Genomic DNA, 230,686 nt, shown 5'->3' with positions numbered 1-230,686 from the left:
TTAAAATCTTGTAAATATAAATCTAATACCTCTATTGAGTTTATTGATTCAAGCTCTATGTTTGAAGATTCATCTGTATATCCTATAGCTATAACATCTAATTTGGATTCTGATTTTTATTATATTGAAAAGATTTCAGTATTTAAAAATGGTGATGAAATAGAAATTAGTTTAAAGCGTATATCTACAGAGGGTAATATATCTAATGAGTATATAAAACCTTTTATGGTGTATCATTACAATTATTATGTACTAGAATTTTACGATAAGTCGTTCGCTGTAAAATCTATTGTTGATTCTTTAGAAGTTGAAGAGTGTGATGAGCCAGAAAGAGGATAAATATCCAGAAGTTATAGCTTTAAAAGCCTTTTGTATAGAAAAGAATTGCGCTACCAGGAAATTAGACGACTCTTATACATTACATTCTTTTTTTACTCCCATTTTGTTGCTTATAGATTCTGTTGAAATTGTTATACAGGTACAGGATGAATATAATGATATAGCCATTAATAATTCATTACTAAATATTGTTCTCTGCTTACAAGAATTAGAGTTAATAGAAGATTCTACGGATTACTTAAATTGGTTACAGTTTCAAAGTATTAAAAAGAGTACTGAAACACTAAGATCTTATTATCAAAAAATGGTTGATGTTATACCAGATCTGAGACCAAAGTTTGCTCATAAAACTATTACTTCTTTTATACCTGGAATAGATTATCAGCTTAATTCTAATAGTATGTATTATTTAAGGAAAAACTTGATTAGATAAGTACTGTTATACTATATAAAAATAGCCACAAAATAGAATTATCCTCAGGATGATTCTATTTTGTAACTTACTGAATAATTACAGATAAAAAAACCTGTATTGAGTTTGGTGAAGTATCGAAGCTTCAGTATACTACTAATTATAATTTATCTATCTCTAATAACATCTCTTTTGCAGCTGTGCTAATTTTTCCATCATTATCATTATCTAAAGAAATAGCCTTTTTGAGTACTTCTCTTGCCTTTTGAGTTTCTCCGGCTGCAATGTAGGATTCCCCTAAATATTTATAAGCGTTTGCAGAATTTGGAAATAACTCTAAAACCATAGAGAATACTTGAATGGAAGCCTGAATTTGTGGGACACGACCACTTTGCAATAAAATGTTTCCTAGTTTAATTAGTCCCGTTTCAAAATTACAAAATGCATAAAGTGGGTCTTGAATCATTTTAGGAAGTTCTTCTGCCAGTTTTTGTGTTTGTCCAGATAAATACAAGCTTATTACATAATCCATCGGCTTAGGTTTAAAATCCTGTACATTAAAAGTTAATGCTGCTTCTAATACGGGATCCAGATTGTTTGCATACTCATCAAAACTCATGGTAACCGGAATGCTAGGGGCTATCCAATCTGCATTTTCTAAAGCTGGCTTATCTTGCCACCATAAATACGATAAAGAGATATCAATAGTGCTGTTTGGTAGTTTTACGGGGCGGTTATCACCCCAAAAATTGACATTTTCTGCTGTGGGTTCTCCCACAAAAATAACGTTGGTATAATTGTCTATTTCATTAACTAGGTTTTGGCAAGCAGAATAGGTTCGTTTTCCAATAATCACAAATAACTTTCCTATTTTATTTATCTTTTCAGTTTTAATAAGACCTTTTATAACATCTTTATTCAAATAATTGTTTCCACCGCCATTTAAACGTAAATCAATAATTAATTTCTCAGTATCATTCGTTTCTATTTCATTAAAAACACGGGCATAAAAATCCTTAGTACTTTCTTCGGCTTCATCTCTAATTCTACTATGTCTAACATACATCGCCTTTTCTTTAGCTAAATATTCTGAAAAGTAAACCTTATCCAAGTGTTGTAGATATAGCGGTGTTGTTGATTGATTTCTTGCATCTAACCAATTTTCATTTTGATGTACATAACCACGGTGTGTAGGTACTCTTTCTCCTTTTGCTAATGCGGTAAAGGATTGGACAAATACTTTTCCATTTTTTTCTAATGTAAGTTCTACCCTATTTTGAAGGGTTTTTGTCAGTTTTTGAGCGTGTAAGATTTCAGGATATCGTATATTATTAATTCCGTAAGCTTTAAAATATTGTGTATTCTCTACTTCTACTGTTGGTTCAATTGCTTTTAGAACTTCTGAAATCGGCTTCCCTTCTACCGCTATGACTTTTGCTCCAACTGCTTCTGGATAGTTCTTATGCGTTCCCTGAATATAAATCCCATCATTAAATTCATACAAATTGAAAGGAAATTGTGAAAATTCAAAAGGCTTTTGATGAAAACTAACATAAGTATGCCCATATTTGAATAAAGACACGATACGTGAAAGACCAACAATAATTTCGTGTTCTTGTAAATTAGGAATGTCTCTATATAGTGTTTCAACTTGGGTATCAAAATCTTCTTTTGTTGTTTTTACAAAAAGAAATGAATAGTCTTTATGTATGGTTTTTTGAATAAAACGAAGGTCTTCCTGCCATTGCGCTTTGGTTAAAGCCTCTTGAGACCATAATTGAGAAAATAGAAATAGGTTGAGGATAATTAGTATTTTTTTCATGATGCTATTTTTTTACCTGAATTTATTTCAAGAGTTTTGATTATTAATTGATGAATTATAAGAGATTCTTTTATTTGCTGTTTACTCTTTCAAAGATTAAAGAAGCAAAAGATTGTACACCATATTTTATGGTTGTTTCATCTACAGCAAAGTTGGGTGTATGTGGCATAGAACTTATACCTTTTTCAATATTAGATCCTCCTAGGAAAAAGAATACTCCTGGTACTTTTTGCTGATAAAACATAAAATCTTCGCCAAAATAAGGAACTTGTCCGTACAGTGGTTTAAACATGTCTTTGTTATAAAAACTAGCAATTGTTTGTGATGCAATTTTTGTGAGTTCAGCATCATTTATAGGGGTTCCTGCATAATCCTTTGAATATCCAATGGAGATAAAAGAATCTTTAAATTTAGAATTAAGGATTTGTTTTTTGATTTGTAGAGGTAAGCTATTCACTTTTTTTATATCAGTTTCAAGAAAACTTGCATTATAAAAAGTAGTCCCCTTATCTTGATCTGTTTGAAGTCTTGCTCCTTGTAGAATAAAGTAATCTTTAAAAATTGTTTCTTTGCTTGTCAACCCTATTTTAGGATCTGAAATCTTACTTATGATATCCCAAGGTGATCCTTTCTGTTCAATATTACGAACAAAACCTTTTAATATACCATTCATAAAGTTTTCTAACTCTTTATTATCGGTATTAGGTTTAAATTCAACCTTTAGGGTTTTTGTGTGTGCAAATAACTCATTAGCTTTAACATTGATAATTCCGGATGCTTCTGGACCAATATGTAAGCCATAAATTTCATCTGGCTTAATGATGTCAAAAAGCCCATCTTTAATCATATCTTTTGCTCCTGTAAAAGTTTCTTCTGCCGGTTGGAAAATAAAGTACACCGTGCCTTCCAGATCTTCTTTCTGTTGTGATAATACCGTGGCTATTCCTAAACCAATTGTTGTATGGACATCATGACCGCAAATATGTCGTACCCCTTTATTTTTGGATTTAAAATCAACAACATCTGGTTCATTTGTTTTTATAGCATCCATATCGGCTCTCCATGCTATTTTTCTTCCTTTTTTCCCACCTTTTAAAATTCCTACTACACCATTACCTCCGATATTAGTTTTTACTTCCAAACCTATTTTTTCTAGATACTCTGCAACGATTTTGGATGTTCTTTTTTCTTGCTTAGATACCTCTGGGTGCATATGTAAATCTCTTCTGACTTTAACTAGATTTTCATAGATAGCATCGGTTTTATTTACGATTTCTTTATAGGCGTTTGTAGTTTTAGTTGACTGTGCACAAAGCGATATGGTAGTCAATAAAAGGATTGTTATTATAAGTTTTGATCTCATGATATAATTTTTTATTGTTAATTATTATATCACAAATATTGCCCTATTATGAATGTAAGAATAGCCCTTTTTGTTGAAGTGTAGTTTTTTATACTTGAAACGTCACAAGCTATTTATTTGTTCATCCAATCTTTAAAATCACTTGTCTTTTGTCTGCTCACAATAAACTCCTGATCTCTTGGATTTGAAACAGATAACTTTACACGATGATTAAAGTATGGTTCTATTTTCTGAATTGAAATTTTGGAGATAATCTGACCTCTATTAATTCTATAAAACTTGGTGTCATCTAAAGAATCAAATAATTGATCCATAGTCTCATCTATGATGTAGCGTTTGTTATGGGTGATACCAAAAGTGATGCTATCTTGTGAATACATATATAAAAGCTCGGATATCCTTATTTGTACAAAACCACTTCCCTCTTTTACCAATATTCCTGAACGTTTTTGTGGCGTTTGAATACTACTCAAAAGTTCTTTTAAAATATTGGGTCCTATAGGATTTGATAGACTTTTAGATTTTGAGAATTTGTTTAAAGCAGCGTCTAAGTCGTTTTGTTTAATGGGTTTTAGTAAATAGTCAATACTATTTACTTTAAATGCTTGAATGGCATATTGATCAAAGGCCGTGGTGAAAATAATAGGTGCAGTTACTTCTACTTTCTGAAAAATCTCAAAACTTAAGCCGTCTGCTAATTGAATATCCATGAACACTAAATCTGGTGCCATATTTTTTCTAAACCATAAAACAGTATCTTCAACAGAATCTATAACAGTTAGTACTTCAAAATCAAAAACACTTTTATTTAACAAGTTTTGTAATTGACTTGCGGCACGAGGTTCATCTTCAACGATTAGTATTTTCATCTGTTTATATTTATTGTTTTTTATTAGTCAGATGGAATCGCCATACAATCATGTAATATCAATTTAATTCTTATGGCTTATTTCATGACTTTTCTTTTGTTGATTTTAATAATGGAAGAGAAACTGTAAAATGCTCCCCGTCATTATTGATAATAGGTGTTTTACTAGATATTAGTTGATACCGTTTTTTAATATTCTTTAATCCAATTTTTGTAGATGGTGTTTGTGTTGATTTTGCTTGAATTTTGTTACTCACTACCAAGGTATCGTCTTTAATGGCAACAGTGATAAGTAAAGGTTTGGATTTAGAAACGATGTTGTGTTTTATAGCATTTTCCAGTAAAAGTTGTAAACTCATAGGTACTATCATTACTAAGAGTTTATCTTCAGGAATATTCCAATTTAGCTTTAAGTTCTCTCCAAATCTTTCTGATTGAATATGAATATAGGCTTTGGCAAATTTCAATTCTTTTTCTAAGGAAATTAAATTTGAATTACCAGACTCAATAATAAAACGGTAAACATCAGATAGGTTATCAACAAATCCTTTTGCATCTTCTTTAGAATCTTGATCAATAATATCCCGTAATGTATTTAAACTATTGAATAAAAAATGTGGTTGTGCCTGATTCCTAAGCGTATCTAATTGTGCTTGAATCATTACTTGTTTAGCTTGTTCTTCGGCTCTAATAGATGTTTTTAACCTCACATAATAATACATAGCTTCGTATATTGCCATAATCATTATAGTTACTAAGGTGACCGGTAGCAACACTTTTAACTGTGTGATATAATTTGCATTTTTACCTAAAAGACGATATATATACTCAATCAGATGCCCTCCCACATAATCCACAACGAGTATGGTAGTCACAATGGCGAAGAAAAAAATGACCATACGCTTTACATCATCACGAAAATCAGGATACTTTTTACGTAAAAAGATTAATATCCTTCGTATAGCCAGCCAATCACAAATGGTTACGATTAAGGAAGCACCCCAACTATAAAAGGCTAACCCTAATGGGTAAATCTGAAAAGAATTATTAAAGATATAATCCGTACTAAGACTTAAAATCAAAATACCAACAATCGAAAACCACACATCGTTAAATCCTAAATATTGTATACGTTTCTTTTTATTAAATAGCATAATGATTTATAAGCTTATTAATGGTATTCCTTGTTTTATTTGATTATAGTACATACCCAATCTATGATGTATATACTAGCCCGAAAACAGTTACAGTAATAATCTGATTTCAATTGGTAGTTTTCCATTTTCTAGATAGCTATAATGCGAATAACGGAATTATTTATATGCCGTGCAACCCGAAAAAATGAGCTATTGTCAGCAGTTCAAATATCTTATGATTGACAAAAAAATGAAACCATAATATTTTGAATCGTCGTAATATGTTTCTGAATTGTTATATACTATTTAGATATTATCCAATTCTATATACCTCCCAACCTTGCTTCGGGTATAGCCGTATTTTATTATATTTTTTCAGAATCTTTTAGAAAGAATATAGTTGAAGAAGATTTAAAATAAAAAAAACTTACGCTATACCTGGATAAAACGTGCTATTTCTTAAAACTATTTAAAACGGTTTTTCTTAAACGAACACTAATAGGGATTTTATAATCGGCAATAATAATTTGATTCTCTATAATTTTATCCACTTTATATTTTGAGACTATATAGGATTTATGTGTTTGAACAAAATTATCTTCTGATAGTTGATCTTTGAAATTCTTTAAAGATATGTGAGTAATTATGGCCTCTTCTAGTGTTATTACTTTAATATAATTTTGCATTGCTTCTACAAATAGAATATCATTTACGTTTATTTTTTTAAGCTGTTTTTCACTTTTTAAAAACAGAACTTTATTTTCAGTGTTATTACCATGATAGTTATCAACTTTATTAACTGCCTGTAAAAAACGTTCAAATGAAATGGGCTTTACTAAATAATCTAAAACATTATAAGCGAAACTTTCCAGAGCATATTCTTCATATGCCGTTGTCATAATAATTGAAGGAGAATTTTTTAAGCCTTTTAACCAATCAATTCCTGTTACTAGCGGCATATTGATATCCAAAAAAATTAAATCGATTTGATTACTTTCTAAATAATGGTTTGCTTGCAATACATTCTTACATAGAGCAATAACATTTAAAGACGAAATCTCATTACAATAGTCTGCAATGCCTTCTCTAGCTATAGGCTCATCATCTATAATTAAACAGTTTAGTTGTTTCATTTTTGAGATTTATAAGTTAATAGAGAGATTTACGATATGATTAGTTTCATCTTTTTTTATACTTAGTTGGTGTTGGTCTGGATATAATAGCAACAAACGTTTTTGTACATTGTTTAACCCTATTCCTCCTACTTTCTTTTTATAAGTTGATTCATCATAACTATTTACAACATTTAGATAAAGTGTACCTCCTACTTCTTCAATTTTAATTTTAATAATATTTGTACTGCCATCTATGTTATTACTACAATGTTTAAAAGCATTCTCGATAAAGGGTATCAACAATAAAGGCGTTATTTTTAATGTAGGATTCTCGGATTTAACATCATAATCTAATTGAATATCTGAGCCTCTTCGGGTTTCTTCAATTTTAATAAACTTTAATACGTAATCTAGTTCTTTCTCTAATAAAATATGAGTATTGCTTTCATATAATTGATAGCGTAATAAACCTGAAAACTGAAGCAAAGTTTGTTTGGCTAAATCGTCATTTTTACCAATTAAATGATAAATACTATTGATACCATTAAATAAAAAATGGGGGTTTAATTGAGCTTTTAGATATTTTAATTCGGTTTTATAAGTTTCTTCTAAAAGCTGTTGTTTTATTTTTTCTGACTTTCTATAATCAAATTTAAGAGCATAATAAAAGCCTGCAATAGTATAGATTATGTGAACCAAAAAATTACTAATGAAACTTCCTGACAAGGATTCATTACGTATATCATATACATCATATAGGATATAATCACCATACGTTTCGATTACAGTAATGCTAACAATCAATGTAATTGTTAGTACATAAAACAATACCTTTTTTTTACGTTTGTATATCTTTGAGAATAACCAAAAAACCTGTGTGTAAAACAAAACCGCATTAAAAATAAGTCCATAAGTATAGGCATAGGCTAAACTATTATTATAAGTCGAGAATCCATTCCAGTTAAGATCCGATCCAAAAGCAATAAACCAATAACTAAATAACCAGAACAATATGTGTCCTGCTACTAACATTATTTTGGATATATTCATTTTGAGCATTTTGAACAAAGGAAAGTATAATTTATTTATGTTAGAGTATTTTTAAACGTTCATCATTAACTATTCTACGTTCATCAAATTAATATTTTTCAATACCTTTTTTTCATTTGTTTTGGTTGAAAATCAATAAATGAGAAAATATGTTTTTGCTATTTTATGTCTATCTATTTTATCGCTCTATGCTCAGGATAAAATTCAAAAAAAGAATAGTTTTGAATTTTCAACAGGTTATAATTCTGGATTTTTAAAAAACTTAGATTTTGCTCCAGTATCCAGTTATGATTACAATGCTCTAAACTATCAATTAAGATATACTCGTATTACCAAAAGAGAAAAACTTTTTGAAGTACAGTTAGATTATTTGAATTCAGAATTAGAGACACATATAATTCCAGAACTTAATCCCCAATATTCGAAAATAACACTAAACTTTTCTTCTTTAAAACGGGTTTTTGATAATAATAAGCTTACCATACATTTGGGTTTGCAGACACAAACGAATGTATCTTCTTACCTTAAATGGCAGCTATATGATTTTCAACAAAAATTAGGAATAGCTGGTCGTTTTACTTTTCGAGTAAATGAAAAACATTCATTATCATCTAAACTAACACTTCCTTTTATTTTGTGGAGAACTTCAACTTTTGATGAAAACTTTTATTCATTAAAACGCTACCAAAGTGTTTTATGGAGTACTGAATATAAATATAAACTCTCTAATCATTTTGATGCCAAAGTATACTATAATTTTAATTATGATAGGCTTCAAATTTCTAATGCATATAGAGAACTACAACAGCAGATTAGCTTAGGTATTAACTTTAAATTTTAATTGATTATGAAATATATAAAACTCTTTGCTTCTACCTTTTTTATAATATTCATTTTATCATTCTCCTCTTGTACAGATATTCTTATGGGAGATGAAGGAAAGTTAGATGAAGAAATCCACCTTAGTTATCAAACTATTACAGAACTAGAACTACCATTTGAAAACGAGTGGTATGTAGTTTGGGGAGGAAGATCAGCCATACAGAATCAACATTTTTATAGTCGTAATGAGCGATATGCTATAGACGTTCTTCAAATAGTAAATGGAGTTTCTTTTACTGGTGATGGTACTCAAAACGAAGATTATTATTGTTTTGGCAAACGCTTAAATGCGCCTGGTACTGGAAAAATAATAGCTATGGAAAATAATATTGAGGATAATATTCCTGGAGCTCTTAATAGAGATCAACCTGGTGGAAATTACATCATAATTGATCACTTAAATGGTGAAGTTTCTGTAATGGCACACTTTAAAAAGAATTCTATAATTGTTTCAATTGGAGATACTGTTGAGAAAGGTCAGGAAGTTGGAAAAGCTGGAAATAGTGGGAATTCTACAGAACCACATTTACATTATCACCTGCAAACAACATCAGAGAGTCCAAGTGATGGTATTGGCTTTCCTATTCAATTTACAAATTATTATGAAAATGATGTGTTTATAGGAAGAGGTGAACCGGTAAGAGGCCAAAAAATTCGAAGAAATTAAAAAGTATGATAGAAGTTCTATACCATACAAATTATTCATCGTTTACTGTTGTTTATTGAAATAGTGAATTCTTTTGGTTGGCTTCCCTTACTCTACTATCGTCTAAGAATTAATAATGTTAGAGTTTATATATTCCTAACTCTGAAATACAATACCAGTGACATATATTTGACTTAACTCATTAATTACCTTATGTTTTAATCACTTTTTTAACGACTGTATTTCCATCTAGTGAAGTGATTTTTACAAAATAAAGACCAGTTGTAAGATTTGAAATATCTACTTTACTTTCAGATACTTTTTTAATAAACTGTCCTAGTTCATTATAAATAATAACACTTTCTAAAATGCTATTTTCTTCAATCTCAATATTAAAAAATGTAGAAGTTGGGTTTGGTGTTACCAAAACACTTATATTAAAAACTTCATCTCCTACTGACAAATTAGAATTGTATTCAAAAGCTCCAATATCAAAATTCCCAGAAATAGTTCTGTCTATAAAATCTTGATGTTTAACGTATTGACTAATTACATTATGATCTGGTAATAATGAAGCAGGAATAACATCTCCTTGATTTATTAATGGTGAACTTTCCTGTAAACTAAAATCCTGATTATTAAAATCTTGAAATAAAGGATCTGAACCTGTATTATTACTTCCCTGATCGTTTACGACACCATTTGGGCTACTTTGATGACTATCTTTCCACCCTGTTTTTAACCAATTATGGTTCATATTACACGTCCCGTTATTGCTAATCATTGCAAATAAGTTTCCTGAGGCTGAAGGATACATTACATTATTAAATATGTGAGCAGTTTCATCATTGGTTGATAATGCAATTAATGTAGTAGTATTGGTTCTGGTAGAGATCACCGTGTTATTATAAAAATAAAGGTCTCCTTTTCTATAATCTGCTGTGGTTCCGCTATCACCTCCATAATGTACGATTTGAGAATTTCCGGCGCCATCTGGTTCTATCAAAACATTTCCGTATACATGAGTTGTATTATAACTTGGATGGTTTACCAAAACCTGGGAATCTTCTGCGTCTACCAGGTCCAATTGCCGATTACCACCTTCAACCCAATTATATCGTACTACCAAACCAGCTGACCTGTCTTTAAGATTATTGCCATTAGCTCCAGCTCTTAACGAACCAAAACGGTTGTATTGATACGTAATACCAATAGCAGCTGTATAGGCATTATGCTGATGAATACTTCCAACAATACCATTGTCATAAAAATAATTCTTTTCAATCAAGATATTCTCAGTACTCCCATTATCAGCACCTATAAACAAACCATTTCCAGAGTCATGTAAAGTACAATTTCTAATAATTAAGTTTGCTGCCTTTTCTACATAGATAGCAGCAGCATTTGCAGAATAACTCTGTGTTTGACCACTTTCATCAGTAAATTGATAGGGTTGTCTTCCGGATCTTACTTCCAGATTTTCTATCGTTATATAATTTGGTAAACCGTCGGCAGGTGTATTGGAACCTCCAATTTTAATTACCCCTCTTTGATCATTCCAAAAATTAACACCAGCAACCGTGGTGGCACCATTACCATCTATTACAGGCTGCTGTCCTTGAGGACCATTTACACCAATAATTTGAATACGGTTATCTGCTGTACCCTGTCTGTTAATTACCCATTTTTCTTTGTAAGGAGTATCTCTCCAATGTATAAATACACGATCCCCTGCTTGTAAAGTCGCCCAGGGCACTTCAGAAATTGTAGCTAAAGATTGTCCTGGACCCACATGATAATCTGTTACTGCTTGAGTGTTTTTTTCATAGATTCTATATCTATTGGCTTCACTAGTAACATATAATACTTCGTTAGCATCTACCGTAAGTCCTTCGTGCTGGCTTGCATCAGCTAGGGCTAATTCGCCATAAATCGTTCCATCAATGGCAACATCAACAATTTTATGACTTTCGTGACTCAACACCCATAATCTGTCTGTAAGGTTATCAAAATACACTGCTGATAAATCACTCGCTATTCCGGCAAAAACTGTTTGAGCATCAAAAGGAATTTCTGGGGTTACAGTAATATTATCACTACCTGTTGGACGATTTATTTTATAAATCTTTCGAGGAGATTTTTCTTTTACAATATAAAATATTTGGCTATCAGTATCATAAGCAATTCCTTCTGGACCAAGGTTACCTGCTGGATTATCAAAAGTAATTTCTTGAAAAGCGTTGGCGTTAATAGATGTGACGTTGGAACTTATCGTTCCAATATAAAATTTAGAAGCTTCATTGACAATGGCAAATTCATTATTACCCAGATATACCAGGTCTTCTGAGTCTCCAAAACCGGACATAGAAATAGTTCTTAATAAATTAAAGTTACTATCTGTTTCCCAGATTTTTCCACCACTATTTTGGATCATATAAAAAGTATTCGTGTCTTCGACCCAAGTGATTCCAGATAAATCGTTGTTTATAAAAGTAATAGAAGTGAGAGCTGTAGTTGATTGGTATAAGGGAATTTGAGAATCTTGTCCATAAGATTGCTTGTTGAAAAACAATGTTAGGAACATAAGTATACAATACTGTATTTTTGCTATGTTACAGTTTAAAATACTTGTGAAATAAGGGATTCTTTCTGTATTCTTCTTTGACGTTTTCATGGGGTTAGGTTTTAATGTTTTGTAATAATAAATCTCGCAACTTGACGGTGATAAGATTTTTTATTATGCGCTTAGACTTTTAAAAGCACTAATCTTGGAAAAGTATATTAGTTTAAAATAATCTAACGATTTTACCTTTTTATTATTTTGTGGATGGTAACCATACACTCTTATTAACGAATCATAGATCGTTGGTATTTTGTGTTTTAGTAATTCTGGAGTTTTAAAAAAGGCTTCACTGCATACAGCAAAAAACTCCATTTCATTTGTAAAGGCATAAGGATCCAAAAACGATTCTTCCTCTTTTTCTTGTGTAAAAGCTGTTTCCCAAACTTCTTTAAATTTTCTGGACGTATTAGGTACACCATCCAACCCACCATTTATAAAATCTATCACATGTGCCATTTCATGTGCTACCAAATCGTTATCATTTTGCATATTTTCTATGATAGATAGCCACGATAAATGGATAGAAACTTGATTAGCCTCATTTAGCATAGGTAAAAAATCCTTCAAAGTGGTTATATGATTAATGAGTTTTTGAGCCCCTAAGAGAACACCATCGGTAAAAGGTTTTAATTGCACATCTTCTTGTAATAGAATAGTAGAAAGTTCAGTAGTGAATGTTGTTATTTTTTGCTCTAAATCTTTTATTTTTTGCTCTATTTTATCTTTAAAATGTATTTGCTGTTTACTAATAATTGATTCGATGTATTTTAAATCTTCTATCCAGTTTTGATATTCTTTTTTTATGAACTCTCCCTTAAAATGAGGTAATATCATAAACAGAATTCCTCGCGTAGCAATATACTTTTCAGTTAAAAGATCAATTACTCTATAGCTTAAAGCAACTTGTTGTAAAAGCATATTTGACCCTTTGCAAACTACTAACCCACTTTCGTTGTATATTTTACGTATTTTATAGGTAGGATAAATTACAATAGATGAAATTACATCAAGAGAAACTATCTCTTTATGAATAAAGAATCTTCCTAAAAGGGATGCTAAATATAACCTATGATATACACTTAAGACAGTACCATCAGAGGTTATCATTGGTACAGAGTTTTCAATAATTTCAATAACCTTATGTAAATTTTGTCTTTCTACATCGTTTAGGTTTTTATAATAATTTTGTGCACTCAAAAATTTCCAAAGCCATTTTTTTTCAGCATCTGTTGGTGCATTATATTTTTTAGGGATACTGGTTAACCAGCAATCTTGATAAAGCTCTTTTGCTGCTGTAAATTCAATTATGGAATCTAAAATCATGAAATGCCTTTTTATTTTATTCAAATTTCACACATTATCAAGAAGTACAGTACACTATAAATAATGAATTTATAACCCCTGAAAACAGGGTAAAACTAGCCGGATATAATTTCTAGTTTTGAGTGCCATTATATACAGCCTTTGTTTTTTGGTTAAAATTTGGAACATTTGATAAATTATAATAAATGCTAGTTGAATTTTAAAAAGATGAAAGAACTTAAAATAGAGTTAATTAATAGCTTTAAACCTGTATTATCTAATACTTCATTTATACTCTTTGAAACCTTGATAAATAGTGCTGAGGAGATTAATTATCTTTCTCATGGGTATGAGTTAACTTTTCCAAATCCTTCAGAGGATTATGAAGGGTTTACATTTACAATTTCAAGCCCATTAAAAAACCATAAAGACAACAAATCTCCAAAACACTTTCAAAATTTTTTGACTATCTGTGATGGTTTTGAATGGGGAACCGCGGGAGATGAAGACCAATTAATACTTCACAATGGATATGAAGGCACTCTACACGCAATTGGTCAGGATTTAGTAGGAAATAAAATCGAGTACAATGAAAATATATTCGCTCCCATTGATATTGGGCTACAAGCTTTTTACTTTATCCACCCTGAAACTAATAAGCTATGTTTATATGATGAATTAATAGAAGAAGTAAAAGATACAGATGATCCAATAGAAATATATTTAAGAGAACTTCATTATGAACTTAAAGGTTTTTCTTGTGACGAATCTTTTAATGATGTATTTAAGGATGCTACTCATCGTAGCGAATGGCTGAATAGCATTGATTAAATACATAAAAATAAAAATACTAGTAAAGTAATTATGATTAAATATAACATTGAAAAAACGCTTGCAAATATTACTAAACAAATAGAAGAATTTGCTAAGAGTCACAAAGAAGAAAACTTTTACGCTTTTGCTGTAGATGCGGGTATGTTATGTTTAAGTAGTGAAGAAGGTTTTAATAGGATTATTAATACTTACAGCCGTGACTGGCAAGCATCACATGAAAAAATTATACTAAGAAAGGACTTAACCAAAGACGAAATTGAAATTATAGAGGAAGAGTTTAAATCTATGCCTCAAAATCTATTAAAAATACAAAATACATCTAACCTGGAAGAGTACATAAATTATTACTTAAAAATCGAAAATAAAGTCAATCAAGATGCACTTGAAAAAGGAAATCCATATAAAAAAGAAGAGAAAATCACTTCTCTACGGTATAATCCAGGTGATTGGCCATATCAAGGTTTTGAAAAATTAAACTTTGAAGAATTGGATGCTACCTACGAAGAACATTATGAGCTCAACGAAAAAGAACAGAATAATTCAGAGTACAGCCAATTTATAAAAAACCTCCTTAATGAAATTGATCAAAATAGTGATAAAATTTTTGCTCCTTTAAACTGTACAAAAGATTTTAAGGTGTTAAATGCAAAGCACGTATTATAACGTTATAACAACTTGAAATAACTTGATTGTTAAAAATCATATAGAGATTTTATCAGAATATTTTGTTTTCTGCTTAAGGATTTCTTTGCCATTTTCTTGTTGGGATTAAACTAATCCCTTTTATATTATTTTTTTCTAAAGCATCAGCTATCTTTTTATGAACAAAGATTCCTGCTCCAATTTCTTTACGAAAAATTAATGCATCATTTGTCCTTTCGGGGTCTATTAATGACCCTGCAAACTCATAAAAATCTTTTCCTAAAGGCAATGTATCAGATTCTCTTAGCTTTATACAAGAAACTAATTCTAAAATGTTAAAAACAACATAATCTTCTCGTATTTTACCTGTGTTTTTATTGATTAATTGTAATGGTAGTACCTGAATATTATCAACACCACATTCCTTAAGGATGGTATACATTCTCTTACTCATAATATTTGGTCCGCCAAAAAAATCCCAAAGATGATCCTCTCCGGTTTCTCTAACTAAACCACTTAGTTCTTTTAAGCTATTCTCCCCTAAAATACTTTGAAGAGGGTGATGACCTGGCTCATCATACGTAAACTTATAGGGCAGTTTATCTTCTTTTTCAATAATTTCTTTACCTCGAATCAAACTTTTACTGGTTCGATTTACACCTTCAATATAAGTGGTCATTCCTCCAGAATTACATAAATGATAGTACAAACTCATCTTTATTTTCATAAAACATTAAACTCATCCAAAAGTAACTTTTATAATGAAAACTCGCTTCACTGTTTTCAGGGATTTATTAAGTTCCTTATAGATTATTATGTTTGTGGTTTTAATTCTAGACCCCGTTTATCTATAAATCTTTATTTTGTTTTTTCTTAAACCTATCTAAATTGGACTGAAAAGAACTTAATGATTTATGAGAGCGTTTTTTTGCAATTTTAACGGCTTGCTCATAATTTTTTAAGGCTAATTTGTACTGATTATTGTTCTCATAAGCTTCCGCTAAACTGTCATAAACATTTGGAATATCTGAAAACAAAATTGTATTTAGTTTAAATATTGTAATTGCATAATCTACTTTTCCTTCTTTCATTAATTCATAACCAACATAATTTAAATGTCCACCAAATTTTGGCGTATAATTGTTTTCTTTTAGAAAATCAGCAAGATCTTTACTTGTATTAAAACTTTGTAATGTATCCTGTTGCTGGTATATGTATTGCGCAAGCTTTTGCCTGGGCAACTTGTAATCTTTATTATATAATATTGATTCAATAGCTACAGATACTTCTCTAGCAATATTGTCATAATTTGACAGTACTATCAATACATATTTATCTTTTAAATATTTTGAAAAATATGAAGTAAACCCAGGAGCTCCACCTCCGTGCCCTACAATTTTATTACCATGTCTATTGTCAACTTGAAATGTATAACCATATCTTGAGGTTACAGCTGTAAACATTTTTTCTTTTGAAGCTTTACTTATTAATATATTAGCATCAAGCGCTTGATCAAATTTAAATAAGTCATTTACAGTTGATAAAATTCCACCAGCTGGACTCGCAGTCGGAATTTCATATATATTCTTAGTGTAATTACTTGAAATTGATCTCATGTAACCATTAGCACGATTTTCTACTATATCATCCAAATATTTGATTCCTGTGTTATACATTTTTACCGGAGTCAAAATATGTTCTTGTATATAGTCTGAGTAATTTTGTTTTGTTATTTCTTCTATAATAGCACCCAGAATCACAACTCCAGAATTTGAATAAGAAAAACGCTCTCCAGGAGTTTTAAAAACTAGTTCTTGCTCATAAATCAACTGCAACAGGTCATTAACCTGGCGTAACTTATTTTTATTTGGGTTATACTCTGGGTGTCTAAAATAGTTTCCAATACCAGAAGTATGTGATAGTAAATGATGAATAGTGATTTTATCTCCTAACGGAAAATCTTTCAAATACTTAATTACAGGATCGTTTATTTGCAGTTTTCCTTGTTCTTCCAATTGTAAAATAGATACTCCTGTAAAAACTTTCCCCATGGAACAGATATCATATTTAGTGTCTAAATTATTTTTGACGTGTAGTTCTTTATCAGCTTCTCCAAACGCTTTTTTATAAAGTACTTCTCCATTTTTAGCTAATAAGATACTTCCTGAAAATTGATCGAGTTCTATATATTTTTGCATCACTTCATTAATTTTTTCGTTTACAGTTTGAGATTTCACAACTGTTATCAGAAAGAATAAGGCAATAAAAATAATATTGGATTTTGGAAATGCTTTCATCATAATGTATTTGTTTATTAAAGAGTCTTCTTTAAATTATTAATACATCAAATTTGAATAAAAGTAATGCCTGATTCAAACGAAATAGACATTCTCCAGAGAGTTATAGACGTTCTGTGAGATTTTGCCTATTATGAACTAGCATCGATAAATTTCTGAAAAGATTCTTTATATTTCTCGGATATAGGAATGTACTTATCTCCAAAAACAATTCTGTTGCGTTCTATGGTTTTTATTTTTTTTAAGTTGACCATAAACGATTGATGCACGCGCATAAAGTTTTTGCCGGATAGCTCCTCTTCTAAGGATTTCATCGTTTTTAAAGTGAGGATTGGTTTTTCTGAATTGACTGTATAAAATTTTAAATAGTCTTTTAATCCTTCTATATAAATCAAATCTCTAAGTTCTATTTTTATTAACTTATATTCTGATTTTACAAAGATGTAGTCATCTGCATAGCTTGTTGTATCTGTATATGCTGATTTAGTTCCAGTTTGTTGTTTGGCTTTATTAGCAGCCAAAAAGAACTCAAGATAGCTAATAGGTTTAACCAAATAATCAATAGCATTTACTTTATAACCTTCTAATGCAAACTCTTCAAATGCAGTAGTGAAAATTACTTTAATGCCTTTATTTAAAATTATCTTTGAGAATTCTATTCCTGATAAATTAGGCATTTGAATGTCTGTAAAAATCAAATCAACGGCTTCTTTCTCTATAACTTCAATTGCAGCAATAGCGTTATTGCATTTTGCTACCAATTTTAAAAAAGGAATCGACTTTACATAACCTTCCATTAAATCAAGAGCCAAAGGTTCATCATCAATCAAAATACAAGATAGCATCATTCTTTATAGTTTAATATTAAGGTTGCCTTAAACAAGTTGTTTTCATCTTTTGTATACAACTCAAATTTGTTTGGATATAATAGTTCCAGTCGTTTTTTAAGGTTTTTTAATCCAATTCCAGAATTAGTTACTTTTTCTTTTTCAGGAAATGATGAGTTCATAACTGAATAATGTATTTGGTCATTATCAATCTTTAATTCAATTTTTATAAAACTAGTCTGCATTGCATCGATACCATGTTTAAAGGCATTTTCAATAAATGATATTAATGTTAATGGTGCTATTTTTATAGGCTGATTTATGATAGGGAAGCTTTTTTCTAATTTAAGATTAGAAGATATTCTTAGTTGCATTAAATCAATATAACGTTCTAAAAATTCAATTTCTTTAGCTAGAGGAACTTTATTTGTTGAAGAATCGTGCAATAAATAGCGCATCATTTTGCTTAAACTATGAATTGATTCTTTAGCAATTACAGGAGAACTATCAACCAAAGCGTATATATTGTTTAGTGTATTGAAAAGAAAATGAGGTTGAACCTGATATTTTAAGTATTTAATTTCTGTAACTAATCGAGCCTGTTTAACTTGCTGTAATACCAATTGATTTTTATTCAATTTTTTATTGATTTTTAAGCCAACACACATTCCAACACTTAAAATCATCGGCAGAATAAGTTGAATAGAAGACATTTGACCACTTCTTACTTCTCTAGTTCTTATTCCGTCTATTGAAGGGTTAAAGACATTCCATTTTAAGAAGTATCTAATCAGAAAAAAAAATATAGTAATCAATAAAATGTTGATAATATAAAACTGTAGCTTTTTTCTTTTAAAAAAATAGGTGTTTACTAAAACAAAATAATTGATGTAAAAAACAAGAAAAACACTTGTGATAGATAACCAATTTCTATTAATGATATATTGTGTGTTAGCAACGTCATCTAATGAAAATAAGGGATATAGAAATGCGAGTAGCCATAAAAAACTGTGTAATAGTATTGCTAAATAATCTTTTCGCATGTACGATTCTTATTAAAAAACTAAAATAAGATAAATAACATTAAGCTCCTGTTTATATAGACAGTCTTGTGTTTTTCATAGATAATAGCTAATATTTTGTCTACCCATTCCATAATTCTCTCTATATATCTAACATTTACGCAATACCATAAAGGTTCTTTACCAACATTTTATTTGATTAAAAACGCACGCATGATTTCACATACTATTAAACCAAATTCTTTACTATTTCATAGAACTCAGCTCTTCTTTTGCATAAGATTCAGTTACTTGCTCAAATTTGGTTTTTCCCAAAAATATTAATTCAGTTCTCAGATAATAACTTTTTCTAGCCTCTAGTTTAATTTTAATCTTCTTTCTTTTTATTTCAAACTCTGTTAATCCCGACTCAACCATAAAAACTTCATATTCTCCATTAGTAATAGTCCCAATTTTTTTACCATTTGCCTTCAACGAAAACATATTTAACGCTCCGGCAATTTTACCAGGTCTATATACATGAACATAAGCTCTGGTTTCAGTTACTTCACCAAAATTGACTTTATAAAATTTATTTTGATTTGAAATTTTTAACGATTCATTTGATTGGCTTGTATCAATTAGCTTTTGATTTACTTTATCTATAGTATTAACTGTATCTTTTGTATCAACTATTGGATCTTCTGTGGTGATTGCCGCTTTTTTTGCGAGTTTATTTTTAAAATTATTTTTTTTAGGAGCTACGATCTTGGCCTTTTGTATAGCCTTTTTCTTCTGGTTAGTTATTGTATCTATTACTATTGTTTCTTCTGTTATAGTTGGAAGCGATATTTCTTTTTCATCGGATAGAGTATAACTTGGTGTAAAAAGGAAAAAATAAATTATTCCAATAAGAATTATAATAGATGTAAAAACAAGAAGGTATATTCCACCGTTTGTATTCTTTGAAATTTTTGTACTTACTTTTTCCCATACTACATCCTCTTCAAATGCAATCCCTTGGAGGTCATCAACATTATCAACTTTTGTTTTAATTAAGTTATCAAATTCTTTTTCTTTCATAACTCATTGTCTTTAACTATTAACTCTTTTAGTATTGCTCTAGCTTTTGAAAGCTGCGATCTTGAAGTGCTTGTGGCTATATTTAATTTTTCAGAAATCTCAGTGTGTGAATACCCTTCTATAGCGTACAAATTGAAGACGGTACGATACCCGATGGGTAAAGAAAGTATCATTTTGTATATATCTTCTGCATCCACATTTGAATTAATTACATAACTATTCTCATTTATTTTGCTTTCCTCAAAATCATAAAACAACATTTTTCTTTTTCTCAAAAAAGCCAGGCATTCATTAATCATAATTTGTCTTATCCATCCTTCAAAACTTTTGGGATCTCTATATTCTATGTTATTTAAATTGTTAAAGACTTTTATAAAACCTTCAGCTAGAATATCTTCGGCATCTTCTTTATTTGAAACATATCGATAACAATGAATAAACATTTTCTGAGCATATGTTTTGTAGAGCTTTTTTTGTGCCCTTCTATTCCCGTTAATACTTTTTGTAAATATTTGTTTACTAATCAAAAGAGGTATATTTTAAAAGTTGCAGTTCTTTAAAAAAAATCTAATCGTCTACTACTTTTATTCTAAATTATTTGATGCTTTTTAATTCTCTTTTTGCAAACTCTTCTGTGACAGCTACTAAATCGAGTTTTCCCAAAAACATATTGCGTACTAAAACAGAACGAAGGTAATATGTTTTTCCTGCTTGTAGTTCAAGCTCTACTGTTTTGCCTCTTACTTTAAATATGGTTTTTCCTAGTGGTAATTTTAAAATTACTTTTTTTCCGTTCTTAATCTTTCCTATTTCTTCTCCATTGACTTTAAGATTAAATACTCTGCCAAAGCCTACAAAATTGCTAGGACGATAAATACAAACAATAGCTTTTGCCTCGGACTCTGTGGGTGGATCAATCTTTTGATTTGCCAACATAGAAATAGATGAAAACAAAAATGCGAGTAATAAAAGTGTTTTTTTCATTTTTTATTTATTTAAAATTGATACTATCTATAGAATGCGCTAAAACACAAAAACGTTGCCTACAGTCTAAAATTTAATTTATATCAAAGTTTTATTTCATGCATGTTTTGCCTCCACTCTACTATCCTATATTCATCGTTTATTGTTTTAATAAAAACGCGTTCAGGATTTTTAAAGAATGTCATAACATTTTTTAAAGAAGTTTTTGGAAGAGAAAAATTTAAAAGAAATAGTATTGGTTAGACCAAACACTTTATACAACCCCTATTGTAATAAGGTTTTTATGCCTTTTTTTAGTTCGAAAACAAATTTAATTTCTTGAAGATCTAGTGGTTTATTAAAAACAGTAAGCTCATCCATCAAACCAATATAACCTAAACCTAACATGATTTTTCCTTTTTCTGCTTCCCATGTGAAAGGATCATTAACATCTTTTATAACACCTTTAAGTTCACCATTTAGGTATAATCTGAATACAGATTTTGTTGTATTTACTTTTGAAAAAGTGATAGCAATGTGTGTCCATTCTCCTTTGTTAAATGGAGGTTTATTTACGGTAACGGTGCGTTTTTCCCACTTAGCTTTATCGTCTTTGTTTTCAGGGTTCCAAACATCTAAATCTCCCAAAGCTCCAAATCTAAATTTTCTTGGATCATGATCCGTGAAATCTACCCATAAGGCAGCATCATTATATCTAACATCTGTAATACATATTGGGTCACAATAACCTGGTGCTAAGTCTTTGTTGGGATCTAATTGTAACCAGAATGATATGGTACCACTCCATGATTTATTGCTGTATCCCACATTTTTATAGGCCTTATAAAAAACAGCAGACGTTTTTGCCTTTTTAAAATGAAGAGCATCACCTGTAAGACCTTTATTTTTGGCCAAAACAACATTAGGATCGTTCAAACCTGTTTTAGCTTTAGTTGTTTTTTTATAGTTTTCAGCTGTGTAAATCATTGCATCACCAACGGATACATCTGCGGCTAGTTTCCCGTCAAAAGAACTGTAAAAAAGTACATGATCTTTTAATTGTTTGTTTTGTGAAAAAGAAATACTAGTAATGAGAAAGAAGAATACTCCAGCTATAAATAAATGCATAGTTGTTTTCATGATTTTATAATTAAAGATTAGAATTTATAGTATCAGCTATCAAACTCCATTCAATTGCGGTATATGCATGAATTTTTCCTGTATCAAAAATTGGAATATCCACATCTGATTTTGAAATTAGAATAGGCAATTCTGTACAACCTAAAATAACGCCTTGTGCTCCTTGGTTGTGTAGTTTTTTTATAATCTCAATAATTTTTAGTTTTGAAACACGTGTGAATTGTCCTTTCACTAATTCATTATAGATAATATCATGAACTACTTGCCTTTCATTTGCATCAGGAATTAAAATTTCAAGTCCAAAATCATTTACCAACGTTTTGGTATAAAAATCCTTCTCCATAGTGAATTTTGTGCCTAATAAAGCTACTTTTTTCAACCCTGATTTTTGGATAGATTCACCAGTAGTTGCAGCAATATGCAAAAAAGGAATACTTATATTTTTAGAAATATAATGACTCACTACGTGTATAGTATTAGTGCATAGTAAAACAATATCTGCTCCTGCCCTTTCTAGTTGTTGCGCTGCATGTTTCATGAGTTCTCCTATAGCATCCCAATCGCCTTTAAAAGTTAATCGTTTTATCTCTGAAAAATCAACTGACATCATAATACATTTTGCAGAATGAGAACCTCCTAATATATTTTTTGCTTTGATATTTAGAAATTCATAATATAACTTTGATGATTCCCAACTCATCCCTCCTATTAATCCAATTGTTTTCATAATCCTATTATAATTAGCTTTAACAAAATTATGCTTAATAGCTAGGCTTGCACAGTTATGAAATTGAGATAAATAAAATTATAACTGAAATAATTTCAACTATAACCTATATGGAAGTATCCTATCTTTACAATTATGGAACTCAAATATTTCAGGCTAATAAAAACAATTGCAGAAGAAGGTAGTATTGCTAATTCTACTGAACGACTCTTTTTAACACAATCAGCTTTAAGTCATCAATTACGCGAATTAGAAGAACGTTTAGGTTTTAAAGTGTTTCATAGAACAAGAAATAAATGGGAATTAACCCAAGAGGGCTCTGAACTATATAAACTAGCGAATAAACTCTTTAGCTCTATTGATGAAGGGTTTAATAATATAAAACATATAAAGGAAGGCTCCAAAGGTTCTATAAAGTTGAGTGCTGAATGTCAATCGTTTTTTCATTCAATTCCATCATTTATTCAAAAAATGGGAATCCTTTATCCAGAAATTAATATAGACGTAACCTTAGGAGCTACACATCAAACCATATCACAGCTATTATCTGATGATATAGATATTGCCATTGTAACGTCTAAACCTGCTTCTGAAGAATTGGAAAGTATAAAAGTGTTTGAAGATGAGATTTTTGCTGTTATACATAAAGAGAATGAACTCAATAGTTTAGATTATTTAGAAGCAAATCATTTTTCGAATATACACTTATTGATTAACTCTTTTCCGCTAGAAGGTGTCGCTGTTTATGAGCATTTTCTAAGGCCTAATAAAATAAACCCTAAAAAGATCTCTGCTATTCCATTTACCGAGATTACATTATCAATGATCAATGCTAATATGGGTATTATGTGTGCTCCAAAATGGCAATTAAAACCTTTTAGACTTTCAGAAGATATTATTTTTAAGCGTATTAGTAAAAATGGTTTAAAACGGAAGCATTATTTGGTAGTAAAGACCATTAACAGAAATAAAAAATACATCCATGATTTCATCTCTAGTTTTGAAGAGTATTTTTTTGAAGGGTAACCCCTTTCTATTTCCTTTATGAGGTCATTTTGACTACAGTTTTTTAATTAGAATTTCTTTTAAATAACGCGATATGTTTGTTAGAAATTAAAATAATTTGAAAAAATATAGACACGTTTTCACTATCCTAATTCTCTTTTTTTGGGTTAATATTTATGGGTAAGATAATTTTAAGAAAATATATTCTAGTTGAATGTCTCTTAAATCAGATTAAAAAAATAGAGGTTTTGTAACCTTTTCATTTTTTGATTCATCTTAATAGAAAACAAAAACAATCAAAAGATGAATTTAATCAAATCAAAAATACTACGCACAAGAATTATTTATGCAATATCATTAACCTGTTTCTTTGGTGTAGCTCAAACGAATACTAAATACTCAAAAACTATAAATACTAATTTATTTGAGGAGATTTCAAAAATGGACTCCTTATTATTTTCTGCGTATAACAATTTAGAAGTAGATAGCTATAAGTCTTTAATAAGTGATGACATAGAGTTTTATCATGATAAAAATGGGTTAATCGATTCTAAAAAAAGAATTGTAGAAAGCTTTAAAAAAATAGTTGAGAAAAAAAAGAATGCATCATATTCAATAACAAGAAAGCTTATAAAAAATACTTTAGAAGTCTATGAGATTCCAGGGATGGGTGCGATGGAGACTGGAATACATCAATTTATTGAAACAAGTGGAGATAGCAAAATATCAATTACGCAAGCAAAATTTATGCACCTTTGGAAAAAACAGAATCAAAACTGGGTCATTGCTAAAGTATTTAGTTATGATCATCAACCTGTAAAGGAAAAGGTAAATCCAAATATGAAAACCATTTCCTTAACGCACAAGCAAATGGATGTGTATATTGGCGAATATCAATTTGCGCCTGAATTTGTACTTTCTATTATAAGAGAGGGACACAAAATGTTTGGCCTTGCTCAAGGAGATAAAATCGAAATTTTACCGTATAACCTCCATAAATTTTTGATTACCAGGGACAATTCAAAACTTGAATTTCTTGTCAATGATAAAGGCATTGTAATAGGTATTGAGATGCAAACAAAAAAAGGAATAATGAAAGCAAAAAAAATAAACAACAAATAAAATCCTAAAATTATGACTTCACTAATTATAGCGTGTATTATTTCGGTAACTGCTATTACAGCATTATTTTTTGCGTGGTATTTTTACCTGCAAGCCAGAAACAAAGAACGAATGGAGTTAATAGATCGCGGTGAAAAATTAGACGACATTTTTCGTTTACAGAAGCAAAACAGGTTCAAATTTATATTTCCTTGGTTAAAGGTTTCTGTAGTAACTCTGGGTATGAGCTTTGCCTTTCTTTTAATTGGGATTTACATTTTTTTCCAAGATGATGAACCTGATAAAGCAAAAGGGTTTTATATAACTTTTATCATTGGTATTTGTTTAGGTGTATCATTTATGATCAACCACTTTATAAATAAAAGAAATACCAAAAAATAACATAGTGGATGATTATTATATTGATAAAGTCCTCAACGGAGATAAGCAGGCCTTCAGGTATTTTGTAAGACAATACAAGAGTATTGCTTATAACTTAGCGATGTCAATTGTAAAAAATACCAGTAATGCAGAAGATGTAGTTCAAGAATCATTCATTAAGGCTTTCAAAGGTTTACGATCTTTTAAGAAAGATGCCAAATTTTCATCTTGGTTTTATAGAATTGTAGTAAACGAAGCTTTTATGTATTTAAGAAAAAATAAAATTGAATTTACTGAGATCAATGAGGAAACAGTTAGATTAACTTCAGATGAAAATAAAGAAAACCAAAAATGGATATTAGTGCAAAAGTTTATGCATTCCTTAAACCCAAAAGAAGCACTGGTTTTAAATTTATTTTATTTGGAAGAAAAGAAAATTACTGAAATTGCCAACATTACTGGATGGTCAATATCTAACATAAAAGTACTATTACATCGTGCTAGAAAGAACCTACAAAAACTGTTAAATAAAGATTCATGAAAGATAAAAATGATGAAGATTTTAATAAGCTAAAAAGCTTTCTTGAAGAAGGGAGGTTTACATTAGATAGTCCAAACTTTGAAGAAGATCTAATGTCAAAAATCGTTCTGGAGAAAAACTATAGATCTAGAGTGAGAACTTTTATAAGACGTGCTCTCGCTTGTTTTATAGGAGGTTTGATATTATGTATGTCACTTGTTTTATGGTTTCTTTTTAAAAGTGATTCCACGAGTGTTTCTTACGAAATCACAAGTATAGTATGTCTATTCTCTTTAGGTGTTATTGGAGTTCTGTTAATAGATAATTTTGTAAAACTTTTACAAAACTATAAAGCATTCAATTAAAATTATTCACTTTATAAAAGATAGTAATATTATACAATTAATTATTTCTTGAAATGATTGGTTCTTTTCTGTATCTAACCAAGTCGTTAATAATAAGCTTGATAGGTTCATATAGTTATTCTTGAGGTATTGTGTGTTTTTTCAATCTTACCTTCTAAAACTTTACTAACACACAAGTGTACTTTAACTTCAAATATGTCCATTTGACATTAATTTATCAAAAAGACTTTTTTTTAAAACCTAACTTAGCTATCAAACATCTATATCATATGATTAAGAATGTGGATCTTATATTAAATAAACAATATATGTTGGTATTGAATCAAAAAACAAGGTGTTTACTAATATTTTCTATATTGAATTTTAGTAACATTTTAATTGCTCAAGAATCTAAATTGTGGGGTGTAACATCTACAGAAGGAAAATATGGATACGGAACCATTTTTTATATTGATAAACAAGGAAATACTTTTAACAAAGTACACGATTTTGATGGGGAAACAGGATATCCTGTTTCCAGTTTAACATTGTGCAATAAAAAAATATGGGGTATGACACAAGGTGATTCTCCTAACTTAAAAGCAAAGATTCATGGTGCTATTTTTATGATAGATACAAATGGTTCAGGTTACAAAATAGTGAGTGAGTTTAATGGACTAAATGGGAGTATACCTTTAGGAGAGCTCATAGTCTTTAAGGATCATCTTTTTGGTATGACTTTAATGGGTGGAACACATAATTCCGGAATCATTTTTAGAATTCACCAGGATGGAACAAATTTTAAAAAATTATATGATTTAAAAAAAATAGATGGTACTCACCCTCGTAATAGTTTGTTTTTGTATGAAGATAAATTATGGGGTATAACATCTAGGGGCGGAACTGAAAATAAAGGAACCATTTTTAATATAAATACTGATGGTTCTAATTTTAAAAAAATATATGACTTTAAGAATTCCAGTATTATCGAACCCGAAAGTGGTTTAATATATAAAAACAATACATTCTGGAGTATGTGTACCCGTGGTGGCAAACACAATGAAGGAGGTATTTTTAAAATAAATCTTGATGGTTCTAGTTTTAAAATAGTTCATCATTTTATGTATCCTGCTTTAGGAGACTTGATTGAGAGTAATGGAAAACTATGGGGAATGACTGCTTCTAGAGGAAAGTATAATGCGGGAGAAATTTTCTATATAAATCCGAATGATAATAGTTATACCAAAGTGCATGATTTTGATAAAACTAATGGAAGATTCCCCGAAGGAAATTTATATGAAAGTAATCATACTTTATATGGGATGACTCGATTTGGAGGTAAGCATAATTTAGGGGTTATTTTCTCAATTAGTAATAACGGCAAGTCATTTAAAAAACTGTTTGATTTAAATAAGGATACGGGAGGAGCGCCATATGGTACATTAATAGAAATAACTAAAAAATAAGAATACTTATTTATAATTTTAATACTAGCTTTTTTTGCATATCGTATGCACTACGAAAACAAGTAAGAAACTTACTTATAAATTAAAAAATGTATTAGATGGATGACTAATAGATGTTATATTTAACGCATATATTATAATTATGTTTACCAAACCGGAATATGCATATATAGCATTTGATGTATTTCCTTCACAAAAAGGTGCTGCAACACATATTAACCATTGTTTAAGAGCCTTACAAGGTACATTTAAAACTGGAATACTTATCTGTTTAGGAAATGATGATATGCCAACTTTTCAATTTGATAAAGAAAGAAATCTCTATGTGTATCGCTGGAAAGAAAAAGTAATTAATTTTTTAGAACGTACTCAAAGATTTGAAAAAAGCGTATTAGATATTTTACAAATTCCACTTTGTGAAACAATTAAACTTATTCATTTTAGAGATATTTGGGGCGGAATTCCTGCTTTAAAAACAGATTTAAATTGTAAAACTGTATTTGAAGTTAATGCATTTTCGCATATAGAGTTGCCAAGCAGATACCCAAATATTAGTGAATCGGTTATACAAAAGATTAAAAATTTGGAACATTATTGTATTACTAAATGTGATACGATAATTACGCCCTCAAACGTAACTAAGAAGTTTATTAAAGAACATTTTAAAATTGAATCATTAAAAATTAATGTGATTCCAAATGGTGTAAAATATTATGATTTAAATACTTTAGAAATCAAAAACAACCCCTCTAACCCCTATATTTTGTATTTCGGAGCTTTGCAAAAATGGCAAGGGATTAAGATACTTTTTAAAGCTTTAAAAGAAATCGATGATTTAGATATTAGATTACTTATTTGTGCTTCGGTTCCAGAAAAAAGAACACTAATTTATCATGATTTAGCTGAAAATTTTGGTGTAAATCATAAAATTGATTGGTTGTATGAATTAGACAAACGTACACTTGCCACAAAGATTAAAAATGCTTTATTTACGGTTGCTCCACTTTCATCTTGTAATAGAAATATTATACAAGGTTGTAGCCCACTTAAGATTTTAGAATCTATGGCATATGCTACACCAGTTGTAGCTTCTGATATCCCAGTAGTTTCTGAACTAATAAATGATAATGAGACGGGGTATTTAGTACCTCCGGACAGACCAGAATTATTAGGTAGGAAAATCAGAATCTTATTAGAATCACCAAAGCAATTAAAAAAAGTAGGGCTAAATGGAAAAAAAGAAATTGAAAAAAAATACCTTTGGGATTATCAGGAAGATAAAATGAAAAATACATATAAAGCACTACTTCTAAATGATTAGAAAAGCACTAAAGCTTGACGGGAAACAGTTTCGTACGACAAAACAGTTTAAAGCAAAAAGACCAAGTGAATACTGGTTGTTGTTTTTCAAAAGACATGTATTATTAAAACAAAGATGGAAATTTAAATTTTTTTATCTCTTAGCCTTAGCTCCTATATTAATAACAATACTTTTTTATATAAATATGGCAGATCGTGAAGCTTTGACTGCGGTAGCATTTATTAGTGTATTTATTACGATAATTGTCATAACTTTTTTAGAAAAGAATTCACCAAAAGCATTTGTTCCTATTAATGCTTTTGGTGAATTGGCCAAATTTATCATTTATGTTAAAGGAGATGTATACAAAAACCTAATAAGTTTACGCTTAAATGCAGGGCAAATTGAAGCTGTTAAAAATCTACTGAAACCAGAAGATATTGGATTTAAAAATGGTTCAGGAACCACATATAAACCATATCAATTAGAGCGCTTTTTTTCTCAATTTGTATTTAAAGAAGGTAGTTCTTGTATAGTATCTCTTTATCAAATCTCAATGAGAGTAACTTCTACAAAACGTAGAAGAAGTGGTAAAACTAAAACTAAAACAAAGCATAAACATAAGTTTTTCTATCAGTTGATTTTAAAATTAAAAGAATCCGATTATTCTATCTCTAGGACCTTCTCTACTGATAGATATGATATAAGTGTAAAAAATGAAAATGGTTATAACTTAATTAAAGTAAAGCTGAAGGAAAAAGTGGGTATAATCGCTTCAGAAGTAAATTATGTAAATAAACACGATGACTCAATTTTTATTAAAATGTTAAAACACTTAATAAATAAGCAGGTGTTAGTTCCAAAAAATAACCAAAAATTAATAAACTAAACACACGATTATGAATTGTCAACAAAAATCTGGTGTGTTTTTAAATTTAGACTGTCAGAATATTAAAGAGCATACTTGTACTAAATGCAAAAAAGATGTTTGTAGAACACACGCACACGTTTTAACATCTAAATATTTTTGTGAGGACTGTTATTGGGAAACCTATTTATTTAGTATTAAAAAACAGGATAATTACGTAGAAGATAGCAATATAGATGATACTCATGTAAGTTCTAATAACCCATCACAATTTTCACCTTCACCATCAGGTTTTGATGGTGGATTTGGCGGTGGAAGTTTTGGAGGTGGAGGTGCTTCTGGCACCTGGACAGAAGGAGATATGCAAAGTTTGAGTGATACTTCTACCAATGAGAACCTAGATATGTTAAGTTCTGATGATACATTTTTATATAGTTAATTTAAATTGATGGTTATAAGTTGGTTTACAGAAAATTACCCACCAAATAAAGGAGGTATGTCTAGAAGTTGTGATCGCATTATCGCTAATTTACGTAAAGAACACACTATTAATGTGTATCATTTCACAAATAAAAACAAAGCATTTAGTGTTGAAAGTCAGATAAACGGTGTGTATACATCTATTCCTGTTTTTGAAGATAGTTCACACACACTCAATATGCTATGGGCATTTATAAAGAATAAAACCACAGTTTTGGAAAGCGATATTTTGGTAAGCTTTGGTAGTAATTTATGTTTAAAAGGAATGCCACTAATAGCAAACTGGTTACAAAAACCATTACTAACTTGTTTTAGAGGGAACGATTTTGACTCTGCAATTTTTTCTAATAAAAAGCAAGATTTATTATATGCTTTACAAAATTCATCTGGTATAGCTTGTGTTACCAAAGAAAAAGTAGAACGTATAAAACATATGCAGCTTAATACAAGTGTATGGTATACACCTAACTCTATTCATTTAGAACAGTGGAAAATATTACAATCAGATTATAAGTTAGCAGTAAAGTATAAGGAAGCACTTAATTTAGATAAAAAAACAACCGTTATTGGATTAATTGGATTTTTAAAACAAAAAAAAGGAATTGATTTTTTTATTTCTAGTTTACAAAAATCTCAATTTATAAATACAGTTCATTTGCGTATTGTAGGCGAGATAGAACCACACCTGGAAACGCTTTTAATAACCAAAAATATTGAATATTCGATAGTTGTTCCAGAATCTCAGACCGAACTTATAGCTAATTACCTAGTCTGTGATTTAATTGCAATTCCTTCAATTTACGATGGAATGCCTAACGTCATTTTTGAAGCTGCAGCATTAGAAATACCTATTTTAGCATCAAACGCTGGTGGTATTCCGGATATATTAGATCAAGATAATGCTTTCATTTTTGATGTATTATCTGAAAAATCACTACTTATAGCTTTATCAAATTTTGAAAACATCTCTAAAACTAATTTAGAATTGAAAACTAAGCTTTTAAAAAGTAAACTAGAAAAGGAATTTACTCCAGACCAAGAACTCAAAAATTATTTAGAAATATTTAAAAAAATAAAAAGATAAAAATGAAACTCTATACGAAAATCGTAGGTCTGTTGTTTTTAGTAATGATGATTACAGCTTGTAAACAATCAGAAAAAAACACGGCAAATCCGAGTACTTCAAATTCTGAGAATCGTGATGTAATTTATACATCTAAAATGACTAAGGCAGACAAAAAAAAATATTATAATGCCAATAATAATGTTGTTTTTGAAGTAAAATATAAATCTGATGGTTTTAAATTGAGAACAGCGTCATCTAAACTTTTATGGAAAATAAAGTTGTATGATAATAAGATTAAAATTAGTGATAATGAAGAAAATTTGAATCCTTATGAGATTAAGTTAATAAATAGTAGTGAAGCTAAATTAGTAAAAGAAGACACTAAATTGGCAAGATTAACATACGATGTAGCATCAAAAACACAAACCATAACGACTACACATGAAACAAAATCAAAAGAAATAAAAGGAAAATACTCTCCTAGCCTTTTGGTTAATAATATTTCTGAAATTCCTGATGACCAAAAAAAAATTATTATGGATGAATTAGTTCTAAAAGGTTTTTAATGCATGTTTTCTATGCTCAGGGAGGTGGCCTCGGCCATTTAACACGTATTAATAAACTTATAAAAACTCTAGAAATTCCAAATAGTGATGTACTTATTATTACTCCATCTGCTTTTACTAAGTATTTTGAGGTTTATACTTTCGTTAAAATTTCATGGAACGAAACTGTAGGTAATTGGTCAAAAACAATAAAAAACACTATTAAATACCACAATATAACAACCTTTTATGTCGATACTTTTCCGTTTGGTATAAAAGGTGAACTCAATACTGTTTATAAAACATTTCCTAAACTTGAATATGTTTATATTTCTAGATTATTGAAATGGCAAAACTATCTGGATTCCATTCTAGTTAAGGCCTCAATTAAATTTTCAAAAACAATAGTTTTAGAAGTAATGTATCCCGAGCATATGATTTGGATAGAAAATAATTCCAAAAAAACTGAAAATATCTTATTGCAAAATAATAACATTTCTTCTATTCCTTTTCTTGATAAACCTTATGTTTTAATTGTTCATTCCGGAGGAAAGAAGGATGTATTAAAAATTTGTAATCAAGCTATTAAAGAATATCAAAACAAACCAGAGATAGTTATTGTAGTTTTTACTCAAGTAGATATTAATATAAAAGACTCCAGAATACTAATATATAAAGATGTTTTCCCTGTTTCTATGTATTTTAAACATGCTGAAAAAATATATACTGCTGCGGGTTTTAACAGTATCCAGGAATTGAAACATTATAAAGAAAAGCATGTTGCAATACCGCTTTACAAATTATTTGATGATCAATTTTTTAGGTGCTCAAATAGTTTTAAAGATTAAGAATAACGGATGTATAAAACTTTGTTTATTTCTAAACTACTATCATTGTTCAGCAATATTATTATCACGCAAATATACTAATTGCTTCATTGGGACAATTAGTATACCTTGCGTTTAGCTAATAAAGATTTATTACATCATTATGCTTTTAGCTCTTCCACCAAGATGAAGAACTAGTTATTAAATCTTCTAATAAAATTGATGTTCCAATTTGTGGTGTTATTATATCTATATTTAGTTCTTTTGCTTTTTCTGTAACACGTTTTACTGGGTCAGTCCAGGTGTGCATTGCTAATTTAAATGCTCCCCAATGTATAGGCATTACAGTTTTTGCTTTTACATCTAATCCTGCTTGTGCAGTTTCTTCTGGAAACATGTGTATGTCTGGCCACATTTCATTGTATTGACCACATTCTATCATTGCAAAATCAAAAGGGCCATATTTTTCTCCAATCTCTTTAAAATGAGATGCGTAACCACTATCTCCACTAAAGAAAATATTTTCGGTTTGAGATTGAATAATCCATGAACTCCATAGTGTTTTTGTTCTATCAGTAAGTCCTCTCCCAGAAAAATGTTGAGCCGGTGTACATCGAAAAATTAAATCTTCAAATGTTGTCTCTTGCCACCAGTCTAATTCTACTATACGTTCTTTAGCAATTCCCCATTCTTGTAAATGTGCACCAACACCTAAAGGAGTATAGAACATTTTTACTTTACTTTTTAATTTTTTTATAGTACCATAATCTAAATGGTCATAATGATCATGTGAGATGAGTACGGCATCTATTTCTGGTAATTTTTCAACTTCAATCGGTAACTCTTTACTAAATCGTTTACTGCCTAGCAATGGATGAGGCGCTGGTACTTCTCCAAACATCGGATCAATAAGAATATTTTTAGCATTCATTTGTAATAAAAAAGTAGAATGTCCAAACCAAATTAAGCGTGTTTTACCATTATGTTCTACTATATTAAGAGAATCTATTTTTTTAACAGATAGATTTTCTTTGGGAACAGTTTTAGGTTGTGGCTTAAAGTACCCTATAATACTTTTACCCATATCTCTAAAACTCATATCTAATTGCACTTCATTTTTGTTAACGAACTTTTCATCCTTATAATTATCAGATGTTGCATAGATTGCTTTTTGTTCTTTTGTTGCTTTTCCTCCAAATTCTGGACTTAATTTAATAAACAAAGTTGTTGCTATTACTATAATTCCTATGAGGATTCCAATACCTATTAACATACGTTTTATATATTTTAAAAGTTTAGTTTTCATTTTTAATATTTGACTAATACACTATTTTTTATTCATTTGACCTAAGAGCACTTTATCTAACATTTTATCTGTCAATAATTTATGCATGAAAGTAAATATTTTGGCTCCTCCACCAGCAACATATCTTGTTTTTGGTTTTTTAGCATCAATAGCTTTTGTGATAACATTAGCAATAACAGTCGGTTCTGAACCAAATTTATCATCAGCTTCTTTTAAGAATCGCGAATGTTTATGAACTAATTCACTATAAGCAGTATTACCAGACACTTTAACCAAGTTTTCACGAGCAATTTTATTCCATTCTGTTTTTATAGCGCCGGGCTGTATTACTACGACATCAATACCAAATTGCTTAAGTTCCATTCTAATAGAATCACTCAATCCTTCTACTGCAAATTTTGTGGCATGGTACCATGACCCATGAGGTTCTCCAAAACGACCTCCAATAGAAGATATATTTATAATTTTCCCAGCCTTTTGTTTACGCATATGGGGTAATGCCAATTGTGTAAGACGAGCCAAACCAAAGACATTTACTTCAAATTGATATTTTGCTTCTTCCATTGGTACATCTTCTAAAGCTCCATAGGAACCATAGCCAGCATTATTTATCAAAATGTCAATACGTCCTTCTTGATTTATTAGGGTTTGCATACCTTGAAGCATAGAATCTTCTTTGGTAACATCCATTGCTAACAATTTTACTCCCAATTGCTCTATGTCTTTCATCTTTTCTGTTCTTCGTGCAGAACCATATACAGTAAACCCTTTTTCTAATAAAAGTTTAGCTGTTTTTTTCCCTATACCAGAAGATGCTCCTGTAATTAATACTATTTTTTTCATGTTGCTAAATATTTATAATCGAATATTTATTCTTTTTTAAATTAAAAAAAATTAACTTTTTATGGCGTCCCAAACAAATGAGAACATCAAATCCGTATCCTTTTGATTGAGTTCGAGTTTCTTATTAAGAATTAAGTTTACAGTTTCAAATAAAACGGCTCCAATAATGGATTCCAGTATCTCGTTATTAATGTTTTTAATTAACCCCTCACTTTTACCGAGTTCCAAAAGTTCTTTGCCTAACCTATTTTTGGTTTCTTTTACACCTTCTGGAACCTTATCATAATACGGTGATTGTTTGACTTGCATAATAAAACTCATCTCTTTATTATGATTAACACTGAAATCAATCCAGTACAACCACATCGTTTTAAGTTTTAATTTAAAAGGTAAATCGTTGGTAATACTTTTGCTACTCCTCTTTGAACCTTGTTCTATAAGTTCTGTGGCAATGGAGACTATTAAATCTTCTTTGTTTTTATAATAGACATAGAGTGTTGATACTGAAATACCAATTCGTTTGGCCAAATCAGCCATTTTAATTCCGGCAAAACCTTTTTCAAAAACGATAGCTAATGTATGGTCAATAATGGCTAATCGTTTAGTTTCATCTTTAACTCTCACAGTGCAAATATATAAATAAAAACGAATATTTATTCGTTAATTAAAACATAATTATTTTAATTTAATGACATTACCCTCCTCACCTATTCAATTCACACCATATATTTTTAGCCAATCCACAATTCATCCATAAAATTATACAGTTCAGTAAAATCATTTATATAAACAACCATGCTTTCACGACATTTGAATCATTAATGAACAACTAACTATGATTCAAGTACAAAACCTTTCCAAATCTTTTCAAAACATACAAGCTGTAAACGATATTAGTTTTACCATTAAAAAGGGAGAAATCTTTGGGTTCTTAGGTCCCAATGGCGCCGGAAAATCTACTACACTTAATATGATGAGTACTATTTTAAAAAGTGATGCTGGAAGTATTCACATTAATGGTAAAAATAGTAATGAAAGTGCTAAAGAATGTAAACATTTGATTGGTGTCGTACCTCAAGAAATATCGCTATATGAAGATCTTTCTGCGTATAAAAACTTGTTGTTTTGGGGAAATTTATACGGAATTCCTTCTATCATATTAAAAGAAAGAATCCATACCACTCTTGAATTGATTGGATTGTTAGATCGGAAGAACGATTTAATCAAAACCTATTCTGGAGGAATGAAACGTAGAATCAATATTGCTGCGGCATTGTTACATAATCCAAAAGTATTGTTTATGGACGAACCAACCGTAGGAATCGATCCACAAAGTAGAAATCACATTTTTGAAGTTATCGAAACCTTGAATAAACAAGGGATGACCATTGTCTATACCACGCATTATATGGAAGAAGTAGAGCGTTTATGTGATCGTATTGCAATTATTGACTCAGGAAAAATCATCGCACAAGGAACACAATCCCAATTAAAAGAATTAGTGCAGACTAAAGAAAGTATTCTATTCGAATTTAGTTTCCTTTCTGAAAACAATGTAAATCAACTAAGAACCTTGCTCCCATATACCATGACTCAAAACAAAAACGAGTTGCTAGTAGAAATTACAGTGCAAGAGCTTTCTGCAGTGATTACTGCGTGTAATGAATTACAATTAAGTATCAAAGACATACAACTGAACAAAATAAACCTGGAGGCGATTTTTTTAAACCTGACCGGAAAACAACTTAGAGATTAACCTTCAATACATCTATCAATTACAAAATCAATCATCATGATACTTACTGTTTTAAAAAAAGACCTTAAATTGTTTTTCTCAGACAAAAAAGGAGTCTTAGTTACCTTTCTATTGCCTATTATTATGATTACACTATTTGCATTTGCATTTGGTGGTGTAGCAAAAAAGAAAAGCGCTCCAAAACCTTTAGGAGTATTAGTAGTGGATAAAGATTCTACAACAACTTCTCAAGAATTGATTACAAAACTGAATGCCATGCAAACCATTCGTTTGATTGCTTCTGAAGAAGGGAAAGCTTTAGATCTTGTAAGAAAAGGAAAAAATGTAGCTGCTTTAATTTTTGAAAAAGGATTTTCTGATGCTGTGGCTACTGATACAGATTTGCCTATCGAATTAAAATATGACGCGGCAAGAGATTTACAGATGCGAATTGTACATACAGTTCTAAAAGAAGGATTCAAACATCATTTAGGAAAAGCAGATGTGATTAACAATGTAAAGCTTAAAACCACTTCGTTAATCAAAGAAAGTTCTACCAAAGCACATCCTGGGCTGGTACAGGCCGTTGGAGGAACAGCAATTATGATGTTATTGTTTAGTATAGCTGCTATTGGTGGAGGACTGTTAGATGAAAAAGAGGCAGGAACTTTAAAACGTTTGTTAATTGCTCCTGTAAAACCATTAGACATTTTATTAGCAAAAATGGGAACAGCAATGGTGGTTTCTATTCTACAATTAACGACTATGTTTGTTTTTGCCTGGCTAGCCTTTGGTTTACCTATTTTTATGGATATTTTCTCATTGATATTATTGATTGTATGTATCTCGTTTGCGGTTTCTAGTTTTGGAGTTCTATTAGTATCCACGGTAAAAACGCGCCAACAATTACAAGGAATGAGCACGATTATTATCATTCTAATGTCGGGAATTGGAGGAAGTATGATCCCTATTAGTATGATGCCGGCATTCATGCAAAATCTTGCTGTAGTTAGTGTGAATTATTGGGGAATTGAAGGTTTCTTTGATATTTTTTGGAGGCAATTACCGTTATTAACTATTCTTCCTAAAATGGGAATTCTATTAGCCATTGGTTTAGGAATGACGTTGGTTTCTACCATATTATTTAAGAGAAATATTATTGCGATTGATTAATTTATTCCTATCTGAAGTCCTATTTTTTTACTCCCTTTAGTTACTCTAACAATTCCTTGGGTAGAGGAATTGTTAGAGCTTGTGCCATAGTCATATCAGCTTTTATGAGGCCATTAACTTACTAACCAAATTACGACTACATCCACCATTATAATTAAGGTCAAAATAAGTAACCAGGTTTTTGATTGTAGCCTTAAAGGCTTTGCAATTTCATGCTCTACCCAGGACCATAGCGTTATATATCCTATCCAAACAAAAATGTTTTCAATTTTATTTATCAGCAAGTATACCATACCTCCCAAAAAAAATAGCATTACAACAGTAAATAATATCCAGATCTTTTGTTTCTTATTCATTGTATCGTTTAATCTTCAACCTTAATTTTAGTTTTTTCATATCCATCCATAACTAGTTCAAAAGATCCTTCTGTGGCTGTAGCTTTTTCATAGATCAAAAACCACCCTAATTCATCCTGAGCTAACCAGACCTCGCCGTGTAAATGACCATAATCGATATATATCACATGGCACTCAAATGTATGTTCTCCCAGGGTAAATGTATCCTTACGAAGGAATTTTTCTGTTAGTTTCATGGTTCTGGCAAAAGAAACGTCCAGCATTCTTCTCTTGTATTCCTTCCCTGATTCCATTTCTCTATCCGTAGGGTCTATATAAATTGTGGCGGTATGGTAATCTTTACCTTTGATAAACTTTTGCTTATAAGTTTTTGATTCTGTTGATGATTTAGATTCAAAGTGTAATGTTTTACCTTTTAGCATAAATCGATTATCAAAAGTTTCTCCGTTCTTTACATTCGTAAATTTGCCTTGATACTCCTCTACGCCTTTTTGACCTAACCAAAATGTTTCTTCAGATTTGGTATCTAATGGTTCATAGAAACTTAGTAAACTTTGAGCTACGTCTTTTATTAACAGAGAGCTTTTTGTTATATCAACTTTACGAATAGCTTCCATTTGTCCTGTTTTTACACCATCAGCAGACATTGCATATGTTCTTTTTATTTGAAGGTTTTTAGGTGGATTAAAATTTAGATCTTCTTGTACCTCTATTTTTTCTTGTGCACAGGCAGTAAATAAGGTAAGTAAACAAATCATCATACATCCCTTTAAAAAATTGTTTTTACTATTATTCATTTCTTATCGTTTTTTAATAGATTATCATTAATACTATTCCAAAATTACAATGGAGGAAGCTCAAAAAATTATCCGTTTTGGACAATCTGATAAATTGACCTGGATATTATTTAACATTTTTAAAATCAACTATTTTTTTAAAAGTAAAAGTGATTTTTTTTACGGGGTCACTAGTTCCATGAATTACATGAGACATTGATTTTACCATTCCTTTTTCTTCATCAACATCCCAAATCCATCTTTCAACTTCAGCCGTATTTCTTAATATGGTTTTTAAAACAATTATAACTTTTGTCCTACTGGTATTTGGAACACCTTCAAATTCGACAGCGATTCCTCTATTGTCTAACATAAACCCAGTAATGCGTTGTTTTTCTTCATTCCAAGTCATTACATTATATCCAGTAAAATCATCATCTCCTTCAAAAAAATAATCCGTTACAACGGCATTACCACCAAGAACTGGGGTTGAAGTTTCATTTACATTAAAATTATAGGACTCAACTTTTGCTTTTGCTTTGTATTTTCCTCCCATCATATTGGCGAGCCATTTTGAGCCTTCTGCAAGCGGAATTAAAGAATTAATATCCTTAATACTTTCAAGATCTTGAGGCATATTGGGCTGATTTGTTCGTGTATAAGTTCCTTTTGAGTATATAAAAGCCGGACTTCCGTTGATTGAACGTTTAATAATAACGGTATAATTATTATCACTTGGTTTAGTAATAACTTGATCAATTATTACACGTCCATTTTCATCTATTCTTGAATATTGCTCTAGAAAACTTTTGTCATCAAGAAAATACATTGTTTCAAACTTGCTTCCGTTGCTTGCATTGTTCACAAACATTTTCTTGTATTGATGATCTCCCCAATCCCAGCTTATAAAAGCGAATGTTGATAATTGAACTTTGTTATCAATACTCTTATGTTCTATAGTTTGTAAATAATGATTCCCAAATACTTTTTTGTTATGCACTTTAGAAGTCCATTGTGTGGCTTCAGTATTAGGGTTCTCAAATACCTCTCCAGCTCCTTCCCAATATCCAGCAAGAATATCTAATTCTTTTAGTTCTACTGCAGGTTGTGCACTATCATCAAAATGTGAATTACTAATCTTTTGATATTGTACGTAATAGTAGTATGATATTATTATTATTATTATGAGCGTTAATAAAAAAACTATAGCTACAATTATTATACTTTTTTTCATCTTGTTATTGTTTAATCGATTTATCAATTAGTTACAGTAACAAAACTATAATTGAAGAGTTTGAAGAAATTATCCGTTTTGGACAATTTACTCGATAGGAATATAAATTTCGATTATTTGTTGATCTTCCGGAACCGGATTATTAAAATTAGGATATATTTCAATAGAAGGCGCATCTTTAAACTCAAGCTGCACCTCAGTTAGCCAAAATGCATAGATTTTATTGTAGGTTTCCTGGCTATTCTCATAACTCCCAAAGTGCCTAAATTTAGCATACTTTTGACGTTTATGTTTCTTAATTTTAAAAAGCTTCTCTGGTCGATCGCTTAAAGGTTCATCCAGTCTTACTGCACAATTATAACGAAAATGTATACTATCGCTAATTTCATTGTCATCTAAAAGCTCTGCTAAAAAAACAGTCTTTGATGTTATCAAATGTTCTTTTTCATAGTGACTTATAAGATTTCCCCATGTACTTTCTACTGCTCTTGTGTCACTAAAAACACCTCGATACTCTAAATACAACATTTCAAAATCCGGAAGAAATTCAATACTAAAATCTAAAAGCGATTCCTTACGATCATAAACAGTTTTAATAATCTTACGATTTGCTTCAATACTATTTCGAAAACCTCTTGGAGAACAATTAAATTTACTTTTAAAAGCTTTATTAAAAGCAGGAGCATTTTCAAAGCCTACCTCAAAAGCAATATTTGCTACTTTCGAATCAGAATATTTTAAATATTGAGCTGCTTTTTCAAGGCGTATTCGTTTTATGTATTTACCAATTGTTTCGTTATGCAGGGCTAAAAAAATACGATTGATATTTCTATAAGAGTAATGACATACATCTTCTATTTTCTTAATATCGATATCCTCTTTAAAGTTTTTATCAATATAAGTTGTCAGTTTTTTATAGCGTTCAAGTTGGGTTTCATTCTTCATCAATTACAAAATAATAAAATTTATTATTAAATAGATAACCATGCCTCTCTTCTCCATAGAATCATATAAATAGCACTATCCAAAAACCGTTGAATACTGGGGTTTAAAAAAGGAGTTAAACCCCAGCGTTTTGTAGTTGATTAACTCTTACAACGACACCGCCACCTTACTACTTTTGCTTCGAACAATATTATTAACTAATCATTTAATATTATGAAACACTCTTTAAAACCATTATTAGTATTGTTACTATTAGTAGTATTTGTAGTAACAATACAAGGCTGTGAAAATGATAATTTGGATAAATCCATCGACGTTACTAAAACAGATGAATCATCAGAAAAAGCAAGTTCAGCTTCTTCAGTATTAACATTTGATGAATCTTCAAGCCTTTCACTAGATGGCCTTTTTGCAGGATTTCCATCAGGAAACCTTATTCAGGAACACCTTAAACTTTCTATGGCATTTGGTAAGGATGCAGAAGAAAACTATCAGCGATCACTATACTTACTTAGAAAAGAAAAGAATATCGCAGAATCACTTGCTGGAGTATATCAAAAAATTCCTACTCAGTACTATTTATATCGTACGATGATCATTGAAGCCTTAAAAGAATTACGATCAGACGAATCCTTGAAGTATTTGTATGAAATCGCTTCTTTAAGTATACCAAGGGATACAGAACCTGAAAATCCTGAGATAGATACTCGAACGGATGAAATCATTATTCGCCTTACTGCTGTTGAAGGTATTGGAATATTAGCAATACAAAAAAACGAAGAGGCTGAAAAAATGCTGATGCGTTTAATCGATCATGAAGATTTATCTGTACGTCAGATAGCAACACGTAGCTATTTACAAACTCCTTTTGGAAATGTTGAAGAGAAAATGAAAGAATTGTACGAAAGACTTCCACAACAAGAGCATTGGTATATCACCACAAGAAGTACCGATATCAGGAAAGTAGAACATCCTGAAATGCCTAAGGAATTTGACATTAAAATTAATGAAACGGAAGACTCACCAAAAATTAGATAATCATGAAAAATATTCAATTATATAAAAACACAACTGTAATTTTCATACTATTATTAGTAATGACCACACTCACAACTCAGGCACAACAAACCTGCACAGTTCCTCCGCATGATAATGTAGCAGATGGCACTTCTGTCTACGCTTCTGGACTATGTAATCAGGCACGTGTAGATCATTGGTGGGGAGTTTTTGATATGAGAAGACAAGACTGGGATAGCGGATTTGGATATTATGATCCTTGTAACTTAGATTTGCCTTTGGCAAGGACTTTTGCAGCATTATACCTACTCACCTATTCTGCTGAGGATTATGCTACCAATACCGGGGATTATAGTGGAAATGCACTACGTTGGGCCTATCCATACACTGCTAACAATACTGGAAGATTACAAGCACTATGTTATAAACCAGGATCTACTCCAGGGCAATGGGCAGGTTGGGCTTATGGCAGTCGGGTAGAACTATATATCCCTTATTTCTATTCTTTTGATGTGGTTACCCGAGCAGGAACTTTATTACACGAAGCAAGGCACAATGGAGGAAAAAGCCATAATGGAGGTAGTGGATGTCCTAGAGCTGCTTCCTGTGATACAAATTGGGATTATCAAGGATCCAATATGTATGAAGTATTGTATTTATGGTGGTTTGCGGTTGATGGAACAAGAACTACCAGTGCTATACGTAATATGGCAAGAAACCGTGCAAGAAGTGTTCAAAATAATGCTTTTAATACAAATCCAGGATTTAATATTTAATATCTTTAATTTTCTACAAATTTAGTAATGCTTTTTAATAGAAGATTTATCTTCTATTAAAAAGCATTCTCCAACTGAAAATATACTTATTTGATTTTAATTGCTGTTCTTGTTCTTGTAGGGTCAGTGTCTAACTGACTAGTGAAACCAATCACGTTACCTTTTTCATCCCTATTAAAAATAAAATCAAAATACCTTCCTAAAATCGAAAACTCAGAAGAGTTAATTACTTGAATGTTTGCTCCCTTAACTTCTCCTGGACGAACTAAAGTTAATTGTCCATCTCTAATAGCAATCTCCCGAATGTAAGTACCATCTTTATAAGTACCACAATATTCGATTAGTTTTTCTTCGGGCAAACTAATAGTTAATCGCTTATAAACAAATCTCATCCCTTGATTAATAGCTTCTGCTTCTCCACCTAAATGTCCCATGTTTTGAACCAAACGAAAATCTATTGTCATATCATTATAGTTGTGTTCTTTTATTTGTTCATACATTGCAGAGGCCTTAGGCAAATCATTAAACTCGCCTTCCAAAAATATTACTTTGGAATGTAGTCTCTTATTATTCTGAAAAAAAGTTTCTTCAAGTTTATACAGGTAATCTCTGTCCCACCATAAGGTAGGATTATGAATGATATAGTTAGCAAATAAAGAAGGTTGTGTAAATAATGTATAATGAGTAAACATTCCGGCAAATGACGTTCCAAACAGTGTTCTATTTGTTTTATCTGTACTATAAAGACGATCTGTTAATGGGATTATTTCATCACTTAAAACCTTTAAAAACGTTGGGGCGCCCCCAGAAGTAACTATTCGATCTATTGTGGTAGGTGTCAAATCCCTTGTTCTATGTAATGTTGGGTTTTCTTTTGAGCCGCTATTTGTAATTCCAACAATAATTATTTCTGGAGTAAAACCATCATCCCAAACTCCATTGTAAATATGCGTTGTAGTACCAAATATACGATAGCCGTCCAAGACATAAAAAACCGGATACGTTTGTGTTCGATCCTTGCCATAACTCTCTGGAAGATTAATATATAGTGTATACTCACTATGGTTAATTTCAGATTTAAAATGAATGGATTCACTTCCAACAACAAACAAATCTTCTGGTTCTTTTGAAATAACTTGCGAACTCCCTAATAAAGGAAACAGAACTAGTATATAAGTGAATGTGTAAAATAAATGAATATGATTTTTGATATGCTTCATTTTTTATTTGGTAGTTATAGGGTTCGTTATTGAGGTTTAAGTGCCTGTATAACCTCCATTGATACCCAGTAGATATCTACAATTGGTTCATTTTTTTCAGATTTTTTCCGTCTATCAAAGAAGAGGTATTTCCCGTCAGGTGATACACTTGGATAATTTTCAGCATCACTGGTATTTATAGTGTCTCCCATATTAATAGCGGGTCCCCATGAACCATCATCAGCCCGAAAGCTGATATAAAGATCAGAAGATCCATATCCAGCTTCTCTCCTACTATCCCAAATAATATAGGATTCATCTGGTGCTATGAAAGGATGGGCATTATATTTACCAATAGCAAATTGTTTACCTAGCAATTTTGGTTGTTCATATGTACCATTTATCAAACGTGAATATCGCAGCGGAGTATCTAATTCTGGAGTAAATGTATCAAAGTAATACGTACCATTAGAAGATACCGAAAGCCGCATGATATCAATATTTTCAAAAGGCTCTCCTATGCTTTTAAGTTCTGACCAACCTGTGTTGGTACGTTCCATATATTCTTTAGCAAAATAGATAGTGTTTCCATCAGGAGAAATAGAAGGTTCACTCACTCCTCGTTTGACCACAGATTCTTGCCATTGATTATTTTTATATTCAACCGCAGTCAATACATTGGACCTGGATTCTGTTCCAAGTGGTCTTTTGATGAAATAAAACGCTTTCATATCTGCGGCAAACATTCCTTCAACTTCACGATTCTCTGCTGTATTGACAATACTTGGAGCAAAAATTTCAGCAGTGGTTCCTGGTGTTTTCTGTCCAAAATAAAGGCTATTGATTTGTGATAACCACTGCATGCTAAGTACTCCGGTCATAGGAAAAGCTGTTTGATGACTTCCCTCAATCACTATCTGCTCCAAAAATAAACTCTTGTCGTTTTTGCTTTTTAGCAAGGTGATAAACTCCTCGGCATACTTGCTCAATTCCTTCTCTAATGAGCCATATGAAATAAAAACATTAGCGTTTATGCTTTTATGAGACTTAAGTTCAGAAAGAGTGGGAATATCACCATCAAGCGCAGGACTTCCAAGAATATAGTTTTTAAAAGTATCTGGTTGTGTTAGCAATGTATATGCGCCAAACACACCTCCAAGTGAATAGCCAAAATAAGTACGGTTATCCGGCTTAGCTCGGTAATTATTCTCTATATACTTAATTACATCGTTACGAATAAAGTCTAAATGATTATTGGCTTGTCCAAATTGGTATTTTGCTTGATGCTCTGCGTTACTAGATTTCCTAACGGAGTAATCTCTAAATCTACTTACATAAACTTTACCTTCTTTCTTAAATTCTTCTTTTATATCCTTCTGCCAAGAAATACCAACTAAAATGGCTTCTTCCATGATGTATTCTGCGGATCCTGACAATATCTCCACATGCCACATAGCATCAGTATAGTAAATCACTGGATATTGAGTGTCATTATTTTCTGAATATCCTTCAGGTAGTTCTACATAAAGTTCATACTGTCTATTGGTCTTAGTATCCTTTATAGGGATCACCTCAGTTTTAGGTAATTCCAAATAAGATTTTTTAATATTTTCTTGAGCAAAGACAGTATGAAACGATATAACATATATTATTAATAATAACTTTGTTGTTTTCATCTTTTTTCTTTTGTTTCCGATTTATAATTTCAATCCACCACTAGACTAGTTACTAAAAAGATTAAATAGATCTTTTCAATATCTTCCATATACTATTTGGGTCTGAGGTTCTCAATAACCTGAGCGTCTACCCAATAAAAATTTGATAATCCACCTTCTTCGTTATATCTACCAAAAAATAAATATTTACCATCTGGAGTGATGCTGGGGCATGTTTCAGGAAAAGAAGTATTTATGGCATTTCCAAGGTTAATGGGTTCTGACCATCCACTATCTTTCTTTTTAAAATAAACATAAATATCACTTTTTCTTTGAGCATCTTCTTTGTTTCGTGCATTTACCACTATATAATCTTGAGACGGTGAAATAAACCCATGAACACCAAATTCAATTCCGACTTCGTGAACTTCGGGAAATTGGTTATTTTTTTTAGGTGCATAGTACATTTTTCGATTTGACAAATTTGTATAAAAAAGATCTCCGTTTTTTGCTTCATTCGAATAAAAAACAAAATCATCATTTATAGGAGAATTCAATTCTTTGGCATCACTCCAAGAATTACCGGTACGCTCTACATACCAGGTTTTTACTGTCTCTTTATGATGAGGAGATGTAAAAGAATCGTGAGCTGCAAAATGAATCATTCTACCATTAGGACTCACAAATGGATGCATTTCTCCAACTTTTTTGCCCTTAGTAAAATTTGTTCTTTTAGGATCTGTCCATGTTAATCCTTTGAGTTTTGAGAAATATATACTTGGATCTTCGTCTTTGTTATTAGCTGAAAAATATACTTCATCTAAATTAGGAGAAAACGAAATACCATGTTCATATCTTCCATTAAGTGAAATAATTCCAGGAGCAAAAATTTCTGGAATTAAACCTGGTGGTTTTTGTCCAAAATAGAGGTTTTCTATTTTTGATGAATCATTATCTTCTGAGTCCTGTTTTTTACTATTGCAGGCATTTAAAAATAGTGCTCCTGCAAGCAGCAAAATAGAATACGTTTTTCTCATTGTTTAAATTCTTAAAATATTTGGTGACGATTTAAATAAAATATGAATGTAGTCCTGTCAATAGGATGAATAATTTTTAATATTTGATATATCTTCAATCGTTATATTTATAGCCTTAAAGCACTATTAAATTTGATAAAAATTCGTTTCATTCATTTTTTTGTAATTCCTTAATTTTATGCCTGGTACGGTTATTTTGAGGATTTAATTCAAGTGATTTTGAGTAGTTTAAAATTGCAAGGTCAATTTCTCCAATTTTTACACAGGCTTCTGCATAACTTTCGTATACCATAAAACTATTTGGGTAGAGCATCATATTCACTTTGAAAACATCTTGTGATAATTTCATTCTATCCTCACGGAAAAAACTATATCCTAGATCATTTAGATATTCCTCAGTAACCGTAGGATAAATAGAATCTTTTTCTTTTAAGGTTCTATATGTATTAAGTGCTTTGTCAAAGTCACCTTCAAGAAGGAATTCTACTGGTTCCTTTTTATCAGTATCCATCTTAGCAAAAGTTGAAGCTATTGTTCCATCATTACTATTAATATAAAGTAAATTGATTGTTTCATTTTCAGAATTTGGTTTGAATTGCATCAATCGACTAGAATTTCTTCTAACAAAACTACTATCTGAAACTTTGATCAGTTCTTCCGCTTTTACGTCAAGTATATTTTTATAGAACAGTTGATTGTCCTTTTGAAAAACTTCTACAATCCTGCCATTGGCAATATATCTACCAGTAATTTCATCAACTAAAGATTGTTCAACTTCCATTTTTTTATGTACTGGGAAATAATTATCCCACTCATAAGCAAGAGCGACAGAACGAAATACTTCAAAAACAAAAGCTGGAAGAGGAGTATTGGTTAATACAACCACGCCATATCCATTGTCTCTATGAGCCGTCATTCTACTATAAAATCCTGTACTCCATCCGTGGTGTTCAAAATAAACTTCATCTTTCTTATTATAAATTGAAAAGCCTAGTCCATATTGTCCATAACGATTTTTCGAAGAAGGTGTAAGCATTAATGATGTCAAATTTTTTGATAATCCTTTATTACGATTATCTTTTAGGGTTTGCTGAATGTTAATTACAAATTTCGCAAGGTCCTCTGCATTTGTCCATAATCCGTTTGAAGCCAGTTCTGGATAGGTATGTCTTTTACCTTTAACCATAGAACCATCTCGTAAATAACCCGTTGCTGCTATCTTTAATTCTTCTGTGTTAAGAGATTGCTTAAACCTACTGTTCTTCATTTCTAATGGTTGGAACACTAATTCATTCATTAGCTCTTGGAATTTTTTGCCTTCAATATCCATCATCATTTGTTGAATAATGGTATAGCCACCAGCTGAAATCCAAAGATTTTCATTTAGTACTTTATCTACCATGACTGGATTTGAATTGGCTGGAGAAGTTCCGTTTAAAACTTCTATAAGTGTTGGTACGGGTTCATCTGTACTATACCCTTGAAAATCGTGCACGTTTATCCCGGCAGAATGACTCAAAAGGTTTTTTATCGTGACTTTCTCTTCTTTGGTAAACTCACTATCAGGTAATTTCCAAGATTTTAAATAACTGTTAATGTCTTCATTTAAAGTAACTTTATTTTGATCTACAAGACGTAATGCACCATATGCAGTTAAAGACATACCAATTGTTGATACTTGGAAAAGTGTTTTATCAGTCACAGGAACTTCACTTTCTTTATCCATTATACCATACCCTTTTGCCCAGGCAACTTTACCATTATTTATTACAGCAATGCTCACACCTGGAATTCCATAGTGTTTCATTCGTTCTTCTATAGACCAGGTAGAATCGCCTTCTATGTGTACCCGAGTTGTGAGACCTGTTTCTACCTTTTTAATTAAATCAATGGTCATATCAGTATTTGATTCTTCTGTACATGATTGAAAAAGAATTGTAATTAATAGCACTGAGATAATATTTCTCATATTTATATTTTTTTCATTGAACGCTCCTCCCAGGAGCCATCTGGTTGTCGAAAACTTATAGATCTCTCACTATTTTTTAATAAAAGCTGGCAAGACTCTTGTTGCTGTTACTGATACGGGATCCTTAACTTCTCGATGTGTAGTAGTCACAACGACCAAATCGAGTTCTTCAATCACAATAATCGTTTGACCGCTACCACCTCTAGCCGCTTTGCTTAGGTAGCTCTTACCTTCAACAGACAGATCAGCTTGCCACCAGAAATAGCCGTATGCTGTACCAGCAACACCACTAGAAACGTCATCATATTCTTCACTTTGATCTACAATTTTACTGGTTGCAATTTCAATATAGGCCTCAGGTATCAGTTGTTCGCCTTTCCATTTACCTTTGTTGATAGCTAATATTCCCCATTTCATCATATCACGTGATATCATACTTGAACGACTTCCGGATTTTGGCAGACCACTTATATCTGTCATCCAGTTATAATTTATGATATCCATTTTGTCAAGGAGTTCGTTTTTAATAAAATCCTCAGCGGATCCTGGCACAACAGCTTCAATTACTTGCATAACCAATCTTGGATCATCTTTATAATTAAATATTTGAGAAACAGTAGTTATAGGTGCAGTATTTTCAAGAAATACTTGAATATGCTTTTGACCTTTTAAAAGGTTGGTATTTTCCTCAAGTTCTTTTCTTTTATCTTCACTTATGTCGATACCAGAACGCATCGTCAATGCTTGATGTAGCGTGATTTTTTCTACACCTTCAACAAATTTGGTTGGGTCTAGGTCTTTGAGAAAACTGACTATCGGCTTGTCTAAGTCAGCCATGGTCAGATATCCCAATTGAATAGCACGACCCAATGCCATACTCGTGTAGGTTTTGGTAGCTGAAGCTTGTGGATGAGGCAGGTTTATACGACCACGCCTATAATATGATTCAAAAATCAGTTTGCCTTTTTGAGCAATAAGAAAACTGTCAAAGTTACCGTATTTACCATTAGCAATATCCTTAGCGAAGGTAAGAATCATAGCTTTATTACCGCTATCTACACCTAGTTTACCAACAGAAATACCATCTTTTCTATCAGTTGGTGCTGCATTAATAAAGGGTTCTTTGAGAACAGGAATATCTCTAAATGAGAGCTTGGCTTCAGTAGTTGTAGCCTCTGGTGCATGGCTATCACTTTGTTGGGCAAAGCCATAACTTATGGTCGTAAGTAGCATTAAAAATAGAAAAATCAATTTGTTTTTCATCATTTATGTTTTTTATAAATACCTGTTAATAAAACTTATACAACAATTTGAAGTTCGTTTTATTCATTTTTTTGTAATTCCTTTTTTAACTGATTAAAATCTACCCAATAGATGTCCGATTCCCAATAAGTAATTCCATCTTCTCCTTTCTTTTCTTCTCCTCTATTAAAAAATAAATATTTACCATCTGGTGAAACCGTTGCTGTTGTTTCACTCATTTCTGTATTTATTTCTGGTCCCAGGCTACGAGCTTTACTCCAAGTCCCATTATTGTTAAAACTGATATATAAATCCCCATTTTCAGGTATATCGGTTGTTTCGGCATCGAAAATGATATAGCTTTCGTCCGGAGCAATATATGGGTGGGCTCTCCACTTTGCGGAGAAGTTAACTGTCTCATTCATACGTATGATAGCGTCATAGCTCCCATTCGTATTTATAGAGTAATAGTTAGCCTCATCTTCCAATTTATCTTCTTTTTCTTTAGAGGTAAAATACAGATTACTATTTCTAGCAGGCGTAACGCACATAATCCATTCATTCTCAAAAAGTTTTGGTAATAGAAGCTTAGGTGATCCCCATATACCATTATGTTTCTCAACATGCCATTGACGAAACGCTGTCGATTCAGTGGAATCATTTAAGGGTCTCCTGCTTCCAAAATATAATCGATCACCATTTTGATTCAGTCGTGGATGTAATTCTAAATGTTCTACACTAGCAGAAAATGAAGCTAATTTTGGTTCTGACCATTTGCCTTCCACTAACTTCATCGTATAAATGTTATGACTCTCTTGTGGCTTTCTTCGATTAAAAAACAATTCATTCATTTCTTGGTTGAAAATAATCGAACCTTCATTATAACTTTCAGTTGAAATAATGTTAGGAGCAAAAATCGTTGGAACCACCGTCGGGATTTGATTATCAAGCAAAGTAATATTTGATGTTTCCCTGTCTCGACAACTTACAAGAATACTGAGTACTAAAAGAAATAACTTGTTCATTTTATTCACTTTTTTGCAGTTCTTTAAGCCGTTGTCTAGCACGGTTGTTTTCAGGATTTAATTCAAGGGATTTAGTGTAATTTAAAATTGCCAGATCTGTTTCTCCCGCTTTCTTACAAGCTTCTGCATAACTATCATACACCCTGAAACTATTTGGATAGAGTATCGTATTTAGTTTGAAAGTGTTTAATGCTAATTTCATTCGATGATCATGATAAAAACCATATCCGACATCATTTAAGTAGTCTTCGGTAACTGCAGGGTGAGAAGGATTCTGTTCTTTTAATGCTTTATAAGTACTTAGCGCTTTTTCAAAATCACCTTCAAGAAGGAATTCTACAGGATCTTTTATATCGCTATCCACTCTGGCAAATGTTGAAGTTATGGCTCCATCATTTCTATTCGTATAAAGCATATTGGTCAATCCATTTTGTGCATCTGGTTTGAATTGAATGAATCGACTGGAATTTCTTCTCACAAAAAGGTTATCCGAAACTTTGATCAATTCATCAGCATCTACATCAAGTATATCTTTTGTAAATAGTTGATTACCTTTTTCAAAAACCTCTAGAATTGTATTATTGGATTTATATCTACCCGTAATTTTATCGGTTATAGACTGTTCAATGTTCATTTTTTTATGTATCGGAAGGTAATTATCCCAATGATACGCTTGGGCTACTGAGCGCATCACCTCTGCATTAAATTCTGGAAACGTAGAATTGGTCATCACAACCACACCATACCCTTTGTCTCTATGAGCCATGATCTCAGCGTAGAAACCTGTATTCCATCCGTGATGTCTTAAATAGATATCATTGTTTTTATTAATAAGCTGAAACCCTAAGCCCAATGTAAATGACCAACCAGGATTACTCACCCCATAAGGCGTACCCATTAATTTTGTTAGATCTTTTGATAATCCTTGAGTAGGCTTACCATTTAAGGTTTGCTGTACATTGGTTATAAATTTTGCATAGTCCTCAGCGGTTGTCCATAATCCACCTGAAGCCATTGATGGATAAATATTTTTTCTACCTTTTACCATAGAGCCATCTTTTAAATAACCTGTAGCTACCTTTGTTAATTGCTCTGGAGTTAGTGATTGATTAAACGTACTATTATTCATTTCTAAAGGTTCCAGCACTAATTCATTCATAATCTCCGGAAATGTTCTACCATCAACATCTAGCATCATTTGTTGAATGGGTACATAGCTAGCGTAGGCAAAACGAACACTTTCACCAGGTTCTTTATTTGTAGTAATTGGTTCGTTAATAGCTGGATAAGTTCCATTTAGAATCTCTACGAGTGTTGGGATTTTGTCATCTATGCTATATGATCCTGTTCCACGAGGATATATTCCTGCAGAATGATTTAAAAGATTTTTTATAGTGACTTTATTTTCCTTTGTAAATTCGTTTTCTGGTACTTTCCAGGATTTTAAGTAACTATTAATATTTTCATCTAAGTTTAGTTTATGTTGTTCTACAAGACGTAATGCACCGTAAGCTGTTACCGGCATAGTAGTTGCTGCTGCCTGGAATAGAGTTTGTTTTGTCACAGGGGTTTTACTTTCTTTATCTACGACACCATAACCTTTTGCCCACGCAATTTCACCATTATTTATTACAGCAATGCTAACACCCGGAATTCCATAGTGTTTCATACGTTCTTCTATAGACCATGTAGAATCACCCTCTATGTGAACCCTAGTTGTGAGCCCCGTTTCTACCTTTTTTACTAAATCAATGTTAATATCTGTATTTGATGATTGCGATGTACATGATTGAAAAAAGATTATGATTAATAGTATTGGGATAATATCTTTCATATTTATAAATTTCATAATTAAACGATTGAATTATCAGCTCTTATTAACTGTTTATTTAGCTATTTTTAACCTTCTAGAACAAGGATCATTTTAGCTTTCACTCTTACAAAGGATGTTTTTTTATCTTATTTATTTAATCTATATTTTGTCAACTGCTCTATATCTTAATGAACTACTCTAAGAAGGCATCTTATAATGATTATCTTGCATCGGTAAAACCGTTTAAAATGAATTTGAGATCACTCTCCTATTTTCTTTTGATAGGTACTATGCTATTGGTATCTGCTTGTTCTCAAAATCCTGTATTTATAGAATATCAGACGCTATCTCGAATAGGTGATCAACCAGAATGGGCTGCTAAAGACTGGAACGATGAAGATTGGGATGAAAAAAAGGCAATATTAGAGTCTGGAGAGGTATATTGGACCCGAACTCCAATTGACATTTTAAAAGCACCAAAACCGTTGCATCCATACGCAATTCGACCTTATATTTATGGGGAGTATGAAGTCTTTTGGGATGGAATTTTGATTGGAAAAAATGGGAATCCCGGACAGGAAGCAACGCTCAGCCCGGAAGGTGAAATGTTGGCTACATTTATCATTCCTGCTCACCTGACTGAAGTAGGTGAACATATGTTAGCCTTAAGATCGAGTCTTTATTATTTTCCTGATCATGTCGGTATGAGAGTAGATATCGCTAATTACGATGATTTACTAACAGAGAGGCTCATCGAGACTTCTTATATGCACATTTTTGCCGGTGCTTTTCTAATCGCTTCGATTTACTTTCTTTTTTTATTTCTAGGGAATAAAAAAGAGTATCCCATGCTTATTTTTAGTATTAGTTGTTTTCTCTTTTTTGTCTTAAACCTGGCGGAGTTCATCACAACCTATGTTCCTATCCATTATGCATATCATCATATACGTTTAGAAACCAAAGCTGCTTTGATGTTTGGAATCTCTTTTTTGATTCCACTTTATTTCTCTAAACAATTCCCTTTTCCTAAACGAAAAATTCTCCTGATTGTTTACGCCGGAATTTTATTGTTCACTTTCTTCATCAAACATAATTTTCTTGATTTCACCACTCGTAACATGGCTTTAAGTATGTGGGTGTTTTCTTTTGGAATCGCTGTTTTTGGTATATATAAAAAAATGAAAGGCGCTCTCCTGGTGATGCTTACCTTACTTCTATCGCTACTAATAAATTTTATCATTTCTTTTCAAGTTGGTATTTTTATAGGTTTTAGCATCATCCTACTTGGAATGTTTTATTTGCTTTCCCTCAGAATCAAAGAACAACGACTCGCTTATGAAACTTCTCTCGTTCAATCTACACGTCTGCGCCTGGAGTTACTCAAAAAGAATATTCAACCGCATTTTTTGATGAATACGTTGACTTCATTGATAGATTGGATAGAAGAGACGCCAAAGAAAGGAGTTTTATTTATTGAGGCGTTAGCCAAAGAATTTGATCTTTTTAACCAGATAGAGAATAAAACATTGATACCTATTACTCAGGAAATAGCACTTTGTCGTACACATCTGGAGATTATGGAATACCGAAAAGAAATTGACTATTCCTGGCAAGATGAAGGTATTAGTTTTGAAGAAACAGTACCACCTGGGATTCTACATACCTTATTAGAAAACGGAATTACCCACAGCCTACCACGGGAAAATAATAGCATCGATTTTAAGTTAATTTTTGAATCAAATAATGATTACAAATCCTATACATTTTTAACCTATGCGAAGGTAATTACAGAAAGAAAAAAAAAGAAAGAAGATGGTACAGGTCTAAAGTATGTCAAAGCCCGATTAACCGAAAGTTATCAAGAACAATGGGAGTTTTCCTCAGAACCAACGGATCATGGTTGGAAAAACACCATAAAAATTTATTCGTAAAGAGATGCATATTTTAATAGTTGAGGACGAATCAAGAATCGCCAAAAGAATCGAACGAATGACTCGTGATATTTTTGGTAATGACTTACAATCCATAAAACGTATTAATACACTGCAAGAGGCATTGAAATATATTGAAAACAATACCTTAGATCTTGTACTCCTGGATTTAAATCTTAACGGAGAAAGTGGTTTTGATCTCCTTACAACAGCGGTTTCAAAATCATTTCATACGATCATTATTTCTGCCTATAAGGATCAGGCAATTACTGCTTTTGAATATGGAGTATTAGATTTTGTACCTAAACCTTTTAATAGAGATCGGTTAGCACAAGCTCTGCAACGAGCCATCACCAAGGAAAAAATTAAAACAAATACCGTTAAATTTTTAGCCGTTAAAAAAAGACACAAAGTGCATCTTATACCTATTGAAGATGTAGTTTATATCAAAGGAGCCGGTACGTATACCGAACTTTTTCTCACAGATGGTAAAAAAGAATTACACGATAAATCTTTGGAAAAGCTGGAACAACTATTATCTTCTTCTTTTGAACGTATCCACAAATCATATTTAATGAAAATGTCTGAGATTAGCGAAATTATTGTAGAATCTGGCAGCAAATATATGGCAGAACTTAAAAATGGTGAATTAATTCCTATCGGTCGAACTAAGTACAAAGAGATAAAAGCCAAGTGGTTTTAAAACAACTGTCCTAGTTTTTAGGGCGAAGTGTTTCAATAATACGAGCATCCACCCAAAATATATCTACATTTTCGTAATCATCAGACCCTATATTCCTATTGAAGAATAGATACTTACCATCTGGTGTAACAGTTGCTGCTGCTTCCCAGGCATCGGTGTTTATCTTATCTCCTAAGTTGATAGCCTCACCCCAAGAACCATCTTGCTGTTTAAAACTGATGTAAATGTCAGAATTACCATATCCACTTTCTCTTTCACCGTCCCAAAGAATATAGGACTCATCGGGTGCAATAAAAGGGTGAGCATTCATTTTTCCAGTGTTAATTTCTTTGCCAAAATCTCTTGGTTCTTCTCGTTTACCATCTATTAATCGTGAATAGCGAATAATACCATCACCATCTGGCATACCAACTTCGTCAAAAACATAGGTTCCTTTTGATGAAGCCGTAAGGCGCATGATCCGTATCTTTTGAAAAGAGGAGTCTAGTTTTTTTATCTCTGACCATTCACCAGTCTCTTTACGTTCTTTATATCGTCTACCCAGATGCATGGTTTCGCCATCGGGAGAAATAAATGGTTGTCCCACTCTAGGTGATATGACAGACTCTCGCCATTTATTTTTTATATATTTAAAAACAACAAACTCTTGTTTTTTACTTTCCTCAACTTCTCTAATAAAATAAAACTCTTTCTGGTCAGGTGTAAAGACACCACCGTATTCCCAATGCCCAGTCGTAACTATACCTGGAGCAAAAGGTTCAGGAGTTAAGCCAGGTGGTTTTTGATCAAGATAGGTAGTTATTACAGTTGGTGAATTAGTATCTTTTGAATTATGTTTTTTGATATTGCAAGCATATAAAAATAGTGTCGATATAAGTATTGAAATAAAATACGCTTTTTTCATTGTTTACATTTTTTTAATGATTAATAATGTTGATTTTCAAAAACTACTGTACTACTATCACAACTATAAGTCTGCAGGTTTTACTTTATTAATAACATCTGCTCTAACCCAATAAATGTTAGGATTCCCACTTTCTTCATCATATCTATTGAAAAATAAATATTTACCATCTGGAGAGATGGTTGGACTCCCTTCTCTGTAATGAGTATTTACCGGGTTTCCGAGATTAATTGGTTGGGTCCATGTTCCATCCTTTTGCTTGAAACAGACATGAATATCTTTATCTTTTGATGGATCATTTTCTTTATTAGCCACTACCATTAAAAAATCCTGAGATGGAGAAATAAATCCATGTGTACCATAGTCAATCCCAACTTTGCGTCCTACCGGAAATTTGCCATTATCGATAGGTGCATAATACATTATCTGCTTCCTATTTGTCGATTTCATATAATAAAGATCTCCGTTTTTCGCATCATTTAGGTTAATAACCTGCTCATTATTGATTTGCGAGTCAAGTAGTTTTGCCTCGCTCCAGGAATCCTCATCACGATTCACATACCACATTTTAAGAGGATATATAGAATCGTATGTAGTAAAATAAATCCTTTCTCCATTAAGACTCACAGTTGCACTGAACTCATCGCGTACTCTTCCTTTTGTAAAATTTGCTTTTTTAGGTATTGTCCATTTTCCATTTTTCAATTTTGAGAAATGCACAATTGAATGACCTTCTACAGTAGGTGAAAAATACATTTCATCCATCTTAGGAGAAAAAGAAACTCCGAATTCATACCTTCCTTCTACAGAAACAATTCCAGGTGCAAAAACTTCAGGAGTTAGACCTGGTGGCTTTTGTCCAAAATAAGGACTTTCTATAGGCATTGAATCATTATCTTTTGAGTTATATTTTTTTGTATTGCAAGCATTTAAAAACAGAGTCAATACTAGTGTCAAAATAAAATACGTTTTTTTCATAATTGTTCCTTATTTAATAAATGCTGGTAAGATGTTCTTTGAGACTTGAGTAAAAATAGTATCTTCCTCATCGTGACCGGTAATTGCAACAATTAGATCAAGCTCTTCAACTGTTATAAGGTGCTGTCCACCACCACCCCAAGCGATATTAGTTTCATAATTCTTATCTCCAATTGTGATATCCGTTTGATAAAAGAAATAGCCATAATTAAAGTTGTCTGGATGCCAATTTTCTGTGGCTTTAGTTATTTTGCTAGTGGCATCATCTAAAAACTTTCTGGAAATAAGTTGTTTGCCATCCCATTTACCTTTATTGATGACCAATGCGCCCAACTTGAGCATATCCCGCGATGTCAAGTACGATGGGCCGCCAGCAGCTGGTAAACCATCAACGTTAGTTTGCCAACGGTATTTGGCGATTCCGATTTTGTTAAAAAGTTCATTTTTTATAAAGTCTTTGGCCGTTCCCGGTACGACGGCTTCAATAACTTGCATTACCAGATCTGGATTAAAATTACCATATACAAAACTTTGAGATTCTGAAGTAATAGGTTCGCTATGCTCAAAAAGAGTCTGAACTAGGCCTTGACCTTTTAAGGCTGCTGGGGTTTTCCTTAGCTCTTTCCATTTATCACTATTGATGCTAAGTCCTCCACGCATGGTCAACGCTTGGTGTAGGGTGATCTTTTCTATACCCTTAACAAATTTTGATGGATCTAAGTCCTTGAGAAAACTGACTAAAGGCTTGTCTAAATCGGCCATGGTGAGATATCCCAGCTGAATAGCACGACCAAGCACCAAACCAGTGTAAGTTTTAGTTGCTGACGCTTGTTGGTGAAGCAGGTTGACGCGACCACGTAAATAATAGGATTCAAAGAGGAGCTTGCCCTTGTGGGCAATTAGCAAGCCATCGTAGAGACCATGCTTTTTATCGGCTATCTCTTGCGCCAGTTTTAGAACCATCGTTTTATTGCCACCATCAACGCCCAATTCACCAACGAGAGTACCATCTTTTCTATCAGTTGGAGTTGCGTCGATAAAGGCTTCTTTGAGATAGGGTAAATCCCAAAATGAGAGTTCGACCTCGGCGCCTGTAGCCTCTGGCGTAAGGTTTTTACTTTGTTGAGCAAAGCTACTATTTGTTATTAATAGAAGAATAAAACAAATTAGTGATGTTATGTATTTCATATTTATTAGTTTATTATTTGTGGTTCATTAGAAGAGGTAAATAACTCACTAATCCCTCTAATCCTGTACCAGTTTTAAACAAACATATCGAAAGTGATAATTGAAATATTGTAAAATAGATGAACCGTATCTTCTAGCAGAAATAAACCTGTTAGTAACAGAAAATGTGTTAACTCCGTAGCAAACCCAGTTTGGGCATTAGATTCTTAAGATCTGTCTTTTTTAAAAGGATTCTGAATTCATATTTTATATATTTATGGACTATGGTAAAAAGGAAGAACTGGATCGATTGGATCCTTCAAAACAGAGTTGTTTCACACCTTATTTTTTGGGTATTGGTATTCATAAGTTTACCAATATTGGCCGCATTAAATGAAGGAAGTGTAAAAAAAACTGTGATGAGTTCTTTTGCTTATTTACCTGCTCAATTATCGGCAAGTTATTTTTTGGTTTATTATCAGGTACCGAAACTTTTATTTAAAAAAAAATATCTCAGGTTTGGATTCTCTTTGTTGATATCTACTTATATGCTTTTAGTACTTTCAAAGCTTTTAAGTATGAACCTTACCAAACTTTTTGCTCCCAAATACTTTGAAGAGAAAAGTTTGATAGAAATAATATCAGATCCATTTCACCTGGCTGTAGTGTATTTCCCTTCTGTCTATGTATTTGTTTTTTTAATGTTTATGATTAAAGCATTTAAAGATCGTTTTGAAGAACGTCATCAACTCGAAGTTTTACAGAAAGAAAAAGTGAATACAGAGCTGAAGTTTTTAAAAGCTCAAATAAATCCACATTTTTTGTTCAACACACTTAATAACCTGTATTCATTAACCCTAGAAGAATCTGCTGAAAAATCATCTGAAGTTGTTTTAAAGTTATCCGATATGTTAGATTATATGCTTTATCAGTGTAAAGATCCTGAGGTTCCACTAAAAAATGAGATTACTTTTATACAGGATTATATAGATTTAGAATCGTTACGTTATGGCGATAAATTAACTTTACAATTTACACATCAGCTTCATGATCCTCATGTGATGATTGCACCTTTAATATTGATATCCTTTGTAGAAAATGCTTTTAAACATGGAGCAAGCAATACGTTGGAGGATTCAACAATAACTATTGAATTAACCACCAACCAGGAACAATTGTGTTTTAAGGTTTTTAATACCTTACCTCCTGGTGAAGAAGACGATACTGAAAATGAATCAAATTCTGGAATTGGTTTTTCTAATTCTAAACGACAATTAGAGCTCAATTATATCAACAACTATGATTTGAAAAGTACCCAAACAGACAACGATTTTCAGATAGTATTAACGATTAATTTACATTGATATGGCAATAAAATGTATAGTCATAGATGATGAACCCTTAGCAATTAAGGTACTTGAAAAGCACATCAAGAAAGTTCCTGAATTAGAGCTTGTATCTTCATTTGACAACCCCATACATGCTGCAGATTTTCTTCAAAACAATACTATTGATCTTTTGTTTTTGGATATTCAAATGCCTGTAGTTACCGGGATTGATTTTATAAAAAATACAACAATACAACCCAAAGTGATCTTAACCACTGCTTATAGAGAATATGCGTTAGAAGGGTACGAACTGGATATCATAGATTATTTATTAAAGCCTATCTCTTTTATCCGGTTTTATAAAGCAATTAACAAATACAAGACCCTAACCGCAGCAATGCAACATAGTTCTGGGGAATCATCAGAAGCAAAGAAAACCTTGGATCACATCTTTGTGAATGCCAATAAAAGAATGATTCGGATAGAGTTTAATGATATTCTGTTTATTGATAGTATTAAGGACTACGTAAGAATACATACTATAAACGACACAGTCATTACCAAAGATAAGATTAGTGTCTTTCTACAAAAATTACCTGCTAATTTTTTAAGAGTGCATCGTTCGTATATTATTAATAATGAAAAAATAACTTCTTTTACTTCAAAAGATATTGTTTTATTAGGCGGTATGGAAATACCAATCGGTGCTTCTTATAAGGAGGTGATCAAGTTGATTAAGAACAGATAGTGCGATTGTTAACCAATATATTTTTATCTAATATACACATTATGCTTTTTCTTCCTATGTATTTCATGAAAATTGTTCCATTACATTTTAATATTCTATGATCTCAAATTTAAAACCATTCGATGCATTCCTCTTAATTCTTCCTTAAAATAAGGAACTTCTAATCGTGTTTTACTGTGAAATATAAAGCCTAATTTTTTATAAAATGCAATAGCACTTGTATTAGTATCAATTACACTTAAGAAAAGTGATTTTTTATTACGACTTACAATTTCACATACGATAGCCTTTATAGCTAGTTTTCCTAACCCCAAACCTTTGTACTTTGGTAAGATGTATATTTTTTCTAATTCGCAATTATCTAAATCAGATAATCTTAATGAAGTTCTAAAATTCATTTTTAAGAATCCTACATTTTGATTTTTAAAAACAATAAAGTAATATCCAATAGTTGGATCTCTTAAATCAGACTCTAATCTTTTATCTCCAAATTCATTCTCAAGATATAAATCAAGTCCATTTTTTTCCCAATGGCTTCCAAAATTTTGTAAATAGGATTCTCTACTTAGTTCCTGTAGGTTTTTAAAATCTTCTAAGGTAGCGTTTAAAAGTTTCATATTATTTTGAATAAATTTTTCGTAAGTGAATTATATGAATACTACTAAATAAAATAGCTCCAACAATTAGAGGGAATTGAGCTATACCAATACCATATATGAGATACAATATGCTAGAACTTAAATGAAACCATCTAAGTTTTTTCATATCTACCTTAGTCATGGCATATAAACTAAATGCTAATGCTATAAAGCCTAGTATTTGTATGTAGATTTCTATGTTAGTCATTTTGTGTTTTCTCTAATTTTTCTTCAATACGTTGTTCAATACTTTTTTCCTTCAATTTATTTTCAAATATGGCAAGTTCTTTTAATAATGAATCACTAATAATTTGATGTTGTATTTCTCTAATAAACTCCCATTTTTCTTCTAATTCTGGTAGATCTTTTATAGCTTTTTTTGAGAGTTTTAATAACTGCCTTCTGCTATCTCTTGGATCATTGATAGTAGTTAAATATTTTTTTTGTTTCATTTTAGTCACAATTTTAATAATTGCTGGATGTGTAAACTCAAGGATTTTGGCTATTTCAGTTACTGTTAGTTTTTCCTCCTTTTTGAGTAGTAATAGAACCAAATGCCAATTAGGTTCAATGTCAATTTCTAGTAATTGATATGCTTTTTTAGCTGAAAACATTATTTTGTCATTTAACCTTCTAATTCTGGCTGTAACTCCTATCCTGCCCTGTTTTTGTATAAAGTCTTTTTTCATAAAATACGTTACTGGTAACGTAAAAATACAAAAAAAATATGTTACCAGTAACATATTGTTGATATTCTAGTTAAATACAAAGTAATTTAGACGTTATAAGATAAGCATGTGTAGTTGACCCCTATTATCAATTACCTTTACAAGAATCTATTAAAATATCATTTTAAAAAATTATTGAAACTACTGCTTTCTACTCTTCAAAATTATAGTTTTTAACAAAGTAATAAGTAACAGTTTTATTTGCTAGTTTTCTGTTTATCCGAACGAAACAAAGGTTTATTAAACCAAAATTACAAATAGTATATTTTTCATTATTATGACTATTATTTTTTCTTCATGATCATTTGTTCTCCACTTTCGAATATGGTAAAACTTTCTATTCATAAACCCTAATTTTTGTTGAATACAAGAACCACAAAGGTGTTTTTTTGAGTATGGAATGATAAGATACTACCTAACGCAACTATCCTACTTTTCTCAATATCGCCAACGGCGGACTTTGCAGTACACTTTTAATATTACTCAATCCAATGGCTAATACCACGATTACAATACCAGGTAAAAACAATAGGAATGGGATGCCAGAAGGCACAAAAGGCTCCTCAAATAGTAATGTAGCTAGCAATTGGCTGCTTATAAGCGATAATAGAATTCCAGCCAAACTACCTAGTATTCCTAAATACAGATATTCTAGTGCAGTGATGCGAAGTATCTGTTTGCTTTTGGCACCAAGTGTACGTAATAACACACTCTCTTTAATACGTTGATATTTACTGGTACGCACCGAACCAATTAGCACAATCAGCCCAGTGAGAATACTAAAGAAAGCCATGAAATTAATTACCCAGGAGATCTTTTGTAAGATATCTTCAATCACAGTATAAATTTGCCTAAGGTCAAAGACCGTCACATTTGGAAATTTGCGTACCAATTCCTGTTGCAACACCGCAGATTTATTATTATCAGGCACATAGGTTGTGAGTACATGAAATTGTGGTGCTTTTTCTAAAACTCCTTTAGGAAAAACAACCATAAAATTTAACTGCAATCGTGTCCAGTCTACTTTTCGAATGCTTCCCACGATAGTTTTCATCAACACGCCTTGTATATTAAAAACAATGCGATCCCCTACTCCAATCTTTGCATCTTCGGCCAAACCTTCGGAAATCGAGATAGTCACATCCTCACCTGGTTTGATTTCTTCTACCCAGTTTCCTTCGATCACGGTTTCCGAAGCAATTAGTGAATCCCGAAAGGTAGTTCTAAACTCATGATTTAATACCCATTCACGAATGGTTGAAGTTGTATCTTTTCGAATCTCATTCGCCAATTTTCCTTTGATACTTTGCATTCTCATGGTAACGATCGACAAATTATCTATAACTTCTAAGTTAGTGCTAGTTATACTAGCTACCGCAGCGTCTCGTTGTTCGGGTTGCACATCTACTAAAATAATATTAGCCTGATCCGAGCTGTTGTCCAAGGCCGTTTTTGCCAACAGAATATCTTTGGTAAAGTATAATGTACTAATCAAAAAAGTTCCTAAACCAACAGCGAGGATAAGTACCATCGTCTGGTTATTGGGCCTAAAGAGATTCAATAGACTAGTTCTGGCCGTAAATCCCCAGGAAGCGGGAAAATAACGTTTGATGGTCCGTATAAATAAAATAGAAATACCAGCCAGAATGGCGAAAGTAACAAAAATACCCACCACAAAAACTGATGCAAATACCAAGTCACCAAAAATCCAAATAGAAAACAACAGCACAAAAAGAATAATGGTACCAAAAGTGAATATTCGTGCTTTTCTGGATTTTACGGGTTGTTCTTCTGATACTCTTAATACTTCTAATGGTGAAACATACCAAGTACTCAACAAGGGTAACAAGGCAAATAATACAGACATAAAAACACCTAATAATAATCCCATAATAATGGGTTGTGGTGCAGTTGAAATCTGAACTTCGAATGGTAAAAACTCCTGTAGCAGTGTCGGAAGTGCATACTGTAACCCTATTCCTAAAACGGTTCCTACAACACCTCCAATAAGTCCCATGGCTGCAATTTGTATGAGGTAGATCAAAAAAGTTTGCTTCCTGCTCGCTCCTAAACATTTTAACACGGCTACATCGGTTAGTTTTTCTTTGATATAAATATGAACCGAACTCGCAATACCGATGCAGCCCAGTAACAACGCTATAAAGGCTGCCAAATTCAGGAACCTACCTAAGTTATCATAACTACGACCTATTTGTCTACTGGTACTTTTGTGTGTGTCGAGATCTGCATTTTCGGCATCCAGAACAGGATCTAATGTTTTTTCTAATTGATCGAGATCTGTATCAGGTGCTTCAAAAAAATATTGATATTCCTTTCTACTACCTAATTGTAATAGTTCTGTCTTTTCTACAAATCGATATGGAATCAATACGGTTGGCGCCACACTAGAGGATATCCCTGAGCTGCCAGGCATGGAATTAATAGCTCCTATAATAGGAAATGTAATTACTCCTAACTTGATCGAATCCCCTGGTTTTATGTCATATTGTAACATAAGAGTCGCATCGACTAAAGCTCCTCCTTTTTCTTGATATTTTGAAGCTGCAATCCCAGGTTCGGTTATTAAATCTCCATAGAACGGGAAACCTCCTTCCATACCACGAACCTGTACCAATTTAGCAGCTCCGTTTTTTGGAAATGCTGCCATAGATGGAAAGTTAACTTCTTTGGCATCTGGCCCTAAAGAATCAATAATTGCCTGTACCTTTTCATTAGGTAGTTGCCTGCTATCAATAAGGTAATCAGCGCCTAGTAATGATTTGGATTGTTGTTGGATATTCTGTTTTAGATTTTCACTAAACAATTGTATCGAAACCACCGCGGCAATCCCGAGAATGATTGAGGCCATAAACAGTAATAGCCTAGAAATACTGGATCTTCCATCACGCCAGGCCATTTTAAACAACCAAGTAATACCAGCTTTAGTATATACACCTTTCCTAATCATTATGATAGTGTTTTCTCATTGGTTATAATCTTTCCTCCTTTTAATCGAAGGATCTGTTGCGTTCTGTTTGCCAGATCCAAATCGTGAGAAATGATCACCAAAGTAGTTCCCGCTTCTTTATTCAATTCAAATAAAAGTTGTACCACCTTTTCGCCAGTTTCTTCATCTAAATTTCCGGTAGGTTCGTCAGCAAATAGAATAGAAGGTGAATTCGAAAATGCTCTTGCCAAAGCTACGCGTTGTTGCTCTCCGCCAGATAATTGCGAAGGATAGTGATGAAATCGGTTTTCTAGTCCTACTTTTCTCAGTAATTCCATACCTTGTTTTGAAGCATTTTTTACACCTTGTAATTCTAAGGGTACAATCACGTTTTCGAGTGCAGTTAAGGTTGGTAGTAACTGAAAATCCTGAAATATAAATCCTACTTCTTTATTTCGTAATTGTGCACGTTCATCTTCATCCAACTCACTTAAGTTTTGTCCACATAATTCAACTATCCCAGAATCAGGTTGATCTAATCCTGCACAAAGCCCTAATAAGGTGGTTTTACCACTCCCGGAAGGGCCTACAATAGAAAAGGTAGCTCCTTTCTCAACGTCAAATGATATATGATGTAAGACCGTTAGTTTTTTAGAACCGCTACTATAGGTCTTCTCTAGCTCGTGGATCTTTAATATCTTTGACATAGAAATCTTTTAATTAATTCAATTAGGATAATGATAAACAGGAAAAATAAGCAAATGATTTTAGATTTATTCACCGACTATAAGTCGATTTCCTTAAAGTTTTGTTATTTTTTATTGTTGAGTTTACTGCTCTCCTGTGGAAAAAATACTTCGAAAACTACTCCTGCCGAATCAGAGAAAAATACTGAAAATAAAACTACCGACACTCCTACGATTACAACCAAAACCATTTTATGTTTTGGTGATAGTTTAACCGCTGGTTATGGCCTGGATGATATCAATGAGGCATATCCTGCTGTATTACAGACTAAAATAGATTCTTTAGGTTTGGCATACACCGTGGTTAATTCTGGAGTAAGTGGTGAAACTACCGCCGGTGGAAGAAGTCGTATTGAATGGGTTCTCAATCAACAAGTGGAGGTGTTTATATTAGAATTGGGAGCTAATGATGGATTGAGAGGGGTACCACTAACTGAAACCCGATCAAATCTTCAATTCATTATTGATGCGGTACGAAAGAAAAATCCTGATACTAAAATCATATTGGCAGGTATGCAATTGCCTCCAAATATGGGACCTGAATACACCACAGAATTCAGAACCATTTTTCCTGAACTGACTGAGAAAAACAAGTTAGCACTGATTCCTTTTCTCTTAAAAGATGTAGGTGGTATTGAAACTTTAAACCAAGCAGACGGTATTCACCCTACCGCAGAAGGGCATAAGATTCTGGCCAATAATGTTTGGGAGATTTTAGAAACGGTGATACGATAAATATGTTTTTATAATTTATAGAGATACTAGTTACTATTTCCAGAACTCGCCTATCTGTTGAATAAAATTACTTACCTCTATCTGACGTCATAAAATCGTGTAATAAACCAAAATATTGCCAATAAGGAACATCATTACCGCTTTTTAATCCTAATCGTACCAAGTTTGGCATTCGATGCTTATGTGCAACAACCATATTTAATTTAGGGATTACGGTAATATACTGTCCTGCATACCCACTGGCATGATAAGCACCTTCAAAATCAGGATGATGTTTGATATTATCTATGATCCACCACATATATCCGTATGAGAGCTGATAAGGGCTTGATTTCGTAAGTCCTTTTCGTTCATTAATTTCTTCAGTTTTAGTAACTGTGGATGTTATTTTTTCTATCCAACTTTCTGAGATTAGTTGCTTACCATTCCATTTTCCTTTATTTAGCATTAACTGCCCGATTTTAGCCATATCTCTCACGGATATATACATATGATATGCCGGATATCTGGATTTGTTTTTGTTATATTGTTTTTTTTGATTTTTAATATTCCAATCTTGAAATCCAAGAGGTATTGCAAGCTTTTCTTCTAATTCTTGATAAATATCTTTCCCCGTTTTTTTTTCAAAAATGTAACCTGCTACATTATAATCCCAATTATTATAAACAAAATATTCTCCTGGATTTTTAGAACCTCTTTCTAAGATATTATTATTATCACTGCCAGGGTTTACGGGTGTATAAAATACTCCCGAACGGGAATTTATAATATCATATACTGTTGCTGATTTTTCTACTTCTGTTAGTTTGCTATCCTCTTCAACTCCTATATCACCAATGGTTTCATCTAAATCGATAATGCCATTTTCTACATACTTTCCGTACAACATACTCAATATACTCTTTCTTACAGAAGCCAAATAGCTTAAATCCTGAACATCTCCATATTCAAAAAGTAATTTTCCATTCTTCAAGATAATCATTCCTGTAGTTGTTAAGTTTTCATCGATATAATTTCTTAATGAATCTAGTTTTTGTTGAGTAAATCCTGTTTCTGCCAGACTTGTATGTTTTTCGAGCGGAGTTCCTTCAAATTGTGGTTTATGTGTTCCACAAGATTCAAATACAATTAATGCTATAATGCATAATAGAATTCTTGTTGTTAACAGTGATTTACGGTTTTTGATTGATGATGTCAATTTCATGTTGTTTTACTTTTAATGCTTAGAAAGCAAAACAATTAAAATATGGAGAAATCAATGTCTCATTGCTTCCAATGAGACAAGAATATGGTAATTATGTAGAAAAAATGATAACTGATAGCAATGGGGTATATTCATAAATGTAAAAAAACGACCCGAAGGTCGTAAAATAACATTATTGTATGGCGGCATCGCCACCACAACCAGAAGATTCCATGCACTTTGAAAAATCTTTGACCCGAAATATTAATTTTTTAAAGTCTTCATTAACTCAAAACATAGATTGTCTATATTCTTCATACTAGGGTTAAACGCAGAAACATTAGAAAGTATGATAACCGCATTTTTATTATTTGTGTCAATTGCCATAGAAGATGAGTAACCTCCGGTACCCCCATTATGCCAAATCCATTGATTTTCGCTTTTAGTTTTAATTATATGCCAACCTAATCCAATACTCATATTGCCATTAATTTCGAATGTTTTTTGTTGAGTCAGTGTTAATTCTCTATTGGATCCGTCAAGTTGAGCTAGCGCAAATTTTGATAAATCTTCTACATTAGACATTATTCCTCCTGCACCTGTTAAAACAGAAAACTCCCAATTAGAAACTTCCTTTCCATTCGAATCTAGCCCTTTGACAAATATACCTCGTACATTATTTTGCTTTGTTGTAGAGCTTGACATATTATATTTATTAAATATTTTTTCTTGTAATAGGTTTTCAAAACTAGTACCTTCAATTTTACTTAAAATATATCCTAGTAGTCCTGCTCCTAAATTTGAATATTGATACTTACCTATAGATTCTTGAGGTATGTCTAAAGATTTTGTCAGATAATCTACCAAATCATCTTCATTATATTCTTTGTAGGGATTAGTAAGATCAACAGTTGTTAAATCCAAATTAGAGGGTAAACGAGTAAGTCCTGAGGTATGATTAGATAATTCTTTCAATGATATTTTGTTTTCATTCTTTAATGATAAGTTTAGGTAATTATTAATGTTATCATTTAATTGAACCTTTTTATCTATCACAAAACCAGAAAGTAAAGTGGAAGTAAATACCTTTGTTATCGATCCTATTTCAAAAATACTGCTGTGGTTATCAATGGTAGAAAGGGTATCTGCATTTCGTTTTAAACCATAATAAGTTACCTGTCCATTTTTAATAATTGCAATAGCGATTTGGGTCTGATTTGGGAAAATTTTAGCGTTTTTAAATATCAATTCGGTTTGCTTTTGTGTTATTACTTTATCTTTTACTGATAGGCCATTTATTATATTTTCTGATAAAGCTTCATCGACAAATGGTTTGACGAATAATCCATTGATTTTTGAATTTTCATCTATAGAAATATTAAGAGTAAAAACTGCACGTTCAAAAGTCGTTTTGTAAGAAGCATATGTTCCATTTTCATACTTAATAAATTCTTGATTGGTAATATTTCCTGCTTGTGTCTTTAAACCTGTTAAAAATTCTGATGTTTTATCAGACGGTAATGCTTCCTTCATTGTATCTGAAAACATTGAAAATATTGTTTTATAATCTTCAGAATTATAGTTTTTTACAAAGTTTTCAGTAACAGTTTTATTGGCTGGTTTTTCTGTTTGTCCAAACGAGACTTGAACAATTAAAGTCAAAATTATTAGTAGTATATTTTTCATTTTTATGGTTATTTATTGGTTTTTATTCTTTCCTTTTATTTTTGTGATAAACTTTTTCAATACTCTTGTGAAAATGTTTATACCCGGTTTGATAAAGTTATTTTCAAATTGACTGGTAAGACGTTTAAACAGTATTATATCTCTTTTAATAGAGTCTTTTTCAAACTGACTTGTGTTACGTTCAATAAACTTTATGTCTCTCTTTATGGAATCTTTTTCAAATTGACTGGTCTTGTTCTCTAATTCTATTATGAGTTGAGACATTACAATTTTTATTTCTTTGTTTTGAGATGATTCATTCCATATGTTTTTTAAATCATCCCATGCTCCTTGCTCCTCTTTATTCAACATATTATTTTATTTTTGATGTTATACATTTCAACAATATTTTTCTTATCCGTCTCATTTTTACTGCTATATGATTTTCTGACAAACCTGTTATAGTTGCAATCTCCTTATATGGTAGATCTTCAAGAGAAAGAATAACAATTGATTTATCAACTACCTTTAAGGATGATATACAACTTTGTAGAGCTTCATACTTTCTATCTTCAAAAACACTGGTTGTGTTTTCTTTTGATGTAAATTGAATGGCATCCAATCGTATTGTTTTATCATTTTTTTTGTTAAGTTTTCCTTTTGAACGAATACATACATTAAGCGCAATTTTATATATCCAAGTGCCTATACTTGATTTTCCCTTAAATGATGCGTAAGATTTCCATATTTGATAGATGACTTCTTGAAATAAATCTTCTGGCTCAATAGGGTTTACAGCATAAATTCTACAAATCCGATATATCTTGCCCTTATTGGCTTCAATAATTTGTTCAAAAGTTTGATTTATTTGATTTTGCATGTACTAGGTTTTTGTCTCTATTAATGTTAGTGACAGAACGTTTATAAATATGACAGAAAATTTAAGGTAATTATTCTTAAGGATAAATTTTGGAGGGTTTTATAAGATAGTATTTATATCTTACTTACCTAAATTTTAGAAATAATAAACCTTGTATAGTACGGTATAGACTGTTTCTATACTGTCGTTTGGGTAGGATTTCTTTATTTTTCCATAAACTTCAGAAAAAATAAAATAGGATTTTATGTTTGTTAAATACTGTATATCACTTAGCGCTTATCAGATATTTAATAAATCTCTCTTAAGAATACTTCTTTGTATGTTTTACCTATTGGTAAAGCCTTAGTACCTATATATACTTGATTTCCGTATACTTTTGAGATTTTATTTGTATTGATTATATAGGATCTGTGAATTTGAATAAAGGAGAATTCTTGTAGTTTTTCACTCCAATTACGTAAACTATCTAAAATAAGAATCTGCTTATCTGTAGTTACTACTTTAACATAATCTACTTCTGCTTTTAGATACAGAATATCATCAATAATTATTTTATAAATTGTCTTATCGGCATATAAAAAGAGATGCTTCTTTTGCTCCTTTTGCTGTTCTAAAGATAAATTTCTTACTCGGGTTACTGCTTTAAAAAAGCGTTCATAAGAAAAAGGTTTTACCATGTAATCAATTACAGCTTCTTCAAATGCTTCTATAGCATAATCAGTATAAGCTGTGGTAACAACTACTTTTGGCGGATTGATTAAGGTTTTTAGAAATGATAATCCAGACAGTTCTGGTAACTGAATATCTAAAAATAAAACATCAACTTGTTGTAATTTTTCTGGTGGAATATCTAATCCACTTTCATAAACTCCTAAACATTTAATAAATGGAGTTTTATCTATATAGTTTTGCAATACCTCTTGTGCTGATTGCTCATCTTCTAAAATTAAACACTGTATCATATTTGAATTTTCAATGTTACTATAAATTTTCCTCCTTCTCTTATAATCTTCAACTGATGTTTTTCGGGATAAAGTAATTGTAACCGGTTTTGAGTACTTTTAATTCCCACACCACTTTTTTTCCAATTATAGTCTAGTTCATGTGCCTCATTTTTATCGAATGGATTTTTACATTGAAAAATTAATTGATTATTGTCTAATTTAATGTTAATAGTAATCTGATGATTTTTCCCTTTTAAGACGCTTGTATATTTAAATGCATTTTCGACAAACCCTATTAGCAATAATGGAGCTATACGCTGTTCTTTATTATCGATTTTTGAAGAGAAATCAACCTCTATCTTATTAGATAAACGTTCTTGTTGCAAATTAATATAATCCTGTACATGTTGTATTTCTTGCTTAATCGTTACACTTTCATTTTGACCTTCATGAAGCAGATACCTGAAACTATCGGATAATTTTAAAATTAAATCAGGAGTCTTATCATCTTTCCTTAAAGCATTTGCATAAATGGTATTTAATGTATTGAATAAAAAATGCGGATTTACCTGTGCTTTTAATGCTTTAAGCTCTGCTTGTTGCTTCTCTTTTATGAGGGAATCAATTTCGATTTGCTTTTTGTAAAGTTTTTTTAGCGAAAAAACAGTAAAAAATACAATTCCAAAACTTATATATGTAAGCAGGTTAGCCATAAAATGCATCCATAAATGATTGATATCTTCATGAAAAAAACCATCAAACCACCCATATATGGTAGTGTTAATTAAGAAAGTTATTATTACTAAAGGGATGTATTTTAATCTACTTTTTCTTGGGAAATACCATAGATATAGAAAATATGAAATGGTCATTTTAAAGAATAAAGAATTCAATTCGTGTGTAAATGACATCATATACCCTCCTTCTCTTCCTGCGTATTTAATATAAGGGTAAAATAAAACGATACTCCATATAAAAATATGACATAACGGTTCTATCTTTAAAAACTTTTGATATATGTTTTTGGATTCTTTCAATTATGACAAGTTACAACTTTATTGATGAGAAATTACCAAATCTTTTATGACTGCTTTGGCCAAAATTACTTGTTTTCCATTGGTTCCACTTATCCTAAAGATCACGTGCCCTCCTGACAAAGGTTTATAATCTTCTTGTTCAAAAATGATTTTATTATTTAGCTTAAACCATAGATTTGCACCTTGTTTTCCTATCTCTACATCATACCATTGTAGTGGACTCATTACATTATCTGGTCTAGTTTGATAAAATCCACGCTTATAAGGAGTTATGTTTTTATAAAAAAATGGTTTATAACCGTGAGATACATTGTTGAATGTGAGATTATAATGTTCTAAATGCGTTCTCCACATCCAAAAATCAGGTCCTTTTGATTCTTTAGATGGAAGAGTTATACTCTTAGATTCTCCATTATCTGAAGCAGACAACAAAACAATTAGCACCGATGATTCTGATAATGCTTTTATTTTATAATTTAAAATAACATCTCCAGAATAGCTTTTAGGGCTTATTAAGAAATACCCATCAGCACCATCAGTTTCTTCAACTATCAATTCATCACCTTGAACGGTCGTTTTACCTTTATCCAATGTTCTCCATGAACTTAACTCCTGAGGCGTAATTGTATCTTTCTTAAAAGATGTTTGTGCAAGATTTACTTGAGGTATTAATATGCTTAATACTATAATTTTTATAAAATTTGTTTTCATGCATTTATTTTTATAATTAATCTGTTGCTCCTCCGTAATCATAATCCCGTTGTTTTCTATTTCTGATATTACCTTTATTCTGAAATAGTTTATAATTAAGGGTGAACAACCATCCAAAAGTTTGTGATTGAAATTTCCAAGTTTCATCTTGTGTTATATTGGGTAAAACCATTGTTCGTTTCCTTAGGTTGTTATTCAATAGGTCTACTATCCGAAGGTTGGCCGTGAGTTTATTATCTAAAAATTTGACTTTGATTGCCCAATCTATACGATTCCTTGCTTGAGTAATACTATAAATATTTTGATTTTTTGGTGTATGACGATATGTAATATCCGTACCTATACTTTTAGTAATTTTAAAAGTGTTTTTTAAGATTATACTTGAATTGTATAAATCATCCCAGGTTATGTTTGGTTGATTTGCCTTAGTGTAGTAATAATTTGCTGAAAATCCGGAGTTCCAGAAATCGGTTATTTTATATTGAATATTACTTTCTACTCCATAAGAATCCCTACTTCCTATATTTTCGAAACTTATAACACGAACACCATCACTATCAATGGTTTCTATCCATTGAATTACGTTTGTTTTATTTCTGTAAAATATGGATATAGAAGTATTTAAGCGTTTTCTATTGTACTGATGATTTAATTCGAAATTATCAGCGAATTCAGGTTCTAAATTAGGATTTGCATTCCATTGAAAATACTGATTCCCTATTTGAAATGGATTAATATGATGAAAATTAGGACGTGAAATACGTTTACTATACCCTAAACTAAACGTATTAATATCATTTGATTTATATGAGAAATGTAATGATGGAAATATATTTGAGAATTTTAAATCAGTTATTTGACTATTAATTGTATTATCTGAGTCAGATGTAAAATATTCATAACGTAGTCCCGTCTGCCAATTAAGTTTTCCTATACTAAACTTAGCTAACCCATAAATGCCGATTAAGTTTTCTTGGTAATTAAAAACATCGTGAGTATCTATTCCTTCACTAGGTTCAAAATCTTTAAAACTTTTTAATGTTCTTTGATTCCATGAAACTCCTGTTTCAATCGTGGTGTTTTTTATTGGTACCACGTAATCTAACGCTAATGCATACAAATCATTATTGTTACGTTGTGATTCATTAAACAGAAATATCCCTTCTTCAAAATCTGTTGCTGGTAAAATGTTTTTGTTTTTATTTATGTTATACTCTACTTCGAGAAAATGATCATTTTTATTAAACTTTCTTCTATAATTGACATTATAAACTATCGTTTTATGCTCGTGTGATGAATTTCTAGTATATATATAATCATCTCTTCCTGTAACATTACTGTAGTAAGTATCATTAAAAAAACTATGATAATCATTCGTATGATCGATTTCTAAGGACAGTTCATTTTTTGCATTGATAAAAAAGTCTATACCTGAGGAAATCCTTTTAACTTTTCCATTAAAATCATGGGGAGAAAAGAAGTCTCTAGTATTGCCATTAGTATACCGTTGGTTAATCCATTGTTTACTGTCCAAGTTTCTAGTATTATTAACAGCGTTTAACCTTACATTAAAAGAGGAAAAGTTATAATTAGCATTAAACCCATAACCATAACGCTTGGTTCCTACAGATGAATTGAGTGTTAAGTTCAATCCATTACTAATGTCTTTTTTTAAAACAATATTAATGATTCCGGATATGCCATTGGCTTGATTTTTGGCAGATGGAGATGTAATAATTTCTATTTTATCTATTGATGATGCAGGTATTTGGTCTAATAATTCGGTTGTAGGCATGGCACTTGGTTTTCCATTAACTAATAATTGAATATTACCACTTCCTCGAAGTGATATAGTGCCTGTACCTAAATCTGTTTGTATTTCAGAAACCTGGTCAAAGGCTTCTAATGCGGTAGTTCCTGATTGCTGTAAATCGGCTCCAATATTTATTACTTTCCTATCTATTTTTAATTGGGTGGTAGTTCTTTCTGCATTAATAATGATTTCATCCAATTCGGTATCCGAAGTTTCTAAAAGAACATTTATCTGGTTTGAGTTTTCAATATCTGTTATAGTAATTATATCCTTTTTATACCCTATAAAACTAACTTCTAAATGTGTTATCTTTTCTGTGATTCTTAACAGAAATATTCCATCGTTATCGGTAGAAACACCATCAATCAGATCAGTGTTATTATACATTACGATTGTTGCAAATGGAATGTTTTCCTGAGTAATTGCGTCTTTAACGGTGCCTTTATAAAGAACACTTTGTTGTGAAGAAACAGTTATTGAAACTATCAAAAAAAATATTATGAATAGAATGAATCGCATTTATAAGAGTTTACCCCAAATGTGATATTCTTCTCTCAGGTTAGAAATTTTATTCTGTGAACTTATATTATTGATCTGTGAATGATTACTTGAGTTCCTAATCCTTATAAAACAGGGTTTATTTCACTCCAATGATCGTTTTGAACAGAATTGATTACTTACATTTCTATTTATTCTTATTAATAATCTCCACTAATTTTTGCAGTTGTGTGTCTTTTCCTGTAAATGTTTGTTCTAAATCTATCGGAATATAAATATCTGGTTCTGTGCCATTTCCATCTAATGTTTTTCCATTCCTTTGGAAAGATAGCATTGTAGATACTTTAACTCTGATATTTGAATTATCTAAATATATTTTTCTTGAATTTCCACTTGAACCATCTGTTGTTACACCTACTATTTTGACATTTGGCAAACCTTTAAATGCGCAGGTAAAAACGGTTGCAGCACTAAAACTTTTTTCATTTACCAAAATATAAACAGGTTTGGTATATAGAGTTTTTCCAGCATGTAAAACCATATAAAATGGACTGCTGAATTTTGAGTTTTTAAATTCTCTTTGGGGTTTAAAATTTTTATTGAACAAATCGATTGCTTCTCTATCAGTGTGCGATAATTTATTTGAATTGTAAGTATATAAATAACGACCATTCATTGATTCTTCATCTGAGGTTATATTTTTATTGGTACGTAGATAAGCGACATTTGCTATCCAAGGTGTTTGTTCTGGTTGTACAATATAACTTGCAAATGTTTGTAAAATCTCTCTTCCACCACCTGGATTATTACGGATATCTATTATCAGCGCCTTTGTATTAGAAAATCCTTCGATAGTACTTTTAATAAAACTCTCCAAACCTTGAATATCTTCATAATGATACATCATTGGGATTTTTATATAACCTATAGTGTCATTTAATAATTTACTTAAATGATTTAATTGTTTAGTTTTTCTAACCTTAATCATTGATTTAAAAGTGTCTTTACTTAGTTTTGATGTATATCCATTTCTGTCAGTTATTAGTTCAACCTGTTCTACTTTATCTATTATATCATTTGTAAAAACTACTTCTACCTTTCTTGATAATTGTTTGTTATTTTTAAATAAAAGCTCTCCATACTTTTGAATTGCCTCAGCTCCGCTTGAAAATTTTACATTTTTTGGAGCTTTCTTGTCTCTGTAATTATAAATATCTATTAAAGTATCTATGCTTACACCGTCTATACTCTTGATATATGGAAATTTGTTATTATAATAAGTATAGTTTTTATCATTTAAGTTTTGTTTTACAGCCATTATTTTTTCATCTACAACAGTAACTCCAAATGGAAGTCTTAAACCGTATGTTTCATAGTTGCTTTTATCAAATGATTTATTCTTAATGGATGAATGTCTATCTCCAATTTCAGACATGATTTTGCCAATTTTATTGACGAATTCATCTATATTTAGATCATCTTTTTTTCTTGAGATAGCAATTTCTAGTTTTTTAATTGCAGACACATAATCAAAGGATGTGAGTTGTGCATAAGATGATCTTACATCTAATATAGATTCAAATTGTTTTAAATCTTTTATTGCTTGTTCTTTACTGATTTTTTGAGGAAACTTTATAGTAGACTTCGATTCTTTATGATTTCTATTATAAACCAAACAATGCTGCCTGTTTTCAAAAGTAAATGTTCCTTTATATGTTTTGGACACACTATCTTTAAACAATTCTAAATCAACTTGTTTATTAGGAATGTAATTTAGCCCTTTTAATACTTCAATTAAGTCTTCAGAAAAACGTTTTTTCCATTTATATCCAAATTTCTTTTTACAAAAATCTAATATTCGTTTTTTACTTAAACTGTCTAATTTTTCAAAATGATACCATTCATTATTAAATAGAACTACAGGCTGATCTTTTTCCCATTTTACCGCTGTAAAAGGAGATGCTTTTTCTAATTCAAGTTTTTGTCCAAATATTGTAAATATGTTTAAAACAAGTATGAATGTTATGATTCTAGTTTTCATTCTTAATTAATTTTTAAAGTAAAACTCTATCAAACCTATTTTTATTTAACCTGTAATAAAAATGAAATCGATCAACATAGTTTGCTAATAGATATCTTAAATGTTTTAATCGATTTGTCCGAATATCATTTTAATATATTTACAAGAGCTTTTTAAAATCAACTATGTTTCAAATATCAGATAAAACAATACAGATTATAAAAACCACTTTTAACGTGATCTTTATATCTATAATAACTATTCAGTTTATAGAAAAAGCTTTTAATACATTACCAAATAAGTGGCTTTTCTTTATCACGAGTGATGCAGTAGAGTATTTTATATTTGCTATAATTTCTTATGTATTATATTATTATGTATCGAAACGCAAACTATTTTGGCATAAAACCAGTTATGTAGTTTTCTTCATTATTATTATAGCATTATTAGCTTCGCTGAAATCTTACAGAATCCATGACAAGGTATTATCTGAAAGAACATTTGATTTTTTTACGGAGTTTCTAGGAAAAACTTTTTTATTCTGTGTACTTATCTACTTTGTAAATCGATTGGAGTTTTTATATCGTTATAAAAAAATAGAGATCGAGTTAAATCAAGTTAAAAAACAGTTGTTAAGGAATCAATTGCATCCCCATTTTTTATTCAATGCTTTTAATTCTTTGTATAGTATGTCATTAAAAAATAATCCAAAAACTCCCGATACTATATTAAAGCTTTCTAATATGATGCGTTATTTAACAGACGATTCTATTTGCAAGCAAGTAAAACTAATTCACGAATTAAAGTTTATTGAAGAGTATATAACTATAGAAAAAATTCGATTTGGAGAACAGGCGAATATTCATTTATATATTGATGGTAATCCTGAAGGAAAAAATATAGAACCATTGCTATTAATGGTTCTTGTTGAAAATGCTTTTAAGCATGGATTTTATACTAATGATATTAATTCTTTTGTAGAGATTAAGGTTAAGATAATTGACCATAATTTATTTTTCACTGTTAAAAATAGCGTACAAAAAAAACAGCATTTTAATAAAAGTAATAGAGAAGGAATTGGATTAAAAAACTTTAAAAAAAGATTGCAATTATCTTATCCTAAAACATCCAAATATAGTTTACAACTTAAAAACAATATATATTTAGCACATCTAGAAATTAACTTACAATAATGGCAAAATATTCAACTATAATCATTGATGATGAACCTTTAGCTATAGATGTTCTTACTCATTATATTAATAGATTTCCTGAATTTTATATTGTGAAAACTTTTACAAATTCAATTGAAGCTTTTAAATATCTAAGTGACAATTTAATCGATTTAGTTTTTACTGATATTGCAATGCCTCAAATTTCGGGCACAGAATTAGTTAAACTCGTACAAAATAAAACACAATTTGTAATGGCTACTTCTTATTCAGAGTATGCCATAGAGAGTTATGAGTTAAATATTATTGATTATCTTCTAAAACCTATATCTTTTGAACGTTTTGCTAAAACTATGGAGCGTTTTAAAGCTAGTAAACAAATTATTAGTTCTAATAGCAATGTAATTGTAAAACCATCATTTTATATCAAAGAAGGCGATGAGTTTGTAAGAGTATTTGTTGAAGACATTGATTATATCGAGGGTATGAAAGATTATGCTAAAATTGTTTGTGGCAAAAATTATTATTTGGCATTAAAAACTTTAAAATCTATTAAAGAAAAATTAAGTAGCTTTGATTTTATTAGGATTCATAAATCGTTCATAGTTCCTTTAAAAAAAATATCTCAATATAATAGCGGATGTGTTTTGATAAATTCTAACGAAATTCCAGTCGGAAGTAGTTATCGGAATTATTTAAAAAAATACCTTGAAGAAAATAAACTATAAATAAATTTCAACCTACAAATACTTTATACTACTCTCCTATCATAGCTTCTGGGTAAAGAATATTCTATTACCTTTTATTACAAACAGTGCTCAATAAAATCAAGATCGTTCTATGAGGTTATTTCCAATTATAGCCTGATATACTTGGTTTCTGAGTGCTCTGCTTATTTTTATTCTATTACCAGCAACATAAATTAAGTTACCTTCTAGTTTATTGATATGATTAAATGCAACCAAATAGTATCTATGTACTCTTATAAATTTTTCTTTTGGTAATTCCTGCTCTATATGTTTAAGTGATACCAGAGTAAGATACTGATCATTGACTGTATGAATTTTTACATAATCCTGAGCAGTTTCGATAAATGTAATGTCTTCTATTAAAATCTTGATGATCATTCCATCACTCTTAATAAAAATATGATCTTTTACATCATTATTTATCTTTCTTTCTTTATCTAAATCTATCGTTTTATTAACAGCTTTAAGGAATCTACTGTATGAAAATGGTTTTAATAAAAAGTCAACCGCATTCAATTCAAACCCGTCTAGTGCAAATTCACGATGAGCAGTTGTAAATATTACATTAGGAAGAGTTGAAAGTGCTTTCATAAGCTCAATCCCTGTCATATCTGGCATTTGAATATCTAAGAAAATAATATCTACAGAGCTTTGTTTTAAGAACTCGATAGCATCCATAGCTGAAGAAAATGATTTGGTAAGCTCTAAAAAAGAGGTTCGGCTAATAAAATCCTCTAACCCTTCTCTTGCCAGTGGTTCATCATCAACTATTAAGCATTTCATTTTCATTTAGTTGGATTTTTAGATTTACTATAAATTTAGCGTTTTTACTTTCTATATGTAACAGATGTTTATTGGGATAAATTAGGGCTAATCTTTTTTTTACGTTTGTTAAACCTATACCCTTACCCTTTTCTGATGAATTTTGAATGTGTTTATTAGAAACTGTATTTTCAACCTTAAAATTTAAAACATGATTAAATTCTATAGAAGCAATTATTTTAATTTTATATCCAGTACTACTTTGTCCGTGTTTAAAAGCATTTTCTACAAGTGGTAATAAAATCATTGGAGTTATTGTTAACTCTTCTTTGTATTTAGGAAAAGAACATTCAACTATAACCAGATCTCCGTGTCTAATTTTTTCAATAGCAATGTAATTTTTAAGATTATCAAACTCCCTATATAATTCGATATTTTTTTTACTGGTTTCATATAACTGATGACTTAGAATTTCTGAAAATTGTAGTAACATATTTTTTCCACTTTCGAGGTTTTTTCCAAGCATGATATAAATGCTATTTAATGAATTAAAAAGAAAATGAGGGTTTATTTGATTCTTTAATAAGTTCAATTCGGTTTCTAACTGTTTTTGTTCTATTTCTTTCAAGGAGCGTTCTTTTTTGTACCAAGCATCCGTTAAAAAAAGGGTCATTGATAAACAAAGTGATAGAATAATCTCAGTAATTATGGCAATTTTTCCGGCAATACTAACAAAGAAAATAGATGTGGGTAGATGAACATCTATGCTTTTAAAATAAAAAGAAAGATAATAAGAAGTAAATATTGTGGTGATGATAATACTTGTTATCAATAGCAGTGTAAAAGGAACAATTCTTTTCTTAAATAAGAATTTAGGCATTAAGAAATACAAATTGAAATATACTAATACTGCATAAGGGATGAATGTGAATATATTGGTTTTCAGGTTCTCCAATATGTTTTTATGGTAATTGAGATCATGTACGCTCCACAAAAGAAGAAATAGAATCCAAAAAAAAACATGTTTGATTAATTTGTTAGATCTCATATTTTTCCTTTTTGTTTAAAGTTACATCAGTGTCTACGAATTAACTTTATTAGCTATCTATTTTTATTCACTAAAAATCTATACTTATTTTAAAACTACTCCTTGCTTTACCCTAATAGCTATATGATTATTGATATTACTAATATCTTTAATAGGGTTCTTATCCAATACCAAAAAACTAGCTTCATAACTTTCTTTCAGCGCACCTATTTTTCTATTTGGAAAAATCGTTTTCGGTGCATTTTCAGTCCACATTTTTAATAACTCCAAATTACTAAAAACGTTTAATTGTTGTAAAATTTCAAATTCTCCAGTTGAATTGTCATTATACATATCAGATCCCAGAGCAATTGTTACACCATGATCTTTAAGTAATTTCAGATTTAATGAAATATTATTTACTAAATCATTATAATTAGAAGCTTTTCGTCTTTTAGTAACAAGAGATACTGTAGTTACTACTACAATTCCTTTTTCCTTGGCTAATAATACATCTACTTTATCAATAGGTTTTCCATTTTTTATTTCTGGAAGATGAGCAATCTCATCAACTCCAGCATTTACAGCAATATAAAAATCATAAGCAGTTTCAACATGTGCACTTACTCTTAACCCCTCTGCATGTGCTTTGTTAACAATAAGTGGTACCAACTTAGGATTTAAACCTTTTTTACCAAAATATGAGGTGTCATTTTTTCTTTTATTATATTCTTCTGAATACAAAAGGTTTATCTTGATAAAGTCAGGTGAAAATGATAGTATCGTATCCCACTTGTTTTCAAGATCTTTCTTATTATCTATTCGAACATATCCGTGAAATTCTATTTCTTCGATAGAATTAAATAAGCCATCAAAATAACCATAGCTCAAATGTCTTTTGCGTAGAGCAATAGGATGCCCACCACTTGCTGTTAAAGGGGCATGAGCTAAGCTTACATCTATACCATCTGGTTTATTATAATTAAACATTAATGGAGCTATTCGTTTTTTGATTGATGAAAGATGTTTTACATAAAATACTCCATTGTCTAAATATGAGTGAATCCTTTTATCTAATTCATAACTACTTTCCAAATTATGATTATGTGCATCCGCAAATGGAGGTATTATATACTTTCCTGAAAGATTTATAATAGTATCAATTGGATGGTTAATATTTTTAAAATAAATCAATCCATCTTTTATCCAAACTGTTTTATTCTCAAATATTTCTCCATTAAACCAATTTCCATGAATCAGTTTCATGACCTTACTATTTAAATTCTTTTTTGCGTAAAGTGTTTGTTTATCATTTTTTTGGGATACACAAGAGATGCTTAAAAAAGCTAAAAAGACAAGAGTCAGATATTTATTCATTACATATTACAATTCTATTTCACACTAAAATAACTGTATTAGAACGTAATACTTAAAATTAATCGCTGGCATGAATATGCTAGTAGATAGAAAGTAATTTATGATAGATAAGCCTATGTTATCTAACTTTTAGAATCAAAAGAAATAATAAATTTGGTTCCGACACCTAATTGGCTTTCGCAATGAATTTGACCATTCATGACTTCTACATATTTTTTTACGATGGATAATCCCAATCCTATAGATGACTCACCTGCTGTGGGTTGTGCACTTAGTCTCTGAAATCTTCCAAATAGTTTTTTCTGATCTTCTTCACTAATACCAGGGCCATTATCTTCAACCACAATATGAGTTTTATTATCATGAGATTTTACATGTAGTATTATTTTACTTCCTTTTTCAGAAAATTTAATAGCATTAGAAAGCAAGTTTTCTAAAACTTGTATCAAATAATTTTTATCGACTTCAACAAAATGATTCCCTTCTTCTGCCTCTATTGATATTTTGATATTTTTTTCTTCAGAAATAAGGAAAAAACGCTGCGCCATATATTCAATCAATTCAACCATATTAATGATTTCATTCATTAATTTGATTTGATTTGCTTCCAAAGCGTGTGTATTTAAAATACGGCCAATCATATCTGTTAACCGATCAACCGAGTTATCAATTTCGGTTAAATAAGTATTTTGATCCTCAGTTAATTTCATAGCAGGTATATCAAGAAGCCATATCAATCCCTTCATTTGATGTAAAGGAGTTCTAAGATCATGAGCGACCATATCTACCAGCATATCTTTTTCTTCATTCAAATTAACTAGTGCTTTATTTTGACTAGCAACTTCAGCCGTTCGTTCCTGAACTTTCTCTTCTAATATAAAATTTTGCTCTTGAATAAGTCTTTCATTTTCTTTGGCTGCTATTAAAGCTTCTAATTGCGCATCTTCTTTTTGCTTTTTGTACATATTTATGCGATCACCAAGTGCAAAAGAAAGTAATAATACTTCTAAAGCAGATCCAATTTGCATTGCATTTAAGTACGTCATTACAAAAGTTATATTTAACGACTCAAGTATAGCAAAACAAATACCTACAACAAGAGTTCCCCAGGCAAGTAAGTAATATTTGGCAGGGCGATATCCTTTTAATTTAAATCGAATACCCAATACGAGAAAGTATGCAGCCATAATAAGAAGACCACCTTGAGCTAATTTTAAACCTTCTATTTTAAAGCCCAGTACTACAAGTATACATACCAAAAAACCTAAAATAAGAAACACCATCGATCCTTTGTGCATCTTAGGATCTGATGCTTTTGTGTTCAAAAACTTTTGGGTAAACAATGTAGCTGTAATCATGGTTAAACCTGAACTGACGACTACTAACCCATTAAGAAATGGGAAATTAGGCCAGAAATATTCAAAGAAATAACCAAATACTGAAGCCATAAACCAAGTGATACTGACAACATAAGCTATGTAATAGAGATATATCTTCTCTCTAGTAGAAAAATATAAAAAAAGATTATATAGGAATATCAATAGCATAAAACCAAAATAGATTCCTTGAAGGAAGTCTAAATCGTGCTCATACGCAGCAAAGTCCCGAAGTGTTCCTACTCTGAGTAGGAAAAACAAAGGTTGATCACTCTTTACTCTTAGATAAAAGGTTCGAGTACTATTTGGTTCAAAATCTAGTGCAAACAGATAATTTCCTACTTCAATTTCTCTGCTATCAAAAGGTAAATCATCACCAGTATGGCGTGTAGAAACAAGTCGATTTTGTTCATCAAACTCATACAGCGATATCGAATCAATATAAGCAGAACCTACGTTGAGATAAAAGTCACCAGGTTTGTCCTTAGTAATGTTGAATTTTAACCAGTAAGCAGAAGCAGTGCTGGAAAAATTTATGGTTTCTTTAGAATTAGGTTTAAACTTAGCATCAATACCATCATTAATGATTTCTTGAATAGATAATCTAAGTGAAGAATCCTCCAGATAATAGGTTTGTTTTCCGATATCTTGCAATTCTTTTGAATCATCCAGAAGAATTGCTGTTTGACTAAATGAATTAAGAGAAGATAATAATATAATCGATAAAAGCCCCAGATAGTATTTAAAATTGACTGCCATTCTTGCTACTAAATATTTTCAAAAATCATTTTCGCATAATAAGTAAATTTAAGAAATATACTGGTAAAATTTCCTAAAAATATTTATTGCAAATAACAGTTTAACTTGTAAATTTAGCAGGTATATATTAAAAAATTATACAACTGTTATGAACCAACTTAAAACACTTCAGAGTAAAGCTGAAGAAATTGTACTTAGTGTTTCTAATAATCCACAAGGTCGATATCAATTACGTTACGAATTCTATCAAAAATATGGAGAGCCTATAATTAAAGGAAGCGAAGGGTTAGGGAATTCTGAATTAGCATTTATAGACTGGGAAATAAAAAGAGGGACACTTAACCCTATGGATGCAAAACATCCAGGTAGTCCCTGGTGGAGAGAAGTTAATAGTCATTTTCTCTATGTAGCCACACTTGCCCAATTGATCAAAGAATCTGGTGAGACATTTCAGGATTTACCTGTTCCGGTTAATTTTTGGCTTAACTATATTAATACACCAAATGAATGTTCATGGTATCGTGCTCATAATTCTAGTATTATTTCTGGATATCAGGTGGCTGATTCACTAGCTTTTAAAGAGAATATCTATGAACAATATTTTATCAATATTGTACTCTACCGTTTACTTTATGCTCAGTCGATGGTTGAAGGTGTAAGTTTTGGAATTTTGGGTAAAATATTTGCAAACCCTCGAGGATCTGCTGTTTCAATAATCACAGATATAGAAGCTTTTTATCCAAGCCACTATCCATTATCAAAAGAGGACATCAAGTACGTTACTCATCATGCTCATAATTTGATCGGTTTGATTGAAGATGTTTTTGATAAGCTATTCATTCTACCTCATTTGGACAAATTATATACTGAAGCTGCTAAGTGGAACAAGTCTCCGATACTAATGAAATTTATTAAGAATAATAAACCAGTTTATCCGATTAATCAAAGTGAATTGAGCTCGACACATTTCAGTGAAGAATTAACAACTAAAATAATCCATACTCCATAAAAATTAACAAATCAATGCAAAACAAAGAAGAAAATAAAAAGAAAATAGCTGTCTTGGGTAGTGGTATGTCATCGCTTGCCTCTGTTTATGAACTTACCTCATATGAAAACTGGCAGGATCATTATGATATTACCATTTATCAAATGGGTTGGAGATTAGGAGGAAAAACTGCTACTGGTAGAGGTCCAAAAGAAAGGATTCAAGAGCATGGTATTCATATCGCACAAGGATGGTATGAAAATGCTTTTCGTTTGATCCAGGATTCCTATAAAGAATGTGAAAAACATAATCTGATGCCAGATAGCCCTTTTAAGTCTTGGGAAGATGGTTTTGATCGTGAGGATACTACACTACTCACTCATTTTGATCCTAAAACAAATCAATGGATTAAAAAGAATATTATTTTTCCATCTAACGAATATATCCCTGGTCAAGGAGGACCCTTACCATTTTCTGCTATTATTCAAAAAGCTTTAGGGTTAGTTGCTGAAATTCTGTTTGGTACAGACCCAAATAAGGACAATCTGGTTAATATGGCTTCAGAATCAGCCAAAGAAATTAAGGCACCGGAGCACCATCCACTTTGGGAAAGTTTTAAATCAGAATTAGAAGGGTTTGTAAAAGACAAAATTTTTAAACACGAAGGTGAAAAATTGTTGAATTACCTATCTGGATTAGTCAAAGATTTGGATAATAGTAAAGATAAAGATGATACACATCGAAAGAATCATCATTCTATTATCAAAGAGTTACTGGATGTACTTTCTAAATGGGTGGCTAAGCTTATTGATTCTATAGCTGATCACAATGAGTATTTCTATTGGTTAGCCGTTTTTGTAGAATTCGGGCTAGTCAATATGAAAGGAACATTTGAAGATGTTTATGATCCAGAAACTCATGAATTAGATTATGAACGTATCAATGATTTGGATTATCGAGCATGGCTCAAAAAACATGGAGCTAGTGAACGATTATTGAGTTCTGCCATGGTTAGATTTCTATACACCGGAACATTTCATAATTTAACAGGAGCTGATCAACAAGGTAGTTTAGCAGCTGGAGTTGGGCTTCATTTTCTAACAAATTCTGCAGGTTATAAAGGATCTTTTGTATGGAAATTCAAAGCAGGAACTGCAGATACAATGATTACTCCTATTTACCTAGTACTTAAGAACAGAGGGGTGAAATTTAAATTTTTCCATAAAGTTGAGCAAGTACATTATTCAGGTTCAGGAGAAATAGAAAAGGTATCTATGGCTGAACAGGTTACATTAAAAAATGGCACCTACGACCCTACTTATAAACTTAAAGGTCTTGATGTATGGCCAGGGGAACCGCTTTATGATCAAATAGAAGATCAACAAGCCAAAGCACTTAAGGAGGGTAACTATGACATTGAAGAATCATGGTGTGGATGGAAAAATGTGGGCCAGGTTTCCCTAGAAAAAAGTAAAGATTTTGACTATGTGATATTAGGAATACCTATAGATGTTTTAGGTGGCGATGAAGGTATTTGCAAGGAGATTATCGATAACAATGAGGCATGGAGCAATATGTATAATCATGTGAAGAGTATTCCCACTATGTCTATGCAATTGTGGATTAAACCTACATTAAAGGAGTTAGGAATGAATTTACCAGATTGGGGCTTTCCAGAAGGGTCTTTACCTAACTTGGTAACATATGCTGATCCTCAGTATTCATTTATAGATATGTCACAAGTCTTGCCATATGAAGATTGGAATAATGAGGAACCAGGTGTGTTGATCTATTATACTGGATCCTTTTTAGATCCTGAAGTTATTCCACCTTTCTCGGATCATAATTATCCGCATGAACAATTAGAGCGTATCATGCGTGTTTCTGAACAATGGCTGAGAGATAAAATGGGCTGGTTTTTTAAGAATGCTACTACATTAGAGTATCCTGAAGGAATGAGATTGGATGTGATCCATGATTTTTCAGAAACTGCTAAAACCGATTATGGTCGACTAAAAACTCAATTCTTTAGAGCTAATGTAAATCCAACCGATAGATATACATTATCACTTCCTGGTTCAAACAAATATCGCTTAAAAGCAAATGAATCTGGTTTTGATAACCTTATCATTACCGGAGATTGGATTAATTTTGGAGTTAATGTTGGTTATTATGAAGGTGCTATTGTTGCAGGTCTTCAAGCAGGTCAGGTAGTACGTGATAAACTTGGATTAACAAGTGAAACTGAAATTTTTAGCGGAGTTAAAATGAAATAAAAAGAGTAATATTTTAGAATAAAAAGGGCCTACTAAAACTATTAGTAGACCCTTTTTATATTTAATTCAATTATTGAAGAGCCGCTTCTTTTGCAATTATTATTAATTCAAAAACTTGGTTCCCAACATTTGAGAAGCATCTATTACAATCATTTTTGCAGTAGTGTCTTCAGAATAAATTATTTGTTTTAATAAATTAAGTCTATTTACCGGTACGGTAACAAAAATTACGTGTTTTTCTTCAGTAAGGCTTAAATTATTACCTCTTACTAATGTTCCGTTTACACCAATTTTCTCATTGATTAATAAACCAATTTTTTCTAAATTATTAGATGAGGAAATATGAACAATGCGTTCATTAGGACGTCCTGTTAAAACGATATCAACTAATTTTGTTGTAGTAAAAATACTTATCATACTCCACAATGCAAGCTCAACATCCCTAAAAACAATTCCTGTAGCTACTATAACAATAGCGTCCAAAATAAGAATTACTGTTCCCGTTTTTAAAGAAGTTTTAGAAGTTATGATTCGTGCTATAATTGTTCCTCCTCCAGCAGAACCGCCTCCTTTAAATATAAAACCAATCCCCACTCCAACAGCTACTCCTCCATATAATGTTGCTAATAAAGGTTCATTACTTAAAGGTTGCAAATCCACAAATTGAGAAAGTACATCGATAAACAAACTGGTTATTAATATGGCGATAGTACTTTTTATTGCAAAATATTTTCCTAAATATTTAATACTTACCAATAACAACGGAATGTTTATTGTAGCGAATAATATACCTATAGAGATTTTAAAAATACTATTAAAAATAATGGCTAAACCACCTGTACCTCCCATAGCAATACTATTAGGACTTAAAAAGCCTACAACGCCAAATGCCATTGAAGCACAACCAATAAGTATAAAAAAATAATTAAGAAATTCTTTCTTCATTTTATATAAATCAAAAACGCAAAGTTAAAACAATCTATTAGTAGTAGCTGTAGAAAATCTTTGGTTTTACTAATACATTATATACATAAAGTAATCAGATATTTAAATTTTTCTTCATACAGTTAATTAAGTATATGATCAAAAAGTAAAACACAAAGAATAATCCGCCTTAAAATGCTTTATTTTAGAGATTTATAAGTAAAAATCTGTCTTTTTTCTTCTATCTTTAATACAGAGTCAATTTTTGTCTATTAATATTTAACACAGCTAGGATCTAATGACTGGAAAATCAAAATCATCTCAGTCTGCCCATAAGTTTGGAACTTTTTTGGGTGTCTACCTGCCAAGTATTCTTACGATATTGGGGCTGATTATGTACCTGCGGTTTGGTTGGGTTTTGGGTAACTTAGGTTTAATTAAAACCATTATTGTTGTTTTAATAGCTAGTTCTATTACTTTTATTACAGGATTGAGTGCATCTGCTATTGCTACTAATATTAAAGTAGGCGTAGGTGGTGAATATTTTATGATATCACGAAGCCTCGGATTAGAACCTGGAGGAGCTATTGGAATCCCTCTTTATTTATGTAGAACATTAAGTGTTACTTTTTATTGCTATGGCCTTTCAGAAGCAATTTTAGCATTGTGGCCTATTACTGGAATAGCGCTTCCTTCGTATGTATTGCAATTAATGACGATCGGTTTTATTGTACTGATTACGGTTCTTTCTGGGAAGAGTGCGAAGCTTGTATTACGTTCTCAAATCCCTATTATGATTATAGTAGGAATTTCAATTATAGCGTTGATTATTGGGGTGTTGAGCAAAGATCTGCAATCTCCCATTACTGAAGCTACATACCGAACAGCTCCTGAAGGGTTTTGGTACATCTTTGCTGTTTTTTTTCCGGCAGTTACTGGGTTTACTGCGGGAATTGGCATGAGTGGAGACCTAAAGAATCCTCAGAAATCAATTCCGCGAGGAACCTTGGGTGCTGTTATTTCTGGTGCGATTATCTACCTTATTATTCCTCTTTTACTGGCTATAACAGGAGCACTAACTATTGAACAAATGACTGATTCTGAAGCTGGTGTTACCATATGGACACGTTTGGCAATTTTTGGCCCTTGGATTGTATACCCGGCAGTTTGGGGAGCGGTTTTATCCTCTGCGTTTGGTAGTATACTAGGAGGACCACGAATTCTACAAGCTTTATCTATGGATGGTTTGGCTCCAAAATTCCTGAGCAAACTTTCCAGATCTGGACAACCAACTATTGCAACTTGGATTAGTGGGGCTATCGCCGTGAGCGCTGTTTTTTTAGGAGGACTTAATACGATCGCTCAATATGTTTCAGTTTTGTTTCTTACTTTATACGTTGCTGTAAATATGAGTGCTGCCATCGAACAGTTGATCAAAGAACCTTCTTACCGACCTACCATAAATGTCCCTTGGTATATCTCTATACTTGGTGCTATTGCAGCTATGATAGTAATGTGGTTAATCAATCCATTGGCATTTGCATTTGCCCTAGGATTGGAACTACTCATTTTTATGTATCTAATGAGTAAAAAACTCGAACAACAATGGGGTGATGCTTCAACTGGAATTTGGATGCATTTAGGACGATATGCCTTACTTAGATTGAATGCAAAAAAAATGCATCCGCGAAATTGGAGACCGATAATTATATTATTCATTCATGATTTAAAAGAACATATCGAATTAGTTAGATTTACTGAAATGCTTGGACAAAACAGTGGACTTCTAACAATTTCTAAACTGATTACTCCCGAAGATAAAGATGAACTTCCTTTACGAAATGAAATTGCACGTGAAATGCAAAAGGATTTGAATTCTTTTGGTCTCCAAGCACTTACCGAAGTTCACGTAGTAACAGATCTTAAATATGGTATGAATCAGGTAGCAGCAGGACACGGAATTGCCGGGATCAAAACAAATACTGTGGTTTTTGGTTGGTCTTCTACTAAAAGTGGTAAAATAAAAGAATTAGAAATCATTACTAAGTTGACCAGGTCAGGTAAGAATATTTTAATCGCACAAATTAAAAAACCTTTTCCTAAGAAAATTAAAAAAAGAATCGATATATGGTGGCGTGGGCAAGAAAATAACGGTGATCTTATGGTTCTACTCGCCTATTTAATTCAATTAAATAATAAATGGAAAAAGTCTTCAATTCGTATTTTTTCTGTTACTCATTCTGAAGATGAGAAGCAAATTTTAGAGGATCATATTAGGTTATCAATTCGAGAAGCTCGAATTGATGTCAAAGTCATTGTAATTTTAGCTCAACCACAAGAGAATGCTTTAGATATATTATTAGCAAAGAGTAAATATGTGGATCTCGTGTTTTTGGGCTTAGCAAGAAGAACTAATGAAATCGAGGAACACGTGTTATTTATAGATGAGATATTGTCAAAATTGAACCGAGTTGTACTGGTACAAAATAATGGAATGAAAAATGAGATTCCAACCATTTTCGGGTCAACAAAATCAAATGATTAAGACTTTTTATCTTCTACCAATGTTTTTCTTAAACTACCTGAAATTGAGAAATCTAAAACTATTTCCTAAACACAGCCATAATAGAAGTTATCAATGCTCCAAGTGCAAAAAATATTCTTTGCCAATGATATCTTAACCATATGGTGAGTTCTCCGCTTACTTCGTTTATAGCTATTGTTTGTTCTTTAAAAGAAGTATTTGTTGGTAAAAAATAAATTAGGTAGTATAAAATATTTGCAAAAATTAGAATTATAGTAAATACCCATAACACCCTATTTTCCTTGCTTAGAAAAAATGCTAAGATTGCTAAAACCATGACTCCTGGCCCTAAAGGAAACATTAAACTATCTATGCTTCCTGAATAGGTAGTAAACCAATCTAAAAAAACTTGCGATTCTGAAGTTCTCCAAAAAGGAACTAATACTAAAGCTATTAAGATCATAGCTCCTATAAAAGCACCATTCAAAGCTATTGTTAATTGTTGAATTATCTTATTTATAATATTCATGATCTATTTTTTATGATATTCTTTTTAGCGTATTTTCTTTTGTAAACAGATAGTGTTTTATTACTCCTAAAACATGTAATATCAACAATATCATCATAATCATTGCTAACCATCCGTGTGCTACAAGAGGTTGTATGTTTTCTTTTGGAAGAATAGAACTTGCCGTTCCGGATTTTATAGCATCGATATATCCTCCAATAAATAAGGTGGCTAATCCAGTAATAGAAATAGCGATCAACAAAAAGTAAAAAGCGTTATGAATCCAGATAGCAAGTTGGTCATTAAATTTTGAGCCTGTTTTTAAATCTTTAGGACGTTGCGATTTAAAAAACAAATAACTTCGTATTAACGTCAACAAAAAAACAATGATTCCTAAAAGAGCATGAATCTTTATCAGTCCCATTTTTTCAGATACTGAAAGCCCTTCCATATATTTTCCTAAAGGAAATAAGGATAAAATCAATATTGCAGTTAACCAGTGTATTACAATAGTTCCTTTACTATATTTTTGAGTTAAGTCATTCTGGACATTTTTCATATTTGAATATTTAATTAATATTTGTCGATATGTCACAACAATATTTGTTATGACAAATATATGTAAAAAAAATTAATCAATCATATTATTCATAATTATGTTAGCTGTATTATTAAATGCCTCTACATCCTTTTTGCTAAGTCCTTTAGTCGCTTTTTTTAATACTTCTTTTGCCAATGGCTCTATATTATCCCGCACAGTCCGACCATTTTTAGTAATGAAAATTCTCCAGGTTCTGCGGTCATCGGGAGCACTTTGTCTTTCTACCAATCCTTTTGCTACAAGCTTATCCACAATTCTAGTAATATTGGCATTATCTTTAAAAGTAAGCTTAGCTACTTCCTTTTGCGTAAGTCCTGATTTTTCATTTAATCTATTTAAAATTGCCCATTGCTCTGTAGTTACATCGATATTATTGTTTTTTATAACTGTATTTAATTCCCTTTTTAATAAAAGTGCTGTCATATTAATTAAATATCCCGCAGATTGATCCAAGAAAGATTCCATGTTATTTGTTATGTTATTAATTAACATAACAAATATAAAAATTGATAATTTAATTATATAGAAAATAGTTTGACAACTTGTCAATACATTTATGTATTTCAATTATAATCTTATCTCATAAAAAAAGCGATCTGAAGAAGGATCGCTTTTTAAATATCTAATTTGTTTTCAATACTTTATGCATAATCAGTATAACCTACAGCGTCTGCTGTATAAAAAGTATCATAATCAGGTTCTAATAATGTCTCGTTGTTTTTTAATTTTTCTATTAGATTAGGATTAGATATAAATGGTCTTCCAATATATACAAGATCATATCCTTCTTCTAAATGATTTTCTACTTGAGATAAGGTATGTACGTTTCCGCCCACAATAACATTTCCTTTAAATGTATTTTTAATAGTACGCTTAATATCCGTTGCAAATTGTGGAGCGTTCATAGCTACTGTTTGATCAACAATATGAATATATGCTAATCCCAGTGCTCCTAACTCTTGCGCCAAATATGTATAGATATCTACAAGATCATCATATTCTCCTTGCATATCATTAAAAACACCATACGGTGAAAAACGAATCCCTATTTTATCCCCTCCAATAGTATTTACCAGCTCTTGAGCAAGTTCTATAATAAATCGGGCTCTATTTTTATAATCCCCTCCATACTCATCTGTTCTTTGATTTGTTTTGGGGTTTATAAATTGTTCTAATAAGTAACCATTAGCAGCATGGAGTTCAACTCCATTTATACCCGCTTCTATTAATTTCTTTGCAGATGTTACAAATTCTTGTTTTGTTCTAACAATATCATCTCCAGTCATTACTTCTGGGATATCATGAGGCTGAAATCCTTTTGAATCTGTATACATCTGACCAGAATCAAGATGTACGCCCGAAGGTGAAATAATTCTTGCCCCTTCAGGTAGATTTAATGAAGATGCTACTCTACCGGCGTGCATTAATTGTATGTAAAACTTCCCTCCTTTTTCATGAATACCTTCAGCAATCGATCTCCAACCATTTATTTGTTCATCTGTATACGCTCCAGGCATTCTAGCATATCCCAAACCATCCGGAGATGGTGAAGTTCCTTCTGATATTATTAAACCTGCTGTTGCACGTTGACCATAATACGTTTTCATAAGATCATTAGGTATATTATTAAGCGCTCTACAACGTGTTAAAGGCGCCATTACTATTTTATTATTTAATTCAATATTTCCTAAAAAAGAAGATTCGAATGCTTTCATATTCATTTTTTTTATCATTAGTATACAAAAGTAACTATCATTTGTTACTTTTGTATACTAATGGTTATAATAGTAGTAACCTTAACGTAACTAATTATGGGAAGAGGTTATATAGAAAATCCAAATAGTTGTCCTATGACTCATACAATGAACATCTTAGGAAACAAATGGACTTTTATTATTCTATATATGTTAAATGACAGAACATTTCGATTTGGTGAAATAGATGTCAGAATAGAAAAAATAAGTAGAAAAGTACTTGCTGAGCAGCTTAAAGAAATGGTATCCATAGGGATTGTTTCCAGGAAATCATATTCTGAGTTACCGCCCAGAGTAGAATATTCATTAACTCCTAAAGGAGAAAAACTAATCCCTATTCTCGATCAATTATGTGAATGGAGCAAAGATGTCCCCTGTTCTTTAGATAATTCATAAATTATTGTTATTGAAAGGATTAAACGTAATTATATAAAGTTTAAATACATTTTTTTATTGCTTCATCTAATATAGCAATACCTATATCTATTTCTTCTTTGCTAATAGTCAATGGAGGAGCAATTCTAAAAACGCTTCCATAGCCTTTCATTCTAACAATATTCATATTCAGTCCTAACTCAAGGCATTTATCACATATTTCTTGACCTAGCATATCATTTGGTATTTTTGATGTTCTATCTTTTACAATTTCTACACCAAGTAAAAGACCATTACCTCTAACATCACCGATACACTCATATGTTTCTTGTAAGTTTGTCAATTGCTCTTTTAAATAAGCACCATTTTTTATGGCATTATCAGCTAATTTTTGTTCATAAAGTATTTCAAAAGCAGCGATACCAAAGGCAGCACAAAAAGGATCGGATACATGAGAAGTTACATAGATAAACCCTCTTTTATGACATTCTTCTTCTATTTCTTTTGTAGTAACCATGGCCGCGAGAGGTAACCCTCCTCCTAGTGTTTTTGAAAGTGTTAAGAAATCTGGAGTAACTTCATATTGCTCAAATGCAAATGTTTTTCCCAAACGACCTAAAGCTGTTTGAGCTTCATCAAATATCAATAACAGACCTCTTTCGTCACAAAGCTCTTTCAACCTTTTAACATAATCAGGTTTTAACCCAATCATACCCGCTGCGCTTAACATGGGTTCTGCAATTAATGCAGCATATTCTCCTACTGATTGTTGATCTGCCATTTGCATTCCTACTTCTAGACAAGTATTATCACAACTACCTTTGCAATGCGCTATTGGACAACGATATTCATATGGTGCGGGAATCATTAAACTTCCAGACATAGCCGGACCATATCCTTTTCTTGTTTTAGAATAAGTATATGACTGTGCTCCAGCAGTCATCCCATGCCATGATCCAGAAAATCCTATTATTTCAAAACCTCCTGTAACCAGTTTTGCCATTCTTATAGCTACCTCGTTAGACTCTGATCCTGTATTTAGAAATATACATTTGGACAAACTATCAGGTAGTTCTCCTGTTAACTTTTTTGATAGATTAATCACTGGCGGAGATAAAATAGAACTTAGTAAATGAATAGCTTCATTGCCTGATTTTTTCAATATATCGACAAATTTAGGATGATTATGCCCAAATACAGAACACATCTGTCCAGAAGTAAAATCTAGGATCGCCTTACCTTTTTTATCATAAATATAGCTTCCAAAAGCCTTTTCTGCTATAAATGGACTAAACTCTCCACAATAACGTATTAATGATTCCTGAGCTTCTTTTATTTCTTCAGAATTAAAATCTTGCATAACATAACTTTTGAATGCAAGTTCTGGTAATTTTAAACCTCAAAATTGTATAATTCAATCATTTTTAACCAAATCTGCATATCGCTTTGGAATCATCCCCACATTAATTTTAAAATATTTATTGAAATGACTTTGATCAAAAAAACCGGTATCATAGGCTATATCTGTAAAACAATTTCTGGTTTTAATATATTCCTTGGCTTTTTCAATTCTAAGGTTTTGGAGATAACGACTCGCTGAAATCCCAATATTAGCCTTAAAAAGGCGTTGAAAATGACTTTCACTTAAATGTATCAAATCTGATAATTCTTCTACAGGTATTGGTCTATAATAATTACTTTCTAAATGTATAAGTGCTTTTTTTAAAAGAATCTTCGGTTTGGTCAAATCAGCATCATGACTCATCAAAAAATGTTCAAATACTTCTGGTATAATAATCTCTTCATTGTTATTAGCTTTGATCTTATCAAACCATTTATTGAATTGATTCTTATAAGCATGATTGTTTTTAATTATTGTTAAACCTAATTGAGTAGCATTTAGATTCACAAAAGCATGAAGTTTAGGTACTCTAATCACCTTATAATGAAAAAAATGTTCAACCAGTGTTTGATGTGCAACATATGGAGGGATAATAACTAAACTACCAGGTTTTAGAATAAATATAGAATTATTACATATTAGATTAGCGCTTCCATTTATGATATATGAAAATGTATAACGATCCGGATGCAAATGCATCGGGAAATAGTGTTTTTTATCATAATATATAGTGGCACACTCCATTAGTAATACTATTCATTTAACCAAAGTTAAAAAATATAATCATAAACCCTGTTAATGAAGGTTTATAGAAAAAACAAAATCAGTTCTACTACAATTATAGTAGAACTGATTTTAACTCGACTTATATAATATTTATACTAAATTAATTTTGATCCCATTGAATCATTTCTTTTAAATCCTTTTTATCAAACCAATGTCCTCTCAGCATTACTCCCTCTGGATTACGCAATACTTTTAAATCTTCTAGAGGATTAGTAGATAATAGTACTATATGTGCTGTATAGTCTTCTTGAACTTTGCCTATAAAATAATTATTATCTATAAAATGATTGATATACTCTCCTGCATTGGCGGTTGCAGCTTTTATTGCTTCATAAGAACTTAATCCAGCTTGGGTCAAATTTTTAATTTCATCTATTGCTGATTCACCGGGTGCAGCTCCTGGAAATGCAGTATCCGTACCAACAAGAATCTTTACTCCAGCTTTATGAAAATGTTTTACTATAGGGAAATAAAAATCATATACCTTTTCTATATAGTTTCTACTATTAAAATCTCTAGAGCCATACCAATCTTCTTTATATATTTTTTTAATTTTAGGGTGTAAGTGGTTAGTTTCTGGTATTTGTAAAATAGAATCCATTACCTGTGGTTTTCCCCAGGTTAATTCAATTTTTTCATATGCTATCATATTGGCAATTAACCAGATATTCTTTGCTGCTGCTTTTGAAGCAAAATCTATTACTTCTTGTTCATCAAATTCTGTAAATTGCGTATAAATAAACTCTTCTGTATGTGCCATGGATTTTTGCCCTATACGTAGAGCATCATCAGCGGTCAAGTTTCTAGGAATATGCCCCATTGCGTGTACACCTTCTCTTTTGGCAATTTTCATCATATGTTCGAACTGTGGTATTGTCATTTGACCATAAATTTTTATAAAATCGTATCCTTTTTCTTTATCTTCTATGATTCGTTCTTCAATTTTTGTTAAGGATACCTCTTTAAAGTTTTTTCGGTTTAGTTCGCGCACCACGCCTCCCTGACCTGCAGTGTAGATATCAGGGCCTAGTATTTTCTTATTTTTAATATTTTCTCTAAGTTTTAAAACTTTCTTAGAACCTCCCAGATTGAGTACAGTCGTTACTCCACTATTAACGTAAGCGCGGATCCATTCTTCTGATCCCTTATGTCCTAAATGAACGTGAGTATCTGTTAAACCAGGAATTAGGTATTTTATATTCTGACCATCAATTATCTTTGCACCATCAGGTATTTGAATATCTTTACTAGCCCCTATTTTAATGATTTTATCATTTTTTATAATAACAGTTTGAGACATTTTAGGAATGGAGTCCTGCATTGTTAATACATGTACGTTTATAAAAGCTTTAATAGGCTTTTGTTCTTTTATTGTATAGGTTTGAGCATTGTTTGTAAATCCCCATAAAAGATTTAGCACTACTAACATATGTTTTATTTTATTCATTATTTCTGTTTTTTTTGAAGAAATGAAATACATTATTTTATATATTGATCTATATTTATTTTTCTACTTCTATTATTTGCTTCTTTTACCGACAGAAGCATTTTATCTAAAGTTTCTCTATCCAAAAGTTTTCCATTAGTGATTACGGCCTGGATCGTTTTGGTATTATTAATATTTTCTAGTGGATTCTTTTTTAATAACACCAAATCAGCTTCGAATCCTGGTTCTATTTTTCCAATTTTATATTGCATCCATTTTCCGGCATTTAATGTAGCTGACTGAAGTACTTGAGCTGGACTTAGACCTGCATTATTAAGTGAGATCAATTCTTCGTGTAATGAAAATCCTGCTATAGCGCAGGCTACATTTGCATCTGTACCTGCCGTGATGATAACATTGTGTTTTATTAAAGCTTTGGTCATGATTTGGTGAGCTTTGACGTATGTATCCCAAAACATTTTTGACCTTTTATGCATTTCAGGATCGTTTTTTGCTTCTAAATTCTCATAAGAATTATTTCCGGGAGTCCATCCTTTTGCCATTTTGGATCCTTCGACCAAGCCGGGATTTGCGTATTCCAGAGGTATCATTTTAATAAAGCTTTCTAATTCAAGCTTTTGTTTTGGAAAGCTTTCTACAAGCCAAATAGTAGAAGAAACTACTATATTATTTTCTTTAATTTTAATTGCAATTGCATCGCACCTTTCTCTTAAATACGTAAGATACTCCTCAGATTTATTATAATAAACTGGTCCAAAGTCATTCATAGTACTTTTTACGATTTCTTCTACGTGTGCTAATTGAGACTGACCTGAAGTATATAGACCTTCTAAACCAACTTCTGAACTTAAATGCCCTATAGCCGGAAGGTTTTGTTTCTTGCATTCATCAATAATAGCTTGATAAATATTTGGTTTTAAAAATGTACTTAGTTTAATAGCGTCGTATCCTTGTTTTTTAAATCTACGTATAGCTTTACGTGCTTTTTCCTCTGTTGTAAAGTTCTTTTCTCTACCAAACCAGCTTCGTATCTTTAGCATTAAACCTTTTCTGCTTCCAATTTTTCTAGTAGCCACATAAATATTAGGACTTAGAGCTCCGGTTTCTGCTTCTGTCCGCCATTGCAGATGCGATTTATCTCCAAACATTTCGCCAACTGTAGTCACACCATTAGCCAAATAAAGCAACAAGTCATTCTTACTTTTTTTCAGATGTACATGTGTATCTACTAGCCCTGGAATGAGATATTGCCCTGTACCATCTATTTCTTTATATTCATTAGAGAAAATACGGTTTTTACCAATAGACTCAATTTTGCCATTTTTTATCAATACTGTTAAACTATCTCTCATTTTTGCACAATCTGTTGATAGTACATTTACATTGGTAATAGCTATTGGAGATGGGGAGCTTTTAAAAATTGAAGTATCAACTATTTCTGTTTTTGCTCCAAGATGTTGATTAATTTGTGATTTAACTCCTATACAAGAACCTATACTGATAAGTAGCAATATTAATAAAGTTCCTAATATCCATTTTTTGATTGATATACGTTTCATAAAATAATTAATGATTAAAATTGATTGATAACGGATACAAAGCAACCATAAAGTACTGATTATAATGTCTCATTGCTTCTAAAGAGACAACTAAGGGATTAAGCAATGCTTTTTAGGGATATTTGAATTACATTCGTCAATCATAACAGCTCAATTTTCTAAATAAATAAATTGATATATTAGCCGTTTGATTTTTAACCTATTAATTATGTCCCAAAATTTATTTTCATTATCTAGAAATCTATTTGTGATTTCATTATTCCTGTTATCTCATTCTATACAGGCTCAGAAGATTGCATATAATCTCCCAAAGTCAATTAATAAAAAGAATGTACGTGTCATATTTCAAAAAGTACGGGCATCATCCAATAGCTATTATATAAACTATAAGGCAGAAAATATTGGTAATGGTACCTTAATTATTGATAGAAGCTTAACAGCTTTAGAACAAAATGATGGAGAAATATTTCCTACTTCTGGCAAGTATGTTTTAAAATCAGGAGATTATAAAGCTGTGTATAATCAATTCAGAATAAAATCTCCGGCTAAAGCAAATGCTGATCTTTTGCAACTTAAATTTAGAGGTTTTAGTTATGCAAAACCTTTTTCAATACCATTAAAGTCTCCAAAACTTGTTTTAGCTGAAAAAGCTACACAAGTGGTAAAACCATTTACCATAAAAGTGGTGGAATATAATGTTTACCCCGATCGAGTATATGCTCAAATTAAATGTACGTTTAATGGCGGAGTAAATAGCATAGGTAATATTGACCTAACTAAACTTAAAGTAAATGGAGGAAAAGCCGAAGTTGTGAAAAAAGGCGATATACTTTTTCCTGGGAAATCATATACGTTTTCTATCAATATAACGCCTAATGGAGAAGAACTAAATGTCGTTTGGAAAGATGTCTTAAGTGTAAGCAAGATTCAACAACTATCTTTGGAAAAAGTTATTATCAAGAGTACTACCTATGTAGAACCAGTTGAAGAAAACAAACCGAAAGAAGAAGAAGAAGAAGAAGAAAGCGATGAAGTTACTGAGGAAACAGATAGTGTAAAAGAACTTAGTTTTACTGATTTTATGACATTGAAAAAGGATTTAGAGTTAGAAATGAATAATGGTGGTAAACCTGTTGGAATGGCTTATGAATTCCTTTTAGAAAAGAAACATATAAGTACTGCACAGGTAATTGAATTTATAAATATTTTTAATCTGGATGGCTTACGACTTAAATTTGCTAAGATGGCTTATCAGTTTACATCTGACAAACCTAAATATCATATGGTTGTAGGTAAACTTCAATACACCAAAAACAAGCAAGCCTTAGAAGAGTTTCTTGAAAATATTTAGTTTTAGAGTTTAGGAGTAATATCTTCTTAAATATTCTATGATATTAAGAACCAGAAGTTAACTTTATCAAGTCAACTTCTGGTTTTTTTATTTATATAGCTCTAATGAAGATTGACTTTAAACTCCGACGGAGATTGACCGGTTTCTTTTTTAAATAATCTGTAAAAACTGGCTTTAGATTTGAATCCACATTCATATGCAATTCCTTCGATGGTATATTCTTTAAATATAGGTGAAGCAACTTGCTTTTTAAACTCATCGATTCGATAAGTATTAACAAAATTATAGAATGAAGTTTTTATATGTTGATTCAATAATGCAGATAGTTTTTTATCAGTTATACCTATACCTGCCGCTAGTTTATTTAGGGTTAATTCTTCATCCAGATATGGTTTTTTGTTTTCCATATATGTAATTAAAGTTTGTTCTAGTTCTAAAAAGACAACTTGTTGTTTTTCATCACTCATAGTTTTATTAGAGGCAACTTTTGTTTCATTATCTAACAAAAAATAAGGAATTAACACTTTGGATTGGTTGATTCCGTAATAAGCTGCATACATAATTGATATCACCAAACCAACCATAACTATGTTTTGAGTTCTCCAGTTTAGTGGTTCAAAAAGCAATTGGTAAGAGGCAAATAAAAAATCTAGAGAAATCACTAAGATTGGTGCAATCAATACATACCTAACCCAAACAAAATTGTTATGCTCGATATGCGAGTAACTACATTTTAAAACTCTTTTGAACTTATAAAAAACTTTAAAACTCTTGAATAGAAAAAGTAAAAAGATTATATCTAATACTACACGTGTAAATATATGATTAGCACGTAAAAACATACCATATTCAACGAGATACTCCTTTGATATACCTGTTATTAAATAGGGAACAGAAATAAATAAGAAGAAAAGAATAAAAGGTATAAAATATAACTTGTTCTTTTTTAAAACCTCTTTGTCATCAAAAAATAAGGATTGTATGTATATCAATAATAATGGACCCAGTATCAGTTTTGAACTATGCGCTGGTAAAAAACTGATATGATGTAAAAATCTGATGTTATTTATTGTCGAGTATGATTCTAACAAGGCAAACACTAATAGTCCAAAAAATATTATTAAAATAGATTTTGATAGTCCTCGTTCTTTAGATTTATAAAAAATATAAATATAAATACAGGAAATAAGCATTCCTGCTATGAAAAGAAAATCATATAATAGCGTCACTATTTTTTTAGTCAAATATAAGTAGGAAATATTTTTTGAACTATTATAAATCTTTACGTTTTTCTTTTTTATCTCAAATTGTATCTATTTATCAATATTCAATACACTAATTTATTCTGACGGAATTATAAATTCATCATAGTTGGTCATAAACATATCTTAGTTTTGGTCGTAATAGTGATTAATTATATAGTTGTCTTTAAGAAATAGTTTATGAGTTTAAGCCTTATCAATCCCAAGTATTATTTTAACGAGTTCAAAAAGTTTATTAAATATAGTATCTATCCAAAGCCTATTGAAACCACCACCGAAAGCGCTCTGAAAAAAATAAAAGGTACCTGGGTTATCTTTATTATTAAAACAGTATTAACTATTATAGTTGGTATAATTGTTACTTCAATTTATGATCCGGCAAACAAAACATCCCTTAGATGGCAGCAGGAGTATTCTAATTATTATATCTTTTTTTTAAGCATAATTCTTCTCCCATTATTAGAAGAAATAGCTTTTAGGCTTTCATTAAAATTTAAGCCCCTGTATTTATCCTTAACCATAGGAGTCCTTAGTTATTATTTTTTAACTAAAGTGGTTTACAAAACTAGTTTTAGTAATACAGAGGTATATATCATTCATAGAGCTTTAATTAGTATTATAATTATGCTCTGTAGTTATTTTATAGTTGTCCAAAATAAGATTAAGGATAAACTTCAAGGATTCTGGAAAGCAAACTTTAGATGGATATTTTATTTTTTATGTATCACTTTTGCCTGGATGCATATATTAAATTATGGTATAACCTTAAAACACGTATTATTACTTCCGTTAATTACTTTACCCAAATTAATATCAGCCTTATCCTATGGATATATACGAATGCATTTTGGGTTTGCGTATTCCCTGGGGTTACATATGTGCTGGAATAGTTTAGGTTTTATTATGAGCTTATTTCCTGCAATTAATAATGATATAATTTTTTGAGACAGATTCATTAAAAAAATTATTTTTGCTTTCAGATGAAATTAAGACTAGCAAAAATTAAAGAATATTTAAAAGAGCCTTATCCCTATTACTATGATAATCAACAACGGCTTATTTTATTACTATTGTTTCTCTCTGTTTTAAGCTTTTGTTTTTCTTATTTTTTTGAACCTTTTGTTGTCAACGTTGCAGAATATAAAATCAACTTTATATGGATTTTGTTAATTCATGCATTTATTCCTTTTCCTATCGCGTACATTTATCTTAGTTTGATGAATTTAAAGGTGAAAGATGATATCATCTGGACCCTGGGAAAAGAAATCTTTAATCTATCAATCATTCTTTTAATTATTGGTATTGTAGGGTTTTTAATTCGTGATTTGATTTATACAAATCCGGATAATTGGTCTTTTCGGTATTTGTGGGAAGAGATTCGGAACACATTTTTAATAGGTGTTCTTTTATTAATTATTGTACTACCAATAAACCTTGAACGGCTAATAAATAAACATACAACAAGTTTAAAAAAACTACCTTCTAATATAGCCCGGGAATCTTATAGTATTATGGATTCTGCAAAAAAAACAATATCAATTGAAAACTTTGAACTGAAAACTAATGATTTTCTCTTTGCAAAAGTAGAAAGTAATTATACCGAAGTTTTTACTTATTCGACAGAAGGAGTTAATAAAAAATTGATTCGTATCACTCTAAAAGAACTAGAAGAACAATTAAACCCAATTTCTTCTATCTTTAAAACGCATCGTTCTTATTTAGTTAATCTAAATGCTATTGAATCGATTTCAGGAAATGCTCAAGGATACCAATTGACCTTAAAAAATTATTCAAATAAAATACCTGTTTCACGCTCCAACATTAATGGTTTTAATGCAGTGTATTCTAAAATATAGACAACACACCTTGTATTTCGTCACTTCCATTTGTCATCCATCACAAAACTATAATCACCATTGCCTTTGTTTTTAAGTTTGTCAAATAAACTAAAAAGCAAAAGTTTTGATAGAAGATAAAAGAAGATATGATATAGATTGGTTACGGGTTATTGCGATACTAGCGGTATATTTACATCACGTAGGAATGCCATTTAACGGTGATGACTTTCATATAATGAATTCTGATTCCAGTAAAATCCTAGATGATATTATGGTGTTTTTTGAACAGTTTAGATTACCTCTTTTATTTTTGATTTCTGGTACAGGAACTATGTTTGCTTTTTCAAAAAGAACCTGGTTTCAGTTTTTAAAAGAAAGAAGCACTCGTTTACTAATTCCGCTCTTGTTCGGTGTTCTTTTTATAGTTCCTCCACAAACATATTTTGAAAATATAATCAAGTATGATTTTTATATAAACGTTTATAAAAAAGGAGATTTCTTCGAAGTAAATCACTTATGGTTTATCGAGAATTTATTTATAATGTCTGTTGTATTAATTCCTTTGATTTTATTCTTAAAATCAACAAGATCTAATAATTTAATTAACCTACTTAAAACTATCACATCAAAAAGATACGGTATATTTTTATGGGTACTCCCATTAATATTAATAACTGTTTTCTTAAAAAAAATATATCCTAGTGATTCAAAAGATATAATCAACCTCTCCTCTACTTTTTACTATGGTTACTTTTTTGTTTGCGGAATGTTATTTACAGCTACAGAGAACATTTGGATTCATCTAAAATCATATCGTAAATTTAATTTTATGGCTTTTTTAATAAGTTTCCTATTATTTTATGGATATTATCTTATGCCAAGTGATGTTATTACACCGTATCTCTCTTTAAGTAACAGATGGGATATTTGGTATCTGGTTTGTGCATTAGTTGGTTGGAACTTTGTAACAACTTTACTTGGGTACGGTCAGATCTGGTTTAATAAAAAAAGTGTTCTGTTAAAAAAATGTAACGAAGCTATTTATCCATTTTATATACTACATCAAACGATTCTTATCATATTAGGTTATTATATTATACAACTAAATATGAGTATTGTATCAAAAATGTTTCTTTTAGTTTTGACATCTTTTCCTATTATTATAATAATCTATCGATTATTGATTTATCCTTTTAAGATACCGAGAATTTTATTCGGGATGAAAAAGAAAAACAAATCATATTAAATTATTTAATCACAACATAAAAATAATTGAATTCACTCCTATTCTACACAGGTATAGGAGTGATAAAACGATACTATCAAGTATTTTTTTCCTGCTTAAAAGAATATAGACAGCAATTTTAGAATTCCTTTACATTTGTTGAGAAAATTAATTCTATCTTCTAAAGTTTTATTCTCTTATAATTAAATTTTGTTTCCGTTTTTTTATTGTTTTTCTCAAACACTACATACACATTAATTTCCTGATCTGATACTTTTTCAAAGGTAAACCCATTAAAAAACACTTTGTTTTCTGTTACTTTTACAAGCTTAAAATCATACGTTTTATCTTTTTCCTCCCATCCGGTTAAATCATCATTAAAATGTTTTAATCGTAAGATTAATGTTTCATCTTCTTCAGTAATAGTAAGTAATTCATAAAATTGTATTTCATTATTTACTATAAGTTTAAAGGCACACATCATGGAGTTACCAATAGGTGGTGTCCAGACTTCTTCTGTTATACCACCAAATGCTTCTCCTTTCCAATATCCACTTAACCATTCAATTACTTTTAGATCTGCTTTAGGAGAACCTGTTGAGTCATTATACTTGAGTGTATTTTCAAACTGGTTTTGCCCGTAAACAAAAAAAGGAAGAATTATTAATATCAATAATTTCAGGTTTTTAATCTTTTCAGTTAAATAGGTATACATCTTAATAGTTTTATGGTTTTTATTTAAGACGTATTACTTCTTCTTATTTGGACATTGAATTATTTAGTAATCATTTGGTTGTTTCCTAAAACTTATAACTGCTACATTCCTATTTCAATAACATAATAGAGAATCTTATCATTTATTGGGATGTAAAAGATACCATCTGTGATAAGGCTATTTTGTATGTAGTTGCAATCTATTCATCCCTAAGCATTACATATTCATCACAAAAATTTATATGCTCATCATCATCAAAATACTTTAGCGGTAACAAATTAAAAATTACCTCAATAATTAAAATATACTATGATGAAGAACAAAATTTACACAGCACTTACAAAAAAATATATCGTTATTTTAACGATGTTACTCACTCCTCTATTTGGGTTTATAGATAGAAATTTTGTTTTCTTTTCTGCATTAACAGTGGCATTTTTTATCTTATGGTCGAGTAATTTCCAATGGTCATATTTTGGATTTGAAAAGAAAATTACTGTAAAAACGGTTATACGAAGTTTTATAATTGCTATCCTTCTTTTCTTTGTTTTTTACACCATTGAAGCATTTTTAGAAATATATTTTGGTAAAATTGATATCTCCTCTCTGGATGATCTCAGAGGTAATATTGTAGGATACATTGTTACTATGATTATAGTATGGGTTTTTGCAGCTTTTGGAGAGGAATTCCTCTTTCGTGGTTTTTATATGAAACGATTAGCAGTATTATTTGGAGATAGTAATAAAGCATGGTTATTTTCTGCTGTTATTATCTCTATCTATTTTGGGATATCACATATGTATCAAGGCCCAGCAGGAGTAATAGGAGTAACTTTATGGCATTTTTGTGTTTCAATGATATTTTATAAAGACAGAAAAAATTTAATATCAGCGGTGTTAATACATGGGTTTTATGATGCTATTGGTTTAACCCTTCTTTATTTTAGTAAAGAGCGAATAATCTATGATTTTATTACACAGATAATATAAGATTAGAATTCGGTTCATTTATTATTAAAATTCTATTGATAAAGAATTTGAATCTCTTGGTACCTATTTAATATTTAATAGGTACCAAGCTCATTAATTTTAAAAAGTTATTTCCTCCTCTTCAAGGATATTCATAATATCTGATGGATCAATTTTCTTTTCATTTAGAACCTCAAAAACATCTTTAAACTTTAATTCTCTTTTTAGTTCTTCTGAAGCCAATTGATTAATTTCAAGTTCTATTTGTTTTTCTACATTAGAACAATGACTTGATATATTATTGCCCTCTATTTTCTCGATTCCTGCAGCAGTAAATATACCTATGCTACCCGCAAGTATTGTCCCCAAGATTATATTCGAAATTTTCATATTTATTGTATTTGTTTTCTAGAACAAACATAATCTGATTTAGGAGGTTGACTTAAAATAAAATAAGTGAAGTGACTATTTTAAAGGGTGAAATATCCCTAGATTAAAATAAGCCACTTTTGATCAAAACTTATTACAATTCAAAATATTTGTTATATCTTAATGTACTCTAATTCACAAAATAACCAGCTATGAAATTATATTATAAACCTCTTTTGGGTATTACAATATTACTGTTAAATCTTTTAATTGGATGTAGTCCAAAGATTCATGAATCTGGTTTTTTAGATGATTATAGCAAATTAACCAAAGGTGATGCTAATAGTACCATGCTATCATATGTAAACCCAGATTTAAAAAGAGGAAAGTATAAAAAACTGATGATTGATGATATCGTTATTAGTTTTCATCCTAAAGCGAAGTCTACAAAAATTAATCTAGAAAAATTACAAGAATTAAAAGAATATTTTAAAACCGAAATCATTAAAAATCTCGAACCAGAATATGAATTAGTTGATCAACCAGGTTCTGATGTTGCTTTAATACAAATAGCCATTACCGATATACGTCCAGGAAAAATATGGACCAATGTTTTTCCTTTCATGATTGCCGTAAATACTGCTACAGGACGAGGCAAAGGAGGTGCTTCTCTTGAGTTACAAGTTGTGGATTCTGTTACTAAAGAGATTCTTGGGCAAGCAATTGATAATAGAAAAAATCGTGGATATATAGAGACGTTTAGTAAGTACGGAAACGCCAGAGCAGTAATGTCATATTGGGCAAAACTTTTAAGAAAACGAATAGATCATTTCAGAAATAATCAACCAACCGAATAACTAGCTTAAGAATTAAATATTTTAAATTACTGTTTAGGAAATTTGAGTGATCCTATTTTGCCATCCCTCAAAACGGTGATAGAAATTGAATCTCCTTTTTGAAAGGATGTTATCTTTTCTCTTATTAAGAAAATTGATTTCTCGTTTTCGAATTTGATTCCGGCTATTTCTAAAATTACATCACCTCCTATAAGAATTTCTTCTCCATCAATAACAGCAGGAATCTCTCCACCTCTTAACCCTAATTTACCGGCAGCTCCCTTTGTAGACGCATTTAAAATTAACAATCCTGATTTTTGCGGAATATTAAGAGCTTTTGCCAAAACACCAGTAACTAATTTGCCTTCCATTCCTGTCCAAATATTAGGTTCTTCCATCAAAAGCTTGTTTGCTATGTTTGAAGTAACAGCAAATCCAATACCATCAAAACCTCCAGACATGGTGTAAATACGACTAGCTATACCGATCACTTCTCCTTTCATATTAAAAACCGGACCACCAGAATTACCAGGATTTATAGCTGCATCGGTTTGTAAAAACTCTACTTTGATAAAATCGTTACTAAGATTTTCAGGAATGTGTCTACCACTTAAAATTCCGCGGGATAAGGATTGTTTAAAACCATGAGGCGCTCCCAATACAAACACATCTTCTCCTATCATTACCTTATCAGAATCGGCTATGGTTACTATCTTTTTATTTTTTAAAACAAATTCTTCCTTGATCTTCAATAGTGCAACATCTGCATTAGGATTAGATGCCAGAACATCAGCTTCATATCTATCACCATCCAGAAATTCTACAGTAATAACTTCTGCTGACTGAATAACATGTGCAGCAGTCCAAATATGCCCTTCATTTGAAACTAAAAAACCTGAACCTTGTGACTCTTGTGTAACTAAACGTCTACTTACTCCTTCTCCTTCTGATCCAACACTAACTACATCAATCACTACGACGGATGAATTAACTTGCTTGTAAAGATTTGCTAAATTTTGACTATAAATACATTTGATAGAAATAAATAAAAAGAATAATAAGAGTTTCTTCATGGTAGAATAGATAAGTTGGTTAACTAATGATGATTCTTTAGAAAGCATCACTCAATAGTTTTAAATATACACAAAGTTGAACATTTTTATGAACCATTAAAAACAAAAAGTGAAGAATTGCAACCTCTTTTTTGATCAATATAATTTATAAGTAAGATAAATATAAAACAGGATTATCATTTTAGGAGCAGGGTATAAAAACTAATTCATACATCATAATACATCATATTTATAGAGAGTTACAATGATTATGACTATAAAAATAGTTTTATTACTATAAATATAGTCATAAGTAAAAAATTATACTATATTTGCCCTATGAATGAATTAACAAAAGCAGAAGAACAAATCATGCAATACATCTGGAAACTAGAAAAAGCATTCCTTAAAGATGTTGTAGAACAATTTCCAGAACCAAAACCTGCCTATACAACCATATCCACAGTTGTACGAGTATTGGTCAAAAAAGGTTTTTTAAACTTTGAATCCTTTGGTAAAATACGCCAATACTATGCTACAGTGTCTAAAGAGCAATATTTTAAGAAGCATTTTAAGAATGTTATCGGTAATTTCTTTAGTGGCTCTAGCAGTAAGTTTGCCTTATTTTTTACTGAGAATGAAGATCTAAAACTTTCTGAGTTAGAAGAAATCAAGAACCTAATTGAGGAAAAAATTGAAACATTAAAAGAACAAAATGACTAATTTCTTCCTATACTTATTACAAAGTAGTATCGTATTCTCTTGTCTATATATATTTTATAAAACTATATTTAGTCGAATAACATTTCATCAAACTAATAGAGTTGTATTACTTGTTATGCCCATAATAGCTTTATTAGCACCTCTCTCCTATTTAGTTATTTCTGAAATACCAGAAACTGTTATTCAGGTTCCAACAATTTATGATTTTGTTAGTGATGAAAGAGATACCATAACAACCGTATTTGAAAATAGTCAGGAAGCATCATATAGCTTAAATGATCTATTGATATACATTTATTTTTTGGGATGTTTCTTAATGCTATTTAAATTAACTCATTCTATCTGGTTAGTACTTAAATTAAAAAAGCAATCTAAATCAATATGTAAGGATAACCACCAAATTGTATATACCAATCAATCAAATATATTTTCTTTTTTTAAATGGATATTCTTACCTGAACAGCATAATGATGAGAATAGTCATCTAATAATAGAACATGAAAAAGCGCATATAGAATTAAAACATTCAATAGATGTTTTCTTTTCAGAAATATATATTATGTTGTTCTGGTTCAATCCATTAGTATACTTACATAGAAAATCACTAAAATCTATTCATGAGTATCAGGCAGATGCCTGGGTATTAAAAAGAAATGTAAAAACATCCGATTATTTACAAGCACTATTATTAAATATTCAAATTCAATCATCAAATAATTTATATAATTATTTCAATCAATCAGTAATCAAAAAACGAATAGACATGATCACAAAAAAACCTACACGCAAGGTATTTAAACTTACCTACTCATTATTAATTATTGGTACTGTTATGCTATGCATGGCTTTTACAAAATCCAAAACGGTTACAAAAATGTTGGACGTAACAGTACCAGAATTATCAAATGTTACCACTTCTGTTACCATTAATGAGCCTCCTTCGTTATTTCCGATCAAAGATGGTAATAAAAAAGATATTACCAGTTTATATGGCAAACCTAGAAAGCATCCTAAAATCCCTAAGAAAATGGTCCATCGAGGTATTGACATCAAAGCCAAAATAGGTACTCCTATTATAGCTACCGCAGATGGAGTTATTAATAAAGCATCTTATGAAGGTAACTGGGGGAATTTAATTATCATTAATCATAGTAATGGTTATCAAACCTGGTATGCACACCTTAATGGTTTTAACATTAAAGAAAAAGAAACTGTAAAAAAAGGAGATGTTATTGGGTATGTGGGTAATACTGGTCTATCGACTGGTCCACATTTACATTACGAAGTACATTTAAACAACAAGCATTTAAATCCAATAAACTTCATTACAGAATAATAAAAAGACTGTAGAGCCTACAAACTGATATTTTTTTAATACGATTTAAGTATGATGTTACTAAGTAAAAAAGTAACATCATACTTTTTATTTTTAGATCAGTTTTTCTTAATCAATTTTAAAGTATAATCCATAATCATATCTACATTATCAAGATAATCATCAATAGATTGTGAGACTTCGTAATCAGGCATGATCCCTCTGTCAATGGGCAAATCAGTAGCTGTAGTTTCATAAGTATTTCTGGCAACAACATAAATGATTCCTGTATTAGGTAATCGAAGCATCTTTTGACCTCCTGTGCAAAATTGATTTGATCCTAACTCCTCTCCTACTAAGGTAGCTAGTTTTAAGTGTTTTATTAAAGACATAAAATGTCCGGTTGTAGAACCTCCATTGCCATCCATGGTGAAATATAAGTTTCCTTTAAAAGAATTTGTAAAAGGTTGGTTTACATCCAATTTTTCATTGTACTGAGAATTAGAGAAGTATCTAAATGGTTTATCAGACAAGTATTTAAGTAAATATATTCCGGCATCTGATGGGCCACCTCCATTTCCCCTTACATCAATAACTAAATTGGTAATTTTCTTTTGAGAAAATGCTTTAAAACTGCTATCGATAAATGACTTAAACTCCGGGAATTTATTACCATAATAAGCAAAAGTACGGATAGTCATTATAGCAGTTTTATTATCCTCTAGATACTTTATGCAAAGAGGTTCTTGACATAAATAATCAGGTAATTTATCAAGATTATCATCATACTCTACTAGTTGTGATAAAGAAATCGGTTCTTTTTTATTTTTTATATGTACGTTGTATGAATTTGGAAATCCTAATGCATAAGGAATAATAGACGTAGAATGTGCATTAAGAAAATTCTTTTTGGATGTTTCAATACTACCTTGTGATGAAATATGTTTGTATATTTCATCTTTTACTTTAGCAATAGGTCTATCATTAATCGCAGTGATTTCTTGCTTTACACTTACCTTATCTTTATTATTTAATGCATTAGAAACATACATCTTATTATTTATTAATCTTACCTCCAAAGGAAACCGTAACTCTACAGGAAGCATTTTTCTTTCCTGCTTGAAGTATCCCATAGAAGTATGGCTGCAACTAATACTAGCAATAATCTCACTACACATCCAAATAAATTCACTGAAGGTAGTTTTTTCAGATAATGATTCTTTCTTACTATTGACCATATCCCAAAATGAATGTTCAGTAATAAATTTAAAGGCATTTGGGTTTACTTCAGTTAATCGACGACCTAACTCATCTAAATCTTGCTTGTACTTTTCTACAGCATACACTTTATAAAACCTTGTAGAGTCGTATTCTTTATATTTTAATTTGTTTATATGATCCTCTGCATTAATATTTTTAGGGTTTAACTTCAGAGATTTTTCATAATTTTTAATGGCTAGAGGCTCATTTCCATCAATAAGATAAGCTTCAGCCAAGCTATCATAGGGATTATAGGCATTAGGAAATTCTGAAACCAATAGTTGAAATATTTTTATGGCTTCCTTTACTTTCCCGTTGTTTAAGAATTGATATCCTAGTTTATTAAGCTCATTTTCATCTTCAAAATTATAAGAGTCTAATTGCTCTCTTTTTAACTTATAATAATAATCTATAGTTTCATCTATTGTAGCATTAGGCAACACCGCAATAGCTTCTGCTATAGATTTTTTTGTTGTAATCTTATTTTTAGAATCACAACTTATTATAAAAAACAACAGACATAGTAAGGAGACTAGAATTACAATAGGTTTTTTCATTTTAGTAGAATTAAAATTATAAAACAAAAAAACAGCAGATTTACCAAAAATCGTATACCATTGGCATCCGTTTTTGTTTGAATTTATAATTATGAACTTAAAAATTGCTCTCTATATTTTGAAGGAGTCATGCCTACAACTTGTTTAAAGGAATTATAAAATGTTGATTTAGAATTAAAGCCAGATTCGTTCCCGATTGCGTCTAATGTATACTTTGTATTAGACTTAATAATTTGTTTGGCCTCTTCAATTCTATATTCATTTATAAAAGTTGAAAAGCTTTTCTTCAAATTATCATTTAATAATTGTGAAAACTGATGGGTGGAAATACCAAGTTCTTTGGCTACATCTGTTAATTTTAAATTAGGGTTTTTATAAGGTTTATGTTCTAACATTAATATGCTAAGCTTTTCTGTTAATTGAGTAAGTTTAACAGCTTCTATTTTTTTAGTTCCGTACTTTGTCCCAATATCAAATACTTGAGCACGTTCTTTCTTATTAAACATAAAGTATATAAAGAAAGAATAAAATATAATAGAAAAAGTGATTGACCCAATAACAAAGTAATCAAAGCTTATAAAGAAATAAATCAACCAAAGAATTAATACAGCAATTAATAAAGAAAGCAACCATCGATCCCTAGCTTCAAGTTTTTTATTTTTAACGTGAGTATTTTTTAGATGATTGAAAACATAATATCCAGAAATTAAAACATATGCTAACCATTGAATATTAATTCCTTTCAGAATATATTTTTTATAAAATATAGGATCGGTTCTAAAAGGATATATAAAATGCATGAATATTGCAGTTACTATCCAAAATAAAATATGATATTTCCAAAAAACTAATGCTTTACTATTTGGTTTTATAACTGATATAATATACAATAGCAAAAATGGTCCTATAAAAAGAAAAGTAATGGGGCCAAATTTAGAATAAGAATTAGGAGTAATATCGCTAAAAAAATAAATTAATGAGCGTAAAGCACGTTCACTAAAAAATAAAAGAAACCAACCTAACAATGTACTTGATATCTGTCTTGGTTTTTTATAGAAAATAAAATACAGACTCACCAAAAAGCTATTAAATACACCAATAGCTCCAAAAAAAAACAAAAACATTGAGGAATAATCCATATTCAAAACAAAGTATCAAATATAAAGATATGTATACAATAATCATTGGTTTATCACCGATGTATTACTGTTTTCCTTTTCTATAAGCTGATGGTGTTTTCCCTTCAAATTTTTTAAAGGCACTATTAAAAGAAGAAAGACTACTAAAGCCTGTATCAAAAGCTATTGACGAAATAGTAAATTTATCTCCTTCTTCATTTGAAAGTAATTTCTTTGCATCCTGAATCCGATAATAGTTAATAAAATCATTAAAGTTTCTATTACTATATTGATTAATAATTGATGATGTAATTTGTGTGCTTTTTCCTATCATCTTACCCAGTTTTACAAGCGAAATATCCGGCTCAAGATATAGTTTAGCATCCATCATCAACCTGGATATTTCGTTAAATAAAAGGTTGTTATCATTCGTTTTAAATACCTCTCCATTGAGCTCAGTAACTTTTAATTCAAATGCTTTATAACTTAAAAAATAGATGATTATAGAATAAACAATTGGTCCAACAATATATGGTACTGTATCATCTAATATATTTAATACATAACTCCCCCAGATAACTATTAAACCAATAATTAAAAGATGTAACCAACTAAATATTGCATTTCCAGACTTTGTTTGTAAAACTTGTTGATATTGTTTTTTAGCTCGTATTATCATTCGCCAAGTTAATCCTATATAAAAAGCTAAATGAAGGTAAATAAAAATCAGGCAGCTCGAAAAAATTATAATAACCAGTTTACTGTTTTCATACCATTCTTTGGTTATAAAAAGACTAGCAATAAATATTATAAAAAATGGAACGAGCTCTAAAAGATAATATTTGGATAATTTAAAATCTGGACGTGTCATTCCTAACGTATACCATCTAAAAAATGGTCCGATCAGTAATAGAAACGCTAATCCTATAAAAATAAAAATTGGTTCTAAATCATTACCAAAATTGAGCATTACTGATTTACCAATTCTAAAAGCCATAAATATCAGAATCATTCCTAATAAAAGGTTCGTCAACATTTTTTTCTTTTTGAAAACAATCAAATAGAAAGCAAATAGAACTCCGTGTAAAAGACCTGCACTACTAATTATAATAAGTAAGATATCTAAAAAACTCAATACGCTATTTTTTTCAAATGTATGCATATTTCAGAATCCTAGAAAGTATAAATCTAATTACAAATTTATACTTTCTATAATCTCTAAATCTTAAGTTATTTTATATAGTTTTATATGTTTTTAGATTTGCTTTTTGCATATGAAGTCAAACTAAGAAGACCAAAAAATCGCTCAATATCCCCTCTCATAGCTGCAACAACACTATGTGACGCCAATAATTGTCTGGCAAAAGGTTTTTTATCTGTTGCACACATTTGATTTATTAATTCCTTAGCCTTTTGAGATCCTTCTGTTTCATATACCATTAAAACTTTCATAGCATTTTCTTCTGCTGTAATTTCTCTGTGTTTTGGTGTATATCCTAATTCTGCAATCATGGTTTCTGCTAATATCCAGGTTGACCAAGGGTTTTGTCCGGTAACCAAGTTTTTGTCATGACTAATATTTTCTAAATACATAGCTCCTTCATTAAACTGTGCTCCTTGAGAAATCAATTTATCCTGTAAAAGAAAAGGAAATATCGTTTCGGCATCAGGGATCAATAATAACTCTTCTTCATTAGTAAAACCGCTCACCTCTTTGTTTTTCAGTAACGGCTCACCAGAGTCAAGTATTACATTTATTAATGCTGCTGGTCCATGACATACTGCACCAATAACTTTATTGGATTGATATAGTTCACGTATAATATTTTGAATCGCTTTATTTTCTGGAAAATCAAACATTGCTCCTTTTCCTCCCGCAAAAAATACCGCTTCATAATCCAAAGGATTAATATCTTTTACTGCAATACTTTGTTTTACCTTTTGTTGGGCAATCTTATCGTTTAAAAAAGCAAAATCAAACTTCCCCACATCATCATCATCAATTACTACAGGTGGTTCTCCTCCTAATGGGCTAGCAATATCAACTTCAAAACCATTGGCTTCGAAAACATAATATGCCCGTGACAATTCTGTTAATTCATAACCTGTACTTTTATCAGTCTCTCCCATTGTATCTGTACTAGTAACTATTGCTAAGATTTTTCCACGAGAAGGTGTAACATCTTGAGATAAGTATGGTAACTCAGATGCTTGTATTGAGGATAGATCAACACTCATTTCTTCTGTTGGCAATAAGCTAATAAACCACCAACCAAAACCAAATAACAGAACAATTATCCCTGTAAAGGCAATTAATATCCATTTAAGGATAGGATACTTTTTAAGCATAACACTAATTTTTATAATTATGAGGCGAAGTACACCTATAATATTTATAAAACCTGTCGGAATGATAATTCCGTCATATTGAATTATGTTTTAAATATTTATTCAGGTGCTATTAATTCAAGATATGTATTTCATTTTTATTGTCTGATATCCTTTTTATAACTGCTGTACCTCTAATTCTATCTCTTTTTTTAAATCTATAACTAACTGAATAATAAATTAGTCAATATTATCAATCATTAAAAACATTAATGCATATGAAATCTCTATTTACATTATTGATTCTTTTACTTGTTACAAATAGTTCTTGTTCACAAGTAGAAACTTTATTACCAGATAAGAAAAAGAAGGTAGATCGATTATTTGAGAGGTGGAACAAATCCAATTCACCTGGAATGGCAATAGGAATTATTTCTAAAGGAAAAATGATATATGCAAAAGGCTATGGTTTGGCAAGTTTAGAACATTCGATTACAAATAGTTCAAAAACGGTGTTTAACATTGCTTCTAACAGTAAACAATTTACCGCAGCTTGTATTGCTATTTTACAGTCAAAAGGTAAACTAAATGTAAATCAAACCTTAAAGAATTTCTTTCCTGATTTTTCTGATTATGCAAAGGATATTACTATAAAACATCTTTTACATCATACCAGCGGAATACGGGATTTTTCACAAATTACCTATTTGAGTGGTCTTCGCCCTGATGATTATTATAATGATAACGATATTCTGTCATGGATTAATAATCAAAAATCCTTAAACTTTCCTCCAGGAGAGCAGTTTTTATACAGTAATTCAAATTACTGGTTGCTTGGTAAGATTGTTGAAAAAGTAACCAAAATGAGTCTGGCAGACTTCGCTCATAAAGAAATTTTTGAACCTTTACAGATGGTAAATACAAGGTTTATCGATAACAATTCTATCATTATAAATAATAGAGCTTCCGGCTATAGTTCAATACGCTCGGGTGGGTTTAGAAATATCATTTCGACCTTGGAACATACAGGAAATGGAGGTGTATATACCTCTGTACAGGATCTAGATAAATGGGTAAATGCATATTTTAATAAAACTATTCTGAATGATGCTTTTTGGAAATTAATGACAACTAAAGGCACTCTGAAAAATGAGAAAACAATTGATTATGCGTGGGGACTTGAAATTCAAAAATATAAAGGATTAAATATCATAGAACATGGAGGCAGAGTTCCAGGGTATTTATCAGAGATTATTCGTTTTCCTGATCAAAATTTTTCTGTAATTGTACTTACAAACGTTTCTAACACTAATGCAACTCAATTAGGATATCAAATAGCAGATATTTTTTTAAAGGATCAATTTAAAGAAGTAGATTTTATTATACCAAAAGATCCAAATTTTATTAAATTACCAAATCAAGTATTAAAACAGTATCAAGGTACTTATTGGAATGCAAAAGATGGATATTCAAGAGAATTAATGGTAAAAAATGATACACTACATTATATGCGCTCTTCAAGAAATACAAATAAATTAGTTCCGGTAAGTAAAAATAAATTCAAAATGATCAATACTCCTCCAGAAATGAATGTTTATGTTGAGTTTTCAAAAAACGATATGATGAGTTTTATAGAAAATGGTAAGACAGTAGCTTCTTTTAATAAATATACCCTAGCTATATATGATGATAAAGAATTACAAAACTATACAGGAATCTATTATAGCGAAGAAATTGATACTAAATATGAGATTAAACAAAATAAAAATAATCTTCAGTTATTCATAAACGGTAGACGATCCGTATTCTTGCAACCAATTATGACTAATGTCTTTAATAGTCCAATGGCACTGTTTCTTTTTAAAGGTAATAACAAGAACATAAATGATTTTACCGTTTCTACGCCAAGAGTAAAAAATATAGTTTTTAAAAGGATACAATAATTTTCATGACATTAAAATCCATAAATAATATTTTTTTTAATAAACAATCTGTTTTGCATTTTGTATACTGGATTGTAATCCTACTCTATTATATAAGTTCAAAATGGCCTTTTGAAAAAGACAAAATATTTCTTTTAGAAAAAATGGTTTTACTTGTTTTAGTACAAATCATTCTAACTTATATAATCATTCATTTTGTAGTTCCTTCATTGCTTCACAAAAAAAAGAAACTTCTCTTCATTCTCCTTTGTGTTTTATTGATTTATATTACCTATGCTGCTTTTACTGCTATTCGTTGTTATTATCTATTACCCAAATATCCAGAAGTATATAAATATAGACCTCCATTAGTTTTTGAGGAACGTATCACCAATGGTTTTGCGTTTCTAAATAATATTACTACACTTATATTTCCTACTATTATTTTGATAGTAATTAATTATTATCGCCAACAAAAAGAGATCATTAGTTTAAAAGAAAAAAAGAAATCCTCTGAATTAGAAGCATTAAAAAATCAACTAAATCCTCACTTTTTGTTTAATACGCTTAACAACTTATACGTATTGTCATTAAAAAAATCTGATAAATCCCCAGAAGTAATTGAACGACTTTCGGGTATATTGGATTATATATTATTTAATTGTAAAGATAAATATGTAGATATAGTTGGTGAAGTACAGTTATTAGAAAACTATATTGCTTTAGAAAAATTAAGGTACGGAAAGAGATTGCAAATCACTTTTAATCACTCTATTGAAGAAGATGTAAAAATCGGCCCTTTACTGCTTCTTACTTTTACCGAAAATGCTTTTAAACATGGTGTTGAAGAAGAGATTGATATCGCTTCAATTAAAATTGAATTAATAACTTCTGAAAAAGAAATCTTTTTTAGTATTGAAAACACAATACCAACAAATATCACTCATAAAACTAAGAGTGAGCGCGAATCTATTGGATTAAAAAATATTGAAAAACAATTAAAATTGCTATATGCAACTAATAATTATATTTTAAACATCAATGAAAATGATGATGTTTTTAAAGTAGTTTTAAAACTTAAACTTCATGGTGTATAAATGTTTAATTGTAGATGATGAAGAATTAGCTAGAGAGTTAATCGAAACCCACTTATCTAAACTAGATAATTTTAAAATAGTGGCATCTTGTGATTCTGCATTAAAAGCTCATAAAATTTTAAAAAAAAATGTGATTGATTTAATTTTCCTGGATATTAAAATGCCTGTATTAAAAGGAACCGATTTTTTTAACAACCTATCAATTAAACCCAAGGTAATTTTTACTACTGCTTATAGAGATTATGCTTTAGAAGGGTTTGAATTGAACGCTATAGATTACTTGCTTAAACCTATTACTTTCTCACGTTTTTTTAAAGCCATTGAAAAGTTTATAGAAACCACTTCTAATAACGGGGTAAAAGAAGTGAATCACTTATATGTTCAGAGCAATAAAAAGAATATTAAATTACAATTTGATGATATTTTATATATAGAAAGCGTAAAAGACTATATACGTATACATCTTAAAAGTGATAAAATTATGATTAAACATGGTTTAGGAACATTTAATGATAAACTAGACCGCCGTTTTTTAAGAATACACAGATCATTTATTATTAATACCAATATGGTAACTGCTTATACTAAAAATGATGTAGAAATAGATGATATAGAAATACCAATTGGTGAATTTTATAAGCAAAATGTTTTGGACAATTTGAAATAGGTAAATAAAAATAACATATCCATGCCCAGAAATTGATTGGTACTTTCTTTATTCCCTTTAAACCTTCTAGTAACGATATATCTCCAACTTATAACCTACACCATGTACATTAGTTATTTTTACTGAAGTATCATCTTTTAATTTTTTTCGTAATTTAGAAATATAGGTATCCAGGCTCCTTCCTACAAATACACCATTATCTTCCCAAACTTTTTTGGTTAGCTCATCACGTTTAATAATTTGATTAGGATTAGCTACAAAAATGGCTAATAACTCACATTCTTTTTTTGAAAGATTAATTTCAATAGCTTCTTTCACTAATTTATTTTGCTCTGGATAAAAAAGAAAACTACCTATAGATGTATGAATAGCATTGTCTTTTTCTGATCTTATCTCGGTTGATTTTCTACTAAATATTAAGTAATCTAATAAGAATATTACCCCTATAATACATATAAGATATAACGGAATCTGTTTATTATAAATCGGAGTAGTTTTTTTAATAAATCGTACCTGTACCGTATAACATTTATTTAATAATTCTCTTCCCAAACAAGGAATGATCGTATTTTCTAATCCAAAATTCATTTCATAGCTATAGGCGACCTCTTCGTCTATACACTGAATTGCTTCTACACGATAATGATTAGGGAGATTCGCCTTTTCAAAGCTTTTTTGTACTATAGAAACCAAGTTGTCTGGCATCATTGAAAGTGGTTCTTGAAATGAAAGTTCATATTTTGAGTTATTCAGCATTACCACAGGTAATACCAAAGAAGTAGTGTCGTTATTTACAAGTAATAATTGATGACCAACATCACGTAAAGAAATTTTCACTTTTTCAGAAAACTCCTCTTGTTGGTCACTTGAAGAATTCAGAAAGATCCAAATAAAAAAGAGGAGTATTATTAAAACACTATAGAAGTAAATCCTTTTCTTGCTCATAATTGTGTAAATAACATACAATTTCATGAATTTTTACAATGGTTGACACTTCTTTTACACTTTTTTGACATTTCCCTTCTTAGGTCAATTTAGTTTTATCATCAAAATAAACTATTGTAAATCATTATGAAAAAAACAATTCTTACTATTCTCCTTATAGCGGGAGTATCAATTACTAATTATGCACAAGATATTGCAAAATTAGACACTCAAAAAAGTGTTTTGTATTGGATGGGGTCAAACTTTCTTGGTTTTGGTAACCACCACGGAACAGTTAAATTTAAAGAAGGAAATCTTATTTTAACTAATAGTAAAATTACGGGTGGTAGTTTTATTATTGACATGAATACTATAGCTAATGTAGATGGTGGTTATAATAAAGGATTAGTTGATCATCTTAAGAATGGAGACTTTTTTGATGTCTTCTTTTATCCAACAGCAAAACTTGATATTACGAATGTTGTTTATAAAGATAAGACACACATAAAAGTAAAAGCAAATCTTACCATAAAAACCACAACCAAACCTATTGAGTTTGATGCAGAGCTGGATTATGATAAAAAAGAAATGGCTACAAGTTTTAGTATTAATCGAACCCTTTGGAATATTGTATATGCATCCAAGTTTGTAACCGATATGAAAGATAAGATGATCTCAGAAAATATTGGGTTTAAGGTTCAATTAAGTTTTGAATAACCTATGCCTTATGTACTATCTCTTTATAATATTAAATAGTAAAGAGATAGTATTATAAATTGATTCATCATACTCCTTTACTGATGATATATTTATTAGTTATTTATGTTTGGCGATAAACTGCTTTCTGGCTCTGCTCAATTGTGTAGGTGTTATGCCTAAATAATTAGCTATATAATAATGCGGAATTCTATTTATTAAATTTGGATATTCTTTTAAAAAGAGTTCATACTTTTCTAAAGAACTTAAATTGAGTAATGATACCAACCGGGATTGCAATTGGTTATTTAACTTCTGAAATTCATGAGTAATAATCTCAGTAATTTTTTGGTCTTTGTTTACCCAGGACATTACATCAGAATAATTGGCTGTAGATATTTCACACTCACTTAATGCTTCTATGGTAAATGCAATGTTTACATTAGGCAAATAACTCCCAACAATCATATCATCTTCTTGATAAAAGTGAGTGGTAATTTCGTTTCCATCATTATCATATACAAAACCGCGCATCACACCTTTTATTATCTTTCCGATTTTAGTACAAGGTTTACCTATTTTTAAAAAACAATCTCCAGTATTATACACTAAAGTTTCGTGTAAAGATTCATCTAAGGTTGATTTTTGTGACATGTTTTTAGAATAAAGAAACAATTAGAACGAATAAGATAGAAATATTTGATTATACTTTTTGAATTAGAACTATTTAAGTCCATTTCAAGCTTCATTTTGTCCATCTAACCTTTTTATTTATAGACCATATCTACTATTAGAATACATTAGACAAAACTTAAATTTAAATAGTATTCATGAGATATAAAATTATAGTAATTGTCTTTTTAATTTCCTCAGTTTTAAATTCACAAACGATACATAGATCAATATGTCAAGGAGATATCAATAAATTAGAATCATTTTTACAAACCGGCAATGTTAATACAGTAAATGCCAAAGGGTCGTCGCTTCTTTTAATAGCAATATATTGCAGACAAAATGATGCTTTTGATTTACTCATAAAAAAAGAAATTGACGTAAATATTAGTAATCAGTATGGAGAAACTCCTATACAATATGCTGCAAGATATGGAGATGTAAAGAAAGTCAAAGCACTTTTGAATAAAGGTGCTAACGTAAATGTTATAGATACTGATAAAAGAACACCGATCTTAGAGGCTGTTCAATCTAATAACAAAGAAATATTTGATTTACTGATCTCTTCTGGTGCAGATATAAACGTTGGGATTTCTCCTCTTCATAAAGCGGTTTTAAATGACAACTTAGATTTTGTAAAAAAATTAATTGATGACAAAACAGATCCAGATGTTTTAAATAAAAAGGGAAACACACCATTAGAAATAGCAATTCGACAACGCTCGGTTGAAATTGCAGAAGCTCTTATTTCTAAAGGAGCTAATTTAAAAAAGGTAAAAAAATATGAGTTTAAAGGAAAGTACGTTGGTCAAAAAGTACCTGGTTTGATTTCTGAAATTTTTGCTAATAACTTTATCTCTACAGAAATTTTTGTTCATAGCCCAGCCTATTCTCCTGACGGGAAAGAAATATATTATACTGCTGAATCAAAAAAATATCATGGAGGAACCATAATGGTTTCAAAAATCAAAAACGGAAAATGGACGACTCCAAAACCTTCAACTATCCCAGGAAACTATAGAGAAATAGATCCATTTATTACTTCTGATGGTTCTACTATCTATTATTGTTCTAACAGGCCGGTTAAAAGTCGGGATTCTATACAAGATAATGCTGATTTATGGATGGTTAAAAGAGAAGGAAATACTTGGGGGAACCCAATACATTTGGGTGAAAATGTTAATACCGAATATGATGATTGGTTCCCATCCATTTCTAAAAAGGGCACTCTTTTCTTTTCTACTGGACCAGGTCGTTCTAGTAACATTGTTTATTCTGAGTACAAAAATGGTAGTTATCAAAAAGCGATAGCCTTTGGAGAAGCTATTAATACAGAATACAGAGATTACGATCCTTTCATTGCTCCGGATGAGAGTTTTATAATATTTTCATCAAACAGACCAGATGGTTTTGGATCCGTTGATTTATATATCAGTTTTAAAAAAGAAGATGGATCGTGGGCAAAAGCCAAAAACATGGGAGAGAGTGTTAATTCTTCTACTGGAGAATTTGCTCCTAAGCTATCTCACGACGGAAAGTATTTTTATTTTAATCGAGGTGGTGATATCTTTTGGGTAGATGCTAAAATCATATCAAATTTAAAGTAAAGAAAATATAATTCTAAAACCATGATATATTTTTCTATAACTTTATTTAATAAACTAACATGGGTAGATGCTTAAGAATATAGGATATGTATGGGTTATTATAATAATTAGTTTATTAATTACATTATTAGCTAATTTGAGGATGATCACACAAATTTATGACCTCTTAAATCAGCAGGAAATAATAAATAATACGCCAGAAAGCGAGTTGACAAAAGAAACAGAACGCCTCATATTTCTATTTAGGGTAGGTTTGAAAAATTTGATTTCTGAGTTTATTATGTTAATTTTCATAATCTTTTTCAACTATTCCTGGAAGGATTATATCATTCCTGAAAAATTACCTGTAACTAAACGAACTACCCTATTAATTATAAGTAATATCTTATTACTATTTGTTCTTGTATATGCTGATTTCAATTTAGAGAAATATCTAAGTCCAGCCAGTAAAATTAGTTTATCAAATAAAAGTTATTATATAAAAAAATATTTCATTAACCATTTACCGGTACTAATACTAGCTTTTATCACACCATATATTCTTTTAAAAATCAAAAAAATACAACTCACAGAACAACATCTTATTAAAATTAAGGAAGAAAAATCTAAGGCAGAACTCTCTGCCTTAAAAGAACAAATTAGCCCTCATTTTTTCTTTAATACTTTAAGTACTTTAAGCACAGTTATAAGAAATGAAACTAAAAAAGAAAGCTTAGATTTCATTCAGGATATGTCTAATACGTATCATTATACACTTACATCTTCAAAAGCTAACCTGGTAGTATTAAAAGAAGAACTAAGTTTTATTGATTCTTATATTTCACTGTTAGAAAAGCGTTTTGAAAAGAAACTCTTTTTTAACATCTCTATTTCTAAAGAAGTAGTCAATAGCAAAATCCCTCCAATGTCCATACAGTTGCTTGTAGAAAATGCTGTTCAACATAATATAATGACTGTTAAAAAACCTTTAGAAGTTAAGATCTATAATACAATGAATTATATATGTATTGAAAACAATTTACAGGAAAAAGAAATAACAGAAAGCTTTGGTATTGGATTGAAAAACCTGAACAATCGATATAAGCTTATCACTAATAATGAGATTACTATAGAGAAAGAGAATAATTGGTTCAGAGTAAAACTACCAATACTATGAAAGTATTAATTGTTGAAGATGAAACGACTGTTGCGCAAAACTTATGCGATCTATTGCATGAGATTAATCCTGCTATTAACATATTAATAGTTCTTGATAATATTAAAGAAAGTATACACTGGATTAACAATAACGAATCGCCTAATTTAGCCTTTTTTGATATAAAAATTGCAGATGGAAATTCATTTGAAATCTTTGAAAAAACAAAGGTAAATTTTCCTATTATCTTTACAACTGCATATAATGAATACGCTTTAAAAGCTTTTAAATACAACGGTATTGATTATTTGTTAAAACCTATAAATAAAAATGCATTACAAAAAGCTATCAATAAATATAAATCTTTATATGTGAGCGATGAAGTTATAATTAATAACAATACCAAACTGTTAGAGGTTATCAAAGAGCTAAAGCAAAAAAACAAAGCTATCTACAAAAAAACGTTTTTAGTTAACTACAAAAAACAACTAATCCCTATTGCTACTCAAGACATTGCATATTTTAATTTACAGAATGAAAATGTCTATTGTATTACCGATTCTGGTTTAACCTATCGTATCGATCAAACATTAGAAAAAATTGAAAAACAACTGGATCCTATAGCTTTTTTTAGAGCAAACAGACAAAATATTGTTTCAAAAAAATCTATTAAATCAATAATTAAGGATGAAAACCGTAAACTTAAATTAATAGTTAATCCAGAATCTCAATCAGTCATAATAGTGAGTAAGCTAAAAGCAACTAAACTAAAAAAATGGCTTGATAAAAGTTAAAATAATTATTTAATCACCTTTAGTAATTATCTAATACTGATTTACTAAAACCTTTTTTTGTGGTAGTATAGCCTTCTTCTTATTTTTCTTCTTTTTATAGGTTCTTCCGTACCATAGCAGAATACCACTTACAGGTAGTGAAGCGCATACAAAACTTGCAAGAAATGCTATGATTTTTCCAATAATTCCGCCGATGGCTCCTACATGAATATCATAATTCATTCTAATCACCTTATCCGCAAAATCAGCATTTTTATATTTACCGTAGATACTCGACGTCTCTATTTCTTTAAGAGAATATTGATCAAAAAATAGATAATCCATGTTATAGTATACTCCTTGAGAATTACTCACTTCAACTAGTACAGAAGTCGAATCGTTTTCTGGGTAATGTAATTCAAAGTTTTCGGCTTCTTTATATGTTTCATACAACAAAGGAATGAGTTGATCATAAGCCGGATTTGGATCATCTTCTATGGTTGCAGTGACTATACTTTGGGGTACTATAAATTGAGGAGCTTTATCACCTCCTGCCACTTTAAATGCAATAAAGTAAAACCAATTAAATGCCATGACACAACCGGTAAAAGTTAATATAAGGGCAAAAGCTGATATATAAAATCCGACAACGGTATGTAGATCAAAGTTTTTTCGTTTCCATCGGGTTTTACTATTCCAATCAAACTTTAGGCGTTGTTTCCAGTTTTTATTGTTTCTGGGCCACCACAAAATCAATCCGCTAATCAACAAAATCAAAAAAAGTAAGATTGAATACGATACTATTCTGGACCCAATTGCATCAGGTAACCAAAGACGTAAGTGTCCTTTTAACACAAACCCAAAAAACCCAGCATTGTTATCAATTCGAGTAATAAAGCCCCCAGTATAAGGGTTTAAAAATACACTCTGATAAAATATTTCTGGTTCTGCTTCATAAAACACAACCTCAATTGCTTCATTAGGTTTACCATAGATAACCCCATGAATACTCCTATTTGGGATTACTTGTTCTGCAAACGTTTTTATTTTAGAGGGAGGTAGAAAACTCTGTTCTTGAGGAACCACATATTTATGATCATCATAAAAACTTTCTATTTCATCTTTAAACACCCAAAGACATCCAGTAATTGAAACCACAAAAACCACTAGTCCAGTGGTTAACCCTAATATCTTGTGAAGTTCTAAAATAGTTTTACGGGTATTCTTCTTTTTCTTTTTGATCATCAATCTCTTCTTATTTTAAAAAATAAGAACACTTCCAGGATTTAGCCTCTTCTGGAAGTGTTCTTTTCAAGACATATAATTAATTAGAAATTTTGAAAATTCCTTTCAATCCTAATCCCAACACTTTTGCTCCTTTTGTAGCAGTAGCAGTTTCTGGATCTACGACATAAATATGTGTTTCTGCATCAGTAGAACAACTAATGTAAGCTTTACCATCTTCTACAAACATTGGTGAGGTATATCTATGTCCGTGAACAGGAACACCATTGATATCTGTTACTGTTTTGCTTTCAAGATCAATAACAACAAGTTTGAAAACATCTTTTTTGAAGAATGCTCCCCATTCTCCTGCTCCGTTAGTATCATCAATAATAATTCTGGCAATCGCTTTTCCATTTCCTATATAATCCATCCAAAATAGTTTTCCTCCATTAGTAGCTTCTTCAATATTAAAGAAATAGTCAGGGTCAAACTCTGTAGCGCCATTCTTAATTCTTAGAATTCCAGAAGGTTTAACTGCCGCTGTAAAACCTGCACTTAATGCAGAAGGAGAGAATGAATAAATATCTCCATTTTCAGTTTGCTCAATACCAGTACTATGACCATTGACTCCAATTGGGCTGGTACGATCATCTTCGATTATTTTTTCTAATTCAAATTCAGGGTATTTCAATATTGCGATATTTGCTTTATCTGCTCCTATATTAGTAAAAGTACCGTCAGGTAATAACTTGTGGTAGGATATGAAAAGTTTTCCATCTCTAAGTATCATACCTGTCACCCAAGGAATGTATGGAGGGTTAAATGCTGTACCGTCTCCAATACTACTATCAATAGGATGTGTCTCTACTTTCTCTAACAATCCTGTTTCTGCATTTACAATATAAAAACTACGATCTGGAATCGAAGTAGCATCAGGATCAGTTACAGCAGCGCTTAATTCTACGGCAACAAGAGTTTTATCATCTATTGCAGAATAATTATCCAAAGTAGATTGAAATGCAAAATTTGCTTGTTCTTTTAATTCTCCATTCTCATCTAATTGATACGCTATACATTTATCATCATCAGAATATCCTGCAGTAAACACAGTGTTTTTAACACTATGAAAAAACCTCCATCCTCTTAAAGGTGTTCCTTGTCCTTGCACAGAAATTTCACCAGAAGTTAGTGACTCAAGAGATGGCAATTCTAAGATATAATCCACAGAAGCAGCTTGTCCTACCGGAAATGCTTCGAATCCTACTACGTACTTAGAAGTCGAAGTTGGAGTCGGATCAACTACATTTCCACCATCATCATCATTACCACAAGAGAATATGATCAAGGAGACGACTATTAGTAACATCAGGTTTTTTATTGATTGTATTGTTTTCATTTTTGATATGATTTTAAATTATTAATTTTTATTAGTTTGATATATAGTATCTAAGTTTTAGGTAAAAAGCTCTTCCTGGTTGTTGAATTTCAAAATTGTCATATATCTTGGCATCTGTAATGTTTCTTGCCAGTAGAGATAGGTTGTATCTTCCATCACCAAAAGAATATCCTAGTTGTAGATTATGAGAAATTTGCTCAGGTATAATATCCCTATCTTCTGGATTTCCTTCTACAAAAGATGTTAAGGGATAGTCATGAACATAATATGTGTTCCAAGAGATGGTAAGTTGATCTCCTTTGGAAAGTGTGTTTTTAAATTTTGAACCGATTCTGGCATTTCCAAATAAGTAAGGAATATTTGCAATACGCTGGTTTTTTAAAAAATCAACACCACTATTTTCACCAGCATTGCGATCAATGATATTTTGATAGGTAGCATTAATATCAAGGAATAGGATATCGTTATATTTTGTTCTAATTTCACCTTCTAGACCCGTACTTCTTGCATCTGCAGTATTATAATATCTTGAAAAAATACCTTCGGATCTAATGGCAATAAAATTTTCTGACTCTCTTAAGAAGACATTAGTATCTAACTGAATATTGAAATTCTGAAATTTTGTACTGAAAAGCGCACCTATATTAGCATTGTAACTTTCTTCTGGAAGTAATTCTGGGTTGGATTTCAATAAAAAACCATTCCCAAAAAGTTCATAACCCTCAGGAATTCTAAAAGTTCTTTCAAAAGAGCCTTTAATTTGAAAATTATCTAAGATTTTGTAAGTAGATGCAAAGCCATATCCTAGTTCTTCAAATGTGTTTTCAAAACGTGTAAACCGATCTTCTTCTACATTGGTAAAAACATCTTCTATAATCCCTTCAGAATTTAATAAATACCCTTTAGAAAAAATCGAGGTTTGTAATTTGGAATCTAATAAACCAAAATCATAAGAGATTCCTATCAAGTTTTTATTAACGATATGAGGATCCTGAAAAGCGATCCTACCAGTTCTGGCTGGATCTTCTCCCCTTCTCTTAATATAGTTTTTGGTATAGTTTACCAAAACACTATGATTATCATTAATTGTGTAGGTCGCTAAAGCATTAATTACATGCAAATTATCTTTAAACTCGAATAGTGTTTTGCTGGATTCAAACTCTCCTAATGTCTGATCATCACGAACAATGAAATTACCAAACCAATCATACTTGCGTGCAGAAGTATCTATTACTTTTTCCTTATTCTGAGCAATAGAAGCATAAACCTTTAGCTTTAATTTATCCCTTAACAAATTCTTTTTCTCAAAATCAATAGATCCCGAAATAATATCATTCTCACTAACAACTTCTCCAAAAGGATTTTGAGGATCTATAGGATGCTGGATCTCATCTTCATTGGCAGAGATTCTAAAACCAAGCATCAAACGATCAGCAAATGTTTTATCTACTAGCCCTGTTTTAATACTAAACATTTGAGAATTATAAGCATCATGAAATCGCTCTACATCATCTCGACGAATCCCCGTATCATTTCCCAGTTCATCTCTTACTTCAATATCATCTATAGTATAGTTGTTATCAGAATAGTTATAATAAGAAGATAATTGTACTGCAAAACCATTTTTATTATAATGTTGCCCATTTATAGTAGCACGATGCGTATTAAAAGAACCAACATCATAAGAGACATCCAAAAAGTCGTTTTTGCGTTGATTGGTTATAATGTTAACAGCTCCTCCTAAGGCATCAGAACCCAAATAAATAGGAACTACCCCTTTATAAATTTCAGCTCGCTCTACTAAGGTTGCAGGAAAATTATTAAGAGATAAAGAGCTTCCGTAATTTTCTAAAGGAATTCCGTCGATAAAAAACTTTACTTGTTTTCCAGAAAGACCATTTAAAGAGAAATCAAAGGCAGATCCCAATCCTCCTCGTTGTCGTACATTAACTCCTGGAATAGTTGTTAAAACCGAATTGATATCAACGCTTAGGTTTTTAAGATCCTTAGTCTGAACTACTTCTACTTCAAACGCTTTTTCTCGGGTTTTCTGAGCATCAGATTTACCTTTGATGATGATATCTTTTAACTTTTCAATATCCTCTTCTAACACAATGGTTATCTGGGGATTTTTTGAACTTTTTACTGCGACCGAAGTTTGAACAGTTTTATAGCCTACAAAACTAGTAACTAAAGTATATTTACCTTCTTGTAATTGTATACTAAACTCTCCATTAAAATCACTTATAGTTCCTTTGTTTTCTGCACCTATTACTTGTATAGAAGCATCTGGAATGAGGCTTGAATTTTGATCTATAACAACTCCTTTTATAAGCTGTTGCCCATTACATAAAATGGTAGCAAAAAGCAGAAAAAAGAGACTACATTTTTTTCTTAAAATAATCACTGACGAAATAATTTTTTTTGAAATATTTAGTTAGACATTTATAATATTATTTATATTTGGTCTAAATAAATTTAATGCAAAATTAGTGTCTAGGGAAAGAGAAAAAATGACGCATTATGGATAAAAAAAGACGCAAAAAAACGTCTCTTGTAATACAAACAGAAAATACAGAAGAACAATGTACCTTATATACAATTTCAGAACTAGTTACAAAACAAGAACAATGTGGGATTCTTTCTAAAAAATTTAGATTTTTTGAAGAGTTTGGTATTGGTTCTTTCCAATTTCATCGCTTCGAAGGTTTATATATAAGTATTTTTGACGTTATTCTTGAACAAGATCTTCATGTAGCTGGTCACCTATCCAAAAACTTTCTTGAGCTTTCTTTTTTAATAGAAGGAGAGCAAATAATTAAAATTGAAGGAATATCAGAAGATTTGGTATGTGAAAGTCAAGAATGCTATCTTGTATATTTATCCGATATTCAAGGGTCCATATCCTATCATAAACGCAAACGTCTTAAAGAAATTAAAATCCGTATGAGTAAGGATTTTATAAAAAGACATCAACTTAATAACGAATATGATATCTTTAATCGTTATTCTATATTTAATTTACAGAAAGACTTTTTACATCCATTATGTGTAAAAACTCAGGATATACTTACTGAGATATTATCGGATAAACGCAAAGGTTTATTAAAACGTTTATTTCTTGAGTCTAAGACATTAGAATTGATAACACTACAATTAGATGATCAATCCACTCATAAACCAATAATGGGTGGTTCTGCAGATAACTTTATAAAAAAATTATACCAGGCTCAACATCTAATTTCTTCGGATCTCTCTGTACAATATTCTATCCAACAATTATCAAGACAACTTGGCTTAAATGATTTTATGCTAAAAAAAGAGTTTAAAAGAGTATTCGGAAAAACAATTTTTGAATATGCAACCGATTTACGGATGAATAAAGCCAAGCAATTGCTGCACCATAGTAATAAGCCTATTTATGAAATATCAGAACTAGTTGGCTATAAGAATTCAACACATTTTACGGCTGCTTTTAAGAAAATTGAAGGTATAACACCCAAAAAATATAGAAACAATAATGAAAAAAACATCACTTAATTTAATTAGAAATGAAGTCATAATCAATATCCTCTGAATTTACATAGTTGATATTTTTTAGGTTAGAAATACCAAAAAGAAGGTTTTTAATCTCATCCAATTCTTTTTGATTAAGTACCAAAGAAAGATTTTTTTGTAAAGTAGGAATGGGGATTTTACGTTTAATAAGTTTACTTTGATAACGATACTCCCAATATGGTACATTAATGTTTTTAAGAAATAACATGAAGTTTTTAAGTTCTGATCTACTAAATTCAAGGTGAAAATGACCAAAAATCAAATGATATAATTTACAAGAATCACAATGAAGAATGCTTCCGTTTTTAGTTTGATTTAAAAGTTTTATTTGATGACACATATAAAATTTAAGATTCTTTTATTATTAAAATGGAGTTTAATACTTGTCAAGATAAATACTATAACTGATTACTATTCTAAATAAGTCAATAGCACTTAGTTATTTTACTTGAACACTAAAGTAATAATTTATTTAGATTAAATAAAAATAATAATTTACTTTTGTTTAATATTATTTTATCCAAAGTAATTGATACATATATTTATAGATTATGATAAAAACCGATATCCTAATTATTGGAGCTGGTCCTACGGGATTATTTACTGTTTTTGAAGCAGGCTTATTAAAATTACGCACACATCTCATAGATTTTCTTCCACAGCCGGGTGGTCAATGTTCTGAGATTTATCCAAAAAAACCTATCTATGATATTCCTGGTTTTCCTGAGATTCTTGCTGGCGATTTAGTAAAAAACCTTATGGAACAAATTAAACCTTTTAATCCCGGTTTCACCTTAGGAGAACGAGCAGAAACTATTGAAAAGTTAGAAGATAACACTTTTTTGGTAACAACAGATAAAGGAACTCAACATAATGCTCCTGTTATCGCCATAGCTGGTGGTTTGGGGTGTTTTGAACCTCGTAAGCCACCCATTCCAAACATTGCTAATTTTGAAGAAAAAGGAGTCGCATATATAATTCGTGATCCAGAAATATATAGAGATAAAAACGTTGTCGTTGCTGGAGGTGGTGATTCTGCTCTGGATTGGACTATTTTTCTGGCGGATGTAGCTAGTCAAGTAACTCTGGTACATCGTAGAAACGAATTTAGAGGTGCTTTGGATTCTGTAGAAAAAGTTGCTGAACTTACAAAAGAAGGTAAAGTAAACCTTATTACAGAAGCAGAAGTTAAAGAATTAGATGGTAGCGACACTCTTAAAAGTATTACTGTTCAACACAAAACCAAAGGAAATATAAAAATTAAAACTGATTACTTTATCCCGTTATTTGGTTTATCACCTAAATTAGGGCCTATTGCCAATTGGGGGTTAGAAATTGAAAAAAATGCTATTAAAGTTGATAATTCTTATGATTACCAGACAAATATAGAAGGTATTTATGCAATCGGAGATGTTAACACATACAAAGGAAAGCTAAAACTTATCCTTTCTGGGTTTCACGAAGCTGCAATTATGTGTCAAAGTGCTTATCAACGTATATTTCCGGATAAGAAATATGTAATGAAATATACTACCGTTGGCGGTGTTGAAGGATTTGATGGTACTAAAAAAGAAGCCAAAAAAGAAGTCGTAAAAAGTATATTGTAAATCATAACTTTTATTAAAGATATTTACTCCTAATACAAATTAACCACTACCCTACCCTTAGTACATTTGATTCAACCCGTTTTTATTTACTCTAAAACGGGTTGTTTGGACCAATGTCATTAACGGATAATAAATTAGAATAATCATTATGAAATAAAACGCCCAATACAAACTCTTCAAGAGCCTTTAATTTATCTGGAGTAAAATTAAGTTTTAGTTCAACATCCGGGGTTTTACACTTAATTGTTTTTGATGACTTCTCACAATCACAATTTTCACAATTACAGCCTTTTTGAACGGATTGAATAACGGTTAGTAATGTTTTTATTTCTTGATTATCCATAAGAATTGCAATATCTCCTATACACAATTGAACTTTTGGATTTATTTGGCCATCTACATCTTCAAGGGTAAAAGCTGTTCCTATACTATTACTATATAGTGGATTTAATATATACATAAAGAGGATTTCATTGGTCAAATTTACTACATTATTCTTATTTAGAATAATTAAAAATAATGTATTTTTACATAAAAATACTTTTACATATTGTTATGAAAAAAATTGCACTTTTTTACGGATCAGATACGGGATGTACTGACGATATTACCAAAGATGTTGTTTCTATTTGGGGTTCAGAAGAATTAGATGTTTGTGAAATATCAGATGTTACAATAGAAAAATTTGATGATTATGAAATATTTCTGTTTGGTTTATCAACCTGGTATGATGGAGATTTGCAAAGTGATTGGGAGGCATTCTTTGATGACTTTAAAGAAATTGATTTTACTAATAAAGTAGTGGCCATATATGGATTAGGAGATCAAATCGGATACGGAGAATACTTTGTAGATGGTATCGGTATTTTGGCAAAAGTTATTCTCGAAAATGGAGGAACCATCATTGGTCATTGGCCATATAAAGGATATAGATTCACAGATTCTGTAGCAATGATTGCCGATAAGGAAGGATATTTTTATGGACTCGCAATCGACCACGATAATGAATCTCAACTAACTGACGAGCGATTAGAAAAGTGGATCATCCAGGTAAAATCAGAGCTAAAACCCTATTATACTATGGTTAAAGAAGCAAAACTCACTTAGCCCCAAATACTACAATTCAAGAACTTATAAGATGATTTTAAAGTAAAAAATATGGAAAAAAGTATAGCTATTTTTGAAGGAGAACGCGCCAGTAATTATGATAATTTTATACAACGTTGGATTCCTAACTATGATTACGTTATCAGAATATTGCCTAATTTACTGAATGTTACAAACCCAAAAAGTATTTTGGTTGTAGGTTGTGGTACTGGCAATGAAATGCTTGCTTTAGCCAATTCAAAAAATGATTGGTCAATTACTGGAATTGATCCTTCTCCAGAAATGATTTCTATTGCTAAAAAGAAATTACTTTCGTTAAGTAATATTCAATTGATTGAAGCTCGAATTGAACAATTACCAAAAACTGAAGCTTATAATGCAGCTACTTTATTATTAGTATTACATTTTATACCGGATGATGGTAGTAAGCTACAACTTCTTAAGGATATTGCTCTACGTATAGAAATAAACGCCTCACTAGTTATAATTGATATTTTTGGGAGTAAAGAAGATATAATAAAGAATTCACATTTATTAACTTCTGTACTTCCAGATTCTATTCCTAAAGATGAAATGGAACAACGGTTAGATAGGATTGCCAATCAATTATATCATATCACAGAAGAACGACTATCACAATTATTAATACAAGCGGGGTTTGAAGCTACTAATCGTTTTTATCAAATGTCTATCTATGGTGGATGGATTACAAAAAGAATAAAGTAGTACTATTTTCAGTACTACTTTATTCTTTAGTATATAACTTCATTCAATAATTAATTTTATTTTAACAAAAGGAAATAAGGCTAAAGCTATCAGAAAATCTTAAAATTGACATTCCTTATAAAAAAATAACACAAATAATTACTACGGTGTAACTTTAACCTTCCTGTATTGCGCCTTAGCCAGGATTTCCATTTTACGAAGATCAAAGGATTTGATTTTCATACAAGCATCAACCCATAGATCAGTAATCTCTAATAGTTCGTTCTTTAACAAAGGGTTAATCATTTTTTTGCATTGTATGTGATGATACTCAAAATTAAATTGTTCTATAGTTTTATAAACAAATTGGTGTAACATCAACATAGCTCTATCTTTTTCACTCACCTTTTCTACCAAACCTAATGATTCTAAATACCTCGCTTTTTGCGTTTTACCACTTCTGATTAACATATCTGCATCAGCTTGGTTTGTTTTTCTAGATAATAAGCTATGCGCTCCCATTCCAGGAAACAGATTGAATTTATTTTCTGGTAAACCAAATTGTGCACTTTCTTCTGCAATGATAAAATCATGTGCTAACGCACATTCAAAACCACCTCCATAAGCATTACCTTCAACCAAGGCTATGGTAATAACAGGTAGTCCAAAAGAGCCATAGATACTATAAATTGCATCAATGCATAAATGAGCATATGTTCTTAATCTATTAATATCCTTTGATTTGATACAATCTAAGAAAAATGGCAAATCTCCACCCATATTATAGATTCCTTTATGTTCAGATCCTGAAACAATGAACTTTAAAGGCCTGTCTGGATGTGAAAAATATTCTTTTATCCAATCACAAAAATCTCTAAATTCCTGAAGCCCTCTTAAACAAAAATTAGGCATTCCTGTATCTTTTATTTTCCAGAGTAAAAGCTCTTCTTTTCTGAAATATTCTACTGAAGCACAATCAAATTGTCTCATGAGTATTATGTTTTTTGTACGGCTATTTGTTTTTTAGGGACATCAGTAATACCTTTTTTAGATTTTTGCGAAAAGAGCAGTTTGTCTAACAAGAATTTTTGAACTCCTAATGTGAGTAGAATGTAAAAAGGAATTAGTAGCAGCACTCCTGTTATTCCAAATTGTTGATATCCCAAAGCGCCCATACCCCAACAAATCAATACCCATTGGATTACATATATAGTAGTTACTCTTTTACTGCAGTAATACAAGAATGTAAAAACTCGGTTTTCTTTTACTCTGGTTACCAATATATTTGCAAACCATAAAATTACCAGATTGAATCCTGCCAGGTATAGAGTACCACCAGGTCCAAGATGAAAATAATCTCCGAAATGATATTCAAAATTATAATAACACAGTCCGCCTCCTATTAGCATTAAAAGGATTCCGGCGATACCCATTCTGCTAAACAGGTAGTTATTACTTTTATTTCTCTCTTTATACCACATCCCAAAGAACATTCCGATAAGGATAAAAGAGAACCAGGGAAATACAGCGAAATAAACATTCCACTCGGCTCCCCATAAAAGATCCAACACATAATCAATGCCAGGAACTCCAATTTGAAGACCGTGTACCTCCCTGGTTACTACAGCTATACTTAAAGCAAGTACTAGGGGTACATATTTATTTTTTGAAAATCGGTTAATAATCCCCATAAACAAAAGAGACATACCCGCTAATTGAAGAATATCACCTGTACTGAGCAAGTAGATCATATTGTCTATAGTAGCAGGAGATGTCCAACCATAAGCTTGAATAAAATTATCTGGAACAGTACCGATCAATATGGGAAAAACGAATTTTAAAAAATTCATCAAATACCCCATTGCGAGTATATAAAATGCTCTTTTAATAGAAAGAAAAACGCTTTGATTTCTAGATAATATAAAGGATACTCCCATGGCTATTAAAAACATTGGGGTTCCTTTTCCTATAAAGTGAATTACCTCTCCTAACCAGGTATCGGATTGTGTAGATATATCTCCATAGATCCAAAGCGTATGTACTATGACCACCATCAGTACACTCACTCCTCTTGCTAAATCTATTGCTAAAATTCGTTTAGTATCTTTCATTTTTACTTTTAATCTTTTTTATTTTGTTATCCTTTTATCTATTAACCAGGCCTCTGCCCTGTAATCATCGGCTTTTTTACCTCCATCGATATGATTCCAACCAGGAGGCATGATTAAATATTTAAGTTTATCAGACCATTTTGGCGCGGATTTCATATCACTCCAGAGTTCTTTCCAAAGCACAATTTGTGTTTGATATAAATTTTCTCCATTAATACTATCTCCCATCAATCCAAATTCAGGTTTTTCATTTTCCAGTTCTACCTGCATGGTGCCAAAAATCCGATCCCAGAAAGAAAATGTTTCTCCATAATTGGTGTCCAGGTATTTAAAATTCTTAGCGTGATGTACGCGATGTAGAGAAGGTGTTATAAAAATCTTTTCGAGCCACACCTGCCTTCCAATAAGTTTTTCACTTGTATGCTCATACAATCCATATAAATTGGCGATGAGTTCTATAATCAAAATCATAAACGGATCAAATCCCAAAAACGGAAGCCAGAGTATAGTATGTGGCATATGTATAAAAATCAGAAATGACCCTCTAACTGCCACTGTTGTTTTCATTTCTTTTGCAGTATGGTGTACTCCATGGATACACCAAAAGAAACGAACTTTATGACCAATAAAATGCATTAAATAAAACATGAAATCATATAGTACATATGCTAAAATCCAGATATACCATTCATACCCCAATGTGAATACCCTGTATTCGTATACCCACATCATTGTTCCTAAAATCACAATTTTACCAAAAAGCACATAGGGTATGGCTTCTATAGCGTAAGAAATAAGATTAACGAACCCTTCTTTGTTACTTTCTATCTTCTTTGTGAAAAGAAGAATCACCCATTCTATAACTATAAGTGATATTACTAGTATTCCTGAAATACTCTGAAACTTATCTAACAATTCTAAAATTGCCTCATTCATTTTTATTTTGGTTTTAAGATATTGTTGGTTTTACTTTTTTATATTCCAGAATAATTTTTTCTCTAAGGGTTTTCGTTTTCTATTTTGATCTTTATCCTTGATATCAGGAATCCCCATATAAAAAATCCCTAAACTTTTTTCGTTGTCTTTTAATGTTAAGTTCTCTGTACAATATTGTATCGTTGCCTCTCCTGTATCCCAATAGCATCCAATCTCCATAGCTGTACAACTGAGCCACATATTTTGTACAGCGCAGGAGATTGCTGCAATTTCTTCCCATTCGGGTATTTGAGCACGTTTATTACGTTGAAATACGATAGCCACCAATGTTGCATTTTTAGGATACTCTAATGTTTCAGAATACCTTGACTCAGGAAACCGTTCTTTACTTAATTTCTGTTTATAAAAATTCAACATATAAGTTCCTAAATCTTGCCTGTGATTACCTTCCAAGATCTCAAATCTCCATGGTTGTGTCATTTTATGAGTCGGTGCCCATAATGCATTGGTTATAATTTCTTCAATGGTTGTTTTTGGAATTTTTTTCTTTATGAAAGAATAAGCATAAGTGCTTTTTCTATTTCTAATACATTGACTAATTGGATGTAAATCCAATTCATTCTCATTGATTAAGTTTTCTGTATTTAATTCTTGAAGACTCATATTATCTATAGATTATGTACCTCTTCACGTTTTATATACTCTGTTTCTTTTTTAAATCCAGCAATTGGGTTTTTTAAGGTTCCTTCTATAATTAAGCTTTCAATTGGATCCCCCAGATTTAGCATTTGCGTAGTATTTCTTAATTGCAAACGATTTAAGCAACATCGATCAAATTCTGGTACAAAGAGATTATATCTGTCAAATTTTGATTGTAGTTCTGGATATTGTGCTTGATAGAAATAGATGCATTCTGCTACAAGTTGCCAAAATTGATTTTCAGAGAATTTTAACTCCTTTTCCAAAATGGGAGCCATAAACCTGAAAAAGCAATCAAATACATCTGTAAACAAGGACAAAATTTTCATAGTATCAGAAGTCTCTGTATAAAGCCTCTGTACCTTTTCTGGTAAATCTAATTCTGAACTAAAAACTATGACTTCTTCTGTTATATCTTTCATAAGAACCTTTACCGGTGCATGATTATCCATAACCATGATAATGTTCTCGCCATGTGGCATAAAAACAAGTTCATATTTATAAAAGCAATGTAATAGCGGACTTAGGTAAGCATTCAAATATCTACGCATCCAAATAACAGTACTATAAGGCGATTGTTTAATTAGTTCTGCTAAAAGAGAGTTTCCTTCTTTATCCACGTGTAAAAATGCTGCCATTGTCATCAACTGCTGATGTTCTTTAATTTTACTATGTGGGTTTTCTCTCCACAAAGCTGACAACATTTTGTTATGTGGATTGGTTTTACCTAATACTTCATAATATGTATTTTGAAAACCTACTGTAGCTACTTCTCCTAGCATTGTAAACTCTATTTCTTTTAGATATTCATCCTTGTCCAATAATTGAGTAATCCAGGATGTAATATGAGGTGTACTTTTCATATAGTTAGGAGAAAGTCCTCTCATAAAGCCCATATTTAAAATAGAAAGTGCTGTTTTTGTATACATTTTTTCAGGATGAGAAGCATTATACAAAGTCCGAATAGATTGTTGTGCAGAATAGAAATCTTCACTTTCTCCTAGAAAAACAAGGTTTTGATTGGCGATATCAGCTGCAAATACTTGAAGAATTTTATTTTTCCATTGCCAGGGATGTACAGGAATAAAAATGTATGATCCTATATCCAATCCCAGGGATTCTAACTTAGTATTAAAATTTGCTATAGCTTGAACTCCAAGTTCCTTACGCATTAAGGATTTATATTGGTGTTTTTTAACTGCTGTATAAGTGGTTTTACTCTTATGTCCTGCTAGCCAAAACAATTTAAAAGGTTGATTAGTTTCTGGTGCATATTTTATATAATCCTCGCTATCAAAACCGATTCTACCATTATTAGCTACAAAACAAGGATGTCCTTCAGACATAGCATGTTCAATAATCTGAAATGAACAATTAACCAACTCTTTAGAAGAGAATTCCTGGTGAAGGTTTTTATAAGCAGCTCCAGCTAATGTACTCGATATTTCTTCTAAATATACAGAGAGTAGATGCTCCGGTATTCCTAGCGTAAGTCTAAATTCTACTATGAATTTTAGAGCATCTATCTGATTAACACCACCATTTTGTTTTTTGATTATAGTTTTCTCATCGATATCCCAATGATCTAATGATCTTTTCTGAGCCATAAATTCATATCTGATTTCAGGGATATCAGAAACCAAGGCATACAGAGTTCCTTCTTCATTTTCATTAATTTTTTGCGGTTGTAAAACCAATTCATGTGAAAACTCGCTTATTGCTTTTCGCACTAAAGCTATATTTACTTTTTTCCAAGTTTCTGGATGAAGATGAGTTATGGTAGACTTGGATTGGTAATTTATTTTTGTATTGGTCATAAGTGATGTTGTTGTCTGTAACAATCTTTTAGCTTTGACATAATCTTTATGCTCGCAGAAAGCCAGTGCTGCTTTTTTCTCTGGTAAATCAATTTCTTTTAGATATTGAAATCCTGCTTTTTTATTAAGGATATGTATCTTCTCGTTCCTGATATCAGGTTCAACCACTACCCTATTAATATTAGGTTGGCAGAAAAAATATTCAAGAATTGTACTAAATACATTCCAGGTAAAGCTTTTAATTTTTAGTTTAGGAGGTGCCACCAGAATATGCATTCCGTAGTCTTTATCTTTTACCTGATAATATTCAGAAATACGATCTTCTGAAGCTTTATACTTTTCCATTAGAAACATAGGCTCGTTCTCATACACTCCGATAAATACCTCATAATAGGGTAAAGATGTAAGCTCTTCATATTCTGAATGCACCTCTTCTATAGTTTTATCATTCATCCCCCAGTAAGAAGCATAAGGCTTGGAGACCCAATTATGAAGCAATGGGGTATCTGTATTCAGATCAAGAGGTCGTAAATGAATTGTTCCAAAATCTTCGATAGTTCTTGAGAAAACAATAGATGATATTTCGATAGTTTTATTCATCGTTGTATTTGTGTTTCAGGAAACCGTTTGAATACTTTTTTTTCTATAAGCGGCGATTGGATTTTCTAATTTTCCAGCAAACTGCAGTAATGCTACAGGATCATCCAGGTCAATCATTTGTTTATGATTATTAAGTTGAAGCCTGTTTAAGCAAGACAAATGAAAATCAGAAGCGAAAAGATCATATTGTTTGAATTTTGCCTCTTTTTCGGGATATCGATCTTGATATTCTTGTATGGTAGAAGCTACTACTTCCCAAAATCTGGATTCCGGAAAATCGGCATGAGCATACAGAATATGAGACATATATCTAAAGAATCCATCAAAAATATCTGTAAACACTGATAACAGCTTAACATCCTCTGGAACTGGAGCATACATTCTTTTTAAATGATCTGGAAGCTCTACATCTGGGCTTAAAATACAAGCTTCTTCAGTAATATCTTTTAAAAATGCTTTTACAGGAATATGATCTTCCAGAACCATAATTATATTTTCGCCATGTGGCATAAATACCAGATCATAATGATAAAAGCAATGTAATAGTGGACACAGATAAGCTTTCAGATAGAGATGCAACCAATCTTCTATTATTAATCCAGATTTATCAATAATTTTAGGTAACAATGCTTCACCATGGTGATCTATATGAAGAAATGCTGCCATCGTCATAGCTTGTTCCTTTTCCTTCATATTAGGTATCGGGCTTTCTCTCCATAGTGAAGCTAACATTTTATTATAGTCATTGTGAGGTCCGAACTCCTCAAAATATGGATTAACATAACTTACTGAGGCTATTTCGCTCAACATTCTAAATCCAGTTTCTTGTATGTATGAATCATTGTATAATAGTTCTTCCAACCATACTGCCATCTTTGGAGCAGTTCCTAAATAATAAAGAGGTAATCCTCTCATAAACCCCATATTAAGTATGGATAAAGCTGTTTTGGTATAAAATTTATCTGGATTAGTTATATTAAAAAGTGTACGTATCGATTGTTGTGCTAAATATTGATCTGGTCCATATCCCAAACATATAAGATTTCCTGTAGCAATTTCTGGTGAGAATATATTAGCCAACTTATTAAACCATTGCCATGGGTGCATTGGTATAAAAAAGTAACCTTCGGGATCATACCCTCTATTTTTTATAGTTGTATTAAAAGAATTTATGGTTTCTCTATCCAGTTCTTGTTCTATTAAGATATCATACGGTAATTTGGTAGTAGCTGCGTATACAGCTTTACTCTTATGTCCAGCCAGCCATAATAGAGAAAAAGAGTTTCCCGCTTCTGGCGCATAAGATCTGTAATCACTGCTATCAAAACCAATACGGCCGTTATTAGCAACAAAACCAGGATGTCCTTCGGTCATAGATTGCTCTATTGTTTGAAAATCTGCATCTACCAATTCTTGCGCTGTTGGATTTCCTTTTAAAAATTTAAAAGCACTACCATATAGCGTACTAACAATTTCTTCAAGATATACAGGCATCTGACTATCTTTTATCCCTAGCTGCTTTTTAAATTCTTTTATAAATAATACAGCATCCAGAACCACAGATTCGCTGTTTATGTACTTTTTAATTGAGTCTGAATCAATCCATAAATGATTTAATGCTAATGGTTTTGCATTAAACTGATATTGTATATTAGGATTATCAGTTTTTAAAGTATACATATTCCAGCCATCTTTTAAGTTCTCTAAAACGTATGGTTTTATCAATAGCTCGTGACTAAACTCGCATATAGCTTTTGTTACTAATAAGGTATTTACTTTTACCCATACTTCAGGTTGTAAATGAGCTATTGATTGTTGGGGCGAAACGGCATTATCTAATGTATTCATAGCACTTCTTTTATTGAATTGTGGGATTGATTTAAATTGGTCATATCGCTCTCGGGTTAAAAAGGCTAACTGAGCGGTTTTATGAGGAAACTCTATCACTTTATCTAACTGAAAACCAATTCGATTACATAGAGCAAACATTTTTTTGTTGCGAATATCAGGTTCTACTAAAATTCTATTAGTATCAGTATCCTGAAATACAAATTCCATGATCGTTGTAAAAAGATACCACGTAAAGTTGGGAATCCTGATACCAGGTGGTGCTACAATTATATGAACACCAACATCTCCTTTTTGAGAATTATATAAAGCTTCAATCGGATCTTGTTTTGGGTCATATCGTTCTAATACAAAGACTGGTTTATTCTGATATGTACCAACAAAAATATCATAATGATCAGGTGTTATCAGTTTTGCATATTCTTGCTGTACTTGTGGTAATGTGTATCCTTGCATTCCCCAAAACACAGCATAATCCATATTTACCCATTGATGTAGTATATCACTATCTTCAGATAATCTAAATTGACGTATACTGATGGTTCCAAAATCTTTAAAAAGTTTTTCAAAGAGGTATTTGTTTTGTATGTTTTGTGTTTTGTGTTCCATTCAGAAAATCTTACGTTTTTGCTAATTTTTTAGAAGTGGTTTTTATATCCATTTTAAAAACGAAATAATAGATTGTTAAGGTAATTGCGAAACCAGAAAAAGCAATTATAAACGGAATTTGTAGGCCATGATTTTCTACCAGTAATCCTACAGAAAAAGAAGATATTAATACTCCCAAATTCTGAAAGAAATGAACCTTGCTATAATCTATAGCGTATGATTCTGGAGTACTTAACTCGAATAGCAATACATCAAATTTTACAACTCCTTGAAAAATAGCCCAACCATAAATGATCCTTCCAGCAATAACAATTGGCTCTATGGGAACACCTTGTAATAATAACCCTATAGCTCCAAAAAGCAATACCGATACAATGCCTTGAAATGTATTTTCATTTCTTTTTCTTTTAGTGTTCAACCATAAAGCTATTAAAGCTACAAACCCTGGAATAGCATATATTGTTCCTGAAATAAGTTTAGAATCATATACTGAAATACTTTCCCAATACCTTGCAAAAAAGGGCCTTATTAAGAAATCACTGAAGTATAAGATCATAGTTATTAATCCTATTTTGACAATAAACCTATTGGGAATTATCTTTTTACTTGCTCCTTTTGTTTCTTCAGTATTTATAGTTCTAGAGGTATCATATTTTTTGTTCTTAAGTAAAAACATACTCATTCCCATTTGGATAAAATCTCCTAAAGCCATAATTAAAAAAATATAACTGGCATCTATTAAATCTACCGTCAACCCTCCTATCACAGCCCCTAAAACACCTCCTAAATGAACTACAACAGAGAGTACTCCTATTGTACTGGGATGTTCTTTTTTTGTAATGATTTTTAAGATATATGGATAAACCAAAAGATAACTTCCTTTAAATAGAACCATCATTAATGATATGATCCAAAAATTGATGTAGGAAGTTGTCCAATAGCAGTATAATGCTAAGATTCCTGCTATGAATTGTGTATATACTAATATGTTAAGTTCTGCTACTTTTTTAGAAACATAGGCCCAAAAGGGAAATGCAATCATTACCATAAAACAAATGGCAGCAAAATAATATCCCACCCATTCTGGATCTGTGACTCCAAATCTGGCTTCAAAAAATTGAGGATAGAATGGATGTAAGAGATAATCACTTACTACAGCTACCAATGTCATGATGATCAGAAAATTTTTCATAATCGTTTTTTAGCTTCTAGAACCTTAAAGATGTATTGAGGATTTTATTAAATTAAAACGTCGTTTTCTATAGTGATTTCTTCTTCTTCGGTTACCTCGAATTGTTGAAAAGCAATGCGTTTTTCTATTGGATAATGATCTTTTCCTGTAAGTTCTTTGATTATATAGGAGTTACGATAACAAGCCATTCCAAGATCTGGAGTAACAAAACCATGTGTATGCAGTTCTGCATTTTGTACAAAGATATCTTTGGCTCTATGATCAATAGCATAGTTACGATGTACATCATACCTTCCTTGTTCGTCCCATTGAATCCTATCCTTGATTCCTTCTATAAAGGTTGGTTGGTGATAATTATATCCACTTGCTAATACTAATCCTTCTGTCTGGTGTTTGTAATATTTATCTTGTTCATGTTGATGTATCTCAAGATAAAATGCATCTAATGCTTCATCAAATTCTGCTTTTTTAAGTTCAGAATTCGTTCTCAAATTTATATTTACCTTACTGGTTAATTGTTTTGTATATATAAGATCAAAAATGTCTCCTATTAAATCTTGATTAATCCCTTTATACAAATGCTTTTGGTTTTTGATTAACTCCTCACGTTTATGTGATGGAAGATTATAGAAATAATCTATATATTCTGGAGAAGTCATCTCTAGTGTTAGTTTGGCATATTCTAAAGGAAAAAACCTGGGAGAACGCGTGATCCAATTTAATTGATAATCTTTGTTATCAATATCTTGCAAAAGATCATAGAAAATCTCTGCCGCACTCTGTCCACTACCTAACACAGTAATCGATTTCCTGGATTGCAGTTCTTCTTTATGAGACAGATATTGAGAAGAATGAATTGATTTTCCTTTTAAGTTTTTACAACATCTTGGTATATAAGGTCGGGTACCTGTGCCAAGAACTAATTTCTTAGCTTTATATACTTTGCGATCATTTGTCTTAACACATTTTGAGAATACAACGTAACACTCTTCTACATCACTATACCCTATTTCAGTTACTTCTATTTGGAAGTGGATATTAGATAACTTTTTTATAGCCCATTGACAATATTGGTTATACTCTTTTCTAAGTAATAAGAAATTTTCTCTGATGTAAAAAGAATATATCCTTCCTTGTTCTTTTATATAATTTAAGAAACTAAATGGATTGGTAGGATCTGCAAGCGTAACTAGATCTGCCATAAAAGGAATTTGAAGTGTGGTATCCTGAAGCATCATACCAGGATGCCAATCAAAACCATCACTTTTGTCTAAAAAGATACCTTCTAAACCTTCAATAGGTTCTGTTAGACATGCCAGACCTAAATTCATAGGCCCCACTCCTATAGCCACAAAGTCAGCTATATTTTCTTGTTTTGTAATCATAATGTGATTAATTATTGGTTTTGTAACTTTTCCCGGTATCTTTGATCATTTGAACGATATTCAACAAATCATCAATTGTACTTTTAGGATTCAGTAATGTGAATTTCAGATAGGTAACTCCATCGATTTTGGTACTGGCAACAGAGGCCTGTCCTGACTTAAAAAGCGTATTCTTTATGTAAAGATTAATGGTATCGAGTATCTTATTTGAACTTATTCCTGGAGCTATATATCTAAATACCAGTGTGCTTAATTCTGGTTTATGAGCGATTTCGAAATAAGAGTCTTCTTTAAGGCTATGGTATACATCCAATGCCAGATAATGAACTTTTTCTAAAAATATTCCGATGTTTTTAGAGCCTGTCATTTTTAAGGTAAACCAAAGTTTTAAAGCGTCAAATCTACGAGTCGTTTGTATGGATTTTTCTATGAGATTAGGACATTCTTCATCTCTATGTTCTAAAGGATTTAGATAATCAGCATAATAAGAAATGTACTTAAAATTCTCAGTGTCTTTGGCAAGAAAAGCACTAGAGCATACTGGTTGAAATAATGTTTTATGAAAATCAACAGTAACGGAGTCCGCTTTTTCAATTCCGTTTAATACATCTTTATGAGTATCTGTTAAAACATAACAACCTCCATAAGCGCCATCTACATGAAACCAAATATCATACTCATTTGCAATTTTGGCAATAGTATCTAATGGATCAAAACTACCAAAATCTGTTGTTCCTGCAGTTGCTACGATAGCTATAGGAATATTTCCTGATTGTTTTTCTTTTTCTATTGCCTGTACGAGAGCATCCGGTTTCATTTTCATTCGATCATCTGTTCCAACAGAAATTACAGAGTCATATCCCATCCCTAAGAGTGCTGCATTCTTTTTAATACTAAAATGTGCTTTCTCTGAACAGAAAAAACGAAATTTTGAAACTACATCAGACCATCCATTTTCTTTAAGGTTAATACCATAATTTTTATACGCATAATGATCTCTGGCCATTAATAATGCCATAAAATTAGATTGAGTACCGCCACTAGTAAAAACTCCATCAGATATAGAAGGTAATCCTATTTCTGAACAGATCCATCTAATCATTTCTTGTTCTATAAATGTGGCTGAAGTACTTTGATCCCATGTTTCTACAGCTGTATTAACCGAAGAGGCTATTAAATCCCCTACCAAAGCTGGTAATAACACCGGGCAATTGAGGTGGGCTACATAATTAGGATGATGAAACGCTATGGTATGGTCGAGATATAATTCTTTAATCTCTTGTAATGCCTCATCTATGGATAAAGTATTGTAAGGATCAACAGAAATAAGATGTTTTTTTGAGTTAAAATCATTTGCGGTTTCACCATTATAAAAATGATCTCTATCTAAAAAGGAAGTCACATATTCCAATGCTTTTTGAATATATTCTTGATATGAATATTTTGATTGAGCATCAAAGAATTGATCAATTTTACGATCTACTATTAAGTTAGGTTGTGTGTCGAGGAGCATATTATTTTTATTTAATCTAAATAAGCTTTGCAAATTTAGAATCAAATAGAAATATATTCATGACGTATCAAGGATAAAAAAAGACGCGAAAAGAAACCTATTTTATATTTCTTTTGGTATCCTATTCCAACCACCTTTGTATTAAACCTATAACCTCAAAAAGCTGTTCTTATTATCATAAGATATTATTATTCATTCTGTATAGAAGCTAATTAAAAATGCTTTTTATAGCACTCATAAATAATCTTCTGTTTCAAGAAATTAAATATTATGTGGTTGGTTCCTATTGGAGCTATATTAGGTTTTATGCTAACTGCTATTAATCTTATATGGTGATAATAAAATAGTCCTTAATATAACATAAACGAAACCATAATTATCCCTAAAAAAGCAATAGGAACTATAAATGTTAAATAAACAAAGGACACAAGATTTGCCTTTAAAAATGATGACAACCAACTGCTTTTATAAAAATTCCTAAAAGCCAATATAAGATAAATAATAAATGACAAAAAGATCAAGGCTTCTATCCAATAAGGGATTTCTACAATAGCATTCGCCAAGATTAGAACACAAAATGATGTAAAAAGGAAAGTAAAAAAGTAAAAACTAAAAACCATATGGTGCGCAAAAGCTCCTTTTCTCCAGTAGAATATCTTCAATAAAAATGCAAATAGCGGTAACATGATAAACATAGTTATCGGAATTGTATCATATAATGTTTTGAGAATTCCCCCTCCTTGTTTTTCATAAAACTTGAGCATTTGGGTATAAAACTTTTGAGTAAAAGCATTAGCATCTTTTTTTAATCCCATAGCTTTTAACTTATCAGCTTCTGGAGCATCAATAGCGATTAAAGAATCTAAAACTTCACGTTTAAAACTAAATGATAAATTAGGAGCTGTTTGCTCTACAGATATAATCGAATCAAGAGCTGTAAGGTTTTCCTCAGATAACTCAGCCATAACTTTATTATCTGTAAGTGCTTTTTTTACTAGTTCCTTACTAATAGAATCCTTTTTAAATTGTAATGAATCTAATCGTATATCTTTATTAAATCCTTTTTTAAATGTTTCTGTCATAGCACTATCAGCCTTTCTAACACTAAAAGAAAACACAAAAAAGAATACTACCGATATAAATAGATAAAACTGTGCTGGATGCAAATACGACAGTCGTTTACCGTCAACAAAACGTCTGGCTAATACGCCTGGTTTTGTCATTAACGGTATAAAACTCCTAAAGAAACGAGCATCTATAGAAAAATAATTGCTTATCGTATTACTGAAAAGGATACTAAATGTAAGATTGTCCGCAGTTTCTTGTCCACAATAAGGGCAATAGGAAAAAGATTCATCAAAAGATTTTTCACAATTTTTACATGAATTAGCTGAAGACATTCGTATTGGATTTGCCTAAAAATACAAAAAGAAATGACAATTACTACTTATAAACTGTATCCTGAGCGAATAATATAGTTAACCATATTAATTCTCATTTTTACAATAAATAATAAAGATGAGAACTAAATAGTGCATAGTTCTCATCTTTAGTTGATACTGTTCTTAAATGTTTTACATCAACAGTAAAATGGTTGTCTTAACGACGATAAATTATTTCTCCATTAAATATTGTCAAATCTACTTTAGTATTCTTAATTTGATTAGGAGAAATAGTAAAAATGTCTTGGTTTAAAACAATTAGGTCTGCTTGTTTACCAACTTCAATTGAGCCCACTTTATCTTCTTGCCTCATGGTATACGCTCCATTAATTGTATATCCGGCAATTGCCTGTTCTAAAGTAATATTCTCCGGAGCACGTGTTACTGCATTTTGTATACCTACAAATGGATTTAAAGTGCTCACATCCCAATCACTACTCAATGTGAGGCGTGCGTTTGCATCTGTAAGGCTTTTTAATGGCACGACATGCTGTGAATGTTCTGAACCTATAATTTCATTAAGTTCAGACCAATTGGATGGATTTGTAAAATCTCCTGCTACCTGACAATCAGCTGTTACATTAAGTTGTGAAAAACGTGAATAATCAGATGGTGACATAACTTCTAAGTGGGTAATACGATGTCTTCCAGCTATTGTACCGGATTGTTCAATGGCGTTTAAGGTTTCTGTAATCCCTCTATTACCTATGGCATGGATATGAAAATCAAAACCGATAGGTTCTAGTTCACGAATCAGGCTAGCGATTCTATCTTGAGTAATATAGTTGAGTCCGTTATTAGTATTAGCTCCAATAATATCAAATAAATAATCGGTTTCCAAAGCTGCAGTAGTATTTGGTATAATGCCATCACTATACAGCTTTATCTGGCTGATTTTAAGAAGTTTGTCTAACTTGTTTGAATATAAAGCTTTAATTGAAGCTATTTGATCAATATCATTATCTTTTGGATAAATCCATAACCCCAGATTTACTCTTGCTGTAAGCCTACCTTCTCTTTCTATTCTTTGCCATACTTCATGATATTTTCGTTTCCAATAAGTTCTGGCTTCAGCAATAGAGGTTATACCATGTTTTGCTAATTCAGGTAATCCATATTGTATCAAACCTTGATAATCATTTTCTAATTTGGTTATTGTAGGAGCCAATGCTTGCTCTAATACGATCTCTCCTGCATTGTCTAATAAAATACCGGTTAAATTTCCAGCTTCATTTTTTAGATAAGCACCTCCCTGAGGATTGGGAGTACTATTATTTATACCCAATACTTCAAGAGCTTTTGAGTTACACCAAATAGAATGTGATGTTTGCTCCATAATTGCAATCGGTCTCGTAGTTGACACATCATCCAAAATCTCAATTGGTAATCTAGCCGATTCAAGTAATGAAAAAAGAGAATGCCCATATCCTAATAACCAATCATTACCCGGATTTTGATTTGAAGCTGCTTTTATTGACGTTATATAGTTTTCTGGATTGGTTTCTGTATCATCTAATGTAAATTTAAAATTTGTACTTGACGCTTCTAAAGGATGCATATGCACATCATGAATACCAGGAAGCATCAGCGCTCCTTCCAAATCTATTTGTTTCGCTCCAGCATCAGCAAAATTAAATGCTTCTATAGTACTACCTACAAAAGTGATTTTGCTATCATTAACAACAACGGCCTCTGCCCAAGCTTCTTCTGGATTTACTGTATAAATCTTCCCGTTATAATATACTGTTTGAGAAGATTGAATAGTCTCTTTATCATCATCATTATCACAGGAAGAAGTGATGCATAAAAAACTAAAAAAGATTAACAACGATGTCATATATTTCATAGAATTAGGTTTATAGTTATTCTTGATTGTTGATCCAAAACTATAAATGCTTTACTTTTAGATCACTATCAAATCTATAAACCGATTGATTTTAGGTCTATATGGTATAATATTCGGATTATTCCTTATATCTATCATCTCATACCTAAAAATTGATATTTCGCGAGATAGTTTCTCAAATTAAGAATAAATAAAATATTTTTGATTCTCAATAAAATATGAATGGCCAAAGTAAAACCTATATATCATATACTCTTCTGGGTATTCTTTTTTTTCTTCATTTTAGATTATTTTATTGATATATATCCATCTGAAGAAGCTATATATTATTCTTTTCTTGAATGTTTAGTATATATTACAATTTGTTATACTAACTTATATTTATTGATTAAGTTATTGTTGGCCAGGAAAAAAAAGATCCTATATTTTATAAGTCTTTTAATCTTTCTCATCATCTTATTTCAGATCTACAATGCTTTAGGTTTAATTGATAAACCACAAGATGAAGGAATATATCGTGAATTTTACTCTTTTGTTTTAAATTTTTCCCTATTTACATTCATCTCATTTCTCTATTGGTATTTCACTCTATATCAGCAAGAAAGACAACACAATCTTGCATTACAAAATGAGAAATTACAAGCTGAACTGTTATTGTTAAAATCACAGGTAAGTCCTCATTTTTTGTTTAATTCTCTAAATAATATTTATTCTTTAAGTATTCTAAAGCATGATAATACTTCTGTAATGATTGAAAAATTATCAGATATTTTACGTTATATCATTTATGAAGGAAATACTGAAACAGTTTTATTAGAGCGTGAAGTAGAATTATTAAATAATTATATTGATTTACACTTGCTTAAAAAACTAAAAGCAGAAGAAAATATAACAATCCATATCTCTGGAGTTACGAAACAGCATAAAATCACTCCTCTATTACTTATCAATATATTGGAGAACTGTTTTAAACATGGTGATATGGCTTATAATGAAAATGGTTTTTTGATAGTAAACCTCATTATTAATGACAATATCTTATCTTTTTCTACTGAAAACTCGTACAAGTCGTCGAATAAAAAGCCTGGATTGGGGTTAGAAAATAGCAAACAACAACTATTACATTATTATCCAGAATGTCATAATTTTACTATAGAAGACAAAAATGATATATTTAAAGTAGCTCTAACTCTTAATTTATAGTCTTTTGAAAATATATAATTGCCTTATAGTTGATGATGAAACCTTAGCACAAGAGCTTATCGAAAATCATTTAAAGAAAATTCCGAATGTAGATATTATTGCTAAATGTCATACCGCAATGGAAGCATTAAGTGTTTTAAATGAACAAGCGGTAGATATTATGTTTTTGGATATCCAAATGCCGGATTTAACAGGGTTAGAATTATTAAAATCTCTTGACAAACCACCTTATACTATTCTAACAACTGCTTATTCTGAATATGCATTAGAAAGTTATGAACTTAATGTCGTGGATTATTTGCTAAAACCTATAAGATTTGATAGGTTCTTCAAAGCAATAGGCAAAGCTTTAACCCTATTAAATGATAAAACTCCAGCAAATGTTCAAAATGAAGAAACTGAGGATTACATTTTTGTGAAATCAGACTATAAAGCTGTAAAAATCAGATTCAATGATATTGAGTATATCGAGAGTATGCAGAAATACGTAAAATTTTACACAAAAGATAAAATGGTTATGTCATTAATGAGTTTAACTTCACTAAACGATATACTCCCTTCTTCAAAATTCTTTAGATCACAAAAATCATATATTGTAAATCTATCTAAAATAGAAAGTATTGATGGTAACTTGCTAATTATGTCTTCTGGAGCCAAAATACCTGTTAGCAAAAGGTTAAAAGGAGATCTGATTCATCTAATCGATCCTAATCAACTTTTATAATCCCAAATAACATCTTATTATAAAGTGGAATAAATGTTAGAGTTACTTTTTTCTCCATTCTTCTTTGGCTTTTAAAAGATCCTCTTTAAAATCAGGGTTTTTAAGCATTAGAACCAACATCTCATGGGCTAATTTTCTTGCCGCTTCCTCATCACTAGGATAATGAATTCCCATAATTTCTCTTGACTCTCCTACTTCATACGCTATATTCAAAAACTCCTTTCTTTTATTTGGTAATAATTCACTCCAAACAAATGCCTGTATGTATGCCCAAAGTGTATGACCGCTTGCAAATGATGGCGAAGATATTCTTGCCATAGGATTTAATTTTGGTTCCAGATGATATGGTCTAGCTCTGAGTAAATGATATTTAATGGTAAACTCAATAATTCGCATATCACGTGTAACTCCTGCAAGTAGTTTTAAAGTAGCTGGATAATCATAAGCATCATAATCTTTTGTCATAACCTCTCCATACTCCCAAAAAAGATGTTCTGTATTACGACCAGGAATAGTATGATCTTTTTCATAAGGTGGCCAATACCCTATCCTTGCAATTTCTAGGGAACGTTCTTGCATAGTCCCTGTTCTTTTATCTTCTAATTCTAAAAGATAATCAAGTTCTGCTCTGGTTTGATCTGAGCTGTTTGCTGGAAACTGTATATTTTGTTTTAAATAGTTGACATCTTTTTGTTTTAAATAAGTAGGTTCGATTCCTATATATCCACGACCAGAAGTTCTTCCATCAAGAGGAAATTGAATTTTGTCTAAATCTGATCTTTGACTATTAATCTCTGTACTATACTTTTCTAAACTCTTATAATGGTTTTTTACAGGTTCTAGTGAATGTATATCCTGAGAATTAGATGAGCAACTGGTTAATAACAACAAGTTCATGAAAAGAATGTTGATCGAATATTTTAAACTTAAATTCATATAGTAATATTTAAATTAAACATTGTATATCGTTAATATACGATATTAATATTAGCTCAATTACACTTTTAGAAAACTTTGGGATAACATCTATATTCTAGAGAACTTTTGAGGTAAAAAACGAATGAAATTCATTTAATAATTTTCTATTTAAATAATAGTAGGTGAATTTGTTCTCACTTTCGGTTATAAATAATCCACACTCTTTTAAAATCTTAACGTGTTGTGACATTGTAGATTGAGAATAATCAAACATTTGAACTAAATCTTTATTACAAGTAACATTATCTACTCCTTTTCCTCTATTTTTTTCACTCAAATACCTTACTAATGCCACTCTTAACGGATGTGCCAATGCATTGCTTATTTCAGCTATCTTATGATCTTCTTCTGTGATATATTTACTGGATATTTCGGTACGTATACGCATTCTCAAATCGTTTATTGTAAATATACAATTTATATATTTAAATAACCTTATTAGATATACATAACCAAAAAACCAGCATTAACTATAGCTAATACTGGTTCGTTTTATAAATATTTTTAAATCCCTATTCCTTGATCCCTTCAAGATCCATCATAAAGGCATAACTCAATGCTGTTCTTTTGTAGCGTGCGAAACGCCCAGAAGCTCCTCCGTGACCTGTTTCCATATCACAATCCATAATTAATAGATTATCATCTGTTTTAAGTTCTCGAAGTTTGGCTATCCATTTTGCCGGTTCCCAATATTGCACTTGACTATCCCAATAACCTGTTGTTATCAAAATATTAGGATATGTCTTTGCTTCGACATTATCATACGGTGAATAAGATTTCATATAATCATAGTATTCTTTATTCTTAGGATTTCCCCATTCATCAAATTCAAAAGTAGTTAAGGGTATAGTTTCATCCATCATAGTAGATATCACATCCACAAATGGCACTGCTGCCACTACTCCATTCCATAATTCTGGCTTCATGTTTAAAATGGCTCCCATTAACAATCCTCCTGCACTACCTCCCATTGCATACATATGATCTGCACTGGTAAATCCTTCTTTAACAAGGTAATCTCCACAATCTATGAAATCAGTAAATGTGTTTTTCTTTTTTAACAGTTTACCATCTTCATACCAATGTCTCCCCATCTCTTGTCCTCCTCTAATATGTGCTACTGCATAGATAAACCCACGATCTAACAAACTTAGACGATTAGAACTAAAATATGGTTCTGAACTGCTTCCGTAAGAGCCATAAGAATATAGAAGTAATGGGGTATTAGCACTTTTCTCTACTCCTTTTTTATACACTAAAGATATCGGAACTTTTACTCCATCTCTCGCGGTAGCATATAAACGCTCAGATACATAATTATCTTTAGAAAAATTAGGATCTACGACTTCCTGCTCTTTTAATACCTTTTGTTCTTTGGTTTCCATATTATAATCTATGGTACTTGATGGTGTGGTTAAGGAGGTATAAGAATAGCGTAAGATATTAGTATCAAATTCAAGATTTGTAGAAGTATACGCCAGATAAGCCGGATCATTAAATTCTATATAATGATCTTGCTCTCCGTTCCATTTCATAACTCTAATAGTGCTTAAACCATTTTTTCTTTCGCCTAAGGCTAGATAATTTTTAAAAGCAGTAAAATCCTCTAATAAAATATCCTCACGATGTGGTATTACATCTTCCCAGTTTTCTTTGGTTGTAGCTGTGATAGGTGTTTTTACTAATTTGAAGTTTGTAGCATTAAGGTTTGTTCTAATATAAAAATGATCTCCAAAGTGCGCTACGCTATACTCCAAATCTCTTTCTCTAGGTTGAATTACTTTCCATTCTCCATTAGGTGTATCTGCATCCAGGTAACGATATTCTGTTGATAGTGTTTGATAGCTACCTATAACAATGAATTTATCAGAACGTGATTTATAAACAAAACAGCTGAAGGTTTCATCTTTTTCTTCAAAAACTAATTCATCCTGAGACTGATCTGTACCTAATACGTGCTTATAGATCTTATTTGCTCTTAGGGTTACTGAATCTTTTGATGTATAAAACACTGTTTTATTATCATTTGCCCAAACAGCACCTCCTGTAGTATTATTAAGTTTATCTGATAATACTTCTCCTGTTTCCAGATTCTTAAAAGATACTGTATAACGACGTCTTGAAACTGTATCAATTCCAAAAGCTAACAATTTATTATCTGGGCTTACTGATCTACCACCAAATCCATAATAGGAAAAGCCTTTAGCCATTTCTGGCCCGTTAAGTATAATTTCTTCTTTTGCTCCTTCTTCCAGTTTTTTACGGCAGTATAATGCATAATCCATCCCTTTTTCAAAACGTGTATAATAAGAATAGCCATTATCGTTATAAGGAACAGAAGAATCGTCTTTTTTGATTCGTCCTACGATCTCATCATATAATTTTTCCTGAAGACCTTCTGTATGCTTCATGGCGGCTTTCTTATAATCATTCTCCGCATTTAAGTAATCTAATACATCCTGAGTTTGAGTATCTGCAGTTTCTGCATTTTTCTGTTTGTCGCTCAAACGCATCCAGAAATAATTGTCAATACGCGTATCTCCATGTGCTGTTAGTTCTTCGGCTACTTTTTTTGCTACAGGAGCTTCAATAGACTGATGTGGTTTTAATTCGGGTTTTTCTTTATCTTCTTTGCATGCAGTAAACAATACAACAAACATAAATAGTGAATAGATGATTTTTGTTTTCATATAGATTAGATTTAATAAGCTTGTTTTAAAAATCGCAGCAATTCTTTTAACAAGTAAAAATAACAGTATTATTATAATTCCATATGTTAATTCATTATTTTAAGAATTTTTATAGCATTTCTGCAATTCCTTAAGGATAATTTTATTTATCAACCCAGGTTTTAAAACCGGTAGCTTTGGCTTTACTAACCACAATCTTTTCTTTTGAAACCGGACTTATATTAACAATTAATTTACCATTGAAATAATACTTTATATTAGATATTGAATTTTTATGTATTATAAATTGTCGATTCACTCTATAAAAAAATTCAGGATCCAATTCTGTTTCAATATCTTCTAACTTTTTATCTATTATATAGGTTTTATTTTCAAAACTAATCGCTTTTACCATTCCGGTATCAATAAAGAAATAAGCAATATTCTCAGTCTTTAGAGGGATTAGTTCATCTCTATGATGCACTAAATATGTTTTTTTAAAAGATCTATTTTGGGTTTGTATCAACTGCAACATCCCTTGAAGCTGATCATTAAGATTATTTTTGTTTTCTGTCTTGTTTTTAAATTTTTGAATAGCCTCTGATAATTCTTCTTCATCAATTGGTTTGAGTAAATAGTCTATACTGTTTACTTTAAATGCTTTAATTGCATATTGATCATAGGCCGTTGTAAAAATCACTGGTATTTCCATTTTGACTTTATCAAAAATCTCAAAAGAGATACCATCCGCCAAATGTATATCCATAAATATTAATGAAGCCTCTGATTCACCTGAGAAATATTGAACGCACGATTTTACAGAATCCAAAACTTCTAAAACCTCGATATCAGAATCTATGTCATTTAGTAAAAATTTTAAATGATCACTTGCTGCTATTTCATCTTCAACTATTATTACCTTCATCTTTTTAGTTTAGAGGTAGTTTTACTTTAAAAATATTATTGTTTTTCTGGATACTGATATGATTCTTTTTAAGTAAAAAATATCGTTTATCGAGATTCATTAATCCATTACCGGTACTATCGACAAAAGCAGTTCGTGGTTGTATTTTATTTTCGACATAAATCCCTTCATCCTCTGAATATATCTTTACCAATAACGGATTACCTTCTGATATCTCATTATGTTTTACTGCATTCTCTACCAATAACTGTATAGCTAATGGTGGTATTTCATAGGTAAGAAAAGAATCTTCAATTGTTATCTTAACATCAAAACGATCTCTATACCTGGTTTTAATCAAATGAATATAGCTTTGTAGAAATTTAAGCTCTTCTTTAAGCGAAACCAAATCTATATCCCCGCTTTGTAAAATATACCGATACATATAGGATAGTTTATTTACAAACGTAGTTGCTTCTTTATTTTCTCTTACGATAGAGTTTAACGAGTTTAGAGAATTAAAAAGGAAATGCGGATTAATTTGATTTTTTAAGGCAGTTAATTCCTTTTGGAGATTTTGCTGTTTCAATCGTTCATTTTCTAAAAGTTGTTGTTGCTGCAAAATCTGGTATGTCAATATCCTTGCAATAAATAAAGCAAATATGACTACTACAAAATAAACAAAATAAATCAGACCTATCTCTTTCTCTGATATTTTTGCTTTTACAAATACTGGGTACAAAGTCGCAAAAAGCTTTACCATCACCAAAAAAATAGTTACATTCAATACAATGGTAATACTACTTCTAATCCATTTTCCATACTTTGCATAACTATTCTTCCAGTTTGAGTTTAACTGAAGTATTAAATAAGAAAGAGCAAATAGAGAAATTGTACGTATGATCATATCTTTTGCTGTAACTTCAGTAAAAGATTCCATAAACCTCTCTGTTATATTAAGTAAAGAAAGATTTCTTGGAAGATTGATAAGCACTGAAATCAAAAGTGCTATTTTTAAGATTGCTGATTGCTTTACCTTTTGTGAGTTCAATAGAAAATCTGTGTATAATTTATTAAAGCTAAATTTAAGGAAAATTAAACGGAATATTTGGTATAATTTTACTTTATTATTATTTAAAAAGTAGCTTCTTTTATAAGAATTAGAGGTCTTCTGTTATGAAATAAAGCTCAAAAAATACAATTGAGAGATTGTATCTTAAGATTAATACCTCTCACATTGGATATTTATCTGAATTTCTTCACCTTCCTTTAAATCTAGGATATCGGATGGTTCAATAAAATCTTCTTGTATACCATTAAATACATCTTCAAAATTTATTGATCTTACTAGTTCTTTTGCTGCCAGATCATCCATTTGTTTTTCTAGTTCAAGGCTATTCATAAAACTAGTTTTGGGGATGTTATTCAATGTATCAGAAAACATCTCTTTATTTATTCTAGCGGTTACAATAAGTACACTACCGGTAAATACGGTCATCAAAATCAGGTTTATAGTTTTCATATGTTTCATTTTTAACTTTAGTATTAACTTCTATTACAAATATATTGGAGAGACAAAGGGTGTATTGTTCAAAATCAAGTGAAGCGTATAAATCTTAAAGTGAAACAACTTATTAATAGAGTTAAGTGAAATAGAGTGCTTTGGGAAAATCTACTCTATCAATCTATATAACAATCAAATGAGTTAATTCATATACACTAAAAAAACCACCGAGATATCATTTTTAATACCTACGGTGGTTCAATCAACTAACCAATTATGAAAAAACTACTTACTTATACTTTTTGTTATTTTTTTAGAAAAATCTTTTGATGTGGTTCCCATCGTTTCTGGATTATCTATTTCTGTAGTAATCACTGATAGTAATTGTTTGTTTTCTGGTTGTGTAAGATCATAAACTACTGTTTCTAATATATACTTTCTACCTTTTGAAGTTACCGTGGTAACGGGATCTGATTGTACATATACACTACCATAGTATCTATAGAAACCTCTATAATATCCTCTATAATGATAGGACGGAAAAGTACTTACGCGATATGTGCTACCTGTTGTTGTAGTCTCTGTATACTCCTGACAATCTTTTAAAGAGGTCATAACAATTACTTCTACATCATTTTCTTTAATTTCTTTTTTAACCTTTTGGATTTCATCATCACTAATTACATCGGTTGGATCAGATTCTGGAAATAAAACAAAACTCTCTACTGATCGATATCCTTTAGAATTTAGATTATTTACAAGATCTTTTTCAGTTTGTATTCTAACCATCTCATTATCTGTTCTACTTACTACCATTATATTTTTATCCTTTATACTAGATGTTTTTATGTCTTTCCAGGAATCTGTAACTTTTACTGACGAACAACTGAATAAAAATGTTGTCACAAATAATACACTTAGTAATCTGTTTATTGTTTTCATGATTTCTTTCTTTTATTTTCTTAAATATTAGATGAATAAGAATTCATTATCATCGTTTTCATAATCTTTAGAAATACTTATATAATCTTCCTTCCATTTTACTTGAACTATATCTACCAAGTTCTTTTTTGATATATTTTTAAATATTGATTTTATAGTTTTCATAGTTTTATTTTTTGAATTATTACTCATTTAGTTTCTAATAGCTGTTCCTGCAGCAGATCCCCATTCTTCTAATTCACTAAACAGTTTTTTACTCCATTTTTGAATCTTATTTATTGGTTTTACCATTGTATACTCTTGAGGAACATCAGTTACATCGTATCTTCTCTTATTGTTATATATGATTCTTAAATTTTCAGCTTGCATAACTTCTTGTTTTTAATTTGTTATTATATCTTATTTTCTTATACAAATGTAGCTCTGAAATAAGGGTAAATAACTGATTTTTAGAGTGAAGCGACTTTATTTATAAGTGAAACACCTTTTAAGTAAAGTGAAGTGTTATTTAAAGATTGTCATCTTTATAAGAGAGCAATTTATTCACTGTAACAGGCACCTAACAAGTGATTAAAACACTTATATAGAATAGTATTTTGTTTCCTAAAACCCTTCAATTAAAAAACCCTTTGAGGATATCTCAAAGGGTTTTGAAGAAATTCTAAAAAATTATAACTACCACCTTCTTTTTTTCACAGTATTGTATTCTTGACGTTCTGTTCTATCGTCTCTACGTTCTCTTCTATCTTCTTTTCGCTCTCTATTATCTTCTGCCAGTTCTCGCTTGGTAATTTCAATATCCTGTTGTAATGTATCTATAAATTCTTTTAATAGTTTTTTGTTTACTACTGATTTTTCAAGTTGATTCGAGTTAAACGAAAAATTAAATGTTTTAAGTGTTTCCAGTATATGTGCCTGTCGTTCCAGAACAGTTATCTGTAGTTTTAAATCACCTATATCATCTCTCCTATCTCGTTTATCATCATTTTTATTAATTTGATCTCGCGCCATATCTCTTTGATCATCTTGTCGATCGTATCTTCCTCTATCAGAGTCATCACGATTTCTTCTAATTTCTGCTCTATCAGACCTTATCTCTGCAGAACTTTGTGCTATTTCTCTTCTAGCCTGTTTTGCTTTTTCTTCACTTTGTTTTACTTCTCTGATTATATCACTAATAATATCTCGTTTTATATCATTAGTTTTTGTTTCGTCTTTTATATCAAAAGCTTTATTAAAACTTACCATTTTTATCTGGATGGCTTTCAACTCTTTTATATCCCTTTCCAGATTTTTTTTACCCTGTACTATTTGAGCTGTATTTTGAATTGCCTCTTTAGTATTTTGTCCGGTTATTGTAATACTCATTAGTAATAGTGGGAGCAGTAATATTTTAGCATTTTTCATTATTAGTATATTTTAGATGTTTTATTTATTCTTTTTCCTTATTTACAAATACTACCTCATAAGCTGTATTTCCATCAAATGTTGACACCTTTTTATAGAGTATATTGTTATAATCATAGAAGATCTTACCATCGATTACTGCTTCTTCTGCATCTTTGTGTATCTCTTTTACTTGTGTACCGACAGGAGGTACCGTGATTTCATACTTTTCTTCTTCTGTAGATGATTTACTGACTTCTGTATAATATACTCCCGAGTGATAAAAATATATAGATGGTCCAACAACAATTCTTGTATAACCAACTGGTAATGTCTGAATTCTAAAACCTACTGGTGGTAGAACTACAATATATCCATCATTGTATACCGTATAATATATCCCTGCGTGATAATAGTATGGAAGTCCACGATATACCACATGAACATGATGTCTTGGTAGGGTAGTAACTACTACGTGATGTCTGGGATATCTGTAGTAGGGGTTTCTATAGATCGGTTGTGTTCTATATCGTCCATCATGATAATGCTTTGTTCCAATAGATTTTTTATTACTATAAGTACGTTGTGTTTTAGACCCCTTACTTCTTTGTGCTTGAAGAGAATCAGCTCCAAAAAAGGACATGAAGATTAAAATAATTCCTATAAATCTAAATACTCTTTTCATATCTATTCACTTTTATTATTATGTAATTTATCCTGTTAATTTGTATACAAATGTATTGCGATCATATACTGAAATATCCAGGTAATAAAGTGAAGTGACTAAAACAACGGATGAAATGTTCTAAATCGATTATGAACTATTTTACCCGTTGTTGTCTAAATAGAAAAATGTTATTTCTTAGTATCCAATTATCTTTTATAAGTACCATCTGGCAAAACAGTAGGCATTGTATATATTGGATTTGAAAAAATTGCAAATGCTGCGGTATCTGTGTTTTCTACAAGTGTTCTCGTATTTAAATCCCACTCGTTATCTATTTCGTTAAGTCTATTTTCTTGTGCTCCAAGCATAGAACTCATTACCCAATATAAATATTCGCCAACCTGACAATTATAATCACAAGTTGTATCATCATAAGTATACCAGGCACCAGAAGGATAGTTACTTGGTGGATTTTCAAAATGACCTCCTCTGGCAATATCCATTGCGTTACTAATCTCAGAACTGGATTGAGAACTAAACACTGTAGGGTAAGCTCTTTCATGACCTCCATTAGTTATAATATGCCATACTTCTTCTATTGCGGCATCAAATCGTCCAGTTTGTCCATTGGTATGCCATTCTGGAATCGTTTCATCAGCTCCAAGGTCCTGACCAACTTCAAATCCTTGAGGAGGATTAAAGTTATCTCTATCAGCTTCTGTTTTCCACATAAATAAGAATGCTTTATTATTGAGCATCGAATTGTAAATGGTTGAATTATCAATGGTGCCATCTTCATTATTATCCAGATATTGCGCCATTAGATTTGCGGCGTGAAGTAATTTGTTATCCTCTACTCCTGTCACAGCATATATTGGTATATCAAAAACCATTACTTTTCTATTAAAATGAGTAAAGCCTGCATCTTCATTTTTTACTATTGTAAAATTGGGATCATTTCCAGGATCAATAGTCACAGGGCCCGGATTGGTCACATTATTATCATCATTTGAACAACTTGCACAACTAAGAAAAATAGCAGCTACAAGTACTTGTAGGGTTAAAAACATTTTTTTCATCATTTTATCTTTTTAATTAAACATCTGTCTGTTGCCATATGCAGACAACAAAAAAACGCCCATTGTAAAAGATTATGCCATTCGACTTGTCCGACTGCTTCTATTCGGACTTTTTTAATTGAATTTCATACTGTTTCGGAGTAATACCTTCCAGTGTTTTAAAAGCTGTATAAAAAGTTGATTTTGAATTAAATCCAGATTCTTCTGCTAAGCCCAATATTGATAATTGCTTTGCTTTTGGAGATTGTAACAATGCCTTAAATTCATCTACCCTAAATTGATTAATAAACTGATAAAAGTTTGATGCAGAGCATTGATTAATAAGTCTAGAAACTTCCTTTTCATTTAAATTAACAAATTGAGAAAGTGTTCTTAAATTCAATTTTGGGTCAGTAAATAGTTTTTGATCGATGATTTGGTTTTTCAAAATCTCAAAAGCTTCCTGATCTTCGGTATCATTATTTATATCACTTACTTGTTTTTCTTCTTTGACATTTTCTCTTACCGAAATGAAAAGCTTTTGTTTAAAGGTTTCGTGTTGTAAAAAGCCATTATGTCCAATCCAAAATACCATAAAGAAAGTAAGGACTGTAGAAAGTGCTGCAAAATATTCAATCCAATCTTCATTTTGATATCCAATAATATCTTCTATAATCCACAAAAAATGAAAACCTAAATAAACAAATACAATAATCTTAATCCATTGCAAAGTTTTATATTCCAGATCAGAATAGAAATTATTAACTCGTTTACTATGGGTCTTAATAATAGAAAGTATATAAAGTAAAACTCCAATATTAAAAACATACTCAAAGTAACTTATTATATAATCATCAAATTCGATAAACAAAATAAGATTCAAAATAATACCGGGTAAGAATAAAATATAATACCAGGGTTTTATATGATTGTTTATCGTTTGATTAATATATAGCAGTAAAAAGGGTATTGTAAATAATGAAGTATGAATCATAAATTCTACATCATCTGAAAATGATTGTGATAATGATCCAAATACTTCAAATACTAAACTCCATAATGATAGCCCGAGAAACAGATTTGCTTTTCTGTTTTCAGACTTTGATGTTATAAACAACAAACCTAGCATAAATGCTGTGGAGCACGTTAATATATCAATTGCGGATAAAAAATTAAGTTCTAAGTGCATAAAAACAATGATAGCGATTCATCATAACTTTTCATAATTAAAATATTTCTTTATAAATCAAAAACGCAAGTTATACAGGGTTATTAAAACTTCTCTGCAATAACATCTTTGTTATCAAAGAAATAAATGATGTTTTCTATTTGATCAATAATAAAATCTGAACGATCGCTTTTAAGTTGTTTGATCATCTTTTCTTGTCCAGAATCAATATAAAGGCGTATAATCTTTATGGTATCATCGTCATTAGGAACAACAACAAGGATTTCATCATTTTCTTGCTGACTTTTTTTAACTCTCGAAAAAATTGTTTTTAATCTGGAGTCAAACTCAAGACTATTAATACTTGTTACTTTATTAATTACATTCTGATATGATTGATATGATCCATATACTCCAGATGCCACTTGATTTAAAAACCCAACATCTTTTGATACTATAACATTTTTAAAAGTTTGATTTAATTGATTGGCTGTAAAACCAATAGCCGAAGTATAAGTTCTTACTCCACGCTTTACCCAATATACAGATGCATTAAATATAGAAGTATTTTGAATCGATGAGTATTCTTTGCTATATACTAATTTACCGAAAGTATCGAAGTAATAGAATTTATTAGAATGGTTTAAAAAATAACCATCATCTCTTATAGTTAAATCAGGAAGAGATGCACGTTCAAAATCAAATTTATATAATGATATTGGGGCTTTTGTTGATCGATCAGAGAAAATATAAAAATCTCCCTGGCTATACACAGGAAATTGCTGATGCTTTTGATCATACCATATTCTATAGGGATGTTCTCTTAACTTAAGGTTTCTGGTAACAAAATCATTACTATTCAATATGACATCTTCCCATGATTTTTGACCATTATTAATAGTGATTTTATTCGCTCTTGATGGAGTAATATATATTGCGGACTGGGTATCTTCAAGGATATGGATAGGATTTTCATTGTTAGACAATGAAATTTTCACAGGATTTTCCCAGGTTTTTTGCCCTTGAGAGCTTATATGGTTTAGGAACTTTTCTTGCGCAACTAAATAACCATCTTCAACAGGAATAATCTTCTTAATCAATGGTAAAAATGATGATTTGTCCCATTGCTTTTCTCCATTAAACATATTTATAGTATTGAACCCTTTAGAAGTTATAACTATTAACATTTTTTGATCAACAATAGATTGTTTTACATTTCCCCAAACAATTGATTCTTTATCCCAAATAGGTTCAAGAGTTTTTGTAGAAAGCGCTTGAATAACTGTTTGATTATTTAATTTTTTTAATTTTAAGTGATTCGAAAATATAAAGATCGTCGACCCATCTTTACTCATTTCAAACGAAGTTACTCCTTCTTTCCTAAATACTATAGCCCCTGTTTCTTTGTTGATTTTTAATAAATACTTCTTTTTTAACCAAAAAATATCCTTCTCTGTATCTAAAACCACTTTCTCTTGATCAAATAAAGATGATTTAATAGTTTTTAAAAAATTAGCATCGTTCAAGTTAGTTTCCCATATAGTTTTACCATTCTTATAATTATAAAACCCAATAACTAAACTCTTATTTTTAATACCATCAACAAAAATTGCTTCTTGTTCAGGGATTAATAAAGTATTATTAACCGCTTTATAACCTTTGGTTTTAGAATCAAACAAAATATTTCCGTTAGCAACATTGAGTATAGTTCTTGATTTTCCTTTGGTTCCTATAGTATTGGACAATAACTCAGAACTTATGAGAGGTTTACTATCAAAAAAGACCAATGGCGTAAATGGAATCTCTTTATATGAAGAGAAGTCAAATTTTTCTAATGTTTCTTGTTTCCATAATATTTCTAATTGTGTAGGATCAATACCATACAATATGTTTTTTGATGTTTTGACCAGCAGGATTCCGGTTTGGTCATTTAAGGTTTTATCTTTTATTCTTTTACTAAAACCAATTTTATGTTGTGCTAATAGAACATTAGTTATCAATAATGCTATAATCAGTAAACCTTTCTTTCTCATGGCTTCAGTATATAATAGTTTCCAGTATTAAAAATAATCAGAACTTTTCATTTATAATAGATTAATTTGCCCTGTTGCGTTCATCATCATTACCAAATCCTCTATTTTTTAAATTTATTTTTTTGTTTCCAAAACTATACGTTAGAGAAAATCGTATATGTCTACTACTGTAGTTCTGACCATAAATTGTTTTTACTCCATTAATTTCGGATTCTAAACTACTTAAACTAGCAGTATCAAAAATATCGTTGAATAATAATGACATTTGTAAGTTTTTATTTAAAAAGCTTTGTTGTAATCCTATATTGAAACTATAGGTTTCATTTACTTTAAATAGTAATGCTTTATGTTTAGAGTTATACCAAAAATTAGCTTGTAATTTTGTGTTTTCTCCTAAAACAAAAGTGTTATTTGTTGAAAAATAAAATTGATTTCCGTTTTGCGCACTAGAGTTTAAATCATCATCTAGTTTTGTATGTTGCCTTGCAAATGAAAAATAATTCTGACTTTTCCACCAATGCGTAGGGCTGAAATTATAGATTTCGCTAATTCTCAAAAAAGATCCTGTATAATAATTTCGTCTAATAATTGCCTGAATGTCATTGTCAGGATCAGCAGAGAATAGTGTACCAAAACCATCAATAGTTCTGCTTAAATATATATTTGTGATTAATTTACCTTTATAATTATGTGCTAGTGTAAATCGGTCGGTAAATGATGGCTGTATAAATGGGTTTCCTTCTGAGTATGCATTACTGTTTATAAAACTTCTAAAAGGATTTAAATCTCTAAAGCCTGGACGGTTAATCCCTCTTCCGTAATTAAAAGAAAAATTATGGTTATCATTTTTTTGATATGAAATATAAAACCTTGGAAACAGTTTTAAATAATCGTTTTCGTTTCTCTGATCTAAGGTTTTAGAATATCCAGTTGTTTGTGTATTCTCAACTCTTAATCCTGCTTGTAAATTTAATTTATCATTTATTCTTTTAGTTCCGTTTAAATAAAAAGCCTGTACATTTTCTTTGTATTCAAATTCATTAGATAAATTAGTATCTAATACAGGTGTTCCAGAAATCGTATTAAAATTCTGTAAATTATTAAGAGTAGTAATAAAGCTAATCTTTCCTCCGTACGTAAGGTTAAAGGATTTAAAAGGGTGTTCAACATCTAATTTTAAACTATAATTATCTATATCTTGTTTTGAGAAATTTTGAGCTGCCTGATTAATTCTAATAAATTCATTGTTAGGTGAAAATGTATTTACCACATAATCATTTTCAAGAGAATTACTATAATCAAAGTAATCAAAATCTAAGGATACCTTTCTTCCAATAGTATCAAGCTTTGTGATAAGATGAGCATTGAATACCTGGCTGTTAATCTCATCTCTCCTATTGCTATCATTGATTAGTAATGAGTCTAATGAGTTAGTATTATTAATAAATCGGGTTATACCATTTCCTCTGGAATCAGGACGATCAAAATTTCCAAGATACTGCCCTCCTATTTTTGTTTTTTCAGAAATATCATATTCAACGGATAATCGTCCTGAAAAATTATCCTTTTCATCTTTTGATTCTGTTTCTACTTTCCAAAGATTATCTGGAAACAAAACATCACTATTTTCCTGATTTCTAATATTACCTTTACTTCGATTTCCAGAAACAACTAACCTCATTCTATTTTTATTATAGAAAAAGCTATTACGTAAGGTGTAAAAATTATAAGTGTTTTGATTATGAACAATACTTGAAGTATTTTTCCAGGAGTTTCTTCTACCTTTCTTATAGATGATATTTATTATTCCTCCATTTCCCTCTGCATCATATTTTGCTGGAGGGTTTGTTATAATCTCAATCTTTTTTATATCATCAGAAACAATAGAGTTTAAAAAATTAATCAAATCTTCTCCTGTTAATTGTATTAATCGCCCATCTATCATTATACGTGATGATTCTCCTCCTATCATACTTATATTATCGTTCTGAATCCTGATACCAGGAGTTACATTCAATACATCTACCGCATTGCCTCCTTTTGCTGCAATACTACTTTCTACATTAAATATTAACCGATCTGTTTTTTGCTCAATAAGTTTTTCTTCTGCTATTATTACAACTTCATCCAAGCTTTCTGCCGTTGCTTTTAAAGAAATTACTCCTAAATCTATATTACTTGTAAGAGCGATTTCTTTCTCCCAATTGGTAAAACCGATATAACTTATTATAAGTTTATACTCTCCTGCTTTTGTATTTATATTAAAAAGGCCATCCTCATTAGTAATGCCTCCTGTGTTACCTATCAATTCTCCTTTGTTATCTGTAAGTATTACATTAGCATAAACCACAGGTTCGTCACCGTTTTTGACTACTCCTTTTAATTGTAATTGTGCAATTCCAAAAAATGATGATAATAATAGAATTAATAGAAGATAATTTTTCATTTCGCTTTAAGTTTTAAAATTTAATTCGAAACAAAAATGATCTGAAACAAGATAGAAAGCGTCCAACTTAAAAAAGTAGTACGCTTTTTTTGATCACAAAATAGTACTACTTTCTACAGCGACGTACTACTTTATTATAAAAAGCTGATTATCAATGTTTTTTACGATACTCTGTAGGGGTAAGACCTGTATGTTTTTTAAAAGCTGTATTAAACGGAGATTTAGAATTAAACCCAACATCATATAATATTTCAAGGATAGTGAGTTTTTTGTTTGCTGGATTATCTAATAAATGAATGGCTTTTTTAATGCGATATTCATTAATGAAATCGAAAAAATGTTGTCCTAAATGATGGTTAATTAAAATTGATAAATCTCTAAATGGGATATTCATTTGATTTGCCAATTTATGTATTGTTAATGAAGAATCTAAATAGGATTCATTAGTTTCCATATATTTCTTAAGAACTTCTATCTGTTCAGAAAACTTATCCTCTTTTTTATTTTGGATTTCTAAATTATCTTGATTTAATAGCTTTTCTGCCAATAAGTGCTTGGTATCAATACTCCTAAATAATTCTGGATGGTATAAACTTTTCATTATAATCCAGGTTAAAAAAAACAATAAACCCAGTGTTAAAACAATACGCATAATATTTAGCACTTCTATATCAGTACCAAAAAATTTATAAACTTGTTTAGAAGTAGAAAAAACAAAAATCGCTGCAAGTATTACAGTTAATTGATATAACCACTTATAATTAAAGTTGGTTTTATTAGAATAGTTTTCTAACAATAATCGTTTATATCTTCCTAATTCTATAAAGGTTAAAATGATATAAAAAATTGTAACCAGACTTCCGTATATCGAGGATAATCTAACTTCTATATTTGAGTGAAAATTCTCTACAAAAACCTGACGTTCGCTATCACTTACCAAATAAAAACCTGGTACAAAGATTAAGATCTCGACTACAAAAGGTAAAAGATGTACCAGGTGTTTTTTTTGAATTTTAAAATCAGAATATATAGCAGATATTACATATAGATAAAGTAACGGACTTGATAAAAACATGATTTGATCACGTAGCATTTCAATCACAGAAGGTAAGCTAATGTATTTTGCATAAAAGAATACACTTATATGTACTGCAAATACTACAAAATACACTCCCATTAAAAGATTACCAATTTTATTCTTCGTCTTAACTGTAAATAAAAACACAGCAAGAAGTAATGCAATAAAGACTATAATAAGAGTTATAATTCCTAGCACTGAAAATTTATCCATAAGTCAAAACTATATCCCAAATATACTTTATACATCCTAAACAATTATAAGTTTATTTAAGGAGTTCAAAATTTATAGTATAGTAAACTTAATGAGATTTGTTTTTCTTAATCCATTGTAATTATTCTCTTTCTAAAAATACTTTTATATTATCTTCATCTTTTCTATCAATTAACTTATAAAGAGGATCTATACCTCCTTTTATAGGTTTTTGATTTACAAAAAACTCTATCTCTGTACGTTTATCTGTTATTTTATGTTTTTTTAAATATATTAGCTCTTCATCTGTTTCCTTTCCTTTTCCATAGATACCTATATCTATCCAATCATTTACATTTATTGACATTTCTTTTCCAAACGGATCAACGTTATACTTTATCGTTTCGACAGTAAGATTTACTTTATATTTATCTTCTGAAACTTTATCATAAGAGGCTTCAACAGTTTTATTTTCATAAAGTGTAACTTTATTAAACATATCATCGATAACATATTTCAAACTATCTGGAGTGACCACATTAAAATAATTTAATACATCAGTAGTAACCGCATATCTCTTTGTTTTTGTTTTTTTCAAGCCTCTAAAACTATCCCAATCTCTAACAAAACGTTTTAAAGCGACATTAACACTATCTTCTGATATATAGTCCTGTAATGCATATAAATTAATAAGACCTTTGCCATAATGAACATACTTCTGTCCAGATTCTACCAATGATAATGGCATCTCTTGTGTTTCTTCCTGTGTTCTTCCTGTCAGGTAACGATTCTTTTCTCTTTTTAAAAGCTTTTGAACCTTTTCTTCAGAATATTCTTCTTTGAGTACCATCGTAGCAGAATACTGCGCCAATGCTTCAGAAACCATCGACATCCCTTGTACATTAGCTGGGTTTACCTGATGTCCCCACCACTGATGTGCTACTTCATGGGCAGTTATATAAAATACCATATCTACATCTTCTTCATCATTAATATTCATTAAAAACCCTATTCCTTCAGAGAACGGAATTGTATTTGGAAAAGACTGAGCAAAACTTTTGTATCTGGGAAATTCTAATATTCTTAATTGTTGATACTGATATGGCCCAAAGTTCTTGCTAAAATAGGTCAACGATTTTTTCATACCGTTCATCATTCTATCCAAGTTGTATTCATGTCCTTTATGATAATAAATCTCAAGATCTACAGGACTACCTAAACTATCGTTTTCTGGTATCCATTTATCTCTAAACACTTCATATTTAGCAGAAACTATAGAATAGAAATTTGACATGGGTTTATCCATCTTATAATGAAAATAGTTACGACCATTATCAATCCATTTCTTTTGTAAATATCCTGGTGCAATGGCAGTCTGATCCTCACTGGTACCAATGATAATTTCAAAGTTGATCTCTTCTCCATCGCCATCTGATCTTCCTTCTTTAATCGCAATAGCATCATTTATTTTGGCTTTTCTATCACGAGATTGTAAACTATATTCGCTTCGATCTTTTTGATCTCGCAATTCATAACCTTTGTTGTACCCAATTGTAGGAAGATGAAAATTATCGAAGAACGTTCCGTTATATATAATTTTAGCATCCGATTTTTCTACAAAACCTTTAGTAGTAAACCTTTGTTTGAATTTCATTTTAATTGTATCACCAGGTTTCAACGGCTCTGTTAATTCAAGTATTGTATACCCATAAAACTCATATTCTTTATTCACTCTAGCGCCTTTATCTCCTTCTAACTCCAGGTTTTCTATATCTATTTTATCATTCGCCAGTTTTTGTATATGAATTCGATTAATTGCTATACTATCCTCATTTTTAAGCATATAATATCCTTCAGCGATATAATCTCTTTTTTCGGGATATAGTTCTACTTTTAAATTAACATCGATTATTTTAGGTTGTACAATATCTTCAAAATGCTTGAGTGTTTTTTCATAATTAGCATGATACTCTTTCTCTGTATTTGGAAACGAAAACTCATTAAGAACATTAGTATTATAAAAAATATAACAACCTGATACTGTAAAAACTAAAAGACTGAAAACAACTAGTTTTATTAGAGGTTTTGTAATTCGCTCCTTACTTAACTTTAACCGTTTGATGATATGAGTTTCTCTACCTCTTATAGATAATATACTGGTTATGACAAATAAGGCAATTGAAAATGCTAACCAATATGTTTTAAACCAGATATATGGCTCAAGAAAATGTCCATAACCATTCATCTCTGAATAAGTTCCTAAATCATCCCCACCAAATGAATATAATCCATGATCAATCCCAAGTACCTTTAATAATATAAAAGCAACTAAGAAAAAGATGGCTACAACGATATGTCCAAGAAATTTATGGTTGGTCAATACCTGAAAGAAAAAGGAAACAAATGAAAAAAGAACCAAAAAAGGGAGTATCTCTATAAAGAAGCCGGTAAAATACATATCTAACTGATAAAGATGATATCCTTGTAATGTTTGAAAAATGATGCCTGATACTATCAAGGCTATAAAAAGTACTATATAAATGAGAATAAGACCTATAAATTTACCAGCTAATCGTGTAAAATCAGATATAGGTAATGCATCATGAATTAGGTCAAGTTTTATATCTCTCTCTTTCCAAACCAATTCTCCAGAATAGAATATAAGAATCAGTAGAAAAAAGTAAGTAGACATTTCCTGAAGTTCTTCTACAATAATATAAGTGGCAGGAAAACTATTAACTCCAAAAGTAGTACCCAAATTAATAGAGTTAATAAAGATAATCCCCATTCCACAAAGTACTATTGCCCAGAATGAGGTTTCTTTGAGGATGGATTTAAAACTAAATAAGGTATGTTGTTTAAGATGTATAAAACTTGTCCAAAAAGTAGTACCTCTTGTAAAATCTAGCTTTACTTTATTGTTTTGATTTTCAGTAAATTCATTAATATCATTTGATTCTAACTTTGATTGCTTTTTTAAGGATCTAGTTTTTACAACAGTAAAGCTAAATTTATAATATCCAATAACTAAAACAATAACACCTATTAATACCCAAAATATACGGTTATAAAGAAGTGCTCCTTCAACAGGCAATAGTAAGGTATTACGCTCTATTTTTGTCCAGAATTGTGCTACAACATTAATTGTTTGAAAGGAAAAAGGGTCTAAAACAGCTGCAAAAAACTGATTATCGGAACCTCTTAATAATGCTAATGAACCTATATATGCTATCAATAAAAAAACACCTTGGGTATACACTACCATGAGTTTTCTGCTCAAAGCACCACCTATATAAAAAATAGCACTGCAGAAAAACAAATTAGGTAATACCAAATAGAAAAACGGTTGTAGATAATTCCATAAATCAAATGGCGCTAAGGTATCTACAGCTCTCCAAGGCATAAAGTTGCCCAATATCATTCCAAACAACAAACCGCTAAAAACAAATAATAATACTATAAAGGATCCTAAAAATCGCCCCATCAAATAATCTCTTTTTTTAATGGGATTTATAAATATCAAAGATTCCATTTGGTGATCAAAGTCTCTTAATGCTGCGACTCCCATAATCATTGATGTTATTATTGTAAAGAAAGCTGAAGTTATAGTCATGATTTTACCTATACTATAAGCAGAATTTATATCTGTAGGTGCAGAATTTGGGTCAACCAAAACATCTGATGCAACTAATGAGAATAAAAATACTACTGCAAAGTATATATAAGTATCAGCACGTTTGGTTCTATATTTAATTTCGAATTTGAGTATTTCGTACCACATAGGTTATTGATTTAGAATGAAACAAAAAGCTTATGAACTAGTGTTGTATTAATTATTAATGTCTGATCCTCCAAAAATTTGAGAGAAATACACATCATCTAAATCGGCTTGTATGGGTACAAAATCATTTCCAGGGTCACTATCGCTAAATATGTTTATGATGGGCTTACCTAATAAAAACTTTTCTGCAATTACTTGGTAGTGTTTTTTATAGCTTTCCAGCTCTTTTTTCTCAACAGTTTTTCTGTATATCTTACCATCCAGATGCTCTATGGTTTTTAAAGGGTTTCCTTTAAGAAGCACCTTTCCTTTATTAATAATAGCCATATCAGTACATAACTCTTTAACATCATCAACTATATGCGTAGATAGGATCACAACGGTATTTTCACCTAGTTCGCTAAGCAAATTATAGAAACGGTTTCTTTCTGCAGGATCTAATCCTGCAGTAGGTTCATCCACAATAATAAGTTTGGGATTAGAAAGTAGTGCCTGAGCAATACCAAAACGTTGTTTCATTCCTCCAGAATAACCCCCTAAATTCTTTTTTCTATGGCTATATAAGTTTGTTTTATGTAATAAAGCTTTAACAATTTCTTTTCGTTCATTTTTATTAATAATTCCTTTAAGAACTGCTAGATGATTTAATAACACTTCTGCAGAAACTTTGGGATATACTCCAAATTCCTGAGGTAAGTATCCTAAGATTTTTCGTATTTCATTTTTTTGAGTAAAGACGTTTAAATCACCAAGAGTAATCGAACCTTCATCAGCTTCTTGCAATGTGGCAATGGTTCTCATTAATGTAGATTTTCCTGCTCCATTTGGCCCTAGTAACCCAAACATTCCTGTGCTTATTTCTAAACTAAGGTTATCAATAGCTTTAGTACCGTCTTTATATGTTTTTGTAAGATTATTAATAGTTAAATTCATAACTGTTCATTTTTTGAATTAAATAATTGATTAGTGATTGATTATTTGTTTGTTTGAAACAGAGGTGATTTTTTTCCAGACAGCGTTCCTCTAATAAATTCACCAGACCGCCATAAAAGAAGTTCTCCCGATTCCCCACTTTTCATATTTGCATCAATAACAATCACTTTTCCCTTATAGCGAGTTTCAATTTCTCTATGTGTGGTATGACCAACTATAATATTTGTAATCTCAAAATGTTTTAGTAGTTGATCTATTTGTTGGGTTGTTGCACGCTCACCTTGAAAGTATCCTCTGTAATAAATAGGACCATGAGCTCTATGAAGATAGTTACCCAACTCACTTCGTGATTCTGGTAATTCACTCTCTATCAATTGTTTTTTGAATTCACGATTAATCTGATCAATAGATAATCCTTTGGTTACGACATCAGGGTGAAATCCACCGTGAGTAAACAACATATTATTTATTTTGACCAACACTGGTCGTGTACGCAACCAATCCCCTAAAACGGTACCTTTTGTAAAAAGAGAATTTATTGGTCTGTCTAATACATTTGAGATCTCTGTATATTTAGGATGTACTGAACGTAGATTGCCATTAAGTACCATTACATCATGATTCCCTAGTAACACGTGTAGCTTCCCTCCTTTTTGTTCTGCTTGTTTTTCTAAATCGTATAAAAACCATAATACTTCTGAGACTTGAGGTCCACGATCAAAAATATCACCCGTCACCACAAAATGCCCATTACCAAAATTCCATTTATGATTATGATTTATAATGCCATGATTTTGTAATAACTCAATAAACACATCAAATTGTCCATGAATATCACTAACTGCAGCAATCTTAAAATCACCATTATAAACGAGCTTTTCTACTTCTTTAGGATTACTTTCCCATAGGGTTGCTTTCATTCCATTATATTCAATAGATTGAGGGGTTTTTGAATCGAATTTTTGCGTATGCTTTATTCCTTTATATACCCATTCAGCAGTTCTATAGGTATCGTATTCTGTTACATATGGCCCGTCAGAAGGTTCTTCGTATGGTATTCCTAAAATTTCTAAGACATCACGAATATTTTCTTTTTTTGCCAAATCAATAGCTGTATAATTATCTTTAAGTTTTTGATGGGGATCGGCACCATTATCTAATAATAATTGTAATGCATCTTTATCTCTACTTTTTATCGCGAATACTAATGCGGTTTGGTTTTGATCATTTGCATAGTTGGCATTTGCTTTATGATCAATAAGTTCTTTAAGTATAGTATGGTTACGATATCCTACGGCATACATTAAAGGAGTTATCCCATCCGTTATTAAATTTGGATCTGCTCCCTGGTTCAGTAAGTATTTTGCTATTTTATACGTTCTATCATGTTTGATTGCATAAAAAAGTAATGTATACCCTTTATCATATCTTTTATTAATATCATTGTCTTTGTCCAAAAAGGCTTTAACAGATTTTACATCTCCCAATTCAATAGCTTTATGAATATCATTTATGATTTCATGATTTCCTTTAAGAAGTTCTTTTTCCTTATTGGATTGTCTATACATATTAAGCACAAGCTTTTTGCGTTCCTGAGCATTCCAAACACCCGTTATCCCTTCTGAATTTATCTTACCAGAGTAACTTCCTTCTGAATGGATTTTAAATTTTAAAGTAGTATCAGTTACTACTATATCTTGCATAGGTAGATTAGCAATTCCTTTTGAAGCGGGTCCCATAAAACCAACTAGTTTTCCTTGATTAGATTTTTCAAATCGCCAAAGGATACCAATTGACTTTTTTTCATTGACTATAATATTCCCTTCCCAGTTACCCAGAATATTAGTAACATTATTGTCATTTACATTTTGTTCTTGTACAGGTGCAGAAGTACTGAGTAGAAATATGGTTATAAAACAATAGATTAAATTAAATACTTGCGTTATCATAGTTTAGAAAAGGTTTTAATTAATGATTGTAAACTGCTCGTTTTTTGATTAAATGATTGATGAAGCAAACATATAGTAGCGTTTAGTCTGATCTAAATAATTGTGATCAACTTGGGTTCTGTGTATTTACAAAGTCCTTTCGTGGATATTAATTGAGTTTATCACACTTTTGTGGTATTTAAAACCCTAATAGCACCTATTCATCAACTTCTTTGGTTCGAAGATTTTATTTAACTACTATTGCCCTATGATGATACAAAACGAAAGATTTAACCGAGTTTTTATAACACTGTGTCTTTGCTTATTCTTTTTGATAAGTGGCGTGTTTTTATTGAATTTGAAACTAACACTTATAGGGTATATGTTCGCAATTACATCTATAACAATAATCAGTTATTTACCTATATTCTGGTTATTACGAAAGACAAATTATATCTCTGCATTAGAATCTTGGATTAAAAAAGAAATTTGGATAATCTCTATTTTACTAAGTGTATTTTATCTAATAGGTATTTTTGAATCTGACCCAGATCATGGAGTTCTTAGTATCTTGTTTGCCTTCTCGTTAATTTTACAACTTACTTTTATCTATATCTATTATCGTAATCAAAAAAAGGGAAATGACATTATTTTAAGTAAATGGAGTCTTTTTAAATTTACTTTGTGGTGGTTAGGGATTCACCTCTTTTTTATATTTATATTTATAATTACTTACACATTTGAAACCAGAGCGACACAAGATGGTAGAGTGGTATTATTAGTGGATGATGATTTATTTGTTGAATTCCTTGCTCCTATACTATTTGTGTCATTTTTTGTTTTTGTAATCAATTGGATTGTTCGGCAAATAAAATCTATCATTAATCTTAAAAATGAAAAATCAAAAACAGAACTATTACATTTAAAAAGCCAGGTAAATCCTCATTTCTTTTTTAATACGCTAAATAACCTATACGGTTTGGTTGAAGAAGACACTCAAAAAGCTCAGGCACTCATACTCAAGCTCTCGGATATGATGCGCTATAGTATTTATGAAGGACAAAATGATTTTGTAACTATAAAGGAAGAAATCGCCTATTTAAAAAATTATATCGAATTGCATAAAATGCGATATCACAAAAAAACGGATGTTCGATTTAATCTCCACGTTCAGGATGAATCCTATAAAGTGATGCCTTTATTATTTATTATCCTTCTTGAGAATGCTTTTAAGCATGGTGTAGAAAATTTAAGAGAAGATGCCTATGTTTATATCAATCTGAACTGTGCAGGAAATCGAATTAATTTTACAGTAGAAAATAACTTTGATAAGACTGAAATTCCGGATAAACCTGGCATAGGGTTAAAAAACCTTAAACGTAGGCTAGAATTGATATATCCAAAGAAACATTCCTTATTTTTTACCACGCAAGAAGAGGTTTATAAGGTGCAATTAACTTTAAAACAATTATGATAAGATATTTAATTATAGATGATGAACATATAGCTCACGGTATTATTAAGCGTTACTGCGATTTATTGCCAAACCTGGAGTTAATGAAAAATTGTTATGATGCTTTAGAGGCTTTTGAATACTTAAGTAAAAATGAGGTAGATTTAATTTTTCTGGATCTTAATATGCCCAAATTAAAAGGGTTTGATTTTTTAAAAACACTTCCCTCTCCTCCCAAGGTCATTGTAACTACCGCTTACAAAGAATATGCAATCGAAGGTTATGAATTGAATATTACTGATTATTTATTAAAACCTTTTAGCTTTGAGCGTTTTTTAAAAGCAGTTAATAAAGCAGTAACCTCTCCTTCAAAAGCTCCTGCCGGAATTAATGTTACTCCAGAAACTACAGAAAAAAGTATCTTTCTGCGTAGCAATAAAAAATATACACAAGTACTTCTAAACGATATACAATATATCGAAGCTGCAGGCAATTATGCAAAAGTAATTACCACTAATGAAACGATAACCATAAGAGAAAAAATACCTGACTTATTATTATCATTTTCTAGTGATGATTTTCTACAAGTTCATAAATCATTTGCGGTTGCCAAAAGACATATTAAAAGCATCGAAGGAAATAGAATACAAATAGGTACTAATATTATACCTATAGGAACTACTTATAAAACAAACGTTATCAAGATGTTAAGTGATTAATATTCAAAAATCATTTTAACCTCATTATTAGGATTATTAAAAAAAATTATTAATTTTGAGCCAGAAGAGTTTAAGCAACAACATCCTTAGTTGCACATTTATTTTCTATCATTAAGGAAGAAAATTGAGAAGATAAATGAATTTCTTACGGAAAAAATCTCCGTATACCTTAATAAACAAGTATTTGTTTAGAGGTGTACGGAGATTTTTTTTACACCTCGCTGAAAAATTTTTTAACCTAAAAATGTAAACATGAAAAAGATTAAATTTTTGAGCCTGGTTCTATGGATGATATCCACATTAGCAATTACCACAAGCTGTAACAACGATGATGATAACAACATTGATCCTAATCAACGACAATTCGGTATTTTTAAAGTATTAGAAGATGATGAAACCATAGAAATGAATGGAGTTATCGGAAGCTCTACCCTAACTGATTTTAATAATTTATCTAGCATTTATCCTAATATCAAAACGATAAACATAAAAGAATGTGAAGGATCTATGGATGATGAAATTAATCTTCAAGTATCTCTAAAAGTACATCAAAAAGGAATTGTGACACATTTAATGGATAATGGTTTAATCGCCTCTGGAGGTGTTGATTTTTTTCTAGCAGGTGTTACCAGAACAGCTGGATCTAATACAATGATAGGAGTTCATTCATGGAGTGATGGAACCAACCAAGCTACCGATTTTCCAGTGGGTCATCAGGTTCATCAACAATATATTGATTATTATAAATCCATAGGTTTTACTCAAGCAGACGCTGAGAGTTTTTATTATTTTACTATTAATGCTGCACCGGCAAGTAGTATCCATTATATGACAGAAGCAGAAATTGAGCAGTATAATATTTTAAAACCTTAGTTCTTAAGAATAAGTATAACAAATTCAAGTATTAATTTTTAAATAATACAACGATGAAGAAAAAAATAATATTTATAATAATAACCATTCTTATCATAGGAATTGGTTATTTCACTCTTCCTTCTTTAATGTATTCGACTGCTTTTGGGCAAAAAATATGGATGAAACTAGAAGGTGATCAGGTTGCAGATTTTTATTTTAAAGAGAATCAAACAACCAAGGATACTGTATACATGAAAGGTGTCATTTATTCTAATACATATGAAGATATAAAAGAAGTGCTAGAAAAACATCCAGAAATCACAACTTTAGTGATGGAGAATGTTCCAGGATCTATTGATGATGAAACAAACCTAATTGCTTCAAAAGAAATTAGAAAGCATCAAATCAACACCTATATTCCAGAAAACGGTGAAGTTGCTTCTGGAGGAACCGATATGTTTCTTGCAGGAAAAAAAAGAGCAGCACACCCAACAGCTAAATTTGGAGTGCATTCCTGGGCAGGTGAAGATAGTGTAGCTTTAGATTTTCCAAAAGATCATATCGAACACAAAAAATACCTGGATTACTATGAAGAAATGAATATTCCTTTAGATTTCTACTGGTATACTCTAGAAGCGGCACCTGCTCACGATATACATTGGATGACGGTTGAAGAAATTAAAAAATATGAAGTAATATCCTCTTCTACAGCTAAAAATGAATTGTTAGAAATACAAAAAACATTAGCTTCAGATGAATATGAAGGAAGAGGAACTGGTAACAATCAAAAAACTCAACAATTGATTCGTAATTATTTTAGCAATTTAGAGCTAAAAAAATTTAATGATAGTTATGATGATGTGTTTACTTTTAAAGAAAGGAAAACCAAAAAGGAACGAGAAGCAACTAACATAATTGGATATATCACCGGTAAAAAATATCCGGATAAATATATAGTTATTGGTGCACATTATGACCATTTAGGGGTTATAAATGATACTATCTATAATGGCGCTGATGATAATGCTTCAGGAACCTCTGCTCTATTAGTGTTAGCTAAACATTTTACTAAAAACGTACCAGAGCACTCTATAATTTTTGCAGCATTTGATGCTGAGGAATTAGGACTTCACGGTTCATTTCATTTTGTCAATAATCCTCCTATACCATTAGATGATATTAAAATGAATTTTAATTTTGATATGATAAGTCGTAATCCGAAAAACGAAATTTATGTGGTCGGTACTTTTCCATACCCTCAATTTAAACCGTTAATAGAATCTGTTGCAAAAAACAGCTCTCTAAATGTTATGTATGGTCACGATGACCCTGATGACAAAACAAAGGATTACTGGATGTATTCTTCTGATAATGGTCCATTTTTTACTAAAGAAATAGCAAATATCACTTTTAGTGAAGAAGATCATCCTGGTTATCACCAAGCAACTGATGATTTTGAATATACCAACTCTACTTTTTACATTGAAGTAGTTGATCTCATTAAAAAATCTATAGAAAACATTGACCATAATTTTCCAAAAGAGAAATAATGATATCTCATAAATCCATAGAACAGGCATATCATCAAATTAAAAATGATGTTTATAAAACGCCTCTTGTTTATTCTCCATTATTGAGTTCTTTGTCTAATGCCAAGATATATCTCAAAATGGAGCATTTACAACATACAGGGTCTTTTAAAATTCGTGGTGTATTACATAAAATAGGTAATCTTCCAAAACAGAGTTTTAATAAAACTTTTGTTGCTGCTTCTACGGGAAATCATGCTGCTGCATTTTGTTATGCTTCAGAAAAATTTGGGTTTAAAGGTGTTTTATTTCTTCCAGAAAAAACCAGTGAAGCTAAAATAAAACCTTTAGAAAATTACACCAATGTCAAAAAGGTCTTTTTTGGTAAAAATAGTGTAGAAACCGAAGCCAAAGCAGCTAGTTATTCAAAAGAAATCGATGGGATACTCATTCACCCATATAATGATCTTGAAATTATAAAAGGTCAGGGTACTATAGGATTAGAAATCAAAGAACAATTACCAGAAGTAGATACCATTATAGTACCAATCGGTGGTGGTGGTTTAATCTCAGGTATTGCATCATATTTCGAGGCTGACAACAGTGTAAACATATATGGTTGTCAACCGGTTAAGGCTTCAGAAATGTATGATTCTATTCAAAAAGATACTATTGTTCCACCAAGTATAGAAACTACTATTGCTGATGCAGCAGCTGGCGGTATTGAAAAGGATGCTATTACATTTGAAATATGTAAAAAACTGCTTTCAGGTATAGAATTAACGACAGAAGAAAATATAAAAAAAGCGCTTTCTTTTGTTATCAAATACCATCATACGCTTATTGAACCTTCTAGTGCTTTACCTGTTTCTGCAGTATTACATACTAATAATTATGTTGGTAAAAATGTAGTTCTCGTATTAACAGGCAAAAAAATAGAAACAACACTATTAACAAAAATATTAAACGAATATGGCAACTATTATTAACAAAGATGATATTATATCCATTGTTAAAAATCTGGATGTAGTATCTGCTATGGAAGAAGGTTTTATTAAATATAGTAACGGGCGTACAGTAGTTCCTCCTGTAGCAGAGCTGCTATTTGATAATCCTCCAGGCGATGTACATATTAAATATGGATATATCAAAGAAGATGATTTTTATTGTATCAAAATAGCTTCAGGGTTTTACGATAATCCAAAAATTGGAATTCCTTCTAGTCAAGGAATGATGCTTTTATTTAATCAAAAAACCGGACAACCCGTCGCTGTTCTATTAGATGAAGGATATCTAACGGATATTAGAACAGCAGCAGCTGGCGCATTAGCAGCAAAATACTTTGCTCCAAAAAATATATCAGGTATCGGGATTATCGGTACAGGAATACAGGCAAAACTACAATTGCAATACCTCCAGCATCATACGCCTTGTAAAAATGTTTGGGTATGGGGAAGAACACAAAAAAACGTTGAAGCATTTAAAAAAGAATTAAAATCAGATTTCGAAATTAATATTGCCAAAACCCCTGCGGAAGTAGCACAACATTGTAACTTAATTGTTACCACCACTCCTGCAGAAAATCCTTTACTTTTTTCAAAAGATATACAGGCAGGCACACATATCACCGCCATGGGTTCTGATACTTCAGAAAAACAAGAACTTGACAGTGCTCTACTAAAAAAAGCAGATATCGTTATCTCGGATAGTATCCCACAAAGTAAAAGTCGTGGTGAAGTCTATCGGGCTACAAAAGATAATTCTATAACATCTGGAAGTATTATAGAATTAGGAAAAGCCATTCAAGATTCTTCATTACAACGAACTAATGAAAATCAGATTTCTATTGTGGATCTTACGGGAGTGGCGGTACAAGATATTATGATTACCAAAGCCGTATATATTCATTATTTAAAAAACGGAAAATAAAATGCTAAAATATATTAGTAATAAAGGTGGAGGTTCTCCGGTAGATTTTGAAACTGCTATTCTTGATGGATTTGCTTCAGATGGTGGTTTGTATGTTCCAGAAACATTGCCAAAATTAACAGTAAAACAGTTAGAAGCTTGGAAAAACTTAAGTTATCTGGATCTTGCTTTTGAAATATTATCATTATTTATCGATAGATCTATAATCTCAGAAAAAGAATTAAAAAATCTACTTAAAGAAGCGTATTCTTCGTTTGAGAAAGAGGAGATTATTCCTATGCACCAATTACAGTCCAAAAAGAATATTTATATCATGGAACTATTCTACGGACCTACCATTTCGTTTAAAGATGTTGGACTAGCATTCCTGGTAAACCTGGTGAATTTCTTTCTCAAAAGAAAAAACGAGCATTTGTCCATCGTTGTAGCTACTACTGGTGATACAGGACCAGCAACAGCGTATTTTACTGCAGGAAAATCTAATATGGATGCCTGGGTTCTTTATCCAAAAGGAATGATCACTGAAGAACAGGAACGTCAAATGACTACGCTTCCTCACGCAAATATTCATCCTGTAGGAGTTTCTAACTGCCCTGATGGTGGAGATGACTTAGATATAGTGATCGGTAAGTTATATGCGAATAAACCTTTTAAGGAAAAACTAAAATTATCAAGTGTTAATTCTATTAACTGGGGGCGGGTAATGATGCAAACCGTTCATTATTTTTACGGGTACTTTCAGGTTATTGATAAAATTGGAGAAACTGTTCATATGTCTGTACCTTCTGGAGGTTTCGGAAATTTATGTGCAGGTGCAATAGCAAGAGAAATGGGGTTACCTATTACGACTTTGATCGCTGCCAATAATAAAAATGCTTGTTTACATCGTATATTTTCTAAAGGAGTCTTCTCTAAAAAAGAAATTATAGAAACCGCTTCCTCTGCAATTGATATTCTGATTCCATATAATTTTTGGAGATATTTATATTTTAGTACCGGAAAAAACGTAGAGCAAATTAAAAGTTGGATAGATGAATTTAAAGAAACCGGATCCATACAGTTTGATGATGAAACATTTGAAAGCTACAAAAAAGGGTTTTTATCCTATAGTGCTTCAGATGAACAAACGCTTTCTTTATTAAAAGAAATCTTTGAAACCGAAAACTATCTTCTGGATCCGCATGCAGCAGTTTCTTTAACCGCTGTAAATCAATTAGAATCCACATTGGAAGAAGGAAAAATAATATGTTTAGCTACCGCACATCCTGCAAAATTCCCAAATACCATTAAACATGTATTAGGAACTAAAGTTTTACCTGATGCCGCGATACACAATTCGATAGAAATAGCTAAAAATCATTGTGAAAAAGTACATTTATGTGATCATTCCCATTTAGAAGAAGCACTAATTCACGCAATGGAAAATAACTGGGATCTTACTAAAGGAAAGAAAGTATAAATGGCGCAATACACGGTTTTAAATATTGAAGAAATAAAAGAAATAATAGCTAATTATAGTGTTGGTAATGTAGATTCTTTTAAGATTTTGAGTGGTGGATCAGAAAACACTAACTATCTGGTAGTTTGTGGTCAAAATAAATATGTACTTACAATCTGTGAACAGAAAACATTACAAAAAACCGTTGAACTTGCAAAACTCTTAGAACATCTATCAAAACATAATTTCCCTACATCACAAATAATTCAAAGTCGCAAAAATGAAGCTGCGATTTTATGGAATCAAAAACCAATACTTTTAAAAAAGTATCTGCCAGGAACTATTTGCAAAAATTTATCTCCTCGATTACTACAATCTATCGGGAGATCATTAGGAAAACTACATCAAATAGAAGCTCCTGAATATTTACCAAACGTTGTAAGCTATGGAAAAGATTTTTTTGAGGAAATACATACTTACAATCAAGACTCTTCATTTTATCCTTGGTTAATGCAGATTAAAGAACAGGTTCAAAATCATATTTCTACAAATCTTTTGAAAACATTAATACATAGTGATCTATTTTATAATAATATTATTGTTAACGATAATAATAATCGAGCTACAATAATGGATTTTGAAGAAGCAAGTTATTATTATAGAGTTTTTGATCTGGGAATGACATTTGTAGGTCTTTGTAGTGATAACGAAATCATAGATTTACAAAATGTTGGATATATATTAAATGGTTATCTTAAAGAGATACAACTCACAATTGAAGAAATAAATGCTATAAAAGTTTTTACGATTTATGCAGCTGCCGGTACTGCTTTCTGGAGATATAAACACTTTAATTATATTCAACCTGATCCTAAAATGTTTAAACATTATATAGCCATGAAAAACTTAGCAGATCATATTAAATCGTTACCTGATGATTGCTTTGCTGGTTTAATCAAGGTATAATATCTATAATAATACATTAGTAATTTATTCATAGTTTTTGAGAGCATCTACTCTTAAGCTACCCTCACTTCTACCCCATTTTCTCAATACATATTATTGATTTCCTCATAATTCTGATCCAGTTACGATAACATTATTTGTATTAACAGTAGTGTTAATTTACCTCACAAATAAAAGTTAAATATTCAATATTAATAGTATTACTATTATTTTTGAGATTAATTATTCATTATTCCATTAACTACTATTAATTTTAAGTATTAAAGTATAGATGAACCATTCAAAATTAACTCCCTGGAAACGTTTTATTCGCCTACTACAACTAGAACGAAAAGACATTCTTCAAATATTTTACTATGCTATCTTTTCTGGTATAGTGGCACTATCCCTTCCTCTAGGTATACAAGCGATAATTAATCTAATCCAAGGAGCTCAACTCTCAACGTCTTGGGTTGTTCTAGTTATATTGGTAACTATAGGTGTATTATTTTCGGGAGCTTTGCAACTTATGCAACTCCGTATTATTGAAACTTTGCAGCAGCGGATTTTCATTAGAGCTTCGTTTGAATTAAGTTACCGATTTCCAAAAATTAAAATGAATGAACTACGTAACTATTATCCTCCAGAGTTAGCCAATCGTTTTTTTGATACTCTTACTATCCAAAAAGGGATTTCTAAAATACTTATTGATATCCCTTCTGCATTGCTTCAAATCGTATTTGCTTTGATATTACTATCTTTCTATCATCCATTTTTTATCCTTTTTGGAGTTCTCTTACTACTCTTGATTTATATAGTTTTTAAGTTTACCGCACAAAAAGGGTTACAAACCAGTCTGGAAGAGTCAAAAAATAAGTACAAAGTAGCTCATTGGATTCAGGAAATAGCTCGTACAGTAGTTAGTTTTAAGCTATCAGGAAAAACAAATTTTGCACTAGATAAGAATGATAGTTTGGCTGCTGAGTATTTAGAAGCACGAGAAAGTCATTTTAGAATCCTCATCCTTCAGTTCATGCAAATGATTGGTTTTAAAGTAATGGTGACTGCGGGTTTATTACTTATTGGTGGAGCTCTAGTCCTAAACCAAGAAATGAATATAGGGCAATTTGTTGCTTCAGAGATCATTATTCTTTTAGTAATAGCTTCAGTCGAAAAACTTATTTTAGGATTAGAATCGTTTTATGATGTTCTTACTTCTATCGAAAAACTTGGACAAGTCGTTGATAAAGATTTAGAAAGACAGGATGGAGAAACTCCAGATTTCACAAAAGGGTTAACCATAGAACTGGATAATGTTTTCTATAATGTTGATAATAGAGAAAAACCAATACTTCAAAATATTAACTTCTCTATACATCCTAATAGTCGCATTTTAATTAAAGGAGAGAGTGGATCTGGGAAATCTAGTTTATTGAGTTTAATTGCTGGAGTTATTCAACCTACCTCAGGAAATGTATATATCAATAATATTTCATTAAAAAGTTTATTTATAAATAACTATAGATCACAATTAGGTTTATCTCTTTCAGAAGAAACTCCGTTTGAAGGTACTATTAGAGAGAACATTACTTTTGGAGACACCACAATTAATGACAAATCTATTTTTTGGGCATTAGAAAAAGTTGGATTGATATCGTTTATAAAAGAACAACCTAATGGATTACAAACTATTTTATACCCAGAAGGAAAACAAGTATCTCAAACAGTTGCCAAAAAAATCATGCTTGCCAGAGCAATTGTTAAACAACCAAAAGTACTTATTCTAGAAGATCCATTAGATCAGTTTAATCAACAAGAAACTAACTCAATAATCGATTTTTTATCCCATCCAGATAATCCTTGGGCTTTACTTGTAGTAAGTAGTAATAGTAAATGGCAAGATAGTTCCAATGAAATAATAACTCTTGACAAGGGTATTATTAAACATACCTCTAAACTTTAATTATGCTCAATATCACAAATAATCATTTACATAAAAAAATACCCTTATCTTCTTTTAGGTCAGGTAAACATATATTTAATAAAGCATATTATAAACAATTTAATAAGTTTTTACTCGCTTTTGCTATTATTGGCTTAATCATATTGTTTTTGCCCTGGACACAAAATATAACGGGTCAGGGTCAGGTAACTACTTTAAAACCTAATCAAAGGCCTCAGACTATACAATCTCAAATTCCTGGAAGAATCGAGGAATGGTTTGTAAAAGAAGGAGATCTTGTTAAACAAGGAGATACTATCTTACGTATCTCTGAGGTAAAAAGTGAATATTTTGATGACAAACTTATAGAACGTACAAATGATCAAATCAATGCAAAGACATCTTCTGTAGTTGCTTATACAGAAAAAGTTGCTGCTTTAAATCGACAGATAGCTGCGCTTCAAAATGATCAACGATTAAAACTACAACAGGCACAAAACAAAATACTACAAGCTAACCTCAAAATAAAAAGTGATAGTATTGATCTAAAAGCCTCAAGAATTAATTATGATATTGCAAAACGACAATTCGATAGAATAGAACTTTTATACAAAGAAGGGCTTAAAGCACAAAAAGACGTAGAAGAAAAAAGGTTGAAATTACAAGAGAGTCAAGCCAAACTTATCTCACAAGAAAATAAGTTTTTATCAAGTAAGAATCAAAGAATTAATGCGCAAGTAGAATTATCACGAATAAGAGCATCATATCTTGATAAAATTTCAAAAACGGAAAGTGATATGTATACTGCGCAATCCAACCAATTTGATACAGAGGTTCAGGTTACAAAACTTCAAAATTCAAACACAAATTATGTAAAACGTAAAAGTTTACTTCATATCACAGCTCCACAAAGTGGATACATCAATAAAACCTTAAAAGCCGGAATTGGTGAGACTTTTAAAGAAGGGGAACGTTTAATTAATATTATGCCTTTACAATATGATCTAGCTGTAGAAACTTATGTAAAACCTATTGATCTTCCATTGCTTCATCTGGGTGAGAAAGTACGTGTTCAATTTGATGGTTGGCCGGCAATCGTATTTAGTGGATGGCCAAATGCCTCATACGGAACTTATGGAGCTAAAGTAGTTGCCATTGAAAATTTTATTAGTGATAATGGTAAGTATCGAATTTTACTCGCTCCTGACCAGGACGATCAAAAATGGCCAGAAGCTATTCGAGTAGGATCTGGTGCAAAAACGATTGCCTTATTAAATGATGTTCCTATTTGGTTTGAGTTATGGAGGCAACTCAATAGTTTTCCTCCTAATTTTTATGAGTCAAAAAACAATAATCAAAAAACTAAAAAATCATTATAATATGAAGCAGGTGTATCTATGTTTCTTTCTTTTTATTATAAGTAATATCACAGCTCAAAAATCAACCGAAGCACTAACATTATCAGAATATTTAGGTTATATAAAAGCGTATCATCCTTTAGTAAAACAAGCCAATCTACTTATTACAGAAAGCGAAGCAAAATTACTGAAATCCAGAGGAGCTTTTGATCCCAAAATTCAATTAGAGTATGATAGAAAGAAATTTAAAAACCTTGAGTATTTTGATAAACTCAATACTTCTTTTAAAATTCCAACCTGGTATGGTATAGAACTAAAAGCTGGTTTTGAACAAAATGAAGGCATATTCTTAAATCCCGAAGCTAATATACCTGAAGATGGTTTGTATAGTGCTGGTATATCAATCTCAGTTGCACAAGGTTTATTAATCAATAAACGAATGGCAATGCTTAAAAAGGCAAAGTTATTTACAAAGCAAGTAAAAGTAGATAGGCAATTATTAGTAAATAAAATCGTATATGAAGCTGCCTTAACCTATTTCAATTGGCTAAAAACATATAATGAAAAAAAAATGTACGAATCATTTTTGAATAATGCCGAAACACGTTTTGAAGGTATAAAAAAAAGTTATGATGCTGGTGAAAAACCTGCGATAGACACCTTAGAAGCTAGAATTGTTTTAAACAGTAGAAAATTAAGTTTTGAAAAAGCCAAAATAACGTATACTAAATCTTCATTAGAGTTATCAAATTATCTGTGGTATCAAAATAACACTCCATTACAGATAAAACAACATATGATTCCTGATACAAATACGTTTACCTCGATTGATACTGTGATGAACACTTCTACATTAGCTGTTCAAAACAATGAAATCAATAACCACCCTAAACTACAATCATTAGAGTATAAATATAAAAGCCTGGAAATTGAACAACGATTAAAAAGGAATTTGCTTTTGCCTAAAATAGACGTACAGTATAATTTTTTATCTGAAACTCCAGATAATATTCAATCATTTACATCTTCGGCTTATAAAAGTGGCTTAAATATTAGTTTTCCATTATTTCTTCGGAAACAGCGTGGAGATTTAAAATTGGCCAAATTGAAACTTCAAAATACCGAATTTGAAATAAAAACTACAAAAGTAATATTAGAAAATAAAATAGATGCTATCACTCAAGAATTACAATCCTATAATGTTCAAAATGAATTTACCAATACTATTATTTCAGATTATGATTTATTACTTCAAGCAGAAGAACGTAAATTTTTGCTTGGAGAAAGCTCTTTGTTTTTAATTAATTCACGTGAATCTAAACTTATAGAAGCCCAGTTAAAAGGAATAACTCTGGAGAATGATTATTTAAATACCAAAGCGAGTTTGTTTAATGTTCTTGCACAACTAATTATATGATCTTTGCAATAATCAAAAAAATGCTCTGATGACTTTTAATATCAGAGCATTTTTTTACTTACCATTAGTAAGCAAATATTGAAATAATTGAATCCCCATTTCTTCTCCAAAACTTGAATTGGTAAATAAAACGGCTCCCCATTTAGAAGTTGGGTGAAAGAAAAATAGAGATGTAAATTCACCATTATTATTACCTCCATGTCCATATACATTTCCAAAAGGAAAAACTCCAGTATAAAACCCTAATGTAAGATATGTAATTCCAGAGCTACGATTTACATTATCTTCTGGTAACTCTGTTTGGTTTTCAAAAAGTTGTAAATAACTATCTTTTTTCAACCCCTTTTTATTCATTAGAGCAATCATCCAGGTTGCCCAATCATTTGCTTCAGAATGCACACCATATGCAGCTCCAAATTCTGTATCTCCAAAATCTCTATGAGCTATCCAATTACCATCTTTAAATGCTCTAGCCTTATTTTTTAGATTGTTTTTATCTTGAAGATATTTAATAGTTTTAAGTCCTAGTGGTTTTGCAACTTCTTCATGAAAATATCGCTCCAATCCTTTTGCATCGGTTTTTAAGATATTTTGTAAAACAAGAGCTAAATATTGGTACCCTTCACCAGAATATTGAAATTTGGTTCCAGGTTCAAAATCCAGAAATAAAGTATCTGAGTTAGTATCTGTACGCCAATTAGGAAATCCGGTTTTATGAGCCAAAACCATGCGCGCAGTAATTTTCTTATAGCGAGAATCATGTGCGATGTCTTTATAAGGTAAATATTTATAAAGAGGAGTGTCCAGATCAAGAAGTCCTTTTTCTACAAATTTCATAACAAAAAAACCAAAAAGTGGTTTAGACAAAGAAGCTCCTTCAAAAATAGTTTTCTTGGTTACTTCTTTTCCAGGAGCACTATATCCCTTAACTGTATGAAAAACGATTTTTCCATCATTAATAATTGCTAAAGAAGCACCTGGTGTTCTATTTGATGCCATCTGCTTTTCTAGTAATGCTTCAATTTCTGAAGTTTCAATGGATGTGCCGATTGGTGTTTTAATCGTTTGTGCCTGTATAGAAACACTAAGGATTAAAATAATAATAAACTGAACAAGCGTACTCATAAGTGTCGTTTTTTGATTAATATGTTTCAAAAATCTCTAAGAATACCTATTCATAAAAGTAGAAAAAGATCAATCAGGGTAAAATCCTGTTAAATATGGCTACCGATCCAACCAAACTCTAAAATCTGCAGTAGTTCCCGAACTGGTCATGACAGTTTTTTGATAACCTTGCACGGTTATAAGCAATCGGTTTTTAAAATGATTTTCAATTTTTGTAATGTATTTTAATTGCACTAGCGTACTTCTATTAATTCTAAAAAACGTAGATGGATTCAAAGAAGCATAAATGGCTCCAATATTTTGTGAATAAAGATGTGTTTTCCCTTCTGAATCCATAAGCTTACAAAAATCTCCTTCTGCGGTAACTAGTACAATGTTTTTAGTCTCTAAAAGATGTATTCCTCCTTTACTCTTAATTACAAAACGTTCTTTATATTTTTCTTTTTTTAAATAAACTGCTGACTTGAGATCATTTAAGGCCTTAGTTTCCAAAACACCCGTTTTTGGAGTATCAAATAAGATTTTGTACTTCTCAATAGCATTTTTAATTTCTTCCACTCCATATGGTTTTAATATATATGCAATACCATTACTTTGAAATGCTCGAAATAAATATTCATCATAAGCAGAACAGAAAATTATTGGAATAGAAATTTTTACTTCTGTAAACGCCTCAAAAGATACTCCGTCCAATAATTCTATATCAGAAAAAATAAGAGTATAATCATTATTTTGAGAAAGAAAGTGTATGGTTTCAGTAACAGAACGTGCCCAATCATAAGAAAACTTCTCACTAAAGTATGTATTAAGATGTGTGCGCAACTTTTCAAAAGCTGGAATTTCATCTTCTATAATCAATATACGAATCATACTTCTCCTATGTTTTTAATGTTACTAAAGGCAAGGATACAGTAAAATAATTCTCAGTATCTTCTATAATAATTGTTTTTCCTAATAACAATTCATATCGTTCTTTTAAATTATTAAGGCCAATACCAAAAGATTCTAAATTTGTTCTATCAGAACTTTTATTATTTGTAAACACTAATACTTCAGATTTTATAAGAAGTTCAATATCAATAGATCTTTTTTGTACAATTTTATTGTGCTTTACAACATTTTCAAATAAAGTTTGTAGTGCTCCGGTAGGTAAATAAAAATTATTATTAAGAATCGATTGCGAATGAGGAAGTATTCTAAATTTATATGCATTTCCAAAACGAGTTTGTATCAAATAAAAATAATCTTTAACCATGTTAATTTCTTCCTCTAGCGAAATTATATCATTGTCTTTGTTACTGATAAGATATCTATATAATGAAGATAGTTTAGAGATATATTCCCTTGCCTTTAAAGGATCTGAACAGATTAAAGCATCTACAGTATTTAAATTATTAAATAAAAAATGAGGATTTAATTGTGTACGTAATAACTTAAGCTCACTTTCTTTTTGTTGCTCTCTTACTTTTGCCAGAGAGGTTTGATTTTCAAAATATTTTTTAGTAATCACAATAATAAAAGGCGCTGATAAATCTGCTGCAGAATAATAAAAGCTATGAATAAGAATATAACCTATAGATGGTAAATCTTTCCAGGTATGACCTGTTCCAAAATAATCTCTCAGCAAATCCACAAAACCGGTAACTATCAAGGCACTAGTAGCGAGTACAAAAAACAAAAAATATTGTTTCCTCTCTATAATGTAATATTGTATAAGCCAGCGTACTATAAAAAAACCAGCAAGAGTTTTTGCTATGATAATAGGGATATCAAATAATATCTGACCTATGGGATGTTTTTCTGTCCAAAATTTTAAAATCAACCATATAACACCAAAAATGGTGAATACCCATACAAGTTTGTAATCAGATTTATTAAGTTTTAAACTCAGCATATAATCAAAAATATAAAAACGTTCAGATTATCAACCAGTAGAGTTTCTTTAAAAACGATAAAACGGGTTAAAAAAAGGTTGAATAAGGAACTAAGAACTAAATAAACATCTCCTTATCTTAGATTCAAATAAGAGCTAAATAGGTTCTAGGGCTGTATTTTTGCATGTGCTTAACAAAAAACACCTAATTTTCTTGTATTTTTACCCCTACTACACATTTAACAACATCTTATTTCATGAAAAAATTACTTTCATTTATTGCAATAATATTATTTATTGCAGCTTGTGGCACTACTAAAAAAACAACTACACAAGCAACAAAATCTCCAGAAAAAACTGGTAAACCCGAAACTTATGCTAATACAATTACTGCCTCAGATTTAAAAGAAGCATTGTATGTATACGCATCAGATGATTTTGAAGGAAGGGAAACTGGACAACCTGGACAAAAAAAAGCAATTAATTTTTTAAAAGATCATTATAAATCCTTTGGTGTTTCTGCAGCAAAAAGTGATGGTGATTATTTTCAAACCGTACCTCTTGATGTAATTAAAGCTCCAGATGTATCTCTTACTATTAACGGTGAATCTTTTAATTATTTAGATGATTTGGTATCGATCACTTCTGGTGAAACTGGCGAACTTTCTGCAGATGAGATTGTATACGCTGGATTTGGGATTGAAGATGAAAAATTTTCGAGCTATACTGATATCGATGTAAAAGATAAAATTGTTCTTTTCAAATCAGGTGAACCTAAGAAAGAGGATGGCACCTACATAATTTCTGGTACGTCAGAGCCTTCTAACTGGTCAAAAATGCAACAACAATTTGTGGCAAAAAGAGATGCAGCTATCTCAAAAGGAGCAAAAGCAGTATTATTCTATTTCCCAGAGGTATATCAAATGGCTGTTCGTCGTTTTGGAGCTTCTTCGGGAGCTATGACTTTGGCAGGTGGTGAAAAAGAGGCACACTTCTTTTTAGTAAATGAGAAAGTCGTAAAAAGCTTGGTTTCTGATATTGCTACCAATAATACAAGTAGTAACATTAAAACAAAATTTAAGCTAGGTTATAAGAGTAATATTGAAAAAGTAACATCAGAAAATGTTGCTGCTTTTATTAAAGGATCTGAAAAACCTAATGAAATTATAGTTATCTCTGCTCATCTAGATCATGAAGGTGTAAAAGATGGTCAAGTATATAATGGTGCTGATGACGATGGTTCTGGAACAGTTGCCGTTGTAGAAATTGCAGAAGCTTTTGCAAAAGCTGTCAAAGATGGTAATGGTCCTAAACGATCTATATTATTCTTAAATGTTACAGGAGAAGAAAAAGGATTACTTGGGTCTCGTTACTATACTGATATGGATCCTATATTTCCTTTAGAACAAACGGTTGCTAATCTTAATATAGATATGATAGGACGTATTGACCCTGAACGTAAAAAAGGAAATCGTAATTATGTATATCTAATCGGTAGTGATAAATTAAGTACAGAACTACATAATATCTCTGAAGAGGTAAATACTAAATACATGAATATAGATCTGGATTATACTTTTAATGATGAAAATGATCCTAATCGTTTTTACTACAGATCGGATCATTATAATTTTGCTAAAAACAATATTCCTGTTATTTTTTATTTTAACGGAACACATAAAGATTATCATCAACCTAGTGATACTCCTGATAAAATTGAATACGATTTATTAGAAAATCGTGCTCGATTAGTATTTTATACCGCTTGGGAACTAGCGAATCGAGAAAATCGTATTGTTGTAGATAAAGCTACTTCAAACTAATAAATAAAAAGAATCCCTTCTTAAATCATAAGAAGGGATTCTTTTTTTACTCTTTATTGGTTTAAACCAAGATTTACTATTTCTTGTTTAAGTCGTGGTAATACTTCTTTTCCAAACCATTCATTTTTCGCTTGCCAGATATTATTGCGGGGTGATGGATGTGGTAAAACAAAATAGTTAGGTAAATAATCTTCAAAATTTCTAACAGTTTCTGTAAGTGTTCGTTTACTTTGATTTCCTAAATAATAATCTTGCGCATATTTCCCTACTAGGATAGTAAGTTTTACATTTTTCATCTTTTGTAATAATTGAGTATGCCATAAAGGAGCGCATTCTTTTCTTGGTGGTAAATCTCCTGTTTTACCTTTTCCTGGATAACAAAACCCCATAGGTACTAGTCCAATTTTTGTTGCATCATAAAAAATTGTATTATCAATTCCCATCCAATTCCTTAAATTCTCACCGCTCTTATCATCCCAAGGAACTCCAGTTCTGTGCACTACTGTACCAGGAGCTTGTCCTATAATAATAACTTTACTATCAATATGCCCAGAAACAATAGGTCTCGGTCCTAGCTCTAAATACTCAGAACACACTGTGCATTTGGATATTTCCTGCAATAGTTTTTCCATATCTATAAATATAAAAACTAAAGCACATCAATAAAAATTTATATTGATATGCTCTAGCACCATTAAAATCTAACAATTTAAATCAATCGTTAAGAGTTTGAAGTATTAATTATGAGTTTTACTCAGCTTCTCCCAATTTTTGTTAGCAACTGAGACTAATTTATTATGATTTTTTTCTGCTAACCATAATTGTTGTGCATCTAATTCTAAGTCATAAAGATATAAGAAGTACTTACCATCTTTTACAATAAACTTATTAGGGTCTGGTCTAAATTTGGCTCCTGCATAAGTTCCAAAGGCACAGAATCCGCCATATTGTGGTTTATATTTTGCAGGGTTTTTATCAAAAGTCTTTTTCTGATCTGCAGAAGTGAAATAATATGTCACTTTTTCATGTTCAGACTTATATTGTTTCAATCCTTTTTGAGCGATTCCTAAATCCAGGTAAGATACTGGACTATACCCTTGCAAAGCAATATTACTATTATCTATATTATTAGCTTTATTATCTTGCCCCAAAGTTATCGTGCTTACTAATAAAGCAATTATAACCGTTGTTGTTTTTATTAAATTTTTCATAGCAATTTTTTATTATTTCGTTTGAATATTATTCTGCATTAAAATATTCCTCTTGAATAACTTTTCCTTCATCATTCCAGATTCTTCTAATGATTTCGTGCCAGTAAACTTTACCACCTCCTTGCATATCAAAATCAAAAGTGAATTCTGAAGCTGATACATTACCATCTACAATTGTATGATGTAGTGTAATACCATTTACTTTTACAATTCCTGCTACAAAACCTTCCATTTTGGCAACCATTGCAGCTTTATCTCCTGTAGTTCCACCTTCGCCATGATCTGAAGTAGTTGCATTATCTGCGAAAAATTCTTTAACTGCATCTACTACTGCTCCAGTAGAAACTACTGCATCCATTTTTTTGGCTTGTTCTTTAATGTTCATTTTTTAAATTTTTAAAAGTTGATAAATTGTTTTTTAATTACAATGCAAATATGGAGATGAATAGCCAGGAAGGAGGTACAAAAAAAACGCTAAAAATTGTACTTTTTGGAATTCTGTTCTTTTCTAACCTTCTAGATATATTGAGGAATAAATAAGCTGAAGATCTTATTAAGAATTTTTATATGAAGAAGGAGATGTACCTGTATAACTAGTAAAAAACCTAGAGAAGTGACTTGGTTCAGTAAACCCTAAAGCATAGGATACATTTATAACATTTTCGCCTTCTAAAAGTAATTCTTTTGCAGATTTAATAATATGAAAACGAATTAATTGTCCCAAAGTAATTCCTGTCTTTTGTTTCACTTTTTGGGATAAATTTTTTGAACACAAATTCATTTTTTCTGCATAAAAACAAATATTATGTTCTGTTTTATGGAATTGTTTAATTAATGCCAGAATATCTTGAAAAAACAAATCTCGATCTTTATAATCAAAATTGTATCTAAATTTTCTTGGGGTTACCCCTATTTTATTTTTAAAAATTCTATTAAAATATGCTGGATCTTTATATCCCTTTTCATATGCGATTTCTTGAATATTTTTATTAGTAAAAGCTAATTCTCTTTGACATTCTAATAACCCTTTTTTTAAGATCATTTTACTTATCGAAGTTTTTACTTTCTTTTTTATCAAATTTGAAACATTTGACTGCTCGTACTTAAGGTGTGCTATTAAAGATTTTGTATTGTTGGTTTTATAAGAAAACTCATTATCAATAGCATCTTTTACATCAAATATTGCTTTGTATTCATCTTTGGTAGCTCTAAAAGGATTTTGATCATACCATCGTTTTACCGATGTCTTTATTATTTCATCCATTCTATATTGTAAAAACAGATGATTAGTTTCTAAAGAGTTTAAATTAATATAACCAAATGAGATTAGATGTTTAAATAAAACTCTTGAATCCTCAGATTTTGATATTGTATCTGGAGCAAAATCAAAAAACTGTACCACAAAATCATCGGACATAAACTTAATATATTGCCCTTTAGATAAATAGATAGCTCTATCTTTCCAGTCATAATAATTTTTAAAATCAATTTGAATATTACCAGTTCCTTGAAGTATGTGAACTAATGTATGCTGATCAATAAAATACACTTTATTGATTTCAGCTTTGATTTTATTAACCATTTTAGTTGAGGTTGTGATTAGGTTTTAAGTAATAAATTTAACATAAAACTTTAACACTTTCTCTTTTATTTTTAAATAGAAGATGTTTTAGTAAAGAACAGTTATTTTTTTAAATAAGAAGATGGTGGAGTTCCTACATTATTAGTAAAAAAAGAGGAGAAATGATTGGCTTCTTCAAAGCCCAAAGAAAAAGCAACATCTTTAACGCTTGCTCCCTGATCTAACATAGTTTTGGCAGATAAAACAATTTGTGAACGTATAAGTTTACCCAATGATACATTCATTTTTTGTTTAACTTTTTTTGACAGTCCTTTTACACTTATATTCATCTGATTGGCATAAAAATCAAGAGAATGTTGTTCTTTATGAAACTGTTGAACAAGTGCTACCAAATCTTGCGAAAATGTATCCCGATTTTCATAATCAAAATTATCCCTAAATTGTTTTGGAGTCTGCCCTATTTTATTCTTAAAAACTCTATTAAAATAAGCAGGATCTTTAAATCCTAAATCATATGCTATTTCCTGAATGTTTTTATCAGTAAAAGCAACTTCTTTCTGACTTTCGATAAGCTGCTTGTTATGAATCATTTTATGTATAGAAATCCCAAGTTTATCTTTTACCAAATGTTGGACATTATATGAAGAGCTAACTATATGCTCTGCAAATGACTTGGTATCCATATTCTTAGTAAATTCATTATCAATGACATCTTTTACGTCAAATATAACTTGATATTCTTCTTTATTAGCTTGAAATGGATTTTGCCAATACCATTGTTCTGTAGAGATATCAATAATATTACTAATGCGATCACTAAAAACATTACTATTTAAAAATGTTTGGCAATCCTCACATTCATTAAAATTAATATAACCTAAAGAAATAAGGTGTTTGAATAATACTCGTACATCTTTAGATTTAAATAATATTTCATCAGGGAAGTCAATAAATCTAACCACAAAATTATCAGACATAAATTTTATGTACTGTCCTTTCTCCAGATAAATTGCTTTATCCTCCCAATCATCGTAGTTTTTAAAATCAACCTGTATATTTCCAGTTCCTTCCAGAATATGGACCAACGTGTACTTATTAATAAAATACACCTTATTGATTTCGGCTTTGATCTTTTTTACCATAGAAGAAAGAAATTGAATGTTAAACTTAGCCTGATAAATTCCTCCTTCACAAATTTACTAATTTGGAATATTGTTTTACCGATAAATTATCGTTAAAATCTATTTCATAGTGTCATTCTTATAATAATGATTCATTATTGCCTGATCAATTTATAAGAAAACCCTTTATCATTTTCGCCTAAAACATATACTCGTAATATATCATCACTTAGTTTTTGATATTGTATTTTTTTAGGAAAATCATGATGTAGGTTTTCAAATGATATTTTGTCTTTTATCAATATATTTAAAACAAAAGGTATTGTTCTTCCTTTATTTTGAGAAGCAACTGTTGCCTCATAAATAACATTCTGTTCTTCTATTTTTATTAAAAGTGTTTCGGTAGTTACTTTGTTTTCATTTTTAAATTTATAAGAATAACCTTCTAATTGATTATTTTCTTTTTTCCATTCTTCAAAAGAATCTTTGCCTTCCATTTTCCAGGTTCCTATTAAAAATTCTACAGTTTCTAATTTTGATTGACCTATACAAGAGGTTAAAGAAAAAGTAAAAAACAAGGTTATAAGTATATATCTTGACATCATAATTATAGTTTTAAATTTATAAAGTAAAACTACTTTTACTATTAGGTCAAGTATAGTAAAAAACCGACAGCTCTATTCTTTTAAAAAGAAGTTGGCCATATTTTCTTCTTCAAATCCATATTTTGATGGTTCTTCTCCTGTAAATTCCTTAAAATTCTTTATAAAATGTGATTGATCATAAAAACCTGCCAAGTAAGCAATGCTTGCCCAGTTAAATCCTTCTTGCTGAATTAACTTAAATATGTTCGAAAATCGAATAACTCTACTATAAAATTTTGGGGTTAATCCTATATATGTTTTAAAAAAACGTTCTAAGTTTCTTTCATTCATACCAGATTTACTCTGTACTTCTTTTAAAGAAAATTCTCCTTTACTATCAATAATAATTTGTACCGCTTTAACCCCATTAATTTAATTAAAATCAATAGTTTTTAAAAATGTAATAAACCAATTTTCTATTCTCTTCACTTTTTCTTGAAAAGAAAAACTTTGATTAATAGCAATTTCCTTAAGCGGATGTATTCTTTCTAATATTTGAGAATCTATTTCAATAACTTTATCATTTATAGAAAACACATTAATATCAAATAGTATTTTTAAAGACCAAGGCTGAAATTTAATAGCAAACATGCCAGATTCACCGGTATTTTCTAAAAAGAAATAATTACTGATTTGACCAGCAATAAGATCATTTTTCTGAGTATGCCATTCTCCATTAATATTTATTCTATAAGGATCTTTATAGTGAAATATCATCTTGGGATATCCATCTGGAATAATTTTTTGTTTATTGATGTTAGTATCCCCTTCACTATCGATCATCCAAAAGGATTTGATAATATTAGATAATCTGGTTTGTGATTCTTGTTGTTGATATATCAAATTCTATTTTTAATCTAAAAATACAATAGTTATTAATTTTCATCAATTAAAGAGTTGATAAAATTAAATATGTAGAAGGATCACCATAACGCAATAGTTTATCTATAAACTCTTGTAAATGAAGTTGATCCTTTAAAATTACTTTCATAGAAATATTATGAGATCCTGTTATTCGATGTGCTTCAGTTATTTCTGGAAATTTACCTAACTCATCACAAAAGATCTTTAAATTACCACTAAAAAGTTTGAGCATAATTAATACTTCTATACCAAAACCTAGTTTTTTATGATCTAATTGTACAGCATATCCTGTAATTACACCATAGTCCTCAAGTTTTTGGATACGTTCTCTTACTGATGAAGGCGATAAACCAACTTGTTTACCAATCTCAACATAAGATTCTCTTGAATTCTTTTTTAGAATATCGATTATTTTACGATCTAAATCATCTACCATAAATAAAATTGAAATATTGATAAAATTACAATTTTAAATTGGTAAAATAACCTGAATACCATTGAATCAATTTCAAGAGTATATTAAAACCACTTAATTTTGCCATATGGATACATTATTAATCATACTTGCATTTGGTATTTTTCTGGGGTTTTATGTTCAAACAGTAATAGGATTTGCAGGAGCACTAATTTCATTACCTATCTTACTCACAGGTATGTCTTTGCCCGATTCTATTGCTTATATTTCTATATTTTATTTTATCGCAAGTCCTTTTCTTATTTATAAAGAATGGAAACACGTAGATAAAAAAATAATATTAAAATTAACATTATCTTCTTTAATAGGTGTTGTAATAGGTATTATCATTTTAGTTTTTGGTAAACCAGTGATTTTAAAAAAAGCATTAGGTATATTTATTCTATGTTATGTATTATACAGCTTATGGAATACTAAGAAATTTAATTTATTATCAAAAATGGAACACCTTTTTGGTTTTCTAGGAGGTTTTTTCTCGGGAGTTTTTTCTACCGGTGGTCCATTGTATGTTATTATTGTAAAAGATGTAACACCTGATATAAGAACATTTAGAGCTACCATGTTTGGTGTTTTAGGATTGGTTACCTTTATTAGAATGCCAGTCTTAGCTATTGGTGGTGTCTTAAACCTTGATCAATTGTATAATTCATTATATGTACTCCCCTTTTTTATTCTTGCATTGTTTTTAGGAAAAAAAACGTATCATTTATTAAATGAAACTATACTAAAAAAAGCTGTTCTAGGCCTTCTCTTTATTTCAGGGCTAGTACTACTAGTTAAAGCATAACTTCAATAATTCAATTATCTTTCCATCCCCAAGGAGCTTCTGGGTTTTCAACTGATTTGGTAGTATCAAATACAACTTTAAAAACACGTTCAGTTCCTAACCTTCTTAGATTATAACTCAATGATTTATCATCGATAGTAATCCACCAAACATTGGTCGACGCAGCTGGGATTAAAGTCTTTGTCTCTTGATCAGCTGGAAACACCTGGATAGTTGCCTGACCCGAATTTGAAGATATACCTCCGTACTGAGTTATTTTATCTTCTGTTCCATCTTTATGTCTATGATCATGTTTTAATGAGATTCTATCATTATTATATGTTAATACCCAGGTTCTGGACTTATCATCTCCGACAAAAAACGGAATTTTGATAGTTTTATCATCACAATAACGAACATGCATGACAAGCTTCTTTCCTCCAAATTGTTCATCATTAACAGGTAATTCTAAAGAACCTTCATAGGAATTACCACATAAGTTTTGTAAAGAATTCCAAAACTTTCTCGCTTCACTTTTTTCTTGTGCATACGCAGAAATACAAAAACTTAAAACAACTAAAAAAGAGAATATTTTATTCATAACTATCCGATTATTTCAGTTCTGGAAGTTATGAATTATTATACGAATTAAGAAAATTACAATTCTTTATAATATTCCATCAATTTGTATAAACATATCTATAAATAGGTAGTTTTTAAACCAGCATTTTAATCTAATAAAGAAGCGATAAGATCTTCATCGATATCATCATTATCAAAAATATTGGCTAAGCCTATTGTTTCTAAAAAATTATTAGAAAATAGTGCTGCAGATTCTTCAGAAAGTAAGCTGTTTCTATATTCTTTCCATTCTGACATCTTATCTCCGTACATATGTTCTACTAGTCCCGGAAAGGCCCAATCAATATTTTTACCCCAATGTATTGTAAACGGAATATTATTTTGCTGTAATACCTGGATCATTCTTCTTGAAAACTCTTTTAAACTCATAAGTTTTCTACTCTTATTCCATAATACTCCATCAATTTCGATCATACAAGTTATCGGAAACTTAGTAAAGGCCAAAGTAGCTTGTGATTGCTTTACAAATCGCATGGCATAGATTCCAGGAATCGGGCCTTCATCTTTTGTTAAATCAACCAATACTTTAAGTGCTTTTTCTGAGTCTTTTATATCCACTCCAAAGGAACAAGCAAATGCAGGACCCTGATAAGGTGCATCCCAAAATGTTTCATATAAGGTTCCTAAAGATTCTTCATTTACATCTGGTAGTATCTGTTTTTCTAATCTTTTGATAAACCAAGGAATACTTTTTGGAAACTTCTCGCTAATCTTTATTAATAAATGTATTAAGTCTTTATAAACAGATTTTTCAATAGTATCAAAAGGATCTGGATAATTTGTTGCGTAAGGTTTCTTATACATCACTTCTACCACATACTTGTCTTCATTGGTATAAGGATTAATAAAAACTTTATAATGATAGGGTTCTACACCTTTTCCGTTTGCATCTGTTTCTCCATCTATTACAAAATCAGAATTCTTAAAATCCATGGTTTTAGCAAGTTTCAGCGCAGTGTTTTTATTAATCTTTCTTACGTATCGTTTTAATAAAAATCTATCTTCGGCTTCAATCACAACGCCATGTATAAACCCAAAAGATCCAAGACCAACCAATACTGCATCAAACAAACCATCGTTGCGTATTACTTTGGAATTGATCTTTTGGGCGAAGGCATTATTTAATGCCGGTTTTGTATGTCGTTCTATATATATTATATCTTCTGGTTTAGGGCCAGTAATCAGATTTAAACCTACTACATAATCCTGTACGGATCCTACACCTAATGCAGATCCATGTACTCCAGTAGAGATACAACCTGCAATAGTTTGACCATTACTGGCGCCACTAGTTTTTAGTGATTTTCCGTTGGCGTCCAGAGCTTGAGAAATCTCTTTTATTGTATTTCCACATTGAAAGAAAAAAAGATCTGAACTTTTATAAGGAGAAGCCGAATGAATATCATTTGAAGAAATCGTTATATCCAGATTCATAAAAACATTATAATGCATTCTGTCCTTTTGATGCGCTATTCTGGACATAGACCATCTGGCACCATAAGCTCGAAAACCTTCATTATTATCTAAAGCTTCTTTTAAAAGGCGTCTAATCTCATCTGCTGCATCGTTATATCTATCGACTTCGGAAGGCATATTAGCTTTGCCTTCTAATGTAGTTTTTTGTAATATTTTAAGCTCAAAAGGACCATTTTTATGCAAAGTATCCCAATTTGAAGTTTGGTGAGTTGTTGTAGTTGCCATAATCTCTTAATTTTCTGGTTTCATACAGACATATTTAATTTTTACCTTACGTTTACTCCCAAACGTAACCAGGTACAATAATGCGCCTCCAAAAGTGTTCTTATATTCTACAGAGAAAAGTTTTCCGCTCTCACAATTTTCTCTTTGAACTCTTAGTCCAATATCATCAATAGTGGCTCCTGCTTTAACTACTGTATCTAAAACAATAACCATTTTATCCCTATAATAATTACTCTTATCTTCTGGACAATCTATTCCAGCTTGACAAGGCATAGGAGCTCCTTTTGTACTTGTTAATCGTACCGAATAACAGGAACTAAATAATAGTAAAACACCTATTGTTAAAAGGCTAGCAAAAAACCTACGTTTATTAAACACTTTCATAGTTATTTAGTTGAATTTAGAATACAAAATCTTGTATCTAACAGATAACTGTCAGATAAAGAATCAATAATAATTGGGGAAATCACTGTGACGATTGAGGAGTATAAACTTACTAATAAGTTTTATGAATTAAAAAGGGTAAATACCCCTTTTTACACCCCTACCTCATTTAATAACTCGTAAATAAGAAAAGTAATGTAGTAGTTTGAAAAACAAAAATGCCAATATCTTAACCAATCAATGATTATAGATATTGACATTTAGAATTCATGTGATAGTACCAATGTACTATCGATATATAGGACTTAAGGCAAAAAAAGGTTTAATTCTGAGCTAATAGTACGTAGGAATTATTAGATACTGGAGTTACGTCATACCACTTAACATTTTTAAAGGTTTTCAGACGTTTTTCGGCTTCAACAAAAGCCGTTTCCATAGCGCTCATATTAGAATCATCTTGTACAACGATAGTTTTAGAGATCACATTTCCATTACTAAACTTAATCGTCATCTTCCATTTTTTTATAGAATGAAAATTCTTGGTTTTTCTAACCTCCTTTTTAACCCTTTTTTTAGGATCTGTCGTTGAGTTCTCTTTCTCATTGACCGGAGTAACAACTACTGTATTTGCACTCACATAAGACACGCAAAGCATTGCAATTAAAAGTAAGAGTTTCATTTTTCTGTGATTTTGGATTTGTATGAATACGAATATACATATATTATTTGAATAATCAAATAATTCTTTATTAAAAATTTATTTGTATATTTGATTCCTTTTTACTGATTTTACTATGATTAACAGAAAACTAAAAAAACTCTTGAAAAAGAGTAAAGGTGAAAAAACTGTTTATGGGATTTCTAAAATTTTAGGAATAAGTCCTCAAGCAGGAGATTATGTTGTGAAGCGAAAAAACCTAGCTAAAGATTTTGAGCGAATTAAAAAAATTGCTGATTATATGGGTGTAGATATAAGAGAAATTATAGACTATAAAGAGAAGTAAGATTCTTGTTTCTTATAGAAAATTTATAGCATCCTTATAGATTTTATAAAACATTATTACAACACACTTCTTATTTAATAATTATAAAGAAAACCCTACCAGAATTACCTGATAGGGTCATAAATAATAGTCATCTAATATCAATCAATCAACTATTTAATTTTAAGTTCTTATTTTCTGAAGGAATAAAAATAAAAGGGAAAGCAAAGCATTGCAATAGTGCTATAAAAACACCTATTTTATCGGTTAGCCCATGAGGTTCTCCTATCCAAAATAGAACTCCTTGAATACTTATAGGTAACAAAACTGCTAAAGCCATTATTCGGTTATAACGTTTCCAGGCGATCTTTACTTCTGCTAGTTTCTTATCTTTTATAATTACAAAAATTATTAGTATCAAAGCTAAAATCGATATAGGTATCACAATTTTAGATATCGAAATATGAATATTAAGAGTATCTCCGTGAAACATTGTATCACCATTGCGGACAATATAGTATAGAAGATTTCCAAAACTATGAAACCACCACCAAGCAAGAAGTAGATAAAAGAATATTCTTTTTTTTACCCAATAGAAAGAAGCAAATAATGCCAAGTACAAGAAAAAGAAAACTATTAATACGATATAGTCTGTTGAAAAGCCTCTACTTGCAAAACTTAACCCATAATATCCTGTTCCCCATCGATAAGATGTACCATCAAAAACACAGCGTAGTAATGGTAACCATGTGGTAACAAATGTCATACTTATACATAAGGATAAAATAAGGAATAAGAAATTTTTAGATCGAACGGCTTGTAATTTTTTCATCAATATAGCTTTAGTTTAAAAATATAGAGATGATCAAATGTATTATTCTATGCTATAACACATCATTTGTTTTATGTATTTGTGGCGAAATTTATCTATTAGTGGTAAGTGGTAAAAGGTTTTCGAATACCGATAAATATTTGCGGGAAACTGGTACAACAAAATCGAGTTTTTGTATATGTAATTTCAATCTATTATTACTACTGGATATTTTTTGAATATTTCGGGTATTCACAATAAAAGAACGGTGACACCGTATAATAGAAAAATCAATTAGTTTTTCTTCTAATTTCTTCATCGTTGTTCTTAATAGTGTTTTTTTAATCTTCTCGTTTTCTAGATGAAATACTGCAACATAATTATCCTGAGCTTCAATAAGAAGTAAAGAATCAATCGTTAAAGAAATCATCTGTTTACCATTATCTGATGCTAAACAAATCATTTCTTTTTTTGATAATTCTGATTTAGGAAACTCCAATAAAACCTTATATGCATTTCTAGTTTTTATATAATTGAAGTATAAAAAAATAATGGTCAAAGGAATTATACCTGAAACTGCTACATCTCTGATAAAGCCAATAAAACTATCAATATTCCAATCATGGAAACGTCCCAATACATTGTACAGCAAAAACGTAATTATTGATAACCAAAAAAACTCTATGCATATTCTAATAATAAAAAGTAACCTATCTGGTGCAGGAAACAAAAAAGGTGCAAAAACAAATTCATAAACCCAGGTACCTAATCCATTTATAATACCAAATCCAACAGCTACTAATAAAAACTCCAAACCTATTCGATGTGTAGGGTCATAATTGTTAACTCCAAAAGGTTGAAAAATAAGAAGGAATAATGGTATATATATAGTTAAAAAAGTAATTAAACTTAATTTTTCTCTCTTTGTACGTAAAAAGACAGCAGGTTGCCTCCAAAAAGACTTTCTTTGGTTAGTAACAGAATTCATAATCCGTTATTTATCAAGCTTTAATTTTATACATTACTATTACCCCTATATCTAAACAGGAAAACCAATAGGATAGTAAAGACAAAAAGCTAAAGCTTTTATTTGGTTGTTATTTATACTTAAAGATGAACAACAAGACTATTTGTTACAGTTTTAACAAGCTAAAACTAAATACTCTTTTTACTAACATATCTTTATAGAGTATTGGCTTTTTTTTAACTCTACTCCCTACTCTTTTTACCTAATTTTAAAACATTGATCATTTCTAAATCACTCATCATGAAAACTTTTTTAATTTATATTCTTCTATCATCCTTTCTTTTGTCGACAGGCACCATGGTCGCTAATTCTTCTTTAAAAACAAATTTTAAAACAGGAGATCCTGCAATTACCTCTATAAATAGCATGACATTTGGCCCTGAAGGAATTTTATTTCTTGGAGATAGTAAATCAGCTCAGATTGTAGCGATTGATCTTAGTCAACATCCCAAAGTAGATAACTCAAAAGTAAAAGTTGATCGACTTGATATCGTAATCGCCGATATGTTAGGAACCAAAACAGATCAAATTCAGATTACGGATATGATCGTTAATCCAGAAAACCAAAACATTTACCTCTCTGTAATGCATAGCTCAGGAAAAGCAATATTATTTAGAGTTGAAAACAACACTTTAAAACAAGTGCCATTAAATAATGTTTCTTTTAGTAAAACAACATTAATGGATCCTGTATCTGAAGAAGCTAAAGACAGACGAGGAAGAAAGCTTCGTAAATGGGCAGTAGCAGATATCAAATATGCTGATGGTAAAGTCTTGTTATCTGGTTTGAGTAATAAAGAATTTGCTTCTACTTTCAGATCTATTGACTTTCCATTTTCTAAAAAGCAAAAATATGGTTCTTTAGAAATTTATCACGCTGCACACGGTAAGTATGAAACTCATGCTCCCATTAAAACCTTTATAACTACTAAGATCAATGGCAATTCACATCTTATAGCTGGATACACCTGTACTCCTTTAGTTGTTTTTCCTATGGACCAAATTAAACCCGGTGAACATAATAAAGGTAGAACTGTTGCCGAACTTGGTAGTGGTAATTCTCCTGTAGATATCATAGAAATTGGTAGCGGAGACACACATTTTCTTCTGATTGCTAATAATAACAGACCACTGATGAAATTGGATTTTAAGGACTTGGAAGCATATAACGGATCTCTAACTGAGCCTGTAACTAAAAAAGGCGCTGCTGAAGGTGTATACTATGTTAATCTACCCTTTGTTAATGTGCAACAACTTGATAAACTTGATGAAAGTAACTTTTTAATCGTACAGAGAGAATCTAATGGAAATCTTGCTTTAAAAACCGGGAGTAACTGGTGGATCAAATAATATAATGAGTATCATCCTTATAACATTTTTCCATTTGTAATTTTCTGTTTTGAAAAACCTTATAAATATCATTATTCTACTAATATGTAGTATTCCGGAGATCCTGGCCCAGGTATCTCCGGATTTTACTTATGATCAAAATCAAGTTATACTCCATGTAAATACTAATGACATTAACAATTTTAAAGTGTATACAGGTTTCATTACAGAAGATACGTTGCAAGAAGCAATACCAATATTAGGTGAGTTAACAAAACAAAAAAAACAGCTTCATTTTGAACCACTTGTACCTTTTACTCATAAACAACAATATACACTCGTATATAAAAACATCTTTGAACATTTTATAATAGATACCACTTCAAAAAATTATAATTCATTGTCTGTTGTAGCTGTTTACCCTTCTTCTAAAACTATTCCTGCTAATATTTTAAAATGGTATATCAAATTCTCACATCCAGTTAATGAAGCATTAATATATAATCATATTGGTTTTAAAAACAATTCAGGAAATTCTGTAAACAGGGCTATATTACCATTAGAAAATGCATTAATATCTGATGATGGTAAATTACTTACTGTTTGGATTGAACCTGGTAGACAAAAACGTGGTTTAAATCCTAATAAAAAACTAGGCGGGGTATTTGAAATTGGTGGCTCTTATAACTTAATTATATCAAAAAAATTAAAAGATCAGATAGGTATATCTATGTCAAAAGATTATGTACATTCTTTTCAAGTTACAGAACCGGATCGAACAAAACCAGATATAAACTCATGGCAGGTAATTTGTCCCAAAGCAATAACCTCGTCAAACCTTATTATTAATTGTAAAGAAACTCTGGATTATGGCAGTTCATTATCTAACCTTACAATTATAAGAAATGGCAATGAAATTGAAGGCTCCTGGCAACTTACCAATAAAGAAACATCTTTAGTTTTTACTCCTGATCAACCATGGAAAAAAGGAGATTATCAAATCCTATTTTATCCACAACTCGAAGATCTTGCAGGAAATAATCTCGAAAGATTATTTGATCAAGAAATCCATAAAACTGCTCATAATAAAACCAATCCAGTGTCCTATTATAATACAGATTTTTCTATTCAATAAAGAATAAAAAATCTTGATCATATTCCTTTAAAATTTATCAAAAATAGAGTATATTTAAAGGTACGTCCTTTATTGTCAATAAGTTATCTTTTTTTGACAAAACACTAGAATTTCTATTCTTATAACCTTTAATTCTTTATTACTATGAGTATTGCTCAACCCACCCCAAAAGGCAAGGAAAAAAGACCTAGCTTCAAAGACCAATATGATAATTATATTGGTGGAAAATGGACCGTTCCTGTAAAAGGTCAATATTTTGACAACGTTTCTCCAGTTGACGGAACCAGTTTTACTAAAGTCGCCCGTTCTACGAGCGAAGATATTGAACTTGCTATTGATGCTGCCTGGAAAGCTGCTCCTCAATGGAACAATTCTTCTGCTACGTATCGAAGTAATTGCTTACTCAAGATTGCCAATATTATAGAAGAAAACCTGGAAGTATTGGCTCGATCCGAAACCTGGGATAACGGAAAAGCGATCCGTGAAACCTTGGCTGCAGATCTTCCTTTAGCTATTGATCATTTCAGGTATTTTGCTGGTGTTATCAGAGCCGAAGAAGGTTCTGCAAGCGAACTAGATTCAAATACTATATGCATTAATATCCCAGAACCACTTGGTGTAGTAGGACAAATTATACCTTGGAATTTTCCTTTATTAATGGCTACCTGGAAAATTGCACCTGCCCTCGCTGCAGGAAATTGTGTTGTTCTAAAACCCGCAGAACAAACACCTGTAGGTATTATGATTCTGATGGAATTAATCGAAGGCGTTCTTCCTCCAGGAGTTTTAAACATTGTTAATGGTTTTGGTATTGAAGCAGGAAAACCTTTGGCTTCACATCCCAGAATTAATAAAGTAGCATTTACCGGTGAAACAACTACCGGACAACTGATTATGCAATATGCTTCAAAAAATATTATCCCGGTAACTCTGGAACTTGGCGGAAAATCACCTAATATCTTTTTTGAAAGTATTATGGAGGCAGATGATGATTACTTTGATAAATGTATAGAAGGAGCGGTTATGTTTGCTCTTAATCAAGGCGAAGTATGTACTTGTCCATCACGAATTTTGATTCAAGAAAGTATTTATGACAAATTTATAAAGCGTGTTATAGAACGCACTGAAGCAATCAAATTAGGGCATCCTTTAGATCCTGAAACTATGATGGGAGCTCAAGCATCTAATGATCAATATGAAAAAATCCTTAACTATATTAATATTGGAAAAGATGAAGGATGTCAAGTGCTTACTGGAGGAAAACCAGCTTATGTAGAAGGTCTTGAAGGTGGATATTACGTTACTCCTACCTTATTAAAAGGAAATAATAAAATGCGGGTTTTTCAGGAAGAAATCTTTGGGCCCGTTGCTTGTGTTACAACTTTTAAAGATGAAGCAGAAGCTATAGAAATTGCTAACGATACTTTATATGGTTTGGGTGCAGGTGTATGGACCCGTGATACGCATCAGGCATATCAAATTTCAAGAGCAGTACAAGCTGGTCGTGTTTGGGTGAACTGTTATCATGCATATCCTGCTCATGCTCCTTTTGGAGGCTACAAAAAATCAGGTATTGGTCGTGAAAATCACAAGATGATGCTTAGTCATTATCGTCAAACAAAAAATATGCTTATATCGTATGATAAAAAAGCACTTGGATTCTTTTAAAATTTAGTGTTATGATACTGCGAGTCACGATTACAGAAGCTGCAAAAGCAGTAATTGATACATTACGTTCTACTCATGGAGAATTGATGTTTCATCAAAGTGGAGGATGCTGTGATGGTTCTTCTCCTATGTGTTTTCCTAAAGGAGAATTAATGATCAATGAAACCGATGTCTGGTTAGGAAATGTTCACGGATGTGATTTTTATATGTCCGCAGATCAGTTCGAATACTGGAAACATACACAACTTACAGTTGATGTGGTTGAAGGCAGAGGATCTAGCTTTTCTTTAGAAATACCTATGGGAATAAGGTTTGTTATTAAATCTCGCTTATATACCGAGAAAGAAGTAAATCAATTAACACCTATTCATATAGGATAAGTAACCTCTCCGTTTCATATAAAAAAAGCCAAACCAAAAAAATCGGTTTGGCTTTCTTCTTACATGGCCATTCGCTTTCTGATTATTTTTTCTCTTTAAATGCTTTTAGATTGTTTTTAAAAATTTCAAGTTGTCTATCCTTATGTTTAGTAGCAACATCTACCGCTTTTTTATAATTTAATAAAGCCAATTCATCTTGTTTGTTTTTTGCAAGACCTTCTGCATAACTATCAAATACATTTGCCGAATCCGGAAACAATAGCGTATTTGATTTAAAAATAGCTAATGCAACACCAACTTCATTACGTTGAAGATATGAATATCCTAAAATATTAATCTCTCCTTCATTGAGTATTTTTGATTGTACTAAAAGGTTTAATTGCTTATGGATATTCTTTTCTTCTTTAACCGAAGTTAATGCATTCTTTAGTGGATCAAATAATGATTTTTTATAATCTTGAGAGGTTTTTTTTGCTAATATTTTTGCTTCTTCCAGCGCATCATCGGCTTTTCTTTTTATATCCGGTTGCACACCTGTTCCTTCCCAATTAGTTTTAGTAACAGTATTTACTGTACGAGCAAATGGTATCCCGATTCCAAATCCTTTTTCTAACGGGTAAAACCTGGTAGGATGTGCTCCTCCTCCAGTGATTTCACCAATCACTACAGCTCTTTTTCTGCTTTGCATGGTATAAGAAAAATCTTCTGCACCAGAAAAAGTATATGAACTGGTAAGAATATATACTGGTACTTCAGGTCTTTTTACTCCATCTACATCTACCACCCACATCTCTTCAGAATGATTATCTGCTCGTGAATAAATTGTATTCAGTAATATCTTTTCATTAAAAAAATAACTGGATAAATAATTAACTGTATGCGGGCTACCTCCTCCATTTCTTCTCATATCAATAATAATGGCATCTGCTTTTTCCATTTCTTTCATGACCATATCTATTTTTGATCTGTGAATATCAGCTCCTCCAAAAAAAGCAAGATCTATATAACCTATATTAGATTCCATTAACTGAAATCCTCTTAACATTGGTGCTCTATATCTGGATAAATCTTCTGTAAAAGATTTATCTGATTTCTTTTCCTTTTTCTTTGGACTAGATGATGAAACCCTAAGATGTTTGTCTTTGGTAATTTTTCTAAGTTCTTTTGTAAGTGTTTCTGCAAAATCAGAAGCAGACATATTATCAAAATAATCTTGCTTCATTAATTTGTCTAAATGTTTATTAGTCTCTTCTGCTTTATCTAAAAAAATATAGTTTTCGACCAGTAGGTTTTGTACTTTTTTGACAATATCATTATTGGATTGAGCAAAACTTGAAACTGAGAATAAAAAGCAAGTTAATACTAAAACGGTTTTTACTAAGGCTGTTTTTTTCATAATACTGTTTTGTTTTTTGATTGATGATTAAAGATTGATGAATTATTTATTGAGTACAATTAGAAATGATTTTACCAAGTGTTTTTTCTAATTGTTCTATTTCTTCGTTAGTTATTCCTTTTAAAGCAATTTTTCTATTAGAAGAAATTACTGGTGGTAGTTCCTCTAATATTTGCTTTCCGTTATCTGTTATTTCTATAGTATGCCTTCTTCTATCTTTATCATTCATAGATCTTTCTAAATACCCTTTTTTAACCATTAGATCGATCATTCTAGTCATTGAGGCATTATCTCTAAACATCATTTTTGCTATTTCTTTTTGCGATAATTCTGGATAATTATTCAAGAATGATAATACAAGACCTTGATCAACAGTTATGTCATTAATTTTTGCCGAAATACTTTTTTGAGCAAATTTCCTATATTCTTTTATGGCTCGTTCAATACTGTAAAAAATAACTTTTGAAGATGGTTTTATATTCATGTAATTTTGTTTGATACAAATATAATTGATATATCAATTAACATGTTTTAATAAAACATTATTTTTTGTTAAAATATAGGTTTTTTACATTTTATAGTACTCCTTTTTTTAAGATCTAAAAATAAACGAGCCGTAAAAAAATTACGACTCGTTATATAGTTTCTTTTATAAAAAACACATTACTTACCTATTATAAATCTCATAGTAATTTGTTCTTGATCACTTTTTATTTGCAAAAAATACATCCCATTGGATAAAGAAGAAACATCAATACTATTTTTTGAAGCATCACCTTTAAACATTGTTTGTCCTAAATAATTTATAATTGTAAATGATGAATTTTCACCATTAATTCCTTTAATAAATAAAGTACCTTTTTCTACTGGATTAGGATAAATCCAAAGGTTTTCAAAAACATTACTATCCGTAACACTATGATTCTTTATTAATGAACCAGTTCCAATATTTACCGTGTAATCTTCTACTTCTCCATAGGTAAAAGTTTCACAAGGAGTTGAAGTTGCATTATATTTCATGGATACCCTCATTCTGGTATTACCAGATAACGCGGTTGTTGGTACCGTAAAGTTATAAGATTGATTAACATCACTATTAGTAGATTCTGCCACTACTTTCTCTGCAACTTCAAAGGTTCCATTTTGGTTATAATCTATCCAAACACTCCAAAACTCGGTATAACTTGTACTCACAAATCCTACGCTGAGTGTTATTGTATTAGAACCGTAAGGTACGTTTCCTATCAAATTAGTGAAATCTCCATATCCAGCATTAGCTCCAGTTGTATTAGCAATTCCGCCAAGCTCTACATAATCTATATATTCATAATTCACATCATTTCCTTTAGAATCACAATAAGTAATAGAAGTTTCTAAAGTCGTAGCATTTACTACATTACTAGATGCAGAACTGTTTCCTGCAGCATCTTTTGCTATAACAGTAAAAGAATAAGCAGTATTAGGTGTTAAGCCAGCTACAGTTGCATTGGTACTAGTTACTGTATTAACCAAACTAGTTCCTTGATAAATCTCATAACCCGTGACTCCTACATTATCTGTTGATGCTGTCCAGGATAAATCAACAGTTGTGGCAGTAATATTAGGAGCAGATAAATTAGTAGGCACTGTTGGAGGATCATTATCTGGAGTAGAAGTGATAATTTTAATGTTATCAAAAGCCATATCACTTCTCCAACTTGATCCTGTTGTGCCTTTAAATTGTAGTTTGATTACAGATCCTGCATATCCCGTGAGATCAACACTTCCTTGATTCCAGGTATCTCCCAAATTTCCATTTCTTGACCAAATAGAGGAATATGTAACACCGTTATTGGTACTTACCATTACTTCCAGGGTTCCCATATTAGTTCCTAGCATATGGTATACAAACTCAAGTGATGCTCCTGACAATGAACTAAGATCAATGCAAGGGCTGTTAAGAAGTGCTATTTTATTAGGATTTCCGTTAGAACTTGAAGATGCTTCGGTATACATATAAAAAGTTCCGTCTTGCCCTGATGAAGGACCGGTTCCTGTTGATGGTGTTCCACCAGAATCCCGAGTCCAGTCAATATCGTCACCTGTTGCATTTGTCCAAACTCCTAAACCAGATTCAAAACTTTCTGTATAAGGAAAACTGTTAATTCCTGCACAGGCAGGAGTAGTGGTTGTAGTAAAACTAATCGAATTACTATATGGAGAACTAGATCCTCCAGAACAATTACTTCGTACTTGAGCTTCGTATGTTGTTTCTACTGTTAATCCTGCAATATTTAAACTATTAGATGTAGATGGTACTGTTGTCCAATTCGTAGTTCCAATTATTCGATATCTTACATCATATGTTGCTCCTGCGTTTGCACTCCAACTTAATGTTGCAGTTGTTGCCTGAACGTTAGATGCAGTTAATCCTGTTGGGGCTACTCCTCCTATCGGAGTAAGCTGTACATCACGTACTACCGCAGTATAATCAGCAATAGAAACTCCTGTTAAGGTTACTGATTCGTAACACTCTGCTTCAAACAAAATGTCATAAGTACCTGCTTTGATAGGTCTGTAATAGTCTCCTTCTGGTAATTCTGTTGGCACCCAGGATTCATAGCTCTCTTTTCCTATAATAGTCACTTTAGCTTCAATTGGTTGATTGGTAACTGCGTTGGTCACCACTCCTCTAAATCCATAATTTACTTGTTTTAAAAAATCAATCAGGGCATCCCGATTATAATTCCAGAAGTTAACTAATTGATTAGAAGCTGGAGTTTTTGCATTAGATAATTCTACGGTTACCTCTCTTCCTTTATGATTATAGATTTGATAATCCTGTCTTCCACCTTGTACTTCGTACCAGGCATATCCATTTGTAATTCCATTGTTAAGATCATCAAAATACCCACTAGGGCTATCTGCCTGGCAATGATCTCTATATTCTTCTGATAAATGAATAAAATAATCTTGATCAGGATGAGCACCTGCATAAGTATCCCAAGGATAGTTTATCAGTTCAATACCTCCATGAAAATTAGCTGATAACACAAAATGTTTAGAATCGGCAAAAGACATAAAAGCTAAAGTTTCGGTTTGATATGCATTTCCATCTGGATTGGGTCCATCATCTGGATCTGGATAATTTCTATTTAAATCAACATTATTGGCATTACCTCTTGTTGCATTGGCTACTGAAGTATTGTTTGGACTATTTCTAAAAGTCCCATCAGGATTAGCAAGAGGATTGATCCAAACTTCATTATTATCTAATAGTTCTTTGATTTCTGCATGTCTTGGATCACTTGTATTATTATATGCATTTAATAAAAAATCGATTAGGTCCAACATCATCGGATACCCTGCAATTTCATCTCCGTGCATAGATGAAGTATACATTACTCTAGGTTCTTGCTCATTACTATTTACATTGTCTGATAATTTTACAAATAACAAAGATTTATCTCCTTCTGTTGTAGCTCCGATATTTTCTACTTTACATATTGAAGGGTTATTTGTAGCAAAGTCATTCATAATACTTACATAATCCGCATAGGTAGGATATGCAGTAAGTGGAAAAGTTGCCGCCTTAACGGTCAAATCACTAGTCATTAATCTCTCTCCAACGATATTATCCTCTGGTAAGGCTTTGAAATCAATATTCTTTTGTAAAAATGAAGAAAACTGGTTTTTATTTGCCATCACTTTTACCATTTTAGTAATTTCATCATAGTGAACAATAGCCAATTCTTTAGTAATTGTATTAAGTTGTGATCTATCATCAACTTTAAAACTAAAGATCACCTCTCCTTTAAGATTTAGATAATCATTAGCTCGTTCTTTATCATTTTTTTGTGCTAGAAGTTGAGTGCTAAAAGTGAGTATCACTAGTAGCACCAGGATTTTAGTTTTTTTCATGGTTTTAAGAGTAAGTTGTTAATTAAATTAAGGATTATAATCCCCGTTAAATTGAGTTAGTAATCATTGTGTTACAGTTTGTTATCTTTAAAGGTAGGAATAAAATCAATGAAAAATTCATAGTGATTTCAATCACCTAATAATTATACGGGAATAGCATAAAGTTGCATATATAATGTCCTAAAATAAATCGAAAGATTCTTCATTAAACATTCGACCTGGTATACGTGAATTCTAATGAATTAAACTTTTATCCTTATCTTCAATTCCTTAACGCAAACTACTTGTAAACTTTTACATATGAGAATCAGCCTGTTACTATTTATTTCTTTTCTTTCTGTATCTTCTGTATCTTCTGTATCTCCTGAAACATATATAGGGAAATGGCGTATTAAAGGAGGATCCATAATAGAAATCTATGAAAATGCTGGTGTATTTTATGGAAAAATCAATAAACGAGCTGAAGATCCAATATCTAATCTTAACGGTTTGGATAATAAAAACCCGGATAAAGAATTAAGAAGTCGCCAATTATTAGGAATTGATATTCTTAATAATTTAAGTTATGATGAAAGTGGATGTTTATCTGGCGGAACTATATATAATGCTGATAGTGGAAAAAGCTATACGGTTAAAGTATGGATCGATACTGATAATCTGGATCTCTGTTACATTAGAGCTTACAAAGGAATATTTTTTAAAACTTTTGAGGCATCCAGAGTTAGAGAATAACCGTCCAAATGCCTCAAAATTTTGTTCTTCTATTTAAACCTTCTTTGATTTTACCAATCGCGGAATGACATGTTTTTTACGTAATGACGCTTTATAAAATAGAATAAGAAGAATAACAAGTGAACCTAAGGTCAATAAAGAATCTTCTATTCCCATCGCACTTCCTGTCAATAATGTAGAGCCTTGAAACTCGGCATTAAAGAAAACTCCAAACTGATCTAAACCGGTTAGATTACTTCCAAAAATAGGTTGCGCCAGATTCCACCCAAGATGAAAAGAAAAAGGCAGCCATAATCGCCTGGTATATGTATACATAATCCCCATAAGCATCCCAAATAACATTCCTGCTATTGCTCCAATAATAGATTCATTAGGATTCATAAAATGAGGAATTTGAAATATAACCCCAGAAATAAGTACGGCAATAACAGTACCTTTCCAATTTTCTAAAATTCTGTATAAAACACCTCTAAATATAATTTCTTCTAACATAGCCGCTCCTATAAGAAAAGCGAGTGAAGCAGAAAAAAGGGTGAAATTTTTATCATATCCTGTTATTTCATAATTGCCTAAAAAATAGAGTATCAAAAACTCTGCTCCTATGACTAAAATTCCAAAACCAAAACCCCCAAATAGTTCTTTGAAAGCATGTTTGAATGATAATTCAGTTATTTGTCTTTTTTCATAATATTTGAACAAATAGTAATATGTTGCAGTCATTACAATAGTTCCTATTAGTGCCACAATTGTTTTAACAATCGTTTCAGAAGGTATTAACAGGCTAAGCAAAGGTGTTGTGATAAAAGCTTTTACCAAATACGTAGTTAAAATGCATGTAATTATTCCTATCACTATTTTGGTAATAGGAAAATGCATTATTTTTTCTACTAGATTTCTTTCTTCTTGATTTTTCATTTGCTTGTTATTAGTTATACGTTAAAAAAGAATTCATTTATAATTATGCTTATTTACAATTATTCAATAATTATTGATCCTTGGATAATTATTAATGTTTAGTACAAATGAAGAAAGACAGATGTTTCTACACTATTTTTTTTAACGAACTAGAAGAAGTATGCTTTAAGATGTTTTAGTTATTATATAAACTTATTTCGTTTATCATAATAATCAGTTTATTGATAAAAAGACAATGTTCATTAAAATGAATATAGTTATTAAATCGCTTTTATTAATTTGGCATCTATAAAAAGAAAAGAATTGAGTTTAAACATAAAAAAAGTTGGTCTGCATGTAGTGATAATTTTTACAATTGTTTTAATAGTATCAATTGCTAAATATTTAATCCATATAGATAATAATAGTTTATCGTTTGCCTATTACTTTTTACAAGCTCTTACGGGAGTTATAATTATTATGATTCCTCCAGTGTATATCAATATATATTGGCTTATACCAAAGTTTTTGGCCAAAAAAAAATATGTTCCTTATTTTTTAATTATCATATGTATTATCATTATATGGGGATATTTGGTTAGTCATTTTGAACCTTGGACAGATGAGCATTGGTTTGATCAACCCTCTAAGAAAATGATGCCGAAGGATGGTATTTTGGCTTTAATATTTATTATTTCGATATCAACTTTGATTCACTTATCGTATCGATGGTTTATACAACTGACCAGAATTAAACAAATTGAAAATGATCGTTTACAATATGAATTATCATTATTAAAAAATCAGATAAAACCTCATTTCTTTTTTAATACCTTAAATAATCTATATGCACTTTCTTTAGAGCAGTCTCAAGAAACTCCAAAAGTAATTCTTAAACTATCCGAAATGCTTCGATATACCATTTATGACTGTAAAGAAGCTAAAGTTTCAATTGGTAAAGAGGTTACCTACATAGAAAACTATATTGCTCTACAAGAAATAAGACATTATAAACGTGGTGAAATATCTTTTAACAAAGAAATTTTGAACCCTACAGTATACATTGCGCCAATGATTTTAATAGTATTTATAGAAAATGCCTTTAAACACGGAGTAGAAAAAATGGAACAGGATATTTTTCTTGATATAGATCTTAAAGTGTCTGAAAAAGAATTGTTTCTTAGAGTAAGAAATAATTATGATCCATCCGAAATAAATAGCACACCAGGTTTAGGCCTTGAGAATGTAAAAAGAAGATTATCTTTACTCTACCCCAACCTTAATGAGCTGGTAATCAAAGATACTGGCAATATACATACTGTGACTTTAAAATTAGTATTATGATGACCTGCTTAATTATAGATGACGAACCTTTAGCACATAAGGTTATTAAAAATTATAGTGAAACTCTTTCTTTTTTATCTATTACAAAAACGTTTCACTCTGCTCTAGACGCCATAGGGTATCTGAATGATCATAAAGTTGATCTTATTTTTCTAGATATTAATATGCCAAAACTTAAAGGGTTAGATTTTTTAAGAACGCTTAAAGATCCTCCAATGGTTATTATTACTTCTGCATATCAAGAGTTTGCTTTAGAAGGATATGAGTTGGACATTATTGATTACTTATTAAAACCTTTTAGTATCGAAAGGTTCATAAAAGCTGTTAATAAAGCACAACGTCAGAAAAAAATGATGGAAGCTTCTGAAAAGCCTTCAAAAAAAGTAACGATCGATCCATCTTCTAATCAAAAAGAAAAAGAAACCATTTTTGTAAAAGGAGATAAAAAAACACATCAAATACGATTAGATGCAATCCTATTTATAGAAAGTTATGGTAGTTATCTAAAAATTCATCTCGATAATGAAATAATAACCACATTAGAACGTCTAAAGAATTTTGAAAGTACATTGCCTATAAATCAATTTATAAGAGTACATAAATCATATATCGTTGCTGTTACTAAAATTCAGGTTATAGAGGGTAATCGATTACAGGTTTCTGGGCATTCTATTCCTATTGGGAATATATATAAACACAATTTAACAAATTTGATAACATCTTAAAAATGGCAAAAAAAGGTAATATTTTAAAGCGTATTCTAATAGTACTCTTTCTTATTATAATCCTTTTAGCAGGTTTTTTATACAACAGATATCAAATAGCACCTGATATTTCTTTTAGCGAAGTGGTTGTTCAGGATTTAAATCAAAATTCTATTTCGTTAGATAACTACATAGGTAAACCTTTAGTAATTAACTATTGGGGGACTTGGTGTCCTCCTTGTGTAAAGGAACTTCCTTGTTTTGAAAAAGTAAAACAAATACATGATACCGATGTACAATTCGTAATGATCTCTGATGAAAGTATAGAAAAAATCACTTCTTTTTCAAATAAAAACTCATATAGTTTTGAATTTATAAGAAGCCTTAAGAAGCTATCGGATTATGGTGTCTATTCGATACCTACCACTTATTTTTATAATGCAGAAGGAAATCTTGTTTCTTCTCATACAGGAGAACTTAATATAGAAACTCTCACAAGTTTTATAAAAAAAATACAGTAGTTTATCTAATATGGCTTCCTGCATTAACATCTATAGTAGCTCCTGTGGCGTGATCCATACCTCCACTACACATTAAGGCTATCAAAGGCGCTAAATCTTCTGGTTTTGTTAGGTCATTCAAAGCAAGTTCATTTTGTATTCTTTCTTCTCCATACTTTTCTATAAAACTTTCTGCCATTTGAGTTCTAGTAAATCCTGGTGATACTATGAAAGATTTAATGTTATCCTTTCCAAAAGAACGTGCGACACTTCTTGCCAAAGAAACAATTCCTCCTTTTGAAGCAGCATAGGCTAGATATTCCTGGGTTTCTCCTCTAAAGACAGCTCTACTTCCTATATATATAAATCTTCCTTCTCCGGTGCTCAAAAAATGATCTATCCCTAGTTTTGTAAGTAATCCTACTGCGTGTAGATTAATATCTATTGTTTTTTTCCAAACAGAATACCAATCTTTTCTGTTTTCCTGAACAGAGTGTGGAAGAAAAATTCCTGCATTCAAAATAATTACATCAATCTTTCCAAATTCTTTTTTTACATTTTCAAAAAGAGAAATTACTTCTTCTTCTTTTGATAAATCTGCTTTAAAAGTTTTTGAACCTGTTATTGGGTAGGATTCAACCAAAGAATCTGCCGAGCTTTGATTTGTATTATAATGTACAGCCACTCTTGCTCCCATCTTCATCAAAAATTCAGCAACACTCTTTCCTATGCCGTTAGAAGCTCCTGTGAGTAATACTGTTTTATTGCATAAGTTGATATTGATCATTTTTTGAAAAAATTAAAGATCTCTTATTATTAAATCAAGACTTTACATAATTGTTATTCTCTTATCTAAACTATGTTTTTTACAAACTTGCTACTAACACCCAAATTCTTTTTTCAGGTTCATTCTTCCATCTACCAAAATCCTTTATTTCATCAGTTATCATATAACCTGCTTCTTGTAATTCTGCTTTTACATATTTAAGAGCTAATGTATGAGCATCTACTTGTGCTTCTCTGGATTTGTTTGCCATATGCTCTTTAAACTTTTCTATAATTATGATTTTGCCATTGGGTTTAAGTGATCGTTTAACGTGAGCTAGAATAATCATATAATCACTCATTTCATGATAGGTATCCATAATTATCACCGCATCCAGTAATTTTTCTGGTAATTTAGGATTATCATAATCCCCTAATATCGTTTTAACATTTAAGAGTTTATGATCTTTTAAATATTCATCTAGCTTATTGATTCTATCTTCTCTTACGTCAACGGCATACACTTTGCCCGAATTTCCAACTTCTTTTGCCAAATGAACAGTTAGATATCCTTCGTGACATCCAATATCCGCAACATTTATACCTGGTTTAATATCTGCAAGTTTAAATATTTCGGGTACATTCATCCATTCATCTCTTTCTTTCCAATCACTTTTCTTGTATTGAGAATATCCAATCTCGATCATCATAAAAAAGATTGAAAAAAATAAAAGCTTAAATCGTTTACTCATAATTCACGTTTTATCCATTGCCTTTCAAAATAACTTTAAATAATTATCTGGTAGTTCATTTTAGCAAAAGTTTGTGTTTTTAATAGGATTCTAGCTATTATAATTAACAAGCATAAGCATTTAATTATCAAAGATTTTCATCATTATTATAGGTTATCTGACAAATAATCTTATTTTTAAAGCAGATTACTTAAACAATATTTTAATGAATTTTATTAAGCCCCCAAAATCTGTGCTTTTTAGCACCCTGTTATTCCTACATTCTTTTCTAATTGTTTCACAAGAAATTCCTCAAGACTGGCATTTATTAGATAAGCAAAAACAAAATGTAGTTGGAGTAAGTTTAAAACAAGCAAATGAACTACTCAAATCTAAAGATAAAACGGCTCAACCTGTTATTGTAGCGGTATTGGACTCCGGAGTTGATATTGAACATGAAGATTTAAAAGCTATCATATGGACCAATAGTAAAGAGAAAGCAAATAACGGTAAAGATGATGATGGTAATGGTTATATCGATGATCTTAATGGTTGGAATTTTATTGGTAACACCAAAGGAGAAAGCCTTATTGCTGAAACCCTGGAATTAACCAGGTTATATAGATCATATAAGAACAAATTTCAAAATAAGGATAAATTTAGTATTTCTCCAGAAGAAAAAAAGGACTATCAATATTACCTGAGTCTAAAAAAAGAATATGAGGATGCGTATGAAAAACTATATAAAAGATTAAGTTCTATTGAAGAAGAATATGCTTTTTTTAACCAACTGGTACCTCCTCTTCAAAAAGCTATGAAGAAGGAAGTTTTTTCTGCCGATGAGCTTATGAGTTTTAATCCTACGGATCAAGGTCATCAAAAACTTAAAATTACTTTCTTAAATATTTTGAATAGAAATGAAGGATTAACACCAGAAAAATTAATCAAACATTATCAAGATACAAAAGGAAATAAGGAAGAGACTGAAATGAGATTAAATCATAATTATAGTCTAGATTTTAATGGAAGAAAGCTAATCGGAGATAAATACACTGACCTTACTGAAAAATACTACGGCAATCCAGATGTAACTAAACGTTCAGAACATGGTACTCATGTTTCTGGAATTATTGCTGCAATTCGTGATAATACTACTGGAATAGAAGGCATTGCAAATAAAGTGATTATCATGCCAATTCGTAATACACCTATGGGAGATGAAACCGATAAAGATGTTGCTAATGGTATACGATATGCAGTAGATAACGGAGCAAAGATCATTAATATGAGTTTTGGAAAAAGTTACTCTCCAAATAAGCAAATAGTAGATGAAGCCGTACGTTATGCTCAGAAAAAAGGAGTTTTATTAATTCACGGAGCGGGAAATGATAATATGAATACCGATTTATATTACAATTATCCATCTGCATTAATGGAAGATGGAACTGTTGTCTCTAATTGGATAGAAGTAGGTGCAAGCTCTGCCTATGCAGATGAACGATTAGCTGCTGATTTTTCTAATTATGGTAAAAAATCAGTAGATATTTTTGCTCCTGGAGTAGATATCTTTTCAACTTTACCTGGAAATGAATATGGTACCCGTAGCGGAACCAGTATGGCTGCTCCGGTTGTAACTGGTATAGCTGCGCTATTATTATCTAATTTTCCAGAATTAACCCCAGAAGAAATAAAAGAGATTATTCTTGAATCAGGTGTTTCCTATACTATAGATGTTACTATTCCTGGAGGTGACGAAAAAATACCGTTTTCAAAACTTTCTAAAACCGGAAAAGTGGTAAATGCATATGAGGCAGTAAAACTCGCTCTTGAAAAACAGAAAGAGAAATAAGAATTTAGATCTTACTTTTCTCAGGTTTTTCTGCATCAAACTTTGCCCCTACAGGAGCTCTATAACCATTAAATGGTAATTTTAAAAGTTTACCTACTTTGGCATTAGAGTCTACATCGGGATATGTATCTACGCCGTAGATCAAATCGTCATTACGCATTTTTGCAAAAGTACCAAATATCCTATCCCATATTGAGAAGATGTTTCCATAATTTGTATCTGTATATGGCAATACATAATGATGATGTACTTTATGCATATCAGGAGAAACAATAACTAAGCTTATAATGTCATCTAATTTTTTTGGTAAAGAAATATTTGCATGGTTAAACTGAGATAACACTACAGATAATGACTGATAAAGCATTATGATACCTACAGGAGCACCAACCACAAAAACTCCTATCGTAGTAAATATAAAACGAATTATACTTTCTCCAGGATGATGTCTGTTTGCAGTGGTTGTATCTACATGATTATCTGTATGGTGTATTAAATGAAACATCCATAGTGGTTTTACAACATGTTGTACATAATGCGCTAACCAAGCACCTATTAAATCTAATAAAGCTACACCTAATAGTATTGTAGCCCATAATGGAAGATCCAACCATTGTAACACCCCAAAATTATTAGCAACAGTCCAATCACTAGTTTTAAGTAAAATAAAGGCCAGAAAAAAATTGATTACAATAGTAGTTAAAGTAAAAAATATATTAGGCCACGCATGTTTGAATTTTTTATAATTAAACTTGAATAGTGGCGCTGCATACTCTAATAGCCAAAAAAAAGTGATTCCTCCAACCAAAATGAGGCTTCTGTGAGAAGAAGGGATCGTTTCAAAATAATTAATAATACTCTCCATTGTCAAAATTTCTTTCTAGAAAAGTACTAATTTTTAAAGATATATTATGCACGAATAAGAAATTCTTAGCATAATTTAAAAATCATTGGTCACTGTATCATATATCTGGACTTTATTCCATAATGAAGAAGCCTCCTCTATAAATAGTAAATGTGCCTCCTCTGTTTGATATAAATCCTGCTCTTCTTTTGAAGAAAATGTTACAATAATAGCATAGGTATAAGAATTATCCACTACACTACGTTGCGTATTCGCTGGTATACCCAAAAAATTTGTTTTGGTATATTTTGAGGTTTTAAAAAGCTTATCTAATGATTTTTCAAACATTGCTCTATCCTTTGGATTATTTGGTTCTTTAAGCCACACATATACTGAATGCACAAAATTCTCATCAAATTCTTTACCTTCACTATTAGGTTGACAAGATATTAATAATGTGACACTTAAAAAGTAAAACAGAGGTCTACAGTTTATTTTTTCAATAAAAATCATACTTCTAATTTTAATGCATAATTTATAACAATAATCTGACAATCCTCTACCCTAACCTTAATTTAAAAAAGAATAAAAACCAACAATACACAACTAAATAGTTGCGTTAATAAAAAAATACATATATTTGCAACCATATAGTTGCGTATTAATTTATAAAATCAAAAATCATGCAAGATGTAATAACTAAAGAACACTTATTTAATCATTCAATTGACAAAGTATGGAATGCTATTTCTAAAGCAGAAGAGATATCTTCCTGGTTTATTAAAGCAGATTTTAAGGCAGAAGAAGGTTATAAATATACCTTTACTGCCAGTGAAGAAGAAAACTGCACAGAAATCACTGGTATAGTTAAAAAAGCAAACCCCTACACCTTAATTTATACCTGGGTCGTTGCAAATACAGATACTGAAACTACTGTTAAATGGGAATTACAACAAACTAATGAAGGTACCAAGCTTTATTTAGAACATTCGGGAATCTCAAACTACCCAGGAGAAACGGCAGTAAATATGTTTAATAGTTTTAATGGTGGATGGCAGAATTGTATCTCTCAATTATCAGAATATTTAATCAAAGAAGTTCATGCAGGATAAAATCACTAAAATTTTAAAAGCAATTGCGGATCCTACAAGGCGTGAGATTTTTCACGCCTTAGTGATTGCTTCTACCGCTCTACCAATTACTTTAATTTCTAATCAATTTGATATTAGTCGTCAAGGAGTTACTAAACATCTCAAGACATTAGAAGAAGCTGGCTTAATACAAATAGAAACCAAAGGAAGAGAACGTTTTTGCTACGCTGACGCAAAACCTTTAAAAGAAATTAATCAGTGGTTACAATTTTATGAGCAATTCTGGGATAATAAATTAGGTAATTTAGGCGATTATTTAGATACTAAAGTTTAATAGTAAAAATCTATTATTTATATCTGTTCTTTTACCCAGTCAACAGCATTTTCTAGGTTATCAAAAGAAACGATATCACCTTGAAAAAACATATTTTCTATCCTGACACTTGTTTTTTGAAAGTCATTATAAGTAACTATAGCAAAAGCTTTAATGTTGGGGAACACTTCTTTTATTTTGATATAATCGGTCGGTTCTACAGAATATGAATTTATTCTATTCGATATATATCCAAAAGGCCGATCTTTAAAATGAAGATTTGTAAGTTTAGAAAGTTCCTTTGCTTTTTCATGATTAAAACAAACGCCTTCTGCCACTTCAATAATCAGGTAATCCTTATAAAAAAACACTTTACCTGTATTCAGCTCATATTCATGCACAACATCTTCTTCCTTAAGTGATTTTGCCATATTCTATTCCGTTCGCTTTAAATGAAGATTAGGGGGCGCAAATATACACTTAATTGACTTCTTATTCCCCACTTTGCAGGTTATAAGACGTTAAAAAAAATATAATAATTTTATAAATTTTAATTTAGTTATTATAGTAATACTCATTAAAAGTATTCAATCATAAGAATACGATTTTTTAAAAAGAACCGTATTTTTGAATCATTAATACTTAAGCATGTTTAGAAAACCATTTTTTTGGTTGGTTATTTCTCTAATAGTGACTTTTGCATTTGTGAGTCCGAATCTTAGTAATGATTTCCTAAATTGGGATGATCCAGCGTATGTTACACAAAATGAATTAATCAAAGATTTTTCTATAGATGGGATTGTTTCAATTTTTTCAACAAAAGAAGTAGTAAGTACCTATTCGCCGTTAGTTTTACTTTCTTGGTCGTTTGATTATGCTATATCTGAACTTGATCCCTTAATATTTCATTTATTTAATATCATTTATCACCTATGTTCAGTAGCGTTAGTTTTCTATTTGGTTTTATTATTAACAAAGCGCTTTGAAATTGCATTTATAGCTTCCGTATTATTTGGGATACATCCAATGCATATAGAAGCTGTAAGTTGGATATCAGCAAGAAAAGACCTTTTGTATACTATTTTCTTTTTGCTCTCTCTAATAGTGTATCATTTTTATACAGAAAAAGAATCGAAATATCCTAAATGGTATTATTATATAGGTTGTTTGCTTTTATATGTATTGTCCTTGTTATCTAAAGGTACTGCGGTCATTTTACCATTAGTTTTATTTTTATTTGATTATTTAAAAAGAAGAGAGCATATAAAAGTTATACTTCTTGAGAAGCTTCCTTTTTTTCTATTAAGTATTTGGTTTGTATATATATCCATTGACAATCAAGTAACTGGAGGTGCAATGGAAGATCGTAAGTTTATTTCAGCTATAGATTCTCTTTCAGTAGGCTTTTATGGATACTTAACCTATCTTATCAAAGCAATTTTACCTTTTCATTTAAGTCCATATCACCCATATCCAAATGAATTAGGAGCACCTATGCCTTGGTATTTTTATGCTTCAGCTATACCCATATTAGCTCTTTTTATATATACCATTATAAAAGTAAGAGTTTATCGTTTTTTATTCTTTGGGATTTCTTTTTTCTTTATCACTCTAATTCCGGTAATTCAGGTATTACCTTTTGGGTCTGCAGTTACAGCCGATCGTTATACATATTTACCATATTTTGGACTATTTTTCTTGTTAGGAAAAGGAATTGTTCATTTGATTGAAAAAAAGACCAACCTGAAAAAAAGTATCTATCTATTACTATCAGTCTATCTTATTTTTCTAGGAGTTATCACATTTCAGTATTCTAAAACATTTAAGAACACAGAAAATCTTTGGTCTAGAGTGATAGAATTATATCCAAATGATTTTTTGGCTTACATGAATATTACCAATCACAAAATTTCTCAAAAAGATTATAAAGAGGCATTAGTCTATGCTGATAAAGCCATTAACTTGAAATCAAATAGCTACATTTTATATTATAATAGAGGGTTTGTATATGAAACTATGGGAAAGAATAGTCTAGCTATTCAAGATTATTCAACATCAATACAAATGTTTTCAAAATTCTATTCTGCACATGCTAATAGAGGTATTTTGTATTACCGAAATAAACAATATGATTTAGCAATCAAAGATTTTAAAAAATCTATTGAAATCGCTCCAAAAAAACCAGGAGGATATTATAATCTTACTATGGTTTATCAACAAATAGGTCTCTTCGATAAAGCTTTACAAAATGTGAATCAATTAATCTTCTTACATTTTGATTTACCAAAATCTTTATTAACTCGAGGAAAAATTCTCACAAATTTAAATGATCCAGATAAAGCAATAATGGATTTTACTCGAGCAATAGAATTGCAACCTGCACTACTAGAAGCGTATTTAAAACGAGGTAATGTATATATAGGAAAAGGAAAGTTTGAAATGGCACTTAATGATTTTGAAAAGGTCATAAAAATAGATGCCAACCAAGTCGATGCTCATATTAATAGTGGCCTTATTTTAATGAATCTTGCTCGTTTTAAAGAAGCACTTCAAAGTTTTGAGATCGCTCTAAAGCTAGATCAAAACAATCATTTAATATACTATAACAGAGGTGTTTTACATCATATTTCTGGGAACCACAAAGCAGCTTTAAGTGATTTTAATTACTGTATTAAAATTGCTCCAGAATTTTCTCCCGCCATTAGGGATAAGCAAAAACTAATGAATTTATTTAAAAACCAATAGCTGTTTATTTATCTCTCCATTGGTTCCAGATTGTTTCCCCTACTAATCGATATCCTTTGGCCCTCATATGTTGATCGTAATTCCAATACAGATGTTCTCCTTTTATTTCTTCGGTTTTTACTGTAGTGGTTAGATCAATAAACGGTACTTGTAAATAATCACATTGATTTTTTAGAAATTGTTGATGTTGTTGATAATCTGGTGTTGTAAGGCTCCTAATATCAGCGCATTCATTAAGACAATATTGTTTTTCAAATTGTAAGTAATAATCTGTTACCTGATTTCTACTTGGAATATAAACGACTACCGGTTTAACATTATATTGATTACAGATATATTTGAAAAACCCTACCGTTTCGCCCAAAGCGGGAGAAGATTTTAAAAATTTTTCTTCTTTAAA

214 protein-coding genes (2 of these 214 running past the window's edge) are annotated in these 230,686 nt (G+C 30.8%); 80 read left to right on the top strand and 134 right to left on the bottom strand.

The features are described 5' to 3' along the window. Positions 1 to 339, top strand: the end of a protein-coding gene (locus U0D62_RS10640; RefSeq protein WP_322287262.1) for a hypothetical protein. The gene continues 345 nt to the left of window position 1, outside the view; only the last 339 of its 684 coding nucleotides appear in the window; its start codon lies beyond the left edge, outside the window; its stop codon occupies positions 337 to 339. Then, entirely contained in the window at positions 320 to 772 is a 453-nt protein-coding gene (locus tag U0D62_RS10635; RefSeq protein ID WP_322287261.1) for a hypothetical protein, read from the top strand. The genes U0D62_RS10640 and U0D62_RS10635 overlap by 20 nt, the downstream gene beginning before the upstream one ends. Positions 773 to 911: 139 nt before the next feature. Here U0D62_RS10635 and U0D62_RS10630 read toward each other — a convergent pair whose 3' ends face one another. The 6 genes from U0D62_RS10630 to U0D62_RS10605 form a co-directional block, all read right to left on the bottom strand. Then, positions 912 to 2,573 (bottom strand): tetratricopeptide repeat protein, encoded by a 1,662-nt coding sequence (locus U0D62_RS10630; protein ID WP_322287260.1) that lies wholly within the window; start codon positions 2,571 to 2,573, stop codon positions 912 to 914. A 70-nt stretch (positions 2,574 to 2,643) separates the two neighbouring features. Then, positions 2,644 to 3,936, bottom strand: coding sequence for a M20 metallopeptidase family protein (locus U0D62_RS10625; protein ID WP_322287259.1), 1,293 nt, complete (start codon positions 3,934 to 3,936; stop codon positions 2,644 to 2,646). 113 nt (positions 3,937 to 4,049) lie between these two features. Then, entirely contained in the window at positions 4,050 to 4,805 is a 756-nt protein-coding gene (locus U0D62_RS10620) for a LytR/AlgR family response regulator transcription factor (protein ID WP_322287258.1), read from the bottom strand. Positions 4,806 to 4,887: 82 nt separating this feature from the next. Further along, complete coding sequence (locus U0D62_RS10615; RefSeq protein WP_322287257.1) at positions 4,888 to 5,958, bottom strand: sensor histidine kinase; 1,071 nt, start codon at positions 5,956 to 5,958, stop codon at positions 4,888 to 4,890. A 434-nt stretch (positions 5,959 to 6,392) separates the two neighbouring features. Continuing rightward, positions 6,393 to 7,073 (bottom strand): LytR/AlgR family response regulator transcription factor, encoded by a 681-nt coding sequence (locus U0D62_RS10610; protein WP_322287256.1) that lies wholly within the window; start codon positions 7,071 to 7,073, stop codon positions 6,393 to 6,395. Between the two features lie 9 nt (positions 7,074 to 7,082). After that, positions 7,083 to 8,105, bottom strand: coding sequence for a sensor histidine kinase (locus U0D62_RS10605; protein WP_322287255.1), 1,023 nt, complete (start codon positions 8,103 to 8,105; stop codon positions 7,083 to 7,085). A 139-nt stretch (positions 8,106 to 8,244) separates the two neighbouring features. On the opposite strand from U0D62_RS10605, the gene U0D62_RS10600 reads away from it, so the two are divergent. Together U0D62_RS10600 and U0D62_RS10595 are read left to right on the top strand one after the other, a co-directional pair. Next, positions 8,245 to 8,946 (top strand): hypothetical protein, encoded by a 702-nt coding sequence (locus tag U0D62_RS10600; protein WP_322287254.1) that lies wholly within the window; start codon positions 8,245 to 8,247, stop codon positions 8,944 to 8,946. Between the two features lie 6 nt (positions 8,947 to 8,952). After that, positions 8,953 to 9,654, top strand: coding sequence for a M23 family metallopeptidase (locus U0D62_RS10595; protein WP_322287253.1), 702 nt, complete (start codon positions 8,953 to 8,955; stop codon positions 9,652 to 9,654). Between the two features lie 190 nt (positions 9,655 to 9,844). On the opposite strand, the gene U0D62_RS10590 is transcribed toward U0D62_RS10595, so the two are convergent. Together U0D62_RS10590 and U0D62_RS10585 are read right to left on the bottom strand one after the other, a co-directional pair. After that, the gene (locus U0D62_RS10590) at positions 9,845 to 12,307 is read right to left on the bottom strand and encodes an SdiA-regulated domain-containing protein (RefSeq protein ID WP_322287252.1); all 2,463 of its coding nucleotides are present in this window, start codon (positions 12,305 to 12,307) and stop codon (positions 9,845 to 9,847) included. A gap of 63 nt (positions 12,308 to 12,370) precedes the next feature. Continuing rightward, on the bottom strand, positions 12,371 to 13,579 hold the full coding sequence (locus tag U0D62_RS10585; RefSeq protein WP_322287251.1) for a zinc-dependent peptidase: 1,209 nt from the start codon (positions 13,577 to 13,579) through the stop codon (positions 12,371 to 12,373). Between the two features lie 207 nt (positions 13,580 to 13,786). Between U0D62_RS10585 and U0D62_RS10580 the strand changes: the two genes are divergently transcribed. Both U0D62_RS10580 and U0D62_RS10575 read left to right on the top strand, forming a co-directional pair. Beyond that, positions 13,787 to 14,389 carry a hypothetical protein gene (locus U0D62_RS10580; RefSeq protein ID WP_322287250.1) on the top strand — a complete coding sequence of 201 codons (603 nt, stop codon included), beginning with the start codon at positions 13,787 to 13,789 and terminating at the stop codon, positions 14,387 to 14,389. Positions 14,390 to 14,422: 33 nt separating this feature from the next. Continuing rightward, positions 14,423 to 15,055 carry a DUF4303 domain-containing protein gene (locus tag U0D62_RS10575; protein WP_322287249.1) on the top strand — a complete coding sequence of 211 codons (633 nt, stop codon included), beginning with the start codon at positions 14,423 to 14,425 and terminating at the stop codon, positions 15,053 to 15,055. Positions 15,056 to 15,128: 73 nt separating this feature from the next. Here the strand turns inward: U0D62_RS10575 and U0D62_RS10570 are convergent, their stop codons facing one another. The 9 genes from U0D62_RS10570 to U0D62_RS10530 form a co-directional block, all read right to left on the bottom strand. Then, positions 15,129 to 15,749, bottom strand: a complete 621-nt coding sequence (locus U0D62_RS10570; protein WP_322287248.1) for an imm11 family protein — start codon at positions 15,747 to 15,749, stop codon at positions 15,129 to 15,131. Positions 15,750 to 15,882: 133 nt separating this feature from the next. Continuing rightward, the gene (locus U0D62_RS10565) at positions 15,883 to 17,334 is read right to left on the bottom strand and encodes a serine hydrolase domain-containing protein (RefSeq protein WP_322287247.1); all 1,452 of its coding nucleotides are present in this window, start codon (positions 17,332 to 17,334) and stop codon (positions 15,883 to 15,885) included. Positions 17,335 to 17,462: 128 nt separating this feature from the next. Further along, positions 17,463 to 18,179 carry a LytR/AlgR family response regulator transcription factor gene (locus tag U0D62_RS10560; protein ID WP_322287246.1) on the bottom strand — a complete coding sequence of 239 codons (717 nt, stop codon included), beginning with the start codon at positions 18,177 to 18,179 and terminating at the stop codon, positions 17,463 to 17,465. After that, positions 18,176 to 19,201, bottom strand: a complete 1,026-nt coding sequence (locus U0D62_RS10555; protein ID WP_322287245.1) for a sensor histidine kinase — start codon at positions 19,199 to 19,201, stop codon at positions 18,176 to 18,178. Before U0D62_RS10555 ends, U0D62_RS10560 begins: the two co-directional genes overlap by 4 nt. A gap of 225 nt (positions 19,202 to 19,426) precedes the next feature. Continuing rightward, on the bottom strand, positions 19,427 to 20,242 hold the full coding sequence (locus tag U0D62_RS10550; protein WP_322287244.1) for a DUF2846 domain-containing protein: 816 nt from the start codon (positions 20,240 to 20,242) through the stop codon (positions 19,427 to 19,429). After that, the gene (locus tag U0D62_RS10545) at positions 20,239 to 20,769 is read right to left on the bottom strand and encodes an RNA polymerase sigma factor (protein ID WP_322287243.1); all 531 of its coding nucleotides are present in this window, start codon (positions 20,767 to 20,769) and stop codon (positions 20,239 to 20,241) included. The genes U0D62_RS10550 and U0D62_RS10545 overlap by 4 nt, the downstream gene beginning before the upstream one ends. A 67-nt stretch (positions 20,770 to 20,836) precedes the next feature. Next, the gene (locus tag U0D62_RS10540; RefSeq protein WP_322287242.1) at positions 20,837 to 21,226 is read right to left on the bottom strand and encodes a DUF2846 domain-containing protein; all 390 of its coding nucleotides are present in this window, start codon (positions 21,224 to 21,226) and stop codon (positions 20,837 to 20,839) included. Between the two features lie 264 nt (positions 21,227 to 21,490). Next, complete coding sequence (locus U0D62_RS10535; protein WP_322287241.1) at positions 21,491 to 22,345, bottom strand: LamG-like jellyroll fold domain-containing protein; 855 nt, start codon at positions 22,343 to 22,345, stop codon at positions 21,491 to 21,493. Between the two features lie 10 nt (positions 22,346 to 22,355). Then, positions 22,356 to 23,072 (bottom strand): aspartate/glutamate racemase family protein, encoded by a 717-nt coding sequence (locus U0D62_RS10530; protein ID WP_322287240.1) that lies wholly within the window; start codon positions 23,070 to 23,072, stop codon positions 22,356 to 22,358. Positions 23,073 to 23,207: 135 nt separating this feature from the next. Here U0D62_RS10530 and U0D62_RS10525 point away from each other — a divergent pair, with 135 nt between their 5' ends. The 12 genes from U0D62_RS10525 (at position 23,208) to U0D62_RS10470 (ending at position 32,996) form a co-directional block, all read left to right on the top strand. Next, positions 23,208 to 24,098 carry a LysR family transcriptional regulator gene (locus U0D62_RS10525; protein ID WP_322287239.1) on the top strand — a complete coding sequence of 297 codons (891 nt, stop codon included), beginning with the start codon at positions 23,208 to 23,210 and terminating at the stop codon, positions 24,096 to 24,098. Between the two features lie 282 nt (positions 24,099 to 24,380). Next, entirely contained in the window at positions 24,381 to 25,199 is an 819-nt protein-coding gene (locus tag U0D62_RS10520) for a nuclear transport factor 2 family protein (protein ID WP_322287238.1), read from the top strand. A 12-nt stretch (positions 25,200 to 25,211) separates the two neighbouring features. Continuing rightward, positions 25,212 to 25,580 carry a DUF6249 domain-containing protein gene (locus U0D62_RS10515; RefSeq protein WP_322287237.1) on the top strand — a complete coding sequence of 123 codons (369 nt, stop codon included), beginning with the start codon at positions 25,212 to 25,214 and terminating at the stop codon, positions 25,578 to 25,580. Positions 25,581 to 25,584: 4 nt separating this feature from the next. After that, entirely contained in the window at positions 25,585 to 26,100 is a 516-nt protein-coding gene (locus U0D62_RS10510) for an RNA polymerase sigma factor (protein WP_322287236.1), read from the top strand. Further along, positions 26,097 to 26,444: an FUSC family protein gene (locus U0D62_RS10505; protein ID WP_322287235.1), complete on the top strand. Its 348-nt coding sequence runs from the start codon at positions 26,097 to 26,099 to the stop codon at positions 26,442 to 26,444. Before U0D62_RS10510 ends, U0D62_RS10505 begins: the two co-directional genes overlap by 4 nt. 356 nt (positions 26,445 to 26,800) lie before the next feature. After that, positions 26,801 to 27,889 (top strand): choice-of-anchor tandem repeat GloVer-containing protein, encoded by a 1,089-nt coding sequence (locus U0D62_RS10500; protein ID WP_322287234.1) that lies wholly within the window; start codon positions 26,801 to 26,803, stop codon positions 27,887 to 27,889. Positions 27,890 to 28,031: 142 nt separating this feature from the next. Further along, positions 28,032 to 29,210, top strand: a complete 1,179-nt coding sequence (locus U0D62_RS10495) for a glycosyltransferase family 4 protein (RefSeq protein WP_322287233.1) — start codon at positions 28,032 to 28,034, stop codon at positions 29,208 to 29,210. Next, positions 29,203 to 30,078 (top strand): hypothetical protein, encoded by an 876-nt coding sequence (locus tag U0D62_RS10490; protein WP_322287232.1) that lies wholly within the window; start codon positions 29,203 to 29,205, stop codon positions 30,076 to 30,078. The genes U0D62_RS10495 and U0D62_RS10490 overlap by 8 nt, the downstream gene beginning before the upstream one ends. Before the next feature lie 10 nt (positions 30,079 to 30,088). Further along, positions 30,089 to 30,496, top strand: coding sequence for a hypothetical protein (locus U0D62_RS10485; RefSeq protein ID WP_322287231.1), 408 nt, complete (start codon positions 30,089 to 30,091; stop codon positions 30,494 to 30,496). A 57-nt stretch (positions 30,497 to 30,553) separates the two neighbouring features. Then, positions 30,554 to 31,621, top strand: coding sequence for a glycosyltransferase (locus U0D62_RS10480; protein WP_322287230.1), 1,068 nt, complete (start codon positions 30,554 to 30,556; stop codon positions 31,619 to 31,621). A 2-nt stretch (positions 31,622 to 31,623) separates the two neighbouring features. Then, positions 31,624 to 32,169 carry a hypothetical protein gene (locus U0D62_RS10475; protein ID WP_322287229.1) on the top strand — a complete coding sequence of 182 codons (546 nt, stop codon included), beginning with the start codon at positions 31,624 to 31,626 and terminating at the stop codon, positions 32,167 to 32,169. Further along, positions 32,169 to 32,996: a hypothetical protein gene (locus U0D62_RS10470; RefSeq protein ID WP_322287228.1), complete on the top strand. Its 828-nt coding sequence runs from the start codon at positions 32,169 to 32,171 to the stop codon at positions 32,994 to 32,996. Before U0D62_RS10475 ends, U0D62_RS10470 begins: the two co-directional genes overlap by 1 nt. Before the next feature lie 148 nt (positions 32,997 to 33,144). Here U0D62_RS10470 and U0D62_RS10465 read toward each other — a convergent pair whose 3' ends face one another. The 3 genes from U0D62_RS10465 to U0D62_RS10455 are packed head-to-tail and all read right to left on the bottom strand — an operon-like array spanning position 33,145 to position 35,748. Further along, positions 33,145 to 34,281: an MBL fold metallo-hydrolase gene (locus tag U0D62_RS10465; protein ID WP_322287227.1), complete on the bottom strand. Its 1,137-nt coding sequence runs from the start codon at positions 34,279 to 34,281 to the stop codon at positions 33,145 to 33,147. Positions 34,282 to 34,302: 21 nt separating this feature from the next. Beyond that, entirely contained in the window at positions 34,303 to 35,124 is an 822-nt protein-coding gene (locus U0D62_RS10460) for an oxidoreductase (protein ID WP_322287226.1), read from the bottom strand. 51 nt (positions 35,125 to 35,175) lie between these two features. Continuing rightward, a complete protein-coding gene (locus U0D62_RS10455; RefSeq protein ID WP_322287225.1) occupies positions 35,176 to 35,748 on the bottom strand; it encodes a TetR/AcrR family transcriptional regulator in 573 nt (190 codons plus the stop codon). 211 nt (positions 35,749 to 35,959) lie between these two features. Here U0D62_RS10455 and U0D62_RS10450 point away from each other — a divergent pair, with 211 nt between their 5' ends. Beyond that, positions 35,960 to 36,880, top strand: coding sequence for an ABC transporter ATP-binding protein (locus U0D62_RS10450; RefSeq protein WP_322287224.1), 921 nt, complete (start codon positions 35,960 to 35,962; stop codon positions 36,878 to 36,880). A 36-nt stretch (positions 36,881 to 36,916) separates the two neighbouring features. Continuing rightward, positions 36,917 to 38,032, top strand: coding sequence for an ABC transporter permease (locus U0D62_RS10445; protein ID WP_322287223.1), 1,116 nt, complete (start codon positions 36,917 to 36,919; stop codon positions 38,030 to 38,032). Positions 38,033 to 38,145: 113 nt separating this feature from the next. On the opposite strand, the gene U0D62_RS10440 is transcribed toward U0D62_RS10445, so the two are convergent. The 4 genes from U0D62_RS10440 to U0D62_RS10425 all read right to left on the bottom strand — a co-directional run bounded on the left by U0D62_RS10440 (position 38,146) and on the right by U0D62_RS10425 (position 41,343). Further along, the gene (locus tag U0D62_RS10440; protein ID WP_322287222.1) at positions 38,146 to 38,388 is read right to left on the bottom strand and encodes a hypothetical protein; all 243 of its coding nucleotides are present in this window, start codon (positions 38,386 to 38,388) and stop codon (positions 38,146 to 38,148) included. An 8-nt stretch (positions 38,389 to 38,396) separates the two neighbouring features. After that, positions 38,397 to 39,185 carry a hypothetical protein gene (locus U0D62_RS10435; protein WP_322287221.1) on the bottom strand — a complete coding sequence of 263 codons (789 nt, stop codon included), beginning with the start codon at positions 39,183 to 39,185 and terminating at the stop codon, positions 38,397 to 38,399. 106 nt (positions 39,186 to 39,291) lie between these two features. After that, complete coding sequence (locus tag U0D62_RS10430; protein ID WP_322287220.1) at positions 39,292 to 40,398, bottom strand: DUF1579 family protein; 1,107 nt, start codon at positions 40,396 to 40,398, stop codon at positions 39,292 to 39,294. Between the two features lie 87 nt (positions 40,399 to 40,485). Then, positions 40,486 to 41,343: an AraC family transcriptional regulator gene (locus U0D62_RS10425; protein WP_322287219.1), complete on the bottom strand. Its 858-nt coding sequence runs from the start codon at positions 41,341 to 41,343 to the stop codon at positions 40,486 to 40,488. A gap of 213 nt (positions 41,344 to 41,556) precedes the next feature. Between U0D62_RS10425 and U0D62_RS10420 the strand changes: the two genes are divergently transcribed. Further along, complete coding sequence (locus U0D62_RS10420) at positions 41,557 to 42,381, top strand: HEAT repeat domain-containing protein (protein WP_322287218.1); 825 nt, start codon at positions 41,557 to 41,559, stop codon at positions 42,379 to 42,381. A 2-nt stretch (positions 42,382 to 42,383) separates the two neighbouring features. After that, positions 42,384 to 43,136, top strand: a complete 753-nt coding sequence (locus tag U0D62_RS10415) for a hypothetical protein (RefSeq protein ID WP_322287217.1) — start codon at positions 42,384 to 42,386, stop codon at positions 43,134 to 43,136. An 86-nt stretch (positions 43,137 to 43,222) separates the two neighbouring features. On the opposite strand, the gene U0D62_RS10410 is transcribed toward U0D62_RS10415, so the two are convergent. The 7 genes from U0D62_RS10410 to U0D62_RS10380 all read right to left on the bottom strand — a co-directional run bounded on the left by U0D62_RS10410 (position 43,223) and on the right by U0D62_RS10380 (position 53,112). After that, positions 43,223 to 44,356 carry an alpha/beta hydrolase gene (locus U0D62_RS10410; protein WP_322287216.1) on the bottom strand — a complete coding sequence of 378 codons (1,134 nt, stop codon included), beginning with the start codon at positions 44,354 to 44,356 and terminating at the stop codon, positions 43,223 to 43,225. 26 nt (positions 44,357 to 44,382) lie between these two features. Further along, positions 44,383 to 46,011, bottom strand: coding sequence for an alpha/beta hydrolase-fold protein (locus tag U0D62_RS10405; protein WP_322287215.1), 1,629 nt, complete (start codon positions 46,009 to 46,011; stop codon positions 44,383 to 44,385). A gap of 92 nt (positions 46,012 to 46,103) precedes the next feature. Then, positions 46,104 to 47,027 (bottom strand): hypothetical protein, encoded by a 924-nt coding sequence (locus tag U0D62_RS10400; RefSeq protein WP_322287214.1) that lies wholly within the window; start codon positions 47,025 to 47,027, stop codon positions 46,104 to 46,106. Positions 47,028 to 47,175: 148 nt separating this feature from the next. After that, positions 47,176 to 48,996 carry a serine hydrolase gene (locus U0D62_RS10395; protein WP_322287213.1) on the bottom strand — a complete coding sequence of 607 codons (1,821 nt, stop codon included), beginning with the start codon at positions 48,994 to 48,996 and terminating at the stop codon, positions 47,176 to 47,178. A 69-nt stretch (positions 48,997 to 49,065) separates the two neighbouring features. After that, positions 49,066 to 50,229 carry a serine hydrolase domain-containing protein gene (locus tag U0D62_RS10390; protein WP_322287212.1) on the bottom strand — a complete coding sequence of 388 codons (1,164 nt, stop codon included), beginning with the start codon at positions 50,227 to 50,229 and terminating at the stop codon, positions 49,066 to 49,068. 89 nt (positions 50,230 to 50,318) lie between these two features. Next, positions 50,319 to 51,032 carry a TolB-like translocation protein gene (locus U0D62_RS10385; RefSeq protein ID WP_322287211.1) on the bottom strand — a complete coding sequence of 238 codons (714 nt, stop codon included), beginning with the start codon at positions 51,030 to 51,032 and terminating at the stop codon, positions 50,319 to 50,321. A 232-nt stretch (positions 51,033 to 51,264) separates the two neighbouring features. Continuing rightward, complete coding sequence (locus tag U0D62_RS10380) at positions 51,265 to 53,112, bottom strand: serine hydrolase (protein WP_322287210.1); 1,848 nt, start codon at positions 53,110 to 53,112, stop codon at positions 51,265 to 51,267. A gap of 212 nt (positions 53,113 to 53,324) precedes the next feature. Between U0D62_RS10380 and U0D62_RS10375 the strand changes: the two genes are divergently transcribed. Further along, on the top strand, positions 53,325 to 55,007 hold the full coding sequence (locus U0D62_RS10375; RefSeq protein ID WP_322287209.1) for a histidine kinase: 1,683 nt from the start codon (positions 53,325 to 53,327) through the stop codon (positions 55,005 to 55,007). Between the two features lie 4 nt (positions 55,008 to 55,011). Beyond that, entirely contained in the window at positions 55,012 to 55,710 is a 699-nt protein-coding gene (locus U0D62_RS10370; RefSeq protein ID WP_322287208.1) for a LytR/AlgR family response regulator transcription factor, read from the top strand. 10 nt (positions 55,711 to 55,720) lie between these two features. Here the strand turns inward: U0D62_RS10370 and U0D62_RS10365 are convergent, their stop codons facing one another. The 3 genes from U0D62_RS10365 to U0D62_RS10355 all read right to left on the bottom strand — a co-directional run bounded on the left by U0D62_RS10365 (position 55,721) and on the right by U0D62_RS10355 (position 58,780). Continuing rightward, positions 55,721 to 56,614 (bottom strand): TolB-like translocation protein, encoded by an 894-nt coding sequence (locus U0D62_RS10365; protein WP_322287207.1) that lies wholly within the window; start codon positions 56,612 to 56,614, stop codon positions 55,721 to 55,723. A 63-nt stretch (positions 56,615 to 56,677) separates the two neighbouring features. Next, positions 56,678 to 57,592, bottom strand: a complete 915-nt coding sequence (locus U0D62_RS10360) for a hypothetical protein (RefSeq protein ID WP_322287206.1) — start codon at positions 57,590 to 57,592, stop codon at positions 56,678 to 56,680. 9 nt (positions 57,593 to 57,601) lie between these two features. Next, complete coding sequence (locus U0D62_RS10355; RefSeq protein WP_322287205.1) at positions 57,602 to 58,780, bottom strand: serine hydrolase domain-containing protein; 1,179 nt, start codon at positions 58,778 to 58,780, stop codon at positions 57,602 to 57,604. A 263-nt stretch (positions 58,781 to 59,043) separates the two neighbouring features. Between U0D62_RS10355 and U0D62_RS10350 the strand changes: the two genes are divergently transcribed. Both U0D62_RS10350 and U0D62_RS10345 read left to right on the top strand, forming a co-directional pair. Continuing rightward, on the top strand, positions 59,044 to 60,123 hold the full coding sequence (locus U0D62_RS10350; protein WP_322287204.1) for a sensor histidine kinase: 1,080 nt from the start codon (positions 59,044 to 59,046) through the stop codon (positions 60,121 to 60,123). Between the two features lies 1 nt (position 60,124). Beyond that, positions 60,125 to 60,835 carry a LytR/AlgR family response regulator transcription factor gene (locus U0D62_RS10345; protein WP_322287203.1) on the top strand — a complete coding sequence of 237 codons (711 nt, stop codon included), beginning with the start codon at positions 60,125 to 60,127 and terminating at the stop codon, positions 60,833 to 60,835. A gap of 95 nt (positions 60,836 to 60,930) precedes the next feature. On the opposite strand, the gene U0D62_RS10340 is transcribed toward U0D62_RS10345, so the two are convergent. The 5 genes from U0D62_RS10340 to U0D62_RS10320 form a co-directional block, all read right to left on the bottom strand. Next, the gene (locus tag U0D62_RS10340) at positions 60,931 to 61,452 is read right to left on the bottom strand and encodes a GNAT family N-acetyltransferase (RefSeq protein ID WP_322287202.1); all 522 of its coding nucleotides are present in this window, start codon (positions 61,450 to 61,452) and stop codon (positions 60,931 to 60,933) included. Position 61,453: 1 nt separating this feature from the next. Next, positions 61,454 to 61,681 carry a YgjV family protein gene (locus U0D62_RS10335; RefSeq protein ID WP_322287201.1) on the bottom strand — a complete coding sequence of 76 codons (228 nt, stop codon included), beginning with the start codon at positions 61,679 to 61,681 and terminating at the stop codon, positions 61,454 to 61,456. Continuing rightward, on the bottom strand, positions 61,674 to 62,162 hold the full coding sequence (locus U0D62_RS10330; protein ID WP_322287200.1) for a MarR family transcriptional regulator: 489 nt from the start codon (positions 62,160 to 62,162) through the stop codon (positions 61,674 to 61,676). The genes U0D62_RS10335 and U0D62_RS10330 overlap by 8 nt, the downstream gene beginning before the upstream one ends. A 463-nt stretch (positions 62,163 to 62,625) precedes the next feature. Beyond that, positions 62,626 to 65,118, bottom strand: coding sequence for an ABC transporter permease (locus tag U0D62_RS10325; protein WP_322287606.1), 2,493 nt, complete (start codon positions 65,116 to 65,118; stop codon positions 62,626 to 62,628). Positions 65,119 to 65,168: 50 nt separating this feature from the next. Then, a complete protein-coding gene (locus U0D62_RS10320) occupies positions 65,169 to 65,855 on the bottom strand; it encodes an ABC transporter ATP-binding protein (RefSeq protein ID WP_322287199.1) in 687 nt (228 codons plus the stop codon). Between the two features lie 30 nt (positions 65,856 to 65,885). On the opposite strand from U0D62_RS10320, the gene U0D62_RS10315 reads away from it, so the two are divergent. Continuing rightward, the gene (locus tag U0D62_RS10315) at positions 65,886 to 66,629 is read left to right on the top strand and encodes an arylesterase (RefSeq protein WP_322287198.1); all 744 of its coding nucleotides are present in this window, start codon (positions 65,886 to 65,888) and stop codon (positions 66,627 to 66,629) included. A gap of 67 nt (positions 66,630 to 66,696) precedes the next feature. Here U0D62_RS10315 and U0D62_RS10310 read toward each other — a convergent pair whose 3' ends face one another. From U0D62_RS10310 to U0D62_RS10270, 9 genes are all read right to left on the bottom strand, one after another. Next, on the bottom strand, positions 66,697 to 67,833 hold the full coding sequence (locus U0D62_RS10310) for a serine hydrolase domain-containing protein (protein WP_322287197.1): 1,137 nt from the start codon (positions 67,831 to 67,833) through the stop codon (positions 66,697 to 66,699). A gap of 243 nt (positions 67,834 to 68,076) precedes the next feature. Beyond that, the gene (locus U0D62_RS10305; RefSeq protein ID WP_322287196.1) at positions 68,077 to 69,498 is read right to left on the bottom strand and encodes a serine hydrolase; all 1,422 of its coding nucleotides are present in this window, start codon (positions 69,496 to 69,498) and stop codon (positions 68,077 to 68,079) included. Between the two features lie 12 nt (positions 69,499 to 69,510). Beyond that, positions 69,511 to 69,849, bottom strand: coding sequence for a hypothetical protein (locus U0D62_RS10300; RefSeq protein WP_322287195.1), 339 nt, complete (start codon positions 69,847 to 69,849; stop codon positions 69,511 to 69,513). Between the two features lies 1 nt (position 69,850). Then, a complete protein-coding gene (locus U0D62_RS10295; RefSeq protein WP_322287194.1) occupies positions 69,851 to 70,357 on the bottom strand; it encodes an RNA polymerase sigma factor in 507 nt (168 codons plus the stop codon). 287 nt (positions 70,358 to 70,644) lie between these two features. Beyond that, a complete protein-coding gene (locus tag U0D62_RS10290; RefSeq protein ID WP_322287193.1) occupies positions 70,645 to 71,319 on the bottom strand; it encodes a LytR/AlgR family response regulator transcription factor in 675 nt (224 codons plus the stop codon). After that, positions 71,316 to 72,338, bottom strand: coding sequence for a sensor histidine kinase (locus U0D62_RS10285; RefSeq protein ID WP_322287192.1), 1,023 nt, complete (start codon positions 72,336 to 72,338; stop codon positions 71,316 to 71,318). Before U0D62_RS10285 ends, U0D62_RS10290 begins: the two co-directional genes overlap by 4 nt. Before the next feature lie 18 nt (positions 72,339 to 72,356). Continuing rightward, positions 72,357 to 73,049 (bottom strand): hypothetical protein, encoded by a 693-nt coding sequence (locus U0D62_RS10280; protein ID WP_322287191.1) that lies wholly within the window; start codon positions 73,047 to 73,049, stop codon positions 72,357 to 72,359. Between the two features lie 16 nt (positions 73,050 to 73,065). Continuing rightward, a complete protein-coding gene (locus U0D62_RS10275; RefSeq protein ID WP_322287190.1) occupies positions 73,066 to 75,351 on the bottom strand; it encodes a TonB-dependent receptor in 2,286 nt (761 codons plus the stop codon). A 196-nt stretch (positions 75,352 to 75,547) separates the two neighbouring features. Continuing rightward, complete coding sequence (locus tag U0D62_RS10270; RefSeq protein WP_322287189.1) at positions 75,548 to 77,401, bottom strand: S41 family peptidase; 1,854 nt, start codon at positions 77,399 to 77,401, stop codon at positions 75,548 to 75,550. Between the two features lie 164 nt (positions 77,402 to 77,565). Here U0D62_RS10270 and U0D62_RS10265 point away from each other — a divergent pair, with 164 nt between their 5' ends. Then, the gene (locus U0D62_RS10265; RefSeq protein ID WP_322287188.1) at positions 77,566 to 78,573 is read left to right on the top strand and encodes a sensor histidine kinase; all 1,008 of its coding nucleotides are present in this window, start codon (positions 77,566 to 77,568) and stop codon (positions 78,571 to 78,573) included. Then, complete coding sequence (locus U0D62_RS10260; RefSeq protein ID WP_322287187.1) at positions 78,573 to 79,280, top strand: LytR/AlgR family response regulator transcription factor; 708 nt, start codon at positions 78,573 to 78,575, stop codon at positions 79,278 to 79,280. Before U0D62_RS10265 ends, U0D62_RS10260 begins: the two co-directional genes overlap by 1 nt. A gap of 99 nt (positions 79,281 to 79,379) precedes the next feature. Here the strand turns inward: U0D62_RS10260 and U0D62_RS10255 are convergent, their stop codons facing one another. The 4 genes from U0D62_RS10255 to U0D62_RS10240 form a co-directional block, all read right to left on the bottom strand. Further along, the gene (locus U0D62_RS10255; protein ID WP_322287186.1) at positions 79,380 to 80,090 is read right to left on the bottom strand and encodes a LytR/AlgR family response regulator transcription factor; all 711 of its coding nucleotides are present in this window, start codon (positions 80,088 to 80,090) and stop codon (positions 79,380 to 79,382) included. Beyond that, a complete protein-coding gene (locus U0D62_RS10250) occupies positions 80,065 to 80,943 on the bottom strand; it encodes a sensor histidine kinase (protein WP_322287185.1) in 879 nt (292 codons plus the stop codon). The genes U0D62_RS10255 and U0D62_RS10250 overlap by 26 nt, the downstream gene beginning before the upstream one ends. A gap of 252 nt (positions 80,944 to 81,195) precedes the next feature. Then, positions 81,196 to 82,356 carry an amidohydrolase family protein gene (locus U0D62_RS10245; RefSeq protein WP_322287184.1) on the bottom strand — a complete coding sequence of 387 codons (1,161 nt, stop codon included), beginning with the start codon at positions 82,354 to 82,356 and terminating at the stop codon, positions 81,196 to 81,198. 233 nt (positions 82,357 to 82,589) lie between these two features. Beyond that, positions 82,590 to 84,602 (bottom strand): sensor histidine kinase, encoded by a 2,013-nt coding sequence (locus tag U0D62_RS10240; RefSeq protein WP_322287183.1) that lies wholly within the window; start codon positions 84,600 to 84,602, stop codon positions 82,590 to 82,592. Between the two features lie 148 nt (positions 84,603 to 84,750). On the opposite strand from U0D62_RS10240, the gene U0D62_RS10235 reads away from it, so the two are divergent. Both U0D62_RS10235 and U0D62_RS10230 read left to right on the top strand, forming a co-directional pair. Beyond that, positions 84,751 to 85,611: a hypothetical protein gene (locus U0D62_RS10235; protein ID WP_322287182.1), complete on the top strand. Its 861-nt coding sequence runs from the start codon at positions 84,751 to 84,753 to the stop codon at positions 85,609 to 85,611. Positions 85,612 to 85,625: 14 nt separating this feature from the next. Next, a complete protein-coding gene (locus tag U0D62_RS10230; protein WP_322287181.1) occupies positions 85,626 to 87,866 on the top strand; it encodes an NAD(P)-binding protein in 2,241 nt (746 codons plus the stop codon). Between the two features lie 102 nt (positions 87,867 to 87,968). Here U0D62_RS10230 and U0D62_RS10225 read toward each other — a convergent pair whose 3' ends face one another. Continuing rightward, positions 87,969 to 88,811: a YitT family protein gene (locus U0D62_RS10225; protein WP_322287180.1), complete on the bottom strand. Its 843-nt coding sequence runs from the start codon at positions 88,809 to 88,811 to the stop codon at positions 87,969 to 87,971. Positions 88,812 to 89,088: 277 nt separating this feature from the next. Between U0D62_RS10225 and U0D62_RS10220 the strand changes: the two genes are divergently transcribed. After that, positions 89,089 to 91,335 (top strand): APC family permease, encoded by a 2,247-nt coding sequence (locus U0D62_RS10220; protein ID WP_322287179.1) that lies wholly within the window; start codon positions 89,089 to 89,091, stop codon positions 91,333 to 91,335. A 58-nt stretch (positions 91,336 to 91,393) separates the two neighbouring features. On the opposite strand, the gene U0D62_RS10215 is transcribed toward U0D62_RS10220, so the two are convergent. From U0D62_RS10215 to U0D62_RS10200, 4 genes are all read right to left on the bottom strand, one after another. After that, a complete protein-coding gene (locus U0D62_RS10215) occupies positions 91,394 to 91,843 on the bottom strand; it encodes an LTA synthase family protein (RefSeq protein WP_322287178.1) in 450 nt (149 codons plus the stop codon). A gap of 10 nt (positions 91,844 to 91,853) precedes the next feature. Further along, positions 91,854 to 92,381: a cytochrome b gene (locus U0D62_RS10210; protein ID WP_322287177.1), complete on the bottom strand. Its 528-nt coding sequence runs from the start codon at positions 92,379 to 92,381 to the stop codon at positions 91,854 to 91,856. A gap of 72 nt (positions 92,382 to 92,453) precedes the next feature. After that, on the bottom strand, positions 92,454 to 92,888 hold the full coding sequence (locus tag U0D62_RS10205) for a MarR family winged helix-turn-helix transcriptional regulator (RefSeq protein WP_322287176.1): 435 nt from the start codon (positions 92,886 to 92,888) through the stop codon (positions 92,454 to 92,456). 176 nt (positions 92,889 to 93,064) lie between these two features. After that, complete coding sequence (locus U0D62_RS10200; RefSeq protein WP_322287175.1) at positions 93,065 to 94,138, bottom strand: alkene reductase; 1,074 nt, start codon at positions 94,136 to 94,138, stop codon at positions 93,065 to 93,067. Between the two features lie 96 nt (positions 94,139 to 94,234). Here U0D62_RS10200 and U0D62_RS10195 point away from each other — a divergent pair, with 96 nt between their 5' ends. After that, a complete protein-coding gene (locus tag U0D62_RS10195) occupies positions 94,235 to 94,573 on the top strand; it encodes a winged helix-turn-helix transcriptional regulator (protein WP_322287174.1) in 339 nt (112 codons plus the stop codon). Between the two features lie 40 nt (positions 94,574 to 94,613). Here the strand turns inward: U0D62_RS10195 and U0D62_RS10190 are convergent, their stop codons facing one another. The 4 genes from U0D62_RS10190 to U0D62_RS10175 all read right to left on the bottom strand — a co-directional run bounded on the left by U0D62_RS10190 (position 94,614) and on the right by U0D62_RS10175 (position 99,746). After that, entirely contained in the window at positions 94,614 to 95,912 is a 1,299-nt protein-coding gene (locus U0D62_RS10190; RefSeq protein ID WP_322287173.1) for an aspartate aminotransferase family protein, read from the bottom strand. Positions 95,913 to 95,966: 54 nt separating this feature from the next. Then, positions 95,967 to 96,698 (bottom strand): helix-turn-helix transcriptional regulator, encoded by a 732-nt coding sequence (locus tag U0D62_RS10185; protein WP_322287172.1) that lies wholly within the window; start codon positions 96,696 to 96,698, stop codon positions 95,967 to 95,969. 142 nt (positions 96,699 to 96,840) lie between these two features. Further along, positions 96,841 to 98,187, bottom strand: a complete 1,347-nt coding sequence (locus U0D62_RS10180; RefSeq protein WP_322287171.1) for an amidohydrolase family protein — start codon at positions 98,185 to 98,187, stop codon at positions 96,841 to 96,843. Positions 98,188 to 98,219: 32 nt separating this feature from the next. Continuing rightward, positions 98,220 to 99,746, bottom strand: a complete 1,527-nt coding sequence (locus U0D62_RS10175) for an amidohydrolase family protein (RefSeq protein ID WP_322287170.1) — start codon at positions 99,744 to 99,746, stop codon at positions 98,220 to 98,222. Between the two features lie 208 nt (positions 99,747 to 99,954). Between U0D62_RS10175 and U0D62_RS10170 the strand changes: the two genes are divergently transcribed. Further along, positions 99,955 to 101,097, top strand: coding sequence for a DUF4476 domain-containing protein (locus U0D62_RS10170; RefSeq protein ID WP_322287169.1), 1,143 nt, complete (start codon positions 99,955 to 99,957; stop codon positions 101,095 to 101,097). A gap of 101 nt (positions 101,098 to 101,198) precedes the next feature. Here U0D62_RS10170 and U0D62_RS10165 read toward each other — a convergent pair whose 3' ends face one another. After that, on the bottom strand, positions 101,199 to 101,759 hold the full coding sequence (locus tag U0D62_RS10165) for a helix-turn-helix domain-containing protein (RefSeq protein WP_322287168.1): 561 nt from the start codon (positions 101,757 to 101,759) through the stop codon (positions 101,199 to 101,201). Positions 101,760 to 102,539: 780 nt separating this feature from the next. Between U0D62_RS10165 and U0D62_RS10160 the strand changes: the two genes are divergently transcribed. From U0D62_RS10160 to U0D62_RS10150, 3 genes are all read left to right on the top strand, one after another. Beyond that, positions 102,540 to 103,304, top strand: a complete 765-nt coding sequence (locus U0D62_RS10160) for a CPBP family glutamic-type intramembrane protease (RefSeq protein WP_322287167.1) — start codon at positions 102,540 to 102,542, stop codon at positions 103,302 to 103,304. A 35-nt stretch (positions 103,305 to 103,339) separates the two neighbouring features. Next, a complete protein-coding gene (locus U0D62_RS10155) occupies positions 103,340 to 104,215 on the top strand; it encodes a LytR/AlgR family response regulator transcription factor (RefSeq protein WP_322287166.1) in 876 nt (291 codons plus the stop codon). A 106-nt stretch (positions 104,216 to 104,321) separates the two neighbouring features. Further along, on the top strand, positions 104,322 to 105,443 hold the full coding sequence (locus U0D62_RS10150; protein ID WP_322287165.1) for an acyltransferase family protein: 1,122 nt from the start codon (positions 104,322 to 104,324) through the stop codon (positions 105,441 to 105,443). A gap of 160 nt (positions 105,444 to 105,603) precedes the next feature. Here U0D62_RS10150 and U0D62_RS10145 read toward each other — a convergent pair whose 3' ends face one another. Next, positions 105,604 to 106,137 carry a DUF6265 family protein gene (locus U0D62_RS10145; protein ID WP_322287164.1) on the bottom strand — a complete coding sequence of 178 codons (534 nt, stop codon included), beginning with the start codon at positions 106,135 to 106,137 and terminating at the stop codon, positions 105,604 to 105,606. A 312-nt stretch (positions 106,138 to 106,449) separates the two neighbouring features. On the opposite strand from U0D62_RS10145, the gene U0D62_RS10140 reads away from it, so the two are divergent. Next, positions 106,450 to 107,127: a CPBP family intramembrane glutamic endopeptidase gene (locus U0D62_RS10140; RefSeq protein ID WP_322287163.1), complete on the top strand. Its 678-nt coding sequence runs from the start codon at positions 106,450 to 106,452 to the stop codon at positions 107,125 to 107,127. 99 nt (positions 107,128 to 107,226) lie between these two features. Here the strand turns inward: U0D62_RS10140 and U0D62_RS10135 are convergent, their stop codons facing one another. Beyond that, entirely contained in the window at positions 107,227 to 107,496 is a 270-nt protein-coding gene (locus U0D62_RS10135; protein WP_322287162.1) for a hypothetical protein, read from the bottom strand. A 191-nt stretch (positions 107,497 to 107,687) separates the two neighbouring features. Between U0D62_RS10135 and U0D62_RS10130 the strand changes: the two genes are divergently transcribed. Beyond that, positions 107,688 to 108,332: a DUF3313 domain-containing protein gene (locus U0D62_RS10130; protein WP_322287161.1), complete on the top strand. Its 645-nt coding sequence runs from the start codon at positions 107,688 to 107,690 to the stop codon at positions 108,330 to 108,332. Between the two features lie 26 nt (positions 108,333 to 108,358). Here the strand turns inward: U0D62_RS10130 and U0D62_RS10125 are convergent, their stop codons facing one another. Next, entirely contained in the window at positions 108,359 to 109,432 is a 1,074-nt protein-coding gene (locus U0D62_RS10125; protein WP_322287160.1) for a S1C family serine protease, read from the bottom strand. A 270-nt stretch (positions 109,433 to 109,702) separates the two neighbouring features. Here U0D62_RS10125 and U0D62_RS10120 point away from each other — a divergent pair, with 270 nt between their 5' ends. Together U0D62_RS10120 and U0D62_RS10115 are read left to right on the top strand one after the other, a co-directional pair. Further along, a complete protein-coding gene (locus U0D62_RS10120) occupies positions 109,703 to 110,086 on the top strand; it encodes a BlaI/MecI/CopY family transcriptional regulator (RefSeq protein WP_322287159.1) in 384 nt (127 codons plus the stop codon). Continuing rightward, positions 110,079 to 111,422: a M23/M56 family metallopeptidase gene (locus tag U0D62_RS10115; RefSeq protein WP_322287158.1), complete on the top strand. Its 1,344-nt coding sequence runs from the start codon at positions 110,079 to 110,081 to the stop codon at positions 111,420 to 111,422. Before U0D62_RS10120 ends, U0D62_RS10115 begins: the two co-directional genes overlap by 8 nt. Positions 111,423 to 111,520: 98 nt before the next feature. Here U0D62_RS10115 and U0D62_RS10110 read toward each other — a convergent pair whose 3' ends face one another. The 4 genes from U0D62_RS10110 to U0D62_RS10095 all read right to left on the bottom strand — a co-directional run bounded on the left by U0D62_RS10110 (position 111,521) and on the right by U0D62_RS10095 (position 116,685). Then, on the bottom strand, positions 111,521 to 113,218 hold the full coding sequence (locus U0D62_RS10110; RefSeq protein WP_322287157.1) for a S41 family peptidase: 1,698 nt from the start codon (positions 113,216 to 113,218) through the stop codon (positions 111,521 to 111,523). 89 nt (positions 113,219 to 113,307) lie between these two features. Next, a complete protein-coding gene (locus U0D62_RS10105) occupies positions 113,308 to 114,357 on the bottom strand; it encodes an AraC family transcriptional regulator (protein WP_322287156.1) in 1,050 nt (349 codons plus the stop codon). Positions 114,358 to 114,421: 64 nt separating this feature from the next. Continuing rightward, positions 114,422 to 115,498, bottom strand: a complete 1,077-nt coding sequence (locus U0D62_RS10100) for an AraC family transcriptional regulator (RefSeq protein WP_322287155.1) — start codon at positions 115,496 to 115,498, stop codon at positions 114,422 to 114,424. An 83-nt stretch (positions 115,499 to 115,581) separates the two neighbouring features. Next, positions 115,582 to 116,685 carry a type 1 glutamine amidotransferase domain-containing protein gene (locus tag U0D62_RS10095; protein ID WP_322287154.1) on the bottom strand — a complete coding sequence of 368 codons (1,104 nt, stop codon included), beginning with the start codon at positions 116,683 to 116,685 and terminating at the stop codon, positions 115,582 to 115,584. A 257-nt stretch (positions 116,686 to 116,942) separates the two neighbouring features. On the opposite strand from U0D62_RS10095, the gene U0D62_RS10090 reads away from it, so the two are divergent. From U0D62_RS10090 to U0D62_RS10080, 3 genes are read left to right on the top strand one after another with little or no spacing between them, the layout of a single operon-like run. Next, positions 116,943 to 118,607 (top strand): serine hydrolase domain-containing protein, encoded by a 1,665-nt coding sequence (locus U0D62_RS10090; RefSeq protein WP_322287153.1) that lies wholly within the window; start codon positions 116,943 to 116,945, stop codon positions 118,605 to 118,607. A 53-nt stretch (positions 118,608 to 118,660) separates the two neighbouring features. Then, the gene (locus tag U0D62_RS10085) at positions 118,661 to 119,683 is read left to right on the top strand and encodes a sensor histidine kinase (RefSeq protein ID WP_322287152.1); all 1,023 of its coding nucleotides are present in this window, start codon (positions 118,661 to 118,663) and stop codon (positions 119,681 to 119,683) included. Further along, on the top strand, positions 119,673 to 120,350 hold the full coding sequence (locus U0D62_RS10080; protein WP_322287151.1) for a LytR/AlgR family response regulator transcription factor: 678 nt from the start codon (positions 119,673 to 119,675) through the stop codon (positions 120,348 to 120,350). The genes U0D62_RS10085 and U0D62_RS10080 overlap by 11 nt, the downstream gene beginning before the upstream one ends. Before the next feature lie 66 nt (positions 120,351 to 120,416). Here the strand turns inward: U0D62_RS10080 and U0D62_RS10075 are convergent, their stop codons facing one another. After that, positions 120,417 to 121,295 (bottom strand): winged helix-turn-helix domain-containing protein, encoded by an 879-nt coding sequence (locus tag U0D62_RS10075; RefSeq protein ID WP_322287150.1) that lies wholly within the window; start codon positions 121,293 to 121,295, stop codon positions 120,417 to 120,419. Positions 121,296 to 121,421: 126 nt separating this feature from the next. Here U0D62_RS10075 and U0D62_RS10070 point away from each other — a divergent pair, with 126 nt between their 5' ends. Further along, entirely contained in the window at positions 121,422 to 121,991 is a 570-nt protein-coding gene (locus tag U0D62_RS10070) for a YceI family protein (RefSeq protein ID WP_322287149.1), read from the top strand. A 99-nt stretch (positions 121,992 to 122,090) separates the two neighbouring features. On the opposite strand, the gene U0D62_RS10065 is transcribed toward U0D62_RS10070, so the two are convergent. Continuing rightward, a complete protein-coding gene (locus U0D62_RS10065; protein WP_322287148.1) occupies positions 122,091 to 122,624 on the bottom strand; it encodes a Crp/Fnr family transcriptional regulator in 534 nt (177 codons plus the stop codon). Positions 122,625 to 122,800: 176 nt separating this feature from the next. On the opposite strand from U0D62_RS10065, the gene U0D62_RS10060 reads away from it, so the two are divergent. The 3 genes from U0D62_RS10060 to U0D62_RS10050 all read left to right on the top strand — a co-directional run bounded on the left by U0D62_RS10060 (position 122,801) and on the right by U0D62_RS10050 (position 126,178). After that, on the top strand, positions 122,801 to 124,249 hold the full coding sequence (locus tag U0D62_RS10060) for an ankyrin repeat domain-containing protein (RefSeq protein ID WP_322287147.1): 1,449 nt from the start codon (positions 122,801 to 122,803) through the stop codon (positions 124,247 to 124,249). 67 nt (positions 124,250 to 124,316) lie between these two features. Further along, positions 124,317 to 125,405, top strand: a complete 1,089-nt coding sequence (locus U0D62_RS10055; protein WP_322287146.1) for a sensor histidine kinase — start codon at positions 124,317 to 124,319, stop codon at positions 125,403 to 125,405. After that, the gene (locus U0D62_RS10050) at positions 125,402 to 126,178 is read left to right on the top strand and encodes a LytR/AlgR family response regulator transcription factor (protein ID WP_322287145.1); all 777 of its coding nucleotides are present in this window, start codon (positions 125,402 to 125,404) and stop codon (positions 126,176 to 126,178) included. Before U0D62_RS10055 ends, U0D62_RS10050 begins: the two co-directional genes overlap by 4 nt. A 30-nt stretch (positions 126,179 to 126,208) precedes the next feature. Here U0D62_RS10050 and U0D62_RS10045 read toward each other — a convergent pair whose 3' ends face one another. From U0D62_RS10045 to U0D62_RS10035, 3 genes are all read right to left on the bottom strand, one after another. Further along, positions 126,209 to 127,402, bottom strand: a complete 1,194-nt coding sequence (locus tag U0D62_RS10045; RefSeq protein WP_322287144.1) for a PepSY-associated TM helix domain-containing protein — start codon at positions 127,400 to 127,402, stop codon at positions 126,209 to 126,211. Between the two features lie 79 nt (positions 127,403 to 127,481). After that, positions 127,482 to 128,780 (bottom strand): DUF4374 domain-containing protein, encoded by a 1,299-nt coding sequence (locus U0D62_RS10040; RefSeq protein WP_322287143.1) that lies wholly within the window; start codon positions 128,778 to 128,780, stop codon positions 127,482 to 127,484. A 31-nt stretch (positions 128,781 to 128,811) separates the two neighbouring features. Next, positions 128,812 to 131,187 carry a TonB-dependent receptor gene (locus U0D62_RS10035; protein ID WP_322287142.1) on the bottom strand — a complete coding sequence of 792 codons (2,376 nt, stop codon included), beginning with the start codon at positions 131,185 to 131,187 and terminating at the stop codon, positions 128,812 to 128,814. A gap of 116 nt (positions 131,188 to 131,303) precedes the next feature. On the opposite strand from U0D62_RS10035, the gene U0D62_RS10030 reads away from it, so the two are divergent. After that, complete coding sequence (locus tag U0D62_RS10030; RefSeq protein ID WP_322287141.1) at positions 131,304 to 132,320, top strand: helix-turn-helix transcriptional regulator; 1,017 nt, start codon at positions 131,304 to 131,306, stop codon at positions 132,318 to 132,320. Between the two features lies 1 nt (position 132,321). Here U0D62_RS10030 and U0D62_RS10025 read toward each other — a convergent pair whose 3' ends face one another. Next, positions 132,322 to 132,678 (bottom strand): DUF6686 family protein, encoded by a 357-nt coding sequence (locus U0D62_RS10025; protein WP_322287140.1) that lies wholly within the window; start codon positions 132,676 to 132,678, stop codon positions 132,322 to 132,324. 211 nt (positions 132,679 to 132,889) lie between these two features. Between U0D62_RS10025 and U0D62_RS10020 the strand changes: the two genes are divergently transcribed. Continuing rightward, the gene (locus U0D62_RS10020; protein WP_322287139.1) at positions 132,890 to 133,945 is read left to right on the top strand and encodes an NAD(P)/FAD-dependent oxidoreductase; all 1,056 of its coding nucleotides are present in this window, start codon (positions 132,890 to 132,892) and stop codon (positions 133,943 to 133,945) included. A 91-nt stretch (positions 133,946 to 134,036) separates the two neighbouring features. Here U0D62_RS10020 and U0D62_RS10015 read toward each other — a convergent pair whose 3' ends face one another. Continuing rightward, complete coding sequence (locus U0D62_RS10015; protein ID WP_322287138.1) at positions 134,037 to 134,426, bottom strand: hypothetical protein; 390 nt, start codon at positions 134,424 to 134,426, stop codon at positions 134,037 to 134,039. A gap of 74 nt (positions 134,427 to 134,500) precedes the next feature. Between U0D62_RS10015 and U0D62_RS10010 the strand changes: the two genes are divergently transcribed. Both U0D62_RS10010 and U0D62_RS10005 read left to right on the top strand, forming a co-directional pair. Then, entirely contained in the window at positions 134,501 to 135,052 is a 552-nt protein-coding gene (locus U0D62_RS10010; protein WP_322287137.1) for a flavodoxin, read from the top strand. A 51-nt stretch (positions 135,053 to 135,103) separates the two neighbouring features. After that, positions 135,104 to 135,778, top strand: a complete 675-nt coding sequence (locus U0D62_RS10005; protein ID WP_322287136.1) for a class I SAM-dependent methyltransferase — start codon at positions 135,104 to 135,106, stop codon at positions 135,776 to 135,778. A 141-nt stretch (positions 135,779 to 135,919) separates the two neighbouring features. On the opposite strand, the gene U0D62_RS10000 is transcribed toward U0D62_RS10005, so the two are convergent. From U0D62_RS10000 to U0D62_RS09950, 11 genes are all read right to left on the bottom strand, one after another. Continuing rightward, entirely contained in the window at positions 135,920 to 136,747 is an 828-nt protein-coding gene (locus tag U0D62_RS10000; RefSeq protein WP_322287135.1) for a crotonase/enoyl-CoA hydratase family protein, read from the bottom strand. Between the two features lie 5 nt (positions 136,748 to 136,752). Next, positions 136,753 to 137,868 carry a heparan-alpha-glucosaminide N-acetyltransferase domain-containing protein gene (locus U0D62_RS09995; protein WP_322287134.1) on the bottom strand — a complete coding sequence of 372 codons (1,116 nt, stop codon included), beginning with the start codon at positions 137,866 to 137,868 and terminating at the stop codon, positions 136,753 to 136,755. 18 nt (positions 137,869 to 137,886) lie between these two features. Next, the gene (locus tag U0D62_RS09990) at positions 137,887 to 138,804 is read right to left on the bottom strand and encodes a sterol desaturase family protein (protein WP_322287133.1); all 918 of its coding nucleotides are present in this window, start codon (positions 138,802 to 138,804) and stop codon (positions 137,887 to 137,889) included. A gap of 30 nt (positions 138,805 to 138,834) precedes the next feature. After that, on the bottom strand, positions 138,835 to 139,467 hold the full coding sequence (locus U0D62_RS09985) for a nitroreductase family protein (RefSeq protein ID WP_322287132.1): 633 nt from the start codon (positions 139,465 to 139,467) through the stop codon (positions 138,835 to 138,837). Positions 139,468 to 139,472: 5 nt separating this feature from the next. Further along, the gene (locus U0D62_RS09980) at positions 139,473 to 141,920 is read right to left on the bottom strand and encodes a GNAT family N-acetyltransferase (RefSeq protein WP_322287131.1); all 2,448 of its coding nucleotides are present in this window, start codon (positions 141,918 to 141,920) and stop codon (positions 139,473 to 139,475) included. Positions 141,921 to 141,935: 15 nt separating this feature from the next. Continuing rightward, a complete protein-coding gene (locus tag U0D62_RS09975) occupies positions 141,936 to 144,377 on the bottom strand; it encodes a GNAT family N-acetyltransferase (protein ID WP_322287130.1) in 2,442 nt (813 codons plus the stop codon). A 10-nt stretch (positions 144,378 to 144,387) separates the two neighbouring features. After that, the gene (locus U0D62_RS09970) at positions 144,388 to 145,569 is read right to left on the bottom strand and encodes an MFS transporter (RefSeq protein ID WP_322287129.1); all 1,182 of its coding nucleotides are present in this window, start codon (positions 145,567 to 145,569) and stop codon (positions 144,388 to 144,390) included. Positions 145,570 to 145,616: 47 nt separating this feature from the next. Continuing rightward, positions 145,617 to 146,954, bottom strand: a complete 1,338-nt coding sequence (locus tag U0D62_RS09965) for a lysine N(6)-hydroxylase/L-ornithine N(5)-oxygenase family protein (RefSeq protein WP_322287128.1) — start codon at positions 146,952 to 146,954, stop codon at positions 145,617 to 145,619. 7 nt (positions 146,955 to 146,961) lie between these two features. Then, positions 146,962 to 148,467: a pyridoxal phosphate-dependent decarboxylase family protein gene (locus U0D62_RS09960; protein ID WP_322287127.1), complete on the bottom strand. Its 1,506-nt coding sequence runs from the start codon at positions 148,465 to 148,467 to the stop codon at positions 146,962 to 146,964. A 350-nt stretch (positions 148,468 to 148,817) separates the two neighbouring features. Next, positions 148,818 to 149,867 carry a DUF3667 domain-containing protein gene (locus U0D62_RS09955; RefSeq protein WP_322287126.1) on the bottom strand — a complete coding sequence of 350 codons (1,050 nt, stop codon included), beginning with the start codon at positions 149,865 to 149,867 and terminating at the stop codon, positions 148,818 to 148,820. Between the two features lie 199 nt (positions 149,868 to 150,066). Then, complete coding sequence (locus tag U0D62_RS09950) at positions 150,067 to 151,755, bottom strand: amidohydrolase (protein WP_322287125.1); 1,689 nt, start codon at positions 151,753 to 151,755, stop codon at positions 150,067 to 150,069. A gap of 222 nt (positions 151,756 to 151,977) precedes the next feature. On the opposite strand from U0D62_RS09950, the gene U0D62_RS09945 reads away from it, so the two are divergent. Next, positions 151,978 to 152,958 (top strand): sensor histidine kinase, encoded by a 981-nt coding sequence (locus U0D62_RS09945; protein WP_322287124.1) that lies wholly within the window; start codon positions 151,978 to 151,980, stop codon positions 152,956 to 152,958. A gap of 4 nt (positions 152,959 to 152,962) precedes the next feature. Beyond that, positions 152,963 to 153,682 carry a LytR/AlgR family response regulator transcription factor gene (locus U0D62_RS09940; RefSeq protein ID WP_322287123.1) on the top strand — a complete coding sequence of 240 codons (720 nt, stop codon included), beginning with the start codon at positions 152,963 to 152,965 and terminating at the stop codon, positions 153,680 to 153,682. Between the two features lie 42 nt (positions 153,683 to 153,724). On the opposite strand, the gene U0D62_RS09935 is transcribed toward U0D62_RS09940, so the two are convergent. The 19 genes from U0D62_RS09935 to U0D62_RS09845 form a co-directional block, all read right to left on the bottom strand. After that, the gene (locus U0D62_RS09935) at positions 153,725 to 154,579 is read right to left on the bottom strand and encodes a phosphatase PAP2 family protein (protein WP_322287122.1); all 855 of its coding nucleotides are present in this window, start codon (positions 154,577 to 154,579) and stop codon (positions 153,725 to 153,727) included. 136 nt (positions 154,580 to 154,715) lie between these two features. Continuing rightward, on the bottom strand, positions 154,716 to 155,048 hold the full coding sequence (locus U0D62_RS09930) for an ArsR/SmtB family transcription factor (RefSeq protein WP_322287121.1): 333 nt from the start codon (positions 155,046 to 155,048) through the stop codon (positions 154,716 to 154,718). 124 nt (positions 155,049 to 155,172) lie between these two features. Then, the gene (locus U0D62_RS09925) at positions 155,173 to 157,350 is read right to left on the bottom strand and encodes a S9 family peptidase (RefSeq protein ID WP_322287120.1); all 2,178 of its coding nucleotides are present in this window, start codon (positions 157,348 to 157,350) and stop codon (positions 155,173 to 155,175) included. A 142-nt stretch (positions 157,351 to 157,492) separates the two neighbouring features. After that, complete coding sequence (locus U0D62_RS09920; RefSeq protein WP_322287119.1) at positions 157,493 to 158,254, bottom strand: LytR/AlgR family response regulator transcription factor; 762 nt, start codon at positions 158,252 to 158,254, stop codon at positions 157,493 to 157,495. Positions 158,255 to 158,258: 4 nt separating this feature from the next. After that, positions 158,259 to 159,173 (bottom strand): sensor histidine kinase, encoded by a 915-nt coding sequence (locus U0D62_RS09915; RefSeq protein WP_322287118.1) that lies wholly within the window; start codon positions 159,171 to 159,173, stop codon positions 158,259 to 158,261. Between the two features lie 282 nt (positions 159,174 to 159,455). After that, entirely contained in the window at positions 159,456 to 159,755 is a 300-nt protein-coding gene (locus U0D62_RS09910; protein WP_322287117.1) for a hypothetical protein, read from the bottom strand. Positions 159,756 to 160,022: 267 nt separating this feature from the next. Continuing rightward, the gene (locus tag U0D62_RS09905) at positions 160,023 to 160,679 is read right to left on the bottom strand and encodes a hypothetical protein (protein WP_322287116.1); all 657 of its coding nucleotides are present in this window, start codon (positions 160,677 to 160,679) and stop codon (positions 160,023 to 160,025) included. Positions 160,680 to 160,706: 27 nt separating this feature from the next. Beyond that, positions 160,707 to 160,844 carry a hypothetical protein gene (locus tag U0D62_RS09900; RefSeq protein ID WP_322287115.1) on the bottom strand — a complete coding sequence of 46 codons (138 nt, stop codon included), beginning with the start codon at positions 160,842 to 160,844 and terminating at the stop codon, positions 160,707 to 160,709. 27 nt (positions 160,845 to 160,871) lie between these two features. Beyond that, entirely contained in the window at positions 160,872 to 161,048 is a 177-nt protein-coding gene (locus U0D62_RS09895) for a hypothetical protein (protein WP_322287114.1), read from the bottom strand. Positions 161,049 to 161,354: 306 nt separating this feature from the next. Next, the gene (locus U0D62_RS09890; RefSeq protein WP_322287113.1) at positions 161,355 to 162,086 is read right to left on the bottom strand and encodes a hypothetical protein; all 732 of its coding nucleotides are present in this window, start codon (positions 162,084 to 162,086) and stop codon (positions 161,355 to 161,357) included. Positions 162,087 to 162,111: 25 nt separating this feature from the next. After that, complete coding sequence (locus tag U0D62_RS09885; RefSeq protein WP_322287112.1) at positions 162,112 to 162,750, bottom strand: DUF6515 family protein; 639 nt, start codon at positions 162,748 to 162,750, stop codon at positions 162,112 to 162,114. A gap of 188 nt (positions 162,751 to 162,938) precedes the next feature. Beyond that, entirely contained in the window at positions 162,939 to 163,811 is an 873-nt protein-coding gene (locus U0D62_RS09880) for a hypothetical protein (RefSeq protein ID WP_322287111.1), read from the bottom strand. Between the two features lie 100 nt (positions 163,812 to 163,911). After that, a complete protein-coding gene (locus U0D62_RS09875; protein ID WP_322287110.1) occupies positions 163,912 to 164,979 on the bottom strand; it encodes a helix-turn-helix domain-containing protein in 1,068 nt (355 codons plus the stop codon). A gap of 83 nt (positions 164,980 to 165,062) precedes the next feature. Further along, complete coding sequence (locus tag U0D62_RS09870; RefSeq protein ID WP_322287109.1) at positions 165,063 to 166,991, bottom strand: hypothetical protein; 1,929 nt, start codon at positions 166,989 to 166,991, stop codon at positions 165,063 to 165,065. Between the two features lie 61 nt (positions 166,992 to 167,052). Continuing rightward, on the bottom strand, positions 167,053 to 169,437 hold the full coding sequence (locus U0D62_RS09865; protein ID WP_322287108.1) for a TonB-dependent receptor domain-containing protein: 2,385 nt from the start codon (positions 169,435 to 169,437) through the stop codon (positions 167,053 to 167,055). Positions 169,438 to 169,588: 151 nt separating this feature from the next. Beyond that, positions 169,589 to 170,728 (bottom strand): helix-turn-helix domain-containing protein, encoded by a 1,140-nt coding sequence (locus tag U0D62_RS09860; protein ID WP_322287107.1) that lies wholly within the window; start codon positions 170,726 to 170,728, stop codon positions 169,589 to 169,591. Between the two features lie 121 nt (positions 170,729 to 170,849). After that, complete coding sequence (locus U0D62_RS09855) at positions 170,850 to 174,488, bottom strand: ABC transporter permease/M1 family aminopeptidase (RefSeq protein ID WP_322287106.1); 3,639 nt, start codon at positions 174,486 to 174,488, stop codon at positions 170,850 to 170,852. Between the two features lie 48 nt (positions 174,489 to 174,536). Next, entirely contained in the window at positions 174,537 to 175,421 is an 885-nt protein-coding gene (locus tag U0D62_RS09850; RefSeq protein ID WP_322287105.1) for an ABC transporter ATP-binding protein, read from the bottom strand. A gap of 41 nt (positions 175,422 to 175,462) precedes the next feature. Further along, positions 175,463 to 177,370 (bottom strand): ankyrin repeat domain-containing protein, encoded by a 1,908-nt coding sequence (locus tag U0D62_RS09845; protein WP_322287104.1) that lies wholly within the window; start codon positions 177,368 to 177,370, stop codon positions 175,463 to 175,465. Between the two features lie 361 nt (positions 177,371 to 177,731). Here U0D62_RS09845 and U0D62_RS09840 point away from each other — a divergent pair, with 361 nt between their 5' ends. The 11 genes from U0D62_RS09840 to U0D62_RS09790 all read left to right on the top strand — a co-directional run bounded on the left by U0D62_RS09840 (position 177,732) and on the right by U0D62_RS09790 (position 190,934). Beyond that, positions 177,732 to 178,823, top strand: a complete 1,092-nt coding sequence (locus tag U0D62_RS09840; protein WP_322287103.1) for a sensor histidine kinase — start codon at positions 177,732 to 177,734, stop codon at positions 178,821 to 178,823. After that, the gene (locus tag U0D62_RS09835) at positions 178,820 to 179,521 is read left to right on the top strand and encodes a LytR/AlgR family response regulator transcription factor (RefSeq protein ID WP_322287102.1); all 702 of its coding nucleotides are present in this window, start codon (positions 178,820 to 178,822) and stop codon (positions 179,519 to 179,521) included. The genes U0D62_RS09840 and U0D62_RS09835 overlap by 4 nt, the downstream gene beginning before the upstream one ends. Positions 179,522 to 179,773: 252 nt before the next feature. After that, complete coding sequence (locus tag U0D62_RS09830) at positions 179,774 to 180,394, top strand: hypothetical protein (RefSeq protein ID WP_322287101.1); 621 nt, start codon at positions 179,774 to 179,776, stop codon at positions 180,392 to 180,394. 53 nt (positions 180,395 to 180,447) lie between these two features. Next, positions 180,448 to 181,926 (top strand): M28 family peptidase, encoded by a 1,479-nt coding sequence (locus tag U0D62_RS09825; protein WP_322287100.1) that lies wholly within the window; start codon positions 180,448 to 180,450, stop codon positions 181,924 to 181,926. Continuing rightward, positions 181,926 to 182,894, top strand: coding sequence for a pyridoxal-phosphate dependent enzyme (locus U0D62_RS09820; protein WP_322287099.1), 969 nt, complete (start codon positions 181,926 to 181,928; stop codon positions 182,892 to 182,894). Before U0D62_RS09825 ends, U0D62_RS09820 begins: the two co-directional genes overlap by 1 nt. Further along, positions 182,878 to 183,834: a Rossmann-fold NAD(P)-binding domain-containing protein gene (locus tag U0D62_RS09815; protein WP_322287098.1), complete on the top strand. Its 957-nt coding sequence runs from the start codon at positions 182,878 to 182,880 to the stop codon at positions 183,832 to 183,834. The genes U0D62_RS09820 and U0D62_RS09815 overlap by 17 nt, the downstream gene beginning before the upstream one ends. 1 nt (position 183,835) lies before the next feature. Further along, the gene (gene thrC, locus U0D62_RS09810) at positions 183,836 to 185,293 is read left to right on the top strand and encodes a threonine synthase (RefSeq protein WP_322287097.1); all 1,458 of its coding nucleotides are present in this window, start codon (positions 183,836 to 183,838) and stop codon (positions 185,291 to 185,293) included. Beyond that, positions 185,294 to 186,238: a phosphotransferase gene (locus tag U0D62_RS09805; protein WP_322287096.1), complete on the top strand. Its 945-nt coding sequence runs from the start codon at positions 185,294 to 185,296 to the stop codon at positions 186,236 to 186,238. Between the two features lie 271 nt (positions 186,239 to 186,509). Beyond that, positions 186,510 to 188,180 carry a peptidase domain-containing ABC transporter gene (locus tag U0D62_RS09800; RefSeq protein ID WP_322287095.1) on the top strand — a complete coding sequence of 557 codons (1,671 nt, stop codon included), beginning with the start codon at positions 186,510 to 186,512 and terminating at the stop codon, positions 188,178 to 188,180. A gap of 2 nt (positions 188,181 to 188,182) precedes the next feature. Then, complete coding sequence (locus U0D62_RS09795) at positions 188,183 to 189,538, top strand: HlyD family secretion protein (RefSeq protein WP_322287094.1); 1,356 nt, start codon at positions 188,183 to 188,185, stop codon at positions 189,536 to 189,538. A gap of 1 nt (position 189,539) precedes the next feature. Continuing rightward, positions 189,540 to 190,934, top strand: a complete 1,395-nt coding sequence (locus tag U0D62_RS09790) for a TolC family protein (protein ID WP_322287093.1) — start codon at positions 189,540 to 189,542, stop codon at positions 190,932 to 190,934. 54 nt (positions 190,935 to 190,988) lie between these two features. Here the strand turns inward: U0D62_RS09790 and U0D62_RS09785 are convergent, their stop codons facing one another. From U0D62_RS09785 to U0D62_RS09775, 3 genes are all read right to left on the bottom strand, one after another. After that, complete coding sequence (locus U0D62_RS09785; RefSeq protein ID WP_322287092.1) at positions 190,989 to 192,059, bottom strand: serine hydrolase domain-containing protein; 1,071 nt, start codon at positions 192,057 to 192,059, stop codon at positions 190,989 to 190,991. Positions 192,060 to 192,158: 99 nt separating this feature from the next. After that, positions 192,159 to 192,929 (bottom strand): LytR/AlgR family response regulator transcription factor, encoded by a 771-nt coding sequence (locus U0D62_RS09780; protein WP_322287091.1) that lies wholly within the window; start codon positions 192,927 to 192,929, stop codon positions 192,159 to 192,161. Between the two features lie 7 nt (positions 192,930 to 192,936). Next, positions 192,937 to 193,953 (bottom strand): sensor histidine kinase, encoded by a 1,017-nt coding sequence (locus tag U0D62_RS09775; protein ID WP_322287090.1) that lies wholly within the window; start codon positions 193,951 to 193,953, stop codon positions 192,937 to 192,939. A gap of 236 nt (positions 193,954 to 194,189) precedes the next feature. Here U0D62_RS09775 and U0D62_RS09770 point away from each other — a divergent pair, with 236 nt between their 5' ends. Continuing rightward, positions 194,190 to 195,755: a M28 family metallopeptidase gene (locus U0D62_RS09770; protein WP_322287089.1), complete on the top strand. Its 1,566-nt coding sequence runs from the start codon at positions 194,190 to 194,192 to the stop codon at positions 195,753 to 195,755. Between the two features lie 53 nt (positions 195,756 to 195,808). On the opposite strand, the gene U0D62_RS09765 is transcribed toward U0D62_RS09770, so the two are convergent. From U0D62_RS09765 to U0D62_RS09725, 9 genes are all read right to left on the bottom strand, one after another. Beyond that, a complete protein-coding gene (locus tag U0D62_RS09765) occupies positions 195,809 to 196,387 on the bottom strand; it encodes a uracil-DNA glycosylase family protein (RefSeq protein ID WP_322287088.1) in 579 nt (192 codons plus the stop codon). Positions 196,388 to 196,492: 105 nt separating this feature from the next. Next, on the bottom strand, positions 196,493 to 196,966 hold the full coding sequence (locus tag U0D62_RS09760; protein ID WP_322287087.1) for a YHS domain-containing (seleno)protein: 474 nt from the start codon (positions 196,964 to 196,966) through the stop codon (positions 196,493 to 196,495). A 28-nt stretch (positions 196,967 to 196,994) separates the two neighbouring features. Then, positions 196,995 to 197,351 (bottom strand): nuclear transport factor 2 family protein, encoded by a 357-nt coding sequence (locus U0D62_RS09755; protein WP_322287086.1) that lies wholly within the window; start codon positions 197,349 to 197,351, stop codon positions 196,995 to 196,997. Between the two features lie 168 nt (positions 197,352 to 197,519). Continuing rightward, positions 197,520 to 198,548 carry a helix-turn-helix domain-containing protein gene (locus tag U0D62_RS09750; protein ID WP_322287085.1) on the bottom strand — a complete coding sequence of 343 codons (1,029 nt, stop codon included), beginning with the start codon at positions 198,546 to 198,548 and terminating at the stop codon, positions 197,520 to 197,522. A gap of 101 nt (positions 198,549 to 198,649) precedes the next feature. Further along, entirely contained in the window at positions 198,650 to 199,690 is a 1,041-nt protein-coding gene (locus tag U0D62_RS09745) for a helix-turn-helix transcriptional regulator (protein ID WP_322287084.1), read from the bottom strand. Positions 199,691 to 199,824: 134 nt separating this feature from the next. Further along, the gene (locus U0D62_RS09740) at positions 199,825 to 200,271 is read right to left on the bottom strand and encodes a DUF6265 family protein (protein ID WP_322287083.1); all 447 of its coding nucleotides are present in this window, start codon (positions 200,269 to 200,271) and stop codon (positions 199,825 to 199,827) included. A 75-nt stretch (positions 200,272 to 200,346) separates the two neighbouring features. Further along, positions 200,347 to 200,604, bottom strand: coding sequence for a helix-turn-helix domain-containing protein (locus U0D62_RS09735; protein WP_322287082.1), 258 nt, complete (start codon positions 200,602 to 200,604; stop codon positions 200,347 to 200,349). 81 nt (positions 200,605 to 200,685) lie between these two features. Then, complete coding sequence (locus U0D62_RS09730) at positions 200,686 to 201,156, bottom strand: DUF6597 domain-containing transcriptional factor (RefSeq protein ID WP_322287081.1); 471 nt, start codon at positions 201,154 to 201,156, stop codon at positions 200,686 to 200,688. Between the two features lie 46 nt (positions 201,157 to 201,202). Then, positions 201,203 to 201,613: an Lrp/AsnC family transcriptional regulator gene (locus tag U0D62_RS09725; RefSeq protein WP_322287080.1), complete on the bottom strand. Its 411-nt coding sequence runs from the start codon at positions 201,611 to 201,613 to the stop codon at positions 201,203 to 201,205. Positions 201,614 to 201,719: 106 nt separating this feature from the next. Here U0D62_RS09725 and U0D62_RS09720 point away from each other — a divergent pair, with 106 nt between their 5' ends. Further along, entirely contained in the window at positions 201,720 to 202,439 is a 720-nt protein-coding gene (locus U0D62_RS09720; RefSeq protein ID WP_322287079.1) for a sulfite exporter TauE/SafE family protein, read from the top strand. A 10-nt stretch (positions 202,440 to 202,449) separates the two neighbouring features. On the opposite strand, the gene U0D62_RS09715 is transcribed toward U0D62_RS09720, so the two are convergent. From U0D62_RS09715 to U0D62_RS09700, 4 genes are all read right to left on the bottom strand, one after another. Continuing rightward, positions 202,450 to 203,019 (bottom strand): hypothetical protein, encoded by a 570-nt coding sequence (locus U0D62_RS09715; RefSeq protein ID WP_322287078.1) that lies wholly within the window; start codon positions 203,017 to 203,019, stop codon positions 202,450 to 202,452. 128 nt (positions 203,020 to 203,147) lie between these two features. Continuing rightward, positions 203,148 to 204,761 (bottom strand): FAD-binding protein, encoded by a 1,614-nt coding sequence (locus tag U0D62_RS09710; RefSeq protein WP_322287077.1) that lies wholly within the window; start codon positions 204,759 to 204,761, stop codon positions 203,148 to 203,150. Positions 204,762 to 204,767: 6 nt separating this feature from the next. After that, positions 204,768 to 205,145 (bottom strand): hypothetical protein, encoded by a 378-nt coding sequence (locus U0D62_RS09705; RefSeq protein ID WP_322287076.1) that lies wholly within the window; start codon positions 205,143 to 205,145, stop codon positions 204,768 to 204,770. Between the two features lie 322 nt (positions 205,146 to 205,467). Further along, entirely contained in the window at positions 205,468 to 205,824 is a 357-nt protein-coding gene (locus U0D62_RS09700) for a hypothetical protein (RefSeq protein WP_322287075.1), read from the bottom strand. Positions 205,825 to 205,939: 115 nt separating this feature from the next. Between U0D62_RS09700 and U0D62_RS09695 the strand changes: the two genes are divergently transcribed. After that, the gene (locus U0D62_RS09695) at positions 205,940 to 206,149 is read left to right on the top strand and encodes a helix-turn-helix domain-containing protein (protein WP_322287074.1); all 210 of its coding nucleotides are present in this window, start codon (positions 205,940 to 205,942) and stop codon (positions 206,147 to 206,149) included. 148 nt (positions 206,150 to 206,297) lie between these two features. On the opposite strand, the gene U0D62_RS09690 is transcribed toward U0D62_RS09695, so the two are convergent. Together U0D62_RS09690 and U0D62_RS09685 are read right to left on the bottom strand one after the other, a co-directional pair. Then, positions 206,298 to 206,960 carry a hypothetical protein gene (locus U0D62_RS09690; RefSeq protein WP_322287073.1) on the bottom strand — a complete coding sequence of 221 codons (663 nt, stop codon included), beginning with the start codon at positions 206,958 to 206,960 and terminating at the stop codon, positions 206,298 to 206,300. Between the two features lie 91 nt (positions 206,961 to 207,051). After that, positions 207,052 to 207,927, bottom strand: a complete 876-nt coding sequence (locus U0D62_RS09685; protein ID WP_322287072.1) for a LytR/AlgR family response regulator transcription factor — start codon at positions 207,925 to 207,927, stop codon at positions 207,052 to 207,054. Positions 207,928 to 208,206: 279 nt separating this feature from the next. Here U0D62_RS09685 and U0D62_RS09680 point away from each other — a divergent pair, with 279 nt between their 5' ends. From U0D62_RS09680 to U0D62_RS09665, 4 genes are all read left to right on the top strand, one after another. Further along, on the top strand, positions 208,207 to 209,316 hold the full coding sequence (locus U0D62_RS09680) for a hypothetical protein (RefSeq protein WP_322287071.1): 1,110 nt from the start codon (positions 208,207 to 208,209) through the stop codon (positions 209,314 to 209,316). A 49-nt stretch (positions 209,317 to 209,365) separates the two neighbouring features. Further along, positions 209,366 to 210,430: a hypothetical protein gene (locus U0D62_RS09675; RefSeq protein WP_322287070.1), complete on the top strand. Its 1,065-nt coding sequence runs from the start codon at positions 209,366 to 209,368 to the stop codon at positions 210,428 to 210,430. 144 nt (positions 210,431 to 210,574) lie between these two features. Continuing rightward, complete coding sequence (locus tag U0D62_RS09670) at positions 210,575 to 212,098, top strand: aldehyde dehydrogenase family protein (RefSeq protein ID WP_322287069.1); 1,524 nt, start codon at positions 210,575 to 210,577, stop codon at positions 212,096 to 212,098. Between the two features lie 11 nt (positions 212,099 to 212,109). Then, entirely contained in the window at positions 212,110 to 212,478 is a 369-nt protein-coding gene (locus U0D62_RS09665) for a DUF779 domain-containing protein (protein WP_322287068.1), read from the top strand. A gap of 82 nt (positions 212,479 to 212,560) precedes the next feature. Here the strand turns inward: U0D62_RS09665 and U0D62_RS09660 are convergent, their stop codons facing one another. From U0D62_RS09660 to U0D62_RS09650, 3 genes are all read right to left on the bottom strand, one after another. Then, positions 212,561 to 213,874, bottom strand: coding sequence for a S41 family peptidase (locus tag U0D62_RS09660; RefSeq protein WP_322287067.1), 1,314 nt, complete (start codon positions 213,872 to 213,874; stop codon positions 212,561 to 212,563). A 46-nt stretch (positions 213,875 to 213,920) separates the two neighbouring features. Beyond that, entirely contained in the window at positions 213,921 to 214,358 is a 438-nt protein-coding gene (locus tag U0D62_RS09655; protein WP_322287066.1) for a MarR family winged helix-turn-helix transcriptional regulator, read from the bottom strand. 179 nt (positions 214,359 to 214,537) lie between these two features. Then, positions 214,538 to 217,774, bottom strand: coding sequence for a M14 family zinc carboxypeptidase (locus tag U0D62_RS09650; protein ID WP_322287065.1), 3,237 nt, complete (start codon positions 217,772 to 217,774; stop codon positions 214,538 to 214,540). Positions 217,775 to 218,074: 300 nt separating this feature from the next. Between U0D62_RS09650 and U0D62_RS09645 the strand changes: the two genes are divergently transcribed. Further along, positions 218,075 to 218,506: a DUF2147 domain-containing protein gene (locus U0D62_RS09645; protein ID WP_322287064.1), complete on the top strand. Its 432-nt coding sequence runs from the start codon at positions 218,075 to 218,077 to the stop codon at positions 218,504 to 218,506. Positions 218,507 to 218,539: 33 nt separating this feature from the next. Here the strand turns inward: U0D62_RS09645 and U0D62_RS09640 are convergent, their stop codons facing one another. Then, positions 218,540 to 219,421 carry a CPBP family intramembrane glutamic endopeptidase gene (locus tag U0D62_RS09640; RefSeq protein ID WP_322287063.1) on the bottom strand — a complete coding sequence of 294 codons (882 nt, stop codon included), beginning with the start codon at positions 219,419 to 219,421 and terminating at the stop codon, positions 218,540 to 218,542. A 303-nt stretch (positions 219,422 to 219,724) separates the two neighbouring features. Between U0D62_RS09640 and U0D62_RS09635 the strand changes: the two genes are divergently transcribed. From U0D62_RS09635 to U0D62_RS09625, 3 genes are read left to right on the top strand one after another with little or no spacing between them, the layout of a single operon-like run. Then, positions 219,725 to 220,744, top strand: coding sequence for a sensor histidine kinase (locus tag U0D62_RS09635; RefSeq protein ID WP_322287062.1), 1,020 nt, complete (start codon positions 219,725 to 219,727; stop codon positions 220,742 to 220,744). Further along, positions 220,741 to 221,469: a LytR/AlgR family response regulator transcription factor gene (locus U0D62_RS09630; RefSeq protein ID WP_322287061.1), complete on the top strand. Its 729-nt coding sequence runs from the start codon at positions 220,741 to 220,743 to the stop codon at positions 221,467 to 221,469. Before U0D62_RS09635 ends, U0D62_RS09630 begins: the two co-directional genes overlap by 4 nt. Positions 221,470 to 221,471: 2 nt before the next feature. Beyond that, a complete protein-coding gene (locus tag U0D62_RS09625; protein ID WP_322287060.1) occupies positions 221,472 to 221,969 on the top strand; it encodes a TlpA family protein disulfide reductase in 498 nt (165 codons plus the stop codon). Between the two features lies 1 nt (position 221,970). Here the strand turns inward: U0D62_RS09625 and U0D62_RS09620 are convergent, their stop codons facing one another. Together U0D62_RS09620 and U0D62_RS09615 are read right to left on the bottom strand one after the other, a co-directional pair. Then, positions 221,971 to 222,735 (bottom strand): SDR family NAD(P)-dependent oxidoreductase, encoded by a 765-nt coding sequence (locus U0D62_RS09620; RefSeq protein ID WP_322287059.1) that lies wholly within the window; start codon positions 222,733 to 222,735, stop codon positions 221,971 to 221,973. Between the two features lie 79 nt (positions 222,736 to 222,814). Beyond that, positions 222,815 to 223,465, bottom strand: a complete 651-nt coding sequence (locus U0D62_RS09615; RefSeq protein WP_322287058.1) for a class I SAM-dependent methyltransferase — start codon at positions 223,463 to 223,465, stop codon at positions 222,815 to 222,817. A gap of 205 nt (positions 223,466 to 223,670) precedes the next feature. On the opposite strand from U0D62_RS09615, the gene U0D62_RS09610 reads away from it, so the two are divergent. Then, positions 223,671 to 225,293 carry a S8 family peptidase gene (locus tag U0D62_RS09610; protein ID WP_322287057.1) on the top strand — a complete coding sequence of 541 codons (1,623 nt, stop codon included), beginning with the start codon at positions 223,671 to 223,673 and terminating at the stop codon, positions 225,291 to 225,293. A gap of 4 nt (positions 225,294 to 225,297) precedes the next feature. On the opposite strand, the gene U0D62_RS09605 is transcribed toward U0D62_RS09610, so the two are convergent. Then, complete coding sequence (locus U0D62_RS09605) at positions 225,298 to 226,158, bottom strand: sterol desaturase family protein (RefSeq protein ID WP_322287056.1); 861 nt, start codon at positions 226,156 to 226,158, stop codon at positions 225,298 to 225,300. Positions 226,159 to 226,233: 75 nt separating this feature from the next. Then, positions 226,234 to 226,650: a Dabb family protein gene (locus tag U0D62_RS09600; RefSeq protein ID WP_322287055.1), complete on the bottom strand. Its 417-nt coding sequence runs from the start codon at positions 226,648 to 226,650 to the stop codon at positions 226,234 to 226,236. Positions 226,651 to 226,820: 170 nt separating this feature from the next. Between U0D62_RS09600 and U0D62_RS09595 the strand changes: the two genes are divergently transcribed. Together U0D62_RS09595 and U0D62_RS09590 are read left to right on the top strand one after the other, a co-directional pair. Then, positions 226,821 to 227,249 (top strand): SRPBCC family protein, encoded by a 429-nt coding sequence (locus U0D62_RS09595; protein ID WP_322287054.1) that lies wholly within the window; start codon positions 226,821 to 226,823, stop codon positions 227,247 to 227,249. Next, complete coding sequence (locus U0D62_RS09590; protein ID WP_322287053.1) at positions 227,239 to 227,562, top strand: ArsR/SmtB family transcription factor; 324 nt, start codon at positions 227,239 to 227,241, stop codon at positions 227,560 to 227,562. Before U0D62_RS09595 ends, U0D62_RS09590 begins: the two co-directional genes overlap by 11 nt. Before the next feature lie 17 nt (positions 227,563 to 227,579). Here the strand turns inward: U0D62_RS09590 and U0D62_RS09585 are convergent, their stop codons facing one another. Continuing rightward, positions 227,580 to 227,972, bottom strand: a complete 393-nt coding sequence (locus U0D62_RS09585; protein WP_322287052.1) for a hypothetical protein — start codon at positions 227,970 to 227,972, stop codon at positions 227,580 to 227,582. Between the two features lie 217 nt (positions 227,973 to 228,189). Here U0D62_RS09585 and U0D62_RS09580 point away from each other — a divergent pair, with 217 nt between their 5' ends. Continuing rightward, positions 228,190 to 230,286, top strand: coding sequence for a tetratricopeptide repeat protein (locus U0D62_RS09580; protein ID WP_322287051.1), 2,097 nt, complete (start codon positions 228,190 to 228,192; stop codon positions 230,284 to 230,286). Between the two features lie 4 nt (positions 230,287 to 230,290). On the opposite strand, the gene U0D62_RS09575 is transcribed toward U0D62_RS09580, so the two are convergent. Continuing rightward, positions 230,291 to 230,686: the final stretch of a hypothetical protein gene (locus tag U0D62_RS09575; protein ID WP_322287050.1), read on the bottom strand. Its footprint extends 765 nt past the window's final position; only the last 396 of its 1,161 coding nucleotides appear in the window; its start codon lies off the right edge, out of view — the gene reads right to left on this strand; its stop codon occupies positions 230,291 to 230,293.

The organism is Aquimarina callyspongiae (assembly GCF_034322225.1).
GTDB lineage: Bacteria > Bacteroidota > Bacteroidia > Flavobacteriales > Flavobacteriaceae > Aquimarina.
The sequence above is the reverse complement of the archived record's forward strand: the minus strand, read 5'-3'. Positions and strand labels throughout refer to the sequence as shown.

Excerpts from the sequence above, each read along its gene's own strand:
- U0D62_RS09655 (WP_322287066.1), bottom strand. The coding sequence starts at position 214,358 with ATGAATATAAAACCATCTTCAAAAGTTATTTTTTACAGTATTGAACGA.
- U0D62_RS10415 (WP_322287217.1), top strand. The coding sequence starts at position 42,384 with ATGAAAAATATTCAATTATATAAAAACACAACTGTAATTTTCATACTA.
- U0D62_RS09805 (WP_322287096.1), top strand. The coding sequence starts at position 185,294 with ATGGCGCAATACACGGTTTTAAATATTGAAGAAATAAAAGAAATAATA.
- U0D62_RS10385 (WP_322287211.1), bottom strand. The coding sequence starts at position 51,032 with ATGAAGTTAGTGGAAGGCAAATGGTCAGAACCAAAATTAGCTTCATTT.
- U0D62_RS09795 (WP_322287094.1), top strand. The coding sequence starts at position 188,183 with ATGCTCAATATCACAAATAATCATTTACATAAAAAAATACCCTTATCT.
- U0D62_RS10435 (WP_322287221.1), bottom strand. The coding sequence starts at position 39,185 with ATGAATAATAGTAAAAACAATTTTTTAAAGGGATGTATGATGATTTGT.
- U0D62_RS10120 (WP_322287159.1), top strand. The coding sequence starts at position 109,703 with ATGAATGAATTAACAAAAGCAGAAGAACAAATCATGCAATACATCTGG.
- U0D62_RS10000 (WP_322287135.1), bottom strand. The coding sequence starts at position 136,747 with ATGAGACAATTTGATTGTGCTTCAGTAGAATATTTCAGAAAAGAAGAG.
- U0D62_RS10595 (WP_322287253.1), top strand. The coding sequence starts at position 8,953 with ATGAAATATATAAAACTCTTTGCTTCTACCTTTTTTATAATATTCATT.
- U0D62_RS10145 (WP_322287164.1), bottom strand. The coding sequence starts at position 106,137 with ATGTATACCTATTTAACTGAAAAGATTAAAAACCTGAAATTATTGATA.
- U0D62_RS10605 (WP_322287255.1), bottom strand. The coding sequence starts at position 8,105 with ATGAATATATCCAAAATAATGTTAGTAGCAGGACACATATTGTTCTGG.
- U0D62_RS09910 (WP_322287117.1), bottom strand. The coding sequence starts at position 159,755 with ATGAAAACTATAAACCTGATTTTGATGACCGTATTTACCGGTAGTGTA.
- U0D62_RS09615 (WP_322287058.1), bottom strand. The coding sequence starts at position 223,465 with ATGAGTAAACGATTTAAGCTTTTATTTTTTTCAATCTTTTTTATGATG.
- U0D62_RS10030 (WP_322287141.1), top strand. The coding sequence starts at position 131,304 with ATGGATAAAAAAAGACGCAAAAAAACGTCTCTTGTAATACAAACAGAA.
- U0D62_RS10370 (WP_322287208.1), top strand. The coding sequence starts at position 55,012 with ATGCATATTTTAATAGTTGAGGACGAATCAAGAATCGCCAAAAGAATC.
- U0D62_RS10635 (WP_322287261.1), top strand. The coding sequence starts at position 320 with ATGAGCCAGAAAGAGGATAAATATCCAGAAGTTATAGCTTTAAAAGCC.
- U0D62_RS09785 (WP_322287092.1), bottom strand. The coding sequence starts at position 192,059 with ATGAGTACGCTTGTTCAGTTTATTATTATTTTAATCCTTAGTGTTTCT.
- U0D62_RS09690 (WP_322287073.1), bottom strand. The coding sequence starts at position 206,960 with ATGAAAAAATTACAAGCCGTTCGATCTAAAAATTTCTTATTCCTTATT.
- U0D62_RS10195 (WP_322287174.1), top strand. The coding sequence starts at position 94,235 with ATGGGAAGAGGTTATATAGAAAATCCAAATAGTTGTCCTATGACTCAT.
- U0D62_RS10060 (WP_322287147.1), top strand. The coding sequence starts at position 122,801 with ATGAGATATAAAATTATAGTAATTGTCTTTTTAATTTCCTCAGTTTTA.
- U0D62_RS09815 (WP_322287098.1), top strand. The coding sequence starts at position 182,878 with ATGGCAACTATTATTAACAAAGATGATATTATATCCATTGTTAAAAAT.
- U0D62_RS10295 (WP_322287194.1), bottom strand. The coding sequence starts at position 70,357 with ATGCAAAATCAAATAAATCAAACTTTTGAACAAATTATTGAAGCCAAT.
- U0D62_RS10465 (WP_322287227.1), bottom strand. The coding sequence starts at position 34,281 with ATGAAAACTAAACTTTTAAAATATATAAAACGTATGTTAATAGGTATT.
- U0D62_RS10525 (WP_322287239.1), top strand. The coding sequence starts at position 23,208 with ATGGAACTCAAATATTTCAGGCTAATAAAAACAATTGCAGAAGAAGGT.
- U0D62_RS10575 (WP_322287249.1), top strand. The coding sequence starts at position 14,423 with ATGATTAAATATAACATTGAAAAAACGCTTGCAAATATTACTAAACAA.
- U0D62_RS10580 (WP_322287250.1), top strand. The coding sequence starts at position 13,787 with ATGAAAGAACTTAAAATAGAGTTAATTAATAGCTTTAAACCTGTATTA.
- U0D62_RS10045 (WP_322287144.1), bottom strand. The coding sequence starts at position 127,402 with ATGATCAAAAAGAAAAAGAAGAATACCCGTAAAACTATTTTAGAACTT.
- U0D62_RS10230 (WP_322287181.1), top strand. The coding sequence starts at position 85,626 with ATGCAAAACAAAGAAGAAAATAAAAAGAAAATAGCTGTCTTGGGTAGT.
- U0D62_RS10225 (WP_322287180.1), bottom strand. The coding sequence starts at position 88,811 with ATGAAGAAAGAATTTCTTAATTATTTTTTTATACTTATTGGTTGTGCT.
- U0D62_RS10235 (WP_322287182.1), top strand. The coding sequence starts at position 84,751 with ATGAACCAACTTAAAACACTTCAGAGTAAAGCTGAAGAAATTGTACTT.
- U0D62_RS10630 (WP_322287260.1), bottom strand. The coding sequence starts at position 2,573 with ATGAAAAAAATACTAATTATCCTCAACCTATTTCTATTTTCTCAATTA.
- U0D62_RS10155 (WP_322287166.1), top strand. The coding sequence starts at position 103,340 with ATGAAATTAAGACTAGCAAAAATTAAAGAATATTTAAAAGAGCCTTAT.
- U0D62_RS10205 (WP_322287176.1), bottom strand. The coding sequence starts at position 92,888 with ATGGAATCTTTCTTGGATCAATCTGCGGGATATTTAATTAATATGACA.
- U0D62_RS10480 (WP_322287230.1), top strand. The coding sequence starts at position 30,554 with ATGTCTAGAAGTTGTGATCGCATTATCGCTAATTTACGTAAAGAACAC.
- U0D62_RS10290 (WP_322287193.1), bottom strand. The coding sequence starts at position 71,319 with ATGATACAGTGTTTAATTTTAGAAGATGAGCAATCAGCACAAGAGGTA.
- U0D62_RS10170 (WP_322287169.1), top strand. The coding sequence starts at position 99,955 with ATGTCCCAAAATTTATTTTCATTATCTAGAAATCTATTTGTGATTTCA.
- U0D62_RS10440 (WP_322287222.1), bottom strand. The coding sequence starts at position 38,388 with ATGAATAAGAAACAAAAGATCTGGATATTATTTACTGTTGTAATGCTA.
- U0D62_RS10200 (WP_322287175.1), bottom strand. The coding sequence starts at position 94,138 with ATGAAAGCATTCGAATCTTCTTTTTTAGGAAATATTGAATTAAATAAT.
- U0D62_RS10050 (WP_322287145.1), top strand. The coding sequence starts at position 125,402 with ATGAAAGTATTAATTGTTGAAGATGAAACGACTGTTGCGCAAAACTTA.
- U0D62_RS10280 (WP_322287191.1), bottom strand. The coding sequence starts at position 73,049 with ATGAAAACAAATTTTATAAAAATTATAGTATTAAGCATATTAATACCT.
- U0D62_RS09740 (WP_322287083.1), bottom strand. The coding sequence starts at position 200,271 with ATGTCAAGATATATACTTATAACCTTGTTTTTTACTTTTTCTTTAACC.
- U0D62_RS10110 (WP_322287157.1), bottom strand. The coding sequence starts at position 113,218 with ATGAAAAAACCTATTGTAATTCTAGTCTCCTTACTATGTCTGTTGTTT.
- U0D62_RS09695 (WP_322287074.1), top strand. The coding sequence starts at position 205,940 with ATGATTAACAGAAAACTAAAAAAACTCTTGAAAAAGAGTAAAGGTGAA.
- U0D62_RS10565 (WP_322287247.1), bottom strand. The coding sequence starts at position 17,334 with ATGATGAAAGCATTTCCAAAATCCAATATTATTTTTATTGCCTTATTC.
- U0D62_RS10555 (WP_322287245.1), bottom strand. The coding sequence starts at position 19,201 with ATGCGAAAAGATTATTTAGCAATACTATTACACAGTTTTTTATGGCTA.
- U0D62_RS09875 (WP_322287110.1), bottom strand. The coding sequence starts at position 164,979 with ATGCACTTAGAACTTAATTTTTTATCCGCAATTGATATATTAACGTGC.
- U0D62_RS10065 (WP_322287148.1), bottom strand. The coding sequence starts at position 122,624 with ATGTCACAAAAATCAACCTTAGATGAATCTTTACACGAAACTTTAGTG.
- U0D62_RS09925 (WP_322287120.1), bottom strand. The coding sequence starts at position 157,350 with ATGAAAACAAAAATCATCTATTCACTATTTATGTTTGTTGTATTGTTT.
- U0D62_RS09650 (WP_322287065.1), bottom strand. The coding sequence starts at position 217,774 with ATGAAAAAAACTAAAATCCTGGTGCTACTAGTGATACTCACTTTTAGC.
- U0D62_RS10040 (WP_322287143.1), bottom strand. The coding sequence starts at position 128,780 with ATGAAAACAATACAATCAATAAAAAACCTGATGTTACTAATAGTCGTC.
- U0D62_RS09835 (WP_322287102.1), top strand. The coding sequence starts at position 178,820 with ATGATAAGATATTTAATTATAGATGATGAACATATAGCTCACGGTATT.
- U0D62_RS10070 (WP_322287149.1), top strand. The coding sequence starts at position 121,422 with ATGAAAAAAACAATTCTTACTATTCTCCTTATAGCGGGAGTATCAATT.
- U0D62_RS09725 (WP_322287080.1), bottom strand. The coding sequence starts at position 201,613 with ATGGTAGATGATTTAGATCGTAAAATAATCGATATTCTAAAAAAGAAT.
- U0D62_RS10360 (WP_322287206.1), bottom strand. The coding sequence starts at position 57,592 with ATGAAAAAAACGTATTTTATTTTGACACTAGTATTGACTCTGTTTTTA.
- U0D62_RS09895 (WP_322287114.1), bottom strand. The coding sequence starts at position 161,048 with ATGCAAGCTGAAAATTTAAGAATCATATATAACAATAAGAGAAGATAC.
- U0D62_RS10330 (WP_322287200.1), bottom strand. The coding sequence starts at position 62,162 with ATGAAAAAAGACTTTATACAAAAACAGGGCAGGATAGGAGTTACAGCC.
- U0D62_RS10240 (WP_322287183.1), bottom strand. The coding sequence starts at position 84,602 with ATGGCAGTCAATTTTAAATACTATCTGGGGCTTTTATCGATTATATTA.
- U0D62_RS10320 (WP_322287199.1), bottom strand. The coding sequence starts at position 65,855 with ATGTCAAAGATATTAAAGATCCACGAGCTAGAGAAGACCTATAGTAGC.
- U0D62_RS10535 (WP_322287241.1), bottom strand. The coding sequence starts at position 22,345 with ATGAAAACAACTATGCATTTATTTATAGCTGGAGTATTCTTCTTTCTC.
- U0D62_RS09860 (WP_322287107.1), bottom strand. The coding sequence starts at position 170,728 with ATGGATAAATTTTCAGTGCTAGGAATTATAACTCTTATTATAGTCTTT.
- U0D62_RS09840 (WP_322287103.1), top strand. The coding sequence starts at position 177,732 with ATGTTCGCAATTACATCTATAACAATAATCAGTTATTTACCTATATTC.
- U0D62_RS10135 (WP_322287162.1), bottom strand. The coding sequence starts at position 107,496 with ATGAAAATTTCGAATATAATCTTGGGGACAATACTTGCGGGTAGCATA.
- U0D62_RS10185 (WP_322287172.1), bottom strand. The coding sequence starts at position 96,698 with ATGGAGTGTGCCACTATATATTATGATAAAAAACACTATTTCCCGATG.
- U0D62_RS09600 (WP_322287055.1), bottom strand. The coding sequence starts at position 226,650 with ATGATTTTTATTGAAAAAATAAACTGTAGACCTCTGTTTTACTTTTTA.
- U0D62_RS09920 (WP_322287119.1), bottom strand. The coding sequence starts at position 158,254 with ATGAAGGTAATAATAGTTGAAGATGAAATAGCAGCAAGTGATCATTTA.
- U0D62_RS10485 (WP_322287231.1), top strand. The coding sequence starts at position 30,089 with ATGAATTGTCAACAAAAATCTGGTGTGTTTTTAAATTTAGACTGTCAG.
- U0D62_RS10265 (WP_322287188.1), top strand. The coding sequence starts at position 77,566 with ATGTTTCAAATATCAGATAAAACAATACAGATTATAAAAACCACTTTT.
- U0D62_RS10505 (WP_322287235.1), top strand. The coding sequence starts at position 26,097 with ATGAAAGATAAAAATGATGAAGATTTTAATAAGCTAAAAAGCTTTCTT.
- U0D62_RS10420 (WP_322287218.1), top strand. The coding sequence starts at position 41,557 with ATGAAACACTCTTTAAAACCATTATTAGTATTGTTACTATTAGTAGTA.
- U0D62_RS10495 (WP_322287233.1), top strand. The coding sequence starts at position 28,032 with ATGTTTACCAAACCGGAATATGCATATATAGCATTTGATGTATTTCCT.
- U0D62_RS09580 (WP_322287051.1), top strand. The coding sequence starts at position 228,190 with ATGTTTAGAAAACCATTTTTTTGGTTGGTTATTTCTCTAATAGTGACT.
- U0D62_RS10215 (WP_322287178.1), bottom strand. The coding sequence starts at position 91,843 with ATGAATATTATAAATAAGATAATTCAACAATTAACAATAGCTTTGAAT.
- U0D62_RS09630 (WP_322287061.1), top strand. The coding sequence starts at position 220,741 with ATGATGACCTGCTTAATTATAGATGACGAACCTTTAGCACATAAGGTT.
- U0D62_RS09990 (WP_322287133.1), bottom strand. The coding sequence starts at position 138,804 with ATGAATGAGGCAATTTTAGAATTGTTAGATAAGTTTCAGAGTATTTCA.
- U0D62_RS10355 (WP_322287205.1), bottom strand. The coding sequence starts at position 58,780 with ATGAAATACATAACATCACTAATTTGTTTTATTCTTCTATTAATAACA.
- U0D62_RS09845 (WP_322287104.1), bottom strand. The coding sequence starts at position 177,370 with ATGATAACGCAAGTATTTAATTTAATCTATTGTTTTATAACCATATTT.
- U0D62_RS09620 (WP_322287059.1), bottom strand. The coding sequence starts at position 222,735 with ATGATCAATATCAACTTATGCAATAAAACAGTATTACTCACAGGAGCT.
- U0D62_RS09710 (WP_322287077.1), bottom strand. The coding sequence starts at position 204,761 with ATGGCAACTACAACAACTCACCAAACTTCAAATTGGGATACTTTGCAT.
- U0D62_RS10255 (WP_322287186.1), bottom strand. The coding sequence starts at position 80,090 with ATGAAAATGAAATGCTTAATAGTTGATGATGAACCACTGGCAAGAGAA.
- U0D62_RS10390 (WP_322287212.1), bottom strand. The coding sequence starts at position 50,229 with ATGCTACTTACGACCATAAGTTATGGCTTTGCCCAACAAAGTGATAGC.
- U0D62_RS10180 (WP_322287171.1), bottom strand. The coding sequence starts at position 98,187 with ATGAATAAAATAAAACATATGTTAGTAGTGCTAAATCTTTTATGGGGA.
- U0D62_RS10520 (WP_322287238.1), top strand. The coding sequence starts at position 24,381 with ATGAATTTAATCAAATCAAAAATACTACGCACAAGAATTATTTATGCA.
- U0D62_RS09830 (WP_322287101.1), top strand. The coding sequence starts at position 179,774 with ATGAAAAAGATTAAATTTTTGAGCCTGGTTCTATGGATGATATCCACA.
- U0D62_RS09900 (WP_322287115.1), bottom strand. The coding sequence starts at position 160,844 with ATGAAAACTATAAAATCAATATTTAAAAATATATCAAAAAAGAACTTG.
- U0D62_RS09625 (WP_322287060.1), top strand. The coding sequence starts at position 221,472 with ATGGCAAAAAAAGGTAATATTTTAAAGCGTATTCTAATAGTACTCTTT.
- U0D62_RS10460 (WP_322287226.1), bottom strand. The coding sequence starts at position 35,124 with ATGAAAAAAATAGTATTAATTACAGGAGCATCTTCTGGTATAGGGAAA.
- U0D62_RS10270 (WP_322287189.1), bottom strand. The coding sequence starts at position 77,401 with ATGAAAACTAGAATCATAACATTCATACTTGTTTTAAACATATTTACA.
- U0D62_RS09865 (WP_322287108.1), bottom strand. The coding sequence starts at position 169,437 with ATGAAAAATTATCTTCTATTAATTCTATTATTATCATCATTTTTTGGA.
- U0D62_RS09640 (WP_322287063.1), bottom strand. The coding sequence starts at position 219,421 with ATGAAAAATCAAGAAGAAAGAAATCTAGTAGAAAAAATAATGCATTTT.
- U0D62_RS09935 (WP_322287122.1), bottom strand. The coding sequence starts at position 154,579 with ATGAACTTGTTGTTATTAACCAGTTGCTCATCTAATTCTCAGGATATA.
- U0D62_RS10395 (WP_322287213.1), bottom strand. The coding sequence starts at position 48,996 with ATGAGAAATATTATCTCAGTGCTATTAATTACAATTCTTTTTCAATCA.
- U0D62_RS09660 (WP_322287067.1), bottom strand. The coding sequence starts at position 213,874 with ATGAAAAAAACAGCCTTAGTAAAAACCGTTTTAGTATTAACTTGCTTT.
- U0D62_RS09770 (WP_322287089.1), top strand. The coding sequence starts at position 194,190 with ATGAAAAAATTACTTTCATTTATTGCAATAATATTATTTATTGCAGCT.
- U0D62_RS10380 (WP_322287210.1), bottom strand. The coding sequence starts at position 53,112 with ATGAAATTTATAAATATGAAAGATATTATCCCAATACTATTAATCATA.
- U0D62_RS09670 (WP_322287069.1), top strand. The coding sequence starts at position 210,575 with ATGAGTATTGCTCAACCCACCCCAAAAGGCAAGGAAAAAAGACCTAGC.
- U0D62_RS10445 (WP_322287223.1), top strand. The coding sequence starts at position 36,917 with ATGATACTTACTGTTTTAAAAAAAGACCTTAAATTGTTTTTCTCAGAC.
- U0D62_RS10005 (WP_322287136.1), top strand. The coding sequence starts at position 135,104 with ATGGAAAAAAGTATAGCTATTTTTGAAGGAGAACGCGCCAGTAATTAT.
- U0D62_RS10080 (WP_322287151.1), top strand. The coding sequence starts at position 119,673 with ATGGTGTATAAATGTTTAATTGTAGATGATGAAGAATTAGCTAGAGAG.
- U0D62_RS10470 (WP_322287228.1), top strand. The coding sequence starts at position 32,169 with ATGCATGTTTTCTATGCTCAGGGAGGTGGCCTCGGCCATTTAACACGT.
- U0D62_RS09735 (WP_322287082.1), bottom strand. The coding sequence starts at position 200,604 with ATGAATGAAAGAAACTTAGAACGTTTTTTTAAAACATATATAGGATTA.
- U0D62_RS10315 (WP_322287198.1), top strand. The coding sequence starts at position 65,886 with ATGATAAACAGGAAAAATAAGCAAATGATTTTAGATTTATTCACCGAC.
- U0D62_RS09970 (WP_322287129.1), bottom strand. The coding sequence starts at position 145,569 with ATGAAAAATTTTCTGATCATCATGACATTGGTAGCTGTAGTAAGTGAT.
- U0D62_RS10115 (WP_322287158.1), top strand. The coding sequence starts at position 110,079 with ATGACTAATTTCTTCCTATACTTATTACAAAGTAGTATCGTATTCTCT.
- U0D62_RS10075 (WP_322287150.1), bottom strand. The coding sequence starts at position 121,295 with ATGAGCAAGAAAAGGATTTACTTCTATAGTGTTTTAATAATACTCCTC.
- U0D62_RS10590 (WP_322287252.1), bottom strand. The coding sequence starts at position 12,307 with ATGAAAACGTCAAAGAAGAATACAGAAAGAATCCCTTATTTCACAAGT.
- U0D62_RS09995 (WP_322287134.1), bottom strand. The coding sequence starts at position 137,868 with ATGAAAGATACTAAACGAATTTTAGCAATAGATTTAGCAAGAGGAGTG.
- U0D62_RS10410 (WP_322287216.1), bottom strand. The coding sequence starts at position 44,356 with ATGAAGCATATCAAAAATCATATTCATTTATTTTACACATTCACTTAT.
- U0D62_RS09775 (WP_322287090.1), bottom strand. The coding sequence starts at position 193,953 with ATGCTGAGTTTAAAACTTAATAAATCTGATTACAAACTTGTATGGGTA.
- U0D62_RS10350 (WP_322287204.1), top strand. The coding sequence starts at position 59,044 with ATGGTAAAAAGGAAGAACTGGATCGATTGGATCCTTCAAAACAGAGTT.
- U0D62_RS10490 (WP_322287232.1), top strand. The coding sequence starts at position 29,203 with ATGATTAGAAAAGCACTAAAGCTTGACGGGAAACAGTTTCGTACGACA.
- U0D62_RS10250 (WP_322287185.1), bottom strand. The coding sequence starts at position 80,943 with ATGCCTAAATTCTTATTTAAGAAAAGAATTGTTCCTTTTACACTGCTA.
- U0D62_RS10210 (WP_322287177.1), bottom strand. The coding sequence starts at position 92,381 with ATGAAAAATGTCCAGAATGACTTAACTCAAAAATATAGTAAAGGAACT.
- U0D62_RS10620 (WP_322287258.1), bottom strand. The coding sequence starts at position 4,805 with ATGAAAATACTAATCGTTGAAGATGAACCTCGTGCCGCAAGTCAATTA.
- U0D62_RS10100 (WP_322287155.1), bottom strand. The coding sequence starts at position 115,498 with ATGCATACATTTGAAAAAAATAGCGTATTGAGTTTTTTAGATATCTTA.
- U0D62_RS10375 (WP_322287209.1), top strand. The coding sequence starts at position 53,325 with ATGAATTTGAGATCACTCTCCTATTTTCTTTTGATAGGTACTATGCTA.
- U0D62_RS09855 (WP_322287106.1), bottom strand. The coding sequence starts at position 174,488 with ATGTGGTACGAAATACTCAAATTCGAAATTAAATATAGAACCAAACGT.
- U0D62_RS09760 (WP_322287087.1), bottom strand. The coding sequence starts at position 196,966 with ATGAAAAATTTAATAAAAACAACAACGGTTATAATTGCTTTATTAGTA.
- U0D62_RS09930 (WP_322287121.1), bottom strand. The coding sequence starts at position 155,048 with ATGCGTATACGTACCGAAATATCCAGTAAATATATCACAGAAGAAGAT.
- U0D62_RS10550 (WP_322287244.1), bottom strand. The coding sequence starts at position 20,242 with ATGAAAGAAAAAGAATTTGATAACTTAATTAAAACAAAAGTTGATAAT.
- U0D62_RS10405 (WP_322287215.1), bottom strand. The coding sequence starts at position 46,011 with ATGAAAACAACAAAGTTATTATTAATAATATATGTTATATCGTTTCAT.
- U0D62_RS10095 (WP_322287154.1), bottom strand. The coding sequence starts at position 116,685 with ATGCTTAAAAAGTATCCTATCCTTAAATGGATATTAATTGCCTTTACA.
- U0D62_RS10625 (WP_322287259.1), bottom strand. The coding sequence starts at position 3,936 with ATGAGATCAAAACTTATAATAACAATCCTTTTATTGACTACCATATCG.
- U0D62_RS09975 (WP_322287130.1), bottom strand. The coding sequence starts at position 144,377 with ATGGAACACAAAACACAAAACATACAAAACAAATACCTCTTTGAAAAA.
- U0D62_RS09645 (WP_322287064.1), top strand. The coding sequence starts at position 218,075 with ATGAGAATCAGCCTGTTACTATTTATTTCTTTTCTTTCTGTATCTTCT.
- U0D62_RS10340 (WP_322287202.1), bottom strand. The coding sequence starts at position 61,452 with ATGAAACTTTTAAACGCTACCTTAGAAGATTTTAAAAACCTACAGGAA.
- U0D62_RS10140 (WP_322287163.1), top strand. The coding sequence starts at position 106,450 with ATGAAGAACAAAATTTACACAGCACTTACAAAAAAATATATCGTTATT.
- thrC (WP_322287097.1), top strand. The coding sequence starts at position 183,836 with ATGCTAAAATATATTAGTAATAAAGGTGGAGGTTCTCCGGTAGATTTT.
- U0D62_RS10055 (WP_322287146.1), top strand. The coding sequence starts at position 124,317 with ATGCTTAAGAATATAGGATATGTATGGGTTATTATAATAATTAGTTTA.
- U0D62_RS10310 (WP_322287197.1), bottom strand. The coding sequence starts at position 67,833 with ATGAAATTGACATCATCAATCAAAAACCGTAAATCACTGTTAACAACA.
- U0D62_RS09755 (WP_322287086.1), bottom strand. The coding sequence starts at position 197,351 with ATGAACATTAAAGAACAAGCCAAAAAAATGGATGCAGTAGTTTCTACT.
- U0D62_RS10540 (WP_322287242.1), bottom strand. The coding sequence starts at position 21,226 with ATGAAAAAAACACTTTTATTACTCGCATTTTTGTTTTCATCTATTTCT.
- U0D62_RS10530 (WP_322287240.1), bottom strand. The coding sequence starts at position 23,072 with ATGAAAACAATTGGATTAATAGGAGGGATGAGTTGGGAATCATCAAAG.
- U0D62_RS10615 (WP_322287257.1), bottom strand. The coding sequence starts at position 5,958 with ATGCTATTTAATAAAAAGAAACGTATACAATATTTAGGATTTAACGAT.
- U0D62_RS09705 (WP_322287076.1), bottom strand. The coding sequence starts at position 205,145 with ATGAAAGTGTTTAATAAACGTAGGTTTTTTGCTAGCCTTTTAACAATA.
- U0D62_RS10515 (WP_322287237.1), top strand. The coding sequence starts at position 25,212 with ATGACTTCACTAATTATAGCGTGTATTATTTCGGTAACTGCTATTACA.
- U0D62_RS09700 (WP_322287075.1), bottom strand. The coding sequence starts at position 205,824 with ATGAAACTCTTACTTTTAATTGCAATGCTTTGCGTGTCTTATGTGAGT.
- U0D62_RS09780 (WP_322287091.1), bottom strand. The coding sequence starts at position 192,929 with ATGATTCGTATATTGATTATAGAAGATGAAATTCCAGCTTTTGAAAAG.
- U0D62_RS09790 (WP_322287093.1), top strand. The coding sequence starts at position 189,540 with ATGAAGCAGGTGTATCTATGTTTCTTTCTTTTTATTATAAGTAATATC.
- U0D62_RS09610 (WP_322287057.1), top strand. The coding sequence starts at position 223,671 with ATGAATTTTATTAAGCCCCCAAAATCTGTGCTTTTTAGCACCCTGTTA.
- U0D62_RS09765 (WP_322287088.1), bottom strand. The coding sequence starts at position 196,387 with ATGGAAAAACTATTGCAGGAAATATCCAAATGCACAGTGTGTTCTGAG.
- U0D62_RS09870 (WP_322287109.1), bottom strand. The coding sequence starts at position 166,991 with ATGAGAAAGAAAGGTTTACTGATTATAGCATTATTGATAACTAATGTT.
- U0D62_RS09945 (WP_322287124.1), top strand. The coding sequence starts at position 151,978 with ATGGCCAAAGTAAAACCTATATATCATATACTCTTCTGGGTATTCTTT.
- U0D62_RS10125 (WP_322287160.1), bottom strand. The coding sequence starts at position 109,432 with ATGCTTTCTAAAGAATCATCATTAGTTAACCAACTTATCTATTCTACC.
- U0D62_RS10560 (WP_322287246.1), bottom strand. The coding sequence starts at position 18,179 with ATGATGCTATCTTGTATTTTGATTGATGATGAACCTTTGGCTCTTGAT.
- U0D62_RS10175 (WP_322287170.1), bottom strand. The coding sequence starts at position 99,746 with ATGAAACGTATATCAATCAAAAAATGGATATTAGGAACTTTATTAATA.
- U0D62_RS09595 (WP_322287054.1), top strand. The coding sequence starts at position 226,821 with ATGCAAGATGTAATAACTAAAGAACACTTATTTAATCATTCAATTGAC.
- U0D62_RS10335 (WP_322287201.1), bottom strand. The coding sequence starts at position 61,681 with ATGACTAACATAGAAATCTACATACAAATACTAGGCTTTATAGCATTA.
- U0D62_RS10450 (WP_322287224.1), top strand. The coding sequence starts at position 35,960 with ATGATTCAAGTACAAAACCTTTCCAAATCTTTTCAAAACATACAAGCT.
- U0D62_RS10400 (WP_322287214.1), bottom strand. The coding sequence starts at position 47,027 with ATGAGAAAAACGTATTCTATTTTGCTGCTTGCAGGAGCACTATTTTTA.
- U0D62_RS10305 (WP_322287196.1), bottom strand. The coding sequence starts at position 69,498 with ATGAAAAATATACTACTAATAATTTTGACTTTAATTGTTCAAGTCTCG.
- U0D62_RS09720 (WP_322287079.1), top strand. The coding sequence starts at position 201,720 with ATGGATACATTATTAATCATACTTGCATTTGGTATTTTTCTGGGGTTT.
- U0D62_RS10610 (WP_322287256.1), bottom strand. The coding sequence starts at position 7,073 with ATGAAACAACTAAACTGTTTAATTATAGATGATGAGCCTATAGCTAGA.
- U0D62_RS09890 (WP_322287113.1), bottom strand. The coding sequence starts at position 162,086 with ATGAAAAATGCTAAAATATTACTGCTCCCACTATTACTAATGAGTATT.
- U0D62_RS09820 (WP_322287099.1), top strand. The coding sequence starts at position 181,926 with ATGATATCTCATAAATCCATAGAACAGGCATATCATCAAATTAAAAAT.
- U0D62_RS09800 (WP_322287095.1), top strand. The coding sequence starts at position 186,510 with ATGAACCATTCAAAATTAACTCCCTGGAAACGTTTTATTCGCCTACTA.
- U0D62_RS09585 (WP_322287052.1), bottom strand. The coding sequence starts at position 227,972 with ATGGCAAAATCACTTAAGGAAGAAGATGTTGTGCATGAATATGAGCTG.
- U0D62_RS10570 (WP_322287248.1), bottom strand. The coding sequence starts at position 15,749 with ATGAGTTTGTACTATCATTTATGTAATTCTGGAGGAATGACCACTTAT.
- U0D62_RS09950 (WP_322287125.1), bottom strand. The coding sequence starts at position 151,755 with ATGAAATATATGACATCGTTGTTAATCTTTTTTAGTTTTTTATGCATC.
- U0D62_RS09715 (WP_322287078.1), bottom strand. The coding sequence starts at position 203,019 with ATGAATAAAATATTCTCTTTTTTAGTTGTTTTAAGTTTTTGTATTTCT.
- U0D62_RS10345 (WP_322287203.1), top strand. The coding sequence starts at position 60,125 with ATGGCAATAAAATGTATAGTCATAGATGATGAACCCTTAGCAATTAAG.
- U0D62_RS09825 (WP_322287100.1), top strand. The coding sequence starts at position 180,448 with ATGAAGAAAAAAATAATATTTATAATAATAACCATTCTTATCATAGGA.
- U0D62_RS09590 (WP_322287053.1), top strand. The coding sequence starts at position 227,239 with ATGCAGGATAAAATCACTAAAATTTTAAAAGCAATTGCGGATCCTACA.
- U0D62_RS09985 (WP_322287132.1), bottom strand. The coding sequence starts at position 139,467 with ATGAGTCTTCAAGAATTAAATACAGAAAACTTAATCAATGAGAATGAA.
- U0D62_RS09960 (WP_322287127.1), bottom strand. The coding sequence starts at position 148,467 with ATGCTCCTCGACACACAACCTAACTTAATAGTAGATCGTAAAATTGAT.
- U0D62_RS10325 (WP_322287606.1), bottom strand. The coding sequence starts at position 65,118 with ATGGCCTGGCGTGATGGAAGATCCAGTATTTCTAGGCTATTACTGTTT.
- U0D62_RS10090 (WP_322287153.1), top strand. The coding sequence starts at position 116,943 with ATGAAATCTCTATTTACATTATTGATTCTTTTACTTGTTACAAATAGT.
- U0D62_RS09905 (WP_322287116.1), bottom strand. The coding sequence starts at position 160,679 with ATGAAAACAATAAACAGATTACTAAGTGTATTATTTGTGACAACATTT.
- U0D62_RS10130 (WP_322287161.1), top strand. The coding sequence starts at position 107,688 with ATGAAATTATATTATAAACCTCTTTTGGGTATTACAATATTACTGTTA.
- U0D62_RS10260 (WP_322287187.1), top strand. The coding sequence starts at position 78,573 with ATGGCAAAATATTCAACTATAATCATTGATGATGAACCTTTAGCTATA.
- U0D62_RS09885 (WP_322287112.1), bottom strand. The coding sequence starts at position 162,750 with ATGAAAAGAGTATTTAGATTTATAGGAATTATTTTAATCTTCATGTCC.
- U0D62_RS09955 (WP_322287126.1), bottom strand. The coding sequence starts at position 149,867 with ATGTCTTCAGCTAATTCATGTAAAAATTGTGAAAAATCTTTTGATGAA.
- U0D62_RS10010 (WP_322287137.1), top strand. The coding sequence starts at position 134,501 with ATGAAAAAAATTGCACTTTTTTACGGATCAGATACGGGATGTACTGAC.
- U0D62_RS09680 (WP_322287071.1), top strand. The coding sequence starts at position 208,207 with ATGAAAACTTTTTTAATTTATATTCTTCTATCATCCTTTCTTTTGTCG.
- U0D62_RS10220 (WP_322287179.1), top strand. The coding sequence starts at position 89,089 with ATGACTGGAAAATCAAAATCATCTCAGTCTGCCCATAAGTTTGGAACT.
- U0D62_RS10190 (WP_322287173.1), bottom strand. The coding sequence starts at position 95,912 with ATGCAAGATTTTAATTCTGAAGAAATAAAAGAAGCTCAGGAATCATTA.
- U0D62_RS10025 (WP_322287140.1), bottom strand. The coding sequence starts at position 132,678 with ATGTGTCATCAAATAAAACTTTTAAATCAAACTAAAAACGGAAGCATT.
- U0D62_RS10020 (WP_322287139.1), top strand. The coding sequence starts at position 132,890 with ATGATAAAAACCGATATCCTAATTATTGGAGCTGGTCCTACGGGATTA.
- U0D62_RS09665 (WP_322287068.1), top strand. The coding sequence starts at position 212,110 with ATGATACTGCGAGTCACGATTACAGAAGCTGCAAAAGCAGTAATTGAT.
- U0D62_RS10105 (WP_322287156.1), bottom strand. The coding sequence starts at position 114,357 with ATGGATTATTCCTCAATGTTTTTGTTTTTTTTTGGAGCTATTGGTGTA.
- U0D62_RS10475 (WP_322287229.1), top strand. The coding sequence starts at position 31,624 with ATGAAACTCTATACGAAAATCGTAGGTCTGTTGTTTTTAGTAATGATG.
- U0D62_RS10600 (WP_322287254.1), top strand. The coding sequence starts at position 8,245 with ATGAGAAAATATGTTTTTGCTATTTTATGTCTATCTATTTTATCGCTC.
- U0D62_RS09685 (WP_322287072.1), bottom strand. The coding sequence starts at position 207,927 with ATGAATTCTGTTACTAACCAAAGAAAGTCTTTTTGGAGGCAACCTGCT.
- U0D62_RS09745 (WP_322287084.1), bottom strand. The coding sequence starts at position 199,690 with ATGGTAAAAAAGATCAAAGCCGAAATCAATAAGGTGTATTTTATTAAT.
- U0D62_RS10365 (WP_322287207.1), bottom strand. The coding sequence starts at position 56,614 with ATGAAAAAAGCGTATTTTATTTCAATACTTATATCGACACTATTTTTA.
- U0D62_RS10425 (WP_322287219.1), bottom strand. The coding sequence starts at position 41,343 with ATGAAGAATGAAACCCAACTTGAACGCTATAAAAAACTGACAACTTAT.
- U0D62_RS10300 (WP_322287195.1), bottom strand. The coding sequence starts at position 69,849 with ATGTTGAATAAAGAGGAGCAAGGAGCATGGGATGATTTAAAAAACATA.
- U0D62_RS09880 (WP_322287111.1), bottom strand. The coding sequence starts at position 163,811 with ATGAAAAAAATGTTTTTAACCCTACAAGTACTTGTAGCTGCTATTTTT.
- U0D62_RS09605 (WP_322287056.1), bottom strand. The coding sequence starts at position 226,158 with ATGGAGAGTATTATTAATTATTTTGAAACGATCCCTTCTTCTCACAGA.
- U0D62_RS09750 (WP_322287085.1), bottom strand. The coding sequence starts at position 198,548 with ATGGTTAATAAAATCAAAGCTGAAATCAATAAAGTGTATTTTATTGAT.
- U0D62_RS09965 (WP_322287128.1), bottom strand. The coding sequence starts at position 146,954 with ATGATTACAAAACAAGAAAATATAGCTGACTTTGTGGCTATAGGAGTG.
- U0D62_RS09850 (WP_322287105.1), bottom strand. The coding sequence starts at position 175,421 with ATGAATTTAACTATTAATAATCTTACAAAAACATATAAAGACGGTACT.
- U0D62_RS09980 (WP_322287131.1), bottom strand. The coding sequence starts at position 141,920 with ATGAATAAAACTATCGAAATATCATCTATTGTTTTCTCAAGAACTATC.
- U0D62_RS10430 (WP_322287220.1), bottom strand. The coding sequence starts at position 40,398 with ATGAAAAAAAGTATAATAATTGTAGCTATAGTTTTTTTATTAACGCTC.
- U0D62_RS10160 (WP_322287167.1), top strand. The coding sequence starts at position 102,540 with ATGAGTTTAAGCCTTATCAATCCCAAGTATTATTTTAACGAGTTCAAA.
- U0D62_RS10585 (WP_322287251.1), bottom strand. The coding sequence starts at position 13,579 with ATGATTTTAGATTCCATAATTGAATTTACAGCAGCAAAAGAGCTTTAT.
- U0D62_RS10245 (WP_322287184.1), bottom strand. The coding sequence starts at position 82,356 with ATGAAACTGATTCATGGAAATTGGTTTAATGGAGAAATATTTGAGAAT.
- U0D62_RS09915 (WP_322287118.1), bottom strand. The coding sequence starts at position 159,173 with ATGGAATCTTTTACTGAAGTTACAGCAAAAGATATGATCATACGTACA.